Source organism: Acinetobacter sp. Leaf130 (assembly GCF_001423205.1).
Lineage (GTDB): Bacteria > Pseudomonadota > Gammaproteobacteria > Pseudomonadales > Moraxellaceae > Acinetobacter > Acinetobacter calcoaceticus.
Genome location: NZ_LMOE01000001.1, coordinates 403,699 through 634,384 on the forward strand (window position 1 = coordinate 403,699; position 230,686 = coordinate 634,384).

The 230,686-nt window shown below is 36.9% G+C and carries 186 protein-coding genes, 2 tRNA genes, 7 pseudogenes and 1 riboswitch (1 of these 196 cut by a window edge); of the genes and pseudogenes, 131 read left to right on the forward strand and 64 right to left on the reverse strand.

All coding sequences use genetic code 11. The features are described from left to right. Positions 1-191: 191 nt before the first annotated feature. The 5 genes and pseudogenes from benE to benA form a co-directional block, all read right to left on the reverse strand. Complete coding sequence (gene benE, locus ASF86_RS01690; protein WP_056478776.1) at positions 192-1,385, reverse strand: benzoate/H(+) symporter BenE; 1,194 nt, start codon at positions 1,383-1,385, stop codon at positions 192-194. Between the two features lie 57 nt (positions 1,386-1,442). Further along, the gene (locus ASF86_RS01695) at positions 1,443-2,228 is read right to left on the reverse strand and encodes a 1,6-dihydroxycyclohexa-2,4-diene-1-carboxylate dehydrogenase (protein WP_056478779.1); all 786 of its coding nucleotides are present in this window, start codon (positions 2,226-2,228) and stop codon (positions 1,443-1,445) included. 21 nt (positions 2,229-2,249) lie between these two features. Continuing rightward, entirely contained in the window at positions 2,250-3,266 is a 1,017-nt protein-coding gene (benC, locus tag ASF86_RS01700; protein WP_056478783.1) for a benzoate 1,2-dioxygenase electron transfer component BenC, read from the reverse strand. Between the two features lie 52 nt (positions 3,267-3,318). After that, positions 3,319-3,838: pseudogene (gene benB, locus ASF86_RS01705) on the reverse strand (benzoate 1,2-dioxygenase small subunit). After that, positions 3,835-5,217, reverse strand: coding sequence for a benzoate 1,2-dioxygenase large subunit (benA, locus tag ASF86_RS01710; RefSeq protein WP_004642043.1), 1,383 nt, complete (start codon positions 5,215-5,217; stop codon positions 3,835-3,837). Before benA ends, benB begins: the two are co-directional and overlap by 4 nt. 106 nt (positions 5,218-5,323) lie before the next feature. Here benA and ASF86_RS18875 point away from each other — a divergent pair, with 106 nt between their 5' ends. After that, complete coding sequence (locus ASF86_RS18875; RefSeq protein ID WP_081407515.1) at positions 5,324-5,452, forward strand: hypothetical protein; 129 nt, start codon at positions 5,324-5,326, stop codon at positions 5,450-5,452. 44 nt (positions 5,453-5,496) lie between these two features. Next, positions 5,497-6,456, forward strand: a complete 960-nt coding sequence (locus ASF86_RS01715; RefSeq protein WP_003652630.1) for a LysR family transcriptional regulator — start codon at positions 5,497-5,499, stop codon at positions 6,454-6,456. Between the two features lie 52 nt (positions 6,457-6,508). Here ASF86_RS01715 and ASF86_RS01720 read toward each other — a convergent pair whose 3' ends face one another. Further along, positions 6,509-6,709, reverse strand: coding sequence for a heavy-metal-associated domain-containing protein (locus tag ASF86_RS01720; RefSeq protein ID WP_080026604.1), 201 nt, complete (start codon positions 6,707-6,709; stop codon positions 6,509-6,511). 165 nt (positions 6,710-6,874) lie between these two features. Here ASF86_RS01720 and ASF86_RS01725 point away from each other — a divergent pair, with 165 nt between their 5' ends. The 3 genes from ASF86_RS01725 to ASF86_RS01735 all read left to right on the forward strand — a co-directional run bounded on the left by ASF86_RS01725 (position 6,875) and on the right by ASF86_RS01735 (position 10,265). After that, a complete protein-coding gene (locus ASF86_RS01725) occupies positions 6,875-9,346 on the forward strand; it encodes a heavy metal translocating P-type ATPase (protein ID WP_056478788.1) in 2,472 nt (823 codons plus the stop codon). Between the two features lie 75 nt (positions 9,347-9,421). Continuing rightward, the gene (gene cueR, locus ASF86_RS01730) at positions 9,422-9,823 is read left to right on the forward strand and encodes a Cu(I)-responsive transcriptional regulator (RefSeq protein ID WP_004642046.1); all 402 of its coding nucleotides are present in this window, start codon (positions 9,422-9,424) and stop codon (positions 9,821-9,823) included. A gap of 28 nt (positions 9,824-9,851) precedes the next feature. Further along, positions 9,852-10,265: a GFA family protein gene (locus tag ASF86_RS01735; protein ID WP_056478791.1), complete on the forward strand. Its 414-nt coding sequence runs from the start codon at positions 9,852-9,854 to the stop codon at positions 10,263-10,265. A 661-nt stretch (positions 10,266-10,926) separates the two neighbouring features. Here ASF86_RS01735 and ASF86_RS01740 read toward each other — a convergent pair. Together ASF86_RS01740 and ASF86_RS01745 are read right to left on the reverse strand one after the other, a co-directional pair. After that, positions 10,927-11,277, reverse strand: a complete 351-nt coding sequence (locus ASF86_RS01740) for a four-helix bundle copper-binding protein (RefSeq protein WP_056478794.1) — start codon at positions 11,275-11,277, stop codon at positions 10,927-10,929. A 487-nt stretch (positions 11,278-11,764) separates the two neighbouring features. Continuing rightward, complete coding sequence (locus ASF86_RS01745) at positions 11,765-12,097, reverse strand: hypothetical protein (RefSeq protein ID WP_056478797.1); 333 nt, start codon at positions 12,095-12,097, stop codon at positions 11,765-11,767. A 441-nt stretch (positions 12,098-12,538) separates the two neighbouring features. On the opposite strand from ASF86_RS01745, the gene ASF86_RS01750 reads away from it, so the two are divergent. Together ASF86_RS01750 and ASF86_RS01755 are read left to right on the forward strand one after the other, a co-directional pair. Further along, positions 12,539-13,132, forward strand: coding sequence for a LysE family translocator (locus ASF86_RS01750; RefSeq protein ID WP_056478799.1), 594 nt, complete (start codon positions 12,539-12,541; stop codon positions 13,130-13,132). 48 nt (positions 13,133-13,180) lie between these two features. After that, complete coding sequence (locus ASF86_RS01755; protein ID WP_003652616.1) at positions 13,181-13,399, forward strand: hypothetical protein; 219 nt, start codon at positions 13,181-13,183, stop codon at positions 13,397-13,399. A 256-nt stretch (positions 13,400-13,655) separates the two neighbouring features. On the opposite strand, the gene xseB is transcribed toward ASF86_RS01755, so the two are convergent. Further along, entirely contained in the window at positions 13,656-13,850 is a 195-nt protein-coding gene (gene xseB / locus ASF86_RS01760) for an exodeoxyribonuclease VII small subunit (protein ID WP_003652614.1), read from the reverse strand. Next, positions 13,840-15,105, reverse strand: coding sequence for an exodeoxyribonuclease VII large subunit (gene xseA, locus ASF86_RS01765; protein ID WP_056478802.1), 1,266 nt, complete (start codon positions 15,103-15,105; stop codon positions 13,840-13,842). The genes xseB and xseA overlap by 11 nt, the downstream gene beginning before the upstream one ends. Before the next feature lie 254 nt (positions 15,106-15,359). Between xseA and ASF86_RS01770 the strand changes: the two genes are divergently transcribed. Together ASF86_RS01770 and ASF86_RS01775 are read left to right on the forward strand one after the other, a co-directional pair. Continuing rightward, positions 15,360-15,436 (forward strand) — tRNA-Met (locus ASF86_RS01770). A gap of 173 nt (positions 15,437-15,609) precedes the next feature. Beyond that, complete coding sequence (locus ASF86_RS01775; protein ID WP_005041855.1) at positions 15,610-15,843, forward strand: hypothetical protein; 234 nt, start codon at positions 15,610-15,612, stop codon at positions 15,841-15,843. Positions 15,844-15,993: 150 nt separating this feature from the next. Here the strand turns inward: ASF86_RS01775 and ASF86_RS01780 are convergent, their stop codons facing one another. After that, positions 15,994-16,665, reverse strand: a complete 672-nt coding sequence (locus ASF86_RS01780) for a S24 family peptidase (protein ID WP_005041852.1) — start codon at positions 16,663-16,665, stop codon at positions 15,994-15,996. 673 nt (positions 16,666-17,338) lie between these two features. Between ASF86_RS01780 and ASF86_RS01785 the strand changes: the two genes are divergently transcribed. The 3 genes from ASF86_RS01785 to ASF86_RS01795 all read left to right on the forward strand — a co-directional run bounded on the left by ASF86_RS01785 (position 17,339) and on the right by ASF86_RS01795 (position 18,768). Further along, positions 17,339-17,593, forward strand: coding sequence for a hypothetical protein (locus ASF86_RS01785; protein ID WP_017390244.1), 255 nt, complete (start codon positions 17,339-17,341; stop codon positions 17,591-17,593). A 209-nt stretch (positions 17,594-17,802) separates the two neighbouring features. Continuing rightward, positions 17,803-18,192, forward strand: coding sequence for a hypothetical protein (locus ASF86_RS01790; RefSeq protein WP_056478805.1), 390 nt, complete (start codon positions 17,803-17,805; stop codon positions 18,190-18,192). Between the two features lie 30 nt (positions 18,193-18,222). Further along, entirely contained in the window at positions 18,223-18,768 is a 546-nt protein-coding gene (locus ASF86_RS01795) for a glycoside hydrolase family 108 protein (RefSeq protein WP_056478808.1), read from the forward strand. Between the two features lie 98 nt (positions 18,769-18,866). Here the strand turns inward: ASF86_RS01795 and ASF86_RS01800 are convergent, their stop codons facing one another. Next, positions 18,867-19,484, reverse strand: a complete 618-nt coding sequence (locus ASF86_RS01800) for a LysE family translocator (RefSeq protein ID WP_056478811.1) — start codon at positions 19,482-19,484, stop codon at positions 18,867-18,869. A gap of 257 nt (positions 19,485-19,741) precedes the next feature. On the opposite strand from ASF86_RS01800, the gene ASF86_RS01805 reads away from it, so the two are divergent. The 4 genes from ASF86_RS01805 to ASF86_RS01820 all read left to right on the forward strand — a co-directional run bounded on the left by ASF86_RS01805 (position 19,742) and on the right by ASF86_RS01820 (position 22,873). Then, on the forward strand, positions 19,742-20,674 hold the full coding sequence (locus ASF86_RS01805; protein WP_056478814.1) for a lauroyl acyltransferase: 933 nt from the start codon (positions 19,742-19,744) through the stop codon (positions 20,672-20,674). A gap of 344 nt (positions 20,675-21,018) precedes the next feature. Then, on the forward strand, positions 21,019-21,234 hold the full coding sequence (locus ASF86_RS01810) for a cold-shock protein (protein WP_003652601.1): 216 nt from the start codon (positions 21,019-21,021) through the stop codon (positions 21,232-21,234). Between the two features lie 220 nt (positions 21,235-21,454). Then, positions 21,455-21,679, forward strand: coding sequence for a hypothetical protein (locus ASF86_RS01815; RefSeq protein ID WP_056478817.1), 225 nt, complete (start codon positions 21,455-21,457; stop codon positions 21,677-21,679). A 384-nt stretch (positions 21,680-22,063) separates the two neighbouring features. Continuing rightward, a complete protein-coding gene (locus ASF86_RS01820; protein ID WP_056478820.1) occupies positions 22,064-22,873 on the forward strand; it encodes a pyrroline-5-carboxylate reductase family protein in 810 nt (269 codons plus the stop codon). A gap of 15 nt (positions 22,874-22,888) precedes the next feature. On the opposite strand, the gene ASF86_RS18880 is transcribed toward ASF86_RS01820, so the two are convergent. Continuing rightward, positions 22,889-23,005, reverse strand: coding sequence for a hypothetical protein (locus ASF86_RS18880; RefSeq protein WP_004793556.1), 117 nt, complete (start codon positions 23,003-23,005; stop codon positions 22,889-22,891). 178 nt (positions 23,006-23,183) lie between these two features. Next, positions 23,184-23,669 (reverse strand): Lrp/AsnC family transcriptional regulator, encoded by a 486-nt coding sequence (locus ASF86_RS01825; protein WP_031945309.1) that lies wholly within the window; start codon positions 23,667-23,669, stop codon positions 23,184-23,186. A gap of 365 nt (positions 23,670-24,034) precedes the next feature. Between ASF86_RS01825 and ASF86_RS01830 the strand changes: the two genes are divergently transcribed. Continuing rightward, the gene (locus tag ASF86_RS01830) at positions 24,035-24,802 is read left to right on the forward strand and encodes a class I SAM-dependent methyltransferase (protein WP_017389047.1); all 768 of its coding nucleotides are present in this window, start codon (positions 24,035-24,037) and stop codon (positions 24,800-24,802) included. A gap of 283 nt (positions 24,803-25,085) precedes the next feature. Next, a complete protein-coding gene (locus ASF86_RS01835; RefSeq protein ID WP_056478823.1) occupies positions 25,086-25,424 on the forward strand; it encodes a hypothetical protein in 339 nt (112 codons plus the stop codon). A 106-nt stretch (positions 25,425-25,530) separates the two neighbouring features. On the opposite strand, the gene ASF86_RS01840 is transcribed toward ASF86_RS01835, so the two are convergent. Then, complete coding sequence (locus ASF86_RS01840) at positions 25,531-26,076, reverse strand: AAA family ATPase (protein WP_056478826.1); 546 nt, start codon at positions 26,074-26,076, stop codon at positions 25,531-25,533. Positions 26,077-26,231: 155 nt separating this feature from the next. On the opposite strand from ASF86_RS01840, the gene ASF86_RS19545 reads away from it, so the two are divergent. The 3 genes from ASF86_RS19545 to ASF86_RS01850 all read left to right on the forward strand — a co-directional run bounded on the left by ASF86_RS19545 (position 26,232) and on the right by ASF86_RS01850 (position 28,074). Beyond that, positions 26,232-26,357 carry a YHYH domain-containing protein gene (locus tag ASF86_RS19545; RefSeq protein ID WP_100222421.1) on the forward strand — a complete coding sequence of 42 codons (126 nt, stop codon included), beginning with the start codon at positions 26,232-26,234 and terminating at the stop codon, positions 26,355-26,357. 81 nt (positions 26,358-26,438) lie between these two features. Next, positions 26,439-26,861 carry a hypothetical protein gene (locus ASF86_RS01845; protein WP_056478829.1) on the forward strand — a complete coding sequence of 141 codons (423 nt, stop codon included), beginning with the start codon at positions 26,439-26,441 and terminating at the stop codon, positions 26,859-26,861. A gap of 658 nt (positions 26,862-27,519) precedes the next feature. After that, positions 27,520-28,074, forward strand: a complete 555-nt coding sequence (locus ASF86_RS01850; RefSeq protein WP_056478831.1) for a TetR/AcrR family transcriptional regulator — start codon at positions 27,520-27,522, stop codon at positions 28,072-28,074. Between the two features lie 67 nt (positions 28,075-28,141). Here ASF86_RS01850 and ASF86_RS01855 read toward each other — a convergent pair whose 3' ends face one another. Both ASF86_RS01855 and ASF86_RS01860 read right to left on the reverse strand, forming a co-directional pair. Continuing rightward, entirely contained in the window at positions 28,142-29,086 is a 945-nt protein-coding gene (locus ASF86_RS01855) for a metal-dependent hydrolase (RefSeq protein ID WP_056478834.1), read from the reverse strand. Between the two features lie 283 nt (positions 29,087-29,369). Beyond that, positions 29,370-29,603 carry a DUF2171 domain-containing protein gene (locus ASF86_RS01860; RefSeq protein ID WP_005041820.1) on the reverse strand — a complete coding sequence of 78 codons (234 nt, stop codon included), beginning with the start codon at positions 29,601-29,603 and terminating at the stop codon, positions 29,370-29,372. Positions 29,604-29,852: 249 nt separating this feature from the next. Here ASF86_RS01860 and ASF86_RS01865 point away from each other — a divergent pair, with 249 nt between their 5' ends. The 4 genes from ASF86_RS01865 to ASF86_RS01880 are packed head-to-tail and all read left to right on the forward strand — an operon-like array spanning position 29,853 to position 32,863. Continuing rightward, positions 29,853-30,866 (forward strand): hypothetical protein, encoded by a 1,014-nt coding sequence (locus tag ASF86_RS01865; RefSeq protein ID WP_056478837.1) that lies wholly within the window; start codon positions 29,853-29,855, stop codon positions 30,864-30,866. Beyond that, positions 30,854-31,648 carry a PIG-L deacetylase family protein gene (locus tag ASF86_RS01870; protein WP_056478840.1) on the forward strand — a complete coding sequence of 265 codons (795 nt, stop codon included), beginning with the start codon at positions 30,854-30,856 and terminating at the stop codon, positions 31,646-31,648. The genes ASF86_RS01865 and ASF86_RS01870 overlap by 13 nt, the downstream gene beginning before the upstream one ends. Beyond that, positions 31,623-32,222: a class I SAM-dependent methyltransferase gene (locus ASF86_RS01875; protein WP_081407517.1), complete on the forward strand. Its 600-nt coding sequence runs from the start codon at positions 31,623-31,625 to the stop codon at positions 32,220-32,222. The genes ASF86_RS01870 and ASF86_RS01875 overlap by 26 nt, the downstream gene beginning before the upstream one ends. Next, positions 32,219-32,863, forward strand: a complete 645-nt coding sequence (locus ASF86_RS01880; RefSeq protein ID WP_056478846.1) for a glycosyltransferase — start codon at positions 32,219-32,221, stop codon at positions 32,861-32,863. The genes ASF86_RS01875 and ASF86_RS01880 overlap by 4 nt, the downstream gene beginning before the upstream one ends. A gap of 4 nt (positions 32,864-32,867) precedes the next feature. Here ASF86_RS01880 and ASF86_RS01885 read toward each other — a convergent pair whose 3' ends face one another. Further along, positions 32,868-33,230 (reverse strand): DUF3592 domain-containing protein, encoded by a 363-nt coding sequence (locus ASF86_RS01885; RefSeq protein WP_056478849.1) that lies wholly within the window; start codon positions 33,228-33,230, stop codon positions 32,868-32,870. Between the two features lie 257 nt (positions 33,231-33,487). Here ASF86_RS01885 and ASF86_RS01890 point away from each other — a divergent pair, with 257 nt between their 5' ends. The 5 genes from ASF86_RS01890 (at position 33,488) to ASF86_RS01910 (ending at position 38,577) form a co-directional block, all read left to right on the forward strand. Further along, positions 33,488-34,735 (forward strand): mechanosensitive ion channel family protein, encoded by a 1,248-nt coding sequence (locus tag ASF86_RS01890; RefSeq protein ID WP_056478852.1) that lies wholly within the window; start codon positions 33,488-33,490, stop codon positions 34,733-34,735. A 218-nt stretch (positions 34,736-34,953) separates the two neighbouring features. After that, positions 34,954-35,895, forward strand: coding sequence for a metal-dependent hydrolase (locus tag ASF86_RS01895; protein ID WP_056478855.1), 942 nt, complete (start codon positions 34,954-34,956; stop codon positions 35,893-35,895). A gap of 1 nt (position 35,896) precedes the next feature. Next, positions 35,897-36,793 (forward strand): alpha/beta fold hydrolase, encoded by an 897-nt coding sequence (locus tag ASF86_RS01900; RefSeq protein WP_056478857.1) that lies wholly within the window; start codon positions 35,897-35,899, stop codon positions 36,791-36,793. Between the two features lie 22 nt (positions 36,794-36,815). Continuing rightward, positions 36,816-38,057 carry an NADH:flavin oxidoreductase/NADH oxidase family protein gene (locus tag ASF86_RS01905; protein ID WP_056478860.1) on the forward strand — a complete coding sequence of 414 codons (1,242 nt, stop codon included), beginning with the start codon at positions 36,816-36,818 and terminating at the stop codon, positions 38,055-38,057. A 40-nt stretch (positions 38,058-38,097) separates the two neighbouring features. Next, entirely contained in the window at positions 38,098-38,577 is a 480-nt protein-coding gene (locus ASF86_RS01910; RefSeq protein ID WP_056478863.1) for a DUF6632 domain-containing protein, read from the forward strand. 54 nt (positions 38,578-38,631) lie between these two features. Here ASF86_RS01910 and ASF86_RS01915 read toward each other — a convergent pair whose 3' ends face one another. Together ASF86_RS01915 and ASF86_RS01920 are read right to left on the reverse strand one after the other, a co-directional pair. Further along, positions 38,632-39,036, reverse strand: coding sequence for a hypothetical protein (locus tag ASF86_RS01915; protein ID WP_056478866.1), 405 nt, complete (start codon positions 39,034-39,036; stop codon positions 38,632-38,634). Between the two features lie 83 nt (positions 39,037-39,119). Next, a complete protein-coding gene (locus ASF86_RS01920) occupies positions 39,120-40,370 on the reverse strand; it encodes an MFS transporter (protein WP_056478869.1) in 1,251 nt (416 codons plus the stop codon). 111 nt (positions 40,371-40,481) lie between these two features. Here ASF86_RS01920 and ASF86_RS01925 point away from each other — a divergent pair, with 111 nt between their 5' ends. Then, on the forward strand, positions 40,482-40,928 hold the full coding sequence (locus ASF86_RS01925) for a winged helix-turn-helix transcriptional regulator (RefSeq protein ID WP_056478871.1): 447 nt from the start codon (positions 40,482-40,484) through the stop codon (positions 40,926-40,928). 123 nt (positions 40,929-41,051) lie between these two features. Next, on the forward strand, positions 41,052-41,381 hold the full coding sequence (locus ASF86_RS01930; RefSeq protein ID WP_003650820.1) for a hypothetical protein: 330 nt from the start codon (positions 41,052-41,054) through the stop codon (positions 41,379-41,381). 204 nt (positions 41,382-41,585) lie between these two features. Here the strand turns inward: ASF86_RS01930 and ASF86_RS01935 are convergent, their stop codons facing one another. From ASF86_RS01935 to cysS, 5 genes are all read right to left on the reverse strand, one after another. Then, the gene (locus ASF86_RS01935; RefSeq protein ID WP_056478874.1) at positions 41,586-42,275 is read right to left on the reverse strand and encodes an MAE_28990/MAE_18760 family HEPN-like nuclease; all 690 of its coding nucleotides are present in this window, start codon (positions 42,273-42,275) and stop codon (positions 41,586-41,588) included. Beyond that, positions 42,265-43,413, reverse strand: a complete 1,149-nt coding sequence (locus ASF86_RS01940) for a DUF262 domain-containing protein (RefSeq protein ID WP_056478877.1) — start codon at positions 43,411-43,413, stop codon at positions 42,265-42,267. Before ASF86_RS01940 ends, ASF86_RS01935 begins: the two co-directional genes overlap by 11 nt. A 6-nt stretch (positions 43,414-43,419) precedes the next feature. Then, positions 43,420-44,730, reverse strand: coding sequence for a hypothetical protein (locus tag ASF86_RS01945; protein ID WP_056478880.1), 1,311 nt, complete (start codon positions 44,728-44,730; stop codon positions 43,420-43,422). 571 nt (positions 44,731-45,301) lie between these two features. Further along, a tRNA-Gly gene (locus tag ASF86_RS01950) sits at positions 45,302-45,377 on the reverse strand. A gap of 63 nt (positions 45,378-45,440) precedes the next feature. After that, complete coding sequence (gene cysS / locus ASF86_RS01955; RefSeq protein ID WP_056478882.1) at positions 45,441-46,862, reverse strand: cysteine--tRNA ligase; 1,422 nt, start codon at positions 46,860-46,862, stop codon at positions 45,441-45,443. 213 nt (positions 46,863-47,075) lie between these two features. Here cysS and ASF86_RS01960 point away from each other — a divergent pair, with 213 nt between their 5' ends. From ASF86_RS01960 to ASF86_RS02010, 11 genes are all read left to right on the forward strand, one after another. Beyond that, on the forward strand, positions 47,076-48,053 hold the full coding sequence (locus ASF86_RS01960) for a KpsF/GutQ family sugar-phosphate isomerase (protein WP_005047987.1): 978 nt from the start codon (positions 47,076-47,078) through the stop codon (positions 48,051-48,053). 3 nt (positions 48,054-48,056) lie between these two features. Further along, the gene (locus ASF86_RS01965) at positions 48,057-48,596 is read left to right on the forward strand and encodes a KdsC family phosphatase (protein WP_003650830.1); all 540 of its coding nucleotides are present in this window, start codon (positions 48,057-48,059) and stop codon (positions 48,594-48,596) included. Between the two features lie 37 nt (positions 48,597-48,633). Beyond that, positions 48,634-49,182: an LPS export ABC transporter periplasmic protein LptC gene (gene lptC / locus ASF86_RS01970; RefSeq protein ID WP_005041778.1), complete on the forward strand. Its 549-nt coding sequence runs from the start codon at positions 48,634-48,636 to the stop codon at positions 49,180-49,182. Continuing rightward, positions 49,166-49,714 carry a lipopolysaccharide transport periplasmic protein LptA gene (lptA, locus tag ASF86_RS01975; protein ID WP_005041776.1) on the forward strand — a complete coding sequence of 183 codons (549 nt, stop codon included), beginning with the start codon at positions 49,166-49,168 and terminating at the stop codon, positions 49,712-49,714. The genes lptC and lptA overlap by 17 nt, the downstream gene beginning before the upstream one ends. Continuing rightward, entirely contained in the window at positions 49,714-50,460 is a 747-nt protein-coding gene (gene lptB, locus ASF86_RS01980) for an LPS export ABC transporter ATP-binding protein (RefSeq protein WP_003650837.1), read from the forward strand. Before lptA ends, lptB begins: the two co-directional genes overlap by 1 nt. 273 nt (positions 50,461-50,733) lie before the next feature. Continuing rightward, on the forward strand, positions 50,734-52,200 hold the full coding sequence (locus ASF86_RS20220) for a TolC family protein (protein WP_056478885.1): 1,467 nt from the start codon (positions 50,734-50,736) through the stop codon (positions 52,198-52,200). After that, entirely contained in the window at positions 52,197-54,335 is a 2,139-nt protein-coding gene (locus ASF86_RS01990; RefSeq protein ID WP_005041773.1) for a type I secretion system permease/ATPase, read from the forward strand. The genes ASF86_RS20220 and ASF86_RS01990 overlap by 4 nt, the downstream gene beginning before the upstream one ends. Beyond that, positions 54,332-55,528, forward strand: a complete 1,197-nt coding sequence (locus ASF86_RS01995) for an HlyD family type I secretion periplasmic adaptor subunit (protein WP_005041771.1) — start codon at positions 54,332-54,334, stop codon at positions 55,526-55,528. The genes ASF86_RS01990 and ASF86_RS01995 overlap by 4 nt, the downstream gene beginning before the upstream one ends. A gap of 93 nt (positions 55,529-55,621) precedes the next feature. Then, the gene (locus ASF86_RS02000; RefSeq protein ID WP_009388838.1) at positions 55,622-56,221 is read left to right on the forward strand and encodes an IMPACT family protein; all 600 of its coding nucleotides are present in this window, start codon (positions 55,622-55,624) and stop codon (positions 56,219-56,221) included. Then, complete coding sequence (locus ASF86_RS02005) at positions 56,214-56,825, forward strand: chloramphenicol acetyltransferase CAT (protein ID WP_045435838.1); 612 nt, start codon at positions 56,214-56,216, stop codon at positions 56,823-56,825. Before ASF86_RS02000 ends, ASF86_RS02005 begins: the two co-directional genes overlap by 8 nt. Before the next feature lie 155 nt (positions 56,826-56,980). After that, entirely contained in the window at positions 56,981-57,823 is an 843-nt protein-coding gene (locus ASF86_RS02010; RefSeq protein ID WP_003650844.1) for a universal stress protein, read from the forward strand. A 116-nt stretch (positions 57,824-57,939) separates the two neighbouring features. On the opposite strand, the gene ASF86_RS02015 is transcribed toward ASF86_RS02010, so the two are convergent. Then, positions 57,940-58,608: an O-methyltransferase gene (locus tag ASF86_RS02015; RefSeq protein WP_056478888.1), complete on the reverse strand. Its 669-nt coding sequence runs from the start codon at positions 58,606-58,608 to the stop codon at positions 57,940-57,942. A 198-nt stretch (positions 58,609-58,806) separates the two neighbouring features. Between ASF86_RS02015 and ASF86_RS02020 the strand changes: the two genes are divergently transcribed. Next, on the forward strand, positions 58,807-59,109 hold the full coding sequence (locus ASF86_RS02020; RefSeq protein ID WP_227508769.1) for a hypothetical protein: 303 nt from the start codon (positions 58,807-58,809) through the stop codon (positions 59,107-59,109). 5 nt (positions 59,110-59,114) lie between these two features. Next, on the forward strand, positions 59,115-59,252 hold the full coding sequence (locus ASF86_RS19925; RefSeq protein ID WP_264753230.1) for a hypothetical protein: 138 nt from the start codon (positions 59,115-59,117) through the stop codon (positions 59,250-59,252). 45 nt (positions 59,253-59,297) lie between these two features. Here ASF86_RS19925 and ASF86_RS02025 read toward each other — a convergent pair whose 3' ends face one another. The 4 genes from ASF86_RS02025 to mutS form a co-directional block, all read right to left on the reverse strand. Next, entirely contained in the window at positions 59,298-60,020 is a 723-nt protein-coding gene (locus ASF86_RS02025) for a D-Ala-D-Ala carboxypeptidase family metallohydrolase (protein WP_198078827.1), read from the reverse strand. A gap of 132 nt (positions 60,021-60,152) precedes the next feature. Then, positions 60,153-60,476, reverse strand: coding sequence for a ferredoxin FdxA (gene fdxA / locus ASF86_RS02030; protein ID WP_003650851.1), 324 nt, complete (start codon positions 60,474-60,476; stop codon positions 60,153-60,155). 344 nt (positions 60,477-60,820) lie between these two features. After that, a complete protein-coding gene (locus tag ASF86_RS02035; RefSeq protein ID WP_056478894.1) occupies positions 60,821-61,351 on the reverse strand; it encodes a GNAT family N-acetyltransferase in 531 nt (176 codons plus the stop codon). A gap of 61 nt (positions 61,352-61,412) precedes the next feature. Continuing rightward, positions 61,413-64,052 (reverse strand): DNA mismatch repair protein MutS, encoded by a 2,640-nt coding sequence (gene mutS / locus ASF86_RS02040; RefSeq protein ID WP_056478897.1) that lies wholly within the window; start codon positions 64,050-64,052, stop codon positions 61,413-61,415. A 403-nt stretch (positions 64,053-64,455) separates the two neighbouring features. Between mutS and ASF86_RS02045 the strand changes: the two genes are divergently transcribed. Then, positions 64,456-65,796, forward strand: coding sequence for an aspartate aminotransferase family protein (locus tag ASF86_RS02045; protein ID WP_056478900.1), 1,341 nt, complete (start codon positions 64,456-64,458; stop codon positions 65,794-65,796). A 147-nt stretch (positions 65,797-65,943) separates the two neighbouring features. Here ASF86_RS02045 and ASF86_RS02050 read toward each other — a convergent pair whose 3' ends face one another. From ASF86_RS02050 to ASF86_RS02060, 3 genes are all read right to left on the reverse strand, one after another. Continuing rightward, the gene (locus ASF86_RS02050; RefSeq protein WP_056478902.1) at positions 65,944-66,978 is read right to left on the reverse strand and encodes an AraC family transcriptional regulator; all 1,035 of its coding nucleotides are present in this window, start codon (positions 66,976-66,978) and stop codon (positions 65,944-65,946) included. A gap of 304 nt (positions 66,979-67,282) precedes the next feature. Further along, the gene (locus ASF86_RS02055; RefSeq protein WP_005041758.1) at positions 67,283-68,608 is read right to left on the reverse strand and encodes a hypothetical protein; all 1,326 of its coding nucleotides are present in this window, start codon (positions 68,606-68,608) and stop codon (positions 67,283-67,285) included. Between the two features lie 75 nt (positions 68,609-68,683). Beyond that, positions 68,684-69,685 (reverse strand): phosphotransferase enzyme family protein, encoded by a 1,002-nt coding sequence (locus ASF86_RS02060; protein ID WP_056478904.1) that lies wholly within the window; start codon positions 69,683-69,685, stop codon positions 68,684-68,686. Between the two features lie 181 nt (positions 69,686-69,866). Here ASF86_RS02060 and eat point away from each other — a divergent pair, with 181 nt between their 5' ends. Beyond that, complete coding sequence (eat, locus tag ASF86_RS02065) at positions 69,867-71,282, forward strand: ethanolamine permease (RefSeq protein ID WP_056478907.1); 1,416 nt, start codon at positions 69,867-69,869, stop codon at positions 71,280-71,282. 153 nt (positions 71,283-71,435) lie between these two features. On the opposite strand, the gene ASF86_RS19830 is transcribed toward eat, so the two are convergent. Next, a complete protein-coding gene (locus tag ASF86_RS19830) occupies positions 71,436-71,669 on the reverse strand; it encodes a hypothetical protein (RefSeq protein WP_003650898.1) in 234 nt (77 codons plus the stop codon). 280 nt (positions 71,670-71,949) lie between these two features. On the opposite strand from ASF86_RS19830, the gene ASF86_RS02075 reads away from it, so the two are divergent. Together ASF86_RS02075 and ASF86_RS02080 are read left to right on the forward strand one after the other, a co-directional pair. Then, positions 71,950-72,174 (forward strand): hypothetical protein, encoded by a 225-nt coding sequence (locus tag ASF86_RS02075; protein ID WP_056478911.1) that lies wholly within the window; start codon positions 71,950-71,952, stop codon positions 72,172-72,174. Between the two features lie 183 nt (positions 72,175-72,357). Beyond that, a complete protein-coding gene (locus ASF86_RS02080) occupies positions 72,358-72,597 on the forward strand; it encodes a hypothetical protein (RefSeq protein WP_003650908.1) in 240 nt (79 codons plus the stop codon). Between the two features lie 109 nt (positions 72,598-72,706). Here the strand turns inward: ASF86_RS02080 and ASF86_RS19765 are convergent, their stop codons facing one another. After that, positions 72,707-72,859: a hypothetical protein gene (locus ASF86_RS19765; protein WP_003650910.1), complete on the reverse strand. Its 153-nt coding sequence runs from the start codon at positions 72,857-72,859 to the stop codon at positions 72,707-72,709. Between the two features lie 513 nt (positions 72,860-73,372). On the opposite strand from ASF86_RS19765, the gene ASF86_RS18910 reads away from it, so the two are divergent. The 7 genes from ASF86_RS18910 to ASF86_RS02110 all read left to right on the forward strand — a co-directional run bounded on the left by ASF86_RS18910 (position 73,373) and on the right by ASF86_RS02110 (position 115,570). Beyond that, on the forward strand, positions 73,373-73,519 hold the full coding sequence (locus ASF86_RS18910; protein ID WP_081407519.1) for a hypothetical protein: 147 nt from the start codon (positions 73,373-73,375) through the stop codon (positions 73,517-73,519). A gap of 97 nt (positions 73,520-73,616) precedes the next feature. Further along, a complete protein-coding gene (locus ASF86_RS02085; RefSeq protein WP_056478915.1) occupies positions 73,617-74,087 on the forward strand; it encodes a hypothetical protein in 471 nt (156 codons plus the stop codon). Between the two features lie 145 nt (positions 74,088-74,232). Next, complete coding sequence (locus ASF86_RS02090; RefSeq protein WP_081407614.1) at positions 74,233-74,421, forward strand: hypothetical protein; 189 nt, start codon at positions 74,233-74,235, stop codon at positions 74,419-74,421. A gap of 38 nt (positions 74,422-74,459) precedes the next feature. Continuing rightward, positions 74,460-75,086: a hypothetical protein gene (locus tag ASF86_RS02095; protein WP_056478921.1), complete on the forward strand. Its 627-nt coding sequence runs from the start codon at positions 74,460-74,462 to the stop codon at positions 75,084-75,086. A 686-nt stretch (positions 75,087-75,772) separates the two neighbouring features. Beyond that, positions 75,773-76,336, forward strand: a complete 564-nt coding sequence (locus ASF86_RS02100) for a TetR/AcrR family transcriptional regulator (protein WP_056478924.1) — start codon at positions 75,773-75,775, stop codon at positions 76,334-76,336. A 588-nt stretch (positions 76,337-76,924) separates the two neighbouring features. Next, on the forward strand, positions 76,925-114,400 hold the full coding sequence (locus ASF86_RS02105) for a CARDB domain-containing protein (protein WP_056478927.1): 37,476 nt from the start codon (positions 76,925-76,927) through the stop codon (positions 114,398-114,400). Positions 114,401-114,472: 72 nt separating this feature from the next. Then, positions 114,473-115,570, forward strand: a complete 1,098-nt coding sequence (locus ASF86_RS02110; protein ID WP_056478930.1) for a hypothetical protein — start codon at positions 114,473-114,475, stop codon at positions 115,568-115,570. 72 nt (positions 115,571-115,642) lie between these two features. Here ASF86_RS02110 and ASF86_RS02115 read toward each other — a convergent pair whose 3' ends face one another. The 6 genes from ASF86_RS02115 to ASF86_RS02140 all read right to left on the reverse strand — a co-directional run bounded on the left by ASF86_RS02115 (position 115,643) and on the right by ASF86_RS02140 (position 124,721). Beyond that, positions 115,643-116,449, reverse strand: a complete 807-nt coding sequence (locus tag ASF86_RS02115) for an efflux RND transporter periplasmic adaptor subunit (RefSeq protein ID WP_056478933.1) — start codon at positions 116,447-116,449, stop codon at positions 115,643-115,645. Beyond that, entirely contained in the window at positions 116,450-118,450 is a 2,001-nt protein-coding gene (locus tag ASF86_RS02120) for a hypothetical protein (protein ID WP_056478935.1), read from the reverse strand. After that, positions 118,443-120,611: a site-2 protease family protein gene (locus tag ASF86_RS02125; RefSeq protein ID WP_056478938.1), complete on the reverse strand. Its 2,169-nt coding sequence runs from the start codon at positions 120,609-120,611 to the stop codon at positions 118,443-118,445. Before ASF86_RS02125 ends, ASF86_RS02120 begins: the two co-directional genes overlap by 8 nt. Positions 120,612-120,615: 4 nt before the next feature. Beyond that, a complete protein-coding gene (locus tag ASF86_RS02130) occupies positions 120,616-122,310 on the reverse strand; it encodes an efflux RND transporter periplasmic adaptor subunit (protein ID WP_056478941.1) in 1,695 nt (564 codons plus the stop codon). Beyond that, the gene (locus ASF86_RS02135) at positions 122,300-123,664 is read right to left on the reverse strand and encodes a TolC family protein (RefSeq protein ID WP_056478943.1); all 1,365 of its coding nucleotides are present in this window, start codon (positions 123,662-123,664) and stop codon (positions 122,300-122,302) included. Before ASF86_RS02135 ends, ASF86_RS02130 begins: the two co-directional genes overlap by 11 nt. A 619-nt stretch (positions 123,665-124,283) precedes the next feature. Next, on the reverse strand, positions 124,284-124,721 hold the full coding sequence (locus ASF86_RS02140) for a DUF2147 domain-containing protein (RefSeq protein WP_005041742.1): 438 nt from the start codon (positions 124,719-124,721) through the stop codon (positions 124,284-124,286). 511 nt (positions 124,722-125,232) lie between these two features. Here ASF86_RS02140 and ASF86_RS02145 point away from each other — a divergent pair. After that, complete coding sequence (locus tag ASF86_RS02145; RefSeq protein ID WP_056478946.1) at positions 125,233-125,703, forward strand: spore coat U domain-containing protein; 471 nt, start codon at positions 125,233-125,235, stop codon at positions 125,701-125,703. Positions 125,704-125,745: 42 nt separating this feature from the next. On the opposite strand, the gene ASF86_RS02150 is transcribed toward ASF86_RS02145, so the two are convergent. The 4 genes from ASF86_RS02150 to ASF86_RS02165 form a co-directional block, all read right to left on the reverse strand. Further along, positions 125,746-126,444: a DUF1826 domain-containing protein gene (locus ASF86_RS02150; protein WP_056478949.1), complete on the reverse strand. Its 699-nt coding sequence runs from the start codon at positions 126,442-126,444 to the stop codon at positions 125,746-125,748. A 153-nt stretch (positions 126,445-126,597) separates the two neighbouring features. Continuing rightward, a complete protein-coding gene (locus ASF86_RS02155; protein ID WP_056478951.1) occupies positions 126,598-129,141 on the reverse strand; it encodes a TonB-dependent siderophore receptor in 2,544 nt (847 codons plus the stop codon). A 68-nt stretch (positions 129,142-129,209) separates the two neighbouring features. Further along, positions 129,210-130,166, reverse strand: coding sequence for a FecR domain-containing protein (locus ASF86_RS02160; protein ID WP_056478952.1), 957 nt, complete (start codon positions 130,164-130,166; stop codon positions 129,210-129,212). Between the two features lie 30 nt (positions 130,167-130,196). Further along, complete coding sequence (locus ASF86_RS02165) at positions 130,197-130,703, reverse strand: sigma-70 family RNA polymerase sigma factor (RefSeq protein WP_056478954.1); 507 nt, start codon at positions 130,701-130,703, stop codon at positions 130,197-130,199. Positions 130,704-131,072: 369 nt separating this feature from the next. On the opposite strand from ASF86_RS02165, the gene ASF86_RS02170 reads away from it, so the two are divergent. Then, positions 131,073-132,452, forward strand: coding sequence for an EAL domain-containing protein (locus ASF86_RS02170; protein ID WP_056478957.1), 1,380 nt, complete (start codon positions 131,073-131,075; stop codon positions 132,450-132,452). Positions 132,453-132,599: 147 nt separating this feature from the next. Here ASF86_RS02170 and ASF86_RS02175 read toward each other — a convergent pair whose 3' ends face one another. Next, positions 132,600-133,022 (reverse strand): DoxX family protein, encoded by a 423-nt coding sequence (locus tag ASF86_RS02175; protein ID WP_056478960.1) that lies wholly within the window; start codon positions 133,020-133,022, stop codon positions 132,600-132,602. A 363-nt stretch (positions 133,023-133,385) separates the two neighbouring features. Here ASF86_RS02175 and ASF86_RS02180 point away from each other — a divergent pair, with 363 nt between their 5' ends. Further along, the gene (locus tag ASF86_RS02180) at positions 133,386-135,332 is read left to right on the forward strand and encodes an acid phosphatase (protein ID WP_056478962.1); all 1,947 of its coding nucleotides are present in this window, start codon (positions 133,386-133,388) and stop codon (positions 135,330-135,332) included. Positions 135,333-135,453: 121 nt separating this feature from the next. Here the strand turns inward: ASF86_RS02180 and ASF86_RS02185 are convergent, their stop codons facing one another. The 3 genes from ASF86_RS02185 to ASF86_RS02195 are packed head-to-tail and all read right to left on the reverse strand — an operon-like array spanning position 135,454 to position 138,323. Continuing rightward, positions 135,454-136,368 carry an alpha/beta hydrolase gene (locus ASF86_RS02185; protein WP_056478965.1) on the reverse strand — a complete coding sequence of 305 codons (915 nt, stop codon included), beginning with the start codon at positions 136,366-136,368 and terminating at the stop codon, positions 135,454-135,456. Then, the gene (locus ASF86_RS02190) at positions 136,352-137,251 is read right to left on the reverse strand and encodes an alpha/beta fold hydrolase (RefSeq protein WP_056478968.1); all 900 of its coding nucleotides are present in this window, start codon (positions 137,249-137,251) and stop codon (positions 136,352-136,354) included. The genes ASF86_RS02185 and ASF86_RS02190 overlap by 17 nt, the downstream gene beginning before the upstream one ends. A gap of 19 nt (positions 137,252-137,270) precedes the next feature. Beyond that, positions 137,271-138,323 carry a sugar phosphate isomerase/epimerase family protein gene (locus tag ASF86_RS02195; RefSeq protein ID WP_056478970.1) on the reverse strand — a complete coding sequence of 351 codons (1,053 nt, stop codon included), beginning with the start codon at positions 138,321-138,323 and terminating at the stop codon, positions 137,271-137,273. Between the two features lie 180 nt (positions 138,324-138,503). On the opposite strand from ASF86_RS02195, the gene ASF86_RS02200 reads away from it, so the two are divergent. Next, positions 138,504-139,103: a TetR/AcrR family transcriptional regulator gene (locus ASF86_RS02200; RefSeq protein WP_056478973.1), complete on the forward strand. Its 600-nt coding sequence runs from the start codon at positions 138,504-138,506 to the stop codon at positions 139,101-139,103. Between the two features lie 77 nt (positions 139,104-139,180). Here the strand turns inward: ASF86_RS02200 and ASF86_RS02205 are convergent, their stop codons facing one another. Next, positions 139,181-139,801 (reverse strand): NUDIX hydrolase, encoded by a 621-nt coding sequence (locus ASF86_RS02205; protein ID WP_017386638.1) that lies wholly within the window; start codon positions 139,799-139,801, stop codon positions 139,181-139,183. A gap of 139 nt (positions 139,802-139,940) precedes the next feature. Further along, the gene (locus ASF86_RS02210; RefSeq protein ID WP_056478976.1) at positions 139,941-140,699 is read right to left on the reverse strand and encodes an HD domain-containing protein; all 759 of its coding nucleotides are present in this window, start codon (positions 140,697-140,699) and stop codon (positions 139,941-139,943) included. A 710-nt stretch (positions 140,700-141,409) separates the two neighbouring features. Here ASF86_RS02210 and ASF86_RS02215 point away from each other — a divergent pair. After that, positions 141,410-141,964, forward strand: coding sequence for a TetR/AcrR family transcriptional regulator (locus ASF86_RS02215; protein ID WP_201784108.1), 555 nt, complete (start codon positions 141,410-141,412; stop codon positions 141,962-141,964). A 141-nt stretch (positions 141,965-142,105) separates the two neighbouring features. Here the strand turns inward: ASF86_RS02215 and ASF86_RS02220 are convergent, their stop codons facing one another. Continuing rightward, complete coding sequence (locus tag ASF86_RS02220) at positions 142,106-143,842, reverse strand: ATP-binding protein (RefSeq protein WP_056478982.1); 1,737 nt, start codon at positions 143,840-143,842, stop codon at positions 142,106-142,108. A 9-nt stretch (positions 143,843-143,851) separates the two neighbouring features. Beyond that, positions 143,852-144,865, reverse strand: a complete 1,014-nt coding sequence (locus ASF86_RS02225) for an SIR2 family protein (RefSeq protein ID WP_056478985.1) — start codon at positions 144,863-144,865, stop codon at positions 143,852-143,854. Between the two features lie 427 nt (positions 144,866-145,292). Here ASF86_RS02225 and ASF86_RS02230 point away from each other — a divergent pair, with 427 nt between their 5' ends. The 21 genes and pseudogenes from ASF86_RS02230 (at position 145,293) to ASF86_RS02320 (ending at position 163,516) form a co-directional block, all read left to right on the forward strand. After that, positions 145,293-146,543, forward strand: coding sequence for a hypothetical protein (locus tag ASF86_RS02230; protein WP_056478990.1), 1,251 nt, complete (start codon positions 145,293-145,295; stop codon positions 146,541-146,543). A 128-nt stretch (positions 146,544-146,671) separates the two neighbouring features. Continuing rightward, positions 146,672-146,764: pseudogene (locus tag ASF86_RS19935) on the forward strand (hypothetical protein); the annotation flags it as partial. Positions 146,765-146,938: 174 nt separating this feature from the next. Continuing rightward, entirely contained in the window at positions 146,939-147,256 is a 318-nt protein-coding gene (locus ASF86_RS02235; RefSeq protein ID WP_056478994.1) for a hypothetical protein, read from the forward strand. Positions 147,257-147,427: 171 nt separating this feature from the next. Further along, positions 147,428-147,622 (forward strand): hypothetical protein, encoded by a 195-nt coding sequence (locus ASF86_RS18935; protein ID WP_081407521.1) that lies wholly within the window; start codon positions 147,428-147,430, stop codon positions 147,620-147,622. A gap of 250 nt (positions 147,623-147,872) precedes the next feature. Continuing rightward, the gene (locus tag ASF86_RS02240; protein WP_056478997.1) at positions 147,873-148,331 is read left to right on the forward strand and encodes a hypothetical protein; all 459 of its coding nucleotides are present in this window, start codon (positions 147,873-147,875) and stop codon (positions 148,329-148,331) included. Positions 148,332-148,643: 312 nt separating this feature from the next. Beyond that, positions 148,644-148,988, forward strand: coding sequence for a hypothetical protein (locus ASF86_RS02245; RefSeq protein ID WP_005041708.1), 345 nt, complete (start codon positions 148,644-148,646; stop codon positions 148,986-148,988). Positions 148,989-149,112: 124 nt separating this feature from the next. After that, complete coding sequence (locus ASF86_RS02250; RefSeq protein ID WP_056479000.1) at positions 149,113-150,057, forward strand: DUF4424 family protein; 945 nt, start codon at positions 149,113-149,115, stop codon at positions 150,055-150,057. A gap of 95 nt (positions 150,058-150,152) precedes the next feature. Then, on the forward strand, positions 150,153-151,064 hold the full coding sequence (gene mumR, locus ASF86_RS02255; protein WP_056479003.1) for a LysR family transcriptional regulator MumR: 912 nt from the start codon (positions 150,153-150,155) through the stop codon (positions 151,062-151,064). A gap of 340 nt (positions 151,065-151,404) precedes the next feature. Further along, entirely contained in the window at positions 151,405-152,658 is a 1,254-nt protein-coding gene (locus ASF86_RS02260; protein ID WP_003650999.1) for an NRAMP family divalent metal transporter, read from the forward strand. Between the two features lie 34 nt (positions 152,659-152,692). Then, positions 152,693-153,457 (forward strand): LamB/YcsF family protein, encoded by a 765-nt coding sequence (locus ASF86_RS02265; RefSeq protein ID WP_056479006.1) that lies wholly within the window; start codon positions 152,693-152,695, stop codon positions 153,455-153,457. A 2-nt stretch (positions 153,458-153,459) separates the two neighbouring features. After that, positions 153,460-154,275: a putative hydro-lyase gene (locus ASF86_RS02270; RefSeq protein WP_081407522.1), complete on the forward strand. Its 816-nt coding sequence runs from the start codon at positions 153,460-153,462 to the stop codon at positions 154,273-154,275. 33 nt (positions 154,276-154,308) lie between these two features. Further along, positions 154,309-155,892, forward strand: a complete 1,584-nt coding sequence (locus tag ASF86_RS02275; RefSeq protein ID WP_056479011.1) for an urea amidolyase family protein — start codon at positions 154,309-154,311, stop codon at positions 155,890-155,892. After that, positions 155,892-157,610 (forward strand): acetyl/propionyl/methylcrotonyl-CoA carboxylase subunit alpha, encoded by a 1,719-nt coding sequence (locus ASF86_RS02280; protein WP_056479015.1) that lies wholly within the window; start codon positions 155,892-155,894, stop codon positions 157,608-157,610. Before ASF86_RS02275 ends, ASF86_RS02280 begins: the two co-directional genes overlap by 1 nt. Positions 157,611-157,913: 303 nt before the next feature. After that, positions 157,914-159,134, forward strand: a complete 1,221-nt coding sequence (locus ASF86_RS02285; protein WP_056479018.1) for a chloride channel protein — start codon at positions 157,914-157,916, stop codon at positions 159,132-159,134. A gap of 233 nt (positions 159,135-159,367) precedes the next feature. Further along, complete coding sequence (locus ASF86_RS02290; RefSeq protein ID WP_056479021.1) at positions 159,368-159,802, forward strand: PAAR domain-containing protein; 435 nt, start codon at positions 159,368-159,370, stop codon at positions 159,800-159,802. Between the two features lie 5 nt (positions 159,803-159,807). Next, positions 159,808-160,332, forward strand: a complete 525-nt coding sequence (locus ASF86_RS02295; RefSeq protein ID WP_056479024.1) for a PAAR domain-containing protein — start codon at positions 159,808-159,810, stop codon at positions 160,330-160,332. Further along, positions 160,325-160,987: a hypothetical protein gene (locus tag ASF86_RS02300; protein ID WP_056479027.1), complete on the forward strand. Its 663-nt coding sequence runs from the start codon at positions 160,325-160,327 to the stop codon at positions 160,985-160,987. The genes ASF86_RS02295 and ASF86_RS02300 overlap by 8 nt, the downstream gene beginning before the upstream one ends. A 2-nt stretch (positions 160,988-160,989) precedes the next feature. Beyond that, the gene (locus ASF86_RS02305; protein ID WP_056479030.1) at positions 160,990-161,454 is read left to right on the forward strand and encodes an NF045616 family extracytoplasmic (lipo)protein; all 465 of its coding nucleotides are present in this window, start codon (positions 160,990-160,992) and stop codon (positions 161,452-161,454) included. Positions 161,455-161,486: 32 nt separating this feature from the next. Then, the gene (locus tag ASF86_RS02310; RefSeq protein ID WP_056479033.1) at positions 161,487-161,891 is read left to right on the forward strand and encodes an NF045616 family extracytoplasmic (lipo)protein; all 405 of its coding nucleotides are present in this window, start codon (positions 161,487-161,489) and stop codon (positions 161,889-161,891) included. Positions 161,892-161,904: 13 nt separating this feature from the next. Further along, positions 161,905-162,372 (forward strand): NF045616 family extracytoplasmic (lipo)protein, encoded by a 468-nt coding sequence (locus tag ASF86_RS02315; RefSeq protein ID WP_056479036.1) that lies wholly within the window; start codon positions 161,905-161,907, stop codon positions 162,370-162,372. 589 nt (positions 162,373-162,961) lie between these two features. Then, a complete protein-coding gene (locus tag ASF86_RS02320) occupies positions 162,962-163,516 on the forward strand; it encodes a TetR/AcrR family transcriptional regulator (protein ID WP_056479038.1) in 555 nt (184 codons plus the stop codon). Between the two features lie 53 nt (positions 163,517-163,569). On the opposite strand, the gene ASF86_RS19840 is transcribed toward ASF86_RS02320, so the two are convergent. The 3 genes from ASF86_RS19840 to yddG form a co-directional block, all read right to left on the reverse strand. Next, entirely contained in the window at positions 163,570-163,803 is a 234-nt protein-coding gene (locus ASF86_RS19840; RefSeq protein WP_017390345.1) for a hypothetical protein, read from the reverse strand. A 362-nt stretch (positions 163,804-164,165) separates the two neighbouring features. Next, on the reverse strand, positions 164,166-164,597 hold the full coding sequence (locus ASF86_RS02330; RefSeq protein WP_004642298.1) for an SRPBCC family protein: 432 nt from the start codon (positions 164,595-164,597) through the stop codon (positions 164,166-164,168). Between the two features lie 140 nt (positions 164,598-164,737). Next, complete coding sequence (gene yddG / locus ASF86_RS02335; protein ID WP_056479041.1) at positions 164,738-165,658, reverse strand: aromatic amino acid DMT transporter YddG; 921 nt, start codon at positions 165,656-165,658, stop codon at positions 164,738-164,740. Between the two features lie 204 nt (positions 165,659-165,862). Between yddG and ASF86_RS02340 the strand changes: the two genes are divergently transcribed. The 4 genes from ASF86_RS02340 to uca all read left to right on the forward strand — a co-directional run bounded on the left by ASF86_RS02340 (position 165,863) and on the right by uca (position 172,250). After that, positions 165,863-166,813: a 3-hydroxyacyl-CoA dehydrogenase NAD-binding domain-containing protein gene (locus ASF86_RS02340; protein ID WP_056479044.1), complete on the forward strand. Its 951-nt coding sequence runs from the start codon at positions 165,863-165,865 to the stop codon at positions 166,811-166,813. Positions 166,814-167,108: 295 nt separating this feature from the next. Next, positions 167,109-167,204: riboswitch (guanidine-I (ykkC/yxkD leader) on the forward strand. A 28-nt stretch (positions 167,205-167,232) separates the two neighbouring features. Further along, positions 167,233-167,973 carry an urea amidolyase associated protein UAAP1 gene (locus ASF86_RS02345; protein ID WP_056479046.1) on the forward strand — a complete coding sequence of 247 codons (741 nt, stop codon included), beginning with the start codon at positions 167,233-167,235 and terminating at the stop codon, positions 167,971-167,973. Positions 167,974-167,988: 15 nt separating this feature from the next. Next, positions 167,989-168,642, forward strand: coding sequence for an urea amidolyase associated protein UAAP2 (locus ASF86_RS02350; protein ID WP_056479049.1), 654 nt, complete (start codon positions 167,989-167,991; stop codon positions 168,640-168,642). Positions 168,643-168,644: 2 nt separating this feature from the next. After that, positions 168,645-172,250 carry an urea carboxylase gene (uca, locus tag ASF86_RS02355; protein WP_056479052.1) on the forward strand — a complete coding sequence of 1,202 codons (3,606 nt, stop codon included), beginning with the start codon at positions 168,645-168,647 and terminating at the stop codon, positions 172,248-172,250. Between the two features lie 39 nt (positions 172,251-172,289). Here the strand turns inward: uca and ASF86_RS02360 are convergent, their stop codons facing one another. Beyond that, complete coding sequence (locus ASF86_RS02360; RefSeq protein ID WP_056479055.1) at positions 172,290-172,826, reverse strand: NAD(P)H-dependent oxidoreductase; 537 nt, start codon at positions 172,824-172,826, stop codon at positions 172,290-172,292. A 92-nt stretch (positions 172,827-172,918) separates the two neighbouring features. Here ASF86_RS02360 and ASF86_RS02365 point away from each other — a divergent pair, with 92 nt between their 5' ends. The 6 genes from ASF86_RS02365 to ASF86_RS02385 all read left to right on the forward strand — a co-directional run bounded on the left by ASF86_RS02365 (position 172,919) and on the right by ASF86_RS02385 (position 177,478). Beyond that, a complete protein-coding gene (locus ASF86_RS02365) occupies positions 172,919-173,272 on the forward strand; it encodes a winged helix-turn-helix transcriptional regulator (RefSeq protein WP_056479058.1) in 354 nt (117 codons plus the stop codon). An 87-nt stretch (positions 173,273-173,359) separates the two neighbouring features. Next, positions 173,360-173,899 carry a hypothetical protein gene (locus ASF86_RS02370; RefSeq protein WP_056479060.1) on the forward strand — a complete coding sequence of 180 codons (540 nt, stop codon included), beginning with the start codon at positions 173,360-173,362 and terminating at the stop codon, positions 173,897-173,899. Between the two features lie 171 nt (positions 173,900-174,070). Then, entirely contained in the window at positions 174,071-174,196 is a 126-nt protein-coding gene (locus ASF86_RS18950) for a hypothetical protein (protein ID WP_005047797.1), read from the forward strand. Between the two features lie 4 nt (positions 174,197-174,200). Then, positions 174,201-174,635, forward strand: coding sequence for a CopG family ribbon-helix-helix protein (locus tag ASF86_RS02375; protein ID WP_001118705.1), 435 nt, complete (start codon positions 174,201-174,203; stop codon positions 174,633-174,635). Positions 174,636-174,647: 12 nt separating this feature from the next. Next, a complete protein-coding gene (gene atzF / locus ASF86_RS02380) occupies positions 174,648-176,459 on the forward strand; it encodes an allophanate hydrolase (RefSeq protein WP_056479063.1) in 1,812 nt (603 codons plus the stop codon). Next, positions 176,456-177,478, forward strand: a complete 1,023-nt coding sequence (locus ASF86_RS02385) for an ABC transporter substrate-binding protein (protein ID WP_056479066.1) — start codon at positions 176,456-176,458, stop codon at positions 177,476-177,478. The genes atzF and ASF86_RS02385 overlap by 4 nt, the downstream gene beginning before the upstream one ends. A 51-nt stretch (positions 177,479-177,529) precedes the next feature. Here the strand turns inward: ASF86_RS02385 and ASF86_RS02390 are convergent, their stop codons facing one another. The 4 genes from ASF86_RS02390 to ASF86_RS02405 all read right to left on the reverse strand — a co-directional run bounded on the left by ASF86_RS02390 (position 177,530) and on the right by ASF86_RS02405 (position 181,185). Next, positions 177,530-178,411 carry an ABC transporter ATP-binding protein gene (locus tag ASF86_RS02390; protein WP_056479069.1) on the reverse strand — a complete coding sequence of 294 codons (882 nt, stop codon included), beginning with the start codon at positions 178,409-178,411 and terminating at the stop codon, positions 177,530-177,532. Continuing rightward, positions 178,411-179,355 (reverse strand): ABC transporter permease, encoded by a 945-nt coding sequence (locus ASF86_RS02395; protein ID WP_056479072.1) that lies wholly within the window; start codon positions 179,353-179,355, stop codon positions 178,411-178,413. Before ASF86_RS02395 ends, ASF86_RS02390 begins: the two co-directional genes overlap by 1 nt. 95 nt (positions 179,356-179,450) lie before the next feature. Next, positions 179,451-179,852: a hypothetical protein gene (locus ASF86_RS02400; protein WP_056479075.1), complete on the reverse strand. Its 402-nt coding sequence runs from the start codon at positions 179,850-179,852 to the stop codon at positions 179,451-179,453. Further along, entirely contained in the window at positions 179,845-181,185 is a 1,341-nt protein-coding gene (locus ASF86_RS02405; protein ID WP_056479078.1) for an MFS transporter, read from the reverse strand. Before ASF86_RS02405 ends, ASF86_RS02400 begins: the two co-directional genes overlap by 8 nt. Before the next feature lie 98 nt (positions 181,186-181,283). Here ASF86_RS02405 and ASF86_RS02410 point away from each other — a divergent pair, with 98 nt between their 5' ends. From ASF86_RS02410 to ASF86_RS02565, 34 genes and pseudogenes are all read left to right on the forward strand, one after another. Then, positions 181,284-182,180: a LysR family transcriptional regulator gene (locus ASF86_RS02410; RefSeq protein ID WP_056479081.1), complete on the forward strand. Its 897-nt coding sequence runs from the start codon at positions 181,284-181,286 to the stop codon at positions 182,178-182,180. Between the two features lie 103 nt (positions 182,181-182,283). Beyond that, positions 182,284-184,217: type VI secretion system Vgr family protein (locus tag ASF86_RS02415; RefSeq protein WP_227508770.1), on the forward strand; the 1,934-nt coding region annotated here is incomplete at its 3' end. 1 nt (position 184,218) lies between these two features. Next, positions 184,219-185,223, forward strand: a pseudogene (locus ASF86_RS19940) (DUF2345 domain-containing protein); the annotation flags it as partial. Positions 185,224-185,229: 6 nt separating this feature from the next. Then, positions 185,230-186,276, forward strand: a pseudogene (locus ASF86_RS02420) (hypothetical protein); the annotation flags it as partial. 449 nt (positions 186,277-186,725) lie between these two features. Next, entirely contained in the window at positions 186,726-187,868 is a 1,143-nt protein-coding gene (locus ASF86_RS02425; protein ID WP_227508772.1) for a hypothetical protein, read from the forward strand. A gap of 108 nt (positions 187,869-187,976) precedes the next feature. Further along, entirely contained in the window at positions 187,977-189,131 is a 1,155-nt protein-coding gene (locus tag ASF86_RS20190; RefSeq protein ID WP_056479087.1) for a hypothetical protein, read from the forward strand. 88 nt (positions 189,132-189,219) lie between these two features. Next, positions 189,220-190,526 (forward strand): annotated as a pseudogene (locus ASF86_RS19950) (RHS repeat-associated core domain-containing protein); the annotation flags it as partial. A gap of 340 nt (positions 190,527-190,866) precedes the next feature. Further along, positions 190,867-191,352 carry a DUF4265 domain-containing protein gene (locus tag ASF86_RS02440; protein ID WP_056479090.1) on the forward strand — a complete coding sequence of 162 codons (486 nt, stop codon included), beginning with the start codon at positions 190,867-190,869 and terminating at the stop codon, positions 191,350-191,352. A gap of 22 nt (positions 191,353-191,374) precedes the next feature. Next, positions 191,375-191,473, forward strand: a pseudogene (locus tag ASF86_RS19955) (hypothetical protein); the annotation flags it as partial. 405 nt (positions 191,474-191,878) lie between these two features. Next, positions 191,879-193,809, forward strand: a 1,931-nt coding sequence (locus tag ASF86_RS02450; RefSeq protein WP_227508773.1) for a type VI secretion system Vgr family protein, incomplete at its 3' end; no start/stop codon positions are given. Position 193,810: 1 nt separating this feature from the next. After that, positions 193,811-194,605, forward strand: a pseudogene (locus ASF86_RS19960) (DUF2345 domain-containing protein); the annotation flags it as partial. 1 nt (position 194,606) lies between these two features. Continuing rightward, a complete protein-coding gene (locus tag ASF86_RS02455) occupies positions 194,607-195,527 on the forward strand; it encodes a hypothetical protein (RefSeq protein WP_056479099.1) in 921 nt (306 codons plus the stop codon). Beyond that, positions 195,520-198,273, forward strand: a complete 2,754-nt coding sequence (locus ASF86_RS02460; protein WP_056479102.1) for a T6SS effector BTH_I2691 family protein — start codon at positions 195,520-195,522, stop codon at positions 198,271-198,273. The genes ASF86_RS02455 and ASF86_RS02460 overlap by 8 nt, the downstream gene beginning before the upstream one ends. 10 nt (positions 198,274-198,283) lie before the next feature. Further along, positions 198,284-199,018, forward strand: a complete 735-nt coding sequence (locus ASF86_RS02465; RefSeq protein WP_081407618.1) for a putative type VI secretion system effector — start codon at positions 198,284-198,286, stop codon at positions 199,016-199,018. Positions 199,019-199,069: 51 nt separating this feature from the next. Beyond that, positions 199,070-199,846, forward strand: a complete 777-nt coding sequence (locus tag ASF86_RS02470; protein WP_227508774.1) for a putative type VI secretion system effector — start codon at positions 199,070-199,072, stop codon at positions 199,844-199,846. Between the two features lie 16 nt (positions 199,847-199,862). After that, positions 199,863-200,768 carry a tetratricopeptide repeat protein gene (locus ASF86_RS02475; RefSeq protein ID WP_056479111.1) on the forward strand — a complete coding sequence of 302 codons (906 nt, stop codon included), beginning with the start codon at positions 199,863-199,865 and terminating at the stop codon, positions 200,766-200,768. Between the two features lie 693 nt (positions 200,769-201,461). Next, positions 201,462-202,151, forward strand: coding sequence for a hypothetical protein (locus ASF86_RS02480; RefSeq protein WP_056479114.1), 690 nt, complete (start codon positions 201,462-201,464; stop codon positions 202,149-202,151). Positions 202,152-202,167: 16 nt separating this feature from the next. Further along, positions 202,168-202,671: a type VI secretion system contractile sheath small subunit gene (gene tssB / locus ASF86_RS02485; RefSeq protein WP_003651049.1), complete on the forward strand. Its 504-nt coding sequence runs from the start codon at positions 202,168-202,170 to the stop codon at positions 202,669-202,671. Beyond that, positions 202,664-204,145: a type VI secretion system contractile sheath large subunit gene (tssC, locus tag ASF86_RS02490; protein ID WP_017389328.1), complete on the forward strand. Its 1,482-nt coding sequence runs from the start codon at positions 202,664-202,666 to the stop codon at positions 204,143-204,145. The genes tssB and tssC overlap by 8 nt, the downstream gene beginning before the upstream one ends. Positions 204,146-204,194: 49 nt before the next feature. Continuing rightward, a complete protein-coding gene (locus ASF86_RS02495) occupies positions 204,195-204,698 on the forward strand; it encodes an Hcp family type VI secretion system effector (protein WP_003651052.1) in 504 nt (167 codons plus the stop codon). Positions 204,699-204,776: 78 nt separating this feature from the next. After that, entirely contained in the window at positions 204,777-205,253 is a 477-nt protein-coding gene (gene tssE / locus ASF86_RS02500; protein WP_002048404.1) for a type VI secretion system baseplate subunit TssE, read from the forward strand. Positions 205,254-205,269: 16 nt separating this feature from the next. Beyond that, positions 205,270-207,081, forward strand: a complete 1,812-nt coding sequence (gene tssF, locus ASF86_RS02505) for a type VI secretion system baseplate subunit TssF (RefSeq protein WP_056479117.1) — start codon at positions 205,270-205,272, stop codon at positions 207,079-207,081. Further along, the gene (tssG, locus tag ASF86_RS02510; protein WP_056479120.1) at positions 207,045-208,043 is read left to right on the forward strand and encodes a type VI secretion system baseplate subunit TssG; all 999 of its coding nucleotides are present in this window, start codon (positions 207,045-207,047) and stop codon (positions 208,041-208,043) included. The genes tssF and tssG overlap by 37 nt, the downstream gene beginning before the upstream one ends. Next, positions 208,040-209,449: a hypothetical protein gene (locus tag ASF86_RS02515; protein ID WP_056479123.1), complete on the forward strand. Its 1,410-nt coding sequence runs from the start codon at positions 208,040-208,042 to the stop codon at positions 209,447-209,449. The genes tssG and ASF86_RS02515 overlap by 4 nt, the downstream gene beginning before the upstream one ends. 30 nt (positions 209,450-209,479) lie before the next feature. Then, positions 209,480-213,301, forward strand: a complete 3,822-nt coding sequence (gene tssM, locus ASF86_RS02520) for a type VI secretion system membrane subunit TssM (protein WP_056479126.1) — start codon at positions 209,480-209,482, stop codon at positions 213,299-213,301. Positions 213,302-213,338: 37 nt separating this feature from the next. Continuing rightward, positions 213,339-214,298, forward strand: a complete 960-nt coding sequence (gene tagF, locus ASF86_RS02525; RefSeq protein WP_056479128.1) for a type VI secretion system-associated protein TagF — start codon at positions 213,339-213,341, stop codon at positions 214,296-214,298. A gap of 2 nt (positions 214,299-214,300) precedes the next feature. Next, a complete protein-coding gene (locus ASF86_RS02530; protein ID WP_056479131.1) occupies positions 214,301-215,068 on the forward strand; it encodes an OmpA family protein in 768 nt (255 codons plus the stop codon). A 16-nt stretch (positions 215,069-215,084) separates the two neighbouring features. Then, positions 215,085-215,348 (forward strand): PAAR domain-containing protein, encoded by a 264-nt coding sequence (locus ASF86_RS02535; RefSeq protein WP_003651066.1) that lies wholly within the window; start codon positions 215,085-215,087, stop codon positions 215,346-215,348. Positions 215,349-215,496: 148 nt separating this feature from the next. Next, entirely contained in the window at positions 215,497-218,178 is a 2,682-nt protein-coding gene (gene tssH, locus ASF86_RS02540) for a type VI secretion system ATPase TssH (RefSeq protein WP_081407524.1), read from the forward strand. Positions 218,179-218,200: 22 nt separating this feature from the next. After that, entirely contained in the window at positions 218,201-219,295 is a 1,095-nt protein-coding gene (gene tssA, locus ASF86_RS02545) for a type VI secretion system protein TssA (protein WP_056479137.1), read from the forward strand. 16 nt (positions 219,296-219,311) lie between these two features. After that, positions 219,312-220,676 carry a type VI secretion system baseplate subunit TssK gene (gene tssK / locus ASF86_RS02550; protein ID WP_056479140.1) on the forward strand — a complete coding sequence of 455 codons (1,365 nt, stop codon included), beginning with the start codon at positions 219,312-219,314 and terminating at the stop codon, positions 220,674-220,676. A 17-nt stretch (positions 220,677-220,693) separates the two neighbouring features. After that, positions 220,694-221,500, forward strand: coding sequence for a type IVB secretion system protein IcmH/DotU (gene icmH / locus ASF86_RS02555; protein ID WP_017390380.1), 807 nt, complete (start codon positions 220,694-220,696; stop codon positions 221,498-221,500). A gap of 12 nt (positions 221,501-221,512) precedes the next feature. Continuing rightward, positions 221,513-222,133, forward strand: coding sequence for a hypothetical protein (locus tag ASF86_RS02560; protein WP_056479143.1), 621 nt, complete (start codon positions 221,513-221,515; stop codon positions 222,131-222,133). 7 nt (positions 222,134-222,140) lie between these two features. Beyond that, entirely contained in the window at positions 222,141-223,094 is a 954-nt protein-coding gene (locus ASF86_RS02565; protein ID WP_056479146.1) for a M15 family metallopeptidase, read from the forward strand. Here the strand turns inward: ASF86_RS02565 and ASF86_RS02570 are convergent. Beyond that, positions 223,091-223,948, reverse strand: a complete 858-nt coding sequence (locus ASF86_RS02570) for a LysR family transcriptional regulator (protein WP_056479149.1) — start codon at positions 223,946-223,948, stop codon at positions 223,091-223,093. The two genes, ASF86_RS02565 and ASF86_RS02570, sit on opposite strands and share 4 nt — an antisense overlap. A 147-nt stretch (positions 223,949-224,095) precedes the next feature. Here ASF86_RS02570 and ASF86_RS02575 point away from each other — a divergent pair, with 147 nt between their 5' ends. The 4 genes from ASF86_RS02575 to ASF86_RS02590 all read left to right on the forward strand — a co-directional run bounded on the left by ASF86_RS02575 (position 224,096) and on the right by ASF86_RS02590 (position 227,723). After that, complete coding sequence (locus ASF86_RS02575) at positions 224,096-224,764, forward strand: ankyrin repeat domain-containing protein (RefSeq protein WP_056479153.1); 669 nt, start codon at positions 224,096-224,098, stop codon at positions 224,762-224,764. 16 nt (positions 224,765-224,780) lie between these two features. Further along, a complete protein-coding gene (locus ASF86_RS02580) occupies positions 224,781-225,263 on the forward strand; it encodes a nucleoside deaminase (protein WP_056479156.1) in 483 nt (160 codons plus the stop codon). Further along, positions 225,263-226,444: a cyanate transporter gene (locus ASF86_RS02585; RefSeq protein WP_056479159.1), complete on the forward strand. Its 1,182-nt coding sequence runs from the start codon at positions 225,263-225,265 to the stop codon at positions 226,442-226,444. The genes ASF86_RS02580 and ASF86_RS02585 overlap by 1 nt, the downstream gene beginning before the upstream one ends. Positions 226,445-226,574: 130 nt before the next feature. Beyond that, positions 226,575-227,723, forward strand: a complete 1,149-nt coding sequence (locus tag ASF86_RS02590) for a winged helix-turn-helix domain-containing protein (RefSeq protein ID WP_056479162.1) — start codon at positions 226,575-226,577, stop codon at positions 227,721-227,723. Between the two features lie 89 nt (positions 227,724-227,812). On the opposite strand, the gene ASF86_RS02595 is transcribed toward ASF86_RS02590, so the two are convergent. After that, positions 227,813-228,268, reverse strand: a complete 456-nt coding sequence (locus ASF86_RS02595; RefSeq protein WP_056479165.1) for a GNAT family N-acetyltransferase — start codon at positions 228,266-228,268, stop codon at positions 227,813-227,815. Positions 228,269-228,379: 111 nt separating this feature from the next. Here ASF86_RS02595 and ASF86_RS02600 point away from each other — a divergent pair, with 111 nt between their 5' ends. After that, a complete protein-coding gene (locus ASF86_RS02600; protein ID WP_056479168.1) occupies positions 228,380-229,858 on the forward strand; it encodes a PLP-dependent aminotransferase family protein in 1,479 nt (492 codons plus the stop codon). A gap of 277 nt (positions 229,859-230,135) precedes the next feature. Here ASF86_RS02600 and ASF86_RS02605 read toward each other — a convergent pair whose 3' ends face one another. Further along, positions 230,136-230,686, reverse strand: the 3' portion of a protein-coding gene (locus tag ASF86_RS02605) for an epoxyqueuosine reductase QueH (protein ID WP_003651086.1). Its footprint extends 109 nt past the window's final position; the window shows 551 of its 660 coding nt (coding positions 110-660); its start codon lies off the right edge, out of view — the gene reads right to left on this strand; it ends in the stop codon at positions 230,136-230,138.

A 230,686-nucleotide genomic window follows, 5' to 3' on the forward strand; every position in this document is an offset into this window, starting at 1 on the left:
TATTATTAATTGGAATGAAAATATTAAGATAGGAGATTAAAGTCTATTATTTAATTATTTTAGAAATTGACCTTTGAAAATTAAATTTAATTGATATTAAATAAAAATCGCCAAATCAGGGTTAGCAAATTATTTGCATCCTGATTTGGCGATTGAGGCTTTATTTTGGTTGGAGTGTTTAGATAAAAAACTTAATTTGTGGCTGGAGTTGATCGTGGTGTGAGAATGAAATGGGCGATTACACCAATGCAAATACCCCAAAAAACTGAGCTTAATCCAAGAAAATGCATGCCTGATGCTGTTGCTAAAAAGGTAATAAGTGCAGCATCACGTTGACTATCATTTCTCATGGCGACAGAAATATTTGTGGCAATCGCTCCAAGCAAGGCTAAACCTGCCAGTGCTGCAACCAACTCTTTAGGAAGTAAGCTAAATAGCATGACAATACTGCCAGCAAATAAGCCCCCTAAAATATAAAAAATTCCATTAGCGATACCCGCAATATATCGTTTTTCTTTAAGTTCATGTGCATCTTTGCCCATACATAAAGCAGCGGTAATTGAGGCAAGCACAATGGTAATACCACCTACGCAAGCAACAGCTAAAGAGGCAATACTGGTAACGCTAATAATCGGTTTGGCTGGCGTGTCGTAACCGCTGAGTTTCATAATCGCCATACCCGGTAAAAATTGGCCGGTTAGACTGACTAAAATGAGAGGAAGAGCAAGGTTAAGAGTTGAGTTCCATGTCCACTCTGGGCTAATCCACTGCGGGATAGCTAAACTAAAACTCACATCAACAGGATTCATTTTTCCTAAAATGAGGCTTAATAAAACTCCGGCAGCTAATACCCAAATCATGGTGTAGCGTGGCATTAAACGCTTGGCAATTAAAAAGACAATGAGCATGCTAAAAACAATAAAAGGCATGCTATCAGATGCGGTAAATAGACCAATACCAAATTGAAAAAGAATACCAGCCATCATGCCAGCAGCGACATCTTGCGGAATCCATTTAAGTAATTTGTCGAAGTAACCAGTAATGCCAATTAAAAAAATAACGATAGCAGAAGTAATATAAGCAGCTACTGCTTCATTCAATGAGACATTGGGAAATAGCGTCACTAACAGGGCAGTACCTGGTGCAGACCATGCGGTAATGACAGGAGTTTTATATTTAATCGAAAGATAAATACCTGAAACAGCAGCACCAATTGAAATTCCCCAAATCCATGAAACCATCATATCGGTGGACACATGGGCACGCTGAGCAGCTTGAAAGAAAATAATCAGTGGGCCTGAGTAAGAAATTAAAACTGCAAGAAAGCCAGCAACAGTTGCTGATATGGACCAGTCATTTTTTAATGTCTTTAACAGGGTTGCCATGTGTGATTGCCTCCATGCAAATCATGTTATTTACCCAATCATATAAAAAGATCAGGGTTAACCCTGATCTCCACCTCCGACCGAAATAACCGATCCGGTCATATACGATGCTTCGTCTGATGCAAGAAATAAAATTGCATTCACTTGTTCTTGAATTGTGCCATAACGGCCCATAAATGTTCGATCTATTGTTTGATCAACCACTTGCTGCATCCAGTCTTTTTCATTTTGACTTAATGGGTTGGCGTTACGCGGTACTTTGCGAGGCGGTGCTTCGGTTCCACCCGTCGCAACGGCATTGACTCGGATCCCGTCTTTGGCATGTTCAAAAGCAAGAGATGCTGTTAAAGCATTTACACCACCTTTAGATGCCGAGTAGGGAATACGATTAATGCCACAGGTGGCAATTGAAGATACATTTACAATAACACCCGAGTGTTGCTTAATCATGGCGGGCAACACAGCGCGGCAGCACCATAAAGTTGGAAATAACGAGCGATTCACTTCCTTAATGATCTCTTCTTCGGAAAACTCTTCAAAAGGTTTCATCCAGATCGCGCCACCTACATTATTAATCAGGATATCTACCTGACCATAGTGTTCAATGGCTTTTGCAACAACCGCTTGAGCACCTGCGTAGGTTTCAAGGTCGGCATTAATCGTGACAGCATCACCACCTGCACTCTGAATTTCTTTGAGAACTTCTTCAACATATTCAGAGCGGTCAGCCATGACGACTTGTCCACCTTCAGCCGCGACTTGCAGGGCCACGCCACGACCAATACCTTGAGCACTACCCGTAACAATCACAACTTTATCGGTAAATCTTTGACGGTTTGACATAGATAATTTCTCCACCTTGATTTAGTTTGCAGAGAATTTTTCAAACAAGAAATTAGCAGGTTTGATATTTTCAGTTTCTAACCAGCCACGTACAGCCTCTACCATTGGGACGGGTCCACATAGATAAACATCGACATCACCAGCGTTTAACCATTCACTTTCAATATGACCAGTGACATAGCCTTTGCGTTCATGGTTACTCTCAGGGCTTGCAACTACAGTACGATATTCAAACCACGGGAATTTCGCCTGCAACTCATTGAGTTTTTCTAGAGCCACCAAATCAAAATCATTGGTTACGCCAAAGACTAAACGAACAGGCTGTTCTGAACCTTTTTCTTCAAGCACTTGTAACATCGACATAAATGGGGCAATGCCAGTACCGCCTGCTAGCATAAGCACGGGACGCGCTACATTACGTAAATAGAAGCTACCGAATGGACCGGTAAATGTCATTTTGTCACCGGCTTTAGCATTTTTACTCAAGAATTCACTCATTTTGCCATTTGGTACGTTACGTACTACAAAGCCTGTTAAGCGATTACCCGGTTTTGAGCTAAATGAATATGAACGTGTTTCACCAGTTTCTGGAATTGCAACATTCACATACTGACCTGCAAGGAAATGAATATCTGGTTGGCCTTCATCAAGTTGAATATCAAACGTGATGGTTGAATCTGATAAATTTTCAACGCGAGCTAATGTACCTTGGAAGCTATGAATTTCTGTTTTGCAGACATCTGACGATGCTTGAATCTGGAATACCGCATCTGAAGTTGGGCGGCATTGGCAAGCAAGAATATAACCTTGCTCGGCTTCTTCTGGTGTTAATGCATCTTCAATATAGGTTTCTTCTGGCATGTCATAATGACCTGACTCGCAAAATGCGCGGCAAGTTCCACATGCACCATCACGGCAATCCAAAGGAATATTAATTTTTTGGCGATAGGCTGCGTCAGATAAGGTTTCGCCTTGAGCTACGTTAATGAAACGTGTAACACCATCTTCAAATTGAAGTGCAATATTGTGGTTTGACATGGCATGTATCCTACAAAATATTTGAAACTTTTACCCTCAGCCAACAGTCCGTTTAACTGAGGGGGTATGTCTTAAAGGTGGTAGATATCAATCACTTGATTGATGTAGTCATTTTTCAAAACGACATACTTGCTCAAGATTTTTGGTTGATCACCTGAAAAATCGATCACATAACGTGACATACCGAAATAGCTGTAATTTGTCTTGTAACGGAAACTCAAGGTATTCCAGTTAAAGCGAACAGTAACTTTATCTCCATCGCGCTCTACGACTTCAACGTTGGCAATATTGTGGCTTGTGCGTGTGTCCGGCATGGTTGCAGATGAACGCTCAGTTTTAATACGGAACACACGATCTTCTAAACCTTGACGGTCTGAGTAATAAATAAGTGAAATTTCAGATTGTGGATCTTCAGTTAATTTATCGTCATCATCCCAAGCTGGCATCCAGAAAGAAGCTTCCGGTGCATAGCATGCAAGCCAGTCATCCCATTGTTCATCATCTAAAAAGCGAGCTTCGCGATAGAGAAACTGAGCAATATTTTCTAAAGTTGCTTTGTCTTGAGTGCTCATGCTGTTTCTCCCTGATCAGCAATTTCTTTCTCTGATGCAATCGCATGTTTCATGGTTTCTAACCAATATTGATGTTGGGCAAGATAAAGACCTTCATCTTCAGTTTTGATACCACTTAACATTGGTTTTAAACCAATTTCGTTTGCTGCATCGTCTGGCCCATAAATCCAATGTTTTGAACCACGGCACATGTCATTCCATTCAAGTGCAATACCTGCGTAGCCTGCCTGACAAGCACGGAATTCTTCTAAGTCGTCTGGTGTTGCCATACCTGAAGCATTGAAGAAATCTTCATATTGACGGATACGGCGTGCGCGAGCTTCTGGTGCTTCGCCTTTAGGAGCGATACAGTAAATGGTGACTTCGGTTCTATTGACAGAAAGTGGGCGAAGTACACGAATTTGCGAACCAAACTGATCCATCAAATACACATTTGGATAGAGGCACAGGTTACGTGATCGCTCAATCATCCACTTCGACATCGCTTCACCGTATTTTTCAGTGTATTCGTCTGCTTTCGGGAAGTTTGGACGGTCTTCTGGGTTTGCCCATTGTGTCCAAAGCAACATGTGGCCATTTTCAAAACCATACGACCCACCGCCTTGTTTACCCCAAGAACCAGCGCTCATCGCGCGAATATTATCGGCAGCTTGAGTTTCTTTACGGTGTTGAGTCGTTGCTGCATAGTTCCAGTGAACAGCAGAAACGTGGTAACCATCCGCACCATTTTCAGCAGTGAGTTTCCAGTTGCCTTCATAGGTATAAGTAGATGAACCACGTAAAACTTCCAGACCATGTTCAGATTGATCAACAATCATGTCGATGATTTTGGTGGTTTCACCCAAGAATTCTTCAAGTGAAGGAACATCTGGATTTAAGCTACCAAACAAGAAGCCTTTGTAGTTCTCAAAGCGAGCCACTTTTTTAAGGTCGTGCGAGCCGTCTTGATTAAAACAGTCAGAGTAACCAGCTTCGCTTGGGTCTTTAACTTTTAGGAGTTTACCTGAGTTGTTAAACGTCCAGCCGTGGAAAGGGCAGGTATATGTTGCTTTGTTACCACGCTTGTGACGGCAAAGTTGTGCTCCGCGGTGTGAACACGCATTGATCATGGCATTCAATTCGCCGTTACGGTTGCGGGCAATGATGACGGGCTGACGACCAATGTGAGTGGTGTAGTAGTCATTATTATTTGGAATTTGGCTTTCGTGTGCTAAGTAAACCCAATTACCTTCGAAGATGTATTTCATTTCAAGGTCAAATAGGGCTTCGTCAGTAAACACTGAGCGATGAAGTTTAAATTCACCTGTATCGATGTTATCGACAAGTAATTCATCAATACGGTCAAGATGGCTAGTATTGATTACAGGAATACGTGGCATGTCCGTTCTCCGACTTTCCAAAAGTGTGGAAGTCACCAAGGCCTTAGCTAAGATCTAAAAGGTCTTGATATCCTAATATTGTCAATGAAGCGCATGAGCGCGCTGGGTGTTTAACCGTGAATTGATGAAGATGAATCACTTAAAAATTGGCAAGAAGGCTTTTCACAAAGCAATTCATCACTTCATCGGTTTGTTGCTTGTATATACCTTAAAAGAATGGTTAAACTGTGTCTAAGACTGAATTTGCATTTTTTTATATCTTAAAGGTATGGAAGCCTTATGGAACTAAGACATTTACGGTATTTTGTGGCTGTTGTTGAAGAGCAGAGCTTCACAAAGGCAGCCGAAAAACTATTTATTGCTCAACCACCTTTGAGTCGGCAGATCCAAAATCTGGAAAGTGAGCTTGGAATTCAACTGTTTGAGCGTGGAAGCCGTCCTTTACAGACAACCCCAGCCGGACATTTCTTTTATCAGCACGCCCTTAAACTTTTGTCGAATGCTGAAGAAATAAAAAGTATGACCAAACGTATTGGTCTGATTGAACGTAGTGTGACGATTGGTTTTGTCGGGTCTTTACTCTATGGTTTACTGCCTCGAATCATTTATTTATTTCGGCAACAACAACCTCATTTGAATATTCAATTGATGGAGTTAAGTACGACTGAGCAACTACAGGCATTAAAAGAAGGCCGTATTGATGTCGGATTTGGACGTTTAAGAATTAGTGACCCTGCGGTGAGACGTATTCTGCTGCGTAAAGAACGACTGGTGGTTGCTGCACATACCAGCCACCCAATTGCTCAGCGTACGGAAGGGGTATATCTGGCCGATCTTATTGATGAAAAGATGTTTATGTATCCCACTTCACCGAAACCTAATTTTTCGACCCAGCTTTTAAATATTTTTGCTGAGCATAGTTTGGTTCCGAAAAATATGCATGAGATACGGGAAATTCAACTAGCTTTGGGCTTGGTCGCAGCGGGAGAAGGTTTGTGTATTATTCCTGCCAGTGCCGATACCATTCGCTTTCCTCATTTAAACTACATTCCGATTTTAGATAACGGCGCAGTCAGTCCGATTTTTATTACTGCACGCGCAATGGACAGAAGTGAAGACTTACAGCTTTTATTTGATTGTATTTATCAGGTTTACGATTTAGAAGGGATACCTTATCAACGGACTGTTTTTACACTTGATCAGAACCCAATAGATGATTCAAATGGTATCGATTTTTAAATAAGACGAATGCATAGCCTCAAAGTTTGAAGCTATGCGTTGATGTAAATTCTTACTGCACTTGAGCTGGAAAACCATCTTCGTCCAGCGCTTCGGTAATTTTATCGACGCTTTCACTGGTTTCTACAGTTACGATTTTTGTCGCTAAATCTACGTCTACTTTTGCATTTGGGTCGACATCTTGAATCGTTGCTGTCACACCACGCGCGCAGCCGCCACAAGTCATATTTTCAATAAGTAGTTTCATGTTCATACTCCATCAAGAATGAGATGTTTGTTTGGATAACACTGAGTCTAAACCTTGTCATGATTGTAAGGTCAAGACCAATTTTTTAAAAAATATGCTTGACCTTCCCATGATGGGAATCTGTATGCTCAATGTAATTGATAAAATTTTGTAGATTTGCAGAGGTGTTTGATGGACTCAAAAAAAACAAAATTGCCAGTATATAGTGAAACACTTCCAATCGAAGGTATGACCTGTGCCTCGTGTGTAGGTCGTGTCGAAAAAGCACTTAAGAAAGTTGAAAATGTAGAAATTGCTAACGTTAATTTGGCAACAGAAAAAGCTGTTGTATATTCAAACCAACCAATTCAGCGTGAAGCACTGGTTAAAGCAGTTGAACGAGCGGGTTATGATGTTCCCAAAGCTGCACCAGTGGAGTTGTCAATTGAGGGTATGACCTGTGCATCTTGTGTTGCGCGTGTTGAAAAAGCCCTTAAAAAAGTAGACGGCGTTCAAGAGGCGACAGTTAACTTAGCCACAGAGCAGGCTTGGGTTCAGGCAGATAATTCAGTCAATGTTGAAGATCTGATTCGCGCTGTTAAAAAAGCAGGTTACGACGCAAAAGCCTCTGAAAAAAATCAAAATGAGCAGCTCGATAAAAAAGCTTCAGAGTTAGATCAGCTTAAAAAAGATTTGATCATTTCGATTGTTTTGGCCTTACCGGTGTTTATTTTGGAAATGGGTTCTCATCTAATCCCAGCTTTTCACATGTGGATCATGCACACGATTGGTCAATACAATAGCTGGCTTTTACAATTTGTTTTGACCACACTGGTTTTAGTTTTTCCTGGTCGCCGTTTTTATCAAAAAGGCATTCCAGCCTTATGGCGTTTAGCACCAGATATGAACTCGCTGGTGGCTGTTGGAACCTTGGCTGCCTATAGTTTTTCTGTTGTAGCAACCTTTATGCCGCATGTGTTACCACAAGGCACGGTCAATGTTTACTTTGAAGCGGCTGCTGTAATTGTCAGTTTAATTTTGCTCGGACGATATTTTGAAGCCAAAGCCAAAGGACGTACTTCGCAAGCTATTCAGCATTTAGTCGGTATGCAGCCTAAAACAGCTCGTATTCAGCGTGATGGTCAAGTGGTGGAAGTTGCTGTTGTCGAAGTGGTGAGCGGAAGTGTTGTAGAAATTCGTCCGGGTGAGCGTGTGCCTGTCGATGGTGAAGTAGTTGAAGGACACAGCTACATTGATGAATCTATGATTACGGGTGAGCCTATTCCAGTTGAAAAAATAGTAGGGCAGCAAGTGGTTGGTGGTACGGTCAACCAGAACGGTACTTTAAACATTCGGGCAACCGCAGTGGGTAGCTCCTCTGTGCTTTCACAAATTATTCGCATGGTTGAGCAAGCACAAGGTTCTAAACTTCCGATTCAGGGTTTGGTCGATAAAGTCACCATGTGGTTTGTGCCAGCGGTGATGCTCATTGCTGCAATTACTTTCTTGGTCTGGTTTATCTTTGGGCCAGAACCTGCGTTAACTTTTGGTTTAGTGAATGCTGTTGCAGTACTGATTATTGCTTGTCCTTGTGCGATGGGGCTTGCAACACCAACTTCGATTATGGTCGGTACTGGACGTGGTGCTGAGCTCGGTGTCTTGTTCCGTAAAGGCGAAGCTTTGCAGCTTTTACAAGAAGCGCAGGTGGTTGCTGTTGATAAAACTGGAACGCTCACTGAAGGCAAACCAACACTGACAGACTTTAATGTGCAATCAGGTTTTGAGCGTGAGCAAGTACTTACTTTGGTTGCCTCGGTTGAAGCCAAGTCTGAACACCCGATTGCTCTCGCTATTGTTCAGGCTGCTGAGGGCGAGGGAATAACTTTATTACCAGTAACAGCATTTAACTCGATTACAGGTTCAGGTATTAAAGCTGAAGTTTCAGGCCAAAAAGTACAAATTGGCGCAGACCGTTATATGCACCAACTTGGTTTAGACACTGGTGCATTCCAAGCGATTGCTGCACAGTTGGGTGAAGAGGGTAAAACACCGCTTTATGTTGCCATTGATCAACAACTTGCTGCGATTATTGCCGTTGCAGACCCAATTAAAGAAACAACCTATGCTGCGATTGAGGCCTTACATCAATTAGGTCTAAAAGTTGCCATGATTACAGGGGACAACCGTCATACGGCGAAAGCGATTGCTAAAAAACTTAATATTGATGAAGTTGTGGCAGAGGTTTTACCCGAAGGTAAAGTGGACACAGTTCGCCAACTGCAAAAACAATATGGTCGTTTGGCCTTTATAGGGGATGGCATTAATGATGCACCTGCTTTGGCGCAAGCAGATGTCGGCTTAGCCATTGGTACAGGAACAGATGTTGCTATTGAAGCTGCTGATGTTGTGCTTATGTCAGGTAGTTTAAAAGGTGTGCCGAACGCAATTGCGTTAAGTAAAGCCACCATGCGAAACATACGCCAAAACTTGTTCTGGGCATTTGTATATAACGTTGCACTTATTCCAATTGCGGCAGGCGCATTATATCCAGCATTTGGCGTGCTACTTTCACCTATGTTTGCAGCAGGCGCGATGGCACTTTCTTCAGTTTTTGTTTTAGGAAATGCATTACGCTTAAAACGTTTTCATGCGCCAGTACAGTGAGCGTGCTGAAACTCATCTTTTGATTTAAGATCATGACAGCAGGTCTTAAACCAAATTTAATATTTGAGGTGTGAGATGAATATCGGTCAGGCATCCAAACATTCGGGCATTTCGGCGAAAATGATTCGCTACTATGAAGAAATCGGTTTACTTGAAGCCGCTCAGCGCTCAGCTTCGGGCTATCGTATTTACTCAGAAACTGACCTAAAGACTTTAAACTTCTTAAAACATGCCAGAGAGTTAGGTTTTTCATCCGAACAAATGAAAGAGCTCATTTCGCTTTGGAAAAATACAGACCGGCAGAGTGCAGAGGTGAAAGCCTTAACTGTAAAACACATTGCCGAATTAAAACAGAAAATTGCCCATCTACAAGAAATGGTCAATATTTTGCAGGCTTCAGCCGATGATTGCTGCGGCAACCAGCAAGCTTCTTGTGCGATCTTAGATCACATTGAAAAAGGTGTGGGTGTAAGCTAAGTTTCATTAAAATAAAAAAGGGAAAATCATGGCTTATACAGCTTCTTGTCTTTGTAATGGGATTCAACTGCGCATTAATTCCGAATTAGAACCCATCATGGTTTGTCATTGTACGCAATGCCAAAAGGCACAAGGCGCTGCTTTTGCTGCCATTACGCAAGTACAGAAAAGTGACTTAAAAGTTGTGCATGGAGAAAACCTGTTACAGGCTTATTTTGCGTCTTCCAATAAAAAGAGAGTGTTCTGTAAAACTTGTGGCTCTCCTATCTGGAGTGAACGTTTAGATAAACCCGATGTGGTGCGTTTAAGGGTGGGGCTCATTAATGAAGAAATATCTACCCAAGTTAGCTCTCATGCCTATGTCGCTTCAAAGGCCTCTTGGCATACCATTGGTGATCATGCCCAACAATACTTACAAGCAACAGATGGGGTTCAAAAATAGTCATTTAATCGGGTAGGGCTTGTTTGTAAAAAAACGTGAACAAGACTAGCCATGAATAAATAATGTGCTATAACTGTACTTAAGGTAATCGTAATATCTCCTCGATCCACAGGGAAACTTGGGACAGGGCAAAAGATACGATAAGACCTTACATATAGCTAGCAAAGAGCATGTAAGAGATGGATAGACACAAATCTTAGATTGCTCACCGTTGCAGAAAAGCCCGTGAAACGGGCTTTTTTAATGCCTATAAAAAAGCTATCTATTGGATGACCAGACCATAAATAAAGTTTTTTATGACGCCATTTTTTACCATTTGTTCTTAAGCAAATAAAAAGATGTAGAAATAATAAAATTTTTTAAACATACAGACTATTCTGTATTGCAATTTAATTTATTTATAGGTACATTTACTTAACGGTTTAAAGTTCAAGTTTAATAATGGACTCATGGTCGTTGTGGGAGATCTAAGAGCCTGCATTCTTCCCCAAGATGCGGGTTTTTTTTATGCCTAAAGAAAAGTTATTATTAACCTCTCTTAAATAAAAAAGATAAATTATTAGTTTTTAATATCTTAAGTCATTAAGTTTTTTAGAAATTTTCTTACCATATATAGCCTGACTATAAATCAGCTATACAAACTTCTTTATGCATTACGCGACTATGCACGATAGGCTTGACACGCTTGAGCACAAGCTAGGCATGCTTTAGCACAAATTTGGCAGTGTTCATGCTTGTGTTTGCCGCATTCTGCTGCACAAAGTTGACATGCATGGGCACATAATGGCATCGCTTGTTCAGCTAACTCAGAATGCCTTAACTCTAAAGAAGTACATAACTGACAGATTTCTACACAAGTCAGACAGTGTTTAATACACTCACGCATCATATGTTCTTCTTGTAAACAGGCGGCTGCACAGGTCTTACAAGCAATCATACATTCTACGCAGGCTTGAATTGAGCTAGAGGCTTGGCAAAATAATGAATTATTTGCTTCTTGATTGATTTGCATACGAATTCTCCTATTCCAAAAGTTTTTATTAAAAAATGGAATATTGTTATGTTTTTTCATTTTATAGATCATTTTTTAAACAATGGGTATTTGAGATGAAAGGGGTACAAATACCCAATACATAATTAACCTCGTAGTAGAATGTTACATCCAGTTTTTAGCTTAAAAGCGCTTATTTCTTGAGAATAGAAGGGGGCAATTAAATTTAAGGATTGTGTTAAATTTAATTGCATATAATACTTTTGGCTAATTTCTTATTGTGTGAATATTAGGCAAATTAGGAATGTGAACTTTGAAGGACACGAAATGGAAAACGTTAATCAATACGCTCACGGAGCTGAGCATGAAGTCCACATCCATTGCAAACGATCATTAAGCACATTAATACTGAGTATGTTCGTATTAATTACAACTGGTCGTTAAAAGAAAAAGCACCCGAGGGTGCTTTTTCTATATATGAATCTAACATCGGGTTGAATGAAAGAGTTTATGAAGACCCTACAAACCCACGACGCTTGTTGTAGGCTTGGCGCTCATAAGATGGAATATTAGATTGTTGCAGATCAATAGCTAATTGTTTTTTACGTTGAAACTGCACTTCACTTAAAAGCGCAGCATAGATTTTGGGACGATCAGTTTTAAACTTGTTTACATCCAATGGAATCTTATCTTCATTCTTGACAATGTACAGCACAGAACCATTGCCATTCGTTTCATAAACCGTCCAACCGAGCCGCACAGCATAGAGGCCAGTTTTCTGATTTTTACCTAAGTAAGATTTAAAACCATCTGGATGAGGGCGAACATAAGCATTCATCATGCATCCTCCATCATTTGATTTATTTGATGAAAGCGACAATCAATGAATTGATGGGGAGTGAGACATCATATTCAGTAAAATCACGATTTCTAATTGTTTATATATTGTTCAATTTTAAAATTTCAAGTGAGGCAAAAGCTGCTATTTACTCAGTTATATAAAGTTCAAAATATTAAAAAACAGCAGATTTTTTGAGTAAAAAATTCTCAAGTTAATGTGGTAGAGGCTTGTAATAATAGCTCATTATTCTCTATTTATGTGATCGATTTTGCACATTTGAAATTATTTAAATCGTAAGTGAATTTACAGTCGGTTTGAGTTAATGATTTGTTTTAACATTAATTAATTTAATTTTAATATTTCTTGTTACAACCATTTTGTCGACAATAGATGCTCATTTTTGACATATTTCGCCTAGCATAATTAAAGAGTTCGTTGCCTATGGTGTCATTTCTGTTTATTGGACTAGTGGTCACCATTTTGTTGACTCCAGGCCCCACAAACACATTGTTAGCCTCGGCTGGAATACAGGCAGGGGTGAAGCAGTCTCTTAAACTTATTCCTGCTGAAGTGATGGGTTATCTCATTGCAATTACTTCATGGGGTGTTTTGCTTGAGTCAGTTTCACATTTAATCCCTTGGCTTCCTGCCTTATTAAAGTTAATAAGTGCAACTTTCATTCTCTACCTTGCATTTAAACTTTGGGTAACATCAACAAATGACACCAAATTAGACAACCCACTTATTACGCCTAAGGCTTTATTTGTTGCAACACTTTTGAATCCTAAAGCTTTACTCTTTGCTTCTGCTATTTTTCCACATGCAGCATGGGAAGTGCTTCACGTTTATTTTGTGCATATTGCTATTTTTTTATCATTAATTACACCCATTGCATTTTTATGGATTGCTTTTGGAACCGTATTAATTTCAAACAAAGTAACTTGGTTAAACCAACGTAATTTACAACGTACGGCTGCATTTATTTTAACTTTTTTTGCTATGCCAATCGGCTATTCAGCGATTAGCTCATTTTAGATTTAACCCATTATTAGTATTAAAAATTTTAATTTTTAGGAGATTTTTATGAAAAGATTAAAAGTAATTATTAAGGACCAGTTTAACCAAGAAACGATTGCTTTGGCAAAAGTTCGACCTATGAACGACCACGCCCTTGAGCTTCATAAAAGCGTTGAACATATTGAAATTGATGATGACATTATTTTACCCAATATGGATTTACTCTATGAAAATCCTAAAGACGGGAAAATTTATCAATTGATTGGGCCATTCAATGAGGAATAGCCTTTAAAGCATGTTTGAAAATGACCAAAATTAGAATGTGTGTTTAGTATGATCTTAATCGAAGGATTTTTAGTTAAGAAGTGCTGAAAATAAAGTCAAACTAACGTAATAGACACAATTAAAATATTGAAGATCTCAAATAGTTGTGGGACCATGCTTTTTGTAAAAGTGTGACCTAATCCACACTTTTGCATTTCAGGACTAAGTGGTTTTCACTAAGCCCATTCCTTCAATGAGAAGTAGGAATGGGCTTTTTTTATTCTTTAAATGTTTCATCTAAAGCTTGTTGAACTGCTTCAATGCGCGATTTACAAGCTTTATAGGCAGTAATCGATTCTTCAACAATTTTCATTAAATTATCAATATCTGGGCTTTCTTGAGACTCAAGTAGTTCGGCATTTTTCTTCAAAATGTCATGGCCATCCTTAAATGTTAACTCTTTATTCTTCATTTGGAATTACCTGTGTAATGTTGGCTTCAATCACACCATCTTGCATTTCAATGGCAATGGCAGGGTTTGAAATTTGATGTATAGAGCGAATTGCTTTTCCTTCTGATCTAACAATTGCATACCCTTTGGCTTGAACTTGTTTCGGGTTTTGTAGAAGGACTTCTTTCATTAACGATTCGATTTGGGCTAATGAAAATTTAACTTGTTGCTGTGAACTAAACTGAATGCGTTCTTTCATCTGGTCTAGCAGGTGATGTCCCGAGTTAAGTTGACTTTGTGCTGAAGATTTAATGTGGTGAAGCAGTTGGTCATTCTTGCTTTGATAGGTCGTGATTTGATGCTGCGAAAGGAGCTTAATGATTTGCAGACTATCAACGGCTTCTTGTACGCGTTCAACAATATGGTTACGAATACCAGCAATCACTTTACTTGGTGTGTCAAATGAACGATGGGCGATTTCATCAAGAATGGTACGGTCTTTTTCATGACCAATACCGACCCAAATGGGTACAGTGCGTTTGCAGAGCAGAGCCGCAAGTTCATAATCATTCAAATACGCTAAATCATTAACCGATCCACCGCCACGAATAATTACAATCAAGTCCGGCGGAAATGTAAATGTGCTGGCCCATTGCCGTAAACCTATACCTAAAGACTCGATTAAGCTGGTTGCGGCTGTATTTCCTTGAAAAGTAGCGGTCTGATACACAAAATGGCAAACACCATTTCTTTCTAGCGCATCGGCATCTTTTTTAAAGTCACCTAAGCCCGCAGCATTTTGAGGCGCAATTACTAAAACATTTTGAATATCAAAAGGAGTTGAGAGTAGTTTGTTCTTATGAATTAAACCTTCTTGAGTGAGTCGTTCAATAATTTGCTGATAACGTTTAGCAATTTCGCCTAAGGTAAAACTTGAGTCAATCTCTTCAATATTGACTGAAAATCCATATTGAGGATCAAAACGTGCGCGAATTTTTATGAGAACATTTAAGTCACTTGAAATCTCAATACCAGTTTCACGCTCAAACTTTAGAACAATTTTACTTGCCGAAAATTTCCAGATTGTGGCCTTACAACTTGCAATGACTTTATCAGTCTCGGCATCTTTTTCTGCAAGCTCTAAATAGTAATGACCGCCTTTAATATTTAAATTTCGAATCTCTGCTTTTACCCAAACTGGTTCATCAAAAGCCAAACGTATGACTTCCTGAACTGTGCCGAGATATTCACTAAGGGAAAACTGAGGTTCAGACATACGAACTAAACATTAAAGGACCAACTTAGATAGTATAAAAGCCATCCAACCAAGGCAATTGCTGTCTGTGAATTTAGGGTTCTGTTTAAAATAATTACAACAATTCAAAAGATTAAATTTAAATTTAGGTTGTTCATTACTAGTTAATTCAAAAGATAAAATTAATTAAAAAAGATAAAACTGATGAATTACAACAGATTAAAAAATAAAGTTTGCTTTATAAAATATATAAGCGTATAAAGCTTACTTCCAATTGCGGGGTGGAGCAGTCTGGTAGCTCGTCGGGCTCATAACCCGAAGGTCGTTGGTTCAAATCCGACCCCCGCAACCAAAATATTATGCTCTGTGATGTACCACTTTTCATAATGCAAAAATTATGAAAAGCATTAGCTTATAAATAACCCTATATCAAGCTAAATATTAAATTCTAGACTGACTGTCCATACCTTAAATCTAGCGTTCTAATTAAATACCGTTAAATCACATGAGCTCAGTGATGAGTGAATGATTGTGAATATAGTAAATGAGTGGCAAATTGCCACAGCCGTAAATGGCAATGAAATTAATGTGAGAGTGGTTCCTCACGTGCGTAAGCAAAACTCTCAAGATGGTTATCGTTGGGTCGAAGTTGGTAAGAAAGTTCAACTTCAAACTGGTGAAGAAATCGAGTTGAACCAAGATGGTAAAAGCTTTTATGCTGCATTTAACCAGCTTTATCGTTTAAGTACGTATTGCTAATAAAATGTTTAGCTCTCAAGCTAAAAACCTATCTCTTTTAATGGAGATAGGTTTTTTTATATCTATACGATTTATAAATAATTAAAGTTATAAAAAGCAAAAACGTATTAAATTGATAGAATTATTCTTTTAATTATATTTATAACTAAATTAACCTGCTCGCCAGAATTGACGGCCCATGACTTTAAAGTTCTTTCCATTTTCTTCGGTTACACGTCGGTCTCTAAATTTTTCATTTAAACTGTGCAAAATTAAAGAGCCATCTGCTTCTTTAAAAATCTGCTTAATCATTCCTTCCCCCGCAAAGTAAACCGCATAAATCTCGCCATCAATGACTTCAGTTTGAGAGATATCAATGCCGACTAAATCTCCATCTTTAATGTAATCGGTCATGCTATCGCCTTTAGCTTTAATAATACGCATGCACTCTTGAGCAACCCGTTTTTCTTTAAAAAATGAGGCTGGAAAAGGAATTTTTCCATTAATTGCATCGAAGTGAAACTCGATAGATTCACCCGTACCACAAGAAAAGCTAGCTTCTACAACTTCAACCCAGACATATTGATCGGTGGATTCAGCACTCACAACAGTGGGGCTAAATACATCACTTTCTCTAAAAGAATCTTCAATATTTCCAGTTGTTAGCCAATAACCATCTACACCCAAAAATTGCGCAATTAATGGAAGAAACGCTGATTTCAAATTTTTCCCTGACTCTAAAGCTTGATAGGCAGGCTGAGACATTTTGACTGCTTCTGCTACTTCAGCCTGAGTTTTTTTCGCTTTAAGCCTAGAGTCTTTTAAACGGTCTTTAAGAGCCATAACGGTCACACCTGCAAACTTATAACAAATATATAACTTAAGTTATATCGAGTAAAACAACTATAGTTATTGACTAATAATAACTATAGTTATAATATCAGTTATATCTTAAGATGAATAGATAAAGTTTAAGTAGTGTTTAAGTCTCTATTTATAGTTTTATCAACGTGTTGAGATGAAAGCTAAATTTATTTTGTTTTTATAGGAGGCAAAATAAAAGGGAGATAGCTCAATTATGATGTGCAGTTAGGCTATCAAAACAAAAATTGGAATAAAAAAAAGCCCGATTCCGTGGATCAGGCTTAATGTTCGTCGATAAAGGGTATCAAGAACATGAAGAATTTAACAAAGATTGTGAGTCGTAACAAAAGTTTCCGATATACGGCAAAGCCTTATTTGAACTTTTTGGTCAAAAAAATAAAGTCCGAAAAGGCTTAAACTTGAGAGCTTTAATACTTTTTTACAATTTCAGAAAAGGAAATATCTATTTTTAAATTAATGCTTTAAACGCATATTGTTTGGTTCTATATGTTTGTTGTACCAGTTGAAACGTTTCGAACACACATTTGTAGCCATAGCTTAGCTATATTGCTCAAAGAATGCGTCAAAACTTCAAGAATAACAAACGATAAAGATGCCTTATTAAACGAGTAAGTTGAGTTGGAGATAGTGAATGACTACAGCAATGCAGAACAGAGCTAAACAACTTAAAAATGCAAAACGTGGAGGGTATGTCCCAACAATTGCAAAAGATATAAACAAACTTAAGGTACAAAAAATAAAAAGGGCACTTGAAGAGGCGAAGCAAATTGCAAGTGAGCTTGAAGATGAAGCATTCGAATTCGACGATCAAGTCTCTATGCAAAAAGCGATAGGTGCAATCACCGTGATTGAGTTGATTGAACAAGCCTTAAACAGTGCACACTAACCAGCTTTAGCACACAAACATTCTTTCTTGGGCCCTGAAATTAAGCGGGTCAAGGTAAGTTCGTCTTGCAATTTAGCGCCGCATTAAAGCGTTAGTGTTTTTTATTGACTGTAATAAAGAAAACTAAGGGTATTGATAAAACCTGAAAAACAACAAGCTGGTCATGGTGATGGATTTTCAAGTTTTACCCTTTAAAGCAGGACAAGATGATGAAAACAGTTCCAACGAATGGATTAGCCACATTTTTAAATTTTTATAGCATTGCAATTATGGTGGCTTTAGCAGTCAGCTTAGTTGTCGCAGTCGTGTTAATGATGCGTTTTCCTCGTTCACCGCAGGAATGGATTGTTGGGCTGATCTGTACAGTGGTTTCAAGCTTAACAGGTGGCTCATTTATTATCATGAAATGGAATTTACAAGAATGGGTGTTGGATATTTGGGGAATGATCACACTATGTGGGTTCTTCTTCATTTGCGGTTTGCCTGGTTGGGCTATTGTGAGATGGATATTTAACTTCATCAATAAACAAGAAGGTAAAACGATTGTGGAAGTTATGAAAGACTTAAAAAAAGCGAAAGATGATCTGCAAAATAGCTAAAAACAGTTTCAATGATATAGGTAAAATAAAATGAATATCGACCAGTACTTAGAAGCAATCATAAACAGAGAAGGTGGGTACGTTAACCATCCATCAGACCATGGACATGCCACTAAATTTGGCATTACAGAAGCAGTCGCTCGATCAGAAGGCTATCAAGGCAATATGCAGGATTTAACATTAGCTGTGGCCAAATCTATTTATAAGAAACAATATTGGTTTGAACCCCAATTTGACCAGATCAATGAGATTAGCCCGACTATTGCAGAAGAGTTATTTGATACAGGCGTCAATTGTGGTGTCAATTTTGCAAAACACTTGTTGCAGCGTGCTTTAAATTTGCTGAATAAGCAGGGAAAAGAAGGCTGGTCAGATCTTGCTTTAGATGGTCAGTATGGTCCTCTCACTTTTCAAGCTCTTAGAAGTTATTTGAACAGGCGTCATAAAGAAGGAGAAAAGGTATTGGTACGCGTTTTAAATATTATGCAAGGGCAGCACTATATCGAAATTACAGAGAAGAACCCAAATTATGAAGACTTCTTTTATGGTTGGATTTTAAACAGGGTATCGTTGTAAAAATTGTAATTAGATAAAAATATGCTGAATCATCGAAATGCTTTAAAAGTCTAAACATGAGTTAAGGCTTTTAAAGCATAATTACTTAAAGTAATGATTTATTGTACGATGAGTAAGATGGCAAGAAGAAAGAAAATAGCCCCACTGATTTTATTGAGTATAGAAAAATTATTTCCAGCCAACATCTTTTCTTTAAAAATTGAAGAGAAGTTTGCATAGACTAGATGAATTAAAAAACCAATCAAACAAAAGGTTAAAGATAGAACTAAAAACTGATTTAAAATTTCTTTCTTTATATCGATAAATTGAGGAAAAAGAGCAATAAAAAATACGATTGTTTTTGGATTAAGCAAAGATGCGAGTAGACCCTGATAAAATAGTTTAGATTTACTGACATTTTTATCGCTTTGCTGATCTGTGATTAAATCTTGCGATGGAATTTTTTTGCTAAAGTTTTTATATCCGAGATACATTAAATAAAATGCACCAATAAATTTTAAAACCGTAAAAATAGTAGGGTTACTCGTAATAATAAGACCTACACCACTGGCGGAAATTACAGCAATTACAAACATACCAATAATTAAGCCGCTAATACCGAATAAAGCGGTTTTAACACCATAATTGATTGAATTTGTGACAGTAAATAAAACACCGGGGCCGGGGCTTAATAGGGTAAGAAATGCAATTGTTATAAAAACTAAAAGACCGCTCACGCTGATATATCCTATTTATCAATTGAGACAAAATTATGCGATTACTTTAAATGAGAAAATAATTTATGTATACAGAAGGTTATGTATATTTAAAATAAATAAATTAAATATTAAAATTTGAAAGTTTCGAAATAAAATATACATTTATATAAATAGATAATGTATTTAAAAGCATAGCAGTTATTGCAACATAAACATACAACCCCGACAAGTAGGCGTGTTAGTATGCTAAGCCTATACCTCAAGAAATATACAGTATGACGAAAAAAGAACGGCAGTTTAAATCTGGCGAATTTCAATTTTCCTTTTTATCGTTTAAATATTGGGGTTTATGGGTTTTAGCTTTTATTCTGATGTTATTTGCGATGTTACCTTGGGCAATTCAATGGCGTCTCGCTGATCTTTTATCAAAAATAGCATGGAAAACTTTAGGGTCAAGAAGAAAAACAACACTACGTAATTTAGAAGCATGCTTTCCTGAAAAAACACCTATGCAAATTGAAGTAAAAGCCAAACAGGTTTTTGTTGATACTTTAACGGGTGTATTTGAGGCTTTAAATGCTTGGTATAGTCCAAACTGGTTTAAAAACCGTGTTCACATAGATGGATTAGAGAATTTAACCAACAATCAGGAAAATGGCGTACTTTTATTAGGCACTCATAGCACCCTTTTAGATGCAGGCGGCGCGGCGTGTACCTTATTTTTTAATATGGACGTAGTTTACCGACCTCAAAACAATCCCTTTTTAGATTTTCTGATTCATCGTAGCCGCGCAAGAGTGTATAAAAACCAGATTGCTCGAGACAACATGCGTGGACTTATCCAAAACCTTAAACATGGTCATGCCATATGGTATAGCCCAGATCAGGATTTTGGCTTAAAGCAAGGTGTAATGGCATCATTTTTCGGGGTGCAGGCAGCTACTGTCACAGCCCACCGCAGGCTTATGGATATCTCAAAAGCAGCAGCAGTGCCTTTATACTTTTACAGAAGTGGCAATATTAGAAATCCTCAATATCATGTTCTCGTTGAACCTAAATTAGAGAATTTTCCAAGTGGGTGTGAAGTTACTGATGCTGAAAGAGTAAATAAAATTATTGAGAATCAAATTCGCATCGCACCTACACAATACATGTGGTTCCATCGACGTTTTAAGACGCGCCCAGCGGGTGAAAAGAAATTTTATTGATGGTCTTATGGGGAAATAGCAGAGGTACTTCTTTCGATTAAAATGAAACAAAATTTGACTTTTAATTGAAAGGAATCTTAATTAAATCAATATGAAAGATGAATGGCGAGAGGTATAGAATTTTTCTTGCTTTAATTATTTTGAATATCGATTGCAAATGCTTCTGAAGCGTGTATTATCGAGCATAACTAACAAAATATTCTTGTCATCATAAATTTCTATTTGCGCAGTTTTATTTATAATCCTTCGGTTTTTTCAGATATTTAAGTTTCGACGTCTATTTTTTAGTTAAATTGGTTTCCCCAATAATAAGTTATAATATTTTAAGATTTAGGATATAACATATGTCTACTACTACTGGTACAGTAAAATGGTTCAATGAAACTAAAGGTTTTGGTTTTATTGTGACTGATGAAGGTAAAGATATTTTTGCTCATTTTACCGATATTCAAACACCTGGTTTTAAAGTTCTCTTGGAAGGTCAACGTGTTGAGTTTACTGTAGTACAGGGTAAAAAAGGCCCGCAAGCTTCAAATATTGTGATTGTTCAAAACTCATAAATAAATAGAGCGTTTAATTGATTTAAATATATTATTTAAATAAAATATGTTTGAGTCTAAAACATTTTATTAGAGTTGAAAAAGCCCACTTTATATTTTGTGGGTTTTTTATAAGTTTTAATTCAACTTATATTTAAAAAAAAGAAGTATAAAAATACTCTTATAAAAGGTTTTAAAAATTTTATGTTATAACATAACTAATTAGGTGTATGGTATTAAAATGGATATTTGTATCGGCGGTATTTTTGACGGTCAAAAAATAGAAAACAATAATGATTTCTTTAAGGTTGAAGAGCATTATTCAGACAATAGTTCTAAATATATTAAACAGCACTTCCACTTGTTTGGACAAATTTTTACTTTCTGGGTTTGTGAAGATGTTGATTTAACCCAAGCAATAAGCAAAGCCGAGAGAATTTTAAAGAAGAAAAGAGAAAACATTTAGCTAATAAATCACAATACATCTGCTACGGTCTGTTAATTTAAATATTTTATTATTTAATGTGAGATATTTTATTAGTAGCTTAATTGAAGATAGCTTTTGAAAGTAAATATTTCATTTATATGGTATTAGATCGTTATTTACAATAGTTTGGTAGTAGTTACAGACTTTAACAATTTCTGTGTGGAATTTGCTATATATAGTTATACATTAGGCATAAGCTAAAGTTGTTTTATTTATTGCGCAAATAAAACAAACCCACTTAAATATTATTTATTTGAGTGGGTTCTTTATTCAAAAACAGTTATTCATTATTTCAGCGTTCATAATTAAATTATAGATAATATTTATTCTTATAGTCTACCTTAAGAAAGGAAAACATTTTAAATGGTAAATGCAGTACAACCTAATATTTGTTTTGTTGGTAGTAGTAATTTGGCGTTAGCCTTAATAGGAGGCTTGGTTTTAAAAGGTTTTAAAAAAGAAAAGATACATCTTATTGAAGATAAAAAAATTAGTGATACAAATACATTGAAGCAAAAGGAAAATAGTTTAAAAAAAGCGGATATTGTTATCTTATTATTGGAACCTAAAAACTTAAAAGGAATGCTTGAGCCTTTTAAAAAACATCTAGCACCTAAAGTCATTATTTCTATGATGGCGGGGATTGATATTGCAAAATTATCAACGATTACGGGCTCAAAAAAAGTTGTTCGTGTAATTTCAAATCCACCTGTGCTTACGCATACGGGTACTCATGTGCTCATTGCTTCTGAGCAAATGGACCAGCTCGATAAAGATGTCATCGAAATGCTGTACTCTGCAACGGGGCAGACTTTCTGGGCAGCTTCGGAAACACAAACTGATGCAATTATTGCATTATCGGGCTCAGGGCCAGCTTACTTTTTTTATATTTTAGATAGCATGATTAAGACGGGTGTTTCATTAGGACTCGACAAACAGTTTGCATTAGATTTAGCACTTCAAGCAGCGAGTGGCGCAGTTGAAATGATCCGTAAAACTAATGTGCCGCCTGCGGATTTATGTGGAAAGGTTACTTTGGCGAATGGCATTACAGAATCTGCTTTACGCATGTTCGATTTAGGAAATGTATCTGATGATATACGTTTAGCTATGAAAGCCGCATATCATCGTAGTAAAGAAATTACTTCAGAAATTATTTCTGAGGTTGGTTAACTCGTCTTTAACAAACTAGGCCTTTAAAAAGTATTCCCAAATAATGAAACCTAAGCCAAACCCAATAAAAGAGTAGAGAGTAATAATAAAGAATACAAAACTGGCCTTATTTTTTTTCTTCAAAATGTTCATGGCGATGCCTCCAATTCAGATTAATTTTATTATGGAGATGAGGAGGCTGTAATCATAGATACAGAATTTTTTAAAAAAAATATAACAGAGTCTAAATCTGTTATGGTTTAAGCGGCTTAACTTAATAAATATTTTAGAATCAATATTTTAAGTCGATGTGCTATAGGTGCTACATCTTTTATTCAATTAACATTAAATCGGCGGTATTGGCAGATTTCAGAGGGCGCAAGGCAAAGGTTGAGCGTGTGTGTCGAATACCTTTAATTGAATAGAGTTTTTTTCGTAAAAAACGTTCGTAATGATCAGCATCTTTTACGGCTACTTTGACCAAATAATCATAGTCACCTGTAACCAGATGAGCTTCTACAACTTCCGGTATATCTGCTAATGCTTCGCTGAAATTCTCTAACATTTCATCATCATGGCGCTCTAAAGTAATTTCTATAAAAAATACCTCATGAATGCCAATCGCTTTTGGGTTCACGTTTACCGTATAGCCTTCAATAATTTTTAAAGTTTCCAGACGTTTTAGTCGTGTCCAGCATGGAGAAGATGAAAGACCGACTTCTTCAGCTAATTGAGCAACGGTTAAACGACCATTTCCACGTAAGGCAGATAAAATTTTCCGATCTATGCGATCTAGTGTGTATTCTGTTCTGTTCAAAATATAAACCAAAGAGGAATCTTCTGATAAAATTAAATATACTTCATTTTTATGCTGTCATCATTTAAAAAAAGCAAAAAATACAGGAAACATTTTGAGCTAAAGGTACATACACTATTTCTATGCATTGAACCTTTCTGGATAGGGGTTGTGATGGAGCAAAGAGCACTGTTTCAGTAAGGGTGACTAAACAGTGCTCTTTGCGGATTTCTTATAAATTTTTAAATCTATTTTTATTAATCGTCATAGTGTATTAAAACAAATTAAATAATAACTTTTATTTATCAATTGAAGAAAAACTAATCATTATTTTTTATCTAACTTTTCCTTTATGGTGATTTCATTGCATAGAAGGAAGCAAGGTTATGATCACCCAGCATGATATAAATCAAAAACAATATCAAAATAAGTCCCTCGACTATTTGAATAGCCAAGCTCATTCTGAAGGAATTGAATTTAATAAATTTATTAATGAAATTCAGAAATTTGAAAAGGCTGTAGTTCTTGATTTAGGCTGTGGGGGTGGCCATGTCTCTTATAATGTTGCTCCGCATGCAGACCTTGTTTTTGCTTACGATTTATCGCATGAAATGTTAGACACTGTGTCTAAAGCTGCCAGCCAACGCAAATTAAAAAACATCTTTGTGCAGCAGGGCATTGCTGAAGATATGCCTTTTAGTGATCATCAGTTTGATGTAGTCATTAGCCGATATTCTGCTCATCATTGGCAGCATGTTCCGAGTGCAATGAAAGAGGTCAACCGCGTTCTTAAGCCTGACGGCATTGTCATTTTTGTAGACATTATTAGTTCTAGCTCGCCGATATTAGATACGTTTTTACAGACGATCGAAACTATTCGAGACCCAAGTCATGTACGAAACTATAGTGTTAAAGAGTGGGTTTATTTTATCGAAGATGCGGGCTTTGACTTAGTGGGCTTAGATAAACAAACACTTTCGTTGGACTTTGATAGTTGGGTAAAGCGTATGAAAACACCTGAAGATCAAATCAAAACTTTGCGCTATTTGCAGGAAGGTTCATCTGACCTCGTTAAGAAATATTTCAAAATTCAAAATGACGGTAGCTTTGAAAGCCATGTGGGTTATTTTGTTTTTAAGAAATTAGGGTTTTAAGTGGTGTAATAAGTAAGGGTTTTAGTAGATAAGAAATGAATTAAATGTCACTAGAACTCTTTTATTGAATAGCTTGGATTATATTAAAAATAGGTATAAAACAAATCTAATATCATTTATTTGATAAAACTTAATCACACAATTTTTATAAGGTGATTAAGTATTCAAAAGAGAAGGGGATTTATTTAATTTCCTTTTTATTAATAGACACTTATAAATAATTATTATTTAATACGCCCGCAACATTACCACTAATACTTTTAATAACTTTGTCGGGGAAATAATGCGTAATATTTTAGTAACGGTTTTCACTTTATTGGTAGGAACATCAATTTATGCTGGTCAAGAACCTAAAAGTCTTGTAGGGCAAACACACTGCGAGAAAACAGTAGAACTACATGGTTTTTTAAGCCGTGCTCAACTTGATTGTAATTATCACTATTCTTCACAAGAATTAGTTCATGAAGCAGAAAAATGCACTAAACATGAGTTAGGTGATAAATACGGTAGAGAAGTCATGAGATTCGGTATGAAGCAATTTGAAGAGCGCAAGAAAGAGGATTTAAAAGGTCAATTATGTAGTAGGGTTTTAAAAGAGTTTCCAAACTATATTAAAAAATAAAATAAGGTTTTAAAAACCTCTTCTAGCAAGCCGATAGAATGGATTTAATTGTTCATTTTATCGGTGTATCACCGTATATAATTTGCCAGCCTTGTGTGTCAGTCTGTCAACCCACCTTCGTTCTCTCATCATGAATTAATGAATCGGGTAAATTATTTTTAAAACCTGTCTGAATAACATTTATAGCTTTTGAAAAGTTATTAAAAGAAATAACCTTTCTAGAGAGCTGAGTATTACTACTCAAAAAATTTTCTAAGCGTTTATCAAAACGATGTGAAAACTGAATCAGCTCGATTGTATTTTTTAGAGTTTCTTTGGGCCTTTTACCTGTAGCTACAGACTTTAGATAACGTTGTAGGAGCCTTATTGTTCTTAAATAAAAAGGTACTTCCATCTTTAAAATTAAAGAACACTCAAGAAGTAATGGAAGCAAGCGTTTATCGTAAGCTCCTTCTACAATCCAACTATCTTGTAAGATGATTTGTTTAATACCAAATGAGATAGTTTCCTCCGAATTTTTTACAAACTCAGTTCCACTTAAATCCCAGTAGATCTCATCAAATGCATGAGCAGATATCTTTAATTCTTCAGCTAATTTCTTAGTGATAGTTGTTTTACCAGCCCCAGAAGGGCCTACAATACAAATTTTCATGGTTTATCTTTTTTGAATAGTGCTTGAGTATAAATTTTATAAATAGAAACTAGACTAAAGTTCATAAGTTACTCATCTGTTTTTATGAAAGCTTAATAATTTTATTTTGTACAATAAAAACTCAATTATAATTCCAACTTGAAGGAAATAAACTCATGAAAAAACTTTTATTCATTTGTCTAATCGGTTTGACAGTGACACAGGTTAATGCTCATTCTGGGGGTACAAACTCTAAAGGGTGTCATACTAATAGTAAAACTGGAGACCATCACTGTCATTAAGTAAATGTATAAAAGAGTAAGCTGTTTTGCGGTTTGCTCTTTTAAATATTCTAATCTTCTTTGAATAATAAGAGGCAAAAGATGGAAATGATACTTGGGGTATTTGGTTTATTGATTTTATGGATAATACTGACTAAAAGACATAAAAAACAAACTGTTATAACAGAAAGGCCAATAGATTATTTTTTTGATATTGTTGGAGAACAGTCTTATCAAGCTAATTTAAGAAAGATTGCTGGACCTAAACAAGAAAGATCAAAATATGTAGAAGTAATGGCTAGAGTAGTTTCTGAACCTTTTAATGCTTATGATAAGAACGCTGTAAAAATTGAAATTAATGGTTTAACAGTTGGTTATTTAAGTAGGGATGATGCTAAAGTATTAGCTGGTAAAGTGATAAATCAGACAGTACCAGCTTTAATTAATGGTGGCTGGCTTGATGACAATAGTGAAGGAAGTTATGGTGTAAAACTCGGTATTCAAAGTCTTAACGAATTAATATAGTCGAGTAAATTTTTAAGTTTTACTCATATTTAAAAGTTTCAAAAAAACCAAAGCTTCTGTATTAGATTAATAAACCATTTTACTAAAATTATTTTAAAGCTTTATTTCTAGCCAATATCACATTGACACCTAAAACCCCTCCGATTATGCTTTGCGTGCTGGCCTACATCGCCAGTCGATTTTGACAGATCGATTTAACACACAAGACATCAAAAAGTTCTCTTTTTGGTGGCGAACTCGTTCGTCCCCCTTCGTAGCGGTAGGGCGAGGGAGGGACGCCTTGTGCGTGCTGATTCTTGTGTGTCAGTCTGTCAACCTTCTCTCGTTCTACCACCATAATCATTTGACAGTGATCTGGTAGAACTTCTTTACACACAAGGAGTCCGCTATGCGTACTATCTCTTCTCATTTATTGATCTTTACCAAACTCTCTCTAGCCATATCGCCCAACTGGTCTTTAAAACGGTTTAACCGACTCTAGGTTTTCTACGACCTTAGATCGTTACGACTCAAAAATCATAGCAACAATAAAACCTGAGATAGCTTAGGGCACATTTTTGTGCTGCTTTTGCATGCCTGTTTTTAGCACTCATTTTAAGAGTGACGGCATTTCTATCTCTTTTAGATACAACAAAAAAATTATTTAAACGGTATTCCTATGCCAAATTTAGAATCTTCATTTAGAACGCTCAGAGTGCTTCACACCGCAAAAGACTTATTTAATCAATATGGGTTTCATAAGGTCGGTGTCGACCAAATTATTGCAGAAGCCAAAGTTGCCAAAGCTACTTTTTACAACGACTTTCACTCAAAAGCACGGCTCATCGAGATGTGTCTCACTTTTCAAAAAGACGCGCTAAAAGACAAGGTATTTTCAATTTCTAATTCTTACCGTGAACAAAGGGTGCTTGATAAACTTAAGGAGATTTATTTTCTACATGCCGACTTAAATGGCTTTTATCATTTGCCATTTAAGGCAATTTTTGAAATTGAAAAGCTCTATCCGGTTGCCTATAAAGTCGTGGTTGATTATAGAAACTGGTTTGTTGGTGAAATCCATAAGTTGCTTTTAGCCTTAAAATCTACTGCTTCAATCCAAGATGCTTACATGTTTTTATTTATGATTGATGGGGCAATGGTCCAGCTTTTAGGTGAAAATGGGGTAGATGAAAGCGCACGACTGTTGGATTATTTCTTTTTAAACTTTGCCTAATTGCTAGAACTTAAATAGAAAAAAGCCTCTCATTAAGGAGGCTTTTTCTTTGAAATAAAATAAGTGCTTAGCTTAATGTCGCAGGTTTTGCAGAATGAGTCATTTGTTCAAAATATTGAACCGCAGGTGAACGAGCCATATAAGCCAAAGCTTGTTCAGTGTCACCTTCATGAATTGGGTTAAATTTTGGAGAAACCCATCTTAACGTCGCTTTCCATAAATATTTAATGGTCGGTAAGTTGTCTAAGCGAGTAGCCGTTTTTTCAAATTCACGGATGAAATTAAAGAAGCCACGACGCATCAATTTTTGAATGTCTTCGTGCTCTAAATCTTGCTTGCCTAGACTACGAGCAAAGTCAGCAAGGAAGTAAATAAACAGTGGGAAAATAGCGGCCATAATGACTTGGCGCGACACATAAAAACCCAACTTGTTTGTTAAAAGGTGCTGAAATAAATCATAAGCAACACAGCGGTGTTCAACTTCTTCGGCAAGGTGCCAACGGAATAAATCTGCCATTGCTGGGTCGGCTTGGTCCCAAGACTTGCTATCAAGTGTCCACTGACCAATAGTTCCCGTAAAGTGCTCAATTGCAGCAATGACACCTACTCGGAAAAGTAACCAATATTCTTCAAGTTTTTTGCCTTTTACAAGCGGCAGACCAAAGGGTTTGTCGCCCAATAAAATATTAAAAACAAAATGCGCACGGTTGAGTGGATCTTGAATGTCATAGCCTTTTTCACGTAAGAAGTCTTGAGCTTTTTCATGGGCACGTGCATGCGCTGCTTCTTGACGAACAAAGCCTACTACTTCTTGTTTTAATGTTTCATCGGTAATGTAGGGAAGGGTTTTATTAAACACTCGGCAGAACCAAAACTCGCCAGCCGGCAAAAGCATATTGATACCATTTGCTACATGTGAGCATAACGGATCATTCGGCATCCAGCAGACAGATGACTCCGCGAAATCAAAATATACTTTTCGAGCTTTAAGCTGATGATTCCCTGTGATCATATATGTCACCCTATTCATAATTATTCATTTAATGCGAATGCACAATTTTTAGCATTAAGTAAAATCGATCACCATGTGCTTAAGGGACAAAAACATCTTACGAAAGGCTTATAGAGATAAAAAAGGTCTAAGTGAGAGGTTCGGTCAATAAAAAAGGCTCCTTTATTAAAAGGAGCCTTCATTTTTATAATCTAGGCTTTAAATTATTTAAGCCTATTCATTTTTATAAGCTAAAACTTTTTATTATAAAGCTTACGGTAAGTAACTCGCCGTGCTTAAAAGCCTAGATTGCTTGCCATTGATCTTTAACTTCTTCTGAATTTTTATTGAGTATGACTTGGTTTTCTTTCACTTCCCCAATCCACGCAGTAGGAATGAGATGATGTTGACCACTTTCGTCTCGAGTCAGCTTTAATTGATTTTCACCATCGAGATGGTCGACTGTTCCTACTTTAGTACCGCAAGAAGCAATAACATCTGCGTGTTTTTGAATGTCAGTAATATTTAAAGTATTCATTTTAGACCTCTTCTTTAAAAATAGAAAAACGGTAGAAACTAAATTACTTTAAATAATGAGCTAAATGTTGAATTTTTAATAAACCTTACAGGATCGGTTTATAAACTCACTTAATGAATATATTTGAGTAACAATGAAATAATTAGATATAAAACTAATAATAATTATCTTTTTATTACAATTAATGTGTTTATTTAAACAGAAGTATTTAGATATGGTTAAATCAAGTCTTATAAATAATTATTTGCAATGAATATTAAAATATCTATAAATATGACGATATTGAGCATCTTGAGTGAATTTGAATCTGCCTTAGCTGAAGATAAAAGTAAGCTTCGTATAGATTTGCTCTCTCAATTGGTAAATTTAGCCAAAAATTTACCTTATCCAGCGTCGGGTCAAACCTATCAACGGTGGCAACTTTTTGCTCAGATTGCTGGGTCAGATTTAAGTTTGGCTAAACTATTTGAGTCTCATTGTGATGGCTTAAGTATTTTAAATGAATTGGGCTATCAAGAAGAAATAGATGACCAGATTTGGGCGGTTTGGGCAGCAGACGGTGGACCAGCTCCATTGCAAATAAAAGATAATCTTTGTAATGGCATAAAACCGTGGTGCTCCGGTGCGGAGTTTATTCAAAAAGCCTTAATGAGTTATAAAGACCAGCAAGGCCAAGCACAGCTTTGTATTGTTAACTTAGAACATCCTTCAATTACTACCGATTTGAGCCACTGGCATGCAGTCGGAATGCACGCCACGCAGACAACCAGAGTCACTTTTGTAAATACGCCAGTTCAACCGATAGGTCAGCCAAACACTTATTTAGAACGTCCAGGGTTTTGGCATGGTGCGGCTGGAGTCGCTGCTTGTTGGTACGGTGCCGCTGTGCGTTTAGCCAGCTTTTTGCAGGAAAGTTGTCAGGCAAATCCTAACCCTTTTAAGAAATTGTACTTAGGAGAGTTAGCTCAACAATTAGCGATCACCAAGCAATATTTTCAATACATTGCTGAACTGATTGATCATCAACCATTGCTGAGTCATGAGCGGGAAATACGGATATTACGTGCCCAAACTGAACAATGCTGTCAGAGTGTGATTGAACGAGTAGGAAAAGCCTTAGGTGCTCGGTCTTTTTGTGAAGATGCGACTTTTGCTCAGCTCATGGCTGACTTGCCTGTGTTTATCAGACAAAGTCATGCCGCTTTTGACTATGAACAAATTGCAGAACTCTGTTTGTCGGAGCAAAGCCTATGGGAACTTTAAAACATCCTTTAGTAGAAGACCGCGTTATTTTTGGTGAGGGTACATCCAAAGAGCAATGGTTAAAGGCATTTAAAGAACATCCTTTAGCGTCTTTAAATCTTGAGTTATTTCGCTCTAAAAGGGTGGTGATTGTCGCTCCACATCCTGATGATGAAGTGCTCGGTTGTGGCGGTCTAATGCAGCAACTCAATGCACTGAATTGTAAGGTTTTAATTTTAGCTGTGACTAACGGCACACAAAGTCATCCTAACTCGACAAAGTATCCTCCAGATCAGCTCAATATTCTTCGTCCACAAGAAAGTTTAGCTGCTTTAGATTGTTTAGGGGCAGTAAAGTCAACCGAACGGGCAGAGCTTAATTTGTTAGATGGTCAGATCCATTTTCAAACCCATCAACTTTGGCAGAGTTTAGAGCAGACCGTTCAAGCCGACGATATTTTGATTTGTAGTTATGCACTTGATGGTCACCCAGACCATGAAGCAGTAGGTAAAACAGTGCAAGCTTATGCAAACGCTAAGCAATTACTATGTTTACACGTATTAATATGGGCTTGGCATTGGGCAGAGCCTTTAGACCCACGAATTGATTGGCATCGCGCAAAAGCGTACCACTTAACCGAAGAACAATTAACTAAAAAACATCAAGCAATTTTGCAGTTTAAAACCCAACTTGAAGCAGATGAAACCACGGGCAATGCTGCGGTTCTCTCTCCAAGTGCTATTAAACGTCTTTTAATGCCTTATGAGGTGTATTTGAGTGATTCATTCTCGCATGTACTTTGAAGATTTATATCGTCATAACAGTGATCCATGGGGCTATGACTCACACTGGTATGAAGCCCGTAAAAGGCAAATTTGTCTCGCGCTGCTCACAAGACCTCGCTACCCAAAAGTGTTGGAAGTGGGTTGTTCAAATGGACATTTAAGTATTCATTTAGCCCAAAGAGCCGAGCAATTGTGGTGTATAGATGTCTCTGAGAGCGCTGTTCAATTGGCTTCCGAGCGTTTACAAGAGTTTGAGCATGTTGTTGTTGAGAATAGAAAAATACCCGAAGACTATTCAATTCAAAAATTTGATCTGATTTTAATTAGTGAGATGGCCTATTACTTATCGGCAAACGAATTGCATCAGTTTATTGAAAAGTTAAAACATAGTTTAAATGATGACGGTGAAATTCTATGTTGCCATTGGCGTCATGAAATTCAAGATTTTGAATTAAACGCAGAACAAGTCCATCAAGCTTTTCAGCAACATTTTCCATTTCATCACTATCTAAGCTTAAACGACCCAGATTTTATGATAGATGTTTGGACGGCGAACACTTCCTCTTTAGCACAGCAGGAAAAACTAAGATGAAAATAGGTATCGTCATTCCAGCACATAACGAAGAGCAATATCTATCGGCCTGCCTGCAATCGATTCAGGTTGCCATAGATAATATTAGCGGTTATGACGTAGAGGTTATTGTTGTACTTGATAACTGTGCAGATCAGTCGCGACTCATTGCACAAAACCATCAAATCAATTGGATTGAGTGTCATTATGCATGTGTAGGAAAAGCACGAGATTTAGGTATTCGTCATTTAATTGGGCGTGGAGTAACATGGATTGCGTGTACGGATGCAGACACGGTGGTTAGTCCTGATTGGCTGCGCTATCAGATTCAGCATCAACCAACAGATGCAATTTGCGGTACGGTGACCTTAGATGACTTGAGCCATCTATCGATAGCCAAACGGCAGAAATACTTGGCACATTATAAAGATCAGATGGATCATGCACATATTCATGGGGCAAATTTAAGTTTTAGTGCGGAAGTCTATCTTTTAGTAGGAGGCTTTGAGCCTATCTCATGTCATGAGGATGTATCTTTAATCAAAAAATTGATCAAGCATTGTTGCAATATTACTTGGAGTAATCTGGTTAGAGTGACAACGAGTAGTCGGCTAAATGGGCGAGCGCCTCAGGGCTTATCTTACTTTTTAAATAATCTCTAATAACTTAAACCATGACTTCTCCTAATATCGAAATATTCTTTAAATTTTGAGGATCATATTTAATTTTTATTATGCTACCGACTTTATATTGATCGTGATTTTGTTTAGCAATAAGCACCTTCAGATTTTCAGTCATGATTTGGCCTTGCTCAGCTTGGAATTTTAATTTTATGTGACATAAAGGGCGATATTGAACCTTAATTAAAGAGTCCTGAAAATACACAACTTCGGCAGAAGTAATGATTCCTCGTTTATAAATTAAAAATTTATGAACCAGACTTTTAAGAAAAAAGGTCCAAGCCATATAGATAAAGAATAAGGTGAACCAGATCACTCCAATAAAAGTCAAAAAGTCAGAAAATTTCACTCAATAAAACCAGAATTATTCGTTTAATACATTATTTTAAATGAACCCAATCGTTCGATCTACGTTATATAACTGATCCAAAACTTAAGCAGGCAAGACCTTATAGTTAAGCGTCAAAAATCATGAAATTCGTAATTAAATTTGGGCTGGGTATATAACTTAGTTGTTGTATTTATGACTACATATGTAAACAAGCCTTATGATAAATGTCCTTAACGCCTAAAATTCTAGAAAATAAAGTTTTAAGGTGTAGAGGTTTGGATTTTTTAAATTTTTTTCGCGATATTCGGGTTGAGCTAAGCCATTATCCTTGGCTTGAGATGTTTGTTTCACTCATTATTTTGATTTTATTTGCAGCAATAGCAAATTTTATTGCTAAGCGAATTATTGTTCGGGGCGTTCGGCACTTAATCACAAAACTTAAATCCCCAAATCAGTCTATTTTTGCTGAGCATAGTGTCATAAAGAAATTTGCAAATATTGTTCCAGCTGTTGTGATTATGAATGGTATTGCAACAGTTCCTCATCTATCTCCAAAGTTTATTGCTTTTGTCGAAATGGGGGCACAAGCGTTTATTTTCCTCACGCTCGCGCTTACAGTCAGCGAACTGTTAAATATTTTTAATCTCATTTATCAGCGTAATCCAAAATCTAGAAACAAGCCGATTAAAGGTTACCTACAACTTGTTAAATTAATTTTATTCGTTGTGTGTGGCCTCATGATTTTAGGAACATTCCTTAAAAAGGATGTGTTTACTTTACTTGCAGGTTTTGGTGCGATGGCAGCAGTATTAATGCTCGTTTTCCAAAATACCATTTTGTCTTTGGTGGCCAGTGTACAAATTGCATCTTATGACATGGTGCGGATTGGTGACTGGATTGAGATGCCTTCACTGAATGCGGATGGTGATGTGATCGATATTTCACTACATACAGTGACTGTTCAAAATTTTGATAAAACCTACACCACTATTCCAACCAATAAGCTCGTTACCGATACTTTTAAAAACTGGCGAGGCATGAGCAATTCGGGTTGTCGCCGTATGAAGCGTTCACTCTTTCTCGATCAAAGTAGTGTTCATTTTATGACTGATGAAGAGCAACAAAAGCTCAAAGAATTTTTATTATTAGATCAATATCTTGATGCAAAGAATTCTGAAATTGAAGAATTCAATAAACATTTAAGCAATCAATCTCGTTATAACAAACGCCGTTTAACCAATATCGGTACATTTAGAGCTTATGTTGAATTTTATTTGCGCCAACATAAGGGGATTGCTCAAAATCAAACCATTATGGTTCGTCAATTACAGCCGACTAGCCAAGGGTTGCCGTTAGAAATTTATGCATTTAGCAATACAACTGCATGGGTTTCCTATGAAGCAATTCAGTCCGATATTTTTGATCATTTAATTGCGATTCTTCCCGAATTTGGTTTACGTGTTTACCAAGCGCCTTCGGGTCATGATTTGCAAAGATTAACCACAGAGATTAATCCAAGTTAAGTTTTTATCTGTAGATAACAGGTTTTAAACTACTTTGAAAAAGCTCCCATATGGGGGCTTTTTAATTTCTCTTACTCCAAAATATTTTTGTTAGTCATTATTTTAAAAGACTAATTTAAGTTCTTGACCGTTCTGACATGGGAATTGTCCTTTAATGATATTAACAAGTTCCATTTTAGAACCTAATGTGTAGCTATCTTGAGGAAGAGAAAAAGAACATGTACCTAAACACATTCAAAGATATGGCTTCTAAAACTTTATGGCCTTTATTTCCACGTCGTGTCGCTTTTGATTGGAATGACTCACCACTCCACTGGATGCCACAATCTCCAGTAGGAAGTCATGCTGTAAACCATTTCAGTTTTACACTTGTGCGAGGAGAGTACTTTTTCTGCCGTATTTTTAATAAGGCATTGCCATTCGTAACCGATGAAAAATTAAAAAAAGACGTAGAAACTTTTATTCGCCAAGAGGCGATTCATGCGCAAGCACACAAAGAATCTATCGAAAAATATATACAGCGTTATGGCGTTGATATTGAAGAACAATACGAGCGTGTAATTGAACTCTTTGATTACATGCTTGCAGATAAGCCGTTTGGAAAAGTTCTCCCTAAGCGCATGCAAAAATCTTGGTTATTGTTCCGTGTAGGTATTGTCGCTGCTGCAGAGCATTACACTTGCGCCTTAGGCCAATATGCTTTGACGAAAGCCCACTGGGAAGAAAAAGGTTGTGACCCAGCAGTAAGTGATTTATTTACTTGGCACTGTGCGGAAGAAGTTGAACATCGAACGGTTGCTTTCGATTTATTTGAGCACTTAGGCGGTAACTATGCATTGCGTGCTGCAATCATGAGTATGGTGGCACCAATTTTCACTTATTTAATGGTTAAAGGCACACAAGAGCTTGCGGCAGTAGATCGTAGTTTACCTAAATCTCAACAAAGCTTAGCTCGCTTTGGTTTTTGGCAACAATGGTTTAAAGCGAGCTCTCAGGAGTTAGTACCAAGTCCTGTGTGGTTTATGACTACAGCTAAAAACTTCTTTAAACCTTCGTACCACCCTTACTATGAAGGCTCAACCGAGCTTGCATTGGATTATATAAATCGATCACCAGCAGTCAAACTTTATGAAGAAATGCAAAAAGGATTGGTGAGCTAATATGAATACGAATATTGAAAAACAACAAAGATATATTCAGTCGGCTGATGTCACGCTATCAATATATGAATGGGGCACAGCGGCAGATCATAATGAAACACTGGTGTTTATTCATGGTTATCCTGACGAAGCACAAATCTGGGATGAACTGGCTTCATTACTGAAATCAGATTTTCATATTGTGACTTACGATGTAAGAGGTACAGGTTTATCTGGGGCTCCGTTATCTGAAGCGGGGTATCACATGGACTACCTCATTTCAGATTTAAAAACTGTTATTGAACAAACTAGTCCTCAGCAGCCTGTTCATTTGATTGGCCATGATCTTGGTGCTCTCCAAGGTTGGGAAGCGATTTTAGACGACAAGTTAAAACCATATGTCAAAAGTTATACGGCTTTAGCGCCTAGCATTGATCATGCTGGCATGTGGTTTAAAGAAAATCTGAACAGTAAAGAGCTGGCAAGACAGTTTGCTGCTATCAAGCAAATGATTTCTTCGAGTTATATGTTGTTTTTTAATATTCCAATTATTCCAGAGCTAAGCTGGTATCTGGGTCTATCAAAAATATGGCCACAAGTGGTTTCGCAACTCGAAGGTAAGAAAGTTAGACCACATCCTAATCAACTCAAAAATGCCGTACGTGGGTTTGGTTTCTATCGATTGAACCTATTTAAGCCATTAATTAACTCTAAAAAGCGTTATACCTCGGTACCTGTACATGTTTTATCAATGACCAAAGATCGCTTTGTGCCTCAACACATCGTAGATAAACAGGACAGATGGGTAAATTCATCTTTTACACGTACTGATATTCAGGCGGGTCATTGGGGAATTGCGAGCCATCCTGATTTAATCGCAGTACCTATTCGTAACTATATTCAAAAGCTCACTGTATAAAAAATAAAGCTGGAGGTCTAAGATGAAAAACGAATTAAAGCTGGCATCACCCTTTGTTTTAAAAGATGGGTTTAGACTCAAGAATAGACTTATTAAATCGGCTTTAAGTGAAGGGCTGGCGCATACAGATGGGCGACCGAGCAAAGAGCTGATTCAACTATACCGAACGTGGTCGCAATCTGGAGTCGGAGTTTTGATTACCGGTAATGTGATGATTGACTCTAGAGCAATCGGTGAGCCGGGCAATGTCATTATTGAAAACGAAAAAGATTTTGCCTTAATCAAAGAATGGGCAGATGTTGCTAAATCTGGTGGCAGTGACGTCTGGATGCAAATAAACCATCCAGGTAAACAAGCAATTCGAGGATTAAATCAAGAAACAGTTTCACCATCAGCAGTACCGTTCGGGCCTAAAATGGCAGCAGTTTTTGCCACACCAAGAGAGCTGACTCAGGAAGAAATTGAAGATCTCATTCAACGCTATGCAAATACTGCAGAGATTGCCAAGGAAGCAGGCTTCTCTGGTGTTCAGTTGCATGGTGCCCATGGTTATCTAATTAGTCAGTTTCTTTCCCCGCATCATAACCGCCGTACAGATCAGTGGGGTGGAACTATCGAAAATCGACGTAGATTTGTCCTTGAGGTCTATAAAGAAATTCGAAATCGAGTCGGACCCGATTATCCAGTAAGCATTAAATTAAACTCAGCCGATTTTCAAAGAGGCGGTTTTACCGAAGAAGAATCGTTGGCGACAATTCAAGCACTAGATGAAGTAGGAATTGACTTAATCGAGATTTCTGGTGGAACCTATGAAAAACCGATTATGCAGTTGGGTAAACCTAAAGATTCAACACTGTCTCGCGAAGCCTACTTTTTAGACTTTGCCAAAAAAGTTCGTGAACAAAGTAAAGTTCCCTTAATGGTGACTGGCGGTTTTAGAAGCCTACAGGGTATTGAAAGTGCTTTATTAAATGATGATTTAGATTTTGTTGGACTGGGGCGTATTTTTGCAATTGAACCGTTGGCATCAAAACGGTTGCTACAAGGGCTTGAAACAATAAATCAAGTTAAACCCTTAACTACAGGTATTAAATTCATTGATAACTTGGGGGCATTAGAAGTTACGTGGTATACGCGTCAAATGCATCGATTAGGACATGGGCGTTTACCAATCCCCAATGAAAATGGCCTTAAATCTTTCATTCTAGATATTAAAGATAAAGGATTGGGGATTTTCAAGACCCGTCGATTACGTGCCTCTTAAAATTATAAATTAACGGTTTATATCAATGAGGATATAAGTTATGTCTACCACTTATCAGATAAAAATATCGAGATTTAGCCTAGTCGCAAAATTTACGGGAATTAGCTTTCTGCTATTTTTTGCGGGAGCAGCGCTTCTTATCTTTTTCAATATTCCTGCAATTTTACTTCAGTTCGAATGGGGTAAATTTCTGGTTCGATTAGTTCGCTGGGGAGAGTTGCAAGGCGGCGGTGAACTTTATGAGTTGATGATCTCAACCATCTATATTGTATGGGGCTGGTTTATACTAAAAGCTGCCAATGAACCTTTAAAAAACTATATGTTTTTTGAATTTACCATGATTGCAAATATTGCTCATTTCGGTGCAATGCTTGTTATGGGTTTAGTGATGACACATGAGTCTCCACATTTAATTGGAGACGTATTTTTGGGTTGGGTCATGCTATTAATTTATATTTATTTCTGGTTGCCTGTCAGGAAAATATATAAATCTGATAGTGAGTTGAATCGTTCTGTTTAAGGCCTAGTGGTTGATGAGGGGCGCGAAAATTGAATTCGAACCCTTCACTGTAGATTATCCAGCAAACCAAATATTCTGATGATCACACATAGGACTTAAATGTTTAATGCGTAGGTTGTCTTGCTCAAAGTCACCAATACCTCCAGCAATATCTAATTCACTGCCTAGGGCGATGTGCTTGCCTTTATAACTTAACGTTTCTTTTTCAGAATCCCACTGAGCGGTGTGTTCTGGAAAGATAATGAGTATATCGTTCACATAAAGACACTCTTGTTTTAGCTGCAATATTCCTTTTAAGCGTGCTGAAGCTGAAACACCATTAAACTGATAAACAGGGAGTTTTACAGCGCTTGTATTTTCGTTCGCTTCTTGCCGCTGACATCCGGTAAGGGCTACCAACACAACTATGCAAATCAATTTATTATTAATACCCAATTTTGTTCCTTTAGGGGCTTCCATATATTTTTGATAGTAATGGACTAACGTTGCATATCAACATTTAGATTGTTAGAGAAGATTTCGTCTTATTATATTTTATTAATTTATATATTGTTATCTTTTTCGTCTGTGTTTTTGGGCAAAATATGACGTGTCATCCACCAAAATAATAGTGCCAACAGACTCACACCTGCACCTAGAGCACACACGCCAAGCCATCCAGCATATGCGTAAGCAGCGGTTGTACTGATAGCACCCAGTCCACTACCAATTGCATAAAATAGCATGTAGAGCCCAACAAGCCGGCTATGAGCTTCTGGGCGAGTACGAAAAATCATACTCTGGTTGGTTACATGTAAAGCTTGTCCGCCCAAGTCTAGCAATACTATGCCAATCACCAGTGCCCAGAGCGAGTACGCCATGAGTGAAAGTGGTCCCCATGCGATTAATAATATAATGAGTGCCGCCAAGCTTGTACGCTGAGCATATCCGTGGTCGGCCCATTGTCCCGCACGTGCAGCGGCCAGAGCACCAACGACTCCGACAAGACCAAAAGATCCAATAATCGTATGTGAAAAATTATAAGGTGGCTCACTCAATGGTAATACTAGTGCACTCCAAAAAATATTGAATGCCGCGAACATGAGTAAAGCTAAGACACCGCGCACCTGAAGTACTTTTTCTTGGTGTAGCAGTTTTAACATAGAAGCTAGAAGCTGCGGGTAGCGCATTGAAACGGGATGAACTTTTAAATGAGGAAGTCGTCTCCAGAGGGGTAACGCAATCATGAGCATGATTACAGCTGCACAAAAGTAAACGCCACGCCAACCCGCTACATCACTGATTCCTCCTGAAAACACTCGGGCAAGAAGTAAACCAATGAATACACCACTTTGTGCAGTGCCGACCACATGTCCTTGTTCATATGGGAGAGCAGCACTCGCAGCATAAGCAATAAGCCCTTGTGTCATGGCTGTACCGAGTAAACCCACGGCAAGCATTCCTGCCAAAAGAACAACAACAGAATGAGCAAATGCAACAACTAGCAATGCAGATACCAGAGCCAGTAACTGTATAGCCATTAATCGACGTCGATTTACAAGATCGCCCAACGGCACCAGAAACACGAGGGCCAGCGCACAACCAATTTGCGTGGCTGTAACTACACCACCGATGGCGGCATGGCTAATGCTAAAGTCCCTAGCCAATATGTCGAGCAAAGGCTGTGCATAATAGACATTTGCTACGCTTGCACCACTTGCAATAGCAAACAGCAATATGACGCCACGAGGCATGCTCGAAAGCGGTCTATTGTTTTCTGTGGGTGAAGTTGAAGATGTAAGAGAGGCTTTCATAATCCTAAATCCATTCAATCTGGTTTTAAAATGAAACTAGTTGAATGTTAGATTGACTAGTTTTAAAATGCAACTAGATATTTTATTCTTGATTATTTTTAAGGAAACTCAATGGCGAACACTACATCTTTGAAAGGTGAACCTTGTCCTGTTGCGCGCTGCGTCAATCTCATAGGAGATCGGTGGTCACTGCTTATTGTGCGTGATGCTTTCGATGGAATGCGCCGTTTTGGAGATTTTCAGCGCAGCTTAGGAGTAGCACGAAATATTCTTTCTGACCGACTAAAAAAATTAGTGGATGCAGGTGTACTTGAAATGCAAGATGCTTCAGACGGCACGGCTTATCAAGAATATGTGTTGACGGCTAAAGGGGAGAGTTTGTTTCCAGTTATTGTGGCTCTACGACAATGGGGTGAGCACAACTTATTTGAAAGTGGTGAGCGCCATTCTCTGTTAATTGATAAAACTACAGGCCAGAAAATTCCATTTATGGCGCCAGTCACACAAGATGGAAAAGTACTCAATGCGTCTGACACTCAAGTGCAAAAGGTCAAATAAAATTATTGGCAACACCTCAAACTTTTTGCACCTGTAAAAGAAGCGAAAAGAAAAATTAACCTTTCTTAACTTAAATTTTGGGAAATTAGTTGTTAACCTTGCGCGTCAAATTAAGGTGAGACTATGAGATTTATATTCCTCTTTATCAGCGCAATTTCAATTCCATGTTATGCAGCGTCAGAAGCAATGCAGCTTCATTACTGCGAAACTGTGAAGAAAGCAGCAAGTGGCGTGATGGATGCTAGACAACATGAGGTGCCAGCTAAAGAGCTGCATGACATAGCGAATCATCTTGAAGAGGAACAAGCCAAACAAATTTATCAAGAGCTTATCAAATCTGCATATTCTTCAAAATTATTTGAAGACCCTCTCATCAAGTCAAAAGCTGTCGAAAATTTCCAAACCACGTGGCATGAACAATGTTTGGCAAAAGACTTGGCTAAAAATATATGAGAGGGTTAGTGGGAAATAACTAGCTGGGGTTTGGAAAATAGGATTTTGATTCTTGCTTATCTTGTAGTTATACAAAGCCCTCGGAATTTCAAAGAGAGGGCTTTTTGTTATCTACAAGTTGAGTATCAATCGGAACTATAAATAATTTATAGTAATTAGATAGTTGGGTATGTTTAATTCATTGATATAATAAGTATTTTAATCTCAGCGATAAGCTTCTTGTAGATATAATTTATCATTGCAAGCTAAAGTTAAAATAGACATAGTTAAGGTAATCGTTCTCATGACTGAGCTTTCAAAACCTTCATAATCTTTTGCTGATACTCCATCTTTTCTTTCACCATGAGCAATTTTATTACGAATATTTTTTAATTTTAAAAGATGGCCTTCAACTTCTTTATCTAATTGATAAGGTAAGCCTAACTTATATAAATTCTTTTTAACAACGACAGGGCTTAAATTAGACTCCAAATCAATACTGGTCATTTCAATAGTAACAATACGAGATAAAATATTTGATGAGTTTTCTATAAATTGTGTTTCACGAAAAAAACGATGTAATTTATTATCATCTGGTGCATCAGATCTAAAAAAATCACATTTTGCATTATCATCTCGTAACGCTTTAAAAACACTTGTTAGTGTGGCACTAATAAGATGTGTATTGGCTATAGAACAAGGAATATTTTGGTCATTAATGGTTTTCACATAATGTGTTAAAGCAAATTGGAAAAAACCTTCGAAATGAGCGTAAAGGAAGACTACAAGAGAGCGTCGATAGATATCGGCTTTATCCTCAGGGAGAGATGAACTTAAGTTTTTGAGTAGCCTAAGTTCTTCAATGCGCCATTCCCAATCGGTTTCTAATTCGCTTCTAAAGATATTAATATCCATTGCTTAAGAACTCTTCAATTTTGCTTTCGACAAAACTAACTCTTTCATTTAAAGCTTTTGGTGTATTTTTTCCGCCACCTGTAGTGAGAGTAATAAATTCTTGATGAAATTTGATTTCTCTAAACAGTGTTATAAGTTTTTGACACTTTTCAAGAGTTGAAACATCTAATTGGTTTAAATATTTTTGCAAACCTAAAGTAAAAGATTCGAATTGATAAACAATAAATTTTTTCTGTAAGTCATTTCGAGAGGAATTGGTACGGCTAAAACTTTGTTCACCTAATGTTTTTGATAAAACTTCAAATGTTTTATTAAATATATTTTTTTGTACTTCGTAGTCAAACTCACGAGGATGATCAGGGTCCGAAACTTGCTCCATATATTCTGTCATAAAGTCACGAATATCATGTTTAAAGGCTTGGCCATTATTTTTAAAAGTAAAAAACCTTAAAACTAATTCTTGATCATATGCTCCAAGAATCTGTTCATCACTTAAGTTTTCAATCGTCTTTTTAAAGTTATCATTTTTTGATAATTCAATAATAAAATCATTGAACTTGTCATCTAATAATCTAATAGTACAATTACGCATCTGCTGATCAGTAAGTAATGTTCCACCTGTATTCAAGCGTTTAAACATATGATATTTAAATTTTTGATTACTTGATTTTCTTACAACTTCTACTCTAACAAAGCTTCTTTTTAATTTTATTTGCAGGGCAGTACCTAAATCGTCATAAGTCTTACCATTAAGTGATTCAACAATATCACAGTCGGTAAGAACTAGTTTTTCTCCTAACTTAATACCAATCGGCTCTTCTGGAGCATTCAGTGCACCTCTAAAATGTAAATATGAAGACAAGCGCTGTAAGCCGTCGATTAATAATTTTTTATTATCTTCGATTTCAACTACATATATTGGTGGAACAGGCATTTCTAATAATAATGATTCAATAAATCGAGACTGGGCCCCATGTGACCAACGGAAAACGCGTTGATAATCTGGAGAAATATCTAACTCTCCATTAACAACCATATCTAATAGCTCATTAAATGATATATCTAAGCTTTGTGTATGGACGTTTTTTAAATTTTCATCAATCTCATTAATCAGATTTGGAATTGAAGTATCGTTCATTTTACCTTACCCACATTTTTTAAAAATAAGAACAGATTCTATAATTGATTTTTTAGAAAGATATTTAGATGACTTGGAGTTAATCGATGACATATTAATTTTAGCTGGAAATATTTCTTCTCTGATTAAGGAGAGGCCAAAATTTTCAGACATTTCATTAATAATTTTTGCAAGATCATTATTTATTTCTTTATAAAATGAATTTTGTACAACTGGAATAAATAAACCTTCAGGTTTTAATACTCGGGATATTTGCTCAATAGATTTATAAATATCATCAAAATATTGTAAATGATTTTTATAGTAATAAGTAGAAGAGGCTACGGAAGAATGACTTTTGACATTTTGAAGAAAGTTATTACAAGTTTCACCCCATAGTAAATTGGGTTCAATATTTTTCTTTTTTATAGTTGAATTGCCAGTTAAATTTTCTCTTAATAAGCGGATATTAGTATTTCTTATTATCGCAAGCTCTACTGATGTTGCAATAGCATAGTCAATACGAGTGCAATAAGGTGGGGATGTAAGAATAATATCAATACTTTTATTTTCTTGAGTGAGTGAATTTGAATTATTTAGATATAAGTTTATAGTTGAATTAGTGTGTAAATAATCATTAAAAGAGTGTACCTTGATTGTATTGTGAAGAATTTCGAAAAAAACATTTATAATTTGTTTTTCATTAACATAAATCCTATCTTCGCTAGACTTTGGTTTTTTTATCCATGTAGGATTTGATGGAACAAATGATTTTAATAATGTCTTTACAGTTTTAAAAAGTATTACATAAATAAAAGCACCGATTGTGCTTAATTTATTAATCGTTGATTTATTAGTTAAATCAGAATATTTATTAAAATCAATAAAATTATGATTAATCGCATTCTCAACTTTTCTTATAAAGTTTGTACTTTCCTCTTTAAACCATACATTTAAAGGATCAGTCTCTAAATTTAACTCTAATTTTCCGTTCAAAGAATTGTAGAAAATTGTCTGGCAAATAGCTTCTAAACTACCTAAATCCAAACGATTGATGAGTCTTGCTTTTGCCACAATTAGCATTACGGGATTTAAATCACTACCGATCGCATCATGACCAAGTTTGTAAGCAGAAAAAGTGGTTGTACCGCTACCATTCCAAGGATCAAAAATAGTTAATTGTTCCTTCTTGTTAGATAACTGATCTAATAAACTTATAGTAAAACTTTCAGAAAAACCTGCATAGTAGGAAAATAAAGCCGAATCAGACTGTGAACCTTTTTTTGAAGGTTTTAACTTTGGATTTGAAATCTCTAAAGAATGTACGTCATAATTCATTAAGTGTACCAATAGCAACCTATCATTATAAAAGCTATGCAATTATAGCTCAAACATAGCGGTACAGCTCAACAACTTTACCTAACAATTTGCATCCTTCACGAAGAGGGGTTATCTTTTCTTGCCATTTCGGATTTAAAGGTTCTAAATACATACCGTTGCTTTTTTACATTCAATTTCTTGAAAGTTACTTTCGTTTTTCTCGACGCTTGCAACGATAACCAAATCACCTGTTTTTAAATCATTTATTTGAAAGTCCAGTTACATACTTTAACATTTGGTTTGAGTTCTGAAAATATCCATTATTAAATAATATTTAAACTATAATTATTTTGTCATTTTCAAAGTTAAAGCAGGTGGGGCGAACTCTGCCGTAGTCCCATATTTTCATCTGCTAATAAATTATATAAAACTCATTTCATCCTAAGATTGATAGTCGAAATTTAGCCAACAAAGAGGGGGACAGCAGAATATAAAGCCTTTCTTTAATGTCAATTTTGTCTAGTCAAAGCTAACCACTAGACAATAAAAAAACCACCTAATCCTTTCGAATTAAGTGGTTTTTAAATTTTGGAGCGGGAAACGAGACTCGAACTCGCGACCCCAACCTTGGCAAGGTTATGCTCTACCAACTGAGCTATTCCCGCAATGTGAGCACATTATAGAGTGTTTCACTAAAGTGTCAACACTCTTGTGATTTAATTGAACATTTAATCAGCACGACGCCAAACTGTCCCTTGGCGAGTGTCTTCTAATACAACACCTTGGTCGAGTAAAGACTGACGAATACCGTCTGCTTTAGCAAAATCTTTTGCTTTTTTCGCATCAACACGTTGTTGAATGAAATCTTCAATTTCAGCATCAGACAAAGCAAGAGCTTCTTGTCCAATATCTGATTTTAAGAAAGCATCTACATCGTGTTGTACCAAACCTAAAATGTTGGTGAGGTGACGTAACGTTGAATAAAGCGCAGTTGCTTGGTCAGCTTGCTCTTCTTTTACAGCACGGTTTAACTCTTTGTTCAGTTCAAACAATACCGCCATTGCTTCAGCAGTATTGAAGTCATCACACATTGCATTGTTAAAGCGTTCAATAAAGTTTTGATCAAGCGTTTCAGTTGTCGTTTGACCATACACTTGTTGATAGGCTTTAAATGAATGATAGAAGCGAGTTAAAGAAGTTTTTGCTTCTTTCAATGCCACATCAGAGAAGTTCACAGGACTACGATAATGTGAAGACACAATAAAGTAGCGAATCACTTCAGGGTGGAATTTCTCCATCACATCACGAATAGTAAAGAAGTTGCCTAAAGACTTAGACATCTTTTCACCATCAACGTTAATGAAGCCAACATGCATCCAGTAGTTCACATATTGTTCGCCAGTTGACGCTTCACTTTGTGCAATTTCATTTTCATGGTGAGGGAACATTAAATCTGAACCACCACCATGAATGTCAAAGTGATTGCCTAGGCAGCAAGTCGACATAGCTGAACATTCAATGTGCCAACCCGGACGACCATTGCCCCAAGGTGACGCCCACGATGGTTCATTTTCTTTGGCATGTTTCCAAAGTACAAAGTCAAACGGATGTTTCTTTTCAACTTCGACATCGACACGTTCACTTGCGCCAGCTTGCATGTCATCAAGCTTGCGTCCAGAGAGACGACCATATTTTTCAAATTTGGTAACTTCAAAATAAACATCGCCGTTTGAAGCAGGGTAAGCAGAGCCTTTATTGACCAGATTGCCAATCATATTTTGCATCTGATCAATATATTCGGTCGCTTTAGGTGCTTCATCGGGTGCAGCACAGCCTAGGTTGGCTGCATCTTCGTTCATTGCATCAATGAAACGAGTGGTGAGCTGCTGAATGGTTTCACCATTTTCATTCGCACGTTTAATAATTTTGTCGTCAATGTCAGTAATGTTGCGAATATAACGAACACTCCAGCCTTGACTACGTAAGAAACGTATAATGTAGTCAAATGCAACCATAACTCGAGCATGCCCGATATGACAGTAATCGTAAACGGTCATACCGCAGACGTACATATCGATGTGACCTTCTTTGCGAGGTACAAATTCAACTTTTTTTCGTTGCTCAGAGTTATATAAAACAAACGGTTGCATAAGGGTTTTCAAACACTCAACAAAAACAGTGTTACATCATAACTGATGCATCATTTTTCACAAAGTTTTATACAAGAATTTTATAAGCTTGTGAAATCTTATACATTTAAAAACGTGTAAATGATTGAGTTATGTTAGAATGCCCCCAAATCTTTTGATTAAAATCACCGATCTTCACAAGAGATCAGATCAATTATTTTGAGTCAAACTCGTATGCCCAATCCTACAGATTTTCAAAGCAGCGCATTAGCAACATTGCGTATTGAGCAGCAAGCCTTAGACGTGTTAGCAACACAAATTAATGACAGTTTTAATCAGGCTTGTGAAATATTGTTACAGTGTAAAGGCCGTGTTGTGATTACTGGCATGGGTAAGTCAGGGCATATTGGCCGTAAAATGGCTGCGACTTTTGCCTCAACCGGTACACCATCTTTCTTTATGCATCCAGGCGAAGCTGGGCATGGTGATTTGGGTATGCTGGTTCGCGGTGACGTTTTAATTGCGATTTCCAATTCTGGAAAAAGTGATGAAATCATGATGTTGATGCCACTCATCAAACATCTTGGCGTGCCTCTTATTACCATTAGCCGTACCGATAAAGGGCCAATGCCTCAAAATGCCGACATCGCTTTAACTTTAGGTGAGTCGGACGAAGCATGTCCATTAGGGTTAGCTCCGACATCGAGCACGACAGCAACTTTGGTATTGGGTGATGCACTGGCTGTTGCTTTACTTGAAGCTCGTGGTTTTACCGCAGATGATTTTGCTCGCTCGCATCCTGCAGGAGCATTGGGTAAGCGTTTACTTTTACATGTAAAACATCTGATGCACACTGGCGAAGAATTGCCAAAAGTTTCACCAGACACACCAATGAATCAAGTGCTTTACGAAATTTCTAATAAGCGTTTAGGCTTGACCACGATTGTAGATGAACAAGAACATTTGCTTGGTATTTTCACCGACGGTGACTTACGTCGTTTAATTGATAAACAGCAAGGTTTCGATGTGAATTTACCTGTTTCTGAAGTAATGACAAAAAAACCGTCAACTATTTCTCAAGAAGCACGTGCGGTAGAAGCTCTACAACAGCTTAACCTGAAAAAAATCAGTCAATTTGTTGTGGTGGATGACCAAAATAAAGTGATTGGTGTAATTAGTATGCATGACCTTATTCAGGCAGGGGTAAATTAATCAATGGCATCTTATGCATTGTTAGAACAAGCACGTCATTTACAGGCATTGGTTCTGGATGTTGATGGTATTTTGAGTGATGGTTTTGTAACTTTAACGAATAGTGGCGATGAGATTAAATCGTTTGATATTCGTGATGGTTTAGGTATGAAACTTGCGCAGCAAGCGGGCATGAAAATCATCATTATTACAGGCCGAAAAAGTAATATCGTTGAAAAACGTATGTCTGATTTAGGCGTAGATCTCGTTTTTCAAGGGCGTGAGGACAAAGGTTCTGCGCTACGTGAAGCTTGTGCACAGTTTAATATTTTGCCATCTGATTGCTTATATATGGGCGATGACTGGCCTGATTTATCTGCTTTTGCAATCGCAGGAATGAGCGTCACTGTGCCAAATGGTCATGAAGAAGTGCGTCGTCGTGCGCATTTAGTTACCCAATCGATGGGTGGACGTGGTGCTGTACGAGAAGTCTGTGATATGTTGCTGATCGCAAAAGGCATTTACCAAGAACTTCTTGAAAAATATCTTGCAGTACCGCATTAATAATAAGATTACTTAAAAAGGTAGGCTATTCCTGCTCATGGATACCAGAGTTTTATCTATTGTTGCTGTAGTTGTTGCTGCTATAAGTGGTGGTTACTACTACTATAGTGGCAAGGCAAAAAAACTAGACATTGGTTCTGCGAAGAATATGACATATTCGGCGCGGGGCGTCCATTTGACTCAAACTGATGATCAAGGCAATTTGTATATTCGTGCTGAAGTTCGTCAGCTTGAACAGGATATGCAACAAAAAACATCAAAGTTGGATCAACTTAATGCATCTATGTATAAAGATGGCAAAGTTGATGCAACGTTCTTTGCGAAGCAGGCGAATGGCTATGATGATAACCGTAAAGTTATATTATCGGGTGATGTGGTAGCCACTAAACTGGCTCCACAGGGAAAAATTGAATTCCAGACCGATGAATTAACTGGATATCCAAAGACCAGGGAAATTGAAACTGATCATCAAGTGATTGTTCATTCTCCACAAGCCGACTTTGTCAGCAAAGGATTAAAAGCCAATTTGAATAACGGTCAGTACGAATTTTTTAATGTTCGAGGAAAGTATGCACCAAAGTCTTAATTTAAAACGTTCTTCAGCTTTCCTAAAACAAGCTGCGGTAATTACATTCGTTGCTTTATCATCAGCTTCGACTTTTGCGTTACCGTCTGACCGTGGTCAACAAATTTCATTAGTGGCAGACCGTGCAACTTATAACGAAAAAACCGGTTTGACGACCTATACCGGCAATGTCGTGATTGAGCAAGGCACGATGAAGCTTCAAGCCGACTCAATTGTTGCTACGTTAAACTCTAAACGTGAAATTCAAACGATTACTGCTAAGGGTAGACCGTCTAAATTTCAGCAACAAATAAGTGCTGATAAGGGCGTGGCACGTGGTGAAGGACAGACTATTGTTTATAATGCAGATACGGGCATTATTACATTGACTGGTGGTGCATATTTATATCAAGATGGTTCAAGTATTCGTGGTAACTCATTGAAATATAGTATGAACAAAGGTGATGTTGAAGCTCAAGGCTCATCGTCAAATCGTGTGCAAATTATTATTCCGCCATCAAGTTCAAAAAGCTTTCCAGGAGCGCGTGACTAATGCAACAAGCTCTTCAACAACCCCAAACTTTGTGTATTAAGCACTTAGGAAAAAACTATAGTAAGCGTTGGGTCGTCAAAGACGTATCTTTTAGTATGCAAAGTGGACAGATTGTTGGTTTGCTTGGCCCTAACGGTGCAGGAAAAACAACAAGCTTCTATATGGTTGTAGGGCTAGTGCGTATGGATAAAGGTGAAATTCACCTTGATGATCTTGATATGTCCGATTTGGCAATGCATGAACGGGCACGTAAAGGAATCGGATATCTTCCGCAAGAAGCTTCTATCTTTAGAAAGCTGACCATTGCTGAAAATATTATGTCCATTTTAGAAACACGCAAAGACTTAAATAAGCAACAGCGCCAACAACGTCTTACTGAATTATTAAATGATTTTAAAATCAGTCATATTAAAGATTCATTGGGAATGAGTGTGTCTGGTGGTGAACGCCGCCGTGCTGAAATTGCACGTGCGTTGGCTGCTGATCCTAAATTTATGTTACTTGATGAGCCATTTGCTGGCGTTGACCCAATCTCGGTTGGTGATATTAAAGATATCATTCAGACTTTGAAAGATCGTGGTATTGGTGTACTTATTACTGACCATAACGTACGTGAAACTCTGGCAATTTGTGAACGTGCATATATTGTCAGTGAAGGGGCTGTCATTGCCGAAGGTACACCACAAGAAATTCTGGATAACGAACAAGTCCGTAAAGTCTACTTAGGTGACGATTTTACAGTTTAAATAAAATGGTTAATCTATTTGTCTAAAAAGAGGTCAATGCCTCTTTTTAGTTTTTTTATATTTATTTATTAAAAACAATAATTTAAATTGCTCAGTTGATGAAAGAGTAATGTGTAAATTATTCAAGTAATTATGCTTCTTTATGCAAAAAACTATGTAGAATGTAAAAGCTTTTAAACGATAACAAACAAGATCAACAAGACAAGCATGATTGGATATAACCAAAGAAAAGTAGAAAGGACATGTAAAAAGCCGGCTTTCCTGAAAGGGTTGATGCTTTTAACTTCATTGCATGTACCTGTCGTGATATATGCTGCTAAACCCAGTGAGCAATATCACACCCTAAAAGACAACTTATCACAACTTTTTGCCCCTAAAAGTAGTGATGAATTTAAAGTTGCCAAGATGCAAGAGTTGAGTAATTTTAAGCTAGATCGTTCTAGAGTGCAGGAGTTTCCGACTGTTCAACTCAATGATAGAGCAGCTTCATCTTATTCAAATCTGCCATCAAGGAAAATGACTCTGCAGGAAGCGGTGAGAATCGCAATCCAGCGTAATCCTGATATTTCCCAAGCCATTTCAACTTTAGCTGGCCAAAACGCGGGTATTGATGTTGCGAAGGCGGGTTATTATCCTCAAATTTCTGGTGGTATTACCACAGGTGACTTGAGTAGTGGTGAACGTGGTCGGCAGTTATTGACTTTAAACGCAACTCAAATGCTTTATGATTTTGGTAAAGTCAAATCAGGTGTATCGGTTGAGAAGGCCAAGCTCCAAGTCGAGCAGGCCAATGTGCTGGTCAGCATTGACGATATTGCGCTTGATGTGGCTCAGTCGATTATCAATATTCAGCGCTATCTCCAATTAAATAAAATTGCCGAGCAGCAAATTGCCGGGATTCAGCGAATTCAGGAAATCGCTAATTTACGTGCAAATGCTGGTATTAGTAGCCAAGCTGACCCCATCCAAGCTCAGTCTTATTTACAAGCTGCACAGTCTGGTTTGATTGCACAGCAATCTTTATTACGTCAGTACCAGCAACATTTAAGAACATTACTAGGTGGAGATGTTTCACGAACAGGTTGGATTATTTCAGATGATTTGGTGAAAGTGTCCGATTTATATGGTGAACCTGAATTCAATACCATCCCAAAAATGATCGCTGCACAAGCGGGCATCGAAGTAGCCAAAGCGCAAAAGGAACAGACCCGTTTAACACGTTATCCAACTTTGGCGGTAAAAGGCTCGGTGAGTCAGGCCATTAATGGTAGAAACCCAAACAATGATGAAGACGATGGTTTATATAGCTCGGTCATGCTTGAAGCCACCAGTCAGTTTTATCAAGGTGGGGCAGTTTCTTCTCAGGTTAAAATGGCGAGTTATGCAGAAGAAGCTGCAAAGTCTAAAGTCAATTCAGTCTATATGGATGTTCTCGATCAGATCAGAACCAGCCGTGAACAAATTGAAAATAAACAACGCCAAATGCAGGTGCTGACCAATCGTCAAGCCACTACGGTTCGTACACGTGAACTTTATCAAGAGCAGTACAAACTTGGTACACGCTCATTGGTCGATTTATTGAATGCAGAGCAGGCCATTCATAGTGCCAATTCAGAACTCGAAACGGCACGTTATGACATCTATAACAGTATTGTGCAATACATCTCGGCAACAGGACGTTCCCGCCAAGCTTATGACTTAAATAATATTTCAATTCAGGGGTTCGAAGTACAACCATGATGACAAAAATAAACTACCAGCCCTGGTTACAGGCGGTCTTAACGATTGCTAAACATTATCGAATTGAGCCTTCAGAAGAAAGAATCCGTTTACAACTTGACTGGAACCAGAATCAAAATCTTGATGATGTTTTACAGCTCATTACACGTCAGGTTGGACTAAATTTACGTAAAGTACCGTTTTCTTTAGAGCTGCTGAACCCGTGGCGCCTACCTGTTATGGTCGAGTTTCATGACGGACAGGTCGGCATTATTGATAAAGCCGATACCCAAGGTAATGTCAGTATCCAGTTTAGTGGAGACCATGGCCTTTCTCAAAATTTAAGCCTAGATGTCTTAAAAAATACGATTAAGAATGTCTATATTCTGCGTCCTGAAAGCTCTATTCCCGATGCGCGTATTGATGAATATATCAAACCCTATGAAGCAAGCTGGTTCTGGTCAATTGTTCTAAGAGACTGGAAGCGCTACGTTGATATTATGTTTGCCTCACTCATTGCCAATGTATTGGCACTGGCAACCATTATTTTCTCAATGCAAGTCTATGACCGCGTTGTTCCATCACAGTCCATCCCGACTTTATGGGTTCTGGCAGGTGGTGTACTCATTGCTGCTATTTTTGAGTTTACCTTACGTATATCACGGGTGTATTTATCTGACATTATTGGTAAACGTGCCGACTTGCGTGTTTCTGATCGTGTATTTGGTCATGCCTTACGAATCAAAAATAAAGATCGTTCAAAGTCTACAGGTAGTTTTATTTCGCAGATTCGTGAGCTTGAAGGTGTTCGTGAACTGGTGACCTCTACCACCATTAGTGCAATTGCCGATTTTCCATTCTTTTTCCTGTTCCTGGTAATTTTTGCCATTATTGGCGGAAAGCTGTTTTGGGTGATGTTGCTGGTTGTACCGCTTATGCTTTTGCCGGGTATTCTGGCACAGAAGAAGCTAGCGCAACTCGCACAAGAGGGTATGAGAGAATCTTCAATTCGTAATGCGATTCTGGTTGAAGCGGTGCAGGGTATTGAAGATATCAAGTTGTTGCGTGCAGAATCGCGTTTCCAAAACCAGTGGAACCACATGAATGAAGTTTCAGCCGATATCGGTATGAGACAGCGTAAAATTGTTGGTACTTTAATGGCATGGACCCAAATGCTTCAGGGTCTGACCTATGCGATTGTGGTTTTGGTAGGATGTTTTGCGGTAATGGAAGGTGAAATGACTACGGGTGCTTTAGTGGCCTGTTCAATTTTATCTTCACGAATGTTAGGGCCGATTGCACAAATTACTGGCGTTTTAGGACGTTTACAGCAGGCGAAAGTTGCTAAACAAAGTCTGGATGAACTCATGCAACGTCCGATCGATCAGGCTGACCATTCACATCTGGTACATAAAGCTGCTTTAAATGGCGATTACGAATTAAAAAATGTCTTATTCCAATATGGAGAAGAAGACCCGAAACCAAGTTTGGCAATTCGTCATTTAAAAATTCGTGCTGGTGAAAAAATTGCAATTCTGGGGCGCAATGGGGCTGGTAAATCGACCCTGCTTCAGCTTCTATCTGGCATGCAAGTCCCAACTCAAGGTGCAGTGCATTTAGATGGTCTGGATCTTTCTTTAATTGACCCATCTGATGTACGTCGTGATATGGGTTTACTCAACCAGAATGCACAACTTTTCTACGGTACGATTCGTGAGAACCTCACTTTAGGCGCGCCACTTGCAACGGATGAAGATATTCTTCGGGCTCTAGTTGTGACAGGTGCATTACCTTTTGTTCAAGAGAAAAAAGAAGGACTCGATCACCTGATTCTAGAAGGTGGGGTTGGTTTCTCGGGTGGTCAGAAACAAGCATTGTTATTGGCCCGTCTATTGATTCGTCAACCCAACATTTTATTGCTGGATGAACCGACAGCAGCGATTGATGATGTGGCAGAGAAACAACTGATTGATCATTTAAAAGGATGGCTGGCCCATCGAACCTTGGTGGTTGCGACTCACCGCCGCGCTGTTTTAGAACTGGTGGACCGTATTATTGTCGTTAACGAAGGCAAAATCGTGATGGATGGTCCAAGAGATCAGGTCCTTAATCAATCAACAGCCCAACAAAAACAAGTGCAAGGAGGTAATTCATGAGCGAGCCACAACAAGAACAAGAACTCACCCGTTCAATGAATGTCTCTTATAGTGAGCCACCATTACCACGTGCCAGTTTAGTGATCTGGATTGTGGGGATTGGTTTAGTTATTTTCTTTATCTGGGCATGGGTATTTAAACTTGAAGAAGTTTCTACAGGCACAGGTAAAGTGGTCCCATCGTCTAAAGAGCAGGTCATCCAGTCGTTAGAAGGCGGTATTTTAACCAAGCTGAATGTACAAGAAGGCGATATTGTTCAAAAAGGCGAAATTCTTGCACAATTAGATCCAACCCGTTTTGCATCGAATGTCGGTGAATCAAGATCTTTGCTTATTTCTGCTCAGGCAACAGCTTCACGTTTGCGTGCCGAAGTAAACGGTACGCCCTTGGTTTTTCCTGAGATTGTGCTGAAAGAACCAAAACTTGTACATGAAGAAACAGCGCTATATCGGTCTCGTCGTGCAGATTTAGAACAGACCATTGCAGGCTTAAAACAAGCTTTACAACTGGTACAACAAGAGCTGGCAATGACTGAACCGTTAGTTGCTAAAGGCGCGGCTAGTGAGGTTGAAGTTTTACGTTTACGCCGTGAAGCAAACGACCTTAGAAATAAAATGAATGATGCGCAGAACCAATATTTCGTAAAGGCTCGTGAAGAGTTATCTAAAGCCAATACCGATATTGAAACGCAGCAACAAGTCGTACTGGGTCGTACTGACAGCTTAGATCGTGCTATTTTTAAAGCACCAGTACGTGGTGTTGTAAAAGAAATTGCGGTCACTACCCATGGCGGTGTTATTCCGCAAAACGGTAAGTTGATGACCATTGTACCGATTGATGAACAGCTACTCATTGAAGCGCGTATTTTACCGCGTGACATTGCGTTTATTCGACCGGGACAAGAAGCACTGGTTAAGATTACTGCCTATGACTACTCAATTTATGGTGGCTTAAAAGGAAAGGTTACGGTTATTTCTCCAGATACGATTCGTGATGAAGTTAAACAAGACCAATTCTATTATCGTGTTTATATCCGAACCGATTCAGACAAGCTTTATAATAAACAAGGTAAGGCATACGGTATTACACCGGGTATGGTGGCAACTGTAGATATTCGTACTGGTCAAAAAACAGTACTGGATTACTTGCTTAAACCATTTAATAAAGCCAAAGAAGCATTACGAGAAAGATAATAAAAAAAGCCCCGAGATTCGGGGCTTTTTTTATGGGTTTGATTCTATTAAATTCACGTTATAATTTGATTTTTATTATGCTTTATTTAATTTATGGCTTTTACGATTGCATCACCCATTACGTTTGAAGAAGAAATTAAAAAAAGTAGATTTCAAGCTATCGCTGCACCAGTAGAAAATGAACAGCAAGTTAAAGAATTTTTAGAACAAAACAAAGATATCTCGACAACTCATCAATGCTGGGCATGGAAAATTGGCCATAATGTTCGCTTTAACGATGATGGTGAACCTTCAGGAACAGCAGGTCGTCCAATCTTGGCAACCATTGAAGGGAATGACCTAACTAATATTATTGTAATGGTTAACCGCTGGTATGGTGGAATAAAGCTAGGGACCGGCGGCCTTGTAAGAGCATACGGTGGCTGTGCTGGGCAATGTTTGCTATTGGCTGAGCGTATTGAACTCATTGCAAAGAAAACGATTTATTTTTCCTGTCACTTTAATGAATGGGCCATATTTCAATATGAGCTTACTCAACAACAAATTGAATATCAGGAAACCTATACTGCAACGGGTGTAGATATCGAAGCAAGGCTACAAATACATCAAATTGAACCACTTGCCTTAAAACTCAGAGATGTAACGCGTGGTCGTGAAGAATTAAAAATTGAGGAAGAATTAACTGATGACTGATTCCTTACTCAAATATCGGGAACAACATAAGCACCGTTTAAATTATATGCCATGGTTATATTGGACTTTAAAACCTAAAAATCGTGTTTGGGCCGAAGAGTGGCAACAAGAATATCAGGCTTATTTGATGGAGATGGAAACAGTTGAGATTGGTAAAAACTGTTTTATCTCGCCCTTAGCTCACATTTTTGCTGAACCGGGACGAAAAATTATTATTGGTGATAATTGTTTTATTGCAGCAGATTGCAGTTTGCATGGGCCCCTGGAAATTGGTAATGAGGTCGCGATAAATCATCATTGTATTTTAGATGGGGGGCGAGCCGGCATAAAGTTGCATGATCAGGTCCGTATTGCTGCATATTGCCACTTATATGCATTTGATCATGGCATGCAGTTAGACCGTCCACTTTACCAGCAACCTGTCACTTCCAAAGGAATTGAAATTGAGCAGGACGTTTGGTTGGGTGCACATGTGGGTATTAAAGATGGTATTAAAATAGGTAAGCATGCTGTGGTGGGCATGAATAGTATGGTGACCAAAGATGTGGAACCGTACCATATTGTAGGTGGCAACCCCGCAAAATTTCTTCGTTTAAGGGAATAATTCAGTCTCAAGAATGTAATAAGATGTTTGATCTTTAAACAAAAAAGTTGATTTTTATACATAAACCTTAACATACGAATTTTTATCTATGTTAAGTTAAAGCTAAGTTTTAAGAATAATCTCCAAGGCAAAAGACCTGAAGAAGAGAGGCTGACATGAACCGTGTTATTGCGTGTATTGACTCATCACCGTGTATTAATGCTATTGCCGATGCAGCAGCATGGGTTGCTAAAGCAACCGGACGAGAACTTGTATTATTACAAATTCTAGACTATTACCCTGCAAGTTATCATCTTGGTGAAATTAGTGGAGTAATTGGCTTTGAAAGCAATGCAATGCTGCTAAAAGAGTTAGCTGAGCTGGAACAAAAACAAAGTGAACTCGCTTTAGACTATAGCAATAATTTACTCCGTCATATTTCTGATCTTATTAAAGAAAAACACGATATTACGTGTTCAAAAATTCAAGAAAAAGGTGATTTTTTAGAGCAAAGTTTTAATCTCTTGCATGAAAATGACATCGTGATTTTAGGTCGAGTCGGGGAAAGAGCTGCCGAAAAACAGAAACCAATTGGTAGTAATGTTGAAAATTTTATTCGTGGAGCCAACTGTACTGTTTTGACCATTGGTGAAAACTTTAAAATACCGACACGATTTATTTTCGCCTATGAATATTCACCAACTTGTCAAAAAATGATGCGCCGCATTGCTCAAAGTGATTTATTGCGAACACTGCAATGTCATTTGGTTTATGTCGGTGATCACCCAGAAGTACTCAATGAACCTGAGCATTACCTTAAACAAGCGGGTATAGATGTAGTGACCGTATATCGCTATGGTGATGTTGCACAAAATATTTTAGAGTACCAACAAGAACATGGTATTCAAATCATTGTGCTAGGCGCATTTAGTCATAGCAAAATTCATCAGTTCTTCTTGGGAAGTATTGCAACAACCGTATTCCGAAATGCGACTGTACCATTGCTAGTAGCTAAATAATTAGATTTGCATATAGTTATCCGCAAATCTTGTGGATAACTATATGGAAAAGCAACTGTAATAAAAGTAATTTATTGATTATAAATAATAAAATAAAAAAGACGATTTTTTAACCATTATTTCACAATTGCAATTGCGAAGCCATCATGGCCTTTTGAGCCAACTGTTTGTAATGCTGTACAAGACAAGATTTGTGGATGGTTTTCGAGTGCTTTAAACATCTCACGGATGCCTTCAATACTTGGTTTTTTATTATCTGGATTTAAAATATCACCTGCGCGAATCACATTATCAAGCACAATAATTGTACCTGATCTGGAAAATTTCAGGCTCAATTCTAAATATTCCGGATATCCCTGTTTATCTGCATCAATGAAAATAAAATCAAAAGGCTCGATAGATTGAGGATCAATCTCAGAAAGAATATCTGCGGCACGGCCAGTTTTAAGTTCAACTTTTACAGGAAGATTCGCATGGTCGATATTTTTTTGTGCCATTTCTGCGTGAGTGTCGCGGCCTTCTATGGTCAGTAAATAACCATCTTCAGGTAAGGCACGGCCTAACCAAATTGTACTATATGCAGCAAAGGTTCCAATCTCTAAAACTCGTTTGCATTTATTCATCTGAATAAGCATCTGCAAGAACATTCCTTGGTTAGGAGCCACTGCAAGATGATTTGAGAAGCCGTGTTCATCGGTATTTTTTAATGCATATTCGAGTCGCGGGTCTTCGGGAATTAAATGTGAATCGATATATTCGTCAATGTCTGTCCACATCTGCTGCATAATCAAATTTACCTATATGTTGATAGGGGTATTTTAAACGTTTATGCCTAGAGTGCAAAAATCTTCGTTTGAAGAAATTTTGGTTGATTATTGAATGAGCAAATTAATTTTTCTGAGTTACCGACCCAAATTAAACAAGGAGTATAAAAAGGTTCATTTCTTGCTTATTTTTATCAATGTGTAGTTAGGGATGTATAAATGAGAATTACGTTGTGTGCTTTTACAAGTGTAGATTTTGAAGAGGGTATTGAGGTTTATTGTTCAGCTTTTAGTAATGAGCCATGGAATGAGCAGTTTGATGATTTAGAACCAATTAGAAAATATTTTGAGAGATATTTTCAATATCCATCTTCTTTTGGCTTTTGTGCAAAATGGGGAAACCAATTAATTGGTGTAGGAATGGGGCATATTCATCCCACTATACAAGGACTTCGTTATTATCTAGATGATTTTTTATTCATCCCCCATATCAGGGAAAAGGAGTTGGCTCTAAGCTTTTAAAGTATATAGAAGGAAAGTGTAGAGAAAATAATATAGAAACCATTGTTCTGCACACGTTAAGAGCATCTATTTCCGAAGATTTTTATAAAAAGCATGGCTTTAAAAACCGCTCAAAACTCATCTCTTTAGCCAAACGTTTGTAATGGGTTTAAGTGAAAACTCCTTTCGATTGAAAGGAGTTTTTTAATTTAAAAATTACACATCGAACTGCTTCGAGTTAAATCGGGACCCCAAGTACGATAGCCTTGAGTATCGATATGAATTTGTCCAGAGCTATATAAACCAATACCCATATTTAAGCTTTGGCCATGCTGAGCCCAGAATTGGCAGAGTTTAAATTTGGTATTTTCAATAAATGCGTAATCTTGAGCTTGTGGAAACTCAGGACCAATACGGAAATCAATTGCAGAGTTAAATAAATGCTTAGAAGAGCTTGCGCCACCAGCACATTCATTTAAAGGTAAATCTCGGTAAACCGAGGTTACTTCAAAGTCGGTTAAAACTTTTGATGCAACTAAATATTTAAATACGCGTAGGGTTGATAAAGAATTTCCCCAAAGTTCGCGATTAGGCACAGCATATTCTGAACGCCCACATTTTTGCCAATCACGTGCTGAACGTAATAACTCAAAACTTGGCACAATACCCGCGACATTATTTCGGGTTAAGAATTTTTCGTATTCACGAACACGTTCGTAATTTTCACCAGAACTTAACCAACCTCGATAAGATGTAGGCTCAACTTTAGGGGGAATCGGGCGCTCGATAATAACGCGCTCTTGTGGAATAAAGATTCGTTTACCACTTGGAGAGGTTTTGCCTGTTGTTGTGTGTTGGGGAGAGCTGACACAACCTACCATAACCGCTGGGATTATGCATAAGGGCACCATACTCTGCAAAAACTTCCGCATAAGAAAAATTAAGCACTTACTAAATATTGCGGCTATTTTAATGCAAAACAGTGCACAAATTACGAGGAATTTGCAATGAAATGTTTGAATAGGGTATAAAAAAAGATCAGCGGTTGCTGATCTTTTTTGAAATTACTTTTCAAGATATTGTAATTTATCAGGTTTGCCGTTCCATTCTTCACGGTCAGCCGGTTGATCACCAATTTGAGTAATGTTAGGCCATTTTTGAGAAAGGTCAGCATTGAGCTCAATAAACACTTCTTGACCTTCTGGTAACTCATCTTCAGAGAAAATTGCATTTGCCGGGCACTCTGGTTCACATAATGCACAGTCAATACATTCATCCGGATTGATCACTAGGAAATTCGGACCTTCGTAAAAACAGTCTACAGGACAAACTTCTACGCAATCTTGGTATTTACATTTAATACAATTTTCAGTGACAACAAAGGTCATGGCGACAGCTACCTAAAAAATATGGTTTCATTTCGAATAGCTTATTTTAGGCAAAAAAGGGGTAAACAAACAATTGCTTTTATTGATATTCTTTATTCATGCATATGAAGATAAGTTAATACGTTGATAATAAAACGGATCTTCCATCCTTAAGATGTGTTGGTTTATAAAATCAAAATAATAATATATTTTATAAAACAATTACTTAAAAAATATTTCCTTTAAATATCCAGATGTCATTTAAGTCAAGCCATCTATTTTATTAAATGCCTTAATTTCTCATTTTTCTTTTACAAATTTTGATTTTCTGCTTTTTTTGTTGAAAATCACTGAAATCTGTAGAACTAAAGGGTACAGAACAAATGGATATCTTCAGGTTCTAATTGCCAAAGTTGTTGATCTGGAGCACTTAGAGGTTGTGCGCCATGCTTGATATAGAAGTCTACAGTGCGCCGACTTGGGGTCGCCGAAATATACAGTTGTTTTGCACTGAGTTGATTGGCGGACTCTTTTGCGGCTTGCATAAGTTTGGCACCAATGCCTTGACCTTGTTGGTCTGCATCGACATAGAAATAGTGGAGTAATTTCGCGTGAGGGTAATCCGCTATAAGTTGATTTGAGACTACACTCACACCAACCAGTTTTTCAGAAGCATCAAATGCGCCGACAAATATTGAACCTTGTTCAAAGAGCTGTTTCAGTTTAGGTGGGTCATTTTCTAAATGATATGAGTCCCAATGTTGTACATCAAAAAAACAATCAACTAATTCTAGATGTTGCTGTTTTTGTATGTAGTTTTGAGTAATTAGTTCACGGCGGCTAATTTGCTGCCAAATAAGATCGATTTCTGAATATTGCAAAGATCTTAAGATCATATAAATATTATTCTCCGAGATGAATAAGCAGACCTAAGCCTGCTTATTCAGACGTGATTTATTAGGATTTTAGTGCAGCTTTTAACTCGTAGAGCTGCTCAAGCGCCTGACGAGGCGATAAGTTATCGACTTCAATTTGCTTAAGTAAATCTAGAGCAGGGGATGAAACCTCTATTTCGACAACTTTCTCTATGATTTGTGAACCAGCGTTCGCATCTGGTGGCGCAAACAAATCATTTTGAAAGCTCGTTTGTAGATGTTGCTGCTGCTGTTTTTCTAAAATACGTAAACGTTTTTGAGCTTCTTTAATCACATTGGCAGGAATACCCGCTAATTTTGCGACCTGTAAACCATGACTTTGGCTTGCAGGACCTTGCTGAACTTTATGCAATAAAATCAGGTTGCCGTTAAGCTCTTGCGCCGTGACATGGTAGTTATCAATTCCTGCTTCACCACCAAGTTCAGTCAACTCGAAATAATGCGTGGCAAATAGACATAAACATTTGACGCGTTTGGTTAAATCAACCACACATGCCCATGCTAAAGACAAGCCATCATAGGTACTGGTTCCGCGGCCAACTTCATCCATCAAAACAAGAGATTGATTAGTCGCATGATGCAGAATTTGAGAGGTTTCTGTCATTTCAACCATAAAGGTCGATTTGCCTGTAGATAAATCGTCGGCTGAACCAATACGAGTGAAAATACGATCGATTGGACCGAGTTTGGCTGCTTTGGCTGGAATATAACTGCCACAGTAAGCCAATAAACTAATTAATGCCGTTTGACGCATGAATGTTGATTTACCGCCCATGTTTGGGCCGGTAATGATTGCCATGCGATGTTGACTATCAAGAAAAGTATCATTTGGTGTAAATGGTGCTTTATTTAATGCTTCAACTACAGGGTGACGGCCTGCCTGAATTTTAATGCCCGTTTCTGGAGTAAATTCAGGACGCGCCCAATTGTTTAAGCGTGCTTGATGAGCAAAGTTAGCAACCACATCAATTTGAGCAATTGCTGAACTCATCATTTGTAGGTGAGCAATATTTTCACGAAGGTTTTCAAGCAAAGCTTCGAATAATGCTTTTTCACGTGCTAAGGCACGTGATTCGCTCGACAGGACTTTATCTTCAAAACTTTTTAACTCAGGGGTAATGTAGCGTTCAGCATTTTTTAAAGTCTGGCGACGGATATAGTCGGCTGGAGCTTGTTCTGCTTGGGCACGAGTGAGTTCGATGTAGTAACCACTTACACGGTTATAACCGATTTTAAGTGTGTTAATGCCAGTACGTTCACGCTCTTTAATTTCTAAATCAATGAGGAATTGACCTGCGTGATCGCGAATTTGGCGTAATTCATCGAGGTCAGCATCGTAGCCTTCTGCAATTACATTGCCATCACGAAGTAATACAGGTGGGTTTTCAACAATAGCTGCCATCAAATGTTGATGAAGCGCTTTAAAATCACCAAGTTCTTGATCAAGTTGAACTAATAATTTGGATTTTTTCGCTTGAATGACGGGAGTTAATGCCGTTCTTAACGCTGGAATTTGTGCACATGCATGACGAAGCTGTACTAAATCACGTGGTCGCGCACTGCCCAGTGCAACACGACTAAGCACACGCTCAATATCACCAATTTCTTTAAGGACCAAACGAACTGGGCTTTCATGATATCCCTGAATTAATTGCTCAATGGCATCTAAACGAGCATCGAGTAATGCGGTATCACGAACAGGTTGCATCAGTGTACGGCTTAATAAACGTCCACCCATTGCAGTTTGGCAGTCATTTACCAGTTGGAATAATGACGTTCCATGTTCAAATAATGGTTCAATAATTTCTAGGTTACGACGTGTGATTGGGTCAAGCGCAATAAAGTCTGTGCTTTGTTCAAGTTGAATTGAACGAATATGCGGTAATGCAGTTTTTTGTGTTTCTTTTGCATAGTGAATGAGTGCAGCGGCAGCAGCTTTGGCTAAAGGTAATGGATCTAAACCAAAACCTGAAAGCGTTGATACCGTAAACTGGTCACATAAAGTTTTTTGTGCATTATTTTGATTGAAGTCTACATTCGGGCGTTTGGTAACGGGACAATCTAAGTGCTTTTTAATTTGTTCGATAATATTCGTGTCGACCAAGTCTTCATCAATCAAGATTTCACTTGGCATTAAACGCGCAAGTTCGATAGGCAATTGTTCTGGCTTGTAATCTTGTTGTTGAACTTTAAAAATGCCTGCACTTAAGTCGAGTAAAGCAAAACCAATCTGATTTTGATGTATGCATAAAGAGACTAGGTTAGATGATTGATAACTGCTGAGTAATGCATCATCAGTTAACGTACCCGGAGTAAGAATACGAACAACTTTACGATCAACCGGACCTTTACCTGTCACTTCTCCAACTTGTTCGCAAATGGCTACAGTGCGCCCAGATTTGACAAGACGTGCAAGATAACCTTCTGCCGCGTGATAGGGAACACCCGCCATTGGAATAGGTCGCCCACTGGCTTTGCCACGATGGGTTAAGGTGATGCCTAAAAGTTTGGCTGCTAAATGAGCATCTTCAAAGAAGAGTTCATAAAAGTCACCCATACGATAAAACAGCAACGCATGTTGATAGTCCGTTTTGACTTTGAGATATTGCTGCATCATAGGTGTATGAGAAGATAAGTCAGCCATGATTTCAGCGCTATTCATGCGTATTAAACCCTTAAAAAATCAATAATATTTTACGTTTGGTCATCTAACCAATTTCAAGTCTTTTAAAAATGAACGTCATTCAAGAAAAGAACACAATTGGATGAACTTTGAGAATTGGCAGCCATAGTATAAAGCGAATTGGAGTCTCTCCAGATGTGTAATGGTAACAAATTTGAGTTATTGAAAAAAAGAGTTGTTGAGCATCGGAATATAAGACCAATAAGTTGACTTCAAATCGTGGCTTAAGTGGTCTGAGGTCAAGTTTTTTTAAAGATACTTAAGCAATATGGTTTGCGTAACTTCAATCAAATACTGAAATATTTCGAATCAGCGTATGAGTTGCCTACATCATTCATCGTCTCGCACAAAAGTATGCTGAATATAAATAGAGGAGTCATTCATGGGTACGCGTTCAACCATTATGGATACCAATAGCTTTCGTCCAGAGCATGCTGCTGAGCTGGACCATGCTACCCGCAAACTGACCGATAAAAGAAATAAAATTTTAGGTGAATCCTATCGCTTATTTTATCGTAATCCCGTGCATCTGGTGAAAGGACAGGGGCAATATTTATGGGATGCAGCAGGTCATCAATATCTGGATGTTTACAACAATGTTGCCAGCATTGGTCATTGTCATCCTGCGGTGATTGAAGCGGTAAATGAGCAAATGAAAATGCTCAATACACATACGCGTTATTTACATGAAAATATTTTGGATTATACCGAAGAACTCTTGCAAACCACGCCTGATGAAATTGACCGTGCCATGTATATGTGTACGGGTTCGGAAGCTAATGATCTGGCGATTCGTATTGCCCGTGAATATAGCGGCGGTATGGGAATTATTGTGTCTCAAGAGTCGTATCATGGCACCAGTAGTTTAACGTCAGGATGCTCTCCAGCGCTTGGAACTGAACAACCTTTAGATGATACAACTCGTCTAGTTCCAGCGCCTGATTATTATCGGATACAAACTGATGATTTAGGCGAATGGTTCGCACAGCAGATTCAACAGCAAATTGATGATATGAATGCAAAAGGCATCAAGTTTGCAGGTTTTTTAGCGGACTCAATATTTTCTTCTGATGGTGTAATGCCTAATCCTGTTGGATTCTTACAAAAAGCGGTTGATGTCGTGCATGCCAATGGCGGAATCTTTATCGCCGATGAAGTACAACCGGGTTTCGCGCGCACTGGCGATTCTTTCTGGGGCTTTGGTCGTCACAATGTTGTGCCTGATATCATTACCACAGGTAAACCAATGGGCAACGGGGTACCTGTGTCAGGGCTTTTAGCCAAGAGTGAAGTCCTTGCTGCTTTTAGCGATAAAATTCCATATTTTAATACCTTTGGTGGTAATCCTGTTTCTATGGCGGCAGCACAGGCTGTACTTAAAGTCATTCAGGAAGAAGAATTGCAAACCCATAGCAAATATGTGGGAGGGCTACTTCTAAAAGAACTCACTAAACTTATGGATAAACATGAGATGGTGGGCGATGTCCGTGGCGCTGGTCTATTTATAGGATTTGAACTGGTTAAAGATAGAGCCACAAAAGAGCCGAATAAAGCATTAGCTTTGAACCTTATTGAAGAGCTCAGAAATACTCATCGAGTTTTAACCTCAGTTGCAGGCCCTTATGGCAACGTATTGAAATTGCGCCCACCTTTGGCTTTCCAAATAAAAGATATCGATTGGTTAGTTGGTGCTTTAGATCAAGCCTTAACAAAATTAAAGTAAGACCTTCTATAAAAAATACCCTTCAAGTTGGATGTTAAATCTAATTTGAGGGGTATTTTTTGTTCAATTATCTTGCAGCTTTAGATGTTATCTCGAATTGCTTAAATAATAAAAAGGCCTTTATTCAAGGCCTGTATTTGCGATGTTTTAGTGTCTTAATTGACGTGGTGTAACACCAAACCAGCGTTTAAATGCACGTGATAGAGCACTTACTTCTGAATAACCTAACAGGAATGCCATTTCTGAAATTGGAATATTTTTCTGTTTAATATAATGTTCGGCCAATTCACAACGAACCTGATCAACTAAATGGGTAAAGGTGAGTCCTTCATTTTTTAAACGGCGGGTAAGGGTGCAACTGCTTAAACCAATATCATGAGCAATTTTTTCAAGGTTTGGTTCACCTTCACTCAGTTCAAGCTGGATGTGAGAGCGTACCTGATCTGCAAGACTTTGATTTGGTGAAGAGCGATTGAGTAAGAGCAGTGTATCTAGAATCACTGTTAACAAAATAGAATCACGCCCCGGCATAGTATGCTGGACGTCTTTTTTTGAAATGATGATGGAGTTAAATGGTTGATCAAAATAAACAGGCGCGTTAAATAATTTGCTGTGTTCTTGCCAGAATTCAGGTCGAGTATGCTCAAAGTGAATCGCGCGTGGTGAATAATGAGGGCCCATCACTTCACGGATCACATTCATAAACATGCCCATAGTCAGTTCTGCATCTTGGCGGCGAGTTAAAATCGCGCCATGTTGAACTTGATAATCTATTCGCCAGCTATCTCCCAAATCGACCATTCGATTGAGTGTATCTTTCTGATGCAAATAAAAATTATTGGTCATGTTCATCAGTGCAGATTCTAATGTGTTTGAACAAAGACCAATGTACCCAATGAGCCCCAATGATTTGGGTTGAAACTGTTGACCATAATGCAGGCCAAAATTATCACAACCTGAAACCAGTGCTGCCTGTTCTAGCACCTTGCAATAATTGGGGAGTTGTAAGCTCAAAGTTGGGCTAATTAGAAGTTCAGGATTAATACCACTAATTCCTAAAACACGATCAACATCTGCACCTTTTTGACGAATAAACTCGCTTAATCCAGAGGCAGCTGCAGACAATACACCTTGATTACACATAGTTGAATCGACAAGAGGGGCTGGATTGAGATGTAACATGGCAAGGTCTCATGATATTTATTCCTAACTATCATTAAGCAAAAGCCATACCAGTTTTTATTTGAGTTTATGATTTTGTATAATTAAAAATCATTATAAAACAATAATATATGTAGTGTTGTTTTAATTTTTATCTTTGATCAATTAAGGAGACATCAATAATTGTATTTTGGATTGGGTGGCGAACTAAAAGAAGGCAGAAAGTGCTTCAGATATAGGCACAAAGAGCAGAACTAAAACAAGAAATGAAGCGGCTTCTCATGCTTACAATATGTTTTGTAGGCATGAGAAAATAAGTGAATGATTAATTTTTTGTGGTTTTCGCCGTTTGCGTGCCATAACTTAAACTGGCCATTGAGGGTCTAAATTGACCTGTATTGGCATCGCGGCCTTGTAATAAAAACTTAGGATTGGCTTGACCATAGCCCTGCACAGCCTGCTGAGAAAACTTTCCGATATCAGAACTTGGACTGCGCAATCGATTGATAATCAGTACTTTCTGAGTCTCCGCAAAATCTTGCATCATATTTTGATCGCCTTCACTGTCACCTGCGATAAAAATTGGCCCGTAACCATATTTAGAGACTAAAAAACGCTGGATGGTTGCGGTTTTGCCTTTACCTTGAGTTTGCGCATAGCCATGACGAAATTCGGGCAAAATTCGATTTTGTGCATCTCGTTCTAATTCCATCGCGTAGGCATTTTTTTCATTAATGTTATAGCCGATCTCTGGATTAGAAATAATTTCTTTAATCACATCAATAAAAGATGCCGAGCAGACATATACATCAATGCCATTGTCCTGAAAGGCCTTAAATAGATTTTGCATTTCACGGTATGGTCTTAAACCATTTTCCCAAGTGGTTTTCACAACGCCTGCTTGGCCAGAAAGTGCTACGGGAGAGGTCCATGTCACAGGTCCAATCGGTTGCTGCATTTGCCAAGCCACCGTTGCTTTCACCAAATTACGGACTTGTTGTTCGGTAAGCCCAGTAAATAAATAAGTGACCCATGGATATGCGACTTCATGATCAAACGTGTCTCCAATCGCCGCATATAGATATCTCATTTTAGTAATGAAATCGAGATAATGCGGATCTTGTTTAATTTGATCCAGACTTTGCTTACCTTTTAGACCGCTATAGTGGTGATAAAGCCATGTGTAGCTGGCAATAATATCTGGGGCAATTTTATCAATATTGACGGCTTCGCCTTGTTGGTTATTGTAGGCCGCGTCAAAATTTTGCGAGCTAATTCCTTTACGAATAATTTGATTAAGCTGCTCTGGCGTGACATTAAACGCTAAGTGTTCAAGTTGATAAATTAAAGTGGCTTCTTCGATGTCTAAAAATACTGAGGTATTGTCAAAGTCAGTGACAATATACGGACGTTTGTCAGAATTGTAGTTTGGGCTGTCTTTTCCATAGGTAGCAATCAATTGATTAAGTTGGTCAAAGTTAAAAGCGTCCCATTGACCTTTTTGTATATATTCTTTTTGGGGAATAGCGACTGGGGGAGATGCGCTTTGCAAAGGGTTGTAGTTACATGCGCTTAGCGCAATCATACTTGCCAGACTACTGGTGAGTAATAGTGCTTTGGCAACTCGGCTCAGTTGATGGGTAGCTTGCATAAACCCTTCCTTTAAATTCTATAAAATTTAAAAACTAAAAATTGGAAATGAGGGAAAAGCGATCTAAATCACTTTTCAAATTCCTACAGGCATTTGTCCGGTTAAATATTTTTTACAGAGACGCACAGTTTCATTGGACCATTGATCGCCAAGACTTTGAGCCATTTCTGTTTGTGCGTGAGAACCATTCCAAGCCATCATTTGAATACGGCGTTGCATGATAAAAGTTGGGATCATTTCATATTCTTCTGACTGAATATGACCTACACGTTCGTAGCCTTTTAACCAGTGATCAACCCATTGAGGCGCATTTGCATAATGTTCATTGAAGCTAATCGCAGCGGCGAGGTCATGCATAAACCAGCTCATTCCACAGTCATCAAAATCGATCACGCCAATACGTTCTTGTTGTAGTAATAGATTGGTTAAACGCAAATCGGCATGAATCAGGCCATAACGTTCCTGAGTTTTGCCAAAAGAATTTAAATCTTTCGCGATTTGTACAATGGCTTCTTCGATAACGCCGTGATCTTGTTGTCTCAAGTGAGGTGCATTTTTCCAGTTTCCCCAGTGACCATCTGCACCGACCATGGTTTCATGGTTCCACACAATACGTTGAAAGTTTTCAGGCGCTTGCCATGTTTTGCTATGTACGTGCAACTTTGCGGTAATTTGTCCTAATTGCTCAAATGCAGTGGGGTCAACTTCAACAGTCGGCATATCGCCCTCAACCCAGTTGAAAAGGACTGCATAACGATAAATATCATTCGATAGTTTCAAGGTAATTACGCGTTCACCCGATTGATCTGCAATCGCAACAGGAACTTGAATACCACTCGCATTTAAAGCATCTAACCATTCAAGCTCACTTTGTATATCGAGTTTGCTGTGATAGTTGGGACGGTGAATTCGAAGTGCATATCGGGCAGATCCAGTCGAAACTTGATAGGTTGCATTTTCAGACTGACACAGTAGTTTGACCTGTCCTTGATAGTCTGATGGATATTGCTTAATTGCTTGTTCTGCCAGTATTTGTAATTGAACTTGGCTTAAAAATTCATTTTGTTCTACAGACATAACCCATCTCCTCAATTTAATTTTTAAACACGTTTCGTGTTGAGATGCCGTCGATCTTATAAAAGAAAAAATGAATCAACTTGACTTCAAGTGGTCGGGGAGATGTTTTGCTGTCAAGTTTTATGAATATCTTTTGCGCAACTATTGATGGTGTAAATTTAGTCGATAAGGCAATACGGCAATGAAAGAGTCAGAATTAAGTGTAGATGTTGGCGCTCTACAACAGGACGCAGAGTATTTTGCAAAACGTCAGTTAAAAAAGGGGGCAGTAGGTTGGTTACTTTTGGTGGGACTCGGTGTTTCCTACGTTATTTCGGGTGACTTTGCTGGTTGGAATTTTGGGCTGGCACAAGGTGGATGGGGCGGACTCTTTATTGCAACAGTTATCGTCGCGTTTATGTATCTCTGCATGAGCTTTGTGATGTCTGAGATGTCAACGATGTTGCCCACTGCTGGCGGTGGCTATAGTTTTGCCCGTGTTGCATTTGGTCCTTTTGGAGGATATCTCACAGGGACTGCGATTTTAATTGAATATGCAATTGCACCTGCTGCGATTGCAGTATTTATCGGTTCATATTGCGAATCATTATTTGGCATTGGCGGTTGGGCTGTTTATTTAATTTGTTATTTAGTTTTTATGGGCATTCATCTGAAAGGTGCAGGTGAAGCGCTTAAAATCATGTTTGGAATTACCGCCGTTGCTTGTATTGCACTCGTTGTATTTATCGTTGCGATGCTTCCACATTTTGACAGTGCACGTTTGTTTGATATTCCTGTCAGTTCTCATGCAGGTGCGAGTAGCTTTTTACCGTTTGGCTATATGGGAATATGGGCAGCAGTACCTTATGCCATCTGGTTTTTTCTTGCAGTTGAAGGGGTGCCACTGGCTGCCGAAGAAGCAAAAGATCCAGTACGTTCATTGCCACGAGGCTTGATTGGTTCAATGTTGATATTGGCATCGTTTGCGCTTTTAATTTTATTTTTGGGCGCAGGCGCTGCGGGTTCAAATGCTTTAAAAAATTCGGGAGCACCTTTGGTTGATGCGCTGATTGCGGTGTATGGTCAGCACACATGGTTGGCAAGCTTTGTTAACTTTGTCGGTCTTGCTGGACTTGTCGCAAGTTTCTTCTCAATTATTTATGCCTATTCACGTCAGATCTTTGCACTGTCGCGTGCGGGATATTTGCCAAAAAACCTATCGCTTACCAATGAAAATAAAGCGCCATATTGGGCCATTATCATTCCTGGCATTATTGGGTTTTTACTTTCTTTAACAGGTGAGGGTGACTTACTCATTTTAATGGCAGTATTCGGTGCAACAATTTCTTATGTTTTGATGATGCTTTCACATATCAAATTACGCGTATCTCGTCCTGAGTTACCACGCCCTTATAAAACGCCTGGTGGGGTTTGGACGTCTTGTATTGCCTTGATTCTTGCCGCCGTTGCTGTAGTTGCAGGGTTAATGGTGAATCCGAAAGTTTGGTTATTGGCTGCACTCATTTATGTCGGATTTATACTTTATTATCTGTTATATAGCCGTCACCATTTGGTTAAAGGTACGCCTGAGCAAGAGTTCGCCATGATTGATGACTGATTTTTATAGTAATAAGAATAAAGAGGTTTCGGCCTCTTTTATTTGTTCTTTTTTCTAAGCATTTCCAGATTTGAAATTTTTTTATTTTTAAATAGATTGTACTTTTTTATCTCATTAAATCAGTTATCTATAAAAACTAATAAATGAATTAATTTATTCAAGATCAAGTTGATTATCGTCTTTCGTAATTTTAATTTTTAACTTTTTATATTTGCGTTTATTGGGATCAATTGCAGAATTTATGACCTCATCTGAGAAAGAGGCGCATAACATTAATTTTGCGTATGCACGGTAGCCTATTAAAATTCTACGTAGCGGATAGTCTGTTCTTGAAGAATAATATTCGATTCGCGAGTTAAGCTCTTGTAGCAGGGTCTGTTCGGCCATTCGAGTAATTTTCTGTAAGTGGTTCATTGCAGCATATAGAGATTTATCTAATCAAAGAAGGGTTATTTTCACTAATATGAAATTTGGAAAATTAAACACTAATATTGCGTATTTAAATATCCTAAACATATAAATTATTTTTTATTACCTGTAAATTTAAGCAGATACACTAAAGCCATAATACATTGATAAATGGTAGAAAAGTTACGGGTAACAACTCTTTTTAGAGCAACCGATCTATGTGTGCTATAGTCAATTTCGATTAATAATTGGCATTAAAATGGATATCTGTATTGGCGGCATACTTGATGGTCAAAAAAGAAAGAATGATCAGACTCATTTCAAAGTAGACAACCATTATTCTGATCATGGTTCTCAATACAATAAAGAGTATTTTCATTTAGATGGGCAACTTCATTCATTTTGGATAAGTGAAGAACTTGACTTCTATGAAGCACAAAAAAGAGCTGAATTAATACTGAATACGAAACTTTTAGTTACCTAAATTAAAATAAATAATTTATTATAAAAGAGGGTGGGCTTTTGAAGCTATCCTCTTCATTAGAATAAAATTTAAATATTTTGTAGATTTAATTTTTGAAATTTATAAATACATAACTATTCATGAATATATTATTTTATCCTGTAATCTAAAGAAAATAATTTAGTTTGGATTGTAGGTGTCTATATGGGAGATAAATTGATTGAAAAAGATAAACTTTTAAATTATCTTGCCCAAAAAAATGCAGAGAAAGAAATAGAGTGTGAGTGGTTGAGGAATATCATTATTCGGTTAATTGATGAGCTTGAAGATAACCGCTTACAAGCACAGCTAATTCGACAAGTAAATGAAGAACTCATTTTATTAATACAAACACATGTCGATCCAGATTTTAATTCAAAAGATTTAAGTAAATTTAAAAATTAATTGGTTTTTGAGTTTTTAAAGGATCTGATTGGAAGATTTGTTTATAAAAAATTAATATGAAAGAAGCCCAAAAATGGACTTCTTTCATATTAATTGAAATTTTATCTTTTTATTTATTTTTTTCTTCATTATTTTTAATTGGTGAAGAGTCTTCTGATTCAGATGGCTGGGCTGGTTTTTCAACTTTATCCTCATTTGGTTTTGGATCGGAGTCATTTTGGTTCTGAGTTGCTTTTTTTGAAAAGTCTTTAAAATCAGACATTTTAAGCTTCTTAATAAGAGTAGTGAAGTTTGATAGTATACCTTTCACTCAGTTACATTACGGTAGTTATGGGAGTGGTATGTAGAGATATGTTCCTTTATATACTTTAATATCGATATAATTTTTTAAAAAATATCTTATATATTGATTTAAGTAGTAAAATTTAAATCAAGGATACGAATTAATAGATATTTAAAATCTATTTTATTTATATAGTCTGTGGAAAATATGATATTCGCATCTGTATCTAAAAATATAAAAACTTTATGATATTGTTTTTGTGGGTTAAATTCGTACTTGGGGTGTGAGCATAAAGTTAATAAGCTTAAAATAATAAAAATATAAGAGTTTGAAGTATTTGTTTTATGTAGTGATTAAAATATATATTATTATGATAATAAACAACAGTATCACATTCAGATACACTTGCGCTGTATCTATATAAAGGTAAAGGGACTATGTTAACTAAGTGCTAGATAATCATCTGCACACTATTAAATAGGAGAGACTCTAATGTCTCAGGACCAAGTTAAAAGCGATCAAGACAAATCAAAAGAGCAACAACAGCAACAACAAGATGGTAAAGAGTTTGAACCTAAAACTCCTGAGCAAAATGACGTAGAAAAAGTCAATCAAAATGATAAAAATGAGAAAAAATAATAATATAGAAATTTATATTTTTTCTTAAAAATATTGGTTGGTAGAAAGAATAATTATTCTTTTTGCCAATTTATAAAATTAAGAGGAATATTTTAATATGTATTTTATAATAATTCTTTTTATCTTATTTATTTTTGCTTATATTTTATTTAAGGTTTTTTCTACGGTTAATCTAGAGCTCCCAGAAAGCACCCTAAAAATAGCTGGGAAAATATTTACAGATCACAAAAACTTTTTTGAACATGAAATAATTGTGATTTTATACCAAGAAGAATTGATAACTTTAGTCGGTAACCAAAATGTCGGTAGCGTGAAGGTCTTTAAAAATGCTGTAATCTGCCTCGAAAAAGAAACAAATAAAATCGCAGTATATATAGATACTTTAAGAGTCGGATATCTTAATAAAATAAACTCCTCTAGTTTTGTTAATTTTTTAAAAATAAAAGGTTTTAGTGAGAAAGATGCTTTTGAAGTTGATGCCATTATAATGAGTGAAGAATTAAGCCAGTGGAGTGTGAAGCTAGACATACCATACGATATGGAAAAGTTTAGGTTTGATAAATATTAAAATCCAATAAATATTTGATTGATATTTTATGAGATATATTTTGGTACATTTTTTTTAGTATTGAACATAAAAAGAGATCATAATTATTGTATGGATAATAAAAAGGAGAAAAGATATGGAACTTAGAGCTGTCAAAATGCATAAAATGTTTAAAGAGTTTCAGGATGAAAAGGCACTGGGCTATGTAGGGGAATATGATGAAAAACATGATCTTGTAGCGATATATAATATTTTTAAAGAAAAAATGAAGAAAATAGACGGAACCTATCAATGGATTCTACCTTCATCGGGTGAAGTGTTTTTTGTTGAAGAAGATCCACTCTATGTTCGTTAATTAATTTCCCGTCTAAAAAATCACAAGGATATCAGCTAATGAAGTTTCTAAAAATTCTAAGTTTTAGTGCTATTTTTATGTTATCCGCACATACTTATGCGACAGTGGGTGGTGGACAAAAAATTGAAGTATTGGGTTATCAGGAAAAAGACAAGAAACTTTATGTATTAAGACATTATGAGGATGGTCGAGGACGTCTACCACAATTATATTATTATCTGTTAAATAGTAAATCACCCGATAAACTTATTGAAGTTCGATCTCTATATATCAATCCAAAAACCCATAAGATTGATTATGATCAAGATAGTAGTGGATTTAATAAGGCTATAAAAAAAATTAAAAAGAATTTAACCCCTTTGATCGTAAGTAATAGTAAGACTGTAAAAATTCAAAGATTAAAAAGTCATCAGACTCAAATATCAGCTTGGTCTGATCCTTCAGAAAAGATGACACAATATAAAACAGAATATGTTGTAAAATCGCCGTCTTTACAAAGTAAGATCCATATTGCGGTTCATTACACCAAAGCAATAAAAATTTCCCAAAATTATAGAGTGCCTAAACAAAATAAGAGGTTAGTTGTCGTTAAATATCTGGGGGTTCCAGAAGAAACTGGTTATGATGTTGAAGACCCTGTTTTACTACTACCTATGAAAAAATAAATTTAAGAGTAAATTATTTTCTTGGTTCAAATCGGCAATACACACAACATCTGTGTATATTCAGCTCAAGACTTATCTGCACTTGGCTGTTTTAATTTATGCCTGCTTTATAAACCCCAATTTAACAATAACTCACTCATTATTTATCCTTACTTTTTAATGATCTAATTTAAAACAAATGTCATTTTGTGTGCTTGACTGTAAAAGGGTTGGACACTATCCTTTGCCTGCTGGCCACATCGCCAGTCGGTTTTGACGGACCGTATCATAGAAGCATTAAAGGTTTTACTTTTAGTGCCTAGCCCCTCGTGCCCCCTCTACGGTGGAACGGGAGGGGGACACCTTCGGGTGTGCTGGCTCTATGACCAGTCCGTCAACCCTCTTTCGTTCTGCCACCATAATTTTAATGTTTTGGCAGAACTCCCAATAAAAAGGAGTTGGCTTTGCACATCCATTATTTTTTGGCAGTCTTTGCCAAAAGCTATAACGACACAGCTTAAAAAATTAAAGCAGCTTGAACGCCCTAAGGTTTTCAGGCTTTAAGTCATTACGGCTCAAAAAAAACTTGCATCAACAATAAAATTTGAGATGTGCCACGCACAGTCTTTACGGCTTTGCTATGCCTTTTTTTCTCCCAAAAAAGTATCTCATTTAGAAACAACAAGAATTTTTATAACGGTAAAACTATGCCAAATTTAGTTCTCCCAACGCGTGCTATTCAAGTCATTCATACGTCGATTCATTTGTTTCATCATCACGGATTTCATACGGTTGGGGTCGACAGAATTGTGAAAGAGTCCGAAATTCCAAAAGCGACTTTTTATCATTATTTTCACTCTAAAGAGCGGTTTATTGAAATCTGTTTGATCGTACAAAAAGAATGTTTAAAAGAAAAAGTGATTTCGATTGCTGAGTACGCCCACCACACAAGCGCGATTGATAAACTCAAGGCACTTTATTTCTTACATACTGATTTAGAGGGGCACTACTATTTATTATTTAAAGCAATTTTTGAAACGAAACTGACCTATCCAAAAGTCTACCAAACCGCAGTGAGGTATAGAACTTGGCTAATCAATGAAATCTATAACCAACTTAGAGCACTTAAAACCGATGCAACTTTTCAGGATGCCAAACTGTTTGTATATATGATTGAAGGCGCAATTATTCAGCTTTTAAGCTCAGATGGGGCGGATGAGAGAAAAAAGATGTTTACTTGCTTTTCTAAAGCATTAATTAGAAAAGAGTGAAGAATAAAGTAATTTAGAATTAAAAAAGATTAAGACCAATAAAGGGCAGTATTCAATGATACTGCCAATTTAATAGAATTATTAAACTGTATTAATATGTGATTATAATCAATTAATTTGTGAAAAATGTGATATTTTTATTGTTGAATTTTAGATATAAATTTTTTCTTAAAACTTTAAATTTAAATATTTTAGAATTTTATAAATTTTAAAGAAATAGGTCTCTTATATTGGATAAGATCATCAGAAATTATTTATATATATGCATATAAAAATAATTTTTTTTACTAAATGATTATTAATAATAGGTTTGAATTCTTAAGTACTTAATATATTAAAAAGAAGCTTATTGTTTAGCTTAATTTAATATATCTGGGTGTTTTTGCTATTTTTGTTTTATTTTTATGAAGATTAATTAAATTTTGTGATTGGGTATAAGTAAATATAATTTTATATTTTATTTAAGGATCTAATTTTATTAACTTAAATGATTAAAAATAAATTGATCCTTATTAAAACTATCTTTACAATCCATATATAAACTTGTTTTAACAAAAATTCACAAATTAGTAACAATTGGGGTGAGGCATGAGCCAACAAGAAACGAATACAAATGCACAAGAGCAAATGTGGACAGTTGAACAACTTGAACCAAAACTTTTGCTTTCTGCAGATTTAATGCCAGGTATACAGGAAATTACTGGAGCTATTGATCAACCGGGTCAACAAAAACAATATGAGTTTGTTATTAAAGAGAAAACAAAATTCTTTTTTGATGGCGTAGAAGGTGAAAATTTTAACTGGTCATTGCAAGGTAAAGAATATGGTAAAAATTTCTCTGCAATTGAACTAAATCAAGATAGCCATAAATTTTTAGAGCTTACCCCTGACACATATAAACTAACTATTGATGGTAATAATGATCAGATTGGAAACTATAAATTTAGATTATTTGGCGAAGAAAGTGCTATAAAGTTAGAGCCAAATCAAGAAACACATCTGAATCTTAATCCTGCAAGTCAAGCTGTTTTATACCAAATAGATGTGGAAGCAGGAGATCGTATATTTTTTGAAAGTCATATTAATGATGCAACATGGAGTATTTTCGATAATAACGCTCAATTAGTCAAAAATCGTTTAAGTACAAATGATAGTCAAGGATTTGTAGCGGAAAAAAGTGGAGCTTATTGGTTATCAATAGATAGTAGTACTCATTATAGTAATTTAGAAGGTGACTTTACTTTACATGTTTTAAAGTCTGAAATTTCATCATTAAACATAAATGAAGAACAAATAGTAAACTTTAATAAACCATTTGAATCAAAGCAATTTAATTTTAAAATAGATCATGATCAATGGGTGGTATTTGATCAGATTACAGAAGGATTAAAAAATACAGAATGGTCTATTAAAGATGAAAGTTCAAATATTATTTTCTCACCACTCAGTACATTAGAAAGTGATAATAAATCAGCACCAAAATTTTTAAAAACAGGCACTTATACTTTAGAAATAAATAGCTTAAATATTACAGCCGGTGAAATTAAATTCATTGTAAAAACAAACTCTAAAGTTGATGGTCTTATTGATGAAAACAATAAAGGATTGATATTAAATAATATTGGAACTGGGTCGAAATTTGTAAAAATTAACAGTGGGAGTAATGAACTCATTTCACTTATTTCTGAAAGATATATTTCAGAGATTGAATATGCTAAAAACATTGATTTAGAAAATTTCACTGAGAAATTATTAAACAGTCACTTTACATTAAGTAGCTATGATTTATTTGAATTAAAGCTAAACAAAGATGATAAATTACTTCTTGAAAAAGAACAACCTAATACACTTATAAGAATTTTTGATAAATATGGTAATGAGATTGTCAAAGCTGAAGAAAATAACTTAAATTTTAATGTGACTGAGAACGGTTTATATTATATAGGTATCAGTACAACTGATAATAATAATTATAATATTAATAGTAAACCAGAAAAAGGCATCGATCAAAACGTACTATTAAAAATAAAGTATAAATCGGCTATTGAAAGTGACAATCAGTTTGGTGATGTGAGAGATTCAATTTCGACAGCACAACAACTTGATATTTTGAAAATAGAAAGATTACAAGTTGCTATTGGTGATAACGAAACAAATTATAATGATGTTGATTTTTATAAATTCCAAGTGAAAAAGGGTAACACAATCAATATTTCAGCACCATACAGTACTGAAATGCAGGGATTTTTAAAAATCTTTGATATAAATGGAAGAGAATTAGTACAAACTAGTAATTCAGCAATTTCTTATACATTTAGTGCAGATGGTGAATATTACTTAGCATTTAGTTCAGAGAGTAATAGATATTACAATCCAAATTATGAGAATTCTGGTAATTATGGAAAATCAGTTAAAGGAACTATAACTGTAGATATAAAATTAACTACTACTGATATCCCTAAAGTATATTTGCTTGATCACTATGGGACTCTAATTTTAGATACTAATATTCATCAACTTGATTTAATCAAACAGAAAATAAGTTTAAATGAAGAGTATTATCTCTGGATTAATTCTTCATCGCAAAATGTAAATAGTTTTGAGTATAGTATTGGACTTTCAAATTTAAAAGAAGATAAATTTGATTTAAATGGTAGTAAAAAAATAGAATATGAGTTTGATAGCATTGCTCAGACATATGACGTTGAGTTGAATATCACTGAGTCTGGAACGTATTTTATTTATCCTGAAAAAACACTAGTAAATACAAAATGGAATTTAAGTGGACCTGGAGTAAAAAAAATAGAGTGGAGTAATAATGTTAAACAAGGAGATAATATAGTACAAGCAGTATATTTAACAAAAGGTTTTTATAAACTTTCTATTTCAAACTATGATTCAGTAGGAAGTTTTGGTCTGGATTTTATTTCAAGTAAATCAGCAAGTCCAATTCAATCAGGTCAGGACTACACAGTAGAACATTTACTGCCTGGTCAATTTATTACTTACCAATTAGATTCAAGAATTCTAGATGAATATAGTTTTCAACTAAATATTTCAAATCCTGATCTAAATATTATAGTTTGGGATCAATATGGAAAGATTATTTCTAATCATTTAAAAGATAATACCAATTTTTATCAGGATTATGAACAAGATAAAATCTTTATAACTATTGCAAATGATAGTCTGGTAGAAGCTATTGATAATATTTATTTTAAAGTTAATACAATTAAACATGATCAGCCTGTAAATGTTGTTAAGTCGATTTCTTTAGGACAAACTGTAGAAGATTCTGCTATAGATTTACCACGAAATATTAATTATGACTTTAAACTTGAAAAGGATAGTTTCGTTAGTTTTGAGTTTTTGAAGAATATATATGAAGAAGTTCTAATTGTAGGCCCAGAAGGGGAAAATTTATTAAATAAAACTAATATATATGCAGGGTGGTTAGTTGCAGGACAATATTACATTGAATTTAAAAATAAAATAAAAAATAGTAATTTTATTTTTCAACTAAGAGATGTTAGTCAGTTTGAAACTTTAGATAAAAACATTTCAAGAAAAGTTGAACTTTCATCACAAGTAGTTATCTATCATTTTAGCATGGATGAAGCGCATGATTACTCAATTAGTGCGAGCCAATATTCTGAGGATTACAACTTCAAGATCTTAAGTATAGATGGGTTTACACTATTTGATGGCAAACTTTCGAATTATAATTTTTACTTAAACAGAAAAGATTTAATAGATGACTATATATTAATTATAGAATCAACCAATAATGAAAATTCCGAATTGAACTTTCGTTTGAGTTCATTTCCTAAAAAAGTAGAAATTAATGATTCTACTGTTATGGATTTCATTAATTTGTCTTCTGGACGAGAGCAGGAATTTGAGATTAATGTTGATGCTGATGGTCTATACTTTTTTGATTTGACTTATATAGGTTCATTGAACTTTCGATTTGATGAAAGAAATTTTTATCAAACAATCGAATCACAGAATAGTAAAGAGTCTAACTATCAAGCGCTATCCTTTGCTCTGACTAAAGGAAAACATAGAGTTTATTTAAATGCATTGGACAACAGCGATGTTAGAGCTAAGCTTAACATTCATTCAGTCGCTAATATTCCAGTTATGGAAAAGGTAGGTTCCGAATTAATTGTTCCTACTCTTGAAGCTAACCAAATTTCTTGGTGGAAATTAGCTACAGGTTCTTATGAAGACTTTAAGTTAAATTATATTAATAACCCAAATGTAACTATTCAGATTTTTAATGAAAATGGAGAGTTATATAAATCATTTGATAATGATTTTACATTAAATATTGAAGATAACTTAGATTATCTGTATTTTTCTATATATAACAAATCTAGTAATGAAGTTAGTGGGTTAAAGTTTGGTTTAGAACCTAAATATCAATCTATCGATATCAACCAAGAGTTACAGTTTAATTCCTTGAGCTCAGATGTCGAACCATTCTTTTCATTTGATATCGTAAATGATGGTTTTATAACCATTGAATTTTTAAGTAAAAACTATCAAAGTTTTAAATTAATTGATAATCATGGAGAGGTTTATTCAGGGGCTGCTGAATATGTTAATAATATCAGTGGAATGGCTTATCAAACTCTGTGGCTACAATCTGGTAAGTATAAATTAGAATTTGAATTAATTAATACGGTAGAAAACAGTTCAATAAATGATTTTTACTTGAATATATCTGATGATAGTCAAACTCAATTGATTGATCTAAATCAAAATACTGAAGTTGATTTAATCGGTAGTGGTGGTTATCAAGTTTATGAATTTAATGTATCTAATTCAAAAAATTATAGTATAACGCTATTAAATGATGTAAGTAATATTCAATTCCGTTTGCTTACAATGGATGGGGTTGAATGGTTTTCTGGTCAGCTAGCATCTGAGTCAACTGATTTAGGACCTGTTGTTTTTTCTCAGAAATATAAGTTGGTGATATGGAGTGCAGCAAATCAAAATTTAGTTAATCCGATAGTTTTACTTGAAGAAACAGAAAATTTAAACAATAGTATTTCAGTTACTTCAAAAAAGACGGTTGAACCAGACCAAGAACTAATTTTGGATGGGCAAGTTGATGTTAATCAAGACTTTCAAATTGTTACACTTGAGATCAAGCAAGACGGTTTGTATTTTCTTAATCAATTACAGCAAGGTAATTTATTAAACTGGAGTTTGTTAGGTCCAAGAGTTCAATATAATAGTATTAACTCACTTGATGGTTTATATTTAAGAAGAGGAGTCTATTTTTTAGCAATTGCTAATGATAATCACGAAGCTCTTAATTATAAATTTAGTATTTTCTCTTCATCACATATAGAAAAAGAATTATTGAAAGATAGCTCTGTTTCTATAAATTCTCTTGATAAAAATGAATCTGTTTCTTATAAATTACCTGTTGGCCTAGGCGACGAATTGTCGTTTAAAAATCTTAATAGTTTTTCGGGGCTAAAAGTTGATTTGTGGGCTGATAATGGTGATTTTATTGGTTCTTATATTAATATTGAAAGTGCATTTGATATCATTTTAAAGAGTAAAAAAATATCGAATTTAATATACTTAAGTATTACCAATATATCTTCTGATACTATCAAAGATATTAATTTTACTATAGTAAATGAAAGGCCGAATATTGATATTTATCGTAATAACATAATTGATTACAAAGATCTCTATAATGGTATTGAGTTTGAGTTTAATATTGATGAGAAAAATTTGTTCTCTTTCAATTTTGAACAAAATTTAGGTGTTTCATATCAATTTTTTAAATTGATAAATGGTGTTGAGTGTGCTGTTGATTCATTACGAGATTCAAGCAATAAATTGTATTTATTTGAGACAGGTAATTATATAGTTAAAATTGATTTTTATTATATTCCTGATTCTGATGGCGCTATAAGTATTAATTTTAATAAGTTTGATGAAAATAAAACCATTGATTTGGTTGAACATAATACTGTTTCAGAAGACGGTATCCAAGTTTATAATTTCATTGCTGATAGTAGCTTTCAATATTTTGTTAATTTACCTGACTATAATAATTCTGAATCTTCAAGCTTTTTATTGAAGTTGATGGATGAAAATGGTCTAATTATAATGTCTGATTATTATTATAGAACATTATCCTTACCTTTACTGGAGCATAATAAAAAATATTGGTTGATTATTGAAAATCTTAACGGAGTTGAAGCGAATTTAGATTTCTCTAAAAATCAAAGACAACAGCAATTTACAGTCAATTCTAGTACAAACCTAAAAGTTGATCAAAATTTTGATTTTCAATATCAGCAACAGGAAATTATTTTAAATGTTGAAGAAGCTGGAACTTATTTCTTTAATGTTTCGGTTTTTGATGGCTTTAATTACCAGTTAGTGGGTGTAGGGGGGAATCTTCCAAATAATCAACCTATGTTTGCAAGTTCCTCAATTTCTACTAATCGAAATTTAAATTTGCAAGCTACACACTTACAAAAAGGTATCTATAAAATTGTAGCTAAATCTAATTGGTTAACTGGATTTGCCTATTTTGAAATTTTATCGGCTAGCCAAGCTAACAATTTACTTGTTAATAATGAAACTATTATTGAGCAATTAGAGGTAGGTGAGACAGTTTTATATAAAGTCTCTCAAGACTATTTTGCAACTTATACCGATAACTATAACCGTTTTACCTTTCAAGCTATATCAGAAAATTATGGAGTTGAATTCAATTTTTGGACTCAAGATGGAACAAGAATTGATAATAATCCAATTGAGTTATTAAAAACACAGCCATTTTTCTATATTTCGGTAATGAATATTGGTTCTGAGAAGCAAATTGGCGTCAAATTTTCATTGAATAAAGAAGATTTAATTCATGAGCCAGTTCAAAGTAAGATAATTAGCGTAAATCAGAAAATTAGTAAAAATAGTAGTGAATTAGATGATCGTATCTCGTATAGTTTTGCTTTAAAAGAAGATGGTTTTATCTCATTTAACTTTATAAAAAATGCTTTTAGTAATATTGAAATTACTGGCCCATCAGGATTAGTGTTTGATGGTTCTCCAAAAATTTTAAATAATGTAAATAGTAAAGGGGTAGAAGGCTTCTGGCTTAAAGCAGGAGTCTATAAAATTGAGTTCTATGAGAAAATTGATGGAAATGATTTTGATTTTATTTTGCAAGATCAAAGTAATTTCTTGAATATTGAAGAAAATTTATCATCCTCAGTGAGTTTAACTACAAAAGGTGATTATCAATTCTTTAATTTATCTATTGAAGGTAATGCTGAATATTGGTTGCACTATAATACAGCTGACCAGAATATATCTAACCTTAAATTTAGCTTATATAGTCAAGATGGTAATATAATCTCTGCTGGTACTCTTTCATCCTTGTACCAAATCCTACCTAAAAATAGCCTAAATTCTAAATATATATTGTTAATTGAAAATTTAAGCAATACTCAGGCTGTTTTTAAAATTGATTTAATTAAAAAGGAGATTTTACAGCCAAAAAGTATCGATTTAAATACTACTGTAAATGATCAATTTGTAGGACTTGAGCAACAAAGAAAATATTCATTTGCTGTTAACAAGATGACAGCTTTAAAAGTTGTCGAGCAATCACCTAATAGTTCGAGTAATACATATAAAATCATAGATAGTAATGGGCTAGTTGTAAATTCACATTATGGTGTTTATGTTTTATCTGTTGGTAATTATGCTATTGTAGTTAATAGTAATAAGCAAGCGAATGATATTGTTAGTACTTTTAGTTTTAAAACATTTATAACTACTGAGTTTTTAGATATTAATTTTGGCTCTAATGTGTCTGTAAATATTAATCAGGGCTTGCCTAGTAATATTATTAAGGCTGTTTTTGATAAGAATAAAATTTATGATTTTAATACTAACTATAACTCTGGATTTATTGTTTATGATGAAAAAGGAAATGTCATAAGAGAGATCGGTGGTTATTACAATTATAATGGTTGGTTTGAGGTAAGGGAAACAGGTACTTATTATCTACAAGTATTTAATTATAATGATGATTATACAGGAGATGTCTTTTTTTCTGTGAGTAGTAAAGATAAGTATTTGAATATAGCTATAGGAGAACTTGTTTCTGATGTTTCTATTAAGAGCAATAGTTTACAGAAATATAATTTTACTATTACAAAGGATTCTTTATATAAAATAAATGGTTATTCGAATTATTCTTCTTTAATAATTTCTATTTATAAAAAAAATTCTGAAAGTCCTTTTGCATATTTTAATCTTAATGAAGCACAAGCTCTTGATTTAGGTGCTGGTGACTATGAAATAGCGATTTATAATTATAATAATTATCCAGTTGGTTATTTTTTGGAAATTGTTGATTTATTAAACTCAAATATTTCAAGCGTTAATCTTGGACAACCGTTTATTATAAGTGCTAATAATAGTCGCAAAACCAATGTTCAGAGTATTGCTGGGGTAGCTGGTGATTCTTGGCTAATTGATTTAAGAAATATCGGAGAAATTGATCAAAATATTCGTTGGGAGCTATATGATCCTTCAGGGAAACAAGTTACATCATCTTATCAGTATGCTAATGAAGATCATGCAGTTAAATATACATTAGCTCAATCTGGTCAATATATTTTATTAGTTTTTGGAGTGGGACAAACTACACACCGAGAGACCTCAATACTAATTACGAAACCTGTTGAAGTAAGAAAAACAGTTCAAATTGGTGAGCAAGTTTCTGGACAAATTATGAATGGTGGAGATGTTCACTACTATAATTTGAAACTTGATAAGCCAACAACCTTTATTTTTGATGCTACTCTAGGGCAAACATTCTTTAATATTTTAAGAGAAGATGGTTCTCTAATTGATTCAAATACATATTCAATCCAATATTTACCAGCTGGTATTTATCACTTAGTATTTGAAGGAATAAATACGCAGACACCTAAGTATTCATTTAAATTAATTGATTATATTGAAAAAGCTCAAGAAGTTTCTGATTTAAGTAATATTTCTTCAACATTGCAAGAAAATGAGCAATTTAAATTTTTACAGCTTAATACCGTTGCAGGCCAAAAATATAGCCTTGAGTTTTTGTCATCTACAAATCTTTGGTATCAAATAGTTGATATAAATGGACAGATTTTACAGTCAAGAAATAATTACAATACTTCTGCTTTTATTGCTTTAGGAGATAAATATTATATTGTTGTTGGTAAATACTATAATATTAATGCTGTTAATAATTTTAATGTTAAAATCTTACCAGTATTGAATACTACTCAGCAGTTAAAATATGGAGAATTAATAACAACTTCATTTTTAACTCAATTTGATCAGATAGATTATACCTTTAATATAGCTAAAGAGGGTTGGTTGGATCTTAATGATATATCTTCTAGTCATTCAAATATTTCTTTAAGACTATTAAATCAAAATAACGATCAGCTTTTTTACTATAGTAATTTACCTGCCATTAGTGGAAGTAGTCGCATCTATCTTGTTGAGGGAAATTATACCTTAAGATTAAACTCTAATACTTCACAATCTAGTTATTTGAAGTTGAAGGCTTCTATACATGAGGCAGATCAATACGAGCAAACTGGTCAAAGTCTTGCTACGGCTTATGAACTATACTTACCAACTCAATCTAAAATAGAATTGTTACAACCTGTTGTTGAACAACCTTACTTATATCGATTTGTTTTAAATCAAGGTGATGTTTTTGATCTTAAGCTTTCTGGCTTACAAGCAAGTCTATCTTTACTCGATGTAGCAGGTAACGAAATTGTAATTAGCTCTACAGGTGAACTGCAATATAGCGCTACCTCTACAAGTATTTATTATCTTAAAATTGTTAATAAAATTAAAATTGATAAGCAAGTCTTAAATTTCACTCGTAGCAAATTAAATAAATTAATGAGTGAAGATGTGGGTGATACTATAGAAAATGCTAAAGAGTTGAATTTTAAGACAGGTACTAAACTTGAAATTAAGACTAATATTGGTAATGGTGTAAATACAAATAAAGATGTTGATCTTTACCAAATTATGCTAGTTGCAGGTGAAAAATTAAATATAGATTCCTATTCGAACTATGGTTTCTTAACTCAAATTTTTAATTCTTCTGGTAATCGTGTTTATAGTACTGGTGGCACAGGTTCATATACTGCTGAGCAAACTGGTGTTTATTATATTGGATTTAGTGGAAGTGAGAATAATCACTACGATCCGATTAGTGGAAACAATACTTATAGTTCTAATACTGGGCTAAATACTGTTGTATTAAGCCGTCAAAGTGGCTTCATTTACCCTATTACTCAATTCTCTGAGCAAATCTTAATACCTGATAATGTAACTTCAACTGAAAGTTGGTCTGGTCGCCTGACTGATGGTACAACCCAAGACTTCTATCTAGATGTAAAAACTGATGGTCTTTACTATTTAGATCGGACAGCTTCTGAATATAGTGCTTCATATAATGATCAAGTGACTTTAATAGACTTACAATCTAGAGTCCTAGGAACTAGCTTTAATACAGCATATTATCTTAAAGCAGGTAAGTATAAATATAAGATTTTAAAAAAATATAATAATGATTATATCGATTTTAAATGGGTAAATTTAAGTTCACAAGCAAAAGAAATTCAGTTTGGCCAGTCAGTTTCACTAGGTTTTTCAAAAAATGCAATTGCTGATCGTGTTTATAAGTTCTATGCTGATGCTAATCAAGTCCTACAGTTTAATAGTCTAGGTAATATATCTGGAACTGTACCACGATATAAAATTATAAACGAATATGGTCAAGATGTTTCTGGAGTTAATTTAAACTCTTCTCTGGATAGTCAGTTAATTAATATTAAGCATTCTGGAAATTACTATATTGTTTTTGATGATACATTTTTAGGGTATAATGCTGAATATTATCAGTATTCAGGATCTGTATCTTTTCAAATAGATCATGTCGATTTGAAAAATTTACCAATAGTAATTTTTAATGAAAAAGTAACAGGTATATTAAATCCAGATAAACAAGAAGTGATATATCAATTAAATATAAATGAAAAATCGAATCTATTATTTGATTTGTTGAATTCAACTGATCCAGAAGTGGAGATTTCAATTGCAGATTATAATGGAAATATTGTTTATTCAAGTTCTTCGAATAATATAAATGCTTTATTATTAACTTTAAATGTAGGTAGCTATACAGTTAAGGTTAAAACGACAAGTCTAGCGCAGCAAAAATATGGTTTTAAGCTCCTCAATTTGGCTCAAGTACAACAGATCGAAAGTGGTCAAGCAGTAGAAGGCCGCCTTAAACCAGAAGGTGAAATGCTTTCATATCAGATTGATGTGGATGCTGGCGACCGAGTGTTTATTGATTTTGATCAGTTGATTACGCAAACATATGGCTATTTCAATGGAGTATGGAAACAAAACTATCTTACTAGCTTAGTCGTAATTGATCCTTATGGTCGTAAGCAAATAATATCCCGAAATGATTTAAATAATTTGGGGTCTGAATTTGTTGCTAGTGTCTCGGGTAAGTACACCATATTATTTGATGAATTAGACCGTTATGACATTGAAGTACCATTCCATATGGTGGTGTATGTTCATGCTCCATCAAACCCAATTGTGATTGATTTAAATAATAATGCATCAAAAGTTGATTTTTCTGTTCAAAATTTAACTGTTCAGAGTAGTGATCGTGAAACCATCAAATCTGGAAGCCAGTTAGAAATTAACTGGATATTGGCAAATATTGGTAATAATAGTTCGTTTGGTGACTTTACAGATCGAGTTCTGATCAAGAATAAAACTACTGGAGAGATTATTGCAGAGAGTCTAGTGCCTTATTCTGAACAGAATGATGGTTCTATATCTTCTAATCAATCTATTGTACGTACTACTAAAATTAAGTTGCCTGAAGGTATTTCAGGAGCTGGAGATTTTGAGGTTATAGTTGAGGCAGATGTCTATAATCAACAAAATGAAACTGTAGAATCAAGAAAAAACAATCAAACATCTTACGTTTTTAAAAGTGAATTAAGGAATTACCCTAATTTAACTGTCGAACATATTTCTTTGTCGCCTGCACTTAATTGGCAGGCTGGTGATTCAGTTACCTTAAATTGGGAGGTTAAAAACTCTGGACAGGCTCCTGCGACTGGATCATGGGTAGAGAAAATTGAAATTATCAATCTTACAACAGGAACAGTTGTTGTTAGTAAAGATCTTCTTATCTCTAATCAAACCCTAGAGCAAGGCAACTCTACTCAACGTCAATTTAATTTTATTTGGCCTTCAGATAAATACGCTGTTGGGCAGTTCGCTATAAAAGTCAGAGTAGATGCTCTCAATACTATTTCTGAATTTAACCAAAATGGTTCATTAGAAAATGACAATCAAGGAATGATTGAAGTAGTCGCAGGACCAGACCTAATTGTTAAGAACATCCAACTGTTACAACCACAAATCCAGGCAGGGGAACTTGTGACAGTGGTATGGCAGGATGTGAACCAAGGTAGTGTTACAACTCCAACAAACTTTCAAGATCGAATTATTGTTCGAGCACGAAATACAGATGGCAGCATTGGCAAAACCATATTAAATTTTGCCGTTGCATTTAATGGTCAAGATGCTTTGCCAATTAAAGCTGGTGAGGTGCGCAATCGTAGTTTCAGTTTCACTATGCCAGAAGGAGTGGCAGGTGCTGGACAATTTGTTATTGAGGTCGTTGCAGATAGCAATATTACTGGCCAAGGAATTATTTATGAAGTAAACGCATTAAATAATGCAGAAAGCAATAATAGTTCGACTGAAACATTTATTTCATCGCCTAAAATGTATGCTGACTTAGCAGTATCTCAAATTATTGTTCCAGAAACTATTGGTGCGGGTAATTTAACTCAAGTTCAATGGACTGTGACAAACCGTGGAGATAAAGCTGCGGAGGGTCAGTGGGTTGATCGTATTATTTTAAGTCGTGATTCAGTAATTGGTAATGCTGACGATATTATTTTGGCTAGCTACAATAGCGTGAAAGATTTAAATGTTGGCGAAAGTTACCAGCAAAAAGCTTCGATTACTATGCCAGCTCGTCTTGAAGGAAGCTACTATATTGCTGTAATAAGCGATATTAATCAAATTGTTAAAGAACCAGATAGTAGAGCGAACAATCAGGTAATTTCTGCTCAGTTTAATGTTGTTAGAACTTATGCTGATCTTAGCCCTGAAATTATTTCTTCTCCAACAGTATTAGGGAAAAATGAATCTGGACGTATTACTTGGAAAGTAACAAATAATGGAACTTTAGCAACAGATGTAAATCGTTGGGTTGATACAGTTTATATTTCAACTAAATCATCTTTTGACTCAAGTGCAAGTGTGCTGGGTTCTGTTACACATACGGGTGGTCTAGCTGTTGGAAATGCTTATCAAGCATATCTGGATTTTGCTTTGAATGGGAGTGTTGATCAATATTATTTATTTGTTAAAACAGATAGTTATGGCGCTGTTTATGAGCCAGAACATACTGAAAATAATATTGTTGTTTCTCAATCTATTACTCTGGAAGCGGAAAAACTTCCAGATATTCAAGTATCTGATATTTCAGTCGAGACCCAATGGCAGTCTGGAAATCAGGTTCAATTGACCTATACATTGACCAACTCGGGAACAGCTGACTTTACAGGTTTTGTATATGATCATGTCCGTTTAGTAAATACCACAAATCCAAGCCAAACTTATATATTGGCAACGCCTTCTTTTAACCGCAGCATTCAAAAAGGAGATAGCTTTACACAGCAAATGACGCTAAATGTACCTGCGCTTAGTTTAGGAGCATGGCGTTTAGAAGTTATTTCAGATGTTAATAATTATGTTCGTGAGCTAGATTTAGTAAGCCATCAAGGTACACAAAGCATTGAAATTGTGAGCCCAGATCTTGTTGTTGGTAATGTAAAAACAACAGGAGTTTTACAAGGTGGACAAAATATTGATATTTCATGGACAACTTATAATCAAGGAACTGCAAAAGCTGCTCAGTTTAAAGATATCGTTTATTTATCACTTGATGATGTAGTTGATTATAAAGATATTAAAATTGGCGAAGTAGTTCACTCAGAAATAGAGAGTCAACAATCTATTTCGTCTATTTTAAATTATAAACTCCCTGAAAGTTTGTCTGGACGTTGGCGTTTACTTATTGTCACTGATGCTGACAATAAAAACTTTGAATACAATGCTGAACAAAATAATCAATATCAGCAAAGCCTAGAAATTGCTAAAGCAGAATATGCAGACTTGATCGTAAGCAATATTAAGGCTCCAACCCAAATTATTGGTGATCCTGCTTCTTTAAGCGTTGAGTGGACAGTGTCTAACATTGGAACAGGCACTGGATTAAACACGACATGGACAGATACTGTTATTTATTCTACTGACGATATTATTGGTAATTCGGATGATATTGTTTTAGGCAAAGTTGTACATGATGGAGTTTTGGAAAAAAACAATAGTTACACCTCGTCTATTCAGTATCGTTTTGGTCCTAATTTTACTAGACATGGCCACGTTTTTGTTCAAACAGATAGCTTAAAGCAAGTTTGGGAAAATGATCTGGAATCGAATAATACAGTGGAATTCGATCATATTGTTGATGTAATGCCAAAAGCTTATGCTGATTTGCAATTAAATTCACTATCAATTGATACTACAGAAAAGTTGATCAGTGGTTCATCAACAACTGTTCGATGGTCAGTAAGTAATAACGGTATTGGTATTACAGACAAAGATGCATGGTTTGACCATGTATGGCTAAGCAGTCAGGCAGATGGAAAAGGACAAATATGGAATCTTGGATCAGTTCAACATTTAGGTTACTTGGCAGCGAGTGATAGTTATGAACACTCACTTACTATTACTCTCCCTGATGGTCTGTCTGGAAATTTTTACTTAAACGTCGGTACGAATGTTAGTTCTAGTGTATTTGAGTTTATTTATAATGATAATAACCAAAAAACTGGTTTAGCTGTTCCTATACAACTTGCTGAATATCCTGACCTTGTTGTAACAAATATTACTTTACCTGATACAGCAACTGAAAATTCAGAAGTTGAGTTTACATGGTCTGTTACTAACCAGGGTTCAAAGAATGCAAATGGTAGTTGGACGGATAGTCTTCGCCTGATTTCTCTCGATGGTAGTAAACCAGCAATTTCTTTAGGTAGTTATACTTATACTCAAGGTTTAGGGTCAGGTAAGACTTATAGCCGTACTGAAAAACTACGACTACCTTCTCGTTTAGAAGGAGCATGGCGTTTAGAAGTTATCACTAATGCTGACTTGGGGAAAAATTCAGCTGGTCAAATTTATGAGTACGCTACTGCACGTCAAAATAATAGCTTGGTTTCAGATGATATTTTAAGTATAAACCTAAATCCAAAACCAGATTTACGAGTTACAGCAATTGAAGCACCAGATAAAGTGATTGCTGGTGGTAAAGCAAGTGTAAAATTTACAGTAAGTAATATGGGTCCATTAGTGACGAATACTCAATGGAGTGACTCAGTATACTTATCGCTTGATGGAAATCTCAGTTCAGATGATATTTTAGTAGGTCGTTATAGCAGTGGAGCAGCTTTAGCACCTACTCAGAGTTATACAACTATCACTGATGAATTTACTGTACCTTTACGTTATAGAGGTGATGCTTACATTATTGTGGTAGCCGACTCTGGTAATGTTTTAGATGAATATCCAAATGAAAACAATAATATTCGAGTAGAAAAACTTTATATTGAACCTATACCTTTTGCTGATTTGGTGACAAGTGATGTAGTTGCACCAGATCAAGCAACTCATGGTAGTAAAATTACAGTTGACTACAAGGTAACAAATAAGGGATCGGCAAAAACTCAAGGCGATCAAAGCAGTATTAATAGTTGGGTAGATAGTGTTTGGTTAACTGTAGATAAACGTCAACCTAATCCATCAAAAGGTGACATTAAGTTAGGTGATATTCGCCATACTGGTCATCTTGAGGTCGGTGAAGATTATCTAGGGCAAGTCACAGTAACTATACCTGAGGGAATATATTCAGGTAAGTACTATATTACTGTCTGGAGCGATACTTACGATGCAATTTTAGAAGATACGCTTGCGACGAATATCAATCCTGATGATCCGTCTCAGGTAAATAACAATAACTTTAAAGCCAGAGCTATTGATATTTTAGGTTTTGCACCTCCAGATCTCTCTGTAATTGATATTCAGGCACCTCGAGAGGCAATTGCTGCAGGAAGTTATCAATTTAGTTATACGGTTCAGAATCTTGCAAATGAGTTTGACGGTTCTTGGACTGATGAGGTTTGGTTAGCTGACCAAGCTGACTTAGCTAAAGCAACCATAAAATGGAAGTTAGGTGAGTTTTCTCAAAAGAGAAAATTAGGTTATAAAGAAACCTATACTGTTGAGCAGATGATTCCATTATTGGCGCCATCGGTGACAGGTCTTCAATTAGTTGTACAAACCAATATGACTGATTTAAAAGACTCGAATGGCAAATCAAAAATAGAAAAGAACAAACTGAATAATACATTGGCTGTTGCTTCTCTGGTGACAGCATCAGCTTCAGATTTGGCTGTTACTCAAGTTGTGGTCGATCAACAAGTATTCTCAGGCGAAGCCGTTAATGTTGCTTGGACTGTAGAAAATAAAGGAGCAGATGTTTGGGTTGGTACAAGGTCTTGGACTGATTATATTGTTATTAGTGCATATCCAGAATATATGCCGGAGTATTCAAAGCTAATAGGTTCTGTGCAGCATTCTAATGCTCAAGGTTTGAAGACAGGAGAGCGTTATACCGCAACTGGCCAATTTAAAGTACCGGTCGGTTACGATGGGCAATATTATATTTTTGTATTGAGTGACGCTAAATTAGATATAGATCAACCCTATTTTTCCCCGGATGCTCTAAATGGTTTTGATAATGATGGGGTGTTAAAGTTTTATCAAGGAACTGTGTTTGAGAAAAATATCACTCAAAATAATGTATCTGCAGCTTCGTTAAATATTGTTTACCGTGAGCCCGATCTGGTTATTAAAGATATTCAGATTTCTAATCCGAATCCAAATGCTGGTGATACTGTTACAGTTAGCTGGACAGTTAAAAATGAAGGGAGTCGTGATACACGTGTATCCTCTTGGTTTGATGGTATCTATCTATCAAATGATAAAACTATTGATACGTCAGATTATCCAGTAGTTGATCGTGGTAATGACTTTGAAGTTAGCCTAAAAGTTAAGCAAACACTTATTCGAAATGCAGAAGGCAAAGTAGATGTTCTAAAAATTGGTGAGAGCTATACTCAAACTGCTACCTTTACCATACCATCGGCAATCGGTGGGGATTTTAATATTATTGTTAAAGCAGATACTAACTATGTTTTTGGATATTCTGCATCTTCAAGTATTCGAAAATCTTTGAATACACTTAATCCGTTACTTCAGTACGATCAAGGTGCTGTTTTAGAGTTTAAAGACGAAGCGAATAATGAAAAATCAATTGCTTTAACAATTAATTATGTTAGTCCACCCGATTTACAAGTTGTAGACGTTACTAGCCCAACCAGTGTCATTTCGGGGCAAAAGGTTGATATTACGTATAAAGTCAAAAATCTTGGAGGACGAACACCTTCAGATCAAGGTGCTTGGACTGATCTCATTTATTTATCTACCGACCGAGTGCTAGATTTAAGTAAAGATAAACTTTTAGGTTTCGTTGATCATAGTGGTGGATTGGCTGCAAATGCTGAATATTCAGCCTCTATTCAAGCAAAAATTCCTACAGAATTAAAAGGAACATACTATGTATTTGTGGTAACAGACCCCGCTTATTATCGAGGTGGAGCAACAGGTAAAGTTTTAGAGTTTGAAAATGATTTAAATAATACGCTTACGTCTGAACAACCATTATTAATCATTCAACCTGATCCAGTCGATTTACAGGTCACTGATGTTTTATTGCCTAAGCAAGTAAAAACAGGTGAAAAAGTTCGTATTGAATACACTGTAAAAAATGTAGCTGATTACCAAGCACATGGTCAGTGGTCAGATGCGGTATATCTGTCTAGAAATAATAGCTGGGATAACCAGGATGTTTTGTTGGGAAGATTTACGCGTCAAGGTGGTTTAGATGCTCATCAACAATATACCGGATTTGTTGATGCACTTTTACCAATGATTCAGGATGGGCAATGGTACATTGTTGTTCGCCCAGATATTTATAACGAAGTATATGAAGGCGATATTGTTTATAGCGAAACGGGTTTAAATATTGCTCCTGCTGAAGCGAATAATGAAACCGCTTCAGCCACTACTTTTAGCGTAACAGTTCCTAACTTACTGTTGAATACCAGTACTGATTTACAGTTAAGTAGTGGTGATCAGTATCTTTACAAACTTCAAGTTGGACAGGATGAAACACTTCGTGTTCGTCTAGACTCTAGTGCTTTGAAAGGTTCTACGGAGTTGTATATCCGTTACGAAGCCGTACCTAGTGCAGGGCAATATGATTACGCTTATACCGTACCTAACTCTCCTGATCAGGAGTTGATGGTTCCAACCACACAGGCGGGTACTTATTATATTCTTGTAAAAGCGAGCAACTCTCCTAAAGGCACTGCGGCAACAATCCTTGCGGAAACTTTGCCACTCTCTATTACTAAAGTGACGCCAGATCAGGGTGGTACAGGTACAGATGACTATCGTTGGGTAACCATGGATATTTATGGTGCTCAATTTGCTGCTGGCGCCTTAGTCAAGCTCAGCCGTCCTGGTGTTTATGAAGTCGAACCAGAGCGTTGGCAAGTTTTAGATGCTACACATATTCGTGCAATATTTGATTTACGCCAAGTACCACATGGCTTATATGACATTATAGTGACTAATCCAAATGGTGACCGAGTTGTTGAGCCATATCACTACTTAGTTGAACGTGCGATTGAACCAGATGTCACTATTGGTTTAGGTGGGTTAAGCCAAATCGCCCCAGGTGAAACAGGTATTTACAGTGTTTCTCTTCAAAGTTTAACCAATGTTGATACACCTTATGTCCGTCTAGATATCGGTGCTGTAGAGATGGGGTATAATGAATCACTCATTGACGGGCTAAATTTACCTTTCTTAATTTTTGGTTCAAATGTAGGGGGGCAGCCATCAGGTATAGTCATTGGCGATCAGGCAAATACTCAGCAATACGGTGTTACGTCAACAGATAAAAGTAAAATTAATCAAATTCCTTGGGCAAGCCTAGATGGAACTTTAAATACTTCTGGAATTAACTTAGCACCTGGCTATGCTTTTGATGTTAATGCTGCTGGCTATACTGGATTTACTTTTAATATTAAAACTTATCCAGGTTTAAAAGAATGGATAAATATGGATTTTGAAGGGTTACGTGAGCAACTCTATATCATACATCCAGAGTGGAGATCGCAAGGTCTATTAGATGGAGGAGTTTTAGATCTAAGTAAAATTCAACGTGGACTTCCAGCCCGCTTCTTAGATACAGAAACCCGTCTGACTGAGACAGAAATGCTCGCACTAGACTTTCGTTTTAATATTGCTGCAGCGGCAACACCAATTACCCGCAATGAATTTATTCAAGATCAAATCAAACATGCATTAAAAATGCGTGATGCAATTTTGCAAGATACATCTGCTAGTACAAATTTGAAAGCATTAGCAGCGGATGGAGCTCAATGGGCACAGGGTTGGTTAGCTGCTTTAGAAGATGCAGGATTATTACGACCTGAAAATCAGGCGCCTGCTATTAAAGAAAGTATTCAAGTCCTCAGTCTTACTGCAAATTTAGCAACTGGCATTTTATTATCGAAAGCTGGTGAAAGTTTCCAAACGAAAGCAAGCGTATTATCTTTCTTTGAACAAATGCAAAAATGGTATGGTGATACTTCTAAATGGGCTGGTGATCCAAATGCGTTAAAGGCTCAGATTGATTATTATGAACTGCGCCAAGATGATTTAGGTAATTCAGCCACCAGTCCTGTTCCAAAAAATATTACTCAAGAAGATCTTATTTTAAATAATGAGAGCAATACGCATTTTATCAACTTTAATATTTTCGCTGGAGACAAGGCTCAATCAGAGTACTTACGTCATATAGGATTATTGGATGAGAAGTTTCGTCCTATAGGCGCACAGGCGCTTGCTTTGAGTCAATATCTTCAGCAAATGGCTGCTGTAAATACCGATGTAATACATGTACAAGGTCCATCAGTAATGCCACATACTGATGGTAAGAGCTATGTCCCGGGTGAGACTGCTTTACCATTTAAACTGAATTTCCAAAATACTACAGAGCAGTCACTTCATGAAATCCGGTTAGTTACAGCAATTGATGAGCAGCTAGATCCATATAGCTTACGTTTAACGGATATGAAAATTGGTGATATTAATATTCATGTTCCAGAAAATCGTAGTAGTTTTAGCAGCGACTTTGATTTTACAGGGAGCTTGGGCTTTATTTTACGAGTCAGTGCAGGTGTCGATACTGAAAGCCATATCGTTACATGGTTGATTCAAGCGATTGATCCAACTACAGGTGAAGTCTCAACGCAAAATTTACATCGTTTATTAAAATCGAGTGAAAATAACAAAGGTTTTGTTGGTTATACCATTCAAGCAGTGGGGACAGCAAAATCTAGTGAAGAAATTATCACGCAAGCTCGTATATATTTAAATAATACACCACCTGTTGATAGCCAAAGTTCAACGTATATTCTAGATAATCAACGTCCTGTTACTACAGTACAGGTTGTATCTGAGCAAAGTACCGTTGAAAATCAAGTACATTACAAAGTCAAATGGTCTGCACAAGATGATGTAAGTGGCATTAAACATGTCACATTGTATGTTGCAGAAAATGGCAGAGACTTTAAGATTTGGCAGAAGCAACTGACACAGGCCAATGGTGAGTTACTGTTTGTAGGACAAACAGATACGCAATACGAATTTTTAGCAGTTGCTACAGATGTGGCGGGTAATCAGGAAATTGCTAAAGTATCTAATGCAGTAATTCCAGATGATGGTTCACGTCAACAACTACTAACTCAAATTGGTAGTAATGAGGCATTGCAACAAACTGCTCAAATCCCTCAAGCAACCCAAGATCGTAGTTATTTAAATAACACTATTTTTGCAGAGGCTCAAAAAGGTCTGGTGGGTCAAACGGATAAGAATCAAAACACCGATTTAAATACAGTTTTATCTCCATTTACTTTAAATGCATTTGCTAGTGGTTTTAATGCTAGCCAAGGTGAAGTAGGGGCACTCGCAATGGTTGAGTTGCCTGACCATCGTATTTTAGTCAGTGCTGGGCAATATCGTAATCAGCTGTTTATTTATGGGGAGCATGGAGGAACCCAACAAAAACCTCTCTATACTTTTGAACAGCCAATTATGGATGTGGCTTTAGACTCTAAGGGCCAACTATGGGTATTAACTGGTCAAGAGTTGTGGTTATTGGATTATTCAACTGGTCAAATTATTGAACGTATTAAAGGTCCTGCTAATGAACCTTTAACCCATGCGTTAACAATTGAACCTGAAACTGATCGTATTTATGTTTCGTCTGGAAATGGTATTGAGATTTTTGATATTAATGCACCAAAAGGTCAGCAATGGACACACTTTTCTAATGCGTTAGTCTCAGATCTAAGTTTCGCACCAGATGGGCGTTTATGGGCTGTACGTTGGACAAGTGCTAATGTTCTATCTCATTTAGATAAAACAGATATTATTAGTTTGCCATTAACTGGGAAAACGAAAGGCCGTGCCGAAGTTGAATATACGTTAAATGGCTTAATTGATAGTTTAGTCTTTGGTCAAAAGGGCACTGCATTTGAAGGTTTGTTATTTGCTTCTGCAAATAATAGCCAACAATTAAGTAATGGCAGTAAGTCATTGCCAAAACTGGATAATGCAGCCGTTTGGATGATTAGCTTGGCAAAACGTCAAGCGGTTCAATTGGCTCAAGGCGGTTCTCGTGGTGAATCAATTCTGATTACTCATGACCAGCGTATTTTAGTTGCTCAAACCAATCGCATTGATGAAATTGCTTTACTCAAAGCACCAACCATCATTGCCAGTTCAATTCAGGATGGGGCATATATTCCACTACCACTCGCTAATGCAACTATTACTTTCGATCAAGCAATGTGGTTAGGAAATAATGGAAATGATAGTACAGATATTGCGAGTGTTTTAAATCCAACAAATTACCGATTTGTTGGTATAGGCAAAAATGTTAATCAAGTCTTGTCTCCTGAGTCTGTGCAATGGGATAACGCAACCAATAGTGTCATTTTAACTTTACCAAATATTGCAGCAGGACAATGGCGTCTTGAGGTGTCATCGAATGTGCAAAGTGCAAAACAAACTCGCTTAGAGGGAGTGTACACCGCAGCTTTCACTACCGTGACCGATTATAGTGCTTCTGTTAGCATTGAGTTTGATAAAACTCGTGCAGATCGCTTAAATGGTACAGTAAGTTATGATGTAAAAATCACCAATATTGGTCAGGATAATATTCAAGGTCCATTGCTGTTATTACTCGATCCAGGCCACTATTTTAATGGTGGTATTGTTTCAGCAACGCAAGGACAAGGTATCCAAAATGAATTATGGTTACTTGACGTCGGCAGTTATTTACAAGCTCATGGCGGTTCTCTAAAAGTTGGAGAGAAACTCACAGGGATTACTGTATCTGTAGTTAAAGCTGAGGATTTAGCATTATCTAATGATGCAGCTCGCTTATTAAAATTTGATATTACACACCAAATTTATGCACTTCCTTATGACAATCAGCCACCTGTTATTAGTTATGATGAAACTAAACTCAAGGCCAAAGTAAATGAGAGCTGGAATTTAGATTTAACAGCCACTGATCAGGATGGTAAACAGTTCTACTGGAGTATTGTGGAAGCACCACAAGGTGTCAGTATCGATGCAGAGACTACAGGACAAGCTTCTGATCAAGGTTATCAATCACATGCGCAGTTGCATTGGTTGCCAAAGACTCAAGATCGCGTAGATAGCGAAATCTTAGTCAAAGTCGTTGATAGTCATGGTGGTGTTGCATTTAAACGACTTAAAATTCAAGTTGATGGTGCGAATCATGTGCCAGTCATTACTACCATACGAGATATTGACTTAACTGAAGGACAAAGTCTCAGTCAGCAGTTATTGGCTGCTGATGAAGATGGTGATCGTATCAGTATGGTGGTACGTAATTTACCTGCTGGTGCTGAGTTTGATGTGACTACAGGTATGCTCAGTTGGACACCTGCTTATGATCAGGCCGGTAAATATGAAAATATCGAGTTAGTTGTATCTGATGGAAAATACGAAAGTCGTTATCAATTTAATATTACGGTAAAACAAGGGTATGAAAAACCTGTGTTATTGCCAGTGGCAGCGCAGCAATTACGTGAAGGTGAGCGTTTTAATTTACAGTTAGCAGGAAGCTTACCACATGGACTAATGCAGTATGCTGGTCAGGATATTAAACTGAACTATAGCGCTGAGTGGTTACCGAATGGTGTGATCTTAAATAAGGATACCGGTTGGTTGGAATGGACTCCAGGTTATGCACAGGCGGGTAGTTATGATATTCCAATTCGCTTAGTGGCAACATATACCCCAACTAATGGCGGTATTCCTGTTCGCACAGTTGCAATGCAAACATTATCTTTGGTGGTCAACAATGTTAATGCTGCGCCTCAATTTGAATCTAGTCCAACATGGACTGTGCTCGAAGGTGCAAGTGTTCGTTTAAATATATTTGCTTTTGATCCAGATAATCCAGGATTTGAACCTGCTTTTAAATCGCATCCACAAAGCAAAGCAGTTCAAATGTCTGATGTTGCTGCTTCAGTAAGTTATGAGGTAACAGGTTTACCAGAAGGAGCAACATTTGACCCTGAAACACTAGAAATTGAGTGGAATCCAAATTACCAACAATCAGGTATTTACAAGATTAAAGTAGTCGCAACTGATGATGGTAACGGTACTGGTCAACCGCTTTCTACAGAACGCATTTTTACGATTAACGTACTTAATGCGAATCGTACACCTGAAATTGGTGATGTTCAAAGTGTGATTGTTGATAAAGGGGCTGTGATTGAAATTCCAGTTACAGCAACAGATAAAGATGGTAATCCGATTGAATTACAAATTGAAGGCTTACCAAACTTTGCTACATATACTCAAAGCCAGTCGGGTAGTAATGTTAAAGGAGTTATTCGTTTTGCACCGCAAGCAGGTCATCGAGGTGATTACACAATTACCGTGACAGCAAGAGATAATGGTGATGGCGATATTAATCAAGTACAGATAGAGTGTAAGAGTTTTGTTGTTACAGTTAGAAGTTATAGTGAGGCACCTAACCTCAATGTACCTACTCGAAACGTCGCCGTGGTTGGGCAACAAATACGTGTACCAATTACTGTTTCGGATTTAGATCAGGACACGTTAAATTATATCGTGCAGGGTTTACCTGCTGGCGCAGAACTTGTTCAAAGTGCGAAATATGGTTATGCAGAAATTGTCTGGACCCCAACAGTAAATCAAATAGGTCAATACGATTTAAGTGTTCAAGTAACAGATCAGGGCTTACCGCCAAAAGATTTAGGTTATCCAGTACCAGAAGATTTTGTCGCTGTACCAAATGTAGTTGCACAAGATATTCGTATAGTGGTACGTGCAACTAATCTTGCCCCAGAATTACTTGATGTACAGGTACAACAAGGTGGAAGTGTTGTACAACAAGCGGACCAAATTATTCTTCAAGCACAAGAAGGACAGCCGCTTACATGGACTATGACGGTTAAGGACACTGATCTAGACCAACTCTATTGGTCATTTAGTGCTTTACCAAAAGGTGTCAATATCACCACTCAAGCATTAGGTAATGGACAAAGCCAGCTTGTATTGAAGTGGTTACCATCTATGTTTGCTGCACAAAGCAGTTTGGGGAGCAGCCAGTTAGGTAACTACAACTTTACTGTAACTGTAACCGATGGTAGTGCCAAACTTAACCGCAATATCCAAATACAGGTTGCAAATGTTAATCAACAACCTGTATTTACAAGCCTGCCATTACAACTGGTTTATGAAGGTGAAACTCTTTCATTTAATTTATTGGCACAAGATGGTGACAATGATGCGCTGCGTTACCAATTAGTACATGATGCTAATACACCAGCAGATATCTATGTTGATGCAACGACAGGCTACGTTGAGTGGACACCAGCGAATAATATTGTCGATAACCAATTTGGTGATCAGAATGCCTTTGATTTGACCTTTATGGTGACTGATGGACAAACATCTGTTCTTAAAACTGTACAGGTTCGTGTTCTTGATGTGAATAAGACACCAAAAATTCAGAGCAGTAACCGTACTCTAGTGGTAGGGCAACAATTCCAACTTGACGTTGTGAAGTCGGCTCAAAATAGCTTGAACAATAATAGAAATATTTATGTATCTGATATTGATGGGCAACCGCAGACTCAAGGCTTGATCGTAAGCTTTGAACAATTGCCACAAGGCGCAAACTACGATGCTGTTACAGGGCGTTTATCATGGACACCAAATGCAGGACAAGTTGGTAAGTTTGTTGCCTATGTTAGGGTTTCAGATGGCTATGATACTGTTCGTCAAGCTATTACTTTTAATGTAGTTGCCGACCGTAATGCTTATGAACCTGCTTTACATATTGAAACTACTCCAGCAATTCCAGTGGTTGCAGGACAAATTGTAACAGCGACGGTAAGAGCAGATAGCTTTAGTGCTATTGCCAATACTGTGGTTGAAGTCCGAGGCAGCGCGTTAGGAACTGATCAATGGCAAGTAGTGAACTTAGACTCTACTGGGCGAATTAAACTGACTGGGCAACAGCCAGGACTTATAGAAATTCGTGCAACTGCTATAGATATTGATGGTTTTAGTCAGCAACAAGTTCAGACAATTCGTGTTAAAGATCCGCAAGATAATTCGGCACCAGTTTTAGCATGGCAAGGACAACTTAAAGGTGCAGCAATTACGACGGCACCGATTGTGGTACAAAACATTACTGATCTGACCGCATCAATTAAAGAACAACAGCTTATGGGCTATAAATTAGAAATTGCTCGTAATACGACAGGACTATTGCAATGGCATACATTGCAAGACGTGTCGTTGAAAGCAAGTTATAGCAATCAAACGCTAGATATTTTTACAATTGATCCAGCATTGTTGGTAAATGGAGCATATCAATTACGCTTAACTGCTTGGGATTTGGTTGGTCGAGTTGAAGAACTGTATGCCAATATTGAGATCAATAGCAGTACAAAACAACTGAATCAAGCAACACATGTAGATGCTAGCTTACAAATTGGTACACAAAAAATTGATCTGGTTCGCTCAATTACGACAGATAGCCATGGTGATTTCGCCAACTGGACAATTGGATTATTTGATACCCAACTGACTCATAACCAACGCTTAAATAACAGTGTTGGTACTGTTGCTGCTTGGCAAACTGGAGCAAAAGTTTGGTTGCAAATCCCGCAAGGTTTAGCAGGTGTAGTTGCAACACAAACTCAACATTTGAACTTTACGTTGAATTTGCAGATACAAGATGTGACTAGTGAGAATACGGGTATTCATCAATTCATACCACAATTTAGTAATGCACAAGGTTGGAGTTTGACGGCGTATAGCTCTGCCGATCTTCATATCGACAACTTGATTCAACAAGGTCAAAGTTTATATAACGAAAGTACAGGTCTGGCTTGGGTTCCAAGTTATTTCAATTTGACTGCACCAGATGGCACACGTTATTTACTAGACCAAGCAGGCAAAGTGCTTTCTATCCACTTTAATACAGGCGAGCAATGGCTTGTTAGTCAAAATAATATTGTGTTGGTAGGTGGGAAAACCTCTCAAGGTATTGAGTTTAAAAGTGATAGTCAAGGCCGTATTAGCCAGATTCTTGGTCAAGGTAGTCAAGGTGAGCCGATCAGCTTATTGTATAAATACAATAGTGCCAACCAACTTGAGTTAGTGCGGAACCTAATCACCGGAGAAGTAGTTCAACGCTATAGTTACACTGCAACAGGAGAAGTCCGTCTAGAAAAAGCGATAGCTTATTTAGGTGCAAGTGTTGATTGGTTGAATCAAAGCCATTCTGCACCACAATGGCAAGGTGATTTGAATAATCAAACCCAATATTTTGATTTTGCTATTCGTGAATCAGAACTGGCATCAACCATTAAAGCGATGGGTGCAACTGGGGCTGTTTTAGTTGCAATTGAAACTCAAGGTAATGTTCAAAATATTAATGTTGCAGATGCAACCATTGTGTCACAACAACGATATGGCGCTCATACAGTTACTTTAGTACGCATTACTTCAGCAGGCTTTAAACAGTTAGCTATAGATGGAACTGGTACAGTCGCCGTCCGACTGTCTATTGTTGGTGATCTTAACCATGATGGTAATGTCGATGGTTTAGATAGTACCTTGTTGCAACAAGCACAAGAAGGACAAAATCAGTTTGACCTAAATGGTGATGGTCTTATTAACAATACTGATCTGCAAATCTTGTATGCAAATTATGGTTGGAAATCGAATCAGGCACCTGTCAACGTTGTAGCACAAGGGACGCAAGCTTTAAAAACACATCGTGATTTATCTGTAACTGGTCAATTAGACCAGATCGCAGTTGATCGCGAAGGTGATGCAGTTTATTGGAATATCTTAAGTAGTACTCATGGTGTTGCTCAGCTCTCATCTAATGGTAAAAATTTAAGTTTTAAACCTGAAGTAGGTTTCTCAGGCTACGCAACGGTAACTTTGCAAGCCGATGATGGGTATAGCAAAGGACAGCCAATTGAACTGAAAATATATGTCAGTGATGCAAAACTTGTCTTAATTCATATTGAGCGGTTAGCTGCCGTCACTTTAGGCAATAGCGCAGGCTTGCATGTAACAGGCGATTTTGCAGATGAAGATGGTGTTACCTTAAATACTGACTATTTACAGTTTGTAAGTGATAACCCAGATGTGCTTACGGTAGATGCCAAAGGTAATATCATAACGAAAAAGTCGGGTATTGCCACAGTCCATGTGTCTGCTAGAGGTATTGAGGGGGTGAATGTCATCTCTGTTGATCACAGTATTTATACTCCTTATGCTGACCAAGATGGTTTTGAAGTCGATGTTTATCCAAGAGCAGTAAATTTACCTCTTTCTGCCACAAGACAGCTTAAAGTTCATGATGCTGATGGTAATTATATTTCTCAAGCAACTACAGGGATTAACTACTATATTAGTGATAGTAATATTGCAGATATTACAGCAGACGGTTTAGTGCTTCCTAAGCAACTAGGCTCAGCAAAAGTTACAATTATTTATCAAAACATGCAGACAGAAATTGTACTTAATGTTCAGCAAGAACTCTTGGGTACAATTCAAGTATCGAATAAAGAGGGAGGAATTACATCTGATTCTTCGGGGAATATTCTTATGGTTGCCTCAGGTTCCTTACCTGATGGTACAGCCGTATCAATCGAAAAAGTTGCTTTAGATAGCGTTGGTATTCCATTGCCAGCCAAAGAATATTTAGCTGGTTTGGGTGCTTTCACAATTGATTTATCTGGAGAAACTGCAACTAAGCCATTACAGCTCGGAATCAAAGTTGGTGATTCTTATATTGATCCTCAAACAGGAAATACAGAACAGCTTAATGAAGGAACAGAGGTGCTGTTTTGGAGGAAAGGTATATTTACTGATGCTAATGGTGTTGAGCGTGAAACATGGTGGTTACTCGATAATGGATTTGTTGATGCGAATGGGATGGCAAGAACAGCAAGTCCACCATTTGGAGGAGTGACAGTTTCAGGAACAGTCGTTATTACAACACGTATAAAAAATGTGGATAAAAAGACTGGAGCAATGACAATTGTTCAGTCTGCTACTGATTATTCATTCATATATAGTATGGCAGCTAATGCTGTGATGAGCGCTGGTCGTGGTGGTCTGGTAGGTTTAGCGATAGACTCGGCTTTCACACTTTACAATAGTTTCTCTGTGGTGACTTATACGCTTGCAGGTAGCTATAGCAAAGAAGTGCCAGTAAATAAAGATGATGGTGGAATAACCATTAATAAAATTGAGGTTCCGAAAAATAATAATATAGAGGAACCAAGTATTTCTGGGTATTCATTTAATGCAAATACAAATGAGTTAACTGTTGATGTACAAAATGTATCTAATGCATTTGATCTAAATATATGGTTAGTTCCGCAAGGTGATCAACTTGATCATCCTCGTGATAAAGCAGAACATGGGCTCATATGGAAGTCTTATAAAGCTAATTGGAAAAGTGGAAATACGTATTCAATTGTAATAGATGATGGTATTGCTCTAGGGTTACATAACATTTACCTCGAGAAAAAATTATATACTTACACAGATAATGGTATTCGAATAGCGAGTGACTATTCTGAGTACTCAGATTTTGTAAGTTTAAAAGTTCAAGCACCAAAGGTTTCAATAGCATTAAGTAATAAAGAAATTATTATTACAGAGCAAGGTAAGCAAACTTCAGATTTTGGAGTTAAGCGTACTGTTAATGCTGATGAAAAAGGTAATGGATTATTCTTATATTTACCATCAAATAAAACTGATCCAATTACATACAATGAACAAGGAACTTTAGCATTTATTGCGGGGAGAAACACAATTTATGTATTAGATATGATCTCGTATAAGATCATAGACTCAATAGAGGTTAAAAGTTCTGGCGATCATATTTCGGCACTTTTATATAATGATGGATGGTTATATGTAAGTAGTTTTGGTCCGTCATCTCTTGTTCGTATTAATGCCGATGAGTTATCGTCAGAGTTCCTTAAAGTGCAGCAAACTCTAGATATTAAAACCTCCAATGCTGTAGGTTTTGGTGATATGGCTATAAGCCAAGGACGATATTTAGCTGTTATTGCATCAGTTTCAGAGTATAGACTTTTGGGCGGTATAGGTGGAGCTGTATATAAAACAAAGGATCCAGTAGGTGATGTTTATATAATTGACTTAAATAAACTCAACTATCAAGGTGAGTTTGTAGAAGAAAATGCAATAGATATTATTAATTCAAATGACTTAGGCAGTATAGGACAGTCTCCAGTACGTATTTCCGAAGGGTTATATGCTGGTGAATTTATAATGACGAGTTTAAAAGATGTTAATCGCGGTGTAAGTACAATTAAAGTTGGATTAGATAGTAAAGGTAACTTCACACAAACATCTATTCATAAACAAATAAAATTAAAACCAACATATAAAATGGCGGATTTTAATCCAAGAGCTAGGACTAATCGTCAGGAAATACAAAATTCTTCTGATGTGGTTTTAGTTAATTACAATAATATGCTTTACGCATTAGTTGCTGATTATAATTTTTGGTTTAATGATCCATCTGTAACAGAAGAAGGCTTATGGGGAGTCAATAAAAGAATAGGTGGGAAAATTGGTATTATCCAAGACCCATTTGGATATTATGGTGAACCAATGTTTATTGGGTCAACTATTCCGATTATTGGCGGATCTGTTGAAACATTAACAATTACAAATGATGGTCTCTTACAAGCCAGTGTTTGGATGGATGAAATGGGAGGTCCTGATGATAGCTATTATTCACGGATGTTTAGAAGTGTTTTTGTCTGGAGTGTTCAAGATTTATTAGATTCTGCTGATAGGTTTATTAAAGCTGGTAAGGTAGATACTCAAAAGCCAATTGATGCGGCTTTACCTTCTCGATTTGATGATTTAACAGGAACTAATGTTTTCTATAACTCTGTGAAAACTATTCAAAGTTATTCACATGAGCATAGTTCTATATTTGATTTAGATAGTTATCTACATTCTGAATCAGATAATGAAGTTCAACCAACTGAACCTACACCTTCTTCAGAAAAACCTGATTATAGTAGTCTTGATATTAAGTCTATGGGGTCAGTAGGAAATTCTCTAGTTAGAGAATATGCAAAAAATCTATATATTTCATCTATGGTTCAAGCTGAGCTTGTAAAGAACTTGTATGGTTCTGCGACTCCAGAATTAGAAAAAGTAGATATTGCTAAGCAGCTATTCTTATCAACATTTGCTGATGCTAAAAGTGCTGAATTTGCTTTAACTACAGCTGATACCGAGTTATTTGGTGTATTCAGCCAGCTCATTAATATGTCAATTCAAGAGATTGAAGTTACGCTCAGACTTTCAATTTTAGGGGAGCATCTATTAAATAAAGATATGAAATGGATGTTGGATCAATTAAATATTGTTTTTCCAACTCCAACAATTTCAATTGAGGCATTAAACGACTCAATTAATTTAGAATCTTTAAATGGTTTATTAAACGGTGAAGATGTAGAAATCCAGCTCACTGATAATGCGATGTCATTAAAAGGAGCTGGGCAGGCTTTGGTTGTTATCTTAAGTTTAACTAAAGGTGCTCCACCAAATACTATATACATGGCTTCTAAAGTAGAAACTGTGGTGGCGACTAATGTTGTCAGAAGTTCATTCCGTACTGCTGCTCAAATCGCAAAAGAGGTTAGTCCTCAACTCCTTAATCAGAGTCTACAGCGATCTAAAAATTTAGCTGCAACAGCTGCATCTGTAGCAAGTAAAAATGTTTCAAGTATCATTAAAGAGCAAAATCAGATTGTAAAAATACAAAAGAGTGTTGCTACTGCTATTAGAGACGCGATTGCAAAGAATGCGAAGACGATTAAACAAGTTGCAGCGACTACAGCAGCTATTGCATCTGTATCTTCAATAATTTCTCAATCAAGTGGTGTGAGTAACCCTGGTTCAGGTACTTCAAGTGGTTCGGAGAAAAAAGAGCAAAAGCGTAAAAATACAGATTCATATTTTGTTGGCGGTAATTCCATTCTAACTGACGAGACTTACAAGGAATTTAAAGATCTGATAGAGAACAGCGATGGCATTAAATATGATTCTGCAACGCAAGCGAGTTTATTGAAGGAGTATTTAGAGGATTTAATCGATCGCAAAATTTTATTTGCAGGTTGGAGTAATCTCATTGAAGCGAAAGTTGTAACATTATCGACAACTGGACAGAAAACTAGTGATAGTAAAGGTTTTGCTCAAATTGCCATAGAACTATATTTACCTATGAGTCCAACAGGTAGCAAAAATGAAGGTTTAGTGGTAGAGAGTAATGTTCTTACATCATCTAAAGTGCTGTGGAAAACGATTCAGATCAATACCAGAAATTTAAGTTACTTATTTGATCATTACATTACTAAGAAAGATTTAAAGGGCGAAAAATATCAGTACAACTACACCTATGATACTAGTGCTTTAGAAAATAAAAATAAAATTATGGCCGGTTTCACAATTAATGTGAGATCTGAAAATAACGAAGTTGTATTTGATGCAATGTGGGGAGATACAATTGAAATTGACTTAAATCTTAAAGCTTTAAGAGATAAAAATTTATTTGCTTCTGTAATTCAGCACGAGCTTACGGAAATAAGTCAATTATATATGAAAGCCAGTAAGTTGAAGTCAAATGCTGCTGCATTAAAACTATTGTTGACAGACCAACGTTATGACGAGCATGAAACTGCTAAGCGTGCTAGCGATGAACTGCTGGCAGAACAGTTAGCTGTGGAGTTTGATGATGGCACAATATTACATCGCTATTTAAATGATGAAAATTCTCCTTATGGTGAATCTAAATGGATGGGCAGCCTACATGAGGAAGCTGTACAAAATCATATAGAAAAAACGCATAATCTTTCAAATGGTGAGTATTTTGGACAGGTCAATTACCAACTATATGTCAAGTCAAAAGATGCTGAGGGTAAAGATATTTATGTACCAAAAGTATATAAGTTTATAGATTCGAAAACAGGCGCGTATGAACAATCAGTTCGTGGCTATTTTGATGGACTTTACTTTGATGCTAAAAATATGGCTCTGCAAATTGTCGAAGCAAAGTCTTCATTACAACAATATATGAAAGATGCCGTCAAAGATGGAGTAAATGGTTTAAATGCCCAACTCTTAGATAATCTGTATGAAGAAATCAAGAAGTCAATTGGTTATCAACCAAATCAAAAATATCTTTATCGAGACATTTTAAAACAGGATGATGAAAATGAAGAAATTGTTATTCGGATTTTTAATGATGATTTAATTAAAGCACTTCAGAAAATTGAGTCTAACGCCGGAATTAATATAGTTACTAAGGCAGAAGATGGGGGCTTCTATTTAAATAAACGAGGAAATTTAGCCTCTAATAGTGGTTCTGTTGGTGTAAACCAAAGTCTAGAATTGTATTTACGTTTTTATGAAAAAACCACTTCTTCTGATACGGCTGAGCAAAACATTAAAAAAGCGAATCCATATGATAAATATTATATTGTGAATAGTAGTAACTATACTCAATTTGCAGATGGAACAGTGAAGCGAGCTAAAAATCAAGATCAGGCTATGCAGATACTTCTTTCAAATGTAGTTGAACAACAGTATCAGCTTAACCGTGTGTCAATAGAGCATTTGTTGGAGTCGGCTCAGCAATATTGGATTAATTTGGGTGTCAATGCCGCATTATTTGATCAGGTTAGCCTATCTATTCAAGATATTAATATTAATGGAACAATTGCTTATGTAGAAAACGGCAATCACATTGTTTTATCACCAAACGCAGCAGGCTATGGTTGGTTTATAGACGAATCTCCATTTGAACATACTGAGTTTACAATGAATTCCACCCAAAATTATGGAGTGGCTTCAAACAGTCAGATATCGACTCAAATTGATTTACTTACGGTACTTATTCATGAGTTGGGTCATACAATTGGTTTGACTGATACATTTATTAGTCAAGATTTAATGGGTGGATTTATTCAACAAGGTATACGTTTATTACCAACCCAGCAAAACTTACAAGGTTGGCAAGCGCAAAAACCATCAAATACTCAACAAGAAGATAATGAGCTAACCCATTATTTTGTAGTGGGTGCTTTGAGTATTAACCCTAAAACCGCACCTTTATGGAATAGTCAAAATTTACAAATTCAGCAGATGTTCCAAAATACCAATACTGGATTATCAGGTTGGAAAACTTTTGGAGAAGTAAAACAAAATCAAGAAGATATTGTTTTAAATGAAACTCAGCAACAACACACCAATCTTTCACAAGCCTTTAAACTTGGCACACAAGATAAGGTGTTAACGTTTACTGTAAAAGACCAACATTTAACAGACTATAACAATAGTCCAGATGATGTTTTTGAGGTGGCATTGTTAGATGCTCACACTGGTGAAGCCTTATTTAAGGTAAATGGCCTGAACAATACCGATGCACTGTTTAACCTACAGGCAAATGGTCAAAACTATTTGGCACAAGGAATTGAGAGAGTAATCAATAGCGATGGTAGTCAAACTTTCTTTATTAACTTAGACCAAGCGTTAGCTGGTAGAGATGTTTTATTATCTTTCGATTTACTTGGTTTTGGTGTAGCAGATAGTTCTGTCACACTCAACAATATCCGTTTAGTCGCTGAACCATTAGCAGTGAATGATCACTACCAGTTTGATGAAGATACAACCATTACAGGCAATGTATTAAATAATGACTTATTGATTGGTAAATCAATTGAAAATGTCGTTTTAGTAACGGCACCACAACATGGTGAATTGGTATTACTTGCCAATGGTGAGTTCAGTTATGTACCGCACGTGAATTATTTTGGTCAAGACCAGTTTAGCTATTATTTTATGACTGTTGATGGTCAACAATCTAAAGTTGCTACAGTGCAGTTAGAGATTAATGCAGTAAATGATGCACCAGTATTCAATACCCAAACACAATGGGAAATTGTGGCAGGTGAGCCGTTGGTATTAGACTTTGATACCTATGTTCAAGATGCTGAGAACAACATAATTACTGTACAAATTGCCCAGCAGCCACAAAATGGCTTGATCAGTTATGATGCAGCAACAGGGCATTATGTTTATTTGGTTGATAAAGCATTTGTTGGAGATGATGCGTTTAGCATTGTGTTAACGGATGGTACAGATTCTTCACAACCTTATACTTTTACTATTCATGTATTGGCATCAAATACAGCCCCTGTGTTACATGAACAGACTGTTAGTACTGACGAAGATCAAACTTTAGCTTTCGACCCATTAGCAAGTGCTTATGATGCAGAGAGTGATCAACTGACTGCCCAATTCAGCGCGTTACCACAGCATGGTCGTTTAGAGCAGTTAGCAAATGGCTATTACCAATATGTGCCAGATGCAAATTACTTTGGTACCGATAGCTTTAGTTACTTTGTGAATGATGGAAAATTAAACTCACAAGTAGTGAATGTATCTATTACAGTAAATGCGGTAAATGACGAGCCAGTAGCTGTTCCGAAAACTATTTATGGTTTAGAAGATCAAGCTCTGCTACTACACTGGAATGACTTCTTGGTAAGTGATGTCGATGGTGATTCATTAACTATTAAAATTACTGAGTTGCCAGCCAATGGTCAATTACAGCACTTAACTTCAGAAGGTCAATGGATTGTAGTCCAAGTTAATGATGTATTTACTCAGTCCGATATAGATTCAGGAAAATTGAGATTTATACCAGAGCTTAATGCTTCGTGTAGTCGAGGTTACTTCGCACAAGGTTTTGGTAATAAAAAACAGCATTATGCTCAATTTGTGTATGTCGCATTAGATGGAAAAACACAAAGTCAAAACACTGTAATGACTATTGATGTTGAGGCTGTTGCCGATAAGCCAGAATTAGTTGTTGGTGAGTCTCAAACAGACCAAGAGGAATTGTTCCACACCACTTGGGAAGCAGCTCCAAATAAAGATAAGACATCTACACTTTTAGAACGTCGTTATTTGGATGGTTGGCGCTTAATTAAAACTCCTAATCGTTCACAAACAGGACGTGATGGGTTTGAAATATGGAGTAATGGCGATCAAATGCAAAATGCAGCTGATCAGATGATTACTGTATATGCGAATAAATCTTTAGCTGGACAAAACTGGTTAGAACTCAATGACGCTGATGCATTTGTAGCACAAACTTTAGGGATTGAGCGTGAAGTACAAACTGTACTTGGACAAAAATATACGCTGACTTTTGATTATGCAGGACGTTTAGGTTTCAGCCAAAGTTTTACTCAAATTGGTATTTATGTAGATGGCAAGCGTATTGCAAGTTATGCCAATACGAGTCCAAATGATCAACTGAACTGGCAAAATATTCAGTTTAGCTTTACGGGAACTGGGCAGATACAAAATCTTCAAATTATCATTGAGGCTCCACTCACTCATGCAAGTGGTCGAGGAGCAATGATTGATAATATTGTTTTATCTAAATCTAAGCTTTTAAACCATGGTAAAGAAGATCAGCCAATTGCGCTTTCGAGGATTCATGCCAAATTGACAGATAACGATGGTTCCGAACAGTTGAAACTTGCGTTAGCAGGCTTACCATTAGGTAGTAAACTTAATGATGGTATAAATGAGTTCACAGTAAACGAACTACACACAGTAGTAGATATTACCAATTGGAATCTCGATACCTTGAAATTAACACCACCAAAAGATTTTAGTGGAGAGTTAAAGTTACAAGTGATCGCAAGTAGTATTGAACAATCAAATTCTAGTATTGCTACATCTACTCAGGAGCTTACTGTATTTGTAGACGCAGTTGCAGATGCACCTAGTTTAGAAACTCATCAATCGCAGCATGCTCTAACGAGTCGAGAAGTTTTCCATACAGAATGGCATGGAGTGTATAACTCAATCCTAAATAAAAATCCGACTGTTGTTTATGGTTGGAGCTTGGATGGTTGGACAACACACAAAGAGCAATTGTTTAAATTAGATGCCTTTGAGGTGTGGCACTCTGGTGACCAACTCAAAAATACTTCTGGCCAAAACATTCCTTTACAAGGTTTAAACTCAAATATCTGGATTCGTTTAAATGATGGTAAAGATACGCTATATCAGCAAACTACAATAGAACGTCAAGTAAATACAGTCGCTGGCACAATCTATAGCTTAAGTTTTGATTTAGCTGGCCTGTTGGGGCAAGCAGCAAATATGGGGCGTGTCGGAGTTTATATTGATGGTCAGCAGATTGCAGTATTTGATGCTGCTAGTGGTCAAAATGCATTAAATTGGCAAGAGCAACAGGTTTCTTTTGAGGGGAATGGTTGTAATCGTACAATTCGTTTGCAGCTAGAGGGTAATACATTTGGTCGAACTGCTTTTGTAAGCAATATTCGTTTAGTTGAAACTTACACCTCAACTGAAAATCTAGTCTATGCAATGATTGGGCAAACCAGTTACTTACCAATAATTGCTGCGCGTAGTAATGACCAAGATGGTTCAGAGCAACTTAAGCTAGAGCTTAGCGGTTTTAACCAAGGTACAGTACTTACCGATGGGACACATTACGCTACTGTAAGTTCAACTCAACAACTGGTTGATATAACACTATGGGACTGGACTCAGATTCATTTTGCAAGTGACTCTAATCAGGATATGACAATTCAGATTAAGGCCACATCAATTGAGCAAAGTAACCAGCAAATAGCGAGTACTCTAAAAACAGTCACAGTGAAAATGCTAGGTGGACAAGCGTGTATAAGCCCTTGGCAATTGGTAAATGGTTTTGTTTCTACATGGGTGAACCACGTTGAATCTATTCCATTACAGGTCAAAGCGCATTGGTCATGCCAGATTTCACTGCTTTCAGCCCAGTTAGATTTAAGTATTCTGCCAAAACATGAAGATGAAGATTTGATTATGCTTGGTCAGGAAGAGCAATCTGACGCATGGCTAAAAGCCTTGGAACAGACTGCACAACAAAACTGGAAACAATTGTTTTAATTAAAAAAGTAGGGATGATTCATTCATCCCTACTTTATCTATCTATAATTTAAATTTAGAAAGGGGAATCACGTGTCATCATTATTTTATATTTGGGATGCAAATGAGCATCATCCTGATGTAAAAATTACTACATTAGAACAAGCAGAATATTATGCAACTCATGCCCAAGTAAAGGGTTTTACAGACAAGTTAAAAAAATGGTTACTGGCAGTTGAAAGTATCGTGGGTGAGCCAGAATTAGCGGCTAACTTTGATGAAGAAATTATCAGCTCATTTACAAATGTAAAAGCTTATTTTGATTATTCTGAAAATGTATTTTGTATTGAACAAGGCCTGTTGGCTAAAAGTAAATATTTATATAAAATTTTAGTTGAAACTTTACGCCAACATGATTTGGTTGCCTTTGATGCAAGGTCATATATATTTTTTAGTCATGAAAAAATATTTCCTGATCAGCAAAGCATTGAAAAAATGCTAGATGCGGTAAAGTCTATTACTAAAGAAGAACTTGAACAGTTTAAGGCGATTCCTCCTACAAGAGAAAAATTGAGTATATTTGCAGATCAATGGTTAGAGTTAAATAAGCAAACTTTAAATTTTTCAAGAAAAATTAAAAATAATCAATTTAATCAGTTAAATAGCTATTTTAGAGATTTTGATCTACAACTTTATGAAGGTATTTTAATTCTATGTTCAGGTAAAACAGAAGTTTTAGCTTATCATGACATTAGTTTATTAACTTATATTCAAGTCTCATCTAAGAAAGCTATACGTATACTACGTGAGCATCAAATTGATAGTTATACTTTACAATATTTACCAAAAGTTCATGGTACAACAGGTGAGCCAAGCCATTTTAGTGAGCCGAGCCAATTAAAGCATGTTTTAGATCAAGTACATGATTTTTTAATCTACGATGCAAAGAAACATCAAGATATAGAAACACTAAATCAATGGCTGAACCATGGTGATGAAAAAGAATATATTACAGGTTTGGGGGCAATTTCTCGTTTAGTATTGGCAAAATATGTCAATGATCCTTTATATGACCAATTGGTTAGCGAAGCTATGCCTTATGTAAATAGAAATAGGTATTTTAAAGATATGACGGTAGAGCAGTTTCATGAAAGATTGGAACAAGAAATTCAAAATATTTTAGAAAGTTAATATACTGTATGAGTATAAAAGGATATTCATGTCTTTTTATACTCATACTTTCAACAGAAAGTTAATGCAAAGTTATAAATACATCTTACAGCGAATACCACTTGGAAATTTTACGCTATTACTTTTTATAGTTGCGCCCGTACTAAACGTACCTGAACTTGCATCAATGATTTGATCAACATGGTCAAGTTGAATGTTAGTAGTAAACTTTTCAAACGGGCTTTCAGGCACAATTTTTACTTTTTGACTCTTTTTAATCTGATTAAAATATTTTAAAGGCACAATTGCATTTACTTTAAATTGGTCAGTTTGAGCAATTTTTAAAATTGGATTTTTACCTTCGGTGGGACTGACTAAGCTACCGGCATGGATGTACTGTTGTATAACTACACCATTAAAAGGACTATAAATTTTTCTACGGTTTAAATCAGCTTGGCTTTGTTTATATTCATATTCGGCTTGCTTAATATTTTCTTGAGCTGATTGTAGCTCTGAACGTGCTTGTTGTAGTTCACTATAAGCATCTTCATATGCCTGACGGGAAACGAAATTTTCTGCCAATAGTTGTTTCATGCGTTGCACTTTACTTTCAGCATGTTCAATTTTAGATCTTGCTATATTGGCTGAACCCTTAAGTTGGGTTTTATAGTAAGCAGACTGAGTCGCAGATTTTTCAACACTTGATTCGATTTGAGCGAGAACTTGTCCTTTTTTAATAGGACTTCCTGCTTGTACAGGAACATTTTGTAAGACTCCCGTAATTGGACTCCGTACTTCAACAATTTTAGCTGGTTGTATCATACATGCGAAATTGATAGCTTCAGCATAAGTTGTACCGGATAAAAGAAGTGTAATAGGAAGAATAAGAGAATATTTCATTTAATAAATTTTTCCTGCAAAGCCAATTTGAGAATTTAATTTCTTGTCATGTTTAAACATGGATATACGGTTTCGGTAAGCACGTTTTTGACATTTTTTTTGCATACGTTTTACCGAAAAAATTAAAAAAATGTATTGCAAATATATGAAAGGAATTAAGTTTATAAACCTTATAAGCCATGGAATATTTTGCTGCATTAACTGATCTTCACCAGAAATATAGGCAACACATGATCCTTGATCACCTTGACGACCAGCTCGACCATAAAGTTGTCGGTCAATTCGAGCTGATTCGTGAAACTCCGTCAAAATGACATGTAGACCACCAGCTTGTTTTGTTTCAGGACGCAATTTAATATCTGTACCACGCCCAGCCATATTGGTGGCTATTGTAATTTTGCCACTATGTCCTGCTTCAGCAACAATTGAAGCTTCGTGTGCATCTTGGCGGGCATTTAATACAATATGTTCGATGTTCAGTCGGATAAGTGCTTCCGAAATAGCTTCGGAGGCTTCAATACTACGTGTACCGACTAAAACTGAGCGTTTTGTATCGGCAATTGCTTTAGCATGTTTTGCAATCGCCTGATATTTCTTTTCATTATTTTTAAAGTATCGGTGTCTAAATTGTTTGCGCTTTGACGGAATATTAGGAGGAATCTGACATACTTTTAAACGGTAGATCATCCACAGTTCCCGTGCAACTTCTAACCCAGTTCCTGTTAACCCTGATAAAAGTAAATATCTTCTAAAGAAACGTTGAAAAGTCATTCGGGCTAGAGTGTCTCGCCCCTTGGTGAGCTCAATATTTTCTTTAGCTTCGATGAGTTGATGCAATCCTTGTTCCCATGAACGATCAGCCATAATTCGGCCTGTAGACTCATCCACAATCTGAATTTTATTATCCTGAATAATATAATGCTGGTCTTTATGGTAAAGATATAAAGCAGTGAGTGCTTGTTTTACCAGTAACATTTTCCATGCATGGTTATACCAGATTGGTCTGACATTTTGAGGTAAGGGAACCTGCTTTTCTGGGGAAATATTTTCTATTTCAACATGGTGTTCAGATTCAAGTATCGTGAAATCAACATCTCGGATAAGCTGTTTTGCTTGGGCAATTGCCCAATGGATAATTGACGCTTCAATAAGCCCTTCGGTTTCTTGCGAAATCACCATTGGTGTTTGGGCTTCATCAATAAACACGCTGTCAGCTTCATCTACAATACAAAAGTGTAGGGCTGGTACAATCATCGTATCATCAGCAACTTTTCCGGTTGCCAATGAACGTAAATTTTCAATTTGTCTAGGTTGAGTACCTTTCCCCGAGATGTGGTCTTTTAAGTAATCAAAAACGATTTCATTTGCACTGACATAACAAATTTGCTTTTGATAGTTTTCTTTCCTTTCAGGAACTTCCATTTCACTATGAATTGCACCACTGCTGAGTTGAAAAAATTCAAATAGGGGACGTAATTCTTCTTCATCACGCTGAGCCAAGTACGCATTTGTAGTCAAAACATGAACAAAATTACCAGTTGCAGCCATAATGGTTGCAGCCATACTTGCGACAAGTGTTTTTCCTTCACCAGTAGGCATTTCAGCAAGTCTGCCTGTTAGTAATATATATGCCCCCATAAATTGAACAGGGTGAGGATAGATATTAAAAACACGAGAAATCGCCTCTCCAACACATGCAAATATTAAGGCGATAGACTGATTGTGATTGGTCTCGCGTGATAATAATTGAACTGTATATTGGAATTTCTGTACAAGCTGTGATTGGTCCAATTCTTTTAAAGTATCTTTATGGACTGCTATTGCTTGTGCAAATTTATGAATATCCCTTCTGGAAATTTTCTTTGCAGGAATCCAACCTAATAAGTTTGCAAAAAATATTTCAAGCTTATGTAGCTCTATATCTTTTTGTTCTACTCGCGCTACATTCGATAAATAAAAAGGGTGCAGTGACATATTTTTGATGGCACGTAGATTAGACATAGAATTGCTCCAAAAATAATTGACGCAATTTTCTAGTCCACTGCCATGCAAGAGGCGAGTAGCCTAAATGATAACGAACATACGCAACATCACCGAAAACAGAAGAGTCTAATGGTTGTGACAGTTGAATATCTAAATCAAAATAATTCTGTAAAGCTGTTTTGCCTTCCTGATCATTAGGATCAACTGTAATATTTCCACCCGCTTGACTACCTAATGCTGAAGATAAAAGTTTCTTTTGTGTTTGCGGGGTACTTCTAATGATTTTCCCTGTATAAATCACATCAAAATGATTTTTAAAGCGGATTTCAATATTTTTTAAGCGGTTCTGAATTAAATCATAATCTTGCTGTAAAACCGCACTACGAACAATTTGTGCTGGTTGATTAATAACATAACCAATAATGTCACCACGTTTATAGTATCTTTGCTTGATCTCAATAGCATCTTTAGCAAACCATTTTCCAGAAACTGTGCTCGTGACTTGAAGCTGTTTAATTTTATATTGGTACTGTTGAAGCTGCTGAACGGCACCTTGCTTTTGATATTCTAATTTGCGTCGTTGAGCCAGATCATCCAGAGAGGCTTGTCTAAGCTTGTAATCTAACTCTTCAACTTGAAGTTTTTGTAACTCATATTTTTCGAGTAAATCGGGGTTTGAAAGTTGAAAAAGGATTTGGTTTTGTTGAATCTGGTTGTTCTTAAAATTAATGGTTTGGATATGTCCTGACTCATTCGCACGAATAATCGATTCTTCTGGCATCCATACAATGGCTTGTTGGGTACTGTAATATGGAAACGGGATAATAAAAAATATAAGAACAATTGCCGCAATAATAATCCATAAACGTTGAATGGCCTGTTCACGATATTTTGACAAGGTCGCTCCTTGATAAATATGTTTTATTCCTTTGTATAGAGGTAAAACAATAGTCATAAAACCAGAGATAGCAGCCAGTATCACACCAAAGAAAAAGTACTTTTGTGCTATAAACCAGACTAAACTGAACATGATGGTGATGCGGTAAATAGGGGAAAGTAAACCGTAAATGAATAACCAAAATCTTTCATTATCAGTTGCATAAGGTGGCTGTACTGTTTTTGCGCCAAACAGATAACGGTCTGATAAATAAATCCAATATTTAGTCGCTCGACCTGCCAAATTGGGAATCTCAAGCAAGTCTGACAACATGTAGTAACCGTCATAGCGCATGAGTGGGTTACCATTTACTAATACTGTAGAAATAGTGGCAATAAAAATGACGTTGTAGGCAAATGCGTGAATCAAGCCAGACTCAGTAGAGAGCCAGATATAAATTGCGATTGCACCCAGTAAAAGCTCAGTGAGTATTCCGGCAGCCGATACCACAATCCTTTGCCATTTGGAAATGAAGTGATAAGAAGAGGTAGCATCGACGTAGGGAATGGGAATGAACATAATGAACATAAGTCCCATTTCTCTGACATTTCCATTCCAAGCTTTTATTGCTAAACCATGAGCAAATTCATGTATTAATTTAACAATTGGATATGTCAGCCAAAGAATAAAAAGATTACTGGTTGATAGCACTCGATCCGATAAATTACTCGTTAAACTTTGCCAGTGCTCACTCAGCAATAAAAGTGCAGGAGTTACGACTAAAAACCAGAGTAAAAATCCCCATACACTAAAAATGGAACACGCTAATTTGCTTAATTGACCAAAAAAAGCATCGGGATAAAGCAGAGGTATTTTTAGACTAATTGGGTTTAAAAATGATTGCTTTAATTTATTAAATTTTTGTTTTTTATAGCGCTTAAATAGTTCTTCAGAGTCAAAAGATACCTCAGTTTGTAATAAGTCATTGTTATAAAGCTGAGTTAGTAGTTGTACTAACTCATTTTGACTAATTGCCCTGTATTGTTGGTCGAGGTTGATGTTTTGCTTTTCAATATATTCAGCCGCTTTATCCCATATTTGCTCAACACTAGTTTTACCATCTAAAAGGGTAATCACAAACCATGTTTCGGGGTTAACTCTAACGAAGCGTTGTGACATTGGTTCAAATAATAAAAACCAAGCACGGCCTCGTAAAATACGTGGTAAAACCTCAACATTCTGTCGCAATTGAGGTTTTAAATGACGTACGAGATGCCAGTGTTCTGAAAACAAACTTTGCATGAATTTACCAACTTGACCAGATCTTTAATTTCATCCAATTAATGAAATCTCTTGACCAGCGAAAGAGTAGATTAGTTTTGCCAACTGTGATTTTCCCAATACCTTGCATACCGGGAGTTAGGGCAGGAGGAGAACCTATCCATGCTGCCTCGACTTTAAAGCCATTTATATTATTTTGAACTGAAGCAACTGGAGTAATACGAGTAATACGAATTGGAAAAGTTTGATCTGGTAAGCCAGTTAACTTTAGAACACCATTCTGGTTTTTTTGAATGAAATGAATGTCTTTATCAGCAACATGCAAAATGACTTTATAGGCATCTTGTGATGCGATCTGGAATAATTCTTTACCATCTTCAACAGGTGTTCCAATTTGTTGAATCCAGTCGCCGTCAATAACGGTTCCGGTAATTGGTGCAGTCACTTTAGTTTGATTAATCTTTCTTTGAATAGTCTGGATTTTTGCCTCTTGTTGCCTAATTTGATTGGCAGCTAAACCACTATCTGTCAAGTTCTGATCTGCCATAGCTACACGGAACTGATGCTGTGCTTGATCAAGTAAACTTTGTTGTTCAGCAATTTGTATTTTTAGATCAGTATTGTCGAGTTGGATTAGAGCTTGATCTTTTTTAACCTTATCACCAGGGCGGACAAATACCGTTTGTATAAAACCTTGAGTTGGTGCTGAAATAATCCAACGCGTTTTACTTTCAACATTTAGGTTGGCCGTGACTAACTTATCAACCGGAATTAAAGTAATACATAGTAGAAATACAACAATAAGGCCTGTAATAATTTTCCAAGTATAGTGACCTTCAGTACTATATTTTTTTAATATATTTTTTCCAGACTTAAAGCTATGTTGAAGAAGGCTTTGTTCGGATTGATACCAATGTTGTAAGAGCGGATGAATTAAATCGATATTACTTTTTAAGTACAAGCTTAAAGCATTATGTACTTCATATTGTTCAAAATCACGGTCTTTAGCCACTAAAATAGCCTGAATTTTTCCATGATGAAAAATAGGGTAGGCAAACCACTGATATTCTTTTAGTTCATGTTGTAAAAATAATGCTTGTAATGCAATTTCATTGAGTTTTTGCATCTCGGCTGCTCCTTTTTCTGTCCATGACAGTTCAGAGGAGACAGCCCATTTCACTTTGTGAGCATCTTTAACTAAGAAATAATTTAATTGAATATCCTGATATTGTGAAAATTGTCTACGAATTTGGGTCGTGGTTTGATTGACCCATTCTTGTGCCGCAATTTGGAACTGTGTTTGGTTAATGACATGTGCAAAAATTTCAAGAAGTTGTTCTGCTTGAATCGCATGTTGAAGCTTTTGACTTTGTTGCTCATAAAACAACCACCCCATACTGGTACGTATAAGTTCCAGCGTCGTTTCATGAATAGGTGGTGTGATTGATAAACCAAGATAAGAGGGCGAGCTAGAATTTATCAGTAAATAGCCAATAAGATAACCTTGTTCACTTTTTTGAATAACAACAGGTTTATCTAGTGTTAACTGTTGTTTTATTACATTCCATACTTCATTAATTTGAGAGTCTTCAAAAGCATGACTACCAAAATCTGTTAAATTTTCATAACATACAGCCAATACATTAATATTCAGACGTTTAAGGTTAAGTAACCAGTGCTGGATAGCATCTGGTAAATTTTGTAAATTATTATCTTGCATAATGAGAACTTAAGTGGGAAGAGGTTGAATAAAAAATATGGTCTATATCAATAATTTGCTGTTCAGTTAAAATACCTGTCGTAATTTTCAGTTTGATATAGTTCTGCCAAGCCTCATACCAAGCACTTAAACGTTCTTGCTTATTTTCAAAATATTTTGCTTGTGCTTCCAAGACCTCAGCATTTACTCGCATTCCTACTTCATAGGCACGCTTATTTGCAATCCATGCTTTTTGAGATGAGTCTTCAGCATCTTTCATACCGTTTGCTTTATTAATTGCAGATAAAGTGCTGTAAAAGGCATCGAGCATCTGTGCTTTTTGCTTTTGAGTTGAGAGTTGTAGCTCAAATCTACTTTTTTCTAAACTTGCTCTTTTTTCCTTAATTTTATAAGACGTTTCGGTGTTATACATTGGAATATTTAATTCAAAGCCATATAAGTAATCTAGGCCATTTTGTTTGCTGGTAAACGCAGAATCTTGTGAGTCCAGATTTCTAGTTAATTTCGCAGAAAAGTTTAAAACTGGATATCTTTCTGCTTCAGATTGTTTAATCTCACCTTTAGCAACATCTAGATTGAGTTCTGATAATTTAATTTGATTATTCTTTTCTAGAAGTAACTGATTGTAGTGTGCTTGATCTGTATATGAGAGAGGCGGGAGTTTTTCTAAAGATGTTTTATTTTCAATAAAACTGATGGTATCAGTCCCTATAAACTCGGCTAATATACTTTTTTCTTTCGCAATTTCAAAACGGATACTATTCTCCTGACTTTGCAGAGTTGATAGCTTTGCCTCAGCTTCTCTTAAATCAGTAATAGATACCATTCCCTGATTAAAATTTGCTGTTGCCATTTTCTTTTGTTCAATAACTAAAATTTGCTGTTGTTGAATAAGATTAAGCTTAGAGGTGAGATTTAAAATTTTAAAATACTGATCCACAATATTTTGTAAGAGTTCATTGTAGTTTGCTTGTAGCTGCTCTAAAGCAATTTTTTCTCCAATTTTATTTGTTTTAATTGCTTCATCTTGAGATTTGTTATAAACGGGAATTGAAAACTGAACCGCATAATTTCTTGCACGATAATCAGTTTCTTCACGGTTTGGTTGTTTATTAATTCCCCTTTTCTCTTGGGCAGAAAAATTGATTTTAGGGTCTTTACTGGCAAGTGCTTGGTTTGTTTTTTGTTTAGCAATTTCACTTTGAATATAAGCCAAGGGTAAATGCGGAGAATACAACTTTGCTTTATTAAATAATTCATATAAATCATCTGCTTGAGCAGTATTGATTGCTAAAAGAGAGAAAACCCCAATGAGTGTGTTTTGTAAAAATAAAGAAGTAATTTTGTTCATCATGTAAAAAAATGTATGTTTTTGTAATTTTCTCATAAAAATAATTAACTTGATAGAGTTATTCAAAATTGTTTTATGAAAATTATTTGTGATTATCTTAATTTTGAGATAAATAAATAAAAAAGAAAAGTGATTAATTAAGTCTGATTTAAATTGATTTTTAAACTGAAAGAAAAGTCATGTTTTGTTTTTAAAAATGTTGGTTGTTTAACATTTTTAAATAAAAGTAATCACATAAATTTTAGTCTGAAATATAATAGGTGTTATTTTAACAACATAAGAAATCTAACTATAGATGAGATTTTATACTTATCCCCGTGACCATCAAGTTTCTAATAAATATAGAACGTAGTTGATGAATGCAATCTATAGCCAGTTTATAAAACTAAAAACCGATGTTACCTTTCAAGACATCGAGCTATTTATATATGATTGAGGGTGCAATTATTTAGCTTTTAAGCGCAGATCAAGTTGGAGAGAGGGAAAGTACTGGATTGTTTTTTGGAGGGATTTATTTAATACCAATAAATGATTGAAATGAAAATTGCATGGCTCTTGAGATAAAGGATTACGTCAAAAAACCATGCAATTTATAAATAAAGTCTTTTAAAGACTTCGAAGCTTATTTAATTCGATACCATGTTTGGTTCCGACCAATTGCAGAGATACCAATGTATCCACGAGCGATAAGTTTGCTCCCATCTGGTGACATTGTTGCACTAAAGCGATATGTCTTATCAGACTGAGGGTCGAGGATAGATCCTTTGTCATATTTATTTTGACCGACGCTTTTTAAATTTTTGACGATGGTTAAACCAATTAAAGATTTGTTTTTGTAGGTACCTTCACACATCGTACATTTATTGGCTTCACTTGGAACGAGTATTTTTTCGATGTTAGCAGATAGATTACCATTTTTATCTTCGCTAAATCTTACCAGTGCTCTGGGTTCATTGGTTGCATCATCAATTGTTTTCCAAACACTGCCATGTAATTTGTCTGAAGCAAATGAATGAATCGAATAAAAGCTGAGTAAAAGTAATAATAAATATTTTTTCATATCAATAGTTTCTCTAATTAAAAACAGGTGGCTTTAATCGCCAGAATGATTCATTTTAAATTTAACTTCACAATTTTCTTTATATTGAATCAATAAGATAAATAATATGTAAAGTTATAATCTATTTCGCGTAATATTATTTCGATCATTTTTTTTATGCAATTGCGATAATGGACATAATTATTAAATATGGCCTTAAAAGCCGATGATCAGATTATTAATAATCTTTAGAAGGAGGGACGAGTAGACTGGTATACATTGTGATCAATGTTGACAAAATATGTGCTTAAAAGAAATAAAAAACATCAACTACTTTTTAAATTAGGGGGATTGCGTGTAATTCATCACAATTTATAAAAATAAGATGGAAATCATGTGTTTAGTATTGATTGACATTACCTAATATTAAGTCTTATAACTAAACGATCCTGAAAACTGTTTCTTTAGTAAGAACAGGGAAATAACAATATAAAGACGAATAGATATTAGAACGAAAATATAAGGAGAAGAAATGAAAGTCATTAAATACGCCTTATTTTCTCTTATGGGAATGCTGATAATAAATAGTGCAGATGCTGGAAATACATCTACAGCATTGAAGGTCAGTTTAACCATTGTAGAAACGTGTGAAGTTTCCACACAAGGAAATTTAGATTTTGGTTCAGTAGTTCGCTCTCAGCCAGTTGCTGGTGCAAGAACGGATGTATCTGTCCAATGTAGTCAAAATACACCGTATCAATTGGCGGTAACTTCAGACAATAACTTTGAACTTAAATCTGCTGCAAGCACAGCATCTGTTGCATATGTACTGTATCAAGATGCGGGCCATACCCAAATTTGGGGAGGGTCGGGAAGTAAAATACGTTCAGGAATTGCAACAGGAATGAAAGAAACTATTCCTATTCATGGGGCAATTACATCGAGTACCAATGTTCAGGCAACCAAGTATGAAGATTGGGTTCGTGTGAATGTCATATATTAAGAGTAGAAAAAATAATGATGAATATGAGAACCACCGAAATATTTAACAAATCAACAGCAACCGATACTCGCCATCCTTTTCAACAGGTGCTCGATGAACACACGGTAAAACCTGTTGTGTAGGATGGTCTACCGCCAGACGCCACAAATGTCCCGTCCCTAAATTTACAGGTTGGGCGTTAGATTTAGGCTGATAATGCAAATCAAAAAAATACTCTGCCAAGAAAGCTTCAAATTCAGCATCTGGGCCATCATGTAATTCTTTGAGCTTTTCTCTAATTTCTGGGATTAAAACTTTTTGTTCAACCTGATCATTGGACACAATATCGCTAGCAGCACCGTGATAAGTACATAAGAATGTATCGGTTTCAATGGGGGAGCGATCAACATGAAATGAATATACATCTGTTGAAATGAAATCTAGCTCTTCATCGCGTTCATAATGTTTAAGCAAATTAAGTACAGGTGATGCACCAAATTCAGTTAACTGCTCGATATCTTCTAAAATAGTTTCCCTTGCCAAATTGCCTTGTTCTGAAAGCGGTAGTGCTAAAAGGTCTTCAACAGTAACTTCTGTAATATTTTCTTTTAAATGAAGTTTATTCACAATTTCTTTAAAGTCACCAACCAAATTTCTGTGCCAACACATCGCATTTGCCTCTCCTTGAAACTTTGTATTTATAAGTTCAGGGAAGCTAGACACTTGTCTAATTTGATTGCTGTCAGAAAACGTATTCTTCATATGAGAATTAAATAAAATAATAGAGCATGTCTAATATTATAACCTGAGCTTAGTCGAAAATATTCTAGTCCAGCTTATTAAGTAGATTTAACCTTACTTCAGAAGCATATTATTTGCTTCTGAAGTAAGGTCTTTAAAAGTCGAGTAATTTATTTACCACTCATATTTCACACCCACTCGAAAATTAGTCGGAGCGCCGTAATAGCTATTTGTAGTGGCTAAATGGTATTTCTCATTAAATAAGTTATTAAGGTTGAAGTTGAGCATAAGATTATTGTTCACCTTATAACGTGCCATTAAGTCGACTAAAGCGTAACTTTCTTGAGTAAATCTACCCGTTGCAGAGACTGCATTTTTCTCATAAATTTCGCTTTGCCAACGAATGCCGCCCCCAATGGTAAGCGCTTCATCAAGATAAGGTAGGGTATAGGTGGTAAACAGTTTGGCTGTGTTATTTGGCACACCGGTATTTAATCGATTGTCTTGGCTATCTTTTGATAAGTTACGGCTAAAGCTTGTGGAAACTTGCCATAAATCAGTCAACTTACCTGTCGCTTCAATTTCAAAACCTCGGCTTTTTGTGCCAGATTCTGTTCGATAGGCTTGGGAACCATCTGGGGCAAATACATTGGTTAATGCAATCGCTGTATTGTCCTCTTTAGTTTGATAAATAGCAGCGCCAACATTTAACTGATTATCAAAAAACTCACCCTTAATCCCCAGCTCGATACTATTACCTATTAATGGTTCTATGTATTCACCTGTAACGGCTTTCTTATCTTGTGGTGAAAAAATATTGGTGTAGCTGGCGTAAGCAGTCCAGTTGTCAGTGAAATCATAGGTAATGCCGACATATGGAATCACCTTGCCACTTTCTTCTTGGGTTGTGTAGGTGGTCTTATTGTTAGCATCTGAATGGTTGCCCGTTACGCGTTCCCAGTCTTCAATTCGAGTGCCTAAAATAACTGCAAGATTATCGGTTGCTTTAAGACGAACAGCACCAAAAATAGATTGGCTACGGTCATCTCCACTGTACCAGCCATCTATTTTTGTTTCGGGGCGGTTGGGTGTACTGCCATCCCAAGCAAAAATATTTTTTAGAGTGCCATCCCATGTCATTTTGCCGCCAACTGAGTTATTCCAGCCAGAATAGGTGGGGCGTTTATTTTTACTTTTTGTGTAGGTTGTGCCGAGTACTACATCATGAGTTTGATTAAACAAATCAAATGAACCATTTAAAGTTAAATTAAATAAGTCTTGAGTAGGGCGATAATCCCAGCGAGTTGCATACAACATCGCACCGCTACCGGTGGCTTTATCGATTCCTTTACTTGAGTAGGTATAGCCCACAATTTCGTCAGAATCTGTAATGGTTCTAGACACCACACCTTTTAATTTCCAGCGGTCATTAAACTGATGTTCAATATCTGCAAAGTAAGATGTAGTAGAACGGTCAGAACCCGTCCAACTCGCTGCTGCTGAATCTGAACGTGACCAGTCGATTAATGTCCCGTCGGTATAAAAGCTAGGTAAACCACCTCTAGCAACGCCAGTCATGTCAATTTGTTGATAGCTAGCACCTAAACTGCCTTTGGTTTTGTCGGTTAAATCGGCTTCTACTACGGCATAAGCAACTTTACGTTCTTCGTTGTAGCGATCGATATAGGAGTCTGATTTTTGGTAGGCAAATAGGGTACGACCACGAATAGTCCCAGACTCATTAAGTGGTGTGGAAACATCAATATCGGTACGGTAAGAATCCCAAGAACCAATGTCAGCACTCACCGAAGCTTTAAAGTCCTGTAATGGTTTTTTCCGGACTAGATTGATACTTGCGCTTGCACTTCCAGCACCTGTCATTAAGCCATTTGCACCTCGCACAACCTCTACACGGTCAAATAAAGCCATGTCCTGACTTTGGAAAATACTTGAATATGAACTCATGAGCTTCACGCCATCGAGTAAATAACTATCTACTTCTTTACCGCGAGCGTAAATAGGGGAATTATCACTACCAATATTTCCGCCTTGTTTAATAGAAAGGCCTGCCGCCTGACTGACCACATCGGTTAGTTGTGTCAGGTTCTGATCTTTCATTTGTTGATTGGTGATTACACTGACCAATTGAGGCGTTTCTTTCAGACTTAATGCTAAGCCAGTAGAAGCAGTGGTGGCTTTTGCCGTATATAAACCTGAACCTTCGGTTGTTAGGTTTTCGCCATGATCGGCATTAATATGAATTGTTGCTAAATGGGCTGTACCTGCTTCACCACCCGCCGTATCAAATTCTTTACTGCTATTTGCTTTGGTTTTAATCGTTTCCAACTGAAAAACTTTGGGTTCAATCGGAGCGGGAGAAGACTTCACTCGAATGCTATAGCCGCCATTGTTGACTTTAATGGCTTCAAATGGGTGACTTTGCAATAAAAGGTTTAAGGCATCATCAACAGCATAATTCCCTTTAAGCGCTTTGTTTTTTGTTTTTGAAAGGCTGGCATTATCGTAGCTAATGGTTGTACCCGTTTGAATCGCTAGTTGCTTAATGGCCTGATCAAGGGTGCTTTGATTAATTGAAATACGATAAGTTTGCGCAGCGTAAGCAGAAGTTGTGGTAAGCGCCGTGACCACCAAGGGCGTACTCCACAGCACTGCACGTATAGCCAAAGCCAATTTACTTTTTGCTTGATAATCCTTCATGTGGTCTTCTCGACAGAGAGTGTATTTCTCTATAAGTCGAACCAGATCAAAAAAAGGGTCATGTTTTTTTATCTTTTTTTAATATTTAACAGATAAGGACTGTAATAGGTCAATTCAAGTTGATGACTATAGGCCAAAGTTTCTAAGCTTTGCTCAGGATTTTTTAGAGAAAACACGCCAGAAATCTTAATATCTTTCAATTCCGGATCAATGCTATAGGTTCCTTTTTTATAGCGGAATAGTTCATCCAACACTTTTTGTAGTGGCCATTGATCTACGACCAAAAGTTGTTGGGTCCAGTACGGCTGATCATTATCGAGTGGGAGTGATTTTGAAATATATTTTTCATCAAAAAAAGCACGCTGGCCTTGTTTTAGAATCTGCCGTTTAGATGAGTTCTCTGGTTCAATTGCTACAGCATGTTTATAGACTTTAACTTTTGTTTGTTCGCTATTTTCTTGTCTCACTGAAAATTGAGTACCTAAGGCTTCTACTGAACCATTCTTGGTTTCGACAATAAATGGCCGATGTTGAGCATCCTTTGCCGTTTCAATATAAATTTCCCCATCAATCAGTTTTATTTGACGTGTCTCTTGCGTGAAATTTACATCGACATAGCAATTACTTGCCATAATGAGTTGAGAACCATCTTTTAACGATACTTTTTTAATTTCACCCACTTTGGTGTGATAGTCGGACTGCCATTTTTCCCAAGGGATGAAATATACCGACAAACCAACAATGGCTAAGCCCGAAAGACTTAACAGCATATTGCGTTTTGCAGCAAGATTAAATTTTTGATTGGACTGGACTAAAGCTCCGGAAGGGAAGTTGCCTGCAAGGTTTGTTAAGCCATGACTAAATTTTTCCATTTGCAGGAGTGCTAATTGATGTTCTTTTTTTTCAGCTTTCCATTGCTCAAACTGTTGCTGTTGTAACGCTGTCATTTCCCCTGAATGCAAAAGTACCAACCAATCTGCGGCTGCATCTAAAACATGATGAGGGATTTTCGTAATATCTGACATAGGGTAGAAATTTAAGCACGTTTAACGGGTTTAATTATAGAGGTCTATACATGCCAAAAAAGCTTGTTTCATATCTCTTTTTACCGTGGCCTCAGAAACATTGATTTTTTCACTAATTTCTCGGTAAGTCATGCAGTCTAGTTGCGACATCAAAAACACTTGAGCCGTTCGGGTGGGGAGTTTTTCTAATATTAAATGAACCTGATACAAGGTTTCTTGAATATAAACTTCATGTTCGGCAGAGGGGTAATATTCTTCCGGAAGATGTTGTAGGGCATCGAGATAGAGATTTTCAATATGTTGACGGCGCCAATGGTCAATAATGACATGCTTGGCGATTCCCATTAGCCATGCTTGTGGCTCTTTAATTTGTTTAAAACTATATTCACTTTTTAAAGCACGATAAAACACTTCCTGACTCAGGTCTTCAGATTGATGATGATGCTGAAGCTTATGTTTAAACCATGACAAGAGCGTGGTTTGCTGAGAACGGTAAATTTGGCTAAACCATACTTGTTTATCTACATTCAGGTTCATAGCAGAGGAGCCCACAAATTGGTAATGAGTAGCACAATTAAACAAACATTTAAGATATTCTTAAATAGTAATGATAATTATTATTAATATCAATCATTGAAACGATATATTCTAAAAATGGTAATGTTCTAATTTTTCACTATTTAAAGCCTGTACCTTAGTCGCTGAGGCATGTATCGTTAGGGAATAATACTTTAAAATTATAGGGTGATTGAAAAAGCAACATCATTCAATTAAACAACTGGACTGTACCACCACAATTAAAACAACACTGATCTCAAGTCGAATCATATAAAGAACAAGGGAATAAAACATGAAGTTTTATTGGTGAATATTGAAAAGGAAAATCAATGATCAAGATGGGGGTCTATGAAGAAATATTTTACGGTTGATTTATTTATGATAGCTTCGTCTTACTTTAAAAAACGTCAGAAAAATTACCGTGCCGTAAAGGATCAGCAGCTTACAATCGCAGCAAAAGCGAATATCTTTATTTGCATTATTTTTTGCTTGTTTTGGACCATATATTTCGCATTTTCTCAAATGTGGTTGATTGTTGGTATGGATATCTTTTTTACACTGATCTCCATATTTAGTCTTTTTCTCATTTATATAAACCGTGTTTCAGCGGGCATTCTTTTATCTCAAGTCGTTTTGCTTGTTTTTCCAGTCATTTTTTGCTTATTTTTTGATGTAGCTACAAATGACCGTCCGCAGGTTGCTCAATTGTTTTTACCTGCTGGGGCGATATTGGGATATTTAAATTACCGTAGAAATCCAAGCTTTTTACAAATCGTTTTAATTCTATTGTCGATTGGGTGCTTTATATTTTTTAGTGGCAGCTCTTTTAATCTTGAGAGCGCTATACCTTTGCCCGAAGATATTCGTGACCATGGTGGATGGATTGCAACTTGTGTCGCTACGCTCATGATTTGTATTTCAATTTATACCATGCAATTAGAGATACAAACAGAAAATACCATGGTGCAAGACCTACGTTTAGCACTGGCAAAAGAACAATTTGAGCTTTTCTATCAACCACAAATCAATGCTTCTGAAACACTAATTGGCGCAGAAGCTTTATTACGATGGCAACATCCTGTTTTAGGTTATGTTCCCACAAAAGATTTTATTCCCGCGGCTGAAACTTTTGGGTTAATGCCAGAGATTGGGGAGTGGGTATTGGCTCAAGCCTGCAAAGTTTTAAAAGATTGGAGTAAAAAAGACGAGACCAAAGATCTTACACTTTCAATCAATATTAGTGCTGATCACTTCATGCAACCAAACTTTGATCAGACTGTGATCGGGCTGATTCAGCAGTATGAGATAAATCCATCTCGACTCATATTAGAAATCACTGAAAATATTGCTTTAAATAATTGTGTGAGCGTCATCGAAAAAATGCATATCTTATCTAAACAAGGAATTCAGCTTTCTCTTGATGATTTTGGTACAGGATATTCATCTTTAAGCTATTTACAGAAGATGCCCATTAGACAAATCAAGATTGATCGGAGCTTTGTACAAGCAGCTTTGGATGATAAACGTAGTAATAAATTAGTCACTGGTATTATTAAAATTGGACTAGATTTGAACCTACAAGTGTTAGTAGAAGGAATTGAAACTGCTGAACAGTTTAGCGCTTTTAAAAACAATGGCTGCACGGAGTTTCAAGGCTATTTATGGGGATGCCCCATGCCTTTAAAAGATTTTCTTAAACAAGTGTCATATCTGAATAGTTTGGATTAGTTTTTGATTTAATTGGATTTTATTCTTATTCTTATGAGTTTTTAAAATAAAAAAAGAGAGCTTGAGCTCTCTTTTTTCTTAACTTTGTTATGTTTGTTTATTGCGTTTAGCTCAATGCTTCTTAAATTAGCTGATAATTTAAGGATCTTACTTTTTATCCAAAGAGATAGTTCCAGGACCAGTGAACGCTAATAAAATGAATCCCCCAATAATGCTTATATTCTTGTAAAAATTAATCATATTAGGATGAACGGCATCACCTGTCATATTCCAATATGCATGGCCGATAATTGCAGTTCCTAATGTGTATAAAGCAAAAATTAAAGCAATTGGACGGGTAAAGAAGCCAAGCACAATAAGAAGAGAACCACCTACTTCCATTGCTACAGCAATAGCGGCTGCAAGAACAGGAAGAGGGGTATGTAATGATTGCATGTAACCCACGGTTCCCTCAAACCCAATCAATTTTGGTATACCTGAGATGAGAAAAAGAGCAACTAGCAGTACACGTGCAAGTAATAATAAAATTGATCTGGCACTTTTTAGCTCAAAATATTGTAAGTTATTCATATGAAATACACCTTATATGTATATTGTTGATAGTGTGATAGAGAGCACCTTTAATCATTTTTGATAGTTCTAATTAGAGTGGCTGCACTCTTATAATTCTATATCGATAGCCGAATCAGCCCATACCAAACATGGTGTTCCTGAGTATGAGTATAGTATCACCTAGAATGTTTCACAATTGCACCCTCTGAACCTAGATATCCTTGTCTTTAAAGAATTTCCTTATCCATTTGCTTATGAGCAGTTCCGACCTATAAAACTGCAAATATATTATTTAGAATAAATTTAAATTAACTAGTTATATGTAATAACAACTAAACATTAATGATGAAAGATACGGATATTTATTAAACGGGTCACATCATGTCAAGCTTTAAAATAAATACACTTTTACTTTCTCTTATCTCTTGTTCGGTCTTTTTTTCAGGGTGTAATGACAGCAATTCTTCTGATGATAATTCGACAGCAAATCAAGAAATACCCGCAGCGCCAAAGGGTGTAGGTTTTGAGGATAATGCTCCAGTCCCATCAAATATCACCACCATTGTAGATTCGTGGATGACCAATCAACGTGGCGATGCGCGGTATGCAACGGTTGAAACAAATGCTGGTGTACGTGTGCTGAGTGGTTTTTTAGAGGTATGGACGCCATCAAGTTTATTTGTAGATGCAGGCCAATCTGCTGAGGCAAAAGACGGCTTTCCTGCGGTAGTCGCATCAAACTGGACAGGTCTACCGGGTGACAGTACGGACGGTACAAAAAAGAATGCGGATGTATTGAACTACAACATTAATTATTCAATTCAGACCACGCATAAGCGTACAGAAGAAGAAGCTATTCGTGCCTATTTAGATGATAGACGTGGGAAAAGTTATAGCGTAACGACAGGGATGGGAGTATTAACCGATCCATGGCGAAAACTCACTGGGCAGACCACCACAATCAATTCAGTGCCAGCCGATGCCGCACAAGTAAAATATGATGACAAAGGAAATAATAGTGGGCTGACGACGGCTGATGGAAACGCCAACTTTGGTAAAGTCGTTGAATTTGTTCAAGTGATGGGAAATAACTCATCGACGGAGTCTGCAAAACGTTTTTATAAATATGCACGTCCGTGGCGCTGGAGTTCTGAAGTTATTGTAGTGCCTAGTTTAGAGTCTGCAAAAAGTAGTACGCCCGCAACTGACGGTGGATTCCCAAGTGGACACACAGCTGAAGCTGGTCGAAATGCAATTGCAATGGCTTATTTAGTGCCTCAGCGTTATCAGGAACTAATCGCTCGTGGTTTAGATTTGGGTGATTCACGTATTATTGCGGGAATGCATTCAGCGATGGACGTAATTGGCGGACGACTTCAGTCGATTGCCGCAGATGTTGCAAACTTAAATGCCATGACTGTAGAGCAACGAAAAGAAGCTTATTTACAAGCTCAAACACAGCTTATGAAAGAAACCAATAGCTCAACGTTTGAGTCGTTTAATAGTTTGTCTAAAACACCTTATGACGCGAATGACCGTTTTGCCGATATTGAAAAATTAAAACAGCAGGTCAATCACTGGATGACCTATGGTTTTAACCAAATTGGCGATAAAACAAAAATAGCCACTGTGCCTAAAGGAGCCGAAGTTTTATTAGAAACCCGACTTCCTTATTTAACAGCCGATCAGCGCCGTGTAGTTCTAAAATCGACTGCGCTTGCTTCGGGTTACCCAGTCATGGATGACGTAGAAGGATACGGTCGTTTAAACCTGTTTAGAGCGGGCGCAGGTTATGGCAGTTTTGATGGTGACGTAAATCTGACCATGGATGCAAGTTTAGGCGGCTTTAGCCAATATGACCAATGGAGTAATGATATTACGGGTGCAGGTAAACTGACCAAATCAGGCACGGGAACTTTGGCACTCACAGGAAATAACGCATTTACGGGCGGTATTGATTTAAAGCAAGGTGGTTTAGAAATATTATCTGAGCATGGTGCTGGTCAAGGCGATATTTATATGCATGAAAATAGCCTATTAAAAACTAACTCAGCTAAAACAGTTAACATTGCTGGTCATTTAACTCAGCTTGCAGGGACCACATTCAACATCACGTTTAAATCGAATGCACTTCCAGCAGTTCAGGTAGCAAATACCCTGACTTTAAATGGAACATTGCAGCTCGTCACAAAAGACAATTTAGCGGCAGGAACGTATACGGTGTTATCAGCTAAAAAAGTCCAAGGCACCTACAAAAAAGTGACACTGAATGGCAAGGATATTACGCCAATCTATCAAAATAATAGCGTTAAGTTCACGGTGTCATAAGCGTAACTGGGATAACCAATACCCATAGTTAAAATTTAATTGGGCCACTCCAGAAGTGTAATTAAACAATTCTGAAGAGTGGCCCGACTAAGCAATATGTTTGAATAATCGAAAAATCTATCTACATACGAATTTTGCTATAGATAGATTTTACATTCTCGGGACTAATTGCCAGCATGTGAATCGCGCCATGAATCATTCCGTCTAACAAATGAAAGTTCACCTGAATACCGGAATCCCACAGTTTTTGAGCATATCTTTCACCGTCATCGCGAACGGGATCATATTCACAAACAAAAATGGTTGCATCCGGCAATCCATCTAAAGACTGAGCGAGTAACGGGCTTACAAGTTCATTCTGTTTTTCACTTTCATGCGGCACATATTGATCCCAGCAATAAACCATTGTGGATGAGTCCAAACCATAACCTTCGGCGTATTGGCTATAAGAATTACTACTCATCGTGGCATCTAAGGCTGGGTAGAACAGAAGTTGATGGCTCACCTTAATTTCTGGATGTTGTTTTGCCATGAGACATGTGGCCGCAGCTATGTTTGCGCCCGCACTATCTCCACCTACAGCAATACGGTTTGGATCAATTCCAAACAGTGAAGCATTCTCATGGATATAGCAGAATGCCATAAAAAAATCATTTAGAGGAGTTGGAAACTTAAACTCTGGAGCCAATCGATAGTCCACAGAAAACACAACCAGTTGAGTGGATTCTGCTAATAACCGACACGAGCGGTCCCATGCATCTAAACTTCCCAGACACCAGCCTCCACCATGAGCAAAAACTAAAGCGGGCCGTTGCTCAGTGTTTTCTAGGGAATGGGGAACATAAACACGAACCTCAATTTCCATACCATCTGAAACAGCAACATGAAAACTTTGCTGATAGCTGGCATCATGATGAATGCCTTGCTGATCAATAATGTCTTTATTTACTTGTTCCCTTAGCTCTTGCAACGAGTTTACAGCCTGTGTGGTTGGTCTGGACTTAAGCCAGCTTTCAATTTCAGCAAGTAGAGGCATGGCTTTTTTCCTGCTGTAAAAAATCTAAAATGAGAGAGCTAAATGTTTCTGACTGTTCTTCCATAATGAAATGACCGCAGTCTTTTACAATCGCACTGGTTAAATGCGGTGAAACCTTTTTCATGGTTTCATAAGGTGCATTGTCTGTGGCATGTTCAGCGCCTATGGCTAAAACTGGCATGTCTAAGCTTTTAGTTTCTCTAATTTTATTTTGACGTATGGTCTCTGGAATAGAACGGTAATAATTAAAACCCGCTGTTAATCGACCCGGAATTTTATAGGCTTCAATATAAGTTTCAATCGCCACTTTATCTTTGTGCCACGACCATTTATCAAACATATAATTTAAATAAGTATCTTCACGGCCCGCGATTAAGGCTTCGGGTAAATCTAAGGTCTGGTTAAACATGAAATGCCAAAGAAAAATATTTTCACTCGGCTCAACAAAAATAGGAGGTGCGGGCGCTAAACCGGGAATCACTGCTTCTGTTACCGCAAGACGAGTCACTGACTCAGGAAAGTCAGATGCAAGCGCATAGGCAACCCACATGCCAATGTCGTGACCAACAACCGAATAAGTTGGATATTCAAGTTCAGCCATGAGCATTGATAAAATTTTAGCGATACGCCCCGTATCGTAACTTCCATCCAGTGGAGCTGAATTTCCTGTTCCGGGTAAATCAACTGCGATTGCTCGATAACCCTGTTTCGCCAGTTCAACCATGACTTTGTGCCACGCGTACCATGTTTGTGGCCAACCCGGAATCAGTAATACAACTGGACCTTCCCCTAAGGTGACGTAGTGTAATTTTTTACTTTCGATGTGAATGTAATGATGTTGGAATTCGTTATACGAGTTTTCATTGAATAGGTGATTTTTCATGTTGATCTCTTACGATTCCTTAAATACCTAATAACTGATTAATTTGAGCCTGATTCACAGGGGCAGCAGCAAAGTCATCAAACACTTTATCGGTGACATGAATAATATTTTGCTTAATAAACTCGGCACCTTCGCGTGCGCCATCATCCTTATTTTTCAGGCAGCATTCCCACTCTAATGTTGCCCAGCCTTCGTAGTCGTAATGCGCTAACTTGGAAAAAATCGCTTTAAAGTCAACTTGACCATCACCCGTAGAACGGAATCGACCCGCTCGATTTCCCCAGCTTTGATAGCCGCTATACATTCCTTGGCGACCTGTTGGATTAAATTCGGCATCTTTAACATGAAACATGCGAATGAAATCTTTATAGATATCGATATATTCCACATAGTTCAGTTGCTGCAAAACAAAATGGCTTGGGTCAAAAAGAATATTGCAACGTGGGTGGTTATGAGTTCGCTCTAAAAACATTTCAAATGTAATGCCGTCATGCAAATCTTCACCGGGGTGAATTTCATAGCAAAGGTTGACGTCTTGTTCATCACAAGCATTCAAAATAGGAAGCCAGCGACGCGCTAATTCATCAAACGCCGTTTCTATAAGCCCGGACGGTCTTTGAGGAAATGGAAATACATAAGGCCACGCCAAAGAGCCTGAAAATGTTCCCATATCTTTAAGACCTAAACGGGCAGATGCTTGAATTGAAGCGAGCATTTGTTGTTTTGCCCACTCGGTTCTAGCTTCTGAATTGCCATGCAAATGAGATGGGGCAAAGTTATCGCACATTGAGTCATAAGCAGGATGCACAGCCATTAACTGCCCAAAGATATGAGTTGTTAACTCACTAATTTTTAAGCCATGATTGTTTAAAGTACCTAATATTTCATCGCAATAATCTTGGCTTTCTGCTGCCAAATTGACATCAAATAAACGCTTATCCCAAGCAGGAAGTTGTACCGCTTCAAAACCTTGGTTTGCTACCCAAGCAGCAATATCTTCTAGACGGTTAAAAGGGAAAACATCATCGCTAAATTGAGCAAGATGAATACTAGGGCCTTTGATGGTTTTCATAATAAAACCTAATTAGTTGTCGATCGACAAACAATAGGCTGAATTTTGGATAAAAACAACTTTTTATTTGAAAATCAAAACAAAACGGGACTATTTTGAATAAATCTCATTGATTTATTTGTGAAAATATTTTTTTCGAATAATAATGAAAAGACGTACTAAGTTTGATAAAGGGTCATTATGGCTGGCAGACCAAGGGAGTTTGATCGAGAAGAAGCTCTCATAAAAGCGAGAGATTTTTTCTGGCTTCATGGCTATGAAGGCACATCAATGTCAGATTTAGTTGAAGTTTTGGGGATTGCCTCAGCTCGAATTTATAAAGCATTTGGCTCAAAAGAGGCTTTGTTTAGAGAGGCCGTAAATCACTATGAAAAAAATGAAGGTAACTTTGCGCTAAATGCTTTAAAGCAAAAAAATATTAAAGATGCCATCAGCCAATTATTTCAAGATGCGCTAGCGCTTTACACGCAAGCCAACCACTCATATGGGTGCATGGTTGTGTCGGCAGCGAGCGTGTTAGGCGAAGAAAACCAAGCTGTTTTAGACTGGATGAAAGCACAACGTATTGCACGGGGTCAGAGTCTGGTTGATCGATTTGTTCAGGCAAAATCAGATGGTCAATTGGTGGCAGAGGCTGACCCTAAAACCTTAGGGCAATATTATGCGCTGGTTCTGCATGGATTATCTGTTCAAGCAAGAGATGGATATTCGCAAGAAGAGCTTTCTCAAGTGATTAATTTTGCATTAAAAAATCTAGATCAATATGTTGTGAGTGTTTAGTGAATTGAGATTTATTTAATTCGTAATGTGGTGGCAGAACTCCAAATATAAGAGCTCTGCCTTACATTGAGTTTTTATTAATCAAACTTAGTAATTTCTGGTACTGACTCTAAATAATCAAAAAATTGCTGTATTTGTTCTTCTGTTACCCGTGCTGTAGAAATAGGTGGCAACTCATCTCTACCAAAGAATCCAACTTCGGGTGTTTCAATACTTGGTGTTAGTTCACCATCAATAATTTCACACCAGAAAAAAGCCTTATATACATGTAAAAACATCGGAGGGTGTGGGTGTTTAGTTCTATCAGTTAAAGCCAATAATTTAATGGCCTTAACGCGTAAACCTGTTTCTTCCAGAACTTCTTTTTCAGCATTTTCCGACGCTGAGTAACCCACGTCAGCCCATCCACCCGGAACAGACCATCGTCCATCTCCAATTTCTTTTGCTAATAATAATTTATTTTCTTTAAAAACAACTGCTCTGACATCTAGTTTCGGAGTGGCATAACCTACATCTTGAAGAACATTATTAATAAAATTTTCTGTTTTGATTTCTTTTAATTCTAACAAATATTCAATATGTCCTAAGAGTTGTTCATAACGTTCTTTGTCATAAACATCTTTTGAATAATGTAAACCTGTTTGAGCAATACCAGTAATTTTATTTAAAGTTTCTAGCCACTTAACTGAGTCATTCATTGCAACGGATGCCTTCAAGCTTATATCTTTTAGCTATGGTAAGCCATACTCACGCGAAGCACTATTAAACAGTTGTTAACTGAAATTTCAAGCGAAGTCTTTTGAGATTTTTTTTACGATTAATAGCTCTAATAAAAAATTACTCTTTATATAAGTTTGCCTTAATCATGAGCGGTAGACCAAGTTCAGATAATAAACCTGTCCGTGAATTTGGAACACTTTTTCTCTCTAAATCAATAAGCTCAATAAATTCTTTATTAAATTGTTTTCTAGGGTATTTTTCTAAAATTTCATTTCTAAAAGATAGGGGAAGTCTATATAGACTGTCACTAATCACATCACAGGATGCGCCTTGCTGTAATAGAGTAATTTCAGCAGGGTCAGAATGATCTATATAGCCGTTCATATGTAAGCAGATAGCATCTCTAATAACTTCACTTTTCTTTTCATCAAAGCTATGTTCTTTAGCCTTTAGCTCAAATTGTTTGGCACTTTCATAGGTAAAACAATTACAACCTTTATTATGAATATGCTGTTCTGTTAAGCCAATATCATGAAAAAGTGAGGCTATTAAAAGTGATTCATGGTCAAATTGCTGTTTTTGTATATTGCCTAAGGCAGCTCCCCAGAAATAGGTGCGCCATGAATGATTGTAGATAGATATATTTGCTTTAGCTTCTAGTTCATCAAGCGCGACTTTAACCATTTGAGTATCTGGTATTACGATCTGATCGATATCAAAATCGTTGGAAGTTTTGAACCGAAAGTAATTTATTTTTATAGAGGCCATAATACTCGGCAGCATAATTTTTTGAATTAACTTAATTTTCTCTTTGAAGCTGAGCTGACCATTTGTAGATTGCATCCAGTTATATGAACCAATTCTTATAGTTTTCATTATTAGATCTCATTTTAGAGTAATTACTCTAAAATATTATCATAGATGTTTTTTTGCAAGTTGTATCTTTTAAGAAATAAATAGCCCTTTGATCTTATGTTAATGTTTTATAAACCCCAATTTAACAATAAATTTTAATTATTTATCCTTACTTTTTAATGATCTATTTTAAAAAAAATGTCATTTTGTGTGCTTGACTGAAAGAGGGTTGAATACTATTCTTTGCCTGCTGGCCTACATTGCCAGTCGGTTTTAGCAGACCGTTTTAGACCACATCAGGATTATTTCTTCTGAGGAATAGTTTTGTGTGCACATCTCGTTCCCTCCCGTAGCGGTAGGACGGGAGAGGGACACCCTCGGGTGTGCTGGAGTCTAACCAGTCTGCTAACCCTCTTTCGTTCTGCCACCATAAATCTCTTATGCTCTGGCAGAACTCCAAATAAAAAGGAGTTGGCTTTGCACATCCATTATTTCTTGGCAGTCTTTGCCAAAAGCTATAACGACACAACTTAAACTTTTAAAGCAGTTTGATCGCCGTAAGGTTTTCAGGCTTTAAATCGTCACGACCAAAAAACTTAATCAACAATAAAACTTGAGATGTGCCAAGCACAGTCTTTATGGGCTTTGCTATGCCTTTTTTCTCCCAAAAAACGGCAGCAGTTTTTATATCTCATTTATATACAACAATAATTTTTTATAACGGTAAAACTATGCCACATTCAGATCTTCCATTTCGTGCTTTAAGCGTGCTTCACACTTCAAGATTTCTCTTTAATAAATACGGCTTTCATAACGTCGGCGTAGACCGAATTATCGAGTCGGCAAAAGTGCCCAAAGCGACTTTTTATAATTACTTTCATTCAAAAGAACGTCTCATTGAAATGAGCCTAACCTTTCAAAAAGATGGGCTTAAACAAGAAGTGATTTCAATTATCCATGTTCGAAAAGAATTAACCCTAGTTGAAAAACTGCGCAAGATTTACTTTTTACATGCCGACTTAGAAGGGCTTTACCATTTGCCATTTAAGGCTATTTTTGAAATTGCGAAAACACATCCAAAGGCATATCAGACCGTAGTTGAATATCGGAACTGGCTGATTAATGAAATCTATAAACTGCTTTTAACCACCAATGAAAATGCTTCAAAACAAGATGCCCACATGTTTTTGTTTGTGATTGATGGTGCGATGGTTCAGCTTTTAGACCCCAACAAACCAGATGAAAGAGAGCGGTTGCTTGAGTATTTTTTGTTGGGGTTTGGGTGAGGGGAAGTACTTTTATTATTAAAGTTAATATTCATTGAGCGACACATCAGTTGGTGTTTCTCGCTGAGAATAATAAAGGTGTTGTTATTTTCTTAAGTAGAGGTGATATGAGGAGAAACTTTGTTCCCCTCGAGTCTTTCTCTATAATTGTATGCTTTGCTTGCGCCAGTTATCTATAGCCGCCATTAGTCGATTGTCTTTGACAGGATTCTGCCACTCATCCCAGAAATTCACCGTTCCACTATTCGGTTTATTTTGAGGCTCATCAATCCTAATTCGACTTGGCAGTAAGCTGGCATCACCAACGACTAATGCTTCTCCAGTGTCGAGAGTTGGAAGAATATCGCTAAAGCCTCCGAGGCTATCAGGAAGAAGGCGTTTAATAACCCCTTGATCTTCAGCATTAGTTAGCCGCATTGAAACGAAGTTACTGCATTGGCTGAGCAGTGTTTTATTTACTTCGGATGGGCGTTGGCTAATTACAATTAAGCTGACACCATATTTACGTCCCTCTTTGGCGATGCGCTCGAAGATATCCAATGAAATATCATCAGCAGAATCTGCCATATTACGCTGAGGCATATATAAATGAGCTTCATCACAGAGAAGTGCAATAGGGTGACGAAGTTCGGATGGGGTCCATTGTTGTATAGAAAATGTGACTCGTGCAACAAGAGATACAATTAGAGGAAGAACATCCGATGGAACCTCGGAAAAATTAATGATTTTGATACCTGCCTTGTTATTTTCGCCAGTACTCCCAAGAACAGCATTCGCAAATTTTTCAAGCCAAGTAAAGTCAAGAATATCACCACCGCCATTAAACATAAATCCGAGACGTCTATCGGCAATTTTATTTTCAAGTCTGGAAATCATGCGTGCAAGCTTTCCGAAGAAATCCCCTTGTTTTTCAGTTCCAGCTTTAGCACCAGGAACCATTTCGACATTAATTGAATTTAGTCGCCCCATTAGGAAATTGAGATCGAATGGAACGGGACTATCCACAGTAAAATGCTTTAGTAAATCATGTTGTCCATTGTCCTCAAGGTACTTTCTTTTCGCTTGATTAATTTCCCGAGCCATTATCATGGCTTGGTTAGGGGCATTTTGATCGCTACGGTCCACAAACATGGAAACTAATGCTTCATAAGAAAGGAGCCAATATGGGAGATAGAGCACATCATCAGAGATTGTACGTTTGACATCAACATCGGCTGGTCCTGCGACTTTGAAATGCTGAATTCCTGAGCCTATTAATGGAGCGTATTCGCCATGAAGATCAAAGACAATGGCATTCGCAGTAGAAAGCCTTGCCATCTGCTCGATAATTTTGGCAGTTGTCCACGACTTCCCAGAGCCAGTACTTCCTCCGATAAAGGCATGGCGCTGGAAAAATTTATTGCCATTAAGATATGCAACTGCATTTTCATCTAAGGTGTACTTTCCTAATGTCAAGGCATTTTCATCCGCCGAAACACTAGAGAGCGTACGCATAAATCTGGTTAGATTATCACCTTCAAGTGAGAAGCAGTTGGCATCAATTTCCGGAACACTTTCCAGTGTTCGACGGAAGACATTCTCCTTGGAGCCATCACGATCCAGCATGGTTCCAATTAAAGCAATGCGGCATAGATTCAATTCTGAGTTTTGGTCGATGATTCCATCATCGGAAATATTTTCGATACCACGCTTTCTAGTCACTTGCGTAATCAGCCCAATGAGGTGCTGTCCAGGTCTGCTGCTCTGGAGGACAGCAAGGTGATTAACCTGTAGCCGTTTTAGATGAGCTATATTCTCCACATCTACAATAACATTCGTTGTATCAACGGAGGCAACCTTCCCGAGAGTCTCTTCATCCTTAAAATTAAATATTGGCATATGTTCTCTCTACATAATGAGTGATAAGTAGCCTTCAAGGCTCCAGATATTTTTATCAACTGTGAACGAAGAGTTGGTTAGAGAAGAGTAGACAACTGACTTGTCATCTGAAGCCCCACGCTCTATCGCTAAATAATTTTTTGCTTTGCCATCAATAATAAGTTTTTTGGCTGAATCGGAAAGGGCGTATGTGATGATTGTGACTGGTGCTCCTTGTCGCTGACATTTCGCCATAAGTTTTGGTTGAATATGCTCATCATTGAATCCATATCCAATACACAAGTATGATCCTGCTTCATTGATAGCTGTATCGGCGTTATTAATGATAGAGCGGAATGGCTCAAGATGTGTTTTTTTGTACTTTTGAGTACCAGGTGTCACAATCTGTGGGCTGTAATTTTCAGGAATTTCTTGGGCGCCTGAAATTGCAATGGTGTCTTCTAGTGGAGATTGAAACCAGTCGAGAGATCCATGCACTTTCCAGATATTCACTCTGCGCAAGCAGGTTAATTCATCGGGAGTGGTTAGTTGGCGGAAAAAGCCGTGTGTAAAACCAGTATAGTGATGAATTTTGCTTTGCTCGCATGCATACTCAGCCAGACGATCGTAATTTGTCGTGACAATATTTATTTTTTTTAGGCTCGTTTCAAACATATGTTTAAGTAGGCGACTTAGTGGAAACATCGAAATATTTTGCAAGCCATTTTTGAAGATATTGCAATCTTCAGTATTGATGAGTGACCAAGTGGAATTTATGATCTTGCAAGTTAGTTCTTTAGATACATCTACTTGATGGAGCGCTGTTTCAAGATCTATGCCATTTTTAAGTGTTTGGCAGAAATTATCCCAAGATTCCATGTCTGCATCAGACAATTCCGAAACATCAGTTTTTTCCGTCAAATGCTGTGCAAGTGCACCCATGCCAGACATTCCATGTGCTGCTGAAGCCCCACTACCCAAAATTATAATAGGAGCTTTCCCATAATAATCCTGAGCCTGTTTTTCATAATTAATGTTAGACAAGATATTATCCTTTATATGCTTGAATTAGCGTTTTTTAATTGGTTCAAGTGTAAAGATGTATTTTGTTGTAACTTATAAAAAATGATAAGTCAAATATACATTTATGCCAGCAATAAATTTAATTGAATCAAAATAAATAGACTATCTCATATTGGAGAAGATTAGTTATTTAGGATATATAGATAAGAAATTAAGGAGGGGTATACAACCTCAATGACATAGTTTCCTTCTGAGTGATCTCTATCATTGTCTTGAAAATAGTAAAAATAAAACTGATATGTCATATGAGATCGCTGAGTGACACATGCGTTATCGTCACTACTACTTATTAAATTGTGTTGAGGTCTTGCGACAGGATATGTCGTCTTGGCCTTGTTTTATTACGTATGCGCTTTATTATTAAACTCTTTTTTAGAGATAATTTAATATGAATTTAGGCTTAAAAAAACTTATAGCTGAAATTGCTCTTTCCTCATCAATAAAAGAAGCAGCAGAATTATACAAAATGTTTGAAGGTATATTAAAAGACTATGTTTTCATCTTAAGTTTTGACAAATCTTCAGCTGCTATTCCAGGTCTTGCAGTAGATAAAAATTTTTCAAAGACAGGTGCTATAAGAGGACTATATAAATATAATAATGTATTTATTTTAAGTGAAAAAACTGTTGATTCCTTATTATCTGGGAAGAAAGAGGAGATTCCGATTGACTATTCGATCTCTTTGGATACACAGGCTGTAAGTTATTTATATTCATATTTTTTTGATAGAGAGAATAATAGATTACCAGAAGATTTAGACGAGTTTTTTAGATTTATTATAGAGCCAGATGTAAATGTTGATCCTATCCCTCACTTGACTGAAAATACATATAATTTAAAGTGTGGCGGTAATTTAGATAAAATCTATAATGTTAAGCTTGCTTATGAGATGTTTAGAAATTTGGATTTCGATACATTTAAGAATGAGAATAAGCTAGAATTTAAGAAAACAGATTTAGAGATTCAAGAAATAGCCCAGCAGCAAATGTCTCAAGAAATATTCAGGTTAACTGATGAACAGTTTAATACTGAGTATGAAAGCATGTTTTATGAACAGTATATAATTATTTTAATAATTGCTATTATTCGATGGAAATATAGTAATAAATCAATTTATACACAGATCTACACATATTTTGAGATGAATCAAAAATATCTTGGCTGGATGTCTGTTCGTGATGCTAATCTTGTATATGCTATTTATTCATCTAAATCTAATTTCTTTGGAAAAATTCAAAAAAATTCTAAGGAATTGATCAAAAAGATGAAAGCTATGGCATGGGATATTTTTCATTTTAGATATTTAGAGAAAGCATCTACATTTTCTCTTAGTGAAAAGGCAGATTATTTCTTTCCTGCATTATGTAGCTTCGATGATGAGTTTGTTAAATTAATTGATTTTTATAAGCTTAGTGGTTTGGTTTATAATAGGAAAGATTCTGATATTTATCCATTTTATGCTTTTGGTATGGATGATATGATAGATTTAAGTGATAAACATAAAACACAAATTCAAGAGGCCTTTTTTACATCTGATGCTATTATTGAAAGAAAAAATACTTGTGAAATTAAAAGGATGAGATTTAAACAATCAATTCTTGAGTTAGAGGAAGAGTTTTTTCAACTAAAGGCTCAATAATATTGTATCTTTATAGGTTAGTGGTGTATATAAAGTAAAGTGCGATATATAATTATTTGTCATTTTTTCTGGAGTTCTAAAGCTTTTGAAAACTGATCTATCTTATACTTTAGTAAAACACTAAATATTTTAGAAATATGATCTATAAGGATCTAGTGCAATTAGATGCAAGCTATGGCGATCAAATGTCTTATCAAGATAATGCTTTTTTCTCTGTCTGATTTGTATTTCTAACACAGCCATTTTTACCTTAATGGTTTATATGTATCTAAACCTATCAATAAATGTGACAGAATCTAACTTTTTATATCATGTAAATACGACTATCCTAATTGAACTTGAGCACATCCTTTTGAAGTGTTCGTTTTTTCGTTAGATTTTTAGGTATTTAAAAAATGAATAAAATGTACGTAACTTTAGCGGTCATTATTGGTTTAATTGTTAGTGGTGTAATAGGTGCTCTTGGTTACTCTAAAACTGCTGCACGTTATGACGCAATGACGACAGCATGTGTAATGGTAAACCAAGCTGTTGAACATGACATCTTGAAACCAGAACAAGTGAAAGAGCTAGGTGAGCTAACAGGTCAAAGCCTTAAAAAAGATTATGAATCTGTTGCATCCAAATTCAAATTCTCTGAAAAGCAATTAGGTAATGCATCTGAAGGTTCTAATTGTAGTCAGTTTATTGTTGGGGTGAATGCCGCAAAATAATGAGTAGGAAGCTCACAGTGTGTGGGCTTTTTTTATTAGAGGCTATAAGCTGAACATCTCATCTACAGACTGCTATAATCGCGTTCAGCCTTAAGATCACCACAAAATCTAAGGGATAAGCTCGTCTGAAAGACAGGCATCTTGAGATTGCAAACAAGTCTGCTAGGGAATATGAAACGTTATCTAAAGCAAATTGAATCAACCACTTCTAACTGGACAACAGAGCAAGACTGTTTCTTGATAGAAAATAATTCTCTCCCAATTCACGAACTCACAGAACACTTGCCTTTTTCTGAAGAAGAAATAAGAGTGCGTAGATCTGTTTTGGGTTTGATGCGACGTGATAAACAGATGAAAATATATTAATTTTACCAATTGGTATAAAATAATATGAAAGTAAATGTTTCTAATTATCTCTATTCAACCATTCATTTTGTGGATGAGTTATCAAAACCATAATTTTTTTAGGTGTTTTTTAGGCTGTCTTTACATAAGATGCTAATTACTTACAAGCCGCACCTATAAGATTACCTTTGCTTACATTTCTTTGAGCATAATCAAAGTCATAAAAGATTTTTAGATCAGCACTTTATAACAATAGTACGGAGAGAGGTTAATGCCAAAGTATTTAGCTGTAGCCGAAAAGGTTTATAAAAATATTAAAAAAGATAGCTTATTCACTGATGACATTACTCAGAATCTTAACTGTTTAATTAGTCAGATTCGAAAAGCGATCAAGGGAACTGAGTTTAAGCTCAAGTTCAACTATATAGATTTTGAAGAGAACTTAACCAAACCTTTAAGTGAATGCAAAGTTAAAATTGACCTAAGTGTCATGCCAAAATTTGCAAATGAAGGAGAGTATCTTCTTTGGTTAGCTGGTTTTATTGAACGAATTACGGAAGGTGGAAAACCTAAATTGCCGCCCATTTCGCAATTTCTTCCACCAGGTTTTAAGATGTCGAAAGATGCATTTCCTGCATCTGTAGCTCCTCAAAAAGAAGAGCATGCAGACATGATTATCAATTATTTTAAATCTGAAGATTTTAGTAAAACCAATAAAACTCCTTCATAAAAAGAATATAGAAGTGACGGTCCACCACACTTCTATATACTGCTGGGTTAACTTCAGCGACCGCCTTCTGGGGCGGTTTTTTTTGTCTTAATCTCATCCTAACTAACATTTAATATTGTCTAAATTTAGATTTTAGAAAATTTTAAATGTATACAAATGTGCAAATATCTATTGAATCATAATAGATAACAATCTCTTAGAGATATTTGTTAATAAAGAAAAATATACGGTTTTCACATAAGCAATGTGTCAAGTAACGCAATTAAACATTTAGCTGTTCATAATCTTTAAAAAAAGGGGAATATAAATAATATGAACGAAAATGCCGAGCTAATTAAATACATAGATGTTGCTGAAAATGTATATGAACGTATTTATGAAAATAACCAAGTTTCAAATAACTTGATTGTTAACCTCAATCGAATTATGGCTGAAATCAAAAAACAAGCCGAAGAAAAGGATCTAAAATTAAAGTATAACTCTATCGATTTTGAATATTGCCTGAGTTTGCCTTTGGCAGATAGAGATATAAAAGTTGATCTAAGTTTGATTCCTCATTTTGAACATCGGGATGAATGCATTTTATGGCTAACCAACTTTATTGGAAAAATTAGTGTGCAAAAAAGGATGATAAGGCAGAAACTAAATTATCATTAAAAGGAATTAGATTTTAAATGTATGAACAAACCGTCTTTAGACGGTTTTTTGTGAGTGAAATATATAATATGATTTACCACAGATTGACATTCCATAATTAGAAAATGACAAAGAGCGCTTTAAAATGAAAAAGCTTGTAATGACTTTTACTGTATTGATTCAACTATCGACCTATAGCGTAGCCAATGATTCTACGGGCTACGTCGGTACAGGTGGAATTCAATATCTCAAAAATTCGCAGATTGCCATGCAAAGCGAAGATCTATTTATTAGTAAAAAACTCATTAAGGTCGATTACCTCTATAAAAACCTAAGCAATAAAGAGGTCACTGAAACAATCTTATTTCCTTTACCGCGCATTGATAATTTTTTTGAGTCTGATTTTGCCCATACAGAAGAACTTCTAAAAAGTTTTAAGATTGTGGTTGATGGGAAAAATATAAAACCGGAAATGCATGTTAGAACGTTTATTCAAAAAGATGAAAAATCGCCTCTGATTGATGCAACGGACGAATTTAAGCAATGCGGTTTTAGTGAAAAAGATATGCTCAACCCGTGGCTGCGTAATAACTATGATTATGAGTATTATGTAGATAAGCTAAAGCAATGTAATAAACCACAAATACAGAAAATTTTAGCTAATTTTAAAAAAGATGATGTAATCCCTTGGTCATCTCAAGTGATCTATAGTTGGAAGCAAACCTTTAAAGCCAATAGTTTGACTAAAATCCACCATGAATATAAACCTTTGGTGGGGGGTTCTGTTGCCTTATATCCCGAGGAAGATAGCCGACAATTTTGTATGGATAATCAATTTAAGCAGGGCTTAAAAAAAGCCAGTGCAGAAAATTCTCCATTTAGTGCTTTGGGTTATATTTTGACGACAGGTGCAAATTGGGCAAAGCCAATTGAAAACTTCAAGCTAACCATTGAGCGCGATAAAAATGAACTGGTTTCATTTTGCTGGGATGGACAAGTTAAAAAGATTAGTCCAACTCAATTTCAGATGACCAAAACCAAGTTTGTACCCAAAAAAGACCTTGATATTATTTTTGTGAGAGTGAAATAAGCCAAACTCAAATAAAAATGAATAAATGGCTAGCCTAATCACGCTAAGAAATTCCATACTATAAAAGTAGAGGGATTTCTAATGCGGGATGAAACGTGAATTTAAAGAATCTGGAAGCTTTTTATTGGGTTGTGACTTTAAATAGCTTTAATAAGGCTGCAACTAAATTGCAAACCACCCAGCCTGCGGTATCTCAAAAAATCACATCTCTTGAAAATGAATTGGGCTTTAAAGTCTTAGATCGAAACTATCGGCAGTTTAAACCAACGCACAAAGGCTTAACTTTGTTTAAGTACGCGGAAAAATTTATGCGACTAGAAACAGATCTGGTGGCTGAACTGACTGAAAATCAGCATCTGACGGGCACCATTCGTTTAGGCGTTTCCGAAACGATTGTCTATACGTGGTTAGTCGAATATATCGAAAAGGTTCAACAAGAGTTCCCAAAAATTTCTGTCGAAATTGTGGTAGACCTGACACCTAACTTACAAGAAGGTGTGCGTACAGGTGACTTGGACATGGCCTTTTTACTTGGACCAACGTTGGCTTTTGAATGTATTGAACAGGCATTGTGTGACTTTGAGCTGAGCTTTTTGGCTTCACCGTCATTTAAGGGCTGTGTGGCTCAAATGTCTTTTAAAACTCTCATGTCTCATACCATTTTAACTTATCCAAAAATTACCTATCCCTATAAAGAATTGAAAGCCAGAATGAAAGAACAAGGGATTGATGAACCACTTTCAATTACCAGTTATTCATTGGCAACTTTATTGCGTTTAGCTGAGCAAGGCTTAGGCATTGCTGTCGTGCCGACCTTAACCGCTTTAAAAGAAATTACAGATGGTCGACTGGAAATATTAAATACACCCATTCAGTTAAAGACATTTCATTTCACCTCGATCTACATTCAAGGTAATGACGTTGCCTTGAAAGAGAAATTGACAGAAGTTGCGGTTAAAGTGTCGGAAAGTGCCATGAAAAACCTCAATGAGAAAATCCAAAAATAAGCGCTGTTATTATTTTTATAAAATATTTTTTCTTATTTTAAATAGGCTGCTTGCATGAAAAGTCATAAAAGCAGCTTATGAAGTTTGATAAGTAAAACTTATCCTGATTTTTTAATAAACATTAAATCATTTAAAATCAAATATTTGATTTTTTATTTTATGTAAAAAGTCTTATTGTCCGTAGGGATTAGCTATGTTTTTATTTTAGATACAAGATTTGATCACCGATTGTGTTGATTGGGGAACAGGGAATCTTTGTCATTTAAAAGGATTAAAGAATATCGTTTGGGAAAGAAATGGTGTTCTTGGTTCAACTTGCAAATAGCGTTGTTAAGCTCAAATGGATGAGGAACGCATTAATATGTCTTTACTGAAATCTTCTTTTTTATCAGATCGCCAATGGGCCATTGTTGCCTCAATCTTTATGATGGCGACCTCTGCAATGGGGCCCGGATTTTTAACCCAAACTGCTGTATTTACAGTGAAGTTAGGCGCGGCATTTGGCTTTGCCATTTTAGTTTCCATTCTGATTGATTATGTGGTTCAACAAAACATTTGGCGAGTGGTTACACTCACTCAAATGCGTGCATCGGATATTGCCAATAAAGCAATTCCCGGCAGTGGCTACTTACTGGCATTTCTGGTCATTCTAGGTGGTTTTTTCTTTAGTATTGGTAACATTGCAGGTGCGGCTTTAGGTCTAAATGCGCTTTTTGGCCTAGACACAAAGTGGGGCGGTATTTTAAGTGGTGCGTTAGCCATTTTGATTTTTGCATCAAGAAAAGCAACGCTTGCCATGGATAAAAGCATGATCGTGTTGGGATTGCTTAAAATCCTCCTGATTATTATTGTTGCCGTCATCGTAATGCCACCTGTTGGTCAAGCTGTACATCAAACCTTTGCTCCAGACCAGATCGACTTTGCCATTATTACCACCATTGTGGGCGGTACGGTGGGTGGTTATATCTGTTATGCAGGTGCACATCGGTTACTCGATAAAGGCGCTGTTGGCCCTGAAAATATTGATGAAGTTGCTAAAGCTGCGACCAAAGGCATTATTGTTGTCGGCATCATGCGCTATGTGCTGTTTTTAGCATTTTTAGGTGTAGTGGTGAGTGGTGCAAATATTGATTTAGCCAGCCATGATGCCAATCCGGCAGCTCAAGCATTTCAATATGCAGCGGGTACATTTGGTTTTAAATTATTTGGTTTAATTTTCTGGGCAGCAGGCATTAGTAGCACTATTGGTGCAGCATATACTTCAGTGTCGTTCTTTAACGTGTTTAAAAAGAACTTAACACCAAAACAAAACAACTATACGACCATTACTTTTATCGCATTGGCTTTATTGCTCTATGTGTTATTGGGCGCAACTCCAGCAGGTCTATTAATTTTTGTGGGTGGTTTTAACGGTTTAGTGTTGCCAATTGGTCTTACAATTTTTGTGTATGTTGCTGCGTGCCGTAAAGATTTAATGGGTAATTATAACTATCCAAAATGGTTACTTATTTTAGGTGGATTAACATGTCTGTTGACGTGGTGGATGGGCTATATGTCGTTTACGACAGTGTTTAACTATTTGACCAAGCTTTAAGCCAGACTTTGTTAAGTGATAAAGGAATGATGCCATGTTTGTAGATTTAAATAGTGATTTGGGTGAAAGCTTTGGCTCATGGAAAATGGGTAATGATGATCAGATTTTACCTGTCGTGACCAGTGCCAATATTGCTTGTGGCTTCCATGCAGGTGATCCGCTCGGTATTTTAAAAACAGTTCGTAAAGCAGTTGAGCTTGGTGTGACCATTGGCGCGCATGTGTCTTACCCAGACCTTGTTGGTTTTGGCCGCCGTAATATGGATTTGTCACGTGACGAACTGATTGCCGATGTGCTTTACCAAATTTCTGCACTCGCTGGTTTGGCAAAAGTAGCAGGCTCAAAAGTGCAATATGTTAAACCGCATGGCGCGCTCTACAACACCATTGCACATGACCAAGCGCAGGCAGCCGCAGTGATTGATGCAATTAAAATGTATAACCCTGAATTGGTTTTGGTGGCTTTGGCTGGATCAAACTTAGTGGAGCAAGCACGGGCGGCTGGTTTAAAAGTCGTGTCTGAAGCATTTGCTGATCGTGCCTATAACAGCAATGGTTCACTGGTTTCTCGCCGCCTAGAAGGAGCGGTTTTACACGACTCGGCATTTGTTGCCAGCCGTGTGGTTTCAATGCTTAAAAATGGTGGAGTTGAGTCAATTGACGGTGTATTTACCCCAATTCAAGCCGATACCATTTGCCTACATGGCGACACTGACGGTGCGCTAGAAATGTCGGCAGCCATTAAAGCCGAGCTTGTAAAAAACAATATTGAAATCCGCCCATTTGTAAACAAAGCATAAGGATGAGCACAATGTATAAGGATATTAAAGTCGACCCAGCTCAGCTTGAAGCCGCTTTAGATGCGCGTTTAAAAATCCGTGCTGGTTTTGATAAACCAACAGCAGGTATGGCTGCGGGCATGACTCAGGTCAACATGATTTCGGTGCCAAAAGAGTGGGCTTACGATTTCCTTCTTTACGCACATCGCAACCCACAAAGCTGTCCAGTACTTGATGTGCTCGAAGAAGGCATCTATGCAACCAAGCTTGCCGCAGACTCAGACATTCGAACTGATTTTCCGCGTTATCGCATTTGGAAAGATGGCGAAATGGTCGATGAAGTGACCGATGCAAGCGAGATTTATAATGCGCATCCAGATTTGGTGACTTTCTTAATTGGTTGTAGTTTTTCATTTGAAACAGCTTTGCAAGAAGCGGGTATTGAAGTTCGCCATATTCATGATGACACCAATGTGCCAATGTATTTGAGCAATATTCAGTGCCAGCCAGCAGGTCGTATTTCAGGAAACATGGTGGTTTCAATGCGACCAATCCCATCTCATCAAATTAGTGAAGCTGTAAAAATTACCGCGCGTATGCCAAGTGTCCATGGTGCGCCTGTACATATTGGGCATCCTGAAAGCTTAGGAATTTTGGATGTAAATAAGCCTGACTTTGGTGATGCCTCTCGCATTGAAGCAGGTGAAATTCCAGTATTTTGGGCTTGTGGGGTAACACCGCAAGCGGCAGTCATGAACTCGAAAATTCCTTTTGCCATTAGTCATGCACCGGGTCATATGTTTATTACCGACATTCCTGACCGTGCTTGGATTGGCTAACTGGACTAAAGAAGAATTAAAAAGGATAAGCAAATGCGTTTTTTATCGGTAAACGCCGATTGTTTTCTGATAGAGCTTGCAAGCCTCGAAGAAACTTTGGCGTTGTACAATAAATTGCAAAATACGCAATTGAATGGAATTAAAGACTTAGTCCCTGCTGCAAAAACAATTTTGGTTTTTTTTAACGAGATCGAAACCAATTTTAAAACGATGGTTGCTTCAATTCAGAGTCTCAAAGTTGATTCTGGATTTGAGCGTAGCGGACAAGAGGTGATTGTACCGATTCGTTACGATGGCGAAGACCTTGCTCAGGTTGCAGAGTTACAAGGTTTGTCTGTGGCTGATGTGATTAGAAAACATCACCAAAGCGTGTGGAATGTCGCTTTTATTGGTTTTGCGCCGGGCTTCGCTTATATGAGTAGTCCCGACAGACCTTTTACCGATATTCCACGCTTAACGGTTCCGCGTAAAAAAATACCGTCAGGTTCTTTAGGCTTGGCTGGAAAATACTCTGGTATTTACCCAAAAGACAGTCCGGGTGGCTGGCAGCTGATTGGTACAACATCGGAAAAAATGTGGGATTTAGAGCGTAAAAATCCTGCACTACTTTTACCGGGCATGACTGTACATTTTGAAGATGTTACGCATAGTCCGACAACCGTAAATGTACCGCAGCAAATTACTCGTACGGTTGAGCCTAAACAATCTACACCACTGTTTAAGATCACTGCGCCAAGTCTACAGATGCTCATTCAAGACGAAGGGCGTTTAAACCAGACCAATATTGGTGTTGGCGTGGCTGGTGCAATGGATGTGTCGGCCATGCACAGTGCGAACCGTATTTTGGGTAATCCAACCGATACACCCGTCATTGAAGTTTTAAACGGTGGCTTCAAAGCCAAAATGCAGCATGCAGGCGTTATTGCGGTTGCAGGTGCCATTTCAAACATTTGTGTGAAATTTGCCAATGGTCAAACCGCCGACTTTGCGAGCTATCAGCCGATTGATTTGGATGAAGGCGATGAATTTCAAATTCAGCCACCAACAGCAGGATTAAGAAACTATCTGGCAGTTCGAGGTGGTATAGACGTTGAACCTGTACTCAATAGTGCCTCATTTGACAGCTTGGCGGTGTTAGGGCCAGAGCCTTTAAAACTCGGAGATACCATTTACCAAGGACACGCTAAGGCAGCCAACATTAGCGTAAATGAAGTGGGTAAGTTTGATTTACCAAAAGCTGGCGAAGTGGTTGAGCTAGATATTGTGATGGGGCCACGCACAGATTGGTTTGAACAAGACAGTATTGAACTGCTGTGTCAGCAAGAATGGCTTGTGACCAATGAAAGCAACCGCGTTGGGCTAAGACTTTCAGGTGCAGAACCTTTAACTCGCAAAATTACCCATGAACTGGAAAGTGAAGGCACATGCATTGGTGCTTTGCAGATTCCACCGAGTGGTCAGCCGGTTTTGTTTATGAATGATCACCCTTTAACGGGCGGATATCCAGTCATTGGCGCTGTTGCTAAACACCAGTGGGATTTGGTGGCACAGATTCCAGCGGGTTGCCGCATCAAATTTAAAAAAATTGCCGAATTTACAGATTTTGAGAATGAATAATGAATACAGAAAAATTATTGATTGCTAACCGTGGTGAAATTGCCGTTCGTATTATTCATGCTTGCCGTGATATGGGAATTGCATCGGTCGCGTTATATGCAGATGACGACATTGGCAGCATGCATGTCGAACTTGCAGATGAAGCATGGGGCTTGGCTGGTGCAACTGCTAGCGAGACTTACCTAAATATTCCTGCCATTATTGAAGTTGCAAAGAAATCGAAAGCAACGATGGTGCATCCGGGTTATGGCTTTTTATCTGAACGTGCTGAGTTTGCCCAAGCCGTGATTGATGCAGGTTTAAAATGGGTAGGGCCATCTCCAAGTGCGATTGAAAAGCTGGGCGATAAAATCGAAGCACGTAAAATTGCCGCTTCAGTGGGCGCGCCTTTAGTTCAAGGTACACAAGACCCACTTAAAAACGCAGATGAAGCTTTAGAGTTTGCCAAACAATTTGGTTTACCCATTGCCATTAAAGCTGCATTTGGTGGCGGTGGTCGTGGCTTAAAAGTTGCTTGGAAACTCGAAGAAGTAAAAGAGCTTTATGAGTCGGCAGTACGAGAAGCAAAAGCTGCCTTTGGCCGTGGTGAATGCTTTGTCGAGCAATATCTAGATAAACCGCGCCATGTAGAAGCACAAGTGATTGCCGATCAACATGGAAACATTGTCGTGCTTGGTACACGTGATTGCTCGTTGCAACGCCGTAACCAAAAGTTAGTCGAAGAAGCACCAGCACCATTTATTAGCGACGAGATTTACCAGCAAATTTTAAGCTCGGCAAAAGACATTTGTCAGGCAGCAAACTACGTTGGGGCGGGAACAGTTGAATATTTACTAAGTCGTGACGGCAAGCTTTCATTTTTAGAAGTAAACACCCGTTTGCAAGTTGAGCACCCAGTTACCGAAGAAACCTCAAAAGTCGATTTGGTGGTAGAGCAAATTCGTGTCGCGCAGGGCCAAGCGCTTACTATTAAAGAAACTCCAAAAGCCCAAGGCCATGCGATTGAGTTTCGTATTAATGCCGAAGACCCAGCACGTGGTTTTATTCCGGCATTTGGTGTGTTGAGTTTGTTTGAAGCGCCGTTTGGTAACGGTGTGCGAGTCGACACAGGCGTTCGCACTGGCTCATTAGTTTCGAGCCATTTCGACTCGCTCATGGCAAAACTAATTGTGACTGGTCCAACCCGTGAAGTTGCAATTGCTCGTGCTAAACGTGCTTTAAAGCAATTTAAAATTGAAGGCGTGGCATCTGTTTTAGACTTCCACCGTGCGGTACTCAATGAACCTGACTTTACAGATGAATTTAATGTACACACCCGTTGGATTGAAAATGACTTTAAACAAGAGTTGAAGCCAACCAAACGTGGCATTCCAAACCATCAACAACCGATGTTGCTCAGCTACATTGAAATTGATGGCAAGTTACACCGCTTAGGTTTACCAGCGGGCATGTTTGCACAAGGTCCAGCAACGGCAACTCAAGCACAAACTAACGAGCCAGAAGTAAGTGCTGAGCATTTACTTGCCCCAATTAATGGTGTGATTAGCGCTTGGAAAGTCGAAAATGGAGAGCAAGTCACAGAAGGGCAAGTGGTTGCCATTATGGAAGCCATGAAAATGGAAGTTCAGGTGCTTGCACACCGCAGCGGTGTTATTCAGATAGAGGCAGAGAAGGGCGCGACCTGCCATGCAGAAACCATTATTGGTAGTATTAATTAAGATTTGAACATGTGATTTGGCCTGATTGTGTTTCTTGTTTGATCGGGTCAAATCAGATGCTTATTTATTAACTCAGTTAGCTATGTTCACAGTACTCGTTAACCATTTTCAACTTGAAAGCCAGAATGGGTTATGAGATATTTCGCCCAGTTTGGTGATATCAAAATTAATCACTGTATTGAAAGCTCGCCTTATGCGAGCTTTAATTTTTAGACCAGTTCAAGCATTTCTCACTTAATGAGCTGGCTGCATAAAAAAAATGAGAATTTATCATCCATTTTAAAGGTTAATTGAAGAACGCGAATGAAAATTCTACCTTCATCTGAATATGATCAAATTCTAAAATACAGTGTCTATTGGCTCGCCATATCAATTGTGATTGGAGTCGTTGCGGGGTTGGCCTCGACTTTAATTTTTGTGGCTTTTGATATTTCAAATAAAGTCAGAAGTCTGCATCACTGGCTCATCTATTTCTTGCCTTTTGTGGGCTTTGGTATTGGTTATCTCATTAAAAAATATGGTTCACCGATTGAACGGGGAACCCATTTACTGATTGATGAAATTCACCAACCCAAATCATTCATTCCAAAACGAATGAGCCCCATCATTTTTATTACCTCAATTTTAACGCAGTTGTTTGGTGGTTCGGCAGGGCGTGAGGCACCAGCTGTTCAGCTTTCGGGTGCCTTAATTGACCACCTGAGCCATATATTAAAAGTCTCGGAAGATAACCGAAAAATTTGTTTAATCGCCAGTATTGGTGCGGGCTTTGCTGGGGTATTTGGTTTGCCTCTGGCTGGTGCAATTTATGGTTTAGAAATTACTGCTTTAGGTAATTTAAGATATTCAGCCATTTTTCCATGTTTTGTGTCTGCTCTTGTTGCATCGACTATTCCTGAACTATTCGATATTGTTCATCCACACATTTTTTATGTGATTAGTGAGTTTCCGCCTATTCATTTCGGCACGCTCATGAACTTAATTGTGGCAGGGCTGATCTTTGGTTTGATTGCACGTTTCTTTATTGCCGCAATTCATTTTGCCAGTGACGTCTTTTACAAATACATTCGCTATTTGCCATTAAGAACGATGGTGGGCGGTATTATCATTATGCTACTTACTTTGTTCACTGCGCATCAGCAATACAATGGTTTGGGTACAGATAAAATCATTTCATCTTTTTATGTGCCGATTGAATTTTACGACTTTTTTAACAAGACCATTTTTACTGCCATCACTTTAGGTTCAGGCTTTAAAGGTGGTGAGATTACGCCATTGTTTTATGTGGGTGCGACATTAGGTAATGCTTTAGGGGCTGTTTTGAACTTGCCAATTTCATTGCTTGCAGGCTTAGGTTTGGTGAGTCTTTTTTCGGGAGCGAGTAAAGCGCCGTTGACCTCTATTATTTTAGCTGTTGAGCTATTTGGAATGAATGTTGCGACTTATGCGATTATTACTTGTTTGTTGGCAGCGCTATTTTCTGGAAATTGTGGGTTGTATCGCCGTAAGAAGTTGATGGATTAATTAAGTCTTTCTAAGGAGTTGAGTGGATTTTGGTTCAGTTAGTTCTAGTTATATATTTTATTGGTGAGAAAATATTTTGAAGTTAAAGTAGACTTAATAATACTATTTTCGATAAATTTTATTTTTATTGCATTTTGATAAGTGAATTTCATTTTAAATTTACATTTAACCTATTTTTCATATTAATAAGTTTTTGCTATTATTTGTATTAATAAAACGAGAACGGAAAAAGAATGTCAAGTCCTATTTTTTTAGTAGATCTTACTCCTGAACAATTAGAAAATCTTTCAGAAAATGATATTCAACAGATTTTAAAGGCAGAAAAATTATATTGGGAAACTAAGCCTTTTACTAAATATTATGTGGCTGTAAATGGTGCTAAAACTAAAGGTGGGGGCCTTATTCGGGCCTCAGGATATTCTCCAAAATTTAAAGGTATTTCCATAGCATTAGTTGGTGATGAAGCAATTTATGCAGATGGCACAACAGCAAAAATTATTACAGGGGCTGGTGAAGCTTTAACTATAAGAGATCATTCAGTAGCTTTGATTGGTTCACATTTAGATAATAAGGATGAAATTATAGATAGTCCAAATATATCAATTTTTCTACGTATTTATCATGATCAACCAAAACCTTTAAGGTTTTTAGATAATGTAAATGGATAAATAAAATGTCTAAAGGTTTTGCAATTCATAATGCGATTACTGATCACGGTGGAATGGTTCCTTCAACTCAAATGAAAAGTTCCCAAATGGGTAATTTATTTGTACGTGCAGGGGACGGACATGTTTGCCCTAAATGTAGATGTTGGTCTACTGTTATCAAAAGTCATGATCATGTGATTTTTGATGGAAAACCCGTTGCTTATGTAGGTGATAAACTATCATGTGGAGCAATGCTTCTGCCTCAGCAAAGCCATGTTGTTGGAGAAAGTGGTAGTCCTTATTCTTCTTCGAAGGAGAATGCACAGGATAATTTTGTTGAAGAAGTAAAACCTAAGTATGGGCAAAGATTTTTATTGCAGGATGAATTAACTGGAGAGCCATTAGCAACGGTTTGTTATGAAGTACATAAAAAAAATGGTGATATGATTCATGGTACAACCGATAAAAATGGTTACACAGATTTAATAACAAGTAATGAGATGGAAGAAATTGAGTTAAGAATTATCTCTAAGGAGCATTCACATGAGTAATATAATTGCAACTTTTAGTGAAAAATTAAAAAAACTAGATGGAGATATGAAGGCTAAAGCTTCAGTTATTAAACTTGGTACGAAAAGAAAACTCACACCAGGGGAAATAGCGATGTCGCGGTTAGTCTTTAAAGATGCAATCGATTATTCTAAAGTCTGGATTCATATTGGTGGAATGATACATACAAAAACTGGTAATGCGATGACACCTGCAGGGGAAATGTATTTATCAAAAGATGATTATATAAATAATAAAGATTTTAGTGAGTCTCGTCCAAACTTAAAGCATTGGTTTCTACATGAAATGGTACATGTATGGCAATATCAAATGGGTGTATCGAATGGTTGGCTAGGTATTAAACAATTATGTAAAGGAGGGTATACCTCTATGGTTGAATCTGTTGATTCTAAAAATGAATTGAAAGCATATGATACGGATTTAATGGGACGAGATTCGAATAAAAAATTTAATGAGTTTAATTTTGAGCAACAAGGGAGAATTATTGAGTTTTATTTTGATGCTATCTTCTTGAAAAATGAAGAACCAGAAAGAAGGCATCATCAAATAAGTCTTAAATTACAAAGTAAGGTACTAAAAATACTTGAAAATTTTTTAATTAACCCTAAAGATAAGTCTTTATTGCCGACTAGTTAATTATGAAAAGAAGCTATATTTTATTATTGTCATTATTCTGCAGTGTTCATATTTTTGCCTCACCCGAGAAACCACTTTATGCAATCGTTAAAGATAAGAGTATTTGTGTCTATACTAATGATATAAATACAAAACCATATAATAATCAAATATATTTATATATGGGTGGGATTGTTTCTGGAGAAAATTATAAAAGTACATACAGCAAGATTTATAAAAATATCAAAATGCCAATAGATAAGAACTCTTGTATCCCTATACCAAGTTCTTATTTTAATAAGGCAATACCTTTTGATGTTTCTTTAGATATGGAACAAGCTTATGCAAGAAGGATATGTGTAAATCAATCTCCAAAGAAAATTATCTTGACGGAAGTAAAGGATGGCTATGAATGTACCAATCAGCCTTTTGATTATTCTGAAAAGAAAGCTACTTTTTTAGATCGATTATTTGAATGGTTTAAGTAATTTTATCTGAAGATAAATCTAGTTTTTAAATTATGAAAAAACTTATATATCTTATCTTCTTACCTGTCTTATTTCTTTTGTCAGCTTGTGAAGAACAGAGTAAAGATTTAAATGTTGAAATTAAAAAAGATCAACTATGTATTTTTACTAATAAACCTAAGAATTATGGAGAAGATGATTTTCTTGTACATATGGGGAAAATTGATTTTTCTAAAGAATATAAAAGTGAATATGAGAAAGTCTATGATAAGACCATTCTACCTGTGGAAGAAAGTAACTGCGTATATATCCCTTTAAATAAAATAAAAAAAGATACTCCATATAAAATTGCTCTTAGTACTATAAATAGCTCGTTTAGTGCTCATATTTGTGTTTATCAAGAAGGTTCTTTGTCTTCTCTAAAGTATTTGGAGGCTGGCAAAGATGTATGTAAATAGATAGATAAATCTTATGTATAAAATAAAACTATCCCTAGCTTTAATCTGTACTGTCTTAATGAATGTTGGGTGTGCTCAACCTATTAGTCATGAGCTAAAAGCTATTGTTAAAAATAATGATATATGTATCTATACTGATAATGAACATACATATCTTGGACCAGATAACTATTTCATTGTCTTTGTTGGTGAATATAAGCCAACCCAAGAGTTTAAAAGTATTTATGATAAAACTTATCAAGGTAAAGATGCAAAATTTCCTATTAAATCAGAGGATTGTTTATCTATTTCAGGTTCAGTTTTTGAAGATAAAAAGGTATATGATGTTAACTTAGAGTCTAATAAAAATTTCTCTGAGTTAATCTGCATATCTAAAAAGAAAAATATTTTAAGTGCTAAGGTAGTAAGTCCAGAAGATACTACATGTAATGAGGGTTTTAATATAATACTATCCAATACCAAGCCATTACCTATCCAATAATGGCTTTTTTATTTCCCTAACCGCTCTACTTTAATACAATTGTCATTTCACACGCTTGACGCCAACAATAGCGAATACTATCCTTTGCGTGCTGGCCTACATTGCCAGTTGGTTTTAGCAGACCATTAGCCAAAGTACACGAAAAAGTCTAACTTTTTTGTGGAAATCCCTGTGTGCCCCCTTTACGGTGGAACGGAAGGGGGACACCCTCGGGTGTGCTGGATTCTTTGGCTCCAGTCTGCTAACCCTCTTTCGTTTCACCACCATTATTTAGCAGTCATGCGGTGAAACTTCTTTTATAGCCAAAGGAGTCCGCTATGCGTACTAATTCTTCTCATTTATTGGCCTTTGCCAAAATCTCTCCGTCCATACCAATTAAACAGTCTATAAAACGGTTTAATTGACTCTAAGGTTTTCTACGGCCTTAAGAATCGTTACGACTAAAAAATCATAGCAACAATAAAACCCGAGATAGCTTAGGGCACATTTTTGTGCTGCTTTTGCATGCCTGTTTTTTAGCACTCATTTTAAGAGTGACGGCATTTCTATCTCTTTTAGATACAACAAAAAATTATTTTAAGCGGTATACATGAAAAATTTAGAATCTTCATTTAGAGCGCTGCGAGTGCTTCACGTAGCAAAAGATTTATTTAATCAAGATGGCTTTCATAAGGTCGGTGTTGACCGAATTATTGCGGAAGCCAAAATTCCCAAAGCTACTTTCTATAATGACTTTCACTCAAAAGAACGACTGATCGAGATGTGTCTGACTTTTCAAAAAGATGCGCTCAAAGTAAAAGTATTTTCCATTCTTAATTCATACAAAGAGCAAATGGTGCTTGATAAACTCAAGCAGATTTACCTTTTACATGCCGACTTAAATGGCTTTTATCATTTACCCTTTAAAGCAATTTTTGAAATTGAAAAGCTCTACCCAAAAGCCTATCGCGTGGTGATTGAATATAGAACTTGGCTAATCAACGAAATTTATAAACTGCTTTTAACCGTCAAAAGTATGGCTTCAATGAAAGACGCCCACATGTTTTTGTTTGTGATTGATGGGGCAATGGTTCAACTTTTAAGTAAAAACAGTGTAGATGAGCGAGACAAGTTACTAAATTATTTTTTAATAATGCTCTCTTAGCTCTAAATCCACACACGTTCTAAAAGTAAAAAGCCCGTAATTGGGCTTTTTATTTATTCGAGCTCTAGTTGATCGTCATCTTTAGTGACTTTGATTTTCAACTTTTTATATTTACGTTTATTTGGATCTAAAGCAGAGTTTGTCACTTCATCAGCAAATTTTGGATTCTGCATGAGTTTGGCATAGGCTCTGTAACCTATACGAATTCTGGTAGGTGGACAATCTGTTCTTCTGGAATAATATTCAATAAGCGAATTTAATTCCTTTAACAAACTCTGATGTTCCATTGTATTGCTTATTTTCTATTAATTAGTAAGTTATTTTCAGCATACTAAACTTTAGAAAATTTCTAAAGATGTAGTTGATATACATCACTTTTAATAAATGTTAATTGATTTACATTTATTTTATTAAGAGTGAATTAATTTGCATTTTATTTGGTATTTCTGATTTCTTTTTAATCAAACAGTCATAACCAAGGTGTAAATTAATGTTAGAAAAAGAAAATAGATAGAAGATTGCCACGAACAATAACTATTTAAGCAATTTTCTCACACTGTGGTATTAAGCTGACTTTAACGAGTCGGCTTTTGTTTTTGTGGACAAATAAAAAGCCCTAGATCGGGCCTTTTACTTTTTAAGTTAGTGATTAAAACTTAAGTTTTTTAAGTCCGCGGCTTACGCCATTTTGTAAAGCTGCTTTAATAATCGGGCCAAGAAAAGGCACTCGTCCTTTAAAGCTAATGGTGTAATCCAAACGAGTACGGTTGTTTCCCAAATCAATAAACTTCATTACACCACGGTGACCTTTAATTGGGCTAATACCGCTTGTGATTGCATATTCGATCAGTTCATTTTCTTTGTAGACTAAATTTGTTTCTACAAATGACGGGGTAAATGGCATAGACATTTTACGAGCAGAGCCAACACCATTACGAGCGTCTTTTCCATTGCTAATGCGAGTCACTTTAGCAGGAGCGAAAAGTTTGCTTAGGTTTTCATGTTCACTCAAGACTGCAAAGACCTTATCTACGGGTGCATCAAATTCTTGTACGATGTTGATTTTTTGAGTTTTTAACATCTTATTCCCTCTGAAAATAATTTTGACATTGGTGATTGTCATAATTTGGATATTAGCACGCTTTGGGCAATGGGGGAATTCTAATCCGTCGGAGTTATCGTAAGTTTGAAAAAAGCATTGCAATAAATCTACAATGCTTTTTAGTCTTTTCTTAATTTTTTAAAGAAAGGTTGAATCACAGACCAGTTGGTTGAAATCCAGCAAATAAATGAACCTGCCGTAACCATGGCTGTTCCTTGCCAAAAGCTTAAGGACAATTGAGTTTGTAAAACAAACATTGCCAAAATAGACGAAATAATAGGGGTGAAATAAGAGGCAACCACAAGCATGGTAATGTTTCCATGAATGATGCCAATGTTCCATGCCGCATAGCCAAAGCCAATTGCAGCGGATGCAATTAAAAGGGTGATTACAGTTGGAATGTCCATCGAGGGAATGGCGAATTGCCCAGAGAGAAGCAGCTTGAGCCATAGTGTGAGTGCGACACAAACAAAGAAAATAGAGATCGGGTTTTGCCCATTACTCATTTTTTTGGTGAGTACACAGTAAAAAGCCCAAATAATGGCACCTACAAATGCCAAAATATAGCTTAGAGGGTTGCTATGCAAATTATCGACAATGCTACTTAGACTAAAATCACCGCTTCCAGTTTGAATAAAAATAATGCCGGAAATTGAAATAAGCAAGCCGAGAATAATAAGAAAATTAAACTTTAATTCCTTAAAAATAACAAAAGCCAAAACCGTTAAACTCGGCCACAGATAGTTAACAATGCTGACTTCAATTGCCTGTTGAGGGCTTTGAGAATAAGCAATTGCAAATGAAAAACACAGCTCGTAAGCAACGAACAGGACTGTACCCAATATTAAATATTTTTTGGAAATCTGCTTAAAGTCTGGAACTTTGAAAATAGCAAGCAACAGTAGCGCACTTAAAGAATAAATAAGCGTAACACCTAGCTCAGGTCCAATAGCGGCACTGACTTGTTTCATCAGACCGACCATAGATGCCCACATGAGAATGGCGCTTAAACCAATCAATGTTGCTAGATTTTTTGACATAAAATTCAGTAAATAACGGTTAGAAAATGGTAAAAGATTAAGCTGTGCTGGCGAAAGGAATAAATTTTCAAGATAGGGAATATAGGACAAATTATATAAAATATAAACAATTAAATTTATTGATTGGTTGAATCTTCTATGTTTATTTAAGCATTCAATTGAGTAAAGAAATTTCGAATAAAACAACATTTTTACGAGGAAAATATGGAAGTCATTAAAACGGTTGGTGTTGTTGGAGCAGGTGTAATTGGAGCAAGTTGGACCGCCTTATTTTTATATAAAGGATTTAAAGTTAAGGTTTATGACCGGTATCCTATAGATGAAGCGATTTTTAAAAAAAGAATATCTGCAAATTTAAATGATTTATTGGCTTTGGATGGAAACTCTGAGCATAGCCATTCTCTACAAGATGTACTGCTTCATCTGGAAATTTCTAATCACTTAAAAGATGCAGTTTCAGATGTAGATTTTATTCAAGAAAATGCACCTGAACGTCTGGATGTAAAACAAAAACTATATCAAGAAATCACCTCATATTGCCCTGAACACACCATTATTGCTTCAAGTTCATCGGGCTTAAAAGTGTCGGATTTTCAAAAAGAGGCCCAACATCCTGAACGTATTTTATTAGGCCATCCTTTTAATCCGCCTCATCTTTTACCTTTGGTTGAGATTGTTGGTGGTACTTTGACGTCTCCACAAGTTTTGAAACAGGCTTCCGAGTTCTATAAACAATTAGGTAAGAACCCAATCGTTTTAAATAAAGAAGTCAAAGGGCATGTCGCAAACCGTTTGCAGGCTGCGCTATGGCGAGAAGCCTTCTCACTGGTTGAACAAGGCGTGTGCTCTGCCGAAGATGTTGACGTCGCTATTACCAGTGGGCCGGGTTTAAGATGGGCGCTATTTGGTCCCTATATTAATATGCAGCTTGCAAACCAAAAGGGCTTTAAAGAGGCTATCCATCATTTAGGCCCACCGATGACAGAATGGTGGAATGATATGCACGCATTTCAACATTCAGACGAGACAACCGAGTTATTGGAAGCAGAAACCAATCAGTTGTTAACCCAATATAAAGATATCGATTTATACCAAACCAGAGATAAAGGATTGGTGGATATCTTAAAGCTCAGACAGCAGCTCAAGTTAGATTAATTCTAATCTTTAGGGCAGAGCCAATCATTTTACTGTAGAGATGATTGGCTTTTTGTTAGATCAATAAGAAAAACATTCTTAGCTGAAATTATTGTGTATTCATTAATTGTTACTCAAATCTCTATTGAGATAATTACTGCGGTGTCGATGCGATACTGATGCTATGAAATGCACAATTTTTAGTGCAGATTTTTACTTCTTATTTTAAACCGCACCCAAATTGCTCAAGTTTAGTATTACTTTTGGCCAAAAACGTAATACTAAGCTGGCATGTCCTTTGCATAGTTATAAACAATCAAAAGTGATCTAGGGTTCCGATACTTCATGTATGACTGGACCGAGAGTTCACGGTTCCTAGCGAACTACACGGAGGGATAAAAGCCCGGGAGGAAGTCTAAAACTATCCGACAGGAGTAGCTATGAACACTGCAAATTATCATAACAATCAGGCGATTTGGACCGAACTTTTACCCGGAGGACATCACTGGTCGGGCCGTATTCAAAAGGGAACTATTCTTAGATTTACATCGCTTGGCGCGCAAGCAAACGTTTCTTTGTTTTGTGTAAATGCTGCCGATGTGCTTGAACGTTTTAACATGCCTGACAGTTTAAAAGGGCAACACACAGCCTATTTAAAAGCATCCAATGTGCTCTATTCAGACCTTGGTCGTGTCATGGCTTCAATTGTTCATGACGATCACGGCTGGAACGATGCACTCTGTGGCCCAAGCCGACCAGAACAAATTGAAAAGCAATTTGGAACGCGTACATTTCAAGATGCCCGCAATGATATGTACCAAAACGGCTTAGACAGTTTACTCATTGAAATGTGCAAATACGGACTTGCCAGCCAAGACCTCAGTGCCGCTGTTAATTTATTTTCTAAAGTTGCGGCAGATGAAAGCGGTGCTTTGTCATATGTCAGTTCTGATAACACCGATCAAACCATTGAGCTGCGTTTTGAAATGGACTGCTTGCTATTTTTATCTGCTGCGCCGCATGGTTTAGACCCCAGCCCAAGCTATCAACCTGCCGATATTCAACTCAGTTTATTTAAAGCCAATTCACTAACAGACAGCGATATTTGTCGTGATGCATGTTCGCAAAATCAGCGTGCGTTTCAAAACACAGCCCGCTACTACGCGCTTAGCAATATTTAAATCAGGAGAAGCATCATGACAGTTTTACAATCATTTGAAAAAGCAGTTTTAAATGAGGTTTGTCCTGCGGGTGAAGCGTGGATGTGCGAGGTTAAAAAGGGCCAATATTTTCGAATTATTGACCTTGAGGGAAACCAAGCGGTCGATACATTGTTTATGAGTGCCGAAAACCCAACTGAACGTTATAGCGCAATGGATACTTTGGCGATCAATCAACACATTTATTTAGAAAAGGGCACAAAGCTCTACAGTAACTTGGGCCGCCCAATTGCGCTTATTCATGATGATAACTGCGGTCGCCATGACACCATTGGCGGTGCCTGTTCATGTGAAAGTAATACGGTTCGCTATGCACATGAAACTTATCCTATGCATAGTTGCCGGAACAATTTTATGTATGCCTTGGCAAAACATCCCATTGCAAAAAAGCATGGGTTAAATGTCCGTCACATCGGCCCAAATATTAACTTTTTTATGAATGTGCCTGTTACGCCAGACGGTCAGCTTAAATTTGATGATGGAATTTCAGGCCCGGGTAAATATGTCGAAGTTCGGGCAGAAATGGATTTAATTGTTTTAATTTCCAATTGTCCGCAGCTCAATAATCCATGTAACGCCTATAACCCAACCAAAATTCAACTGGTTGTCCGTGAAGCGGAAGGGGTATAAGCATGTTTAAAAAAATTCTAATTGCCAACCGTGGTGCAATTGCTTGTCGCGTCATTCGCACCCTTAAAAAACTCGGGATCGCTTCGGTTGCAGTTTATTCTGAGGCCGACCGTGATTCATTACACGTGACTTTAGCCGATGAAGCTTTCTTGATTGGTCCTGCGCCTGCGCATCAAAGTTATTTAAATATTGAAAAAATCCTTGAGGTAGCAAAACAATCTGGTGCAGAAGCCATCCATCCCGGTTATGGTTTTTTGTCTGAAAATGCCGAGTTTTGTGATTTATGTGAAAGCCAAGGAATTGCTTTTATTGGACCAACTTCAAGCCAAATGCTCGATTTTGGTTTAAAACATACTGCACGTGAACTTGCTATTAAAAGTAATGTACCTCTACTTCCGGGCAGCTCACTACTTGCCGATGAAGCCGAGGCTTTGTTTGAGGCAGCCCGTATTGGCTATCCAGTCATGCTGAAAAGTACCGCGGGCGGTGGTGGTATTGGCATGCGTCTGGTATGGAATGAAACCGAGTTAAAAGATGCTTATCAAACCGTGTCTTATTTAGCTCAGGTCAATTTTAAAGATGCAGGTTTATATTTAGAAAAATTTGTACAACACGCACGCCATATCGAAGTGCAAATTTTTGGTGATGGACAAGGGCAAGTTTTAGCGTTGGGTGAGCGTGATTGTTCGGTACAACGCCGGAATCAGAAAGTCATTGAAGAAACACCTGCGCCACACCTAAATGAACAGCAACGCGATTATCTTCAAAAAGTTGCTATTCAACTGATGCAGTCGGTGAACTACCGTTCGGCAGGCACAGTTGAATTTGTCATGGACACCGAAACCCAAGAGTTTTATTTCTTAGAGGTCAACACGCGTTTGCAAGTCGAACACGGCGTGACCGAGCAAGTGTTTGGTGTCGATTTAGTTGAGTGGATGGTGACATTGGCAAGTGGTGACTGGTCAGCACCGACTGAACCGTTAGAACCAACAGGACATTCGATTCAAGTTCGTCTTTACGCCGAAGACCCGATTAAACAGTTCCAACCCAGTGCGGGCTTACTCACGCATGTTAAATTTGACCCACAAGCACGAGTCGAAACATGGGTAGAAACAGGTTCAACGGTGTCGTCTTTTTATGACCCAATGATTGCCAAAATCATTGTGACTGCTGCAACACGGGACCAAGCCATACAGACAATGAGTGCTAGTCTTGCAAACACGCAAGTCGCTGGCATTGAAACCAATTTGGAGTATTTGCAAAACATTATTGCTTGCGATGTGTTTGCTTTAGGTACTCAAACCACCCGATTTTTAAATACTTTTGAATGGAAAACTCAAAAAATTGAGGTGTTGCAGTCTGGTATTCAAACCGCTATTCAAGACGTAACAGGTCGATTAGGTTATTGGGATGTCGGGGTGCCGCCATCAGGTGCTATCGATCCACTCAGTTTAACTGTGGCAAACCAGCTTTTAGCCAATGAACCAAATACGGCAGGGCTTGAATGCACCTTACAAGGGCCAACTTTAAAGTTTCACTGTGACAGCCAAATTGTGATTACGGGCGGTGATATGCCTTCAAAACTTGATGGTGAACAGGTGCCGATGTGGCAAACAATCAATGTGAAAAAAGGCCAGATTCTAAAATGTGGTCTCATTCGTTCAGGTTGCCGCAGCTATATTGGCATTAAAGATGGTTTCGATGTTCCTGACTATTTAGGGTCGCAGGCGACTTTCACTTTGGGGCAGTTTGGTGGGCATGCGGGACGTAATTTATTAATTGGCGATATGCTACCGATTACTGAATATTCCACTCAATCGACCACGGCTTTAGCTCAAGCGCAAATTCCTAGCTTTACCCAAAACTGGGAAATTGCAGTGATGTATGGGCCACATGGCGCGCCAGATTTTTTCACCAAACAAGATATTGATACGTTCTTTGCCAATGAGTTTGAAATTCACTATAACTCAAGCCGTACAGGCATTCGCTTAATTGGTCCAAAACCTGAGTGGGCACGTGAAGACGGCGGTGAGGCAGGCTTACATCCCTCCAATATTCACGATAACGCTTATGCCATTGGGGCAATTGATTTTACGGGTGATATGCCAATTATTTTGGGGCCGGATGGTCCGAGCTTAGGCGGCTTTGTCTGTCCTGCGGTAGTCATTCATTCCGAGCTTTGGAAAATCGGGCAGCTAAAAGCAGGCGATAAGGTTAAATTTGTACCCGTGAGTTATGCGCAAGCAAAAGCACTTGATCAAAAATATCATCAAAGCTTAACCGCGGCTGATACAACTCAGATCGATTTTAACCCAGCCATTCAAGCAGAACCCGACACTTTAAAAGATGCAGTTTTGACAACTTTAGAAGGTGAAGCTGACTTACCAAGCGTGACCTATCGACCAGCAGGAAATAGCTATTTGTTGGTGGAATATGGTGAGTTAGTACTCGATCTAAATTTACGCTTCCGTATTCATGCACTTATGCAATGGGTTAAAGATCAAAACATTCAGGGCATTATTGACCTAACACCGGGTATCCGTTCACTACAAATTCATTTTGATTCAATCCAGCTCGATCAACTTGAACTTTTACAGAAACTTCAACAAGCAGAAGCCGAGTTACCCGACATTCAAAATATGCAGGTGCCTTCACGGACTGTCTATTTGCCTTTAGCTTGGGAAGATTCGCAAACTCAGCTTGCCACCGAACGCTACACACAGATTGTTCGTCCAGATGCGCCGTGGTGCCCGGATAACGTCGAGTTTATTCGCCGTATTAATGGTTTAGCTTCAAAGCAAGCGGTTAAAGATGTGGTCTACAGTGCGAATTATTTAGTGATGGGTTTAGGCGATGTGTATTTAGGCGCGCCAGTTGCGACACCACTCGACCCACGCCAACGTTTAGTCACCACAAAATATAACCCTGCGCGAACTTGGACACCTGAAAATGCCGTAGGTATCGGCGGTGCCTATATGTGTGTATACGGTATGGAAGGGCCGGGCGGCTATCAATTTGTTGGCCGTACCACCCAAATGTGGAGCCGTTACCGTAAAAATGTCGACTTCGAAGATGGCAAACCGTGGCTACTGCGCTTTTTTGACCAAGTTAAGTTTTATGAAGTCTCTGAGACAGAACTTCTGCAAATGCGTGAAGACTTTAAGGCAGGCCGTCTACAACTTCGCATTGAACATGGCGTGCTCAATTTAAAAGAATACAACGAGTTTTTAAAAACACATCAAGACAGCATTCAAGCCTTTAAAGACACGCAACAAGCCAATTTTGAGGCTGAACGACGCCGTTGGCATGAAGCAGGTTTACAAGAATATATCTCTGAAAGCCTAGATGCTGTTGATGAAGGCGAAACCGTAGTTATTCCTGAAGGAGGCTGTGCAGTTGAGTCGCATATGCCGGGGTCAATCTGGAAAATCGAATGTGCATCGGGAGATATTGTTGAAGAAGGTGCAACTCTTGCGGTGATTGAGGCAATGAAAATTGAAATCCCGATTATTGCGCCTGAACGCATGAAAGTTGAAACTATTACCATTGAAAAAGGGCAAACCGTAAAAACGGGACAAGTACTCTTTACCTTGGCACCTGTCGCTTAAACCAAAAGAGAGCATCGATATTGATGCTCTCTTTAAACTTTATGCTTCGGTCAAATGTTTTAATACTTTATGACCATGTTCAACCGCTTTTAATTTAATTTTCGACTCTGGATTACCAGATAAAGGCGAAACGTCATAAAGCAAGTAAGTTGCACTTAGCTCCATTTGCGTATATTGAATTGAATATTGAACCGCTTTTAAAAAGCTATCGATTAAGTTTTCTTGGTCGTTCACCATGTTGGCTTCTGTTTGGCCGACCGTCATACTAATAATGACTTTTTTGTCTTTTAATTTATCGCCCTGAGAGCCGTAAGCAAACTGATAAGTAAAAACTTCATCAAACCATAATTTCAAAATTGCCGGCATATTAAACCAGAACATTGGATATTGCAGAATGATCGTGTCGTGGCGTAACAACGCTTCTTGTTCAGCACTTACATCAATTTGGTAGTCTGGATAGAGCTGGAAAATATCTCGTACTTCGAGGTCCGGATAGGTTTTAACAAGCTCCTCTACAATTGCTTTATTTGCAATTGATTGAGCGTAGTAGGGATGAGCCAAAATAAGTAAAGCCATAATAATGCCTTGTAGCTATAAAAATCATAGTCACTATAATTTTTATAGTATGGGTGTACAATAACTATCAAAGTTGATAGGTGGCGTTAAAAATGGCAAATACTGAAAATAAATGTGAAATCACCATGAATGGAAAAACTTATCCATGTCATATCAGTATGGCGATGGACTTGGTGGGTGGAAAATGGAAAGGCGTTATTTTGTATTATCTAAAAGATGGGCCAAAACGCTTTAATGAAATCAATCAATTAATGCCAACTATTACAGAAATGACTTTAAGCCTCCAACTTAAACAGCTAGAGCAAAGCAGCTTAATATCCAGAACTGTTTATGGTGAAAAAGCACCGATTAAGGTGGTTTATGAAATGACCGAATTGGGCCAGACTTTCAAGCCTGTTTTAGAGTCTTTATCGGTATGGGCACATACGATGATTAATCAGACATAAGATTAAAGACAAAATTAAATTATTGAATAGATTCGACTCTATAAATGATATTTAATATGATTCTTCAAGAATAAAAAAGGAATTATTATGAAAAGAATTTTATTACTAACATTTATGTTTTTTTATTTACTTACTCCGACTTACGCTCAAGAAGTAAAATATAAAAATATTGTAGTTAATTTAAAAGATCACTGGGATATTAGCAAAGGTCAAAATGGAGAGCTTGTCGCAATAAAACAAGCAAGTAAACAGGCAGTTATAATTTCGATATATTATCCCAAAGGTATAGAAGAGGGTATGCAATATCTGGTTGCTTCGCTACAAATTCCTAAACAGGGATTATTAAAAATGGAAGGGGTAACATTGGTTAATGAGGATATTAATATTCCATTGAGTAGTGGTATGAATTATCAAGCTAATGTTTTTACAACCAACTTTGATAAACGTTTTCTTATTAGTGCTTCATCTGGTACCAATGCTGGAGTTATCTTAGTGACATATGAAGGCGAAGGTAATGATACAAAAAAAGCGATTAATGATTTTAAAAGTTTAATAAATAATATAAAGATAGAGGCTCCTAAAGATGGATTCCTTTTTAATCAGAATGATTTATTGAAACATAATTAAGAATTAAAAGAGATAGCCCCATCTCTGTGCATGGGGCTTTTTTTTGCCCAAAAATCACTCATAAATACCCGCCCAATCCATCAAAACCACGTTTAAAAACTGGCACATTTTCTGCATCCCTTATTGGTAATACAAAAACTGAATTTGGTAATACCAAGCTAGAGGTGCGAAATGAACGATGTAAAACCTGTGGTTCAACCAAAGCAAACTTTAAAAGCCTTTTTAGTCGAATTACTCAGCGTTCGTGCAGGCGTATATATCAAACAAAACAATTATCCGACTAAAACGAAAGGATAAGACAGTGGCAAAACAAAAGTTAGCTCGAATCAGTATTACCGTGCCTGAAACGACACTCAACGCACTCGACCAAAAAATTGTTGAGCAGAACTATGAAAGTCGCTCGCAAGCCATTGTCGACATGATTAATAAACACCTGATTGCAGAGCAAGCACAGGCCAATGAAGTCATGGTGGGCACCTTGACGCTGCTTTATGACGCTAGCCAAATGACCCTACGCAATCAATTGGTTGATTTACAACAACAGTTTTTAGCACAGGTGATTAGTTCACTTCATATTCAGCTCGACCAACAAAAGATATTGCAAGTCATGTTAATGCAGGGTGCGAGTTCTGAACTTAGACAGATTAGCCAGCAATTTATTGTGCTGAAAGGGGTGATCAAAGGGCATTTAGAACTGATGGATGCCGTCATGCCGCCTATACAGCAAAATGACTAAATGAGGAGTAGCGTGTTGAAAAATTTATGGACCATCCAAGACTGGAAAACAGCATATCAAACTGGAAAAATCCATATTGAAAGTCTGATTGCTTATGTTGCAGAAATTAAAAATGATGACCATGCATGGATTGAAATTGCATCGAACGAGCAGATTCAATCGCAAATTGATGTTTTAAAAGACCAGAATATTGCTGACCTACCTCTATACGGTGTGCCATTTGCAGTTAAAGACAACATTGATGTCGCTGGCTTTCACACGACTGCTGCCTGTAAAGAGGTTCAATATTTAGCTAAGCAAGATGCCACTGTAGTTGCCAAGTTGAAAAAAGCAGGTGCGATTGTGGTGGGCAAAACCAACTTAGATCAGTTTGCGACTGGACTGGTTGGCGTTCGCTCTCCTTATGGTGCAGTAAAAAATAGTTTTAACCCTGAATATATCAGCGGCGGTTCAAGTTCTGGTTCTTCTGTAGTAGTGGCTAACGGTATTGTGCCTTTTAGTTTGGGGACTGATACGGCAGGGTCAGGCCGTGTACCTGCGGGCCATAACAATATTGTGGGCCTAAAACCGACAAAGGGCTGGTTTTCTACTACAGGTTTAATTCCTGCATGTCGGACTATTGATGTCATTTCTATTTTTGCGCTGCATATTGATGATGCTTGGACCGTTGCCAGTTTAATGCAGGGCTATGATGAAACAGATGAATATTCACGAGCACATCCAGCCAATGTGCCAACTCAGTTTTCTAAACGAAAAATTGCTATTCCAGCTCAGCTTGAGTTTTATGGTGATCTTGAATCTGAAAAAGCCTTTTTAATTGCAATTGAGCGCATTAAAAAACTGGGTTATGAAGTAGAGAGTATTGACTTCAGCGTGTTTAATGAGCTTGCTGCTGCACTGTATAACGATGCATGGGTAGCGGAAAGAACAGTCGCTGTTGAACGCATGGCAAGCCGTGAAAAGGCTCATCCAGTCATTGCTCAAATTATTGCGCAGGCAGATAAATTCAAAGCAACAGATGCACTTCAAGCGGAATATAACCGCGCCGTTCTGGCTCGAAAAATTAATTTGGCGTTACAGCCTTTTGATGCATTGATGGTACCAACAGCACCAACCATTTATACCATTGCCGAAGTTGAAGCCGATCCGTTGACTAAAAACGCGCACATGGGGGCCTATACCAACTTTGTAAATTTTGCAGATCTTTCAGCATTGGCCTTACCAAATGTACTGCGTGAGAATGGTTTACCAAGTGGAGTAACCTTTATTGCACCAGCTTGGCACGATCAGGCACTGGCAAATTTTGCGCAGCTCTGGCAAGCCGAAACACTGCTGAGTTTGGGTAAATCAACCCAACATTATCAAAAAAGTATAGAGATCCAGTCGAATCATTCAGTGCAGCTTGCTGTCGTCGGAGCGCACTTAACAGGCATGCCACTTAATCTTCAACTCACTAGTCGCAATGCCACTTTGCTCAAGAAAGCCCAGACAGCAGACACTTATAAACTCTTTGCCTTAAAAAATACCACACCACCAAAACCGGGGCTGCAATGCGATGCAGCAGGGACGTCAATTGAAGTTGAAGTGTGGGATGTTCCATTAGCAAATTTTGGGGCGATTGTGGCTGAAGTGCCTGCGCCACTTGGCATTGGCAACCTTAAATTAAAAGATGGAACATGGGTCAAAGGCTTTATCTGCGAAGCTTATGCCATTCAAGATGCAACCGATATTAGCCATTTTGGAGGCTGGAGAGCCTATATACAGTCACTCAATCAAACCGCTCAAAGTATTGTTAGTAAAAATGTTGGGGAAGTTTCTATATGATTAAAAAAGCGTTTTTATCCGTATCTATTTTATCGGCAGTTGTATTGGGTGGGTGTGACAATACGGCTAAAGTGCCCGAGGCCAAACAAGACTCTCAGGCAGCCACAAATACAAAACCAATTACCATTGGTTATAGTGATTGGCCGGGCTGGGTGGCTTGGCAGGTGGCTATTGAAAAAGGTTGGTTAAAAGAAGCAGGGTTAAATGTAGAATTTAAATGGTTTGATTATTCGGCTTCTCTTTCGGCCTTTTCAGCAAATCAGCTTGATGCCGTTTTGGTCACCAATGGCGATAACTTGGTAACCGCTTCGGGCGGTACTCAAGGCATGATGATCATGGCAACAGATTATTCTGCGGGTAATGATGTCATTATTGCCAAAGAGGGCATTAACACCATTCAAGACTTAAAAGGAAAATCAATCGGCGTTGAAAAAGGCTTGGTTGATCATCTTTTATTGGCAACTGCTTTGACCGACCATAACATTAAAGCGAATGAGGTGAAGCTAGTAAATTCAGCGACGAACCAATTACCTCAAGTGTTTAATAGCCCAGATATTTCTGCGATTGCTGTTTGGCAGCCTGTTGCAGGTCAAGCATTAAAAGCCGTGGCAGGCTCTAAAATTATCTATACCTCTAAAGACAAGCCGGGTTTAATTTATGACACTTTGACCGTCAACATGAGCCACTTAACTGCGCATCAAGAAGAATGGAAAAAAATCATTCAGGTGTGGGACAAAACGGTTAAATATATTAATGACCCTGCAACCCATGCCGATGCAGTTAAAATCATGGCAAACCGTTCGGGGGTTGACCCGAAACAATATGAGTCGATGGTCAGCGGGACGCATCTATTAGATATCAATGCCAATAAAAAGGTATTTGCTAAATCAGATGGTTTTGACTCGATTTATGGCTCTACTTATCACGTCAATAAATTTAACGTTGAAAATGGCATTTATAAAACAGAACAAAATGTAGATGGGCTGATTTATCCAACACTGATAGAACAACTCAAATAAGCCCAATAAATTAAAAAGCCCAAGTTGAACTTGGGCTTTTTAATGTCTTTTTTACTTGTCTGTACTGACTTGAGTCATACGCGGAATTTTTGGTAAATCTTGCAAAGCTGGGTCAAGTTGATCTTCTTCAGCATGTACCAAATAATCAACCCGTGAGCGGAGCTGTTTAAACTCAGGTGTACTCATTAAGTCCAGTGAGCGTGGACGTGGTAAATTAACTTCAATAATTTCCTTAATTTCACCTGGGTTGGCTTTGAGAGCCACAATTCGGTCTGCCAGTAAAATGGCTTCATCCATGTCATGGGTCACAAAAATAATGGTGATATCAATGTTCTGCCATAAATCCATTAAGTGTTTTTGCATTTTTTGACGAGTATGTGGGTCGAGCGCACCAAAAGGTTCATCCATCAGTAAAATTTTAGGTTGATTAACCAGTGCTCTAGCAATTGCAACCCGCTGTTTCATGCCACCAGAAAGTTGATGTGGATACTGATTTTCATATTTTTCTAAACCAATAATATTGATCCATTCGCGGGCTTGCGCCTCTGCTGTCATTTGACTAGCGCCGCGCATTTGCGGACCAAACATCACGTTTTCTTTTACAGTTTTCCATGGAAAAAGGGTATAACCCTGAAACACCATGCCGCGTTCAGGACATGGGCCTGTAATGCATTCGCCGTCTACTAAAACTTCTCCACTATGGTATGGGTCTAAACCCGCAATGACACGGCTTAGTGTCGATTTGCCGCAGCCAGAAGGACCAATCACACAAATAAATTCTCTTTTGTGAATTTTTAAATCGAGCTTATTTAAAACAGTGCGTTCGCTGTGACCATGCTTAAAGACTTGGCTCAGTTGTTTGGCTTCTAAAATAACAGGACGTTCATAAATTTTTTGAAAGTATTCATGCGCGTTAAATGTTGAATCATTCATTACTTTGCTCCTACTTTCCAAGTGAACATCCGCTCACCTAATTTCATTAATACCCAATCACAGACCAGTCCAATCACCCCAATAATCAAAATAGCCGCATAGACATTGTCAAAGTTTTGATAGCGCGCCTGTTGAGTAATAAACCACGTAATACCAGAGGTTGTACCAATCAACTCTGAAACAATTAAATAGGTCCATGCCCAGCCCAATAGCACACGTAAATCACGGTAAATATCAGGTAAGGCAGCAGGAATCACCACATGGAATAAACTTTTGAGCTTATTGGTGCCAAGCGTATAGCCGGCCTCAATTAAGCTTCGATCTACCATTCGGGTGGTATTGGCAATAATGAGAATTTGTTGAAAAAGCGTACCAATCACAATAATTGCGATTTTAGGCGCATCATTAATACCTAAAATTGCTACTGCAAGTGCGCCAAAGGCAGGAGCAGGTAAGTAACGGAAAAACTCGACAAAAGGCTCTGTTAACAGTGAAATGCGCTTAGAAAAACCACACAAAATACCTAGTGGAATCCCGATTAATGAAGATATGAAAAAAGCTGAAAATACCAGTTTAATACTGTGCCATAAACTTTGATGAAACCAAGGTGAGTCGGGTTGTTCGGGTGGCGTAGTAAATGCAGTCACCAAAGCTTGAGCGACTTCATGAGGAGCGGGTAAATAAATCGGATTGACCAAAATACCTTGTGGTGGTGCAGAATTTCGATTGACTGCATTTTGTGCCTCGAGATAGAACACATTTTTATCAACACGACTTCCTACTTGTAAGTAAGAAACACTTCCCGAACTCGTGATTTGTACTTGAGGATGCCAAACAAAAGGTAAGTAACTGATTGCGCACCAAAGACATATTGGAATCACGAAAGAACAAATACTGAGAATCAGCTTGTTCTTTCGCGTAAATTCCTTTGCAACATAACCCATATCGAGAGCTCCCCATTTTGATCAGTATTACGATTTTCATAAAACGTAATATTGTTAAGCAAAATAAGTGCCATCTTTAAGGTGCTCTAGATGAGTTAATAAGATGAGGGAACTAAAGTTTCATGCAAATAAACCCAATAACATTTTTCGCCTTCTACTTTAATGCAGGCAGTGGACGTACGTACTGTCTCGGTTTCACTCGTTTGCTGATGTTCCTGATATTGCACCCAACAATAATTTTCAAATTCGTATAAAGCTGTACTCTTAATAATGTCGATTTTTAAAGAAGGTTTGTTCCCGATATTTTGGCTAAATAAACTATGCACTTCGGCGAAACCAATGCTGTGACCTTGAACTGTTACCATCTTAAAATTTTGATCAAAGCTATCTAAAAGCGGACTCAGACTTTGCTCTGCATTTTTTCCTGTAAATACATTTTCTATTAAAACATGTAGGTCAATGACACTTTGAATAGCCTGATCCATTTGATTAGACATGGGTTTTCTCCTTTAAAATGGGAATGATGGAAAGTAAGCAGAGGACTGCTGCAATAAGAAATGTATGTTGATAACGAAGCAGATCGCTTGAGCCAGACATCAAGTTATATATCGAAATGAGAACAACAGTACCGACACTAAATGAAACTTGTCGATTGATGTTCCAGAGCACACTGCCTTGTAGTAAATCTTGACCCTTGAAATCAATTAACGAACTAATTTGGGCAATATTGGCGCTTAAGCCACCTCCCATACCCATCACTAAATAGGCGAATACTAAAAAGCTTATGGGGCTAGTGTTCGAAATAAAAAATAAGAAAAAGATACCAAGGCTATGAAGGATAATGCCAATAATAAGTAAATATTTTTTTCCTATTTTTTGATAGAGCAGGCCACCGCTGATCATTGCCACCAGTGCACCTGCTGCATAGAGCAACATAAATGAGCCAGTTTGTTTTGCATTAAAGCCAAGGTTAACCTGTAAATTAAAAATATTGAGTAAATTAACACCTGTAAAAATACCGGGAACAGCGTAATAAATAATAAATGCATTACGTAAATTTTTATTTTTTAATAACTGGAGATTAAGAATGGGATGAGAGATTTTTTTCGAATGTTGAATGTAAAAAATAAGCATTCCCACCGAAATTAGAAAACTGCTTATAGCCAACGTGAGATTGTGATAATCCCCATAGAATGAAAATGAGAGTAACAAACATAACAGGCTTATATTAAAAATAACCAAGCCTTTTATGTCTGGTTTTTCACTCGACATATTCTCTGTTTTTTTTACCCATAGCCACGCTAGAAATGATGCAAGTAAAGAAAATGGGAGGTTAGATAAGAATACCCATCGCCAATTCAATGAATCAATAATTACACCACCAAGGGCGGGTGAAAATGCGGGCGCAATTAAGGCAATTGCCATAATCATTGTAGAAATGCGTTGGCGCTCTTGATTGGGGAATAAGGCATATACGAGAGCTTGGCCGACTGGAATTAATAAACCTCCAGCGATACCTTGAATAAAACGCCAAAAAATTAAGCTATAAATCGATTCACTAAAGCCAATAAAGCAAATGCTTATAGAAAATAACAGCATTGAATAACATAATAACTTTTGGTTTCCTAACTTGGTGGCTAACCATAAACTCATGGGCATGATTAAAATCAGGCCGAGAATATAAGCATTTGTTACCCAAGCGACCATGGATTGGCTGACTGAAAATGATGATGCAATATTAGGTAAAGCAATTGCTGACATAAAAATGTTAATGCAATCAATAAAGAACCCAAGTAAAAACACCGTTGCTATTTTATATCGATAAGGCATACCTACCTCCGTGCAGGCAGGGTAAGATTCAGCTCTTTTATTGTCGATGCAGCCGAAGTAAAATCATTGTTTAATAATTTCAAACAATCGGCTGAATTGTGCAAAAAAATCTCAAGCAAATTACCAGTTTTTTACAAGTTGTCGATTCTGGATCTTTCACTAAGGCTGCCGAAATTTTGGGACTGAGCCGATCAATGGTCAGCATTGATATAAAACAATTAGAAAAGCAGTTAAATACAAGTCTCTTAATTCGAAACACCCGTAATATTGCATTAACTGAAATAGGTCAGCATTTTTATCAAGATTTTAAACAAATCCAGCTTCAGATTGATGAGGCTTTTGAGCGAAGCCAACATTTAGGTACGAGCATTACAGGCACTTTACGTTTTTCATCAACCAATGAATTTGGTCAACGCTTTATTCTGCCTTTACTTCCTGAGTTTTGTCGGCTTTACCCACATTTACGACTACAGTATTCATTTAATTCATCGCTTGATGATTTAGTCACTGAAAAATTAGATCTTGTTATACGGCTAGGAAATTTAAAAAGCTCATCTCTAAAAACTCGAAAGATCGGAGAATATCCAATTTATCTTGTGGCTACTCCGCAGTTTATAAAAGACCATTCTGTAGAAAATATATCCGATTTGGCAGATATTCCGTGGATTGGACACACCTTATTAAATTGGCAAGATTCACAATATATTTTACAAAATAGTTTAGGCGAGCAATATTCATTACCTTTTATTCGAAGTCAGTATGAATCAAATTCGGTAACAGCAATTCATCAAATGGCGCTGTCATCCTTAGGTATTGCGATTTGCCCAGCATGGTTAGTTGATGAAGATATTCAACAAAACCGCTTAATTCGGTTATTTCCTGATTTCTCGTTACCGTTACAAAATATTCAATTACTTTACCCTAGTACTTCTAATTTACCAGCCAAAACTCGGGCATTTATAGATTTTTTAGTAGCTCGTCTTTCTTTTAGATAAACTAAAAAGTATGTAAGTTATGGACGATAAGCTATTTTATATAAATAGACAATTCTGTCTATTTTTTATAAAATAGCGCTGATTATGACTCAGTTTTATAATAATGATGTCCAATAAAATATTTCAAATTTTAGATAGTTTAGGTTTGGTTGCACAGAATCGTGTACTTCATGTGCAATTTTCCAACCCATCATTAAACAATCAAGTCTTCTTGCAACGCATTGAAGGCGAACATACGCTCAATCAGGGCAGCGTTGCTGAGTTACTGTGTCTGTCGACGAACGCACATATTGCATTAAAACAATTTATTGGCTGTCAGGTTGCCGTAGATCAGGTGACAGACACAGGCCAGTTTTTTAGAACGACAGGCATTATTACCGAAGCGAGCCAAGGGCAAAGCGACGGCTCACTTACTATTTATAACCTCACCTTAAAAGACCCAACTGCACTTTGGCATAAACGTCGTAATAGCCGCGTGTTTATGAATAAAAGCGTGCGAGATATTAGCGAAATTCTATTTAAAGAATGGCAGGGCAAAAGCCCGTTATTTGCCGTAAGCCTAACGCTCGATACAGCAAGTTTAACGAAAGACTACGATGTGCGTCCATTTGTGATGCAATCGAACGAAAGCGATTATGACTTTTTAACCCGTTTGTGGCGTATTGAAGGCATTAACTGGTTGGTTGATGAATCGCAGCTTTTAGTCGCTGATCCAAGTGCTTCTATTCAGCCACAAGTACTGCGTTTAATTGACGATAACCAAAATTATCAGGCGCTTGAACGCCGTAGCCTACGCTACCAACGCAGTAGTGCCACAGAGCAGTTCGATACCATTACCCAAGTCAAAGCTGAGCGCCGCTTACAGCCAACCTCGGTTCATGTGCAACGCTGGCAAGCCGATGTCCTACAACAAGAAGAAGGTAGTGGCAGCGTACAAGGCACGCAACAGCACAGTGAACACTATGACAATGCGAGCTTAAACCTTGAAGACGCATGGCACGTTAGCCCCGCTTGGATGCAGGACCTAAAAGGCGAAGACCAAGCCACCGCTTCAGGCAATAGTCAGATTGAACAGTTCAATCAGAACATCAATGCTTACCATCACCTGAGCTCTAAACAATTTACAGTGTCAGGGAATGTCCGTGATGCGCAGGTGGGTTACTGGTTTGAACTGAACGATCACCCTGAACTTGACCGCCACGACAGTGCTGATAAAGAGTTCTTAATTTTAAGTAAGCACTACTATAACCAGAATAATTTACCGAAAGAATTACAACAGCAACTCGAGCGTCTATTACCAAAAGACAAGCTCAAGGCAGCCCAACGCGACAGCCAAAATCCTGAGCAGCGCCACTTTGCTGAGCTGAACGTGGTTCGACGCAACATTAAAGCTGTGCCTGAATATCACCCGCTAGAACATCGACCAGCCGCTTACCCGCAGCGCGCTAGAGTGGTTGGGTTAGAGGGCGAAAGCATCCATGTCGACCAGTGGGGGCGTATTAAAGTCCGTTTCTTGTTTACTCGAACTGACGACCATAGTCATGATGGTGGAGCAGGAAGTAACGACAATGATACCGACTCCGCTTGGGTAGATGTGCTCACCCCGTGGGCAGGCGCGGGTTATGGCGCACGCTTCTTGCCACGTGTTGGTGAGATTGTGGTGATCGATTTCTTTGACGGTAACATTGACCGTCCATTTGTGGTGGGACGCATTCACGAAGCTGAACGGCGCCCAACCCAGTTTGACCAGAAAGGCCAGTTACCTGATACCAAAAAACTCAGCGGCATTCGCTCAGAAGAAGTCGATGGCAAAGGCTTTAACCAGCTACGTTTTGATGACACCACAGGGCAAATCAGTGCCCAACTACAAAGCAGCCATGCGGCAAGCCAACTCAACTTGGGTAACTTAAGCCATCCAAAAGACAAGGCGGAAAGTGATGGTCGTGGTGAAGGCTTCGAGCTCAGAACAGATCAATGGGGCGCAGTCAGAGCTGGAAGTGGCTTACTCATTAGTACCCACAAGCAGGATCAAGCCCANCGTGGTGAAGGCTTCGAGCTCAGAACAGATCAATGGGGCGCAGTCAGAGCTGGAAGTGGCTTACTCATTAGTACCCACAAGCAGGATCAAGCCCAAGGTGTACACCTAGATGCAAATGAGGCCAAACAACAAATCGAAGGCGGTCTTAACAATGCCAAGGCTCTCAGTGAAGTTGCTAAAAATCAACAAACTGATCCATTGGAAGTGCTTGAGAACTTAAAAACGTTCATAGAACAAATTGAAGAAAAAGATCAAGACAAAGCTGCCGCTTTTAAGCAAGCCTTGATGATATTAACCGCACCTAACAGTATTGCCATAGCCAGTAATGAAGACATTCACTTAAGCGCAGATGCTCAGTTAAGCCAAACGGCTGGAGACTGCATTAATCTGTCTACTCAAAAAAACCTGATTGCCCATGCCCAAAACAAGATCAGCCTTTTTGCGGCCCAAGAGGGGGCGAGATTATATGCAGGTAAAGGTAAAGTCGAAATACAGGCGCAAGGTGATGGGGCCGATTTAATTGCCCGTAAAGCAGTTCAGATTATTTCTACAGAAGACAAAATTGAAATTAGTGCTTCTAAAGAAATTGTTATCACGGCGGGTGGATCTCAACTCAAGATTAATGGCTCGGGAATTTTCCCTGTCACTGGCGGCAAGTTTGAGGTGAAGGCTGGGCAGCATTTGTTTATGGGGGGGGCAAAGGCAAATTATGTTTTACCTCCTTTACCAGCACTAGAAACAAAAACCGATGACTTATTATTAGAGTATTTACATAGTGATGGAACACCTGTTAAAGGTGCTGATTATGAGGTGCTATTATCTGATGGTTCTATCCGTAAAGGAAAATTAGATGCTTCTGGTAAAGCTATCGTGAGTGGGGTACCTGCTGGACGAGCCAAAATTCAATATGGGGAAGACCAAAGTAAAGATGAATTTCCAGTTTTAGAGGTAGATGACTGGTTTATTCAATCTGGAAGTAGTACAAAGACTGGAAAAGAGGAATAAAGAATTATGCCAAATCCTCAAAATCAACAATTCTGGTCAAAGATCGCAGAACGACCTACTGAAATACAACAGCAGTTTTGGTATGGTGCTGAAAAATTAGCAAAGTATCTCAATGATAATCCAGCTATGTATAAAGGTTATATGGACTACGATACAAGTAAACCTGACCCTAATTTATCATGGTGGGAAAAGATATTATTTTACAGTGGACAAGCTCACTACAATGAGGCGGTAAGTAGCTATAACACAAGTAAAGTAATTGCTGATCAAGGGAGCTGGTTGTGGGGAATGCTCAAAGGTGACTTTAATAAAGACCCTTCCATGTCTCAGATTATTGTTGGTGGATTGATTAGCCTTATACCTGTTGCAGATCAGGTGTGTGATGTTCGTGATGTTATTGCTAACCTTATTACATTGTCGGATGAAAAAGATCGAACGAAAGATAATTATATGGCACTTGCTCTGACAAGTGTGGGTATCATTCCTGAAATTGGTTCAGCAATCAAAACTGTTGTGAAATCAAGTCGGGCAAAAGATGTCAGTAAGGTAAAGTTATTTAAGGTCATGGAATATTTTGAAGAGGCTTTAACAAAGCTCAAAGTCAAATGCCCATGGGGTAAGGCACCTGAGGCATGGTTAAGATCTCGACCTTGGAAAGGTATAGCAACACAAGGTTTTAATGCTTTAAAAAATAATATTAACCGAATCCTATTGGTAATTAATCAGTGTTTGAAAAAATTTAATGGCGCATTGAAAGCTGCCTTAGCAAAATTTCAGGCAACTTTAAACCATGTTTTAAATACCATCAAAAAGTATATTGATCAGTTGTGTGATGAAGTGGATAAGGCGATTGGCCATTTATTACCTCAACAACAATTAGCAATGGCACATGCAGGCGGGGGAGGTAAGAATGTACCTACAGGACGTTATGAAGCGAATGTTCACTCTGGTAAAAAAACAGAAACCAATCATCGTCAAAAGAAAGAGGTGCCTGAAAAAGAGAAATCAAAAGATAAAGATATAAATAATCCTTGTACTTTAAGACCTTATAAACCTGATACATGTAAACCACAAGGTAAAACAGGTCATCATGTGGTACCAGATAGAGCATTCAGATTAGGGCTAAGAACAGATACTAGTAATCGAATTCCTGGTGCAATTACAGAAGGACAAGGTTTAGTTGTATGTGTAACAGGAAAAGGGAGACAGCTTCAGCACGGACAAATTCATTCCTATTATGATAAAAAAGAAAGAGTTTTAGGAAAAGTATCAAACCCTAAAGGTGTGACAACATTGGAAAAGCTTGAATTAATAGGGGCATTTTCAGTTTCAAAAGTATTGAAATGTAATAAAGCTATACTTTTAGCAGAATTAAGAGCTTATCATGCAGGGTATGGTATGGGGCCTGATTTTAAGGTTACAGCTGATCCAACTGGAAAAATGTCTATAGACGCAAATATTTTTAAACCTGCTACCAATACAAAACAAGGTGGAAAAAAACTATGACACAAATATCATCTGTAACTTTTAATGCAGCATGCGCTATCTCAGATGATATGGTGTATGTAGCAAGCTCACTGGATAACTTTGATGACAATCAGCAGTTTAGTCGATTGTTTATGTACGATTATACTGAAGAGAATGGAGAGGGATGGTATTATCATGATGTTAATTTTATTGTAGTTGATGTATGTTTTTATAATGTTGAAAATAATAAAAAGTTAATAGCATTAAGTGATGAAGGTGAAATTGAAGAGTTTGATGGTGAAGTTAGTCATTTTAAAAATATAGATGGAGCTGGTTTAAATCAAGAATGGAGTAAAGATCGTGGTTATCTCTCCACAATAAAATTTCAAAATAATAAGTTATTTGCTTGTGGCTATGATGGTCAAGTTTATATTAACGAATTTAACTGGCTTGACTTATCAAATAGTTTAAAAACGAGTAACAATCAAATACTAGATTTTGAATCTCTTGAAAATGAGGGTGATATTTCTGTTATAGATATATGTGAAATAAGTGGTAATTATTTCTGTGTAGGTCGTATCGGAGATAATGGATTAATTGCTAATTATGATGGTAAGCGATGGAATGTATTGAAAAAAGTTACACCTGCTACATTATATTCAATTATTCCGAAAAAAGATGGAAAATTAATCGTATGTGGAACATATGGAAATTTAATAGAAATTAATCAGGATGCTACTCTTAATCGGAAAACAAACTTAAGTATAAAAGATGATTTTTATTCTTTAACTGAATTTAATGATATTCTTTATATAGGTTCGGCATGCGGTTTATATAAATTTTATGAAAATGAAATTACTAAAGTGAATATTCATGAGGACATAGATAATAATCTTGTTTTTAAAGTAGATTCTACTGAAAATACATTATGGATTTTTACTAATAAACTTATAGGTAGATATGATGGAAATTCTTGGAAAATTTTTGATCATCCAGATAATAAAGAATCTCAAAAAATACCTTTAACTGTGAGTGCAAATGAAAAATGTCCTAAAACTGGATATTGGTATACAGTTGCGAAACCTAATTCGAGAGCTTATTTTAAACAAGGCGATGCTTTCCCTCAATTAGTAACTGATTGGGGGGAAGTGTATTGGTCTTGGGATGGTGAGAATTAATTGAATGCCCACAAGGGCATTTTATAAAGCACAAGATTTTTCTTTATCCTATTTTGTATTTTCTAAAGATATGAATGAAAACTTGAAAATAAGTGAAGTTATTGGAATATGAAAAAAACACCAATTACCTTTACTGCTGGATGTGCTATTAGTAATAACAACTATTACCTTTCTGCTAGTATTGACGAATTAGATTCATGGGATACTTTTAGCAGAGTATTTATTTATCGTCATCAATCAGATACAAATTGGTCTAGTCATGATTTAGATGGCTGGAAAGTTATTTCAGTGGCTTACACGAATTTATTAAATAATAGATCTCTAATCTCGCTTGATAAAGAGGGAAATGTAGAGATTTTTCAGCAGGCTGGTGAAGAGTACCAACAAATATGTCCTGTTACTAATGAGCAGTTTATATATGGACAATTTAATCGTTTACGTGTAATTCAAGATAGGATTTATGCTTGTGGAGATGGTGCAAAAATCTATATTTATGAAGATGAAAACTGGAAAAGTATCGCCAACAACTTAGAAGAGAAACCTTTAGAAATTCCTAAAAATGATGATTTTTTTCTAAATAATGATCAAGATTTAACTTTCAAAAAAAATCTTTATGATATAAATGGTTTTGATAATAATAATGTTTATGTATGTGGAACACAAAATGATGAAGGCTTTATTGCATTTTTTAATGGCTTAAAATGGCTCGAAGTTAATCGTATAACGCCATCTGCACTGTATGCAATAGTTCCTTGTCCTGATGGAAAAAACATTCTAGTTCTGGGTCAATATGGAACACTTTTAAGAGGTAATATTGATAATGGATTTAAGAATTTAAAAGATATAAGTATTAATTCTACATTTTATAATGCTGCTTTTTATAATAATAAAATTTATATAGCTTCTGAACAAGGACTTTATCTGTATGATGAGGGAAAATACTCCATAGTCTCAGAGTTAGAAGCAGTTCAAGGAGTAATATCAGTTGAAGTTAAAGAAAATATACTTTGGGTGCTAACATATAAAAAACTTATACGTTATGACGGAAATGTTTGGGAGATAATTAGCCATCCTGATAATGATGAGTTAGATAGACAACTATTAAAGTGTGAGGCTGGAGATGTTTGTCCATACTCTGGAGATTGGTATAGCCCAGCTAATAATATGCAGAAGAGATACTTTACCAAAGGTGAAATCATGCCTGAAATAAAAGATAATTCTTGGGGAGAGATTATTTGGTATTTAGATATGGAAAATCAATAACATTTTTAATCCTTTATGTATGAGGCCTATCCAATTGATAGGCTTTTTTATGTGAGAGAATATTTCTAAGATGAATTAAATAATCGAATTACGACCAGATGGACAGAAGATAGATTGGCTGACTTATGGAAGTGGACATGTCTATGGCATGGCATTAAATGGTGAAGATGTTGTTAGTTTCGAGCGTGACGATTTACATAGAGAGAAATTACGACACTATGCAAATGGTCTTAGTCAGCAACAACGTTATGATGAAGTCGGACGTTTAACTCAGCAGTTAATGTTGAATGGGCATGACAACAGCTATCAAGCTCAAACCCAAAATAATGCTATCAAGCATACCAATCAATTGGTTGAGCGCTTATATCACTATGACAAAACAGGTGAGTTAACGCTCATTAAGGATACACGTCGTGGTACCATTCACTATAAATACGATCCTGCCGGACGGTTATTAGAGGCGACTAGTAAGCTTGGTAAAGAGACTTTTAATTTTGACCCAGCAAGTAATATTCTAGATCGATATAACAGTACCCAAGAGCAATCCTCACAGCACATTTCTAATGAAAAAGGTTATGGCTATAACCGCTTAGTCAATAACGTCGTGCAAGAATATCTTGACCAACAATATCAATATGATGCTTTTGGGCAACTGATTCGACAAAAGTCATCACAAGGTGATTTAAATCTTGAGTGGGATGTGTTGGGACGTCTTGTTCGTAGTCGAAACAATCAATACACGGCGGATTATCGTTACGATGCTTTAGGCCGACGTATTCAAAAAAGAAGTAAGCACCACCATACAGGTCAAGAGCAGAATATTATTTATGGTTGGGGTGGTGATACTTTAGCTTATGAATCTAGTGCTGATATAACTAAACACTATTTCTACGAAAAAGATAGTTTCGTGCCTTTGTTGCAAGCGGCGTATCATCACTCAATGGAGCTCCATCAAACCCAAGACTGGACAGAAAAAACATATAGCATTTATAAAGATCCTCTTTGGAATACGGTAAAACAAAGCCAAGGTTTTGATGATGTATGGTTCTATCACTGCGACCATTTAGGTACTCCGCAAGAAATGAGTGATCAGGCAGGTGCCATCGTCTGGAAAGCTCAATATAAAGCTTGGGGTGAGTGTAAGGTAGAACAGGCTAAATCAGATTTCTTTGAAAATTCAGAAATTATTAGCAATAACATCCGTTTCCAAGGTCAATATTTTGATGGTAAACAGGGCTTCATTACAACCGTTATCGTTATTATTCGCCGTATGTTGGTCGGTTTATTAGTAAAGACCCGATTGGGTTGTTAGGTGGATATAATATTTATGCTTATGTACCGAATCCAGTAGGATGGGTTGATCCTCTAGGATTAGTAAAGAAAAAACCATCTAAATATGCCTTAAAAGATAGTCATAATGCTACTGCTCAAGAAGTAGCAGATAGTAAAATTGGTGGAGGATCTCGAAGTGGTCAATCTAAAGTTCGACAAAAATTATTAGATGAAGATAATTCTAACAATAATGGTGTTTATACTTGTTGGCATTGTGGTCAAACTTCTACTAATCCTGAGGATATGCATTTAGGTCACACAAAAGTTCCAACCTCTAAAGGAGGAAATTTAAGTGCGAAAAATACAGCATTAGAGGGTGCAGCATGTAATTTAAGTGCGGGAAATAGTGGTTATGTAAAAGAAGGTATGTCTTGTAAAGAGAGAGGAAGTTGTGGAGCACCATATGGAAGATAATTTTAGCACTTTAAATATTTATGCAGGAAAAACTAGCTCTGGTAATACTAGAGTAGAGGAAGTCCTCGTAGAATATATAGATGAGAATATTTATAAGCTACAATCTGCACCTGGTTTAGCTCTAAATTTAGCAAAAGGCGATGTTTTCGAATTTTTTAATAGCGATGAACCAGTAAAAGTTATATATCGCGGAGGTAATTTTAATATACATATTTATGAAGCAAATTTAACTCTTGAAGATTATGAAGATTTTAAGAGCGAGCTTTTAGACTATTTAGAAGGCACTATAGATGGTTTAAGTGGAAATAATATGGCTATTACTGTGCCATCTATTCAAGGTATCCAAAAGATTAATAGTTTTTTTATTAACTTTAGCCAAATATCAGGTAATAACTGGTCATTTACTAATATCTATAGAAACTATGAAGATTTTGAAGATGAAACTTTATTAGATTGGTGGGATAAAAAGTGCTAGTTAGTAGAATTTTACTAAATATTTAGAGACTGATTTTTATTATTCATCTTCTGGAATTTTACTATTTTCACAAAGCTTTTTTAATAAAATGAAGAAAATCCTTAAAGATGAGTATGATTTTTAGAAGTGCTATGTGAGGAATGAAGAGGCAGATATTTATGCTATGTATATTAAGAGGAAAAACAATTTATTAGATGAGGATGACTTCATAAAAAAAGATCTTGCAACAGATGACTTTTTTATTGCTAGAGATACGGATAAACCTTATATCTATGTAGTAAGTCAAAAATTTGTAGATACTATTAATAAATTTGAATTCAAAATGAATCTCTTGGAATACTAAAAAATTAAGAACTTTTAAAAGTGAATTAATAGCGTAAGTTGTTAATTTATTTTTATATATTTATCACGGATATCATTTTCATCCACTAGTGTATTGATATGGTTAAGTTTTTCTTTACAAAATAGACAGATGTGTCTGTATTTTATAGAATAATGCCAATCCTGACAAAATTTTCATAAAAAGATGTTATCTCATATACATAGAATTCTAGAAGATTTGGGTATTAGCTCGCAAAAACGCGTACTTCATGTTCAGTTTTCTAATCCATCGTTGAATAGTCAAGTCTTTTTACAAAGTATTGAAGGGCAGCATCAGTTAAATGAAGGGCTGGCTACCGATCTATTTTGTCTTTCTACGAATGCCCATATTTCCTTAAAACAATTTATTGGTTGTCAGGTTGCAGTAGATCAAGTGACTGATCAGGGGCAATTATTTAGAACTACCGGAATTATTACCGAAGCCAGTCAGGGGCAGAGTGATGGTTCATTAACGCTGTATAAATTGAAACTACAAGATCCGACCGTGCTATGGCATAAACGCCGAAATAGCCGTGTGTTTATGAGTAAAAGTGTACGGGATATCACTGAAATTCTATTTACAGAATGGCAGAACAAAAGCCCATTGTTCGCGTCTAGCTTAACTTTAGATTTAAAAAGTTTAACTGAAAACTACGATATTCGACCTTTTGTTATGCAAAGTAATGAAACGGATTATGATTTTTTAACCCGACTTTGGCGTAGTGAAGGCATTAACTGGTTAATTGATGAAGCTCAGTTGTTTGCCACTGATAGCTCGGATGAGATTCAACCGCAAAAATTACGTTTAATTGATAATAATGAATCATATTTAGTATTAGACCGAAGAAATATCCGTTATCACCGTAGTAGCGCAGTTGAACAACAAGACAGTATGACGAGCCTTGTGGCAACCCGAAACTTGCAATCTACAGCCGTGCATGTGCAACGCTGGCAGGCTGATGCCTTAAGTCAAGAAGAAGGCATGGGGAGTGTTCAGTCAAAGCATAGTCATAGTGCTAATCAGGATAATGCAAGTTTAAGTCTAGAGCAGGCATGGCACATGAGTCCTGCTTGGATGCAAGATTTAAATGGTGAAGATCAAGCCACCGCATCGAGTCACCAGCAGCTAGAAAAACTCAACCAAAATCTATCCGATTATTATGCATCTCAATCAAAATATTTCCGTGCACAAACTACGGTACGTGATGCGCAGGTTGGTTATTGGTTTGAACTCAATGAACATCCAGAAATAGATACGCATAGCGGGTCAGACAAAGAGTTTCTTATTATTGGCAAAAGCTTCTATTTGCAAAATAATTTGCCTAAAGATTTGCAACAACAAATCAATCAACTTTTTAGTCAAAGCCAATGGCAAAACAATCAATCAGGGCTAAACGACAAGACTGAGCGTCAAGGTAATGAACTCATTTTGTCGCGTAGAAATATTAAAACTGTTCCTGAGTATCATCCGTTAGAGCACCGACCAGCAGCTTACCCACAGCGCGCTAGAGTGGTGGGCTTGGAAGGTGAAAGTATCCATGTTGACCAATGGGGACGCATTAAAGTCCGTTTTCTGTTTACCCGAACTGATGACCATAGCCATGATGGGGGAGCAGGAGGTAACGACAATGATACCGACTCGGCTTGGGTCGATGTGCTCACCCCGTGGGCAGGCGAGGGTTATGGAGCGCGGTTCTTGCCACGTGTGGGTGAGATTGTGGTGATCGACTTCTTTGACGGCAATATTGACCGTCCATTTGTGGTGGGCCGCATTCACGAAGCTGAACGTTACCCAACCCAGTTTGACCAGAAAGGCCAGTTACCCGACACCAAAAAGCTCAGCGGCATTCGCTCCGAAGAAGTCGATGGTAAGGGCTTTAACCAGCTACGTTTTGATGACACCACTGGGCAAATCAGTGCCCAACTACAAAGCAGTCATGCGGCCAGCCAACTCAACTTGGGTAACTTAAGCCATCCAAAAGACAAGGCGGAGAGTGACGGTCGTGGTGAAGGCTTCGAGCTCAGAACAGATCAATGGGGCGCAGTCAGAGCTGGAAGTGGCTTACTCATTAGTACCCACAAGCAGGATCAAGCCCANGGTCGTGGTGAAGGCTTCGAGCTCAGAACAGATCAATGGGGCGCAGTCAGAGCTGGAAGTGGCTTACTCATTAGTACCCACAAGCAGGATCAAGCCCAAGGCGTACACCTTGATGCAAATGAGGCCAAACAACAAATAGAAGGCGGCCTTAACAATGCCAAAGCACTCAGTGAAGTGGCTAAAAATCAGCAAACTGACCCGTTAGATATGCTTGAAAATATTCAGTCATTTATTGAAGTTCTCCAACAAGAAGATCCCAAAAAGGCTGCTGAGTTTCAATCAGCAGTGATGCTGCTGGCATCTCCAAAAAGTATTGCTGTGAGTAGTAATGAGGATATACACCTCAGTGCAAATGCACAGCTTACTCAAAGTGCTGGAGATAGCATTAATATTAGTACGCAAAAGAATATAGTAAGTCATGCGAGCCAAAAAATTAGTCTATTTGCAGCCCAAGAAGGCGCTCGCCTTTTTGCTGGCCAGGGCAAAGTAGAAATTCAGGCTCAAGGTGATGGCTTAGATGTCATTGCTCGAAAAGGTATGCAGATTACTTCAACTGAAGACACGGTTTATATTACTAGCCCAACTGAAATTAATCTGACAGCAAACGGATCTCAAGTTAAGCTGAATGGTTCAGGTATTTTCCCTGTTACGGGTGGTAAGCTTGAGGTGAAAGCTGGTCAACATTTGTTTATGGGGGGCTCATCAATAAATCCACCTGCATTAGATTTACCAGACTGTTCTGCTAAACAGTCAGATGCAGCAAAAAATGGATCAGCAAAAGTGATATTGGACTAAGATGAAGCTTTTATTTTCTAAAGATGAATTAAATTCTAAAAAGTTAAGTGATTTAATATTAAGCTTATTTGAACAAAGTGGTCATATTAGTTTTTTATGCGATGAGACTTTATTGAGTGGATTTTTTGATGAGTTTATCGAAAAGTTAAAAGATTATGAATTGGAACCAATAGAGATTGCCGCTGCTGCTAAAAAAAATAGCCGTCCAGCTCTTTTTTTTATAAAAATAAAAGTGAAAGAAGATTTAGTAAATTCATTAGATTTTATTACTCAGATATTATTAATGAATTTGGATCAAAATGAGGATGGTTATTTTATTCATGGATTTAGCAAAATTGATGATCTAAAAATTGCGGTTCAAACTTTTAAAAAACTTGTTATTGCAAAAGATACAAAGAATAAATTTATTTTCCGCTGGTATGATCCACGAGTGTTGGTTTACTTGCCTGCAATAATTGATAAGAAAAGCGAACGAATTGAATCATTTTTAGGGAATTGGCATTTTGTTTTTTTTAACGGTTTGTATGAAGTGAAAATTCAAGAAAAAAGGGCGCTTTTTCCTCTTACTTTTACAAATGCTGAGTCAGCAAAACTAGATTTAATTGAGTTATCGAATACGGTGATTAAGCAATCTCTTATATATGACGAGAAGTTATTGATTCGTCAGGATGAGATATTAGATTCACTTCATCAAGCAATAACACATTATGGAATTTTACATGTAACGGATCTAATTGCTTATGGAATGTATTCCGTTATTTTACATAGAAATTTTATAAAAAGTCATTTGATTTCAGACATACTTGATCATTATTGGGTTGATAGAAATGAGGCCAACTCATTTACCAAAGCAATGGACTATTTAGAAGAAGATCAATATTCACAAGTTATAAGAGAATGTAAAGAGAGCTACCATGGCTAATGATAAACCGACTTTTGCGAAACAAATGAAAAAATTTGGGACGCCAGCACAACAAGAGCAGAAAGTAGTTCAAAAGTTAGGTGTTAGTCCAAACCCAAGCAAAATTAGTCAGCAGGCTGCTGCATCGACGACTCAGAATAATAAAATACCAGTCACTCAGATGTCTAAAAAGGAATGTACTAACTTTTGTCGCCCTACAGGTATAAATATATTACCTCTTAAATATTCTGTAGCTCGTTTAGGAGTAAAACCATTACCAGCACAATTAGGGGGCAATGTTACTAATGTTCCACTTAAGGAATATAAATATACGGTTCGAATGATTGATTCAGGATATATTTACTTACTTATAAAAAGAAAATCAGGGAAAAAAGAGTGGGTTGCGTATATTACTAATAAAAAGGGCTTTCATCAGGAGTTTCCTATAGGGAGTAAAGCTCCAATTATTGCTCAAGATTTTGCATGCAATAAAGCTGGGCATAGTGCTAACGCTTCTTTAATTACTATTCCTTCGGTAAATAATGATGATGCCCAGACGGTCTATTTACTTCATGCTCACGCTCCACTCACCAAAAAAATGAGAGAACAATTTGAAAAAAATGCTGACCAGTATGCAACTTCAGGCTACTGGCAAAAAATTGATATAACAAAAGGGGCTGTCCAGCAACATTGTCTTTCTCCTGCTCAGTTAAGTGCTGTTGCATTACCATTGGAATCATATGGTTCTGCTCGTTGGGGAGCGATAAACAAGAAATTTGGTGAGAAACCGAAAGAGCATATTGGTGTTGCGCTCTATGATCCGATAGGAATTACTTCTAAATTAAATGAAGATCGTAATATATTAAGTTTTAAAGGAATTGATAGCTTCTTAAAAGAAGATAAAGACGGTTTTAGCAATGAGCATAAGCTTCAGACCATGACCTTAATCGATAATATGAAGCAAAACTTAGTTGCAAATTCTATTCAGGCAAAATTTAAAATCATTGATTCAAATGAACAGCAAAGCAAGAAAATTACAGATCCTTATCTTCAAGCGGCGATTCAAAGAGCTGAACGCTTAGGCGATAAAAAGGGACTCGAGAATCTAAAGAATGTCGAAAAAAATGCGCCTGTCAAAGCTGCGGCAGAACTCGAAAAAAAAAGAGCAGAGGCTATTAAGCAGGCGACTGTAGATGGGGATACAGCATGGAAAAAATACCAAGCACAATTAAATATGAATGGCTTGGAAAAGTTCCGTAAGGATGTCGATAAGAAATCTGAAGAAAGTTATAGTGCAGCAGTTCGCTATGTAGATGATCATTATAACTGGCTGGTTTCTTCTAATCTTTTAAAAGGTCTGTTCTATTTTGACCAGAGTGAGGAATTGAAACAGGGTAAAACACCGAAAGAAAGCAATGGTTTTATTTTTCATGCGGTTATTATGGACTTAATGTATGGCATGAATTTATTGCAAAAAGGGAAAGATTTACTGAATAAATGGATATGTGAAAAAAAAGTTTCGGATAAAAACCTATTCTTGAGAGCCTATTGTTTTAATAACAAAGTCTTGATGGATGAGTATGCCAAGATATTTGAAAGTCCAAGTTCAGCAAAAGACTTACTGGATTATAGTAAACAGAGTTTTAGTATGTTTACCGCAGCCGATGCTGCTTTTGATAGTTGGTTGGGTAGTATTGAGGGGAAAAAATTTATCTCGGCAAATGATTTTAAATGGCCAGATAAACTGTTCTACTGGATATCTTTGATGCTGAATACGGCTTTAAAAGAGTTTGGTGATATACGTTTAAGAACAATAAATATTAGTACAATTACTATAATGGCACGTGAAGGTGCTCAACGTCATACAGCTCAATTGTTATATTTAAGATCAGGGAATTTGGCTCAACAAATCCCATTGATGAGATTGATGTATAATCTAGAATTTAGAGCTGCTGCAATTTCGTCTTTACCGCAAAGTGGTATGACTTATACTTATCGTAATACTAGGGCGGTAGAAATTAAAAACTCGGTATCCTTAGCCGTTAAAGGACAACCTGATATTACCAAAAACCGAATACTTGCTATCGTAGGTGTTTTTGAGTTACTGAATTTTTATTTCCAATATGATGCTTGGAAATCTGATATTAAAGATAAGCCAGAGCTATCCGTACAATTAGTAGGTTCGATGTTCTCGGTATCTGCTGTCGCATTTGATATGTTAGGTGAGAGTTGGAGCCGTAGAACTGCCACAGGTGCAGCGGCCTCGGCAGCAGCATTTAGATTGACTGCTGGAAGTCTTGGAACTTTAGGTGGAATAACTGGTTTATATGTAGATTCAAAAACCTTAAAAGAGACAAACTCAGTTGTTATCCAAACAATGTTATTTACTAGAATTTTGATCAACTTAGGCTTGTCAATTGGACAGGCAGGTGTATTAGCTAGTGCTACTTTACAATATAGCAAAAATGCAGTAATTAAAAGAGCTTTAACTAAATTCACAGCGAATGCTCTAGTCGCATTTTTAATGAGTGCTCGAGTAATTGCTGGATTGAATCTTATAACATTAGGCTTAATTAGCGCAGAAATTTTACTTAAAAAATATGTTTTGGATGATGCAATGGAAGATTGGTGTCAAAAAACAGCTTTTAAATTAGCATCTGACCCTAAAAAAGAGTCAATATTTAAATCTACATCTAGAAATGAAAAAAAATTCCAAACTGCAGATGAAGAATATGAAGAGTTTATGAAAGCGATAGTGAGCGTTTAAAATGTATGAGATGTTAAAATTTGAAGGTCGCATTCAAAGATTAGAGATTTATGATGACTCTTTAAGTGCATTTGGAAAGTCTGGCGATGCTCAAATTGCATCTTCAGCGATTTTGAGTGGTGTGGCAGAAAATGTTTCATTGTCTGCACAAACTGTATTTCTCGCTTCACGTAGTCGTTTACATGTCAAATCAGTTGTTATGGAAATAGGTGGGAAAGTTTGTATCGGTCAATTTCATCGTGCGTTATTTGAACATAATGAATATGTCATTTGTGTCGTAAGACGTCTTGAAAAAAATTTGTATGAACTTTATTCAGTATTGAGCCCTAAAACAGGCTTACTTCATATGCAGGTTGGGATGGGAGCTTCTGTTAAAGCTCATCAGACTTCTATAGCTAAAGGTAGAAATGTTTGGTACGCAATAACAATTTTTTTAGGATCTTTAATTTATTTTTGGGCAAGAGGTTTTAATCAGGTTGATATATTAATTTTTTTAGGAGTGGCTATTTTATTTTATTTTATTTTATTTTTTATTATTAAAAATGCATCCAACTCATTAAAACATTTTTCAGAAAAGTCAGAACAAATTTTTAGTTTGTATGGCTTTAAAGACCCGCAAGAGGTTTTTTTATTGCCAAGTCGTTATTTGAGTGAAAAAGATCATTTGTTGCTAGAGTCTGTATATGAATATAGAAAAGTTATTGAAAGTGATCCATATCCAGAAAGCTATATAGAGCAAAAATAAAAGAATGGGGATAACAACTAAAAGCTAACAGGTTATTTAAAGGTAAAGATTTTGAAATTACACCTTCAACTGGTTCAGGGTCCAATCCACTCTCTAGAAAAAGCCAAATCTAAAATACCGGTAAATCAGAATGTGGGTGGTATTGCAGCAGGTACTGCTTTTGCAGGTGTACTTGCTGGAAGTAGTTCCTTGCTTACAAGCTCACCTATTTTATTGTTGGCTGGAAAAGCGAAAGATGGGATAACTTTTATTGGTGAAATAAATGATTATCTATTAGTAGGACAATTTACGACAGTACGTTTTAAAGAAAATGATCAATTAATCGCTGTAATTAATGAAAAGCCTGTAGAGGGGCGACATCAAGTTTATGCAATAGTTGATCCAAAATCAGGCCTATTGTATATGATCTATGAAATGGGTCGTTCAGTAAAAATGGGTTATAAAGCGATTGCGATGCAGACCTATTATTTCACCCTTATTTGCTGGGGAGGAATATCAATAATGCTTTTACTCTTTTATCTTTTTGATTTTGATTATTCTTGGGAATCTTTTTTTGATTTAATAAAGTGGCTATTTATGGGACTGTTTCTCTGTATAGCACAAATGGCTTTTATTAATTATTTTGCTTATCGAAAATCATATGAAAATTTTGGAACATTATCAGAGCAGATATTTGAAAAATTAGGTTTTGAATACCCTAAAGAGCAGGATTTTTATAATGATTATTTAATTAATGATGGAATCAATATCAGTGTGATGGATTATAGAAAAAATTTAAAAGGCCTAGACCCTTATCCAGAAGATTATTTTGATAAGAAAAATTTTTGAAGTAAAAGGTTGCTTTATGAAGCTTAGATTGTTTGTCATTACCTTAATATTATTCACATCTGCATGCAGTCAAGACAAAGAAGAATACACTAACGGAACATTGACTAAAGATTATAAAGATGTGTCTGAATATAAGTCTAAACATGATTTGGAAAAGGCTGCAAAAGCAAATGATGCAGAGGCTATTTTTGTATTGGCATCCATGTATGCTACAGGCGAAGGTGAAAAATTTGATCAAAAGAAAGCATTGGAACTATTTGAGAAATCTGCACAATTAGGCTCCTCAAATGCCATGCTTCAATTAGGTCTGATTTATCGAAATGGTAATGAAGTTGTTAAAAAAGACGATAAAAAAGCTTTAATGTGGTTTGAAGAAGGAGCTAAAAAGGGAAATCCTTCCGCAATTCACAATGTTGGGTTGGCATATTACAAAGGTTTAAATGTAAAACAGGATAGAGCAAAAGCTTTTAAATATTTTATTCGATCTGCTGAATTAGGACTCATACAGTCCCAGACGGTAGTTGCTGCTCAATTATATATAGGTGATGGAGTTGAGAAGGACATCAAAACATCTTTTAAATGGTTATTAAAAGCTGCTGAACAGGGAGATCTTGAATCACAAAACAATGTGGGCTTGGCTTATGAGCGAGGTGAGGGTGTAGAGCAAGATCCGCTTCAAGCACTTGTCTGGTTTAAGCGTGCGGCTGATCATGGACATGCGTTAGCACAATATAATACTGCTCTTAAATATTATAATGGTGCAGGTATGAAACAAAATTTAGATGAGTCAATACGATATGCGGAAATGGCTGTACGCAATGGAAATTCATCAGCCAAGGCGTTGTTATATGATATTTACGCAGAAAGCAGTAGCTTAAAATATAATCCTGAGAAAGCTAATTATTGGAAGTCTAAAATATAAATTTATACTTAAATAAAAATTCTTTTGAGTGAAAGGCCTTTTTCCCTTTATCTAAACTTAAAAACTCGCAATATTCTTTAAAACTATAACGCCAAATAGTTTATTTTCTTGATATTGAGTGTAGTTTTGAGCCACCCGAGAACTTGACCTTAAAGTAAAAATAGTTACTCATAAATCTATGAGTTTTATTGATTCTACTTGCTCTCACAAAGTTAAATAAAAAATATACTAAATAGACAGATTAGTCTTGACAAGTTTTATGGTTTTTTGTAGCGCACTTTTTTACTTTAAGTTTTGATGGTTTGTTCGTAACCAAATAGAAGCACCTTGTAGTTAATATAAACTTAAATATTGTTAAGCAAATGTTTCAAAAAAACTAAATGAATGATATTTAAATAAATTTTTCATTCAGTTTTTATTTTTATTTATTTGATTAAAATCAATTACTTATTTTTAATTACAAAAAATAACAATATTATATTTTTATAAGAATAACTTTATTAAGCTATATTTTATAACAATCTTAAATATTTACTTTTAGTTTAAGTTGATATGATTTTTATATAAAATATGTTTGTTTATATGATAAACTGCGCATAAATTTTTTGAATATAAGGTTTATAGTCTGATTTTTTAATGTTTTCTCAATATTAACTTTTCAGTAAAGCCTTGAATAAATAAGAAAACAGAGGAATGAAAGTTGTGTTGAAACGAAGTATTTTGATACTTTTTCTGACTGGAAACATTATCGGTCTATCAGGTGCTCAAGCAGCAGAACTAGAGCCTGTAAAACTTAAAAAAAGTTGTATTAAAAAGAATCCGTTAGCAGAAGGCCAAAATGATCCTGAGCTATTGAATATTTTTAAGCAAGTTTGTGATAGTGATAATACGACTCAAAAAAATGATTTATTAGCTAAAGCAGCCATGCGGTTTTATCAGACCAATCAACCAGTTAAAGCGTTGAATTTGGCAAGTCAATTGCAAAGTCAAAATATACGCGGTTCATTAATAACAGATGTTTTATTTTTATCTGGTGTAAGCATTGCAAATAACTCATTGCAGCAAATGCGAAGTCAGGAAATGCGGTATTTAAGCAATGATGTAACGTACCCACCTGCTAAACAGTTAATTGAAAATATTCATACTTCAATGCCTGCGCCAGATACCTCAAATGTTAAGGCTGCTACAGAAGGTGGTTCAGTTGATAACGAACGAAGAAGTTATAAAAAACAAACTGTAACACGTAACAGAGTTACTGCTTCCAGAACAGCAACTAAGCGAGTAGCAACTCCAGCAAAAGCAACTGCGGTTAAACAAAAAACTGCCCCTGTAGCCAATGTTAATAAATCAAAAAGTTCGCCTTTTGACCCTTTAATTAAATAATCAGGAATAGAATCTTATGGCTAAGAGAGAAAGCGTACAAAAGAAGCTTCAGCGAATTCGACCTCCACGTGTTCAGCTTACATATGATGTTGAAATTGGTGATGCAAAAGAAGCGAAGGAACTACCATTTGTTGTTGGTGTGATGGGTGATTTTTCGGCAGCATCTGAGCTTGAACGTACAAAATTAAAAGATAAAAAATTCATCAATGTCGATTTAGATAATATTGATGAAGTTATGGAGTCATTGTCTCCAAGAGCAGCTTTTCAGGTAGATAATACGCTGACTGAAGAGGGTGGGCGAATTGCAGTTGATTTAACATTTAAGTCAATGGAAGATTTTCGCCCAGAAAATGTTGTTCAACAGGTTGACCCATTAAAGAAACTGGTTGAAGCACGCGAGCGTTTAACTGATTTGAGAAATAAGATTTCGAACAGTGAGCGTCTAGAAGACTTACTTGATGAAGTGCTTAAGAGTACTGATCAGATCCGTAAATTAAGTGCGGAGGCTGATCATGAATAATACTCAATCTGCAGCAATGTCACTTGTTGAAAATGAACAAGTTAATCTTTTAGACTCGATTGTTGAAGAAAGCCGTATTGCCCGAAATGAAGAAGAACATTCGCGTGCAAAAAGCTTAATTGGTGAACTTGCTAAAGAAGTAATGGCAGGAACAATTACAGTTTCTGAAAATATGACTTTATCAATTGATAAGCGTATTGCCGAAATTGATGCACTGATTTCAAATCAATTAAGTCAGATCATGCACAATGAGCAATTTCAAAAGATTGAGTCAACTTGGCGTGGTCTTTACTACTTCTGTCAAGAAACACCATCTAATCCGCTCATTAAAATTCGTATGTTAAATACGACTAAAAAAGAGTTGGTAAAAGATTTTCAAGGTGCTACAGACTTTGATCAAAGCACTTTATTCAAAAAAATCTATGAAGAAGAGTATGGGTCTTTTGGTGGTGCGCCATATTCAGCACTCATTGGTGATTTTGAGTTTGACCGTACGCCTTCTGATATGTATTTGCTTGAGCAAATCTCTCATGTAGCAGCAGCAGCTCACGCACCATTTGTTTCAGCTGCTAGCCCAAGCATTTTGGGTCTTGAGTCATTTACCGATATTGATCGCCCTAGAGATGTTTCAAAAATCTTCGAAACGGCTGAATATGTTCAATGGCGTTCATTCCGTGACAGTGAAGACTCTCGTTATGTGGCATTAACATTGCCGCATGTGCTTGGTCGTCTTCCTTATCATCCAAAAGAAGGAACAGCTACAGAAGGGTTTAACTTTGCTGAAGATGTTTCAGGTGCAAACCACAACGAATATTTGTGGATGAATGCTGCTTATGCTTTCGGTACGCGTTTAACAAATGCATTTGATATGCATGGTTGGTGTGCTGCAATTCGTGGTGTTGAGGGTGGTGGTTTAGTAGAAGGCTTGCCAGTTCATACGTTTAAAACACAAGATGGCGAAGTGGTATTCAAGTGCCCTACAGAAATTGCGATTACTGACCGCCGTGAAAAAGAACTAAGCGATTTAGGCTTTATTCCTTTAGTGCATTGTAAAAATACCGATTACGCTGCTTTCTTTGGCGCGCAATCAACTCAAAAACCTAAAAAATATGACAATGATACAGCAAATGCTAACTCTGCTTTATCAAGTCAAATTCAGTACATCATGGCCGTTTCACGTATTGCTCATTATTTAAAAGCAATGATGCGAGATAAAGTGGGTAGCTTTGCTTCTGCTGGAAATGTTGAAGCATTCTTAAATGAGTGGTTGTCACAGTATGTATTGCTGGACGACGGTGCTTCTCAAGAAGCGAAAGCTCAATACCCTCTACGTGAAGCGTCTGTAAAAGTTGTAGAAGATCCTGCTCAACCAGGTCACTACAAATCTGTGGTTTTCTTACGACCACATTTCCAGCTGGATGAGTTGTCAGTTTCTTTACGACTTGTTACTGAGTTACCTCAGTCCTCAAATTAATAAAGGTCAGCGAAAGAATAACTTTAAATTAAAAATAGGAAAGTTCTAAATGAAAGATATATACGTTGAGTTTCGCGGTAAGTATAAAGTTGATGGCGAGTCTCGTGATTCTGAGCACAAAGGCTGGTTAGAAGTCAACTCTTGGTCTCACAACATTCGTCAACCTAAATCTGCTACTTCAAGTAGTGTTGGTGGTCATACTGCTGAACGTGTTGAACATTCAGATATGCTTTTTATTAAAGACCTAGATGCAACTAGCCCGAAATTATGGGAAGCATGTTCAGCTGGTTATACATTTGATGAAGTACAAATTGATTTTTATCGTGCGAATGGTGACAAACGCATCAAGTACTTACAAATTAAATTGAAGCATGTTCTAGTTTCTAGCGTAACTCCAACAGTTAATGAAGAAGGTGTTCCAACTGAAGCGTTTGGTTTGAAATACGCAGCTGTTGAATGGACATATAACCAACAAGATATTAACGGTACTGCTAAAGGTGCTGTTACTAAGAAATGGTCACTTTCTAATAATACTGCTTCTTACGCAGCATAATTATTTAAGTGAATATTTGGTGGAGGCTGACATAAAGTTAGCCTCTGCTGTCTTTAAGCATGCTTGTTGTGAACTCGAATGAATTTAGATCGGCTTTATCCATACGGATTTCGTTCAACTCTGTTTGATCGTTTAATTCCTGAAAGTGAAGATTATGCAAAAGGTCTTTCTATTCAGCAATTAAGAGAATCGGTAGCGAAAGATTTAGAAGACTTGCTAAATAGTCGGGTCGCTAAATTGGACCACGTGGTCGATGATTATCCGCTAGTTAAAAAATCTATACTTCAGTTCGGGATTATTGATTTTGTGGGGCTTTCTACAGCCAATCCGCTAGATCGAGACAAGATTTGCCAATCAATTGAACAATCAATTGCAGCTCATGAGCCCAGATTAAGACAAATACGGGTAGAGATGTTGTTGGATGGGCATAATATGGGGGCATTGTGTTTAAGCATTCAGGCTTATCTAAATATTCATCCACTGTATGAACCTGTCGTTTTTGATGCATTGCTAAAACCGACAACGCAACAATATGTAATTTCGGCGAGAACCTAAGCGTAGTGGGTGTGTTGTGATAGAAGAGCTTTTACCGTTTTACGAAAAACAACTACAAGAATTTGGTCAGCAATCTCGAGAATTTGCCCAAAAATATCCGAAAATTGCTCAGCGTTTATCGTTAAATCAAGAGCAGATTGATGATCCGCATATTGAGCGTCTAATACAGGCGTTTTCATTAATTGCTGCTCGCATTGATAAAAAACTTGCTGATAGTTATGACGTATTTACACGTTCTTTATTTGAGGTAATGTTTCCTCAATACTTACGTCACTTTCCTGCTTGTTCGGTGGTAAGTTTCGAAGATTTAAATAAAATAAAGCAGCTCACAGAAGCACATATTGTTCCTGCACACACAGTCTTGAAGTCGCGTAGTTTTAAAGGTGTTCAGTGTGAGTTTAATACCACGCAAGAAATCAAATTACTCCCGATAAGTTTGCAAGCGCTAGAGTTTAAAAGTACACCAAGTGCACATATGCATTTGAGCCAAAATGCGACTTTAAATTTTAAGTTTGAAATTTTTAATCATGCTCATTTATGTTTAATAAATGAAAAGCTTCCTATTTATTTAGATGCAATTTCTAATTTTCCACTTCAAGTACTAGACAGTATTTTTAAGAAGGAAACAACTTTTGCCATAAAAACAGGGCAGAAAGTTGTAGCGTTGGATAAAAATCCATTTGAGTTAACTGGTTTTTCAGAGCAAGAAAGTCTATTACCACTCGATCAGCATACTCATCATGCGTATCGTTTGCTGATGGAGTATTTCTGTTTTCCTGAAAAATTCAATTATCTTAAGCTAGATTTAGACCTTTTAAAGAATCTATCTCTAGAAGAGAGTGATTTTGAACTGCTTGTACATTTTAAATTAAATTTAAATGATCAAGCCGTAGTTCGAAATTATTCTGAGTTGAATGTTGCTAATTTTAAATTATTTACTACACCAGTCATTAATTTATTTGAAAAATATGCTGAACCTCAAAAAATCGTACACAAGCAATTAGAATATCCATTAATTACAGATGCACATCATCCTGAGTTTTATCAAGTCTATTCAATTACTGAAATGAATATGGTGCGTGAAAAAACTAGTCACGAAGAAAGCTATGTTCCGGTGCTGCCTTTTTTTGCGATGAGCCACTACCATGCGGACAAGGCCCGCTTTTTCTATTCGGTAAACTATCAAAAACTACAACCAAATTTTGTTGAAATGGGATATTCAATTATTTCTAAAAATTTAAATCCTTCTTCAACACGTTCAGATTTTATTAGTACAAAATTATTATGTTCAAATCGTGATTTGCCACATGAAGCATTGGGGCAGTCTAATAATATATTGAACTTAAATGATAGTAGTCTGGCCAGACGTGCCATTGTTTTAAAAAGACCGACAAAACCTTATCAATTTGGACAAAGCCAGACTGAGCAGTGGCGTGTCATTTCACACCTTTCATTAAATAGTTTAGCTTTAATGAAAGGTGATGCCGTATCTCATATTAAAGAGTTACTTGCTTTATATAACTTACCGTTATCAAAAGAAAATTATCTAATTATTGAATCAATTAAACATCTTGAATTTTCACTTACTCACAAACTAGTAGATGGTAAACCATTCCCAATGTTTGTAAGGGGCGTGAAAGCCGAGTTGCAAATTGATTCATCTGTATTTAGAGGGCATAGCCTATACATTTTTAGCCAATTGTTAAGTCGTGTTTTTAATTTAAAGGTTCAAATTAATAGTTTTGTTGATTTGGTTGTTAAGGATTATTCATCTCAGCAGGAGTTATACCAATGCAGTCAGAACGTTGGTGGCAAGACTCTTCTATAACAGCTGAGCTGTTTACAAAGCCAAAGTCTTTTGAATTTATTCAGGCAACACGTCTATTAAGGCATGACTCTAGTCGCGCAGTTGGTTCATCTTGGAGTGATCATTTCAAGTTTGAGACATCCTTTAATTTAAATTTTCCTGCTACAGAAATTGAAAATTTAGAATTAACGGACGAAAGGGTTTATATCACGAATTTAATCGTTGGTCTTACTGGCATACAAGGTGCTTTACCTTATACATATACGAATAAGATTAAACAGGCCCCACGTCAACAAAGAGCTGAAACTAAAGAGTTTCTGAGCTTATTTAACCATAAGCTTACTGCTCAATATGTAGAGTCCAGCATTACATATAATTTACCGATTCGATATGAGACTGAGTATAAAAACGATTATTTAGATATTCTGCATGCATTGAATGGCTATGTGCGCTCCCAACATCAGCAAACAGAGCTTGATGACTATTTTGCAGAGTTTTCTGGATTAATGCAGGGCCAGAATAATACAGTTCATGCATTAAAAACGATGCTGTCCTGTATTTTTAAGCATGAAATTACGATTAAAGAGTTTATACAAGAATCTTTTAAGTTGGCGAGTGATCAATTAACGACTTTAGGTGGAAGTCAGCCGAGTTTACTTGGCATTAATACGTTTTGTGGGGAAACCATTCAGCAAATTGATGGAAAAATTGAAATTCAGATTGGGCCACTAAAGCGTCAGCAATATTTAAATTTCCTCCCAAATCAAGAGTTGAGTTTAAAACTAAAAAAAATTGTAGAAACGTGGTGTAGTCCAACTTTATCGATAGATCTTCGACTCGTATTGGATGAGTCAGAAATACAACCTATTTGTCTAACTAAGAATAACCAGAATGGTTTAGGGCAGGGTTCTTTTCTCATATCACGACAACCAAAAGTACATAGTCATGAAACTTGCTATAGCCTTATTGGAGAGAGAATGTGATTAAAAAAATATTACTCTCATTTATTGCTATTTTTACAGTGGTTAGTGGATTTATTATTTTCTACTGGCGTGACGTTCAATATAACCCTGATAAAGGTGATTTTTTTCTTTATTTCTTATTGTTACCAGCAATTATTACATTGGTGATCTTATCGCCATGGTTAATTTATAGTACCTATAGAGCTTATAAAGACAAGAAAGAACAAGCTATAAATCAAGACAAAGATGATGCTAATCAAAAACAAACTACTGTAAGTGACGCACCACTCGAACAGTTAGATTTTAATATTTACTCTGCTTTTGCCGTACATGCATTAGGTGAGAATGAATCAATTATTGAGCAGCTACAAAACTTCAAAAGCCCGGAGTTAGATGATCAACTGTTAAATTCTTATGGATTGCCTCTATTATCTTATCGTATTAAAGACTTGGATGAAGACAATCATGAGGAGAGTGATTACTCATCTTCACGACAACTTCGTATGATGTCATTAATACAACAACAATTAGAACAAAATATAGAAAACTTATATCTTCTTGCAGAGCATTTAAAGCGTTCAACATTATTTTATGAGTCGCAACAAGCCCGTGAATATCATATGCATCCGGCATGGGTTGATCCTGAGTCTGAATATGATGATGTTCAAATGCCTGTAGTCGAAGTTTACCGTTTAAATCGTTTAAATTTACACATCCTTCTTTCGGAGGATTTACTACATATCTGGAATGATGATCAAAGTAATGAATTAATTTTAGAGTTCTTTGCTGAGATTGGTATTGCTCCGCAAAAGGTTCATATTGAATATCATTTTTTTGGAGAGCAATTAGCTTACCAAGAGTTGATACACCTATTAAAAGGTATTCATAAAAGAGAGCATGAGATGTTCTTTTTAGTCGTCGCTGATTCAGAAATTGATCAAGATCTAGTCGATGAAAAATCTTGGATGATTAAAGATTATATTCCTGCTGAATTTGCAGCAAGCTGTTTACTCGCAGATCCTTTAGTAAAAATTCAAGAATTAGAGCCTACTAAAGCACTGGAAGTGGTTGTGGGCCAACAAGATACAGCGAAGCTTTTTAATAACTTTGAATTTAATGATTTACCTCAGCATGAGGGAGAGGAACCTTATGTGCTGATATTGTCAGATCAGACCGATATAAGAGTTTCGAAGAAATTGCAGCAACACTTTCTTAAAACACCTGTAGAACCGCATCACTATATTTATGTGAAATCTTCATTAGGGCATACCCAACATTTAGCTGATATTTATGGTTTTATGCTAAGTATGCATTTCCCTGAACATATCATTCCTTTTGTCTTTGGTGAAAATACGGTGTCAGCACATACGTTTGTGAAGCATGTCACCGAAAATTCAGAAGATGATGTGATGGTGTTGAATAACTAATTTAAACTTTGGACTTAGAACGAGAATAGAATGCATACAATTTTAGGCTACTTGTGGCAGTACATCACGAATCCTAAAGCAATTATCGCCTTGTCATTGTTCGTGGCATTGATGTCTTCATATACTTCAATTCCCCGTCATATATTCTGGGCTTTAGCGACTGCCTATGCTTTGGGTCTTATTGTTTATGGTATCTATTGGCTTATTCAACGAAGAAAACATGCGGCTCAAGGTGAAGAGTTAGCTGAAGCGATTGAAAAAGATAATCAAGCTGAGTACGGAAAAAATAAAGATAAAGAAGAGCTTCAGCTTGTTAATCAACAAATGAAAGAATCAATTCAACTGATTCGTAAATCTAAGTTGGGTGATAAAAAAGGGAATGCGGCACTCTATGAGCTTCCTTGGTATATGGTTATTGGTAACCCCGCTGCAGGTAAAAGTTCAGCTATCTATAATTCTGGTTTAAAGTTTCCATTCGAAGAAACGCATCAAAAAATGGTATCGGCTGGGTTAAGCGGTACTCGAAATTGTGACTGGTTTTTCTCTACAGAAGGTATTTTACTCGATACAGCTGGTCGTTATTCTGTTTATAGCGAAGATCATTCTGAGTGGCTAGGTTTCTTAAATATTTTAAAAAAGAACCGTTCTAAAGCTCCGGTCAATGGTTTGATTTTAATTGTCAGTATTGCTGAGCTGATTAGTCAAAGTCCTGAAAATTCGTTAAAGCTTGCTAAAAATTTACGTGCTCGTATTCAAGATTTAACTGAGCGCTTAGAAGTCGTTGTTCCTGTCTATTTAGTCTTTTCAAAAATGGATTTGATTGCGGGTTTTACAGAGTTTTTTGAATTCTATGAAGCTCAGGAATATAACCAAGCTTGGGGGGCGACCCTTCCTTATGAACAGAGTTCTTCGCACAATGCCGTAGATTTATTCGAGAAACATTACAATATTCTTTACGATGGTTTAAAAGGGGTAAGTTCGACTCATTTAAGTCGCCGCCATTCGCAGAATATCTCTCCAAGTGTAATGACTTTCCCATTAGAATTTAAAACATTAAAACCAGCTTTAAAGAGCTTTATTGCGACACTTTTTGAAGATAATCCATATCAATTTCAACCTGTTTTCCGTGGGTTCTACTTCACTAGTGCTTTGCAGGAAGGTGTAATTGAAAGTCCAATGACGGAGCAAATTGCACAGGAATTCCAGTTAACTCAAATTGCTCAAAGTGATTTAAAAGATCATTCAAAAATTACCCCTAACCATGGTTATTTCTTAAATGGGCTATTTTCAGATGTTATTTTAAAAGATAAAGATCTGGTTAAGCAGCATGTAAATGCTGGCAGAAAACGTCAGCGTTACATTGCATTTATTGGCGCTTTAGCAGGTGTTTCAATTATTCTTGGTGTCTGGGTTTGGTCATATCGCAATAACCAGCAATTGATTGGTGAAGTTCAAGCAGATTTAAATAAGGTTGTTCAATTAGAAAAATCTTCAGGCCAGCAATTATCAACCCAGTTAGAAGCTTTACTTATTCTTCAAAGACGTCTACAGCAGTTAGATGAGTTTGATGAAAATAGACCACTTAAGTTTAGTTTTGGTTTATATCAGGGCAACGAACTTCGTGAAAAACTAAAAGCGGAATATTTAAAAGGCGTTAAGCAAATTGTTTTAACACCAACACAGCAAAATATTGCTCAATATTTGCAACGCGTAAAAAATAATGAAGCAACATTAAAAGCCAATCATACGAATGTTGAGATTAAACAAACTGCTCAGTCTCAACAATATTTGGAACCTTCAGACACAAATCCTCAAGATGCTTACAATGCATTAAAAGCATATTTAATGATGAGTAATCCACAATACATGGATGCAAGTCATTTAAGTGATCAGGTTACGCGTTTCTGGCGTTCTTGGTTAGATGCCAATAAGGGCCAAATGCCACGTGCAGATATGATTCAGGAAGCTGAACAGATCTTGTCATATGCAATGACTTTAGCAAATGACAAACAATTCCCAATTTTAGATGCGGATTCACAAATTGTTGATCAAACACGTCAAGTGTTGCTCTCTGTTGTCAGAGGAATGCCTGCGCGTGATCGTGTTTATAATGAAATAAAAATGCGTGCTGCGGTACGTTTCCCTGCGCTGACTGTCAGTCAAATTGTGGGTGAGGCAAATAAAAATGTTGTATTGGGTAGTTATGCATTGCCTGGTGTATTTACCCAAAAAGCATGGAATGACTATGTAGAAAAGGCAATTGAAGAAGCTGCAGATAAGCCAACAGATAGTAAAGACTGGGTGTTAAATAGCCGTCAATCTGATGATTTAACTTTCTCTGGCAGCCCTGAACAAATTAGAAAGCAACTGACAGCACTCTATAAGCAAGAATATATTGCGGAATGGAGAAAATTTTTAAGTGGTATTCATTATGCTAAAGCTGGCCAATTTGCTCAGCAAGTAAAAAATATTGATGTTTTAGGTGAGCCGCAGAACTCTCCAATTCGTACCTTAATTGAAAGAGTGGCAATCGAAACAAACTGGGATAATCCAGTTGTGCAAGCAGAGCTAGCGGCTCCACAAAAAGGATTTGTTGCGTGGTTTAAACGTAAAGTTTTAAATCATGATGATAAGGCTGCTAATCAAGTGGCGACTAATGCTCAGGGCGCGATTTCTCAAGAATATCAAATGTTCTATCAGTTGGTTCGCAAACGCGATGATCAACAAGGTAAATCATTACTTGATGAATATATGACAAATTTAGCTCTAGTTCGTAGCAAGTTTAACGAGCTTAAGAATGCAGGTGAAGTTGGGCCTAATGCGATGACATTAGTTAAGCAAACCCTGAATGAGCAAACTTCTGTATTTAACCAGACGCAAAAAATTGTAGATGAAAAAATGGCGGTTGGTTTCAATGAAATTGATCAGCGATTACTACAAAAATTGGTAGTTAGTCCACTTACGCAGGCTTTTGAAAGTTTAATTACACCGACACAAGATGAAATTAATAAATTGTGGGTAATGCAAGCTTATCAACCATTTACAGCAAATCTTGCTAAGAAATATCCATTTAACTCATCAGCTTCTTTGCAAGCGACAAGCAGTGAAATTGGTCAAATTTTGGGCGAGAACGGTAGTATTTCACGCTTTGTAAAAGAAAGTCTTGATCCATTTGTGATCCGTCGTGGTTATACGTTAACGTCTAAAACATGGAAAGATTTAGGAATTAGTTTAAATCCTCAATTCGTCATGAATTTCCAAAGATATGTTACTCCAGCGAATGGTATGGCAACAGGTGAGTTGAATGCTCAAGCTCCAGCGGCACCAGCAACCAACCAATCTAACTTCCAGTTCTACCCAATTCCAAATCCACAATTGCTTTCATATACCGTTGATATTGATGGTCAGCGTATGACTTATGAAAACGGTGTGCAGCAGTGGGTCAACTTCATTTGGCCAAACCAAGGAAGCATTCCGGGTGCTCGTATTACTGCTGTGGATTTACAAGGTCAAACGCACACGATTTTTGATGAGCCAGGTGAGTATGGTATTAACCGTTTAATTGATAGTGCTCAGCGTAAAGAACAAAATGGCGGATTTGAAATGCTTTGGCGTAGTAAGACCGATCCATCATTAGTTGTAAAAATGAATTTCCGTCTAATCAGCAGTAATTCAGGCAGCATTGGTTCAAGCCGTGGTTATGCAGGTATGCAACTCGTTGATAAAGTCACTGCCGATAAAGCAGCTCGAGTGGTGTCTGCTCAGCAAGCACCAGCTCAAGCTGCTGCTCCAGCAAAAACAGAAAATCCTGTTGCAGCATTCGCTCAGCCTTCTGCGGGAGTTAAACCATGACATGGAAAATAACCTCTATGCGAAAGGAGGAGCACTAATGCAAACATTAAAAACCACTCCTTTGTATTACGGCAAAAGTCCTGCACGAGGCGACTTTTTAAAAACAAAAGGTCAGAATGCTTTAATACAGTTGCTTGATCAGTGGATTACTGAAGCATTGGAATATGCGATGCAATCGGGCAACTTTAAAGAAGCTTATAGCACGTTGCCTTCACTGGATTTCTTTATTGCCAATCCAAAAGAAAATATGTTTTTGGTTGCGAATCTACTCGCAAGTGAAGATAGTTCGGGTCGATCTTTTCCAATGGTGCTGAGCCATTTATTAGAAATTGATTTGCCGTATGATAATTTGTTATATGCACCATATAGCTATAAACATGTGCTTGTTGATTTATTTCAAAACAATCGCGCTTTAAAAGGCATTAAAGATTCAGATTTGTTACTTGGAAAATTAGGTCACTTACAAAATCAAATTCAGGTTTTAACTGAACGAGAATGTGTAGGCTTTTATGAAAATCATACGATGCACTCATTTGCTCAGTTAATGAAGTTAAGTATTTATGAATTAGCGCAAAGTATGATTGGGCTGGGATTATTACTACAGCCAATTTTACAAAATGGAACTAGTCGGTTAAATAAAGTCCTGATTTTGCCTATTAATAATCCTGCTTACAGTTATGAAATAGCTGCTTTTTGGGTCAGTATTATTTGTCGGTTTTTAAAGGAACATAATACTGAAGTACTTATAGGCTTGTTACATCGAGAGCAACCCGTATTATTCTTTGGTTTTCAAGGTGCAGATATTTTAGCCCTTAGCGATATTTTTACTCAGAATATGGATAGTAAACACTGGGTTTCTTTAATAGAAGCTCAGTGGATTGATACTTATTTGGAGCAGAATGCTGGTTTAGCGACGCTAGAACAATCATTATGCCAACGCCAATTAAGTTTAAATCAAGGCTTAAAACTATTTAGACAGACTTTTTTGGGTGAATAATAATGAATCAACGATATCAAACTAAACTTTCACAGCTCATAAAAGGCTGTTTTATCTATGCCGTTGCTAATTATGCTTTGGCTCAGCCCATTGTTGTAGAAGGTGTAGTTCCTAACGAGGCGAGTAAACAGGCTATCTTATTAAAAATGCAGTCTGTTTACGGTGCAGATCAGGTTGTAGATAAAATACAAGTGAGACCCGTAGTTGCTCCAAATGGATGGAGTGATTCTGTTACACGAGTCATTACACCTGATCTTAAAAAAGTCTCGCAAGGTAAGTTAAGCGTAAACGGTACTCGATTTGAGTTGAGTGGAAAAATGCTGAATCCAGCAGATATTCAACCTACCATTCAGTCTTTTCAAGGGTTAGTTCAGCCTCCGTATCAACTGTATTCACAGTTATCAGTCAATCAGGCTGAACAGAAAATTATTGATGATGCACTTAAAAATCGAATTATTGAGTTTGAATCTGGCAGTGCAGTGTTAACTGATGCCGGTCAAAAAATTCTAGATGAGATGGCTGTTGCTTTAAATAAAGTAGGCGGTAAAAAAGTCAAAATCGTAGGACATACAGATAGTTCCGGCGATGCGACTAAAAACTTAAAACTTAGCCAAGATCGAGCATTGGCAGTAAAAAACTATTTAATTAGTAAGAGTATTCCGGCAGACCATTTATCTGCAGAAGGTTTAGGTTCCTCTAAACCAGTCGCAGATAATACTTCTCCAGAAGGAAGGAAGAAAAACCGTCGAATTGAGTTTACAGTTCTATAAATATAAGGAGAAGAACATGGCTAGCCCTTACATTACGATTGGATGCCCAACAACAGGTGGAGGGCAAGTCATTTCTGGTAATAGTACGTTTTTAATTGATGGAATTGCAATTGCATGTGTAGGAGACAAGGCAACTTGTCCGTTACACAAAACGGTTTCTACGATTGTATCGGGTGATCCGAATATGCTTGTTATGGGAAAATCTGGAGCGCGCGTAAATGATTCATTATCATGCGGTTGTAAATTATTACCAAAACAGAGTTTAGTTAATCAAGGATAAGGGTAGAGATATTTTTATATAGATATAAATATCTACTAGAACATATTAACGCTTGAAATGATGAGTAGTTTGTCTGATAAAGCTGAATTTTGTTAATATACAGACATTATGATTTTAAGCATTAAATTATTTAAAAATATTGAGAGTAATGATGAGTAATTTAAAAATTTTAATTACAAAACTTTCTACAGTTGCGCGTACTGCTTTAGAAAAATCGGCTAATGCTTGTGTTATTCAACAAAATTACGAAATTGAAATTGAACATTTATTTTTAGAGCTACTTAATCAATCTTTAGAGAATGATTTAAAAATTTTATTAAAGAAATATAAAATTTCACCTGAAGCTTTAGCTGATGATTTAAAAGAAACAATATCTCAATTACCGAAAGGTAATAATCGTACTCCTATTTTTGCTAAATCAATCGTTCGTTTGTTCGAACAAGCTTGGTTATTGGCTTCAGCTGAGCAAAATCCAGTCATGCGTAGTGGTCATTTATTAGTTGCATTATTAACTGCACCTGATTTATATCAAATTGCCACTCGAGCTTCGAGTTTATTTGATCTTTTACCAATTGATTCAATGAAACATAAGTTTCTTGAAATTTGTGAGAAGAGTGTTGAACAACAAGATGAAACAAAAACACTTTCGGGTGAAGCTGAACCAACAGAAGCTACTATAGCAAATACCAAAGCAGCTAAAACACCTGCACTTGATCAATATACGATTAATCTCACTGAAAAAGCGAAACAAGGCGGTATAGATCCGGTTATTGGTCGTGAATATGAAATTCGGTTAATGCTCGATATTTTAATGCGTAGACGCCAAAATAACCCGATCTTAACTGGAGAACCGGGGGTTGGTAAAACAGCGGTGGTCGAAGGTTTAGCCTTAAAAATTGCTCAAGGTTTAGTGCCTAACGCCCTAAAAAATGTCCATTTACATGTGCTGGATATGGGGCTGTTACAGGCTGGCGCAAGTGTTAAAGGCGAGTTCGAAAATCGTTTAAAACAGGTTATTCAGGAAGTTCAAGCTTCTGCTCATCCTATTATTTTGTTTATTGATGAAGCGCATACCTTAATTGGCGCAGGCGGACAAGCAGGGCAAAATGATGCTGCAAATCTTTTAAAACCGGCACTTGCACGTGGTGAGTTGCGCACGATTGCTGCAACAACATGGGCAGAATACAAACAATATTTTGAAAAAGATGCTGCATTAAGCCGACGTTTTCAGGTTGTAAAAGTAGAAGAGCCAACCGAAGACGTTGCGGTAGATATGTTGCGTGCAATGATTCCAGTCATGCAACAGCATTTTAAATTACAAATTGATGATGAGGCGATCGTGACGGCGGTTCACTCTTCACATCGATATATTAGTGGTCGTCAACTTCCGGATAAAGCAGTGAGCGTGCTTGATACTGCAGCAGCACGAGTTGCGTTGACCCAAAATGCCCAACCTGTAAAGCTTGATCAGTTAAAAGCTCAAGAGCATAACTTAAAGCTTGAACAGCAAATTTTAGAAAATGAGCATCGTCAGATTCCAATTCATCATGAACGATTGGAAACTTTAAAAGCTAATTTAGAATCTTTGCAAAAAGAGATTCATGAAACCGAAGAGCAGTGGAAAAAAGAATTAGAACTTGTTCATAAAATTCAGGAATTAGAAGCACAGAATCATACGAATGAATCTGAAGCTTATGATCAGATCAATCTATTGCGTAAGGATCTTGCTCAGATTCAAGGTCAGCAACCATTAGTATTTGAAAGAGTAAACTCTCAAATCATTAATGAAATTATTTCTGATTGGACGGGTATTCCAGTTGGAAAAATGGTCAATGATGAAATTAAACAAATATTAACGCTTGAAGATAAATTGGGCGAACGTGTAATGGGTCAAGATTATGCACTCACACAATTAGTTCAGGGCATTAAAACTTCAAAAGCAAAACTTGAAGATCCTAATAAGCCACAAGGTGTATTTCTTTTAGTCGGGCCAAGTGGTGTAGGTAAAACTGAAACTGCATTAACTCTGGCAAATGAATTATATGGTGGTGAGCAGCATTTAATCACAATTAATATGTCTGAATACCAAGAGGCACACACTGTATCTTCACTTAAAGGCGCTCCTCCTGGATATGTAGGATATGGTCAAGGTGGGGTTTTAACAGAAGCTGTTCGCCGTAATCCTTATAGTGTTGTCTTACTTGATGAAATTGAAAAAGCACATAGTGATGTTCAGGAACTGTTCTATCAAGTATTCGATAAAGGTACTTTAGAAGATGGCGAAGGACGAGTTATTGACTTTAAGAACACCACTATTTTGTTGACTTCAAATGCTGGTTCAAGCGCGATTATGCAAGCGTGCTTAAATACACCTGTAGAAGAATGGCCAACAGCTGAAGAGTTGATTGACCATTTAAAACCAAGTTTATATAAGCAATTCAAGCCTGCATTTTTAGGCCGAATGAGAGTTGTGCCATATTTCCCATTGCATGATGATTTACTCGTACGAATTATTAAACACAAGCTAGGCAAGATCACAGCAAGAATTGAGAAACAATACGGTACGCAAGTCCAGTATTCTGACGATTTGGTAGAGCTGCTCTTAAGCCGCTGTACAGAAGTCGATAGTGGAGCGCGTAACGTTGATAATATTTTAAATTCTACGGTGTTACCTGCATTGGCTACAGAAATTTTGGTGGCTTTAGCAGAGCAAAAATTGCCAAAAATTATCATGATTGATGCTAAAGATGACGAAATTCAATATTTACTAGATCCTGTTGCTAAGGCTGCTAAAAAAAGGACGAGTAAAAAATTGAAGTCAGAAGTTTAAAATTGAATAGAGCTAAAATTAGATGAATATTGATATTTCTGAACTCCTTGAACCCATTAGTGATAGTTTGCCTTGTGGTGACGACTTTTCTTTTTCTAATGAATTTCATGAAATAAAAAAAGCGAAAACACAAGATGATTTATTGCTAGATCAAGGTGATTGGGTTGCTGAACGCAAACAGGCCGACTGGGACTTTGTATCAAATAAAACGAGTGTTTTGCTAAAAGAGAATACAAAAGATATTCGTCTATTAACTTGGCTCTTAGAAGCTTGGAGTCATCTTTATGGTTTTGATGGTATGGCTAAAGGTTTAACCTTAAGTCATACCATGTTGAATCAATATTGGCAGGAAATTCACCCTGTTATTGAAGATGATGACTTAGATCAACGCATTGGTTTATTACAGGGTTTAATTAATCAACTTCCGATGTTGTTAAAGAAAGTCTCTTTAACCAACACGGCTCCTTATTATAATTTGCTTGATTATGATAATTTTCTTTATCACGAGAATATTCGCCGTAAACAAACTGAAGATTACGATAGTCAGTCGGGGCCATCGGAGTTAGAACAGTTTGATCAAGCCATTTTCAATACTTCTAAAACTTTTCAATATTCTAATTATCAAGATTTTAGTTCAGTCTTAACTGAATGGGATGTTCTAAAACAAACCCTTGATCATTTAATGGGGCTAGACTCGCCTAGTTTTGGTGCAATTGATTCAGCATTTGAAACCATTCACAGCACATTACGCAAGATTTATAAAGCAGAAGCTTTTGGTACTGGGCTTGCGCCAATCCAAGAACAGGCTGCTGTTATTACAAGCTCATCTATGGAAAATCAAGTGCCTGTACAAATCGTGTCAGATCAGCCCGTTTTTCAGCCTCAAGCACAAACTCACTTGGCTAATCGTGAGCAAGCAATGAAAGTATTGCAAGAAATCGCAGATTACTTTCAAGCAAACGAGCCTCATAGCCCTGTGAGTTATATGCTTCAGAAAACCATTAAATGGAGTCAAATGCCGTTACATGAATGGTTAGCACAAGTCATTAAAGATGAGCATCCATTACAAATGGTTCAGGAAATGTTAGGTGTGCAGCCTAAAAATGAATACGAATAAAGATTGGTAAAGACATATGTTTAAAGCTGAAAAAGTCCTGTGGGGCGAAGGTTTATTTTTAAGACCTCAACATTTCCAAATTCAAGATACCTATCATGAACAACGCTTGAATCATACGGTTCGAGCGGTTGTACCTTTTTCATATGGTATTCAGAAATTAAATTTCGATGAGGCTCAATTGAGCACACATATTCTTGCTCTTGAGTCTGTAGAAATGATTTGGCAAGACGGAGAAATTTATCAGGCACCTTCTTACGATTTATTGCCTGAGCCAATTTTATTGGATGATCTTAATTTACGTGGTGAGATGCTAATCTATTTAGCATTGCCGCTCTTACAAGCAAATAAGCAAAATCTCATTGATCAGAACCAAGCGCAAAAGGGTAGATATCAATCTCATCTTGTCGAGACGCATGATCTATTTACTAACGCTACCGAAGCAGATATTAGTTTGTTACGCCGTCGTGCTGTTTTTAAACTATTAGATGTACATAGTAATCCTGACCATAATTTAGATGGTTTCTTATATTTACCTATTGGAAAGATTAAGCGTCAAAGTTCGGGTGCTTTCGAAATTGATCGAAAGTTTATCCCACCAATTTTGCACGTGGATGCCTCTGAAACACTCATTTCAAATTTAAAAAGAACACTGAACGTTATTAAGGCAAAAATTAAGACGATTCAAACGAATAACAGAGAAAATGAACAGAAGTTAATTGAATTTCGTTCAGGTGATATTGTTTCATTCTGGTTAGTGAATGCATTAAATACAGCTCATGCTGGTCTTAATCATTTTGTGCAGTATCCACAAATTCATCCAGAGCGTTTGTTCTTTGAATTATTGCGTTTAGCAGGTTCATTATTAACTTTCTCGACGGCCTATGATGTCGATCAATTACCTGCCTATAAACACCATAATTTACAAGAAAGTTTTTCGCAGTTAGACACGATTCTACGTGATTTGCTCGATACGATTATTTCGAGTCGATACATTAGTATTGCGCTTAAAGAGATCCGACCTTCATATTGGGTGGGAAGTCTTGAGACCGATAAGATTACTCGAGATACTCGACTTTATATTGCTGTATCAAGTAGCGCAATGCAGACACATGAATTGATTCAGATCGTGCCTTTACGATTCAAGATTGGTAGCACTTTAGATGTAGAGCAGCGTGTAGTTGCTGCATTGCCTGCAATTCCATTGCATCACTTAATTCAAGTTCCAACTGCTATACCAGTACGTTCTGGTGTGAGCTATTTCGAAATTGAACCACATCATGAGCTTTATCAGCGCATGTTAGATTCAGAAACGATTTGTATTTATGTTCCGGCTGGTTTCCAAGATATAAGTATTGAACTGATTGCGGTCATGAACGCTTAACGGTAAAGGAGAGAAAAATGTCACAATCCACAGGTGCTCCTTCTTTATTTGATGATGGGCAAATTGGAACAGGTGGGAGCAATAATAGCCAGTCTCAAGCAAAACTACAGGCAATCAATCTTATTGATTTATTGCATGATGGCTTTTATTTGGTTTTTTTGATTCGAAATCAGTATGTGCCAGCAGATGCACAGCGGTTTCGTGAAAAAATCTTAAATTTACTTAATCAATTTGAGCAACAAGCCAAAAAGTTGCAATTTTCAGCTGATGATATTCATGATGCTAAATATGCATTCTGTGCTTTGATTGATGAAACGATCGTAACGCAACAAGACGCGAGTTATTTTAATTTGCAAAATGCTTGGTTAATTAGTCCATTGCAATTGAGCTTGTTTGGTTCTCAATTGGCTGGTTATCGCTTCTTTGAAATATTGGAGCAATTACGTAGCCGTGGAAAAGAACGTCTAGCTGCTTTAGAAGTATTTCATTACTGCCTTTTATTAGGTTTTCAGGGTAAGTACCGAATTGAGTCAACGGAAAGTCTCAACCACTTAGTATCACGAGTGGGGGACGAAATTGATTATTTGAAAGGGAAAAAGCTCGCATTTTCGCCGTTCTCGGCCATTCCCGATCAGATCCGAAATATTATTCATCGCGAAGTACCATTCTTCTGGATTTTGATCTTTTTATTGATTTTTGCATTACTTACCTTTGCAGGACTAAGATTTATGCTGAATAATCAAAATGATAAAGCATTATCTAATTATCAAAATGTGATTTCTGCTCCTCAAGAGCAAGCACATATTACAATTTATTTACCTTGATGATGGTACGAAATGGCTCAGGAAAAACCAACTTCTATTCGAGTGTTACAGTCGAATAAAAAAAAGCCGAAATCACCAATACTTTATATTGTTATTGGTGTTATTGCCGGGGTGTTTGTCAGCATCTCGCTATTCCTGTTCTTGTCTCAACCGTATTCTTCAGAATCAGCAGCAATTGAGAGTAAATCAACAGAAGAACAGACTTTAAATCAAGAAACGGTTCATTCTTCTGATGAACAAAATCAGGTTGCTGTAAGTCAAGACAATGAAACAGATTCAATGAGCCGTGATGGCTTTGAACAACCTAAAGATAATGAATTAAGTAGTATCTTTAAACCTGTTCCGCATAAGTCCGCTACTACTAATGAACAGCGAGTTTCTCCATTTGATGAACAGCTCACTGGTGAAAAGAAAGTTCAGGTTGTGCCTCAACTACAAACAGGGGCGATACCTAAAGCGACCCAACCGAAAGTTCAGCCTGCTCAACAAAAGCCAGTGAGTAAGCCGCAACAAGTAGCGCAGACTAAACCTGTTGTTGAGAATAAAGCTCCAGCCGAACCAGAAGCTGAGGTTGAACCACCTAAGGCATCGGTAGATATTAAAATTACACGAAGTCCATTTGCCGTGAATTAATGAACTGATGATGATTTTTCTCATTTTCTTTTGCTTTACATGCTTGGCAATTGGTTTAGCGTTTTTAATGTCTTATGAGCTAAGGAGTAGAAGTAAAGATTTTGTTTTGTCATTACTGCCACAAGGTCGTAAACAGCTTAATCAGGTTAGACAATTTGCTCAAACAATGAATCAGGCAGCTGCGCCTGAAAAGCTACAATCCCATTGGCATTTACAGCAGTGGTGGATTGTCATTGCAGGCTTTTTCTTGTTTGCCAGTATTTTAGTGTTTGCTTTTACTCGACCTATTAGTTCAACTCGAATTGAAGCTGAATATCTGAAAAAAACAGATCCTCAAATTTATGCACTTTTGAATGGTGAAATCCTATCGCCACCGCCAGAAGTGGATGAAAGCTTAATTGAAGCTGCGATTGTAGAGGCCACACAATTAGAGCAACAGTATTCCTCTCAAAGTAGTGGCGCTATTAATTCTTCACCTATTGATAATGCGAGTTTCGATGGGCGAGCTATTTTAGATACCAGTCTAGTAGATCGTAAATGGAGCAAAATGAACCCACGTTATAAGCAGCGTTTACTCATGGTGTTTAAAATCATGAAAGAACAATATGGTTATGAGTTGGTTTTATTAGAAGGTTATCGTAGTCCTACTCGTCAGAATATGCTGGCTGGTAATCCGAATACAACAAGAGCAAAAGGTTATCAGAGTTACCATCAATTTGGTTTGGCGGCAGATGTAGCCTTTAAACGAAATGGAAAAGTAGTTATTTCTGAAAGAGACCCGTGGGCTATGCAAGGTTATCGCTTATATGGACAAGTTGCTGAATCGGTTGGTCTCACGTGGGGCGGACGTTGGAAATCTATTCAAGATTATGGACATACTGAATTCCGTATGCCGGGATTAAGAAAAACTCAAGAAATGGCAGAAAAACTAATTGCCGAAAGTTTGAATGATATAAGTTAAACACTTATTGATGATTGAAAACGTTCTTGTAAAACAGTTGTCATCTTGTCTACAAGCTGGGAAATTATCCCAGCTTTTTCCCATGTATAAATTGAAACGACCATAGGGGGAACGGCCCCTAATGCATCATATCGACATACTCGGCGTCCATGGGTGGTAGCCACAGGCAATAAAGATAATCCTAAGCCGGTTTCAACACTGACTAACACGCTTTCTAGGCTACTACCCGTAAAGGCAATATACCAACGTCGCCGTTCACGCTCTAAGGTTGCGAACATCTCATCCCGATAAAGTCCGCCTTGAGGAAAGGTCACTAAACTCATGGGATCAGACCATGTAGTTGTTGAATTCTCACTTTCAAACCATGCCATTTCTTCTGGGAATGTAGCGTGGTGATCAGCACTGGCCGCAGGTTCTTTGACAATAATAATATCGAATTCACCGTTCCGATAACGTTCTGTTAAGTTGCGACTCAAGCCAGAGGTTACGTCTAAACGAATGGAACGATGCTTTTTGGCAAATATACCAAAAACTTCAGCCATTGCTGGACTCATCATATCTTCTGGTAAACCAATACGGATAGGAATACTTCCTGCCGGATCTTTAAGTAGTGCCTCAGCTTCTTGTTGAAGGGTCAAAATCCTTTGCGCATAACCAATCAGATATTCTCCAGACACCGTCAATTTGAAAGGCCGTGCTGTTCGATCTATCAGCGCATGACCGACGGATTCTTCAAGTCGTGCTAACTGCTGACTAATTGTTGATTGAGTTAGGTGTAATCGATCGGCCGCTGCGGTAAAACTGCCAGTTTCAAAAATAGTGACGAAAGCACGTAAAAGGCGAGGATCAAACATTATTAGGTACTGCCCGCTTAAAAGCCGATGAAATAAGTATTCATAATCTTAATACTATCGATTAAATAATTTAATTTCCAAATACTTTTGGTGAAGCTTATTCTAATTGCAAAATGTTTTGCCATAAATTTCTATTGGGAGGTCACCATGCGTAAGTCACTGTTATGGATGAAGCTGATTGTCGCATTAGGGGCTTTGGGTTTTACAAATATGACGAATGCAATGGGTGATTATCCTTTACATCAGGCAGTGATAAATAATGATACTCAATCTATCAAACAGATTTTATCTCAAAAGACCTTAATTGATGAGCGAGATGAAACAGGTTCAACTGCTTTGATGGTCGCAACAAGAGCAAATAATGTACATGCTGCTCATATGCTGATAGATGCTGGCGCTGATGTAAATGCAAAAGACAATATTCAAGACAGTCCGTATTTATACGCTGGTGCACAGGGATATTTAAAAATTCTAAGAATGACACTTATCCATGGTGCCGATTTAAAAAGTATTAACCGTTACGGTGGAACTGCGCTCATTCCAGCAGCGGAACGAGGCCATGTCGAAACAGTTCGTACATTAATTGCGGCCGGTGTAAATGTTAATCATGTCAATAATTTGGGATGGACGGCATTGCTTGAGGCCATCATTTTGGGAAATGGAGAACCCAAATATCAACACATTGTAGAGCTTTTATTAAAAGCAGGTGCTGATCCGAACTTGGCAGATAAAGACAGTATTACACCTTTACAACATGCGCGTTCACGAGGATACCGCGAAATTGAAAAAAGACTTCTTGCAGCTGGTGCAAAATAGAAAGTGAGAGTATGTGATGGAAAAAGGTGAAGAGTTTTTACGTAAAGCGATTGAGCTTGCCTATAACAATATTGAAAAAGGCGGCAGACCATTTGGCGCTGTGGTTGTAAAGAATGGAGAAGTTATTGCTTCAGGCGTAAATCAGATTCTGACAACGAATGACCCAACCGCGCATGCTGAATTACTGGCGATTCGTGCAGCCAGTCAAGTTTTAGGATCTGCCAACCTAGAAGGCTGCTCTGTGTATGCAAGTGGACACCCATGCCCAATGTGTATGGCAGCAATGCGTTTAGCCGGTATAAAGTCGGTGAGCTATGCATATTCTAATGAAGATGGAACACCATTTGGTCTGTCTACAGCCGAAATATATATTGAGCTTGCCAAGCCGTTTGCTGAGCAATCAATGAAAATTCAATATATACCGATCAGGGTTGAAAACCGCACTGATCTTTATGCACATTGGAAGAATTATCAAGCCAATCATTCAGGCTCAGAATAATGAAGCAGTCTGGCGTTTTTTTGACTCGTCCCATGCTTGTTGTAACGGTAGCTTTGGTGGGCCTTAATTTAAGACCATTTATCACAAGTATTGGACCATTGATTGTCAATATTCGAACAGCCACTGGCTTAAGCCTACAAGGCCTAGCACTGCTCACTTTGCTACCGATGATGCTTATGGGAATCGTTGCATTTGTTGGGCCAATATTGCAAAACTTTGTCGGCGAACGAGGCGCTATTCTTGGTGCATTGCTGACCATTTGTGCGGGATGCGCTGTCCGATTTTTCTTTCCTACTGCCGAAGGATTAATTCTTAGCGCCATAGTGATTGGATTCGGAGTCGCGATGATACAAGCGGCATTTCCCGGCATGATTAAACGAGAATTTAGCCAACATATTGGTCCGATGATGGGGCTTTACTCAGCCATGCTTATGGGCGGTGGTGCCTTAGGAGCATGGTTAGCGCCTGTAGTTTCAAATATAACGGGTTTATGGTCTATTGGACTGGCTTTTTTTGCAGTTCCAGCTTTGTTTGCATTTATATTGGCGCTAGCTTTTTTACCTACAAAAGCTAGCTCATCCATTCATCGCGCACCTGTAAGAAAGTTATTAAAGCAACCTCGAACTTGGTTATTAATGGCTTGCTTTGGGCTTGTAAATGGTGGCTACTCATCAGTCGTAGCTTGGTTAGCACCTTCTTTTCAAGATCAGGGTTGCAGCGCAGCGCAAAGTGGGAAATTACTTGCTTTTCTGGCCTTGAGCCAAGCAGCTTCAGCACTCATTTTGCCTGTTTTAGCTAGGAAATATAAAGACCGACGTCCATGGCTATGGTTTACGTTAGCAATGCAAATGGTTGGTTTTTCAGGAATAGCTTTTATGCCTGAGTTCGCCGCTATGCTTTGGGCAATTTGTTTAGGCGTTGGCTTAGGAGGATGCTTTGCATTAACGCTTATAGTTGCATTAGACCATTTTGATGAACCCATTCATGCAGGTGCTTTATCTGCACTGATGCAAGGCGGTGGTTTTTTACTTGCTGCAATCCCTCCATGGATTATTGCAATTTTGCATGATCTTACGGGGGCTTACAAAGCAGGATGGCTTTTTCATTTAGCCAGTGTGATATTGGTTGTTATTTTAGTGATTAGATTAGCTCCTAAAAGTTATTTTAAGGTGAGTCTGTAAAATGTTGAGTTGACTGAGATTCTTTTATCAAGAATTGCTGATTCTAAATCACAAGCAAATTAGGAAATAGTGATAGGATAGAACTGAAAATTTTTCTGCTTCTAAATGAATACAACAATATTTGATTTCTATGACTTCTTCTTTAAAACAGCTCACTTTATTTAATCAAGGCTTAGGAAAAACCAGCCGATTTGCAAAAGGCATGGACGGCACTTTACAGGCTATTGAGCATTTGGGATATGTACAGATTGATACCATATCGGTTGTTGAACGTGCTCACCACCATATATTGTGGAGTCGAGTGCCTGATTATGATTTAAGTCATTTAAATAATTTGGTTCGAGAGCGTCAGATTTTTGAATACTGGTATCACGCGGCGTCTTATCTTCCTATGAAAGACTACCGTTATGCACTGCCTGCCATGATGTCGGTCAGGAAAGGGGAAAGTCGTTATTTCAATAGAGGTGATCAACATCTCATGAATGAAATCTTAGCCCGCGTTCGTGCAGAAGGTAGAATTCGACTACGAGATATTGATAAGAATAATAAAAAGAGTTTGGGAAATTGGTGGAATACAGGTCCAGGTCGCCGTGCTTTTGAGCAGTTATATATGCAGGGTGACCTGATGATCTGTGAGCGTAACGGAATAGAAAAAGTCTATGATTTGACCGAACGTTGCTTACCTGAAAATATTGATTTAAGTATGCCTACGCTTCATGAATATGCGCAGTATTTATTTAATACAACGCTTCGAGCACATGGTGCATTTACATGGAAGCAATTGGTTCATTTAAAGGGAAAAGATTTAAAAGAAGCTATGCGTGTCGTGCTGAAGGAGCAGATTGATGCAGGTGTAGTGTCAGCGATTAAACTTGACGATGGGCAAACTCTATATGTCGATGTAGCTGCAATAGAACAAAACGTGAATACTGATTTTGGATTAAAAATACTTTCGCCTTTTGATAACTCGCTGATTCATCGTGACCGCTTAACATCTTTATTTGAATTTGATTATCGGATTGAATGCTATGTGCCAGCGGCCAAACGGGTATTTGGTTATTTTTGCTTACCTATTCTTTATCAAGATGAGCTAGTGGGTCGCATAGAATGCAAAGCACATCGGACAGTAAAAGAGTTAGAAGTCATTAGTATACATCTCGAAAAAACAATCAAAGATAAAGAGCTTTTCTTTTTTGAATTAGAGCAAGAGATCAAACGATTTGCAGAATTTAATCAATGCACCATCATTAATGACAAAGTCATAAAGCTCATTCGCTAAGGTGTAAGCAGGGAATTATGTGGCCTTAAATAAAATATATTTAAGATAAAACACCAAAAGAATTAAAGCTTTTGGTGTCTGCAATTGGTTTACATTAAAGGCATACGATATTCAATTATTCCTGGTTTTTGTGCAATCCAGTCATAGAGTTTTTGAGCCGTGTGATTGGTTTCTTGAGTGTGCCAATATAAACGGTCACAGTTATGCTCGATTGCTTGCCTCTGTACATATTCGATGAGTTGCTTACCAATGTGTTGCCCACGGACTTCAGGTGAAACAAAAAGGTCTTCTAAATAACAATAATTATTCTCTGCCCATGTTGAACGATGAATAACATAATGCACAATTCCCAAAACTTGCTCGCCTTGTTTAGCAACAGCACAATAAACGGGTTCATGTTCATCGAAAAAGCGCTCCCAAGTCACTTTAGTAACATGAATGGGTAAATTTACCTGATAGAAATTTTGATAAGCAAGCCAATATTTTTCCCATTGTAAATAGTCCTGCTGCTGAACAGGGATGATCTGAATATCTTGATTTTGCATAATAATTACACTCTGTTTTAAAGTTCTAGAAAGTTGAAAACAAGAGTGTAGTTTTGATAGTGGTATTTTTATAAGATACACTTTTGATATTTTCTACAGTACCAGTTTGTTATGGCAACTTCGATTTCTGCATCTTTTCCACATTTGATTTTGCCAAAGGGCCAGATTAAAGATGGACTATATTCTGCTTTGCGTGATGCTATTTTAGATGGAAGACTTAGTGCTGGAACAAAATTACCCTCAAGTCGTGCTTTAGCAGAGATGATGTCGATTTCACGAAACTCTGTGTTAGCTGCGCTTGAGCGGTTACTCGATGAAGGATACTTATTTACCAAACCAAGTTCGGGTACCTATGTTGCTGAGGTTGTGCCAGATCAGTTAATACATATCCAAGAAAATTCAAAAAAAACTACGCTAACCAATCACCATTCCTTAAATATTAATCCGAGTTTTGAAGGTTTATTAACTTCATGGCGAGAACAGTCATGGTCAAGTCAAAAGAAAAAAATGTTTCATGTGGGAGTGGGCTGTATTGATTTATTTCCTCATCAGCTTTGGGGAAAGTTATTAAGTCAAGCTTGGCGGCAATCTTATTATCAACTGGGCCAATTTCACGACCCGCGTGGCTATTTACCTCTACGTCAGGCAATCTGTAAGTATGTCCGTTCCACCCGAGGCCTGAACTGCAATGAACAGCAAATCATTATTGTAAATGGGACGCAGCAGGCAATTCATTTAGCTGGCTACGCTTTACTTCAAGCAAATGATGAGGTGTGCCTAGATGAACCAGGCTACGACGCAGCTTTTAATATTTTTCAAAGTTTTGGTGCTCAGGTAAATTTGATCGAGAGTGATGAGGAGGGAATGCGAATCTCTGACATTACAGATCATTATTCAAAAAGCAAACTTGTTTATACCGCACCTTCACATCAGTTTCCTGTAGGTGGAACTTTAAGTTTAGCTCGCCGTTTTGCGTTACTCGATTGGGCATCTCAACAAGGGAAGTGGATTTTTGAAGATGATTATAATAGTGAGTTTCGCTATGGCACACATCCTATTCAAGCTTTACAGGGTTTAGATCAGCAGCAAAGAGTTATTTACTCTGGTACTTTTACCAAAATGATGTTTCCTGAGTTTCGGTTAGGATTCATGGTTGTGCCCGAAGCATTGATCGAAACCTTTAGTGCAGCCAAACACTATACTGACGTGCGAAGTTCTTATTTAGAGCAGGTGGCTTTGTCTCTATTTATACAAAAAGGCCACTATGCTCGGCACGTGCGTAAAGTTAGAAAAGCATGCCATGAGCGTCAACAAGCATTGATTAAAGCTATTGATGAGCATCTTTCAGATGTGCTCGACGTTCAACCAACCGATTCAGGTATCCATGCAGTGTGCTGGTTAAAAGGTGCGTGGACAGAGCAAGAATTTATTGATCAGTGCTCAGCTCTAAACTTAGCTGTTCAACCGTTATCAAGATATTGTCAGACACCAAACAAGAAGGCCGCTGTACTTATTGGCTATGCGGCCCACACGCCTAATGAAATTATTGAAAACATTCAAAAAATTGCACTATATTTAAAAGCTAAATAATAGCCTAAGTTATGTTATTTACATAAATTTAATCATTATTCAAATACTTAAATACGAATTTTTATGGTGATCAATTGGTTATATGAAACTAGAAATGTTATTAAAATTTTTAAAAATTAATTTTAATTAATATTATTTTAAGCTAGCACAATTAATCTAACTACATCAAAGCTTATTTAGTACACCTTTTGGCCACATTCTCCAGATGTGGCTCTTTTTTTATAAAAAATAAATGTAGCTAAGAACAAATTAATTAAGTTTTTAAGAGAAGTAAAAATTAATCTTCTTCCATAGCATTACTGTAAAACTTAACGCCTAGTTTAATACGATCACGCCCATTACCCATACGCCAGCGGTTAGTATCTCGTAAAGAATATACACAGCCACAATATTCTTGCTGATAAAATTCTTCTCGTTTACTAATTTCAATCATACGGCTTGAGCCACCATTTTTACGCCAGTTATAGTCCCAGTACTGAATTTCAGGATAGTGAGCAGCAGCGCGAATTCCGCAGTCATTGATTTGCGCCATATTTTTCCAACGAGAAATTCCTAGAGAACTACTGATGAGACTAAAGCCGTGTTCATGTGCGTAAAGGGCAGTTCTTTCAAATCTCATATCAAAACACATGGTACAACGAATGCCGCGTTCAGGTTCATCTTCCATCCCTTTTGCTCGGGCAAACCAATTGTCAGTATCATAGTCTGCATCGATAAATGGAATATTATGCTTTTCTGCAAAACGAATATTTTCTTCTTTACGGATGAGATATTCTTTTACTGGATGAATATTAGGATTATAAAAAAATATTGAAAATTTAATTTCTG

What these genes read in the sequence shown, in the direction of transcription:
- ASF86_RS01725 (WP_056478788.1), top strand. Translation starts at nt 6,875, where the DNA reads ATGGACTCAAAAAAAACAAAATTGCCAGTATATAGTGAAACACTTCCA.
- ASF86_RS01850 (WP_056478831.1), top strand. Translation starts at nt 27,520, where the DNA reads ATGCCAAATTTAGAATCTTCATTTAGAACGCTCAGAGTGCTTCACACC.
- ASF86_RS02260 (WP_003650999.1), top strand. Translation starts at nt 151,405, where the DNA reads ATGGATGAGGAACGCATTAATATGTCTTTACTGAAATCTTCTTTTTTA.
- ASF86_RS02390 (WP_056479069.1), bottom strand. Translation starts at nt 178,411, where the DNA reads ATGAATGATTCAACATTTAACGCGCATGAATACTTTCAAAAAATTTAT.
- mutS (WP_056478897.1), bottom strand. Translation starts at nt 64,052, where the DNA reads ATGAATAGCGCTGAAATCATGGCTGACTTATCTTCTCATACACCTATG.
- ASF86_RS02530 (WP_056479131.1), top strand. Translation starts at nt 214,301, where the DNA reads ATGAATCAACGATATCAAACTAAACTTTCACAGCTCATAAAAGGCTGT.
- ASF86_RS01810 (WP_003652601.1), top strand. Translation starts at nt 21,019, where the DNA reads ATGTCTACTACTACTGGTACAGTAAAATGGTTCAATGAAACTAAAGGT.
- ASF86_RS02140 (WP_005041742.1), bottom strand. Translation starts at nt 124,721, where the DNA reads ATGAAAAAATATTTATTATTACTTTTACTCAGCTTTTATTCGATTCAT.
- ASF86_RS01835 (WP_056478823.1), top strand. Translation starts at nt 25,086, where the DNA reads ATGCGTAATATTTTAGTAACGGTTTTCACTTTATTGGTAGGAACATCA.
- ASF86_RS01735 (WP_056478791.1), top strand. Translation starts at nt 9,852, where the DNA reads ATGGCTTATACAGCTTCTTGTCTTTGTAATGGGATTCAACTGCGCATT.
- ASF86_RS02360 (WP_056479055.1), bottom strand. Translation starts at nt 172,826, where the DNA reads ATGGCTTTACTTATTTTGGCTCATCCCTACTACGCTCAATCAATTGCA.
- ASF86_RS02160 (WP_056478952.1), bottom strand. Translation starts at nt 130,166, where the DNA reads ATGTCAGATATTACGAAAATCCCTCATCATGTTTTAGATGCAGCCGCA.
- ASF86_RS02135 (WP_056478943.1), bottom strand. Translation starts at nt 123,664, where the DNA reads ATGATGAACAAAATTACTTCTTTATTTTTACAAAACACACTCATTGGG.
- ASF86_RS01960 (WP_005047987.1), top strand. Translation starts at nt 47,076, where the DNA reads ATGCCCAATCCTACAGATTTTCAAAGCAGCGCATTAGCAACATTGCGT.
- ASF86_RS02340 (WP_056479044.1), top strand. Translation starts at nt 165,863, where the DNA reads ATGGAAGTCATTAAAACGGTTGGTGTTGTTGGAGCAGGTGTAATTGGA.
- ASF86_RS02025 (WP_198078827.1), bottom strand. Translation starts at nt 60,020, where the DNA reads ATGCGGAAGTTTTTGCAGAGTATGGTGCCCTTATGCATAATCCCAGCG.
- ASF86_RS01895 (WP_056478855.1), top strand. Translation starts at nt 34,954, where the DNA reads ATGTACCTAAACACATTCAAAGATATGGCTTCTAAAACTTTATGGCCT.
- ASF86_RS02405 (WP_056479078.1), bottom strand. Translation starts at nt 181,185, where the DNA reads ATGCCTTATCGATATAAAATAGCAACGGTGTTTTTACTTGGGTTCTTT.
- ASF86_RS02130 (WP_056478941.1), bottom strand. Translation starts at nt 122,310, where the DNA reads ATGCAAGATAATAATTTACAAAATTTACCAGATGCTATCCAGCACTGG.
- tssK (WP_056479140.1), top strand. Translation starts at nt 219,312, where the DNA reads ATGTTTAAAGCTGAAAAAGTCCTGTGGGGCGAAGGTTTATTTTTAAGA.
- ASF86_RS01795 (WP_056478808.1), top strand. Translation starts at nt 18,223, where the DNA reads ATGAATATCGACCAGTACTTAGAAGCAATCATAAACAGAGAAGGTGGG.
- ASF86_RS02105 (WP_056478927.1), top strand. Translation starts at nt 76,925, where the DNA reads ATGAGCCAACAAGAAACGAATACAAATGCACAAGAGCAAATGTGGACA.
- ASF86_RS02330 (WP_004642298.1), bottom strand. Translation starts at nt 164,597, where the DNA reads ATGTTAAAAACTCAAAAAATCAACATCGTACAAGAATTTGATGCACCC.
- ASF86_RS19545 (WP_100222421.1), top strand. Translation starts at nt 26,232, where the DNA reads ATGAAAAAACTTTTATTCATTTGTCTAATCGGTTTGACAGTGACACAG.
- ASF86_RS02400 (WP_056479075.1), bottom strand. Translation starts at nt 179,852, where the DNA reads ATGTCTAATCAAATGGATCAGGCTATTCAAAGTGTCATTGACCTACAT.
- ASF86_RS02015 (WP_056478888.1), bottom strand. Translation starts at nt 58,608, where the DNA reads ATGCAGCAGATGTGGACAGACATTGACGAATATATCGATTCACATTTA.
- ASF86_RS01905 (WP_056478860.1), top strand. Translation starts at nt 36,816, where the DNA reads ATGAAAAACGAATTAAAGCTGGCATCACCCTTTGTTTTAAAAGATGGG.
- ASF86_RS02050 (WP_056478902.1), bottom strand. Translation starts at nt 66,978, where the DNA reads ATGTTACATCTCAATCCAGCCCCTCTTGTCGATTCAACTATGTGTAAT.
- ASF86_RS02115 (WP_056478933.1), bottom strand. Translation starts at nt 116,449, where the DNA reads ATGAAATATTCTCTTATTCTTCCTATTACACTTCTTTTATCCGGTACA.
- ASF86_RS02280 (WP_056479015.1), top strand. Translation starts at nt 155,892, where the DNA reads ATGAATACAGAAAAATTATTGATTGCTAACCGTGGTGAAATTGCCGTT.
- ASF86_RS01775 (WP_005041855.1), top strand. Translation starts at nt 15,610, where the DNA reads ATGATTGTGAATATAGTAAATGAGTGGCAAATTGCCACAGCCGTAAAT.
- ASF86_RS02165 (WP_056478954.1), bottom strand. Translation starts at nt 130,703, where the DNA reads ATGAACCTGAATGTAGATAAACAAGTATGGTTTAGCCAAATTTACCGT.
- cysS (WP_056478882.1), bottom strand. Translation starts at nt 46,862, where the DNA reads ATGCAACCGTTTGTTTTATATAACTCTGAGCAACGAAAAAAAGTTGAA.
- ASF86_RS01945 (WP_056478880.1), bottom strand. Translation starts at nt 44,730, where the DNA reads ATGAATTATGACGTACATTCTTTAGAGATTTCAAATCCAAAGTTAAAA.
- ASF86_RS02580 (WP_056479156.1), top strand. Translation starts at nt 224,781, where the DNA reads ATGGAAAAAGGTGAAGAGTTTTTACGTAAAGCGATTGAGCTTGCCTAT.
- benA (WP_004642043.1), bottom strand. Translation starts at nt 5,217, where the DNA reads ATGCCACGTATTCCTGTAATCAATACTAGCCATCTTGACCGTATTGAT.
- cueR (WP_004642046.1), top strand. Translation starts at nt 9,422, where the DNA reads ATGAATATCGGTCAGGCATCCAAACATTCGGGCATTTCGGCGAAAATG.
- ASF86_RS01830 (WP_017389047.1), top strand. Translation starts at nt 24,035, where the DNA reads ATGATCACCCAGCATGATATAAATCAAAAACAATATCAAAATAAGTCC.
- ASF86_RS02455 (WP_056479099.1), top strand. Translation starts at nt 194,607, where the DNA reads ATGAAGCTTTTATTTTCTAAAGATGAATTAAATTCTAAAAAGTTAAGT.
- ASF86_RS18935 (WP_081407521.1), top strand. Translation starts at nt 147,428, where the DNA reads ATGAAACGTTATCTAAAGCAAATTGAATCAACCACTTCTAACTGGACA.
- xseA (WP_056478802.1), bottom strand. Translation starts at nt 15,105, where the DNA reads ATGTCTGAACCTCAGTTTTCCCTTAGTGAATATCTCGGCACAGTTCAG.
- ASF86_RS02150 (WP_056478949.1), bottom strand. Translation starts at nt 126,444, where the DNA reads ATGAAGAATACGTTTTCTGACAGCAATCAAATTAGACAAGTGTCTAGC.
- ASF86_RS18950 (WP_005047797.1), top strand. Translation starts at nt 174,071, where the DNA reads ATGAACGATGTAAAACCTGTGGTTCAACCAAAGCAAACTTTAAAAGCC.
- ASF86_RS02595 (WP_056479165.1), bottom strand. Translation starts at nt 228,268, where the DNA reads ATGCAAAATCAAGATATTCAGATCATCCCTGTTCAGCAGCAGGACTAT.
- ASF86_RS02145 (WP_056478946.1), top strand. Translation starts at nt 125,233, where the DNA reads ATGAAAGTCATTAAATACGCCTTATTTTCTCTTATGGGAATGCTGATA.
- ASF86_RS01860 (WP_005041820.1), bottom strand. Translation starts at nt 29,603, where the DNA reads ATGAATACTTTAAATATTACTGACATTCAAAAACACGCAGATGTTATT.
- ASF86_RS02205 (WP_017386638.1), bottom strand. Translation starts at nt 139,801, where the DNA reads ATGAATGACTCAGTTAAGTGGCTAGAAACTTTAAATAAAATTACTGGT.
- ASF86_RS02210 (WP_056478976.1), bottom strand. Translation starts at nt 140,699, where the DNA reads ATGAAAACTATAAGAATTGGTTCATATAACTGGATGCAATCTACAAAT.
- ASF86_RS20190 (WP_056479087.1), top strand. Translation starts at nt 187,977, where the DNA reads ATGAAAAAAACACCAATTACCTTTACTGCTGGATGTGCTATTAGTAAT.
- ASF86_RS19830 (WP_003650898.1), bottom strand. Translation starts at nt 71,669, where the DNA reads ATGGCCGAACAGACCCTGCTACAAGAGCTTAACTCGCGAATCGAATAT.
- icmH (WP_017390380.1), top strand. Translation starts at nt 220,694, where the DNA reads ATGTCACAATCCACAGGTGCTCCTTCTTTATTTGATGATGGGCAAATT.
- ASF86_RS02195 (WP_056478970.1), bottom strand. Translation starts at nt 138,323, where the DNA reads ATGAAAACCATCAAAGGCCCTAGTATTCATCTTGCTCAATTTAGCGAT.
- ASF86_RS02250 (WP_056479000.1), top strand. Translation starts at nt 149,113, where the DNA reads ATGAAAAAGCTTGTAATGACTTTTACTGTATTGATTCAACTATCGACC.
- fdxA (WP_003650851.1), bottom strand. Translation starts at nt 60,476, where the DNA reads ATGACCTTTGTTGTCACTGAAAATTGTATTAAATGTAAATACCAAGAT.
- eat (WP_056478907.1), top strand. Translation starts at nt 69,867, where the DNA reads ATGAAAGAGTCAGAATTAAGTGTAGATGTTGGCGCTCTACAACAGGAC.
- ASF86_RS02245 (WP_005041708.1), top strand. Translation starts at nt 148,644, where the DNA reads ATGAACGAAAATGCCGAGCTAATTAAATACATAGATGTTGCTGAAAAT.
- ASF86_RS02535 (WP_003651066.1), top strand. Translation starts at nt 215,085, where the DNA reads ATGGCTAGCCCTTACATTACGATTGGATGCCCAACAACAGGTGGAGGG.
- ASF86_RS02035 (WP_056478894.1), bottom strand. Translation starts at nt 61,351, where the DNA reads ATGATCTTAAGATCTTTGCAATATTCAGAAATCGATCTTATTTGGCAG.
- ASF86_RS02095 (WP_056478921.1), top strand. Translation starts at nt 74,460, where the DNA reads ATGAAGTTTCTAAAAATTCTAAGTTTTAGTGCTATTTTTATGTTATCC.
- ASF86_RS02495 (WP_003651052.1), top strand. Translation starts at nt 204,195, where the DNA reads ATGAAAGATATATACGTTGAGTTTCGCGGTAAGTATAAAGTTGATGGC.
- ASF86_RS19765 (WP_003650910.1), bottom strand. Translation starts at nt 72,859, where the DNA reads ATGTCTGATTTTAAAGACTTTTCAAAAAAAGCAACTCAGAACCAAAAT.
- ASF86_RS02055 (WP_005041758.1), bottom strand. Translation starts at nt 68,608, where the DNA reads ATGCAAGCTACCCATCAACTGAGCCGAGTTGCCAAAGCACTATTACTC.
- tssM (WP_056479126.1), top strand. Translation starts at nt 209,480, where the DNA reads ATGCATACAATTTTAGGCTACTTGTGGCAGTACATCACGAATCCTAAA.
- ASF86_RS02235 (WP_056478994.1), top strand. Translation starts at nt 146,939, where the DNA reads ATGAATAAAATGTACGTAACTTTAGCGGTCATTATTGGTTTAATTGTT.
- ASF86_RS01940 (WP_056478877.1), bottom strand. Translation starts at nt 43,413, where the DNA reads ATGAACGATACTTCAATTCCAAATCTGATTAATGAGATTGATGAAAAT.
- ASF86_RS02185 (WP_056478965.1), bottom strand. Translation starts at nt 136,368, where the DNA reads ATGCCTCTACTTGCTGAAATTGAAAGCTGGCTTAAGTCCAGACCAACC.
- ASF86_RS02440 (WP_056479090.1), top strand. Translation starts at nt 190,867, where the DNA reads ATGGAAGATAATTTTAGCACTTTAAATATTTATGCAGGAAAAACTAGC.
- benE (WP_056478776.1), bottom strand. Translation starts at nt 1,385, where the DNA reads ATGGCAACCCTGTTAAAGACATTAAAAAATGACTGGTCCATATCAGCA.
- ASF86_RS01865 (WP_056478837.1), top strand. Translation starts at nt 29,853, where the DNA reads ATGAATATTAAAATATCTATAAATATGACGATATTGAGCATCTTGAGT.
- ASF86_RS18880 (WP_004793556.1), bottom strand. Translation starts at nt 23,005, where the DNA reads ATGAACATTTTGAAGAAAAAAAATAAGGCCAGTTTTGTATTCTTTATT.
- ASF86_RS01930 (WP_003650820.1), top strand. Translation starts at nt 41,052, where the DNA reads ATGAGATTTATATTCCTCTTTATCAGCGCAATTTCAATTCCATGTTAT.
- ASF86_RS01740 (WP_056478794.1), bottom strand. Translation starts at nt 11,277, where the DNA reads ATGCAAATCAATCAAGAAGCAAATAATTCATTATTTTGCCAAGCCTCT.
- ASF86_RS01880 (WP_056478846.1), top strand. Translation starts at nt 32,219, where the DNA reads ATGAAAATAGGTATCGTCATTCCAGCACATAACGAAGAGCAATATCTA.
- ASF86_RS02045 (WP_056478900.1), top strand. Translation starts at nt 64,456, where the DNA reads ATGGGTACGCGTTCAACCATTATGGATACCAATAGCTTTCGTCCAGAG.
- tssH (WP_081407524.1), top strand. Translation starts at nt 215,497, where the DNA reads ATGATGAGTAATTTAAAAATTTTAATTACAAAACTTTCTACAGTTGCG.
- tssB (WP_003651049.1), top strand. Translation starts at nt 202,168, where the DNA reads ATGGCTAAGAGAGAAAGCGTACAAAAGAAGCTTCAGCGAATTCGACCT.
- ASF86_RS01695 (WP_056478779.1), bottom strand. Translation starts at nt 2,228, where the DNA reads ATGTCAAACCGTCAAAGATTTACCGATAAAGTTGTGATTGTTACGGGT.
- ASF86_RS02155 (WP_056478951.1), bottom strand. Translation starts at nt 129,141, where the DNA reads ATGAAGGATTATCAAGCAAAAAGTAAATTGGCTTTGGCTATACGTGCA.
- ASF86_RS01910 (WP_056478863.1), top strand. Translation starts at nt 38,098, where the DNA reads ATGTCTACCACTTATCAGATAAAAATATCGAGATTTAGCCTAGTCGCA.
- ASF86_RS02125 (WP_056478938.1), bottom strand. Translation starts at nt 120,611, where the DNA reads ATGCAAAGTTTGTTTTCAGAACACTGGCATCTCGTACGTCATTTAAAA.
- ASF86_RS02175 (WP_056478960.1), bottom strand. Translation starts at nt 133,022, where the DNA reads ATGAATAACTTACAATATTTTGAGCTAAAAAGTGCCAGATCAATTTTA.
- ASF86_RS02570 (WP_056479149.1), bottom strand. Translation starts at nt 223,948, where the DNA reads ATGTTTGATCCTCGCCTTTTACGTGCTTTCGTCACTATTTTTGAAACT.
- ASF86_RS02285 (WP_056479018.1), top strand. Translation starts at nt 157,914, where the DNA reads ATGAAAATTCTACCTTCATCTGAATATGATCAAATTCTAAAATACAGT.
- ASF86_RS02005 (WP_045435838.1), top strand. Translation starts at nt 56,214, where the DNA reads ATGACTGATTCCTTACTCAAATATCGGGAACAACATAAGCACCGTTTA.
- ASF86_RS02100 (WP_056478924.1), top strand. Translation starts at nt 75,773, where the DNA reads ATGCCAAATTTAGTTCTCCCAACGCGTGCTATTCAAGTCATTCATACG.
- ASF86_RS02170 (WP_056478957.1), top strand. Translation starts at nt 131,073, where the DNA reads ATGAAGAAATATTTTACGGTTGATTTATTTATGATAGCTTCGTCTTAC.
- ASF86_RS01715 (WP_003652630.1), top strand. Translation starts at nt 5,497, where the DNA reads ATGGAACTAAGACATTTACGGTATTTTGTGGCTGTTGTTGAAGAGCAG.
- ASF86_RS02370 (WP_056479060.1), top strand. Translation starts at nt 173,360, where the DNA reads ATGAAAAGAATTTTATTACTAACATTTATGTTTTTTTATTTACTTACT.
- ASF86_RS01815 (WP_056478817.1), top strand. Translation starts at nt 21,455, where the DNA reads ATGGATATTTGTATCGGCGGTATTTTTGACGGTCAAAAAATAGAAAAC.
- ASF86_RS01925 (WP_056478871.1), top strand. Translation starts at nt 40,482, where the DNA reads ATGGCGAACACTACATCTTTGAAAGGTGAACCTTGTCCTGTTGCGCGC.
- yddG (WP_056479041.1), bottom strand. Translation starts at nt 165,658, where the DNA reads ATGTCAAAAAATCTAGCAACATTGATTGGTTTAAGCGCCATTCTCATG.
- ASF86_RS02010 (WP_003650844.1), top strand. Translation starts at nt 56,981, where the DNA reads ATGAACCGTGTTATTGCGTGTATTGACTCATCACCGTGTATTAATGCT.
- ASF86_RS01965 (WP_003650830.1), top strand. Translation starts at nt 48,057, where the DNA reads ATGGCATCTTATGCATTGTTAGAACAAGCACGTCATTTACAGGCATTG.
- ASF86_RS01745 (WP_056478797.1), bottom strand. Translation starts at nt 12,097, where the DNA reads ATGATGAATGCTTATGTTCGCCCTCATCCAGATGGTTTTAAATCTTAC.
- ASF86_RS18910 (WP_081407519.1), top strand. Translation starts at nt 73,373, where the DNA reads ATGTCTCAGGACCAAGTTAAAAGCGATCAAGACAAATCAAAAGAGCAA.
- ASF86_RS02080 (WP_003650908.1), top strand. Translation starts at nt 72,358, where the DNA reads ATGGGAGATAAATTGATTGAAAAAGATAAACTTTTAAATTATCTTGCC.
- ASF86_RS02475 (WP_056479111.1), top strand. Translation starts at nt 199,863, where the DNA reads ATGAAGCTTAGATTGTTTGTCATTACCTTAATATTATTCACATCTGCA.
- ASF86_RS02190 (WP_056478968.1), bottom strand. Translation starts at nt 137,251, where the DNA reads ATGAAAAATCACCTATTCAATGAAAACTCGTATAACGAATTCCAACAT.
- ASF86_RS02345 (WP_056479046.1), top strand. Translation starts at nt 167,233, where the DNA reads ATGAACACTGCAAATTATCATAACAATCAGGCGATTTGGACCGAACTT.
- lptA (WP_005041776.1), top strand. Translation starts at nt 49,166, where the DNA reads ATGCACCAAAGTCTTAATTTAAAACGTTCTTCAGCTTTCCTAAAACAA.
- uca (WP_056479052.1), top strand. Translation starts at nt 168,645, where the DNA reads ATGTTTAAAAAAATTCTAATTGCCAACCGTGGTGCAATTGCTTGTCGC.
- ASF86_RS02090 (WP_081407614.1), top strand. Translation starts at nt 74,233, where the DNA reads ATGTTTAAAGAGTTTCAGGATGAAAAGGCACTGGGCTATGTAGGGGAA.
- ASF86_RS01995 (WP_005041771.1), top strand. Translation starts at nt 54,332, where the DNA reads ATGAGCGAGCCACAACAAGAACAAGAACTCACCCGTTCAATGAATGTC.
- benC (WP_056478783.1), bottom strand. Translation starts at nt 3,266, where the DNA reads ATGTCAAACCACAATATTGCACTTCAATTTGAAGATGGTGTTACACGT.
- ASF86_RS01855 (WP_056478834.1), bottom strand. Translation starts at nt 29,086, where the DNA reads ATGATCACAGGGAATCATCAGCTTAAAGCTCGAAAAGTATATTTTGAT.
- ASF86_RS02120 (WP_056478935.1), bottom strand. Translation starts at nt 118,450, where the DNA reads ATGTCTAATCTACGTGCCATCAAAAATATGTCACTGCACCCTTTTTAT.
- ASF86_RS02270 (WP_081407522.1), top strand. Translation starts at nt 153,460, where the DNA reads ATGAGCACAATGTATAAGGATATTAAAGTCGACCCAGCTCAGCTTGAA.
- ASF86_RS02215 (WP_201784108.1), top strand. Translation starts at nt 141,410, where the DNA reads ATGCCACATTCAGATCTTCCATTTCGTGCTTTAAGCGTGCTTCACACT.
- ASF86_RS01920 (WP_056478869.1), bottom strand. Translation starts at nt 40,370, where the DNA reads ATGAAAGCCTCTCTTACATCTTCAACTTCACCCACAGAAAACAATAGA.
- xseB (WP_003652614.1), bottom strand. Translation starts at nt 13,850, where the DNA reads ATGAAGAATAAAGAGTTAACATTTAAGGATGGCCATGACATTTTGAAG.
- ASF86_RS02000 (WP_009388838.1), top strand. Translation starts at nt 55,622, where the DNA reads ATGGCTTTTACGATTGCATCACCCATTACGTTTGAAGAAGAAATTAAA.
- ASF86_RS02585 (WP_056479159.1), top strand. Translation starts at nt 225,263, where the DNA reads ATGAAGCAGTCTGGCGTTTTTTTGACTCGTCCCATGCTTGTTGTAACG.
- ASF86_RS02310 (WP_056479033.1), top strand. Translation starts at nt 161,487, where the DNA reads ATGAAAAAACTTATATATCTTATCTTCTTACCTGTCTTATTTCTTTTG.
- ASF86_RS02085 (WP_056478915.1), top strand. Translation starts at nt 73,617, where the DNA reads ATGTATTTTATAATAATTCTTTTTATCTTATTTATTTTTGCTTATATT.
- ASF86_RS02565 (WP_056479146.1), top strand. Translation starts at nt 222,141, where the DNA reads ATGATGATTTTTCTCATTTTCTTTTGCTTTACATGCTTGGCAATTGGT.
- tssE (WP_002048404.1), top strand. Translation starts at nt 204,777, where the DNA reads ATGAATTTAGATCGGCTTTATCCATACGGATTTCGTTCAACTCTGTTT.
- ASF86_RS02480 (WP_056479114.1), top strand. Translation starts at nt 201,462, where the DNA reads ATGAAAGTTGTGTTGAAACGAAGTATTTTGATACTTTTTCTGACTGGA.
- lptB (WP_003650837.1), top strand. Translation starts at nt 49,714, where the DNA reads ATGCAACAAGCTCTTCAACAACCCCAAACTTTGTGTATTAAGCACTTA.
- ASF86_RS02365 (WP_056479058.1), top strand. Translation starts at nt 172,919, where the DNA reads ATGGCAAATACTGAAAATAAATGTGAAATCACCATGAATGGAAAAACT.
- ASF86_RS02350 (WP_056479049.1), top strand. Translation starts at nt 167,989, where the DNA reads ATGACAGTTTTACAATCATTTGAAAAAGCAGTTTTAAATGAGGTTTGT.
- ASF86_RS02395 (WP_056479072.1), bottom strand. Translation starts at nt 179,355, where the DNA reads ATGGGTTATGTTGCAAAGGAATTTACGCGAAAGAACAAGCTGATTCTC.
- ASF86_RS02275 (WP_056479011.1), top strand. Translation starts at nt 154,309, where the DNA reads ATGCGTTTTTTATCGGTAAACGCCGATTGTTTTCTGATAGAGCTTGCA.
- ASF86_RS01790 (WP_056478805.1), top strand. Translation starts at nt 17,803, where the DNA reads ATGAAAACAGTTCCAACGAATGGATTAGCCACATTTTTAAATTTTTAT.
- ASF86_RS02200 (WP_056478973.1), top strand. Translation starts at nt 138,504, where the DNA reads ATGGCTGGCAGACCAAGGGAGTTTGATCGAGAAGAAGCTCTCATAAAA.
- ASF86_RS02290 (WP_056479021.1), top strand. Translation starts at nt 159,368, where the DNA reads ATGTCAAGTCCTATTTTTTTAGTAGATCTTACTCCTGAACAATTAGAA.
- ASF86_RS02020 (WP_227508769.1), top strand. Translation starts at nt 58,807, where the DNA reads ATGAGAATTACGTTGTGTGCTTTTACAAGTGTAGATTTTGAAGAGGGT.
- ASF86_RS01780 (WP_005041852.1), bottom strand. Translation starts at nt 16,665, where the DNA reads ATGGCTCTTAAAGACCGTTTAAAAGACTCTAGGCTTAAAGCGAAAAAA.
- ASF86_RS02460 (WP_056479102.1), top strand. Translation starts at nt 195,520, where the DNA reads ATGGCTAATGATAAACCGACTTTTGCGAAACAAATGAAAAAATTTGGG.
- ASF86_RS01990 (WP_005041773.1), top strand. Translation starts at nt 52,197, where the DNA reads ATGATGACAAAAATAAACTACCAGCCCTGGTTACAGGCGGTCTTAACG.
- ASF86_RS01915 (WP_056478866.1), bottom strand. Translation starts at nt 39,036, where the DNA reads ATGGAAGCCCCTAAAGGAACAAAATTGGGTATTAATAATAAATTGATT.
- ASF86_RS02075 (WP_056478911.1), top strand. Translation starts at nt 71,950, where the DNA reads ATGGATATCTGTATTGGCGGCATACTTGATGGTCAAAAAAGAAAGAAT.
- ASF86_RS02305 (WP_056479030.1), top strand. Translation starts at nt 160,990, where the DNA reads ATGAAAAGAAGCTATATTTTATTATTGTCATTATTCTGCAGTGTTCAT.
- tssG (WP_056479120.1), top strand. Translation starts at nt 207,045, where the DNA reads ATGCAGTCAGAACGTTGGTGGCAAGACTCTTCTATAACAGCTGAGCTG.
- tssA (WP_056479137.1), top strand. Translation starts at nt 218,201, where the DNA reads ATGAATATTGATATTTCTGAACTCCTTGAACCCATTAGTGATAGTTTG.
- ASF86_RS02465 (WP_081407618.1), top strand. Translation starts at nt 198,284, where the DNA reads ATGTTAAAATTTGAAGGTCGCATTCAAAGATTAGAGATTTATGATGAC.
- ASF86_RS02060 (WP_056478904.1), bottom strand. Translation starts at nt 69,685, where the DNA reads ATGTCTGTAGAACAAAATGAATTTTTAAGCCAAGTTCAATTACAAATA.
- ASF86_RS01900 (WP_056478857.1), top strand. Translation starts at nt 35,897, where the DNA reads ATGAATACGAATATTGAAAAACAACAAAGATATATTCAGTCGGCTGAT.
- ASF86_RS01720 (WP_080026604.1), bottom strand. Translation starts at nt 6,709, where the DNA reads ATGAACATGAAACTACTTATTGAAAATATGACTTGTGGCGGCTGCGCG.
- ASF86_RS01750 (WP_056478799.1), top strand. Translation starts at nt 12,539, where the DNA reads ATGGTGTCATTTCTGTTTATTGGACTAGTGGTCACCATTTTGTTGACT.
- tssC (WP_017389328.1), top strand. Translation starts at nt 202,664, where the DNA reads ATGAATAATACTCAATCTGCAGCAATGTCACTTGTTGAAAATGAACAA.
- ASF86_RS19840 (WP_017390345.1), bottom strand. Translation starts at nt 163,803, where the DNA reads ATGGAACATCAGAGTTTGTTAAAGGAATTAAATTCGCTTATTGAATAT.
- ASF86_RS02300 (WP_056479027.1), top strand. Translation starts at nt 160,325, where the DNA reads ATGAGTAATATAATTGCAACTTTTAGTGAAAAATTAAAAAAACTAGAT.
- ASF86_RS01840 (WP_056478826.1), bottom strand. Translation starts at nt 26,076, where the DNA reads ATGAAAATTTGTATTGTAGGCCCTTCTGGGGCTGGTAAAACAACTATC.
- ASF86_RS02425 (WP_227508772.1), top strand. Translation starts at nt 186,726, where the DNA reads ATGACACAAATATCATCTGTAACTTTTAATGCAGCATGCGCTATCTCA.
- ASF86_RS02385 (WP_056479066.1), top strand. Translation starts at nt 176,456, where the DNA reads ATGATTAAAAAAGCGTTTTTATCCGTATCTATTTTATCGGCAGTTGTA.
- ASF86_RS01935 (WP_056478874.1), bottom strand. Translation starts at nt 42,275, where the DNA reads ATGGATATTAATATCTTTAGAAGCGAATTAGAAACCGATTGGGAATGG.
- ASF86_RS02315 (WP_056479036.1), top strand. Translation starts at nt 161,905, where the DNA reads ATGTATAAAATAAAACTATCCCTAGCTTTAATCTGTACTGTCTTAATG.
- ASF86_RS02560 (WP_056479143.1), top strand. Translation starts at nt 221,513, where the DNA reads ATGGCTCAGGAAAAACCAACTTCTATTCGAGTGTTACAGTCGAATAAA.
- ASF86_RS02600 (WP_056479168.1), top strand. Translation starts at nt 228,380, where the DNA reads ATGGCAACTTCGATTTCTGCATCTTTTCCACATTTGATTTTGCCAAAG.
- ASF86_RS01785 (WP_017390244.1), top strand. Translation starts at nt 17,339, where the DNA reads ATGACTACAGCAATGCAGAACAGAGCTAAACAACTTAAAAATGCAAAA.
- ASF86_RS02265 (WP_056479006.1), top strand. Translation starts at nt 152,693, where the DNA reads ATGTTTGTAGATTTAAATAGTGATTTGGGTGAAAGCTTTGGCTCATGG.
- ASF86_RS01755 (WP_003652616.1), top strand. Translation starts at nt 13,181, where the DNA reads ATGAAAAGATTAAAAGTAATTATTAAGGACCAGTTTAACCAAGAAACG.
- ASF86_RS02320 (WP_056479038.1), top strand. Translation starts at nt 162,962, where the DNA reads ATGAAAAATTTAGAATCTTCATTTAGAGCGCTGCGAGTGCTTCACGTA.
- ASF86_RS01805 (WP_056478814.1), top strand. Translation starts at nt 19,742, where the DNA reads ATGACGAAAAAAGAACGGCAGTTTAAATCTGGCGAATTTCAATTTTCC.
- ASF86_RS02230 (WP_056478990.1), top strand. Translation starts at nt 145,293, where the DNA reads ATGAATTTAGGCTTAAAAAAACTTATAGCTGAAATTGCTCTTTCCTCA.
- ASF86_RS02590 (WP_056479162.1), top strand. Translation starts at nt 226,575, where the DNA reads ATGACTTCTTCTTTAAAACAGCTCACTTTATTTAATCAAGGCTTAGGA.
- ASF86_RS02240 (WP_056478997.1), top strand. Translation starts at nt 147,873, where the DNA reads ATGCCAAAGTATTTAGCTGTAGCCGAAAAGGTTTATAAAAATATTAAA.
- ASF86_RS01870 (WP_056478840.1), top strand. Translation starts at nt 30,854, where the DNA reads ATGGGAACTTTAAAACATCCTTTAGTAGAAGACCGCGTTATTTTTGGT.
- lptC (WP_005041778.1), top strand. Translation starts at nt 48,634, where the DNA reads ATGGATACCAGAGTTTTATCTATTGTTGCTGTAGTTGTTGCTGCTATA.
- ASF86_RS01845 (WP_056478829.1), top strand. Translation starts at nt 26,439, where the DNA reads ATGGAAATGATACTTGGGGTATTTGGTTTATTGATTTTATGGATAATA.
- ASF86_RS02180 (WP_056478962.1), top strand. Translation starts at nt 133,386, where the DNA reads ATGTCAAGCTTTAAAATAAATACACTTTTACTTTCTCTTATCTCTTGT.
- ASF86_RS01820 (WP_056478820.1), top strand. Translation starts at nt 22,064, where the DNA reads ATGGTAAATGCAGTACAACCTAATATTTGTTTTGTTGGTAGTAGTAAT.
- ASF86_RS02295 (WP_056479024.1), top strand. Translation starts at nt 159,808, where the DNA reads ATGTCTAAAGGTTTTGCAATTCATAATGCGATTACTGATCACGGTGGA.
- tagF (WP_056479128.1), top strand. Translation starts at nt 213,339, where the DNA reads ATGCAAACATTAAAAACCACTCCTTTGTATTACGGCAAAAGTCCTGCA.
- ASF86_RS02575 (WP_056479153.1), top strand. Translation starts at nt 224,096, where the DNA reads ATGCGTAAGTCACTGTTATGGATGAAGCTGATTGTCGCATTAGGGGCT.
- ASF86_RS20220 (WP_056478885.1), top strand. Translation starts at nt 50,734, where the DNA reads ATGCTTTTAACTTCATTGCATGTACCTGTCGTGATATATGCTGCTAAA.
- ASF86_RS02220 (WP_056478982.1), bottom strand. Translation starts at nt 143,842, where the DNA reads ATGCCAATATTTAATTTTAAGGATGAAGAGACTCTCGGGAAGGTTGCC.